The sequence below is a fragment of the Paenibacillus sp. JT31N17 genome, from assembly GCF_056269255.1.
The window spans coordinates 1268773-1499458 of sequence record NZ_JBWDNP010000001.1 but is presented as its reverse complement, the minus strand read 5'-3'; the positions used below and the strand labels follow the sequence as shown (position 1 = coordinate 1499458).

Here is a 230686-nt window from a genome sequence, read left to right as displayed (position 1 = left end):
GGAAGCGGGCCGGGGGTTCCGCAACAGTCGCTTCACCGGAAGAATCGATTTCTTGGAACTGAGAAGGGAATTGTCGTTTACTTCCGCCCAAATCAACAACGTAGCTGCCAGAGCCTTGACGGCCCTCCAAGTACCCTTCGGCGATTAGTTGTTCATACACGTCCACGATGAGTGCCCGCGATACTCCGAATTCGTTTGCCATATCCCGCGTCGATGGGAGCTTAACACTGGCTGCATAAACACCTTGAAATATCTGTTCGCGCAGTAACGAATAGATTTGTTTTGTTTTCGATTCAATCGTAGCAGACAGCATGCGTTGGGGCATAAAGCAAGCCTCCTTCATTTCAAATAAGTGGTATGCTGATTTTCAAATAAAAGTGGATCTGATGAAATCCAATTCTACATGCTATTATGGATGTTGCCAATACAAAGTTTCAGGAAGAAGATGAACCTTCGATCCTTGTTTATTCGGACCCGTGAACGGAATATTCGAAACAGTTAAGCAAACTCACAGCATTAGGGAATACCGTCGAAGGCGGCCGACTGGCTTCCGAACGCGCCCTCTTTATGGCATCACTGAATCTGAGGCCTTCGGTTAGTCAATCGCGCGATCATTCGAAGAGAACTGGGCATTAGTGCATTTGCAACCAGTTTATTAACGTTTTTTCGTTTTTTTCAAGGGCTTTCTTTCGCCGCTATCCATTCGACTCGGCAAACATATTGACATTGACCGCGGGATTGCCTGTTCACTGGTTACGATAACGGGAGGCACAGTTTTGCGTATGGTCGCGCATTCCGCTCCCATGCACGTTTTGACTGGTGTTGTTAGTTATATGTAATAGGGCCTCTATTATCCGGATTTATCAAAAAACACTTTTTCCGTAACATTTCAATGATGATCGCCTTATGCTCTATGGCCTTATCGCTGGGTCCGCTCTGGAGGTCAGTTTGTCCGCTCCTATCCAAATGAAATTACACTCATTGCAAACGGCGCTTGCTTTTTGGGCGCTACTCTCGGTCGCGGCTGTTCCGGTGTGGTATGCAGTAGTTAAACAGCATGTCTATTCTCCAATCGTGGAGGCTGCGGAACCGTCTCAATCATCGGCGTTGCCGTGGGGCAATAAAAAGGCATATCTGTTATCCCGTTGGCTAACACCATTTGGAGGCTCGATATTCAATGAACAAGCTCTGGTATTTATCACAAATCAGCATTTTTGAAGAAATGTCGAGCGAAGAGTTAAGAGAGATCGATCAGTTAGATACCATCCATCATTTCAATTGGATCACAAAAAACACATTGGTCCAAACCCCGGAGTCCATCCGCGAGGGACTCTATTTCGTCAAAGAGGGCAAGCTTAGACTCTATCAACTGAACGACAGCGGAAAACAGTTTACGCTTGGCATTCTCACAAAAGGAAATATATTCGGAGAGTTAAATTCATTCTCGTTCGGAACCAGACGGGTTTATATTGAAACGCTGGAACCGTCGCTTCTTTGCACCATGTTCGAGCCTCAGTTCGAACGGCTGATGATCAATCGGCCTCAGCTCGCGCTCAAATTTCTTAAAACACTCAGTGACCGGTTAAATGAGCGGGAGGGTCAATTAGAACAGCTTGCGCTTCATGGTCTGAGAAAACGCCTACTCCATCTCCTTTCCACACTGAGCGCAAAATTCGGCGTCATTCAAGACGGATATGCACTGATCGATCTGCCTCTTTCGCATCAAGAGATTGCCAATATGCTCGGTGCTAGCCGCGAAACGGTCAGTGGCGCAATGAGCCAGCTTGCTAAGGAGGGCGTCGTTAAGACATCACGCCTGTCTGTTCAACTTGCTGTTACAATTCTTGAAGAAAATATTCCTCGAAACCCTACACATTGACATGCAAGGACCAACGGGGATCATGCTCGACGACAATCAAGATATTGTCCTTGTCGTTCCCTTGGGAGGAACCGATCCATTCGCGATAAAAATTACAGGTAAAATATTTGCTCTTTTTTATGAGGAAAAAGGGTACTTGAACCTAAAATGTGACCCGGTGATTGCGGAAAGCTTGAGAGAGCAGCATGAGGACGTTAAACCGGGATATCATATGAACAAACAGCACTGGAATACGATTATTCTCCAGGGTTCTTTGAAAGAGTCGGATATCTTTGCAATGATTGACCAATCTTATGATTTGGTTGTTAAAAGCCTTCCTAAGAGCATCCGGGAGTCTATTTAGTTTATAATTTCTGGATATCTATCATACAAATGTGTTTCCTCATGTTTACATGACGAAGGCTGCTCTCCCGTGTCTCAGGCACGCGTGTTTCTCTTATCCTCCGAAACAAGACAACAGAAGGCGTGGGATGACAAGTACATTATCTCATTAAGAGCCGCATTAAATGCGGCTTTTTTACGTTATTTCTCGACGAGAAATCGTTCGCGAAGACGACGAATCGACGCGAAAGGGTGCACAAGGAGACTAAAATGATCATTATCTTCGATAAGTCCAAAGCGGAGTAAGCAAGCCGAGTCACTTAGCGCGAAGAGGCATACGGTCGGACCGGTTGCAATCTGAGCGATGCAGCACCCCGCTGGGCGGCGTTCAGGCTTCAAGCGTCAAGGGCTGATGCTTGCGATGGTTATGAAAGGAAAAGTTCCGTCGAAAGTACAGACGGGGATGCCGGGGGAAAACGATGGCTCGCTGAGCAGAGCCATACGCCGGATTGACTGGCACGGCCTTTATTGGAGGTGATGATATTCGCACGTTAAGGATGACCGATAATTAATCGTTTAACCTTCTCAATGAGCGCCAAGATGGAGAGTGGACCGCCAATTGCCAGCGATCCAGTGTCCCACATGAATGCAGATGGCAATGAAATGTCACTTACACTATAAGCGGGCTAATAACCGCTTCCAATGATGCAACAGACGTCTATCTCATCGTAAGTCGCGGCTTTTTAATGTAGTTCTTGTCAAATTAGAATGACAAGGACTTTATCCTATTTCCGTTTTTGAGACGAACATTATCTCATTCTCGACAGATCAAACAAAATGACTAATTACATCTGTAGAAAGCAGAGTAAGAAGAGAGCGACATTGGGACAAAATCGCATAAATGGCAGCTCATACAGCCGGCAAAATTGATTTATTAAGAAACGGGCAGCATTCCTATTATGAAGAAACACAGAGTATAAAATGATCATGTTATTAAACAAAGAGACTGTCATTAGACAGCCTCAGGGTTAAGTTTATTTAAAAACTTTTATACGTTCTTGTACTGGATTAAACTTTTTTTCACCTGCTGTGGCAGACGGTTCACCGAACGGCATTTGGGCAATCAGTTTTCAGCTTTCCGGCAACTTCCATTCAGCTTTTACTCGTTCATCAATCAATGGATTGTAATGCTGTAGGTTCACACCCAGTCCTTCAGCCTCCAGTGCCCTCCAGATAACCAATTGGTGCATTCCACTAGTATGCATTGACCAAATTGGGAACTGTTCTTGATAAGATGGATATTTATCCATAAAATTATCAATAATTAACTGATCTTCAAAGAAAAGAATTGTGCCGTATCCGTCCCGAAATCCATTCATTTTTTCCTGAGTAGAAGAAAATTTTTCGGCAGGAACGTCTGCTTTGAGAACTTCAGTCGTAATTTCCCATAACTTGTTATGTTGTTCACCCAAGAGCAGAACAATGCGGGTAGTCTGATTATTAAACGCTGATGGTGTATGTTTAACGGTTTCCTCTATTATTTCTTGGATACTTTGATCTGAAATTGGTGATTTTTTTCTAATTCCATAAATGGATCGTCGTTCGCGTAATGCAGTGAATAAATCTTTCTCCAAGGTTTTCATAACATCTCTCCTTACCATATTTTTCGATTTTTATCGACTGAATCCGACATTGTATGCCGTTTTGCATCATTTTTAAAAAATGGAGAACTGTAAACTACATTACAGAACTTCTATTTTAATAGAATTATAATCAAGCTATCACTTGATATTGGAGGTTCCAGAACGATGAGCAACCAAAATTTAACCGAACAGTTGGAAGCGGCCACTCAGCAGTTTAGGGCTAATTCCCCGATTGAAGCGCAGATCAAGATCGGTCAAATGATTGAAGAACTTCAGAAATCAGGGATCGCTTCCGGGAAGCACCCAGGCGAAAAGGCATTGGACTTTAAATTAACAAACGCATTAGGCCGGGATGTAATCTAATTCGAGGAGCTCGCGAAAGGGCCGGTTGTGCTGGTTTTCTATCGCGGCGGATGGTGTCCTTTTTGCAATATGCAATTAAAGGCTTATCAGCAGATATTGCCGGATATCCAAGCGATAGGAGCGCAGCTTATAACGATTAGCCCGCAAAAGCCGGATCTTTCATTATCCCTGCAGAAAAAGGAAGAATTGGAATTTCAAGTCCTTAGCGATCCGAATGGCTTGGTAACGGCCAAATACAATCTACTCTTCGATGTTCCGCCGGGCGTAAGGGAACTCATGGAAGGTAGCGGACTCGATCTTGCGGAGTACAATAATACCTCGAAATGGATTTTACCGGTTCCGGCAACATTCATGATCGATGAGAACGCCATTATCCGCTCCTCCTATGTCAATCCGAATTTCATGCAGCGTCAAAGCCCGGAGGACATTTTGCGAGAGCTAAGAAAGCTGTAACGATTTTTGCATTTATTATTTGTAAGAACAAGGCTGAAGAAGCGGTGCGACATTATGGAGTAGTTGAACAATTCGACCAAGCTGTCTTGAAATTTTTACCAGATCTAAGCGTTATCGAAAAGCTTGTTTAGGGACCAATAACGGACGACATATTGGCCAATTAACTAACGCCCCTTCGTAAATTAGCAGGAAGTCCGGTTGTCTGCCGGACAAAAGAGAAGAATACGATTGGTGACCTACAACAAAACGTTTGAAGAGTTCAATGTGCGGACGGAGCGAGCGGGTCAAAACGGATTAATGAGGCAGATTCAGGTGGCTGTTGTACAGGCACTCATGCATTTATATTAAATGTTAAGAAGGAGACTATATCATGACAACGACTAAGGAAGAAATCTTGAAAGCTTTTCATTTTCGGCATGCAACCAAAGCTTTCGATCCAAGCAAAACCATCTCCGACGACGACTTTGAATTTATTTTGGAAACGGGCCGGCTTTCGCCCAGCACGTTTAGCTCTGAGCCGTGGAGATTTGTTGTTGTTCAAAACGAACAACTATTGAACAAAATAAAAAACATTTCCTATGGAGCGGCAAGCAAACTGCCGGAGGCCAGTCATTTCGTCATTATTCTGGCCCGGACCCCGATGGATATGAGATATGACTCCGCTTACCTGAAGGAGCAGCAGGTCAGAGACGTTCCGAAGGAACACCTGACAAGGCATCTTGAAATACTTGAAGAGTTCCAGCGAAATGATTTCAAGCTCCTGGATCATGAACGCTTTCTTACCGATTGGTCCATCAAGCAGACGTATATACCGCTTGCGAACATGATGACGGCTTCGGCGCAAATCGGCATTGACTCATGTCCGATCGAAGGCTTTGATATTGAGAAAATGAATCAGCTGTTAGACGAGGAAGGGCTGCTGGAGGACGGGCACTTTACCATCTCGGTCATGATTGCCTTCGGTTATCGCAAAAAAGAGCCGAGAACAAAAACACGCAGACCGTTTGATGATGTTGTGAAGTGGTTCAAATAAATATAATATGTCGGCATGTGTATGGTTCGAAAACAAGTCCGACATTTCCGATTCCGGGCTAATTAATTATGAATATGGTCGAAACAGATCCCCTTTCATGTCGTTTGTGAGCGGTTCAAATTAATCTAAGAGGGACTATACATGGAGGTGTCCAAATGAAAGCGATTGTTGTGACAGACGAGGCCGCAGGAACGGCGGGGATGACGCTGACGGAGAGGCCGGAACCGAAGGCGGCGCCGAACGATGTCGTCGTTCAGGTTCATGCTTCGGGATTCACCCCAGGGGAACTGACGTGGCCCGGAACCTGGACCGATCGCCTCGGCCGTGACCGCACACCGTCGATCCCCGGCCACGAAGTGGCCGGAGTGGTCAGCGCCCTCGGCTATGGCACGAGGGGGCTATCGGTAGGACAACGGGTGTTCGGGCTCGCTGACTGGACGCGCGACGGCACCCTGGCGGAGTACGTGGTTGTCGAGGCACGCAACCTCGCACCGTTGCCGAGTGATATCGACTTCACGGTGGGCGCGAGTCTACCAATCTCGGGTCTAACCGCATGGCAGGGGTTGTTCGTACACGGCCGCTTCCAGGCGGGGCAGAGCGTCCTCGTGCACGGCTCGGCCGGTGGAGTCGGTTCAATGGTGACGCAGCTCGCCCGCGAGGCGGGAGCCTACGTTATTGGCACCGGACGTGCCGCTGACCGTCTGTCGGCGCTCGACTTCGGTGCGCAGGAGTTCGTCGACCTCGACAACGACTCACTGGAAGACGTCGGCGGCGTCGATCTGGTTTTCGACGTGATCGGTGGTGACATCGGGAAGAGGTCCGTGGGTCTGGTTCGCGCCGGTGGAATGCTTGTGACCATCGCCGGCCCGCCCGAGGTACAACCCGCCGAGGGCCTGGCGGTTGATTTCGTCGTCGAGGCCGATCGCGCGCAACTGGGTGAGGTCGTCCAGCGGGTCCGGGATGGTCGCCTGCGGACAAACATCGGCCAAATCGCGACCCTCGAAAATGCCGTCGCTGCTTTCAACCCGACCGAGCGGATCAAGGGAAAAACGATCATCCGCATTCGTCCGTAAGGAATCAAGTATCAGGCCTCGTGGATCATTGTCAGCCGCGAGGCCTTTGTTATTAGTAGGATCCTTATTTACCTTACTTAATACACGGACTCATGTTCGTAATTTAATGCTTCATTCCTTTACTCTATTCGCGCTTCGGCCTGCAACCATGATGCCTCCCGCAGGAAACCTTCATTTCCTTCCTCTCACGTACTATGACGCACTCATCTATTTACCGCTCACCCCATTACAAACCTAGGAGGCAGTAACATGACGCAATTATTGTTTATTACCGCAAGCCCCAAATTGCCGGACGATTCGGTCGGTCTGCAGGTTGGCCGGGCGTTTCTTCAAGCTTATCAGGAAGCTCATCCGAATGACAACGTACGCGTATTTGATGTCAACCAAGCCAGACAGTCGACGGCGATGTCGTGCGAGCATGGGAGAAATTAAGAAAATTTCGCATGGACTTTTCTGAGCTGAGTCTCGTGGAACGAACGAAAGTTAATGCCCTTAACGAAATAACCGAAGTGGCGATGCGCGCTGATGAATACGTGTTTGTCTCGCCAATGTGGAATTGGGGCATTCCCCCTCGGCTAAAGGCGTTCATCGACGCTTTCGTCATCGTAGGTAAGACATTCTATTACACAGAACACGGGCCGGTCGGCCTATCGCATGACAAAAAAGCGCTGCATATCCAGTCGAGCGGCGGGATTTACTCCTCAGGGGCGGCTGCTGCTATGGATCACAGTCATCCCTATCTAAACATGGTTCTCGGCATCGTCGGGATCCACGACGTAAAAGCACTGTACGTGGAAGGTCATGATTTTCAACCGGAGCGCGCGAAAGAGATCATCCGGACAGCAATGGAACAGGCCGTCAAGCTTGCCGCAGCCTGGTAATTCGCCCGACGTGAAAATCCTCCTCAAGGGGAAGGAAGGATAAGGGGAATACGTTTAAGATTAAGAAAGACTACACAATGAAGGAGCGATTAGTTGTGAAACCAACATTGAAGTCGGAATTGGAAGTTCAGGCTAACATTAACGCAAGCAATTCGCACGCAGCGACTGTGTTTGAAAAATATTTACAAGACCTTCGTAACAAAGGTGCAGGTAAGGGACTAAACATCGGGGATATGTCACCAGATTTCACATTGGAAGACGCGACTGGAAAATGGATCACGTTATGGGAGGAATTGAAGAAAGGTCCTATCATTCTCATTTTCTACAGAGGAGAATGGTGTCCATTTTGTAATTTGCAATTAAAAGCTTATGAACGCATCATGAGTGATATTAAGTCAGCAGGTGCTCAACTTATAGCTATCAGTCCTCAGACGCCAGATAATTCATTATCGCAAAAAGAAAAGCAAGGACTGAGTTTTATTGTAGTAAGTGATCGCCAAAATAAAGTGGCTGAAATGTATAACTTGAAATATACACTCCCCGATTTCATGCATGGCACTTTAAGTATGTTACCGAAAATAAATGGAGACGATTCGTTTGAACTGCCCGTCCCTGCAACTTATGTCATCAATCAGAACGGCCGAATCATTGCCGGCGTTTCAAATATTAATCACAGAACGAGAATGGAACCGTCAGAAGCTTTGGAAATTGTCAAGTCTCTATAATTGAGAAGCAAAAGCATGATGAATGGACAAAGACTTCTATAACATTGAACGGCCTTTTTCCTAAAATGGAGGATTGTTACATGAAGGAATACCAATGAAAACAGACAAATGAATGAGTATATAAATCGTTATGTATCTAGGCTAAAATAATAAATCAATGAATAAAAAACCACCATTCTTTTTGCTGGTGATAGGTTTTGTCAGATCTCGTAGGTAGAAGGAGCCGTAAATCGTGGCCTGCCCTCAACTATACATCGAATAAATCGCTCGTGTGGCGCGCCTGGACCGAGAAAAAGGAACTCGCTGCCTGGTTGCCTAATACAACCTTGAAAAAGGAGGCGATCCATCAGGTAATCGGTTACCTGCTACAGGACAGCCTCCTTTGCGCTTCAATGAAAGAAAGAACAGTTGTCGGCCGCGTATAATTTAAGTATCATTGCGAGAGGGTGAACCCATTGTTCCAGCGGAGAAGTCTACCAGCTCATTAATTTGGCATAGCATGTTATCTTTCGGTACAATGAGGTCATACAGCGCTGTATAAGGGCTAAATGCAAATGAGATTTGAGACGGTAAATTTACCAGTTATTAAACTGACAATCACTCGTAACGATGATTTGTGTATTGTTACGACAAAGGCATATGGTGCTCTACAGCCAGTCGGTCAAATGTTGCGCGAAGACCACATATTTTCCTCTTTCACGGCTGGAAGGATGGCTCAGTGTTAGTTCCTTCCTTGTGGCAAAAAGACCGTAAAGGTTGTCCCCTCATCCGGTTGGCTCCGGACGCGAATGAACCCACCATGCGACTTGACGAAATGATGGGCGATGGACAGCCCGAGCCCCGTCCCACCGTTATGCCGCGAGCGTGCCTTCTCGACGCGGTAGAACCGATCGAATAGATGAGGAAGATCCTCTGCCGGTATTCCAATACCGGTATCAATGACGGAAACGCCAACATACGAACGGCCCTCCACGATAAACCCCTCTTCGATTTCAACCGAAATCGACCCACCCGCAGACGTGTAGCGAATGGCATTGGTCAGCAAATTGATGAAAACCTGCGTAATCCTCCTTCCGTCGGCCATGACCGAAAATGGCCCTGTGGAAGCGGAGAAACGGACCGTCAGCCCGTTCTCTTCCGCATCATGCCGCACATCGTCCGTAATTTGAGCAAGACGCGCCGTCAGATCCAAAGGCTGGAGGTCAAGCGTCAACCGGCCCGACTCGGCCAGCGACAAGACATGTAGATCGTCCACCAGCAGACTGAGCCGGATGATCTCGTCCTGAAGGCGAAGCAGCATTTCCGGGGGAACATGACCGCCGGTCTGCTGCAGGTTTTCAAGCTTCAGCTGCATGATGGACAGCGGCGTGCGGAGCTCATGGGCAACATCGGCGACAAGCCGCCGGCGGACCTCTTCGGATTGGCGGAGTCGGACCGTCATCTCGTTGAACGTCCGGATCACTTTGCCATATTCGTCGTTCGTCTGAACAGGAACCTGCACGTCCAGGTCGCCGCTGGCGACGCGTTCGATGGCAGCGACAAGTTTGCGAAGCGGTAAGGTCAGCACGCCGGATATCCAGAAGCTGAAGAACAGTCCGATTGCGGCAAAAAAACAAAGCTTGACGAGGCCGATTGGCCGTAATTTGTCCAGCACATAGGTCCTGAGCATGTCGATCTGCTGCTCCGGCGGCGCGTTTAGATAAACCGTGTCGACCTGTTCCCTTTGAAACTGGTCGAACAGGTAGCTGGTGTACACCTGAGTCGGAAGGGCATGGGAGACGCTGACGATGACGACGAGCAGCCCCATATAGGCGAAAATTTTTTGCCGGACCGTCATGTCCATTCACCGAAGCGATATCCGAAGCCGTATACAGTCTGAATGAACCGGGGATTGACTGCGTCGTCCTCCAATTTGCGCCGGAGATTGCGAATATGGGAATCCATTGACCGTTCGTAGCCTGCGTAATCGTCTTCCATCGCCGCACTTAGTAATTGCAGACGGCTAAAGACGATTCCGGGCCGCGCCGCGAGCGTGAACAAAATTTTGAACTCGGTCGGCGTCAGCTGAATTTCCTTGCCGTCCTTGAATACCTGACGCTTCGCTTCAGAGATGAGCAGACTGTTCCGCTCCAGCACCGTAGGCCGTTCCTCCTCCTGGCCGCGCAGGCGGCGCAGCACGGAGCGAATGCGTGAGGCGAGCTCGCGCAGACTGAAAGGCTTTGTCAAATAATCGTCCGCGCCGATTTCAAGACCGACGATTTTATCTGATTCTTCCGCTCTTGCCGTCACCATAATAATGCCGCAATTCAAGGTTTGCCGGATTTCTCGGCAAACATCGATGCCGCTTTTCCCGGGCAACATCCAATCGAGCAAGACAAGATCGGGGCGTTCCGTTCGGGCGACCACGAGCGCTTCATTGCCGGTTCGCGCCGACACGATGCGAAACCCTTCCCGCTGCAAAAAGGTTTGCATTTCCTCCAGCATCCCCGGTTCGTCTTCGACTAGCAGCAATTTCGGCTCCATGCCCATCCCATCCTCCACTTTAGTTTGTTCCCATTATAGCGCGATTCGCCCGGCCCTATAAGGCCATACACGGAAAGAGTGGAAGATCTGCATACGTTCTCGACATTTGTCAGGTAAACTTAAGCGGGAAAAGGGAAGACGGCGAATCGCGAAGATTGGCCAGCCGGGCCACTATGATCGAAGAGAGTAGGGGAGATTCGGAATGAAGAGACGCATCAAAATGAAAAAAAAGCGGACAGCCGGAGCGAGAAACGGGTGGATTGTTTTGATGCTGTGGATCGCCGCAGCCGGACTGCTGAGCCTGCTTCTTCCTTCGTTGAACGCGGAAGTGAAGAACAACGAGCCGCAGCTCGGCGCATCCAAGCCATCCATGCAAGCGGCGGCGCTGGTGGCACGCGAATTTGGCAACGAAGACGAAATGCCGGCACTTGTCGTATGGCGCCGTTCCGGGGGTCTGACGGATGCGGATCTTGAGGGCATACGCGAGCTCGCGCGACGGCTGGAGTTCGAACCCGCGCCGCATCAGACATTTGTCCAGCCACTGCATGAATCGCCACTTGAGGTCCTAAGGGGGAGACTGTCGGAGGACGGCGGAACGCTCGTCTCGGAGCTGTCGTTCAGTAAGCAGGCGGATGCCGACCAATTGAGCGAGGGCATCGCCGACATGAAAGCGAAGGCAGCCGCCTCCCTCGGATTCGATCCGTTCGCGAACGCCATAGACGCCTCCGGCGAGTTGTTCGCCAGAGTGACCGGGCCCGCCGGCATCCAGAGCGACGCGGCGGGATTGTTCGGGCAGGCGGACAAACCGCTGCTCATCGGCACCGTATCGCTCGTTCTTATCCTGCTTCTGCTCATCTACCGTTCACCAATCCTGGCGTTTATTCCGCTGGCGGCCGTCAGCTGCGCCTACGCGGTCATCACCCCGATTCTCGGTTGGATGGCGCATGAGGGCTGGATCACGGTCGAATCGCAAGGAAAAAACATTATGTCCGTCCTGCTTTTCGGCGCCGGTACCGACTACTGCTTGTTCCTGATTTCCAGGTTTCGTCAGCTGCTGACCGTAGAGACCGACAAAGGGAGGGCGCTTCGCGGGGCCTTGTCAGATTCGTCCGGCGCGATCGTGATGAGCGGGCTGACTGTCGTACTCGCCTTGATTACGCTGCTCGCAGCGGAGTACGGCTCCTTCCAGCGCTTCGCCGTACCATTCAGCGTCGCTATCTTCGTCATGGTGCTGTCGAGCCTGACGCTCGTGCCCGCTTTGCTGGCCATTCTAGGCAGAGCCTCGTTCTGGCCGCTCGTTCCCCGAACGCCGGACATAGAAGCCGAGCGCGCCATACTCTGCGGAAGACCGGCGCCGGCATCGCCAAAGCCGGTGCGTTATCGGACGGGAGAGTTCGTGTTACGCCGACCGTGGCTGATTACGGCCATTGCCGTCGTTATGCTCGGCGGTCTGGCCGCGGTAGCGGCCAGAATCGATTTCACATACGACAGGCTGGAGGCTTTTCCGGATGGCGCACCTTCCCGCGAAGGCTTCGCCATCATCGGCGAACAGTTCTCAGTGGGGCAATTGGCCCCGGTTAAATTGATGGTCGACACGAAAGGGCGTGAGCTGCCAGTCAGCGAGACACTGGCGTCGCTTCCATACGTGAGCCGCGTATCCGAGCCGCAGGCCGGTCGGATGAATCCGGACATCGCCATGTTTGATGTTCAGCTCGCGATGAATCCGTATTCGACGGAAACGATTAAGCTCATTCCGGAGCTTCGCCGAACCGCGGAATCCATCCTCGAGCAAGCTGGCGTACCGGGTGGGCCGGACAACGTATGGATCGCCGGCCAGACCGCGGAGCAATACGACACGAAATCGACAGGCGAGCGCGATATGCGCCTTGTTTTCTCCGCCGTCATCGGGCAGATCGCCCTGCTGCTGCTGGTCTATCTCCGCTCAGTTGTTGCCGCCGTGTATCTGATCGCCACCGTAATTCTCTCTTATTTGGCGGCACTTGGACTCGGCTGGATCGTCATTCACGATTTGGTCGGCTCCGCTGCGATTCAGGGCGCCGTTCCGCTGTACGCGTTCATTTTCATCGTCGCGCTCGGCGAAGACTACAACATCTTTATGGTATCGGGCATCTGGCGAAAGAGCAGGTGCATGCCATTAAAGCAAGCAGTGCTGGAAGGCGTGGGTGAGACGGGGGCTGTCATAGCCTCCGCAGGCCTCATCCTGGCGGGGACATTCGCCGTACTTGTCAATATGCCGGTACAGCTGCTCATGCAGGTCGGTATCATTACGGCGATTGGGGTACTGCTCGACACGTTCGTCGTCCGCCCATTCCTCGTGCCGGCGATTACACTGCTGCTGGACCGTTGGGCGTTTTGGCCGGGACTGAATAAGCCGGATACGGCATCGTTGACAACGCCGAAACCGCCGCTCCAACAAGAGCTAAACGAAGGAGGATGAACGATGGACATCAAGACGGGTGCCCCGATTGAGAAGAAAAAGAGGGGCCGTGCAAAACGAAGACTACTAGTAGGAACCGCTGGGGTGGTTGTAGTGATAGCCGCTTTCGTCATCTGGCTGTCTGTATGGGACGGCGGATATCCCTCCGGCAACCAGCGGACCATGCTGCCCGGCGTGCAGCTGAATTTGAAGACCGCCGAGACACCGCGCGGACCGGTGGAATATGACATCTATGGAACGAAAGGTCCCGTCATTCTGTCCGTTCATGCCGGACTCGGCGGAGCCGACCAAGGGCGGCTGTTTGCCAGCTGGCTGCAGGACGACGGCTTCCGGATCCTAAGCCCGTCACGGCCGGGCTATCTCGGTACACCGCTCAACGACGGTGCGACGCTGGAGGAGCAGGCGGAGCTTATGTCCGCATTGTTAGATGAGCTGGGTATAGAGCAGGTTGGCCTCCTGACGGAATCGGCCGGAGCTCCCGCCGCTTATATGTTCGCGGCGAAATACCCGGATCGGGTTTGGGGGCTTGTCGCCATCGGCGGCCAGAGCGAGCCGAAGCCCGGCGGCGACACGTCTTTGTCAAGCTTCTCCTTCCGGAAGCTGTTCATGAATACGATCGGCCAGAAGCTTGTGATGCTGACCGCCCATCTGTCGCCGCGGTCGGTCGTGGAAAGCACGCTCGACGAGACCGGCCTGTACTCCGCCAAGCAGAAGGCTCAGCGCGCCGACTATATTATGAAAACGTCAGAGAAGCGGGTGTTCTTCGAGGCGATGCTGGGCACAACCTTCCCATACGGCGAGCGCACGGCAGGGACGGACAACGATGCGAAGCAAATCCATGAGACAGGCCCGCTGCCGCTTGCGCGTATTCAGGCGCCCAGTCTCATCATCCACGGAACGTTGGACGGTGACGTTTCGTTTGAGAACGGCGAATACGCCGCTATGCAGATACCGGGGGCTGAGAGCTATTGGATGGAGGGCGAGGACCATTTCGGCTTCTGGCTGAGCCCTAAATCGGAACAGTTCCAGGAGACGGCAAGTGCATTCCTGCTGCGGAATTCGCCCGAAGGGTGAAACGTCGGAGCAAGTTATGGGCTGAATTCACTTATGCGAATTCAGCTTTATGTCGTTCAAGGGAGAACATCGGGGTAACGCTTCAGTCCTTGAGACGGTTGTACCGTAGCCCGTAGCCCAAGTTTGCTGACTGGTGGCGATTTATCAGCTGGTTTTCCCGTACTTTTCACCCGTGTACTTATCCGCTACCCACAATTTTGAACAAATGTCCGCTTATCCTTTTTCCATTGAAATAACGGGCAGCATTCAGGGGGGCGTCATCTTTCAGCAGTAAGATGCGCATGGCGGGGCCTGTTCAGCACTCGCTGAAGAAAATTTCCTTCCGATCCACTGTCTTCTTGCCATCGCAGTCTGTATCCAAGATTTATAAATCGGGATGAGCACCCTAAACCGCCGCGAAATCCTTACCTGATTCTATTTTGGAAATATGGGCATCGGTTACTCCGATCAGTGTAGGAGCGGCCAATCGATCAAGTGCGGTAATGACCTTCGAGTGTCGGCTCCAGTCAGCTTTCCGCCGTCTGGTTCGAATCCCCGGGCTTTCCTGGTAGGAAAGTATGCGTCGGCAAATCTGACTCAACACGTTGCCTTCTTGACTCGGTGCTCGACCGATTTGTCAGGATGGCGCTCGCGATAACGTGAAAGAGATGATCGGCCCGGGGCGCGAATGAGGGTTGGTCGACGAGCCAGCCGAGCGCCGACATCAGGGCGAACAGGTCGTCTCCATCCATATCGGCGCGCGCCGTTCCCTCGGCCTGAGCACGGAGCAGTAGTCGCGCGCCCGCTGAGTGCACTGCTGTGCATGTAGCGTGAAGCCCGGAGTTCGGGTCCGCGTGGGCGTTAGCCATCAAGGCGACTACGCCGCTATAGCTTTGGACGAATGCCACCCCTTCGCGAAACCAGGAAACGAGCGCTTCGTCAGGTGGATTCGACGTTTCGAGTTCGCCTGCCTTCTCCGTCAGTGCGTCCAGATTCGTACGCAGCAACGCTTCGAACAAGGCTTCTCGCGTCGGGAAATGGCGAAGCAGTGTGGCCAACCCGACGTCGGCCCGGCGGGCGATATCTCGCATAGACGCATCGGTACCATGCTCGGTGACGACGTCACGCGCGACTACAAGTAGATGGCTGTAATTTCTTCTGGCGTCGGCTCGCATAAATCCCACTCTCCTTCATTTGTGGCACAAACTTAACCACTAGGGTGCTGTGCTTCAAGAAATTCTTCGTACATTGAATACACTTCGGAAGCTCATCGAAATGATGCGGTGTGGTAAGCATCTTGTTCTAACAGTACAGCCAGTCAGCACGCATTACGCACGCAATATGGCCGCAAGTTACACGCATTGTAGAACATCGACTCTATCGTATCGTGATGGTGGATTGATGTTGCAACCCCAGTTAAGTGCATGGCATCCGGAAGCCGGTATTGCTTACCGTTACAATCGCGTCGCCCAGTCAGACGAATCTCTGATCGTTCCAGCGGTCGGGGATTCTTATATTGTTGCCATCATCATATCACTTAGCCGCGGCGGCCTGCAATCCGCTATTCCGTGGGATTTCCTTCATCGTCAGCTTCAATGTGCGAATGAATCTTCTGAATGATGGCTATGACACTTTTTTGAAGTTTATCCCCCTTAGAGCAATCCCTTATCCAAGAAGTACATGCACGAGCGCCGACATCAGGGCGAACAGGGGGTTTACGCCTTGATGGCGAGCGCCCACGCGGACCCGGACTCCGCGCTTCACTGCCCGCCGCGCGGTGATGGTTAAGACGATGCTCGAGCCTAGGCCAACTGTTGCATGTCCTGGTTTCGCGAAGGGGTGGCATTCGTTCATAGCTATAGCTCCCCGTGGCGCGAATCCGGGCTGGCGCTTCGCACGACGGCAAGTAGATGGCTGTAATTTTTTCTGGCGTCGGCTCGCATCACCTTGACAATGGATCACTGATCCATTTATAATGAACCTGTATCTGGATCAGTGATCCACAAGATACAATACATTTGTGCAAATGGGCAACACGAAAGGAGAAGCCATGGGAAAGCTAGACGGTAAGGTTGCAGTCATCACGGGCGGATCGAGCGGTATGGCACTTGAGACGGCGAAACTGTTCGTCGAAGAGGGGGCCTATGTGTTCATCACCGGCCGGCGGCAGGAGGTACTCGACGAGGCGGTGAGGGCGATTGGCTGCAACGTGACCGGCGTTCGCGCCGACTCCGCCAACCTGGCGGACCTCGACCGGCTCTACGAGAAGGTGAAATCCGTAAAGGGCCACATCGACATCGTCTTCGCCAGCGCCGGCAACGGAGAAGTCGGCCATCCGATCGGGTCCATGTCGGAGAAGTTGGTCGACGATACGCTCAATCTCATCGTCCGCGGTACGCTGTTCACCGTCCAAAAGGCGCTGCCCCTAATGCGCGACGGCGGCTCGATCATCCTCAACGCCTCGGCTTCGCACCTCAAGGGATATCCTGGAATAAGCGTGTATGCGGCTGCCAAGGCGGCGGTCAGGTCGTTCGCGCGAAGCTGGGCGAGCGAGTTGAAGGACCGCAAAATCCGGGTGAACAGCATGAGTCCGGGAGTGATCGACTCGGGTGCCTCCGCCGCAATTCCTAAAGAGGCGAGGGACTTCTTCGTCTCGCAGGTTCCGTTGGGACGCCTCGGGGTTACTAAGGATATTGCGGCTGCGGTACTCTATCTCGCCTCGGACGACAGTCGTTTCACGACGGCCATCGATCTCGTTGTCGACGGGGGCTTGGCGCACGTCTGACCCCGGCGCGGGACCGCGGCAAGCCGTCAAAGTAAACAAAGCGCTCGGGGAACCGACACGGCTCAAAATCGCCATGCTGCTTATTGAGGAGAGAACTTTGTGTTGTTCCGACATCGGGAGCAAGCTGAAAACCATCGCCGGCTCGACACTGTCTCATTACTTGAAGCAATTGACCGATTGCGGCCTGGTGGATCTCCGCAAGGACGGGACTTTCATCTACTCAGTATGAATCGTATTATGGCTCAGAAGAACGCACCTTATTTGTTGGAGTAATTTTTTATTGATCTTATTTCTATGTTTCTAGAAATTTAAAAGTATTGAAGTGGTAAACAACCCACTATCAAAGGAGGAGTAAACTACAATGAAAAATGTGCAAATGGGAACAGAGGCGCAGTACGACGCCACGAAAGGAGAAGCCATGGGAAAGCTAAACGGTAAGGTTGCAGTCATCACGGGCGGAACGAGCGGTATGGCGCTTGAGACGGCGAAATTGTTCGTAGAAGAGGGGGCCTATGTGTTCATTACCGGCCGGCGACAGGAGGTACTCGACGAGGCGGTGAAGGCGATTGGCCGCAACGTGACCGGCGTTCGCGCCGACTCCGCCAACCTGGCGGACCTCGACCGGCTCTACGAGAAGGTGAAATCCGAAAAGGGCTACATCGACATCATCTTCGCGAGCGCCGGCGGCGGAGAAGTCGACAAGCCGATCGGGTTGATCTCGGAGCAGTTGGTCCACGATACGCTCAATCTCAACGTCAGCGGTACGCTGTTCACCGTCCAAAAGGCGCTGCCCCTAATGCGCGACGGCGGCTCGATCATCCTCAACGCCTCGAATTCGCACCTCAAGGGATATGCTGGAGCAAGCGTGTACGCGGCTGCCAAGGCGGCGGTAAGATCGTTCGCGCGAAGCTGGACGAACGACTTGAAGGACCGCAAAATCCGAGTGAACAGCATTAGTCCGGGAGCGATCGGCGACACGGCTGCCTTCGCCGGAATTTCCAAAGAGTTGACGGACTACTTCGTCACGCAGGTTCCGTTGGGACGCTTCGGGCTTTCTACGGAGATCGCGGCTGCGGTACTCTATCTCGCCTCGGACGACAGTCGTTTCACGACGGCCATCGATCTCGTTGTCGACGGGGGCATGTCGCAGGTTTGACCCCGGCGCGGGACCGCGGCAAGCCGTCAAAGTATACAAAGCGCTCGGGGAACCGACACGGCTCAAAATCGCCATGATGCTTACTGAGGAGAGAACTTTGTGTTGTTCCGACATCGGGAGGAAGCTGAAAACCATCGCCGGCTCGACACTGTCTCATCACTTGAAGCAATTGACCGATTGCGGCCGGCTGGATCTCCGAAAGGACGGGACGTTCATCTACTTCAGTATGAATCGTAGTATGGCTCAGAAGTACGCACCTTATTTGTTGGAGTAATTTTTTATTGTTCTTATTTCTATGTTTCTATAAATATAAAAAATATAAAAATATTGAAGTGGTAAACAACCCACTAACAAAGGAGGAGTAACAATGAAATTTGTGCAAATGGGAACAGAGGCGCAGTACGACGCCACGAAAGGAGAAGCCATGGGAAAGCTAGATGGTAAGGTTGCAGTCATCACGGGTGGATCGAGCGGCATGGCGCTGGCGAGCGCCAAGAGAAGCTTCTGGAAGATCTCGCGAAGGTCGCCACGCAGCGAAACGGATAACCCAGCGCTGTTGAAGGCCGGGGAATCAATATCAACACGGATCGGAGAAGCATTATGAGCTATGCGATTGTAGGATTCGGCTCGGTAGGCCAGGCTCTCGCCCACGCCTTCGCCCGTAAAAGCATCGACGTGACCGTCGCGAGCCGCCGGCCGCCCGAGGCGTTGGCGCCGCAGGCTCGGGCGATTGGACCCACGGTCGTCGCCAAGTCGCTGCAGAATGCAGTCGAAGCCGACACGATCATCTTGGCAATCCCATTCTGGGAGCACCGCGAGGTTGCGAAGGCCCTGCCGAGCTGGGAAGGCAAGACGGTCATCGACGCGACGAACGCGTTTGGAGTTCCCCTTGAAGAGCTGGACGGTCTCCCGTCCTCCGCCGTCATCGCAAAGGCGTTCACAGGCGCCAAGTTCGTGAAAGGTTTCAATCACCTGATTGCGGCCACCCTGGCTGCCGATCCGATCGTCGAGGGCGGCCACCGGGTCGTCTTTCTATCGAGCGACGACGAGGACGCGACCGCTCCCGTGGCGGCCTTGGCCAAACAACTCGGGTTCGCACCCGTCAAGCTGGGAAAGCTCAACGAGGGTGGCGCGCTGGTGCACGCGCGCGGCCGCACTTGGGGCCAGCTCATCTTCCAGGATTTGTTCAAGAAGGAGCAGTAATCGATCTATGACCGTGTGATTTGGCCCGAGAAGTACGATCCCAAAACGTCGGCCATCCATGTGCTCAATGACATCGACGGGAAGGCACCCCTTCAAGTGGGTGGCGCGGCGCCGGTCGCGGTTCTGGCCGAACAACTCGGTTTCGCGCCGATTGCGTTAGGACCACTCAAGGATGGCGGCTCGCTCGTCCAGGCCAGGGGCAATACCTTGGCTGAACTGATCCTCCAGAATCTCGTCAAGTTCAAATAGCGGCGAGTCACAACAAAGTCACTGCCGCCACGCGCATAGCCAAACGTGTGCTGGTGATCTGACCGATATTCAGTTAGTGGTTCTGCGCAGGTGCATCATGGCCGCTAGACTCGCCGGATACCACTCGAAATATGTATCATGTAATAATGCTTAACGATTGTTTGTTCAACATGAAAGATTATCAATGACAATAGGTGCATAAAAAGGCGTGCCATTAAGCACGCCTTTTTATGTGACAATTAGATGTCAATTCAATACGAATTTGACAGGAAATATTAGTGTTGGGAGTGCGCATTTTTATGGATTGTGACACAATATATTAAAAGCACAGCTGGGGGCAGAAGAATACTGTCCTGTTTCGTCGTTTTGAGCTATAACCCGAGCTTGAAATCTCATGCTACCAAGCTGTTGAATTTTAGCGGTTAGTATAATAATCCATGCTAAATTTAGAAATGGAAGATCAGTTTGGCTACGATTGGTTATTGGGGGCTGGGGGAAAATGGACAACCAGGGTTTACATACAAGAAGAATACGAAAAACTCATTAACTTAGATTCCAATTCGGATGGGAACGAGAAAAGGCGTCGCGGCGGGGATTTGAATTCGAGCGATTGCATCTTTGTAGACATATGTATAAAATACGAATTTTGTGTAAAAGTATGCTTGAATCAACGGCGTTTCGTCTATTTTTGATCTCTGCAACTTTGATAAATTTAATTTTAATCTCTGCATCATTAAAAACAAATTCAAAAAAGAAGAATCTTCAATCTATAAAAGATCAAAGATTCTAAAGTGTTTCATTGTTTATTTTTTCATTAGTAATTTTCATTAGTAATTTTCATTAGTAATTTTCATTAGTAAACTTTTTCAACTTAGTTAACTATAAACTAGCTCTTTTTTGCTTAAACCAAGCGATTCTGCCGTTGAAATATGAATTTCGTGAAGAAGCTCCGGGTTTTCCATGAGTGACACGCCATAAGAAGGAATCATTTCTTTAATTTTCGATTCCCACTCTTTCATATGCTGCGGGAAGCATTTTTTGACTACCTCAAGCATAACGTGAACTGCAGTTGAAGCGCCTGGAGAAGCACCCAGCAATGCTGCAATCGAGCCATCAGCTGCGCTAATAACTTCCGTACCGAATTGGAGTGTTCCTTTGCCGCCAGCTTCTGTATCTTTGATAACTTGTACTCGTTGGCCCGCTACTACCAAATCCCAATCCTGGCTTTTGGCGTTCGGGATAAACTCTCGCAGCTCTTCCATGCGCTTTTCCTTCGATAACATGACTTGCCCGATCAGATATCTTGTCAAGGACATGTTTTTTGCGCCTGCCGACAACATCGTTACGAGATTATCCGGTTTTACGGAAGTTACCAAATCAAACATTGAACCGGTTTTCAAAAACTTTGGTGAGAAGCCGGCAAATGGTCCGAATAGCAGCGATTTTTTATTATCGATAAATCGTGTGTCAAGATGCGGAACGGACATTGGAGGAGCGCCAACCTTAGCTTTGCCGTATACCTTTGCATGATGCTGCGCAACAACATCCGAATTATTACATACCATAAATATTCCGCTTACCGGGAATCCGCCAATATGTTTTCCTTCAGGAATACCGGATTTTTGCAATAAATGCAGGCTTCCTCCCCCGCCTCCGATAAAGACGAATTTCGCAGTATGTCGTTCGACGATACCGCCGTCATTTCGTACTTTCAATTTCCACGAGCCATCGCCGGCACGTTTAAGATTATCAACGCTATGTTTGTATTTGACATCGACGTTCTTACTCTTTAAGTGGTCAAACAAAATACGGGTTAAGGCACCGAAGTTGACATCAGTGCCAGAGTCGATTTTTGTTGCCGCTATAGAATCATTCGCTGGACGATCTTGTATAATAAGCGGAATCCATTCCATCAGTTTTCCAGGATCATCGGAAAATTCCATCCCTTGAAACAGAGGATTATGCGACATCGCTTCAAATCGTTTCTTTAAAAACGCTACATCTTGCTCCCCTTGTACCATACTCATATGAGGTAAAGGCATGATAAAGTCCTGCGGATTACGTATCAGCCTGCTGTTTACAAGATAAGACCAAAACTGCATGGACAGCTGAAACTGTTCATTGATTTGGATAGCTTTGCTGATATCTATTGATCCGTCCGGTTTTTCGACCGTGTAGTTAAGCTCGCACAGTGCCGCATGCCCTGTTCCTGCATTATTCCATTCGTTAGAGCTTTCTTCTCCTGCATTTTCGAGCTTTTCAAAAACTGTAATTTCCCATTCCGGCACTAATTCTTTCAGAAGTGTCCCTAAAGTTGCGCTCATGATTCCGGCACCAATCAAGATGACGTCTGTTTTCGTTTCTCCGTTGCTCATTTTTACACACCTTTTCTGTTTCAATAATAACCATGTCATCATGTATTACAATTATTTATAGATTAAAATATATACTATTATCTAATAATTATAAGCTATTTAAAAGCTGATGAAAAGTGAGAAGTCCGTGAACCGCCACCCTCTAATTTTCGAAATCATTTGTTTGCAGCCTCTCCCCTTCTAATAAAAAATAATAGACAAGCAAATAACAATCCCATTCCTGCGCGGTATATACTTATACATTTCAATAAAGGCCAAAAAAAAAGGACCAAGTGCCGGGAAACACTTACTCCGTTCCAAAACAACAATATATTCATCTGCAATCCAGCTTGACACGGATTCATGAGCTCCTCATATTCCGGAATTGACTGGATTCCCGTTTCCCCAATCGTAATGCCGTCCACGCCTATTATTATGGATGCTGGACTTTTATTCAGTGAAGGCAGCGAGATTTTCCAGTGAGGATTTCATGCCTGCATCGTGATCTTCCTGTCGTATTCCTTCGGGGACGTTCTCGCAAACGATGGTGACTTCGGTGCCTTTGGGGACTGCTCGCAAGGACCATGTCATCGTCATGGCACCCGCGAACATCGGATCTTCGGACACAAATTCGACCAGCTGCACGATCTGCTCGTCCGGGACCAGCTTCAGAAATCTCCCCCGGACGACGTCAGAGTCATCCGAGGTCTTGCCTGTTGTTGTATGGTCTGTTCCAATATAGGTGAGGGACATCCGGTAGGATCCGCCCTCCCTGGCATCGAACTCGTAAATGCGGCCCTTCATGCCTTTTGGCGGGAGCCACGTAACCAGATTCTCCGGCTCCACGAATGCCTTGTAGATCATTCGCGGCGAGGCCCTGATTATTTTGGAAGCGGAGTCAGTTCTCTTCTTGTTGGACGCATTCATCATGACGCAATCCTCCTTGCAGCTATCTCATCATTTCTTAACTTTATCATGGGGCGATTGAAACGGGTAGTTGATTATTCCAGCTATTGACCGCAATGAATGCAGTTATTCGTATTCATTTATATAGCGCTCATACTTTACATCCGTTTGCATAATGGTCTATTGTAAAAGTGTGAATGCCCATTTATATCCATATACTTCACCTGAAGGAGAGTGCAGCTGTGCGCGAAACCTGTGTTCCGACTGGCGTCGAACCAAAAGCCACTGGCTTTGGATATACGTTGTCCTTAATAGGCGGTAAATATAAAATGATCATTTTGCATTGGCTGTCTGAAAATAAGGTTATGCGGCATAATGAGCTGAAGCGAAGCATCGGTACTATTTCCTTTAAAACGCTAAGCATAATGTTGAAAGAGCTGGAGGCGGATGGCCTGATCATACGCGAGGAATTTCCCCAAGTACCTCCAAAAGTTGAATATTCATTATCTGAGCGTGGTCTCTCTCTAATTCCCTTATTGCATATGATCTGCGATTGGGGCGAGAAAAACAGTATGTCGGCTCTGGATGCTGTACGGCAGTAGGCATAGCTATTTGTTTAAATCAAAAGAAGTATCTCCTAAACAAGGAAATACTTCTTTTTTAAGCTTTAATAAAGCTGTCTATCACAGATTGTCGACAAAATCCAGATAATCTTGTGCGCTTTTTTCCAAATCGCTTACAGACGGCTCATTTTCTGTGCCGGGCGCATTTTCGCCAGGCTCATGTTCTGTACCATAATACGCAAAGAACGAACGATAATCAGCATTGCAGTAGAGGAAGGTTATCTCAAAAGGAGATAATAATTGTTCAAGCGTATAGCGATATCTCCCCTCTTCACTATAATCTCCTTTCTTTATTCCGGCCGATACGGCTAAGGCAGCTTTGCGATACTTCAATTTATCGCCTCCATTTGAACCATAAGCCCAACCATATGCAAAAACATCGTCAAGCCATTTTTTAAGGAGAGGCGGACAATTAAACCAATATACAGGGAACTGTAAAACCAGATTGCGATGCGATTCAATTAATTGCTGTTCCTTCTCCGCATCAATGTTTCCGTCCGGGTAAACCTTATGCAATTCATGTACGGTATACTTTTCCGGATATTTCTGGAGTTCTTCTGCCCATCGTTTATTTATGACGGATGTTTCAATGCTTGGATGTGCAAGGATAACAAGAGTTTTCAAAAATTTGTCCTCCTTTCGTAATGATTTATTTCTTAGAGTATAAAGTGCGTACTGCAAATATGTAAGTATGCACCTTTAGTTCAGGTACTTTCCTGAAGGTGAGTGTCAAACCATTCCATGTTGTTTTCAGTTATTCTGACAGCAGCCTATTCCCTTAAGTGAAAGGGTACGGTAGTAATAATGACATTTCTCCGGTACAGCAAGTGGGCGCGAATCAGCAAGCTGGATTGGTTATGCAAGATGTTATGCCATCCTTTTTTGGGAATGAATTGCGGAATAATGACGGTGACCTGGTAATTCGATTCACTCGCTTTGCGTTGAACGGTATCAATAAATTTGCTCAGTGGGTTTATGATGCTACGATAAGGAGAATGCAAGGTGACCAGTCTCACATCAGGCTGCCATTTTCTCCATTTTTCTTCAAAAACGGCTTCATCCTCCCGCTCAAAATGGACGTAAACGGCGATAATCTGAAAAGGTGACAGCGATTTGGCATAGTTTAATGAATTCTCAACCACATGAGTAATGCCGGCCACAGGAAGAATCATTACATTCCCCTCAATAGGCAAAGCGGCCTCGCAGGTTGTGATGCCTAATTGATTGCCCACCGCCGTGTAATGGTTCTTGATCCGATGAAAGAGAAAAATGATCAACGGCAAGAAAATCAACACGGACCAAACCTGCGAGAACTTGGTTAAGAAGAACATCAAGCAAACGATTAAGCTTATTAACGCCCCCAGCGTATTTATAATAAGCTTGGAAACCCACCCATTGGGCTTTTCGCGGATCCATTTTACCACCATACCTGTCTGGGAAAGGGAAAACGGGATAAACACACCGACAGCGTAAAGCGGGATGAGATGCTCCGTCTTTCCTTTAAACGCAATGATCAGGATGATCGAAAAAACGCCAAGATTGATAATCCCGTTGGAATACCCCAACCGGTCTCCGCGGATCGTGAACATTCTTGGAATAAATCTGTCTTTGGCAAGATTAACCGCAAGCAGAGGAAAAGCGGAATACCCGGTGTTGGCGGCAAGGATCAGTATCAGGGCCGTAGTTCCCTGAATGAAGAAATACATAAAGTTCCGTCCAAAGGTCTGCTCCGCAATTTGGGAAACCACCGTTACATCCGCTCTGGGAACAATTCCATAATAATAAGCCAGGCTTACGATCCCCGAAAACAACAAAGCCAATAAAGAACCCATGGCCAGCAGAGTCTTGGCCGCGTTATTCGGAGCAGGCGCTTTGAAATTCGGGATGGCATTTGAGATTGCTTCAACGCCGGTTAAAGCCGAGCTGCCCGAAGCAAATGCTCTTAGTAGCAGAAATAAACTGATTCCAGCTACCGGCGTGCCGATTGGTGTATGCAATTTAGGGGGAATATCCCCCGTTACGATGTTGTAAATGCCCACGCCGATTAAAATGAATAATGCGAAAACAAATAAATAAACCGGATAGGCTAAAATAGATGCCGACTCGGTTACGCCTCTTAAATTCAAGGTTGTAATGAACAGGACAAACACGATGGCGATGGCGACATTATAAGGATGTAAAGAAGGAAAAGCAGATGTAATGGCATCCGTGCCTGCCGACACACTTACAGCAACCGTCAGAATGTAGTCCACCAATAAGGAGCCTCCAGCGATCAGCCCCGGGTATATGCCCAGATTCTCCTTTGAAACCACATAAGCTCCGCCGCCATGAGGATACGCGAAGATGATTTGCCGATAGGACAGGATAAGAGCCGTCAACAGAATCAGAACTCCAATCGCAATCGGAATGGAGTACCAAATAGCTGCAGCACTTACTGTAATCAACACAACCAGTATCTGCTCTGGCCCATATGCGACTGAAGATAAGGCATCCGAAGAAAGGATGGCTAACGCTTTCGTCTTATTCAGTTTTTGTTCCCCTAATGCAGTTGATTTCAGCGGTCGTCCTATTAAGAATCTTTTTAGGGTAGAAAGCATTCGGATTCACCACCAAAAATTATTTCAGTCCTTAAATTGCTATCCGGATCGTTTTATAATAAAGGCGCAAACAGTCGCGCTGCTTGTTCAATAAAGCGTTGTCGATAGCTGCGCTTGTTCAATTCTTCCATACGCAAAGGAACGGAATCATTAAGATCGCGTTCAAATTGCATTGTGAGTTCCAGCGCTGTGCGGGTGCTGTAGAGGAGTTCAATGACCTCGAAATTCAGACGAAAACTTGAGATATCGTAATTCGCCGAGCCGATACCCGCCATTTCCTCATCGATGATCATCACCTTCGCATGGACCGTACCCTTCTCATACATATAAATATGAACCCCGGCTTCCAGCAGCTCTCCATAGTAGGTACGGCCCGCATACCCTATGATTTTGGGGGTCACGCGGCGAGGAACCAGCAATCTTACGCGCACACCCCGCGCCACGGCTGTCTTTAAAGCCATAATGATGTCTGCTTCAGGCACAAAGTAAGGCGTGGTTATGTCAATGGTCCGGGCCGCTTGGGTCAGGCAAACGAAGTAAGCCTGACGGATGACCTGTGTTGGCAGTCCAGGATTGCTTTCCAACGTCTGTATGTAAGCATGGCGCAACACATCTGTGCCCGGTATGGGATCAAGATCCGCCCCCAGCTCACTCCCCCATTCTTCCGATAAATAAGAAAATCTGGCTGAAGCAGCAACGGGCTGCGATCGATGCCTTTTATCCCGAGCGGACTTCTGCGGTGATTTTCTTTTCATTTTTTCCGGCGAAGCGATATTCCAATGGACATCGAACAGAGTCTGCAGATCGTTAACAGCCTTTCCTTTTATTCGCAAATGGGTATCACGCCAAAACCCCACGTCAGGCTTTAAACCGGTATACTCGTACCCCACATTGATACCGCCTGTAAAGCCCTCTTTGCCATCGATCACGACGATCTTGCAATGATCCCGGTGAGTCAAAGCGGGCAACCAGGGAAAACGTGCGGGAAATATCGTCCGGCATTCAATTCCGGCTTCCATCATCCGATTGACCTCGCTTTGCGGAAATTGCCTGCTCCCCCAGCCGTCCCTTACAAAACGGATCTGAACGCGGGATCTGGCCCTTTCGATCAGTGCGTCCGTAATTGGTTTGCCTGCCTGGTCATTCCGATATATAAAATATTCCAGATCAATGGCGCTTTGCGCTTTCTGTATGGATTCGACAAGCTTCTCATACGTTTCAATACCGTTCGTAAGAATTTGGACACGGCCTTCCCTGAGTCCATGCACGGTTAACTGCCTGACAGATTGCGCAATGATCGAGGATGTGCGGCCGAACAATTCAGGCAGCGAATCCGGTTCATTACGGGATGAAGCGAGTCTCTCGCGTTCGCGGCGGATACGCACCGGATTTGCAATGATAAGATACACAATGAAACCGATAAAAGGCAGAATGAGACCTATTGCCAGCCAGTTCAATGCCTTTGCCGGCTTGCGGACCTCGCGGACGGCTATGACTAGCATACACAGAACGTTCAATATGTAGAGCCCTACAAGCCACATTAAGATTACCACCCCATCGTTATATCGTTATCAAAAATTATGGTGTTCAAATGGTGACGAATATATCCGCTTACCTGGACGTGAACGCAAAAAGGCCGCCGAACACAAATTTACAAGTGTTTGACGGTCCTTGCATTTCAGATATCATTAATGTCGTTAATCAAAAATAATTAATGTTATTAAATATATTATTAATGTCATTAATCATCCTTTGAAGACAATGTCTGTCTATTCAGATATTGTTCTCCCCATTCGCACATTTGATCAATGATCGATTTTAGCGTTTCTCCTACTTCACTTAATTCATAAACAACTTTAGGAGGAACCTGGTTATATACCGTCCTGATGATGATTTCATCCTCCTCCAGCTCCCGGAGCTGTTGGGTCAGCATCTTTTGAGTAATATCCGGCATCAGTTTTTTTAGCTCGCTGGTTCTTTTGGATCCATAAGTCAAATGACAGAGAATCAACGTTTTCCACTTGCCCCCGATGACTTCCAGAGTGGCTTCCACAGGTAAGTTATAATAATCCTTTTTAAGTGATTTCATGGTTTCAGCTTCCCCCTGACTTGAGTATGACTCCATCCTTAGTATAGGTACTTTTTGGTACCTATAGTACTTATAAGTGCTAATGGTACAAAAAAGTGCGTACTTTATGATTGTTATTGTATGATTTATAATTTCCTCATGTCAAGCCAATCATTGGCAGGAATGGGGGAACAAACGTGTAGACGGCTGTGTTTGGAAGCAGACACTTAGCCGTGAATAGGGTTAATCTCAGGCTGAAGGGAGAGGTTTCAAGTGAAGACAGATAGAACACTAAACAGCAAATTATCCTGGGGGCTTCTGTTCGTGCTGTGCGGAGCCATCTTCCTCGAAGGAATCGACGTGTCGATGATGGGTGTAGCGCTGCCGTCGATCCGGGCTGAACTCGGCATGTCAACCAGTGCACTGAGTTGGGTAATAAGCGCCTATGTGCTTGGTTATGGAGGTTTCATGCTGCTAGGGGGCAGAGCTGCGGACTTGCTTGGCCGCAGACGGATGTTCCTCATCTGGCTCTTCGTTTTCCTTGTTTTTTCGGGTCTTGGCGGATTCGCTTCTGAAGGCTGGATTCTCATTCTCGCCCGCTTCGTAACAGGGGTGGCTGCCGCTTTCATGACGCCTGCAGGGTTATCCATTATCACAACGAGCATCCCTGAGGGACCGAAGCGCAACAAGGCTCTCCTGGTCTATGCAGGAACTGCAGCAGCCGGCTTCTCGCTTGGCCTTGTCACAGGCGGCTTGTTAACCACGATTAATTGGAGGTGGGTATTTTTTGCCCCGGTTATACTGGCATTCATCATTCTCCTGGCCGCGATCCGCCTCATCCCAAAATCTGACCGGCCAGCCCGTTCGTCTCACGGCTTTGATCTTGGAGGAGCGATATGCATAACGGGTACGATGCTCCTGCTTGTTCTGGCGGTCGTTCAGGCACCCGACGTGGGCTGGGGCTGGACGGCCGGCATGCTGGCAGGCGGCCTCATCTTCCTGTTTGTCTTTATAATGATCGAACGGCATTCGGCTTCACCGCTGATGCGCCTTGGCATCCTCCGCTCGGCATCACTTGTGCGGGCTAATCTCGGCGCGATGCTGTTCGCCGGCTCGTTCTTCGCTTTCCAGTTCATTGCGGTTTTATATCTCCAGGAACTTCGCGGTTGGTCTTCATTCGAGACTGGCCTGGCTCTCTTGGCCGTAGGTGTCGACGCTGTACTGGCGCCAACGCTCACGCCATGGCTTGTTAGACGTTTCGGCAATGTCCGGGTTATTTTCGGAGGCTTCTGTCTTGCTGCCATATCGTACTTCTTGTTCCTTGGAATTGACCTCGATTGGAGCTATGCGGCCATGTTCCCAACGATGATTCTTACAGGGACCGCTTTTGCTCTTACGTATGGCCCGCTCACGATTGCGGCTACAGACGGCATCGCAGAAGAAGAACAAGGGCTGGCCAGCGGTCTCCTAAGCACTTCATTCCAATTTGGCGCGGCCCTTGGTTTATCGTTAGTTACCGCTGTCAACATCGCCGCTACCAGAGACGGATCACCTCAAGCCATGCTGGATGGCTTTCGAACAGCACTGATCGTCCCGGTTGCCGCAGCCGTCATCGGCGTTATCATTATTTCTTTTGGTCTTCTCAAGCAAAGCATTCATCATGAGAATCAAGCAGCAAACGATCAAATATAAATTCTATCCTTCGTATGACAAGAGGCAGCCGACCCGCAGGTCAGCTACCTCTTGTCACGCTCATCCTTCGCCGCTGCTTAAGAGATCGTACAACAGACTTGATACGGGCGTCGGTGATTCCACCTGCTCTGCTGTCTTTTTGAAGATCCCTACATCCTTAAGCGGAATCCTGCTTTGACTGAAAGCAGCATCCTTTTTTTCGGCAATCATCCTGCCATAGTTCTTATAGATTGGAGCGGCGAATAATGTTTGTGTCAGCATGTCGGCCACTGCTTTGGGATCGCCGCCGTTTTTTTCAACCATCGAAAGTGCTTCTCTCAGAGTCTGAACCGCCGATACGATCATAAAGTTCCCGACAAGCTTGACCTGTGTGGCCGCTCCGACCTCTTCGCCAAAATCAAAGATATTCTGTCCCCCCATCGCCTCCAGGAGCGGCCGGACTCGTTCTTTGGCATTCTGCGGACCTGCAAGAGGAATCAAGAGCTGCCGGGCGACAGCGGCCTCGGCTACTCCAAATATGGGGGCTTCGATCAAGACACTGCCATGTTGGGCATGGATGGCCGCAAGCTTTCTCGACGTTTCAGGCGATACCGTGCTCATCGAAATATGGATGCCGCCTTGTCCCAGTTTCTCTAAAAAGCCGTCACTCATGACGATGCTTTCCACAGCCGCATCATCCCATACAAGGGTCGCGACAATTCCCCCGGTCGTTACCGCGTCAACAGGTCGTGTGGCTAGCCGCGCACCCTGAGCAACGAGCGATTCCGCTTTACTCGCAGTGCGGTTGTACACGGCGATCGAATACCCTGCATGGAGCAGATTGGTTGCCATGGGGAGCCCCAAATTGCCAAGACCGATAAAACCTATTGTTTCATTCATATTGTTAATCCTCCTCAATGAGATTAGATATCTAAACATAACGTTAACGTCATGTTTAGGCCAAAAAAAATTTAATGGTCTTCTCTTTCCTCAAACCAATTCTCGAAGCGTTCGATATTGGCCTGCAATTCAGCGCGAAATTGCTGCAGCGCCCCGATCTTCTGGTCCGATTCAGCGAGATGCTGACGGAGGATGCCGAGGACCTTCTGCTTAGGCTGTACACCGCTGGGGTCAAGGAAATAGAGGTCTATAACATCCCGTATTTCTTCCAGACTGAGTCCAAGCCTCTTTAACTGGTCAATTTTCCGCAGACGGGCAAGCGTCTCCTCTGTATAATAGTGCTGCCCATTGCCTTCACGCTCGCCTGACGGGATTAATCCGATGCTTTCGTAATATCGGACGGTGCGCTGCGTTACCCCTGCCCGTTCCGTCAAATCGCCTATGCGCATGCGGTGACTCATCGTTCACTTCCTCTCTGATAAAACATGACGTTAACGTCATGTTTTAAGAATATCATCTTAGAGGTGCGTTGTAAAGGGCGTCTGAATCATCATAGGTGCATAATCGTTTTAACAAATAGCACCCTATCCTGATTGGCCCCATCATAATCTGCGTGTACTGAAACTCCGGCATCTTCCTTATTACCCGCCTCGATTTCAAATCCCATCCTGGTATGAAATGCGATCGAGCCCTTGTTTACAGGAGACGTTATGCACCGGACAATGCTTCGGCCATTTTGTTTCGCTGCATGAAAAAATTCGTCGTATAATTTCTTTCCAACATGATGTTTTCTGTATTCAGGATGAACGCCCGCAAAGTGAATATAGGCTTCATTTGAATGGGTTTGCGAGAGGAATCCTATCAGAAAACCTATCATTTCATCTTCCTTTTCCGCAATGAAGCTGGTGCTTGAAAAATGGTCAAAGAATAATTTCGGCAGCTTGCCAGAAATTTGCCTGCCTCCCCACCAATCATTGATCAGAGGCGAAATCAAGTAATAGTCTGAACCTTTCACTAAACGAATTTTCATGCCAATCTCCCCTTTTAATCCTGAAGCTTCATGAAACATAAAGAGGAGCTTCCCGAAGCAAGCTCCTCCAAATGATAATACCATCTGCGACTAGAAATGAAAGGTTATATTTTCAATGTCTGCGTTATCCACGACTATACCTTCAATCTCAATCGCGTTTATACTGATTTCGGGATCGCGGCTTATGATATTTAATAGGGTTAAATAGTCCTTTGCCATTTTCTCCACCGTTTCTCTTACAAACAGCTTGCTGGCATACTCGAATTCAAAAAAGATTCGGTCTTCACCGGTTTCCGCAAATAACGATAGATCAAACTTGGAGCTGCTCTTCCTGTAATTTACGGGAGTCAAAATGATCTTCCCGATCCTATGCTCCTTGCCCGGACTATCCTGAAGCGCCAGCATGGTGCTGAATATCGGATTTCGACCCGGATCCCTCTTGATCTTTAATTTGTCCAGAAGCATATCAAACTGATAATCCTGATGTTCATAGGCTTCAAGCAGGTTTTCCTTCACCTCCGCAAGCAGCGCGGCAAAGGAGCGGTCTCCTCTTGGACGACTTCTTATGGCAAGCGTATTGACGAACATGCCGATAATATTTTGCAGATCCGAATGCGTCCGGCCCAGCACCGGCGATCCCACGATAATATCCTGCTGTGAGGCATACCTGGATAATAGCGTGCTGTAAGCTGCCAGCAAGACCATATAAAGCGTTGCGCCTGTTTCCAGACATAGCGTGCTCAACTGTTCCTTCAATGCATTCCCTGTTTCAAAAATGATGCTTTCCCCTTCGAAACTTTGCATAGCCGGTCTGGGGAAATCCGTGGGCAAATTCAGAACGGGAAGGTCTCCGGAAAGCATATCCGACCAATATTCCTCCTGCCGTCTTGCCGCCTCCGTCCCCAAAAACCGATTCTGCCACGCCGCATAATCCTTATACTGAACACGGATCTCCGGCAGCGGCTCGCCTTGATATAACCTCGCGAACTCCTGCACCAGAATGCCGACGGAATACCCGTCCGAAATGATATGATGCATGTCGGTTAACAGCAAATGCCGATCCTGGCTCAAACGGATAACCCCGACTCTGAGCAGAGGTGGCTTGGTTAAATCAAAAGGCCGGATAAATGCGTCGATGTTATGGATCAGCTCGTCGCTCCAGCCATCCGCGGGATTGGAACTCCAATCATCCCCAGATTCCGTATAGCGGATGTCCACCTCCGCGTGCATGTGTATCCGCTGCACGGGTTCGCCGTCCACGATATCAAACGAAGTCCTGAACGCTTCATGCCTCTTCACGATTTCACTAAACGCTTTCTCCAATCTCACCGGATCGATTTCGCCTTCCAACAGCGTTGCCCTCGGCATATTGTAGCTTGTCCCGATTCCTTCGATCTGATGGAGCGCGTAAAATCTCCTCTGAGCGGATGAAAGCTCGTAATAATCACCGGTCTTTATCGGCTCCAGCGACGAATGGATGTTTACCGGCGCCATTCTCATATATTCTCTCATCCCTCTGATTGTCGGGGATCTGAAGATCTCCCGGAGCGGAATGTCCACATGGAACGCTTTATGCATTTCAGCCGCGAGCAGCATCGCACTAAGCGAGTGACCGCCCAGTTCGAAGAACGAATCCTGCACGCCGACCTTGTCCTGTGCGAGGACCTTTTCCCAGATTTCAGCCATTTTGCGTTCAACCGGATCCGCCGGCATTTCGTACTCGACCGTCATGACGGCCGCATCGGATGGTTCGGGAAGAGCCTTGAAATCGATTTTGCCGTTCGGCGTCAACGGAATCTGCTTCAACTTCATCATTCGTTGCGGGATCATATAGTAGGGAAGCCTGTTTGATGCATATTGTCTTAATTCCAATGAGTCTGCGCCTTCTTTCAACACAAGATAGGCGTACAGACTATGGTTGAAATTCCCGTCCCTTCGGGCGGTCACGACTGCATCAATCACTGAATCATGCCGGCGCAATATCGAGGCCACTTCCTCCGGTTCCACCCGGAACCCGCGTATTTTCAACTGGCTGTCCGTTCTTCCCAGAAATTCGATCTCTCCGTCAGCCGTGAGTCTGCCCAAGTCTCCGGTTTTATACAATCTGATGGTCCCGCTGCCGAATGAAGCCTCTACGAATTTTTCGGCATTCTGTTCATTTAGATTCAAATAGCCTTCGGTCAATCCCTCCCCGGAAATACAGATTTCGCCGGCAACCCCGATGGGGACAAGCTTCAGCCGCGAATCCAGCAGGTGCACGCTAATATTGTCGACCGGCCTTCCGATGACGGTTTTCTTCGCGTAGGAATCGGGATTGTCGAAACGGACCGTATGGGTTATGGCTCCGATGGTCGCCTCCGTAGGCCCGTAATGATTGATGACCCTCGCGCCAGGATGCAAGTGGTGGAACCTGCCGATATCGGCAGGCTTGATCTCTTCTCCCCCAAGCACTACCAATCTCAATTCCTCAAGTTTCCGGTTCTCCCCGATTGACGGACTGTTGATCATAAGGCCAAACAAGGAAGGTGTGAGCTTGATATAACTGATTCTATGAGCTGTCAAATACGCCAGCAGCTTCTCGGGAACGACATACATATCCTTTGAAGCCAGATGCAGCTCACATCCGTTAAGAAGCGAAGAATACAAGCTTGTATAGCCCAAATCAAAGGCGAAGGACGATAGCAGCATCGTTCTGTCGCCAGGCTCCAGCGCCGCTGTTCGGGCGAACCACGAGCTGTAGTTGACCAGGCTTCGATGTTTGACGGGAACACCCTTAGGAATACCTGTCGTGCCGGATGTATAAATGATATATACCGGATCTTTGGATGTGCCATAATCCGCAGGATTCGCAGCATCGCCGGGGACTAATCGTTCATAATCAAGCGGCATGACTTCGCCCGGATAATCGGCAGCCGCCGATAAATGCGGTTGAACGAGAAGCGCGATAGCCCCGCTGTCCTCAAGCATATAACGGATACGTTCCCCCGGAAATTCGGAATCTATGGGAAGATAAGCCGCGCCGCTCTTGACGACGCCCCATATTCCGATAATCATTTCGAGCGAAGGCTCCGCCAATATTCCGATTACCGTCTCCGGCCCTGCTCCCATCCCGATCAAGCGCTTGGCCAATTGATTCGCTTTCTCGTTCAATTCCTTAAAGGTCATTGATCTTGGGCCGGATACAACCGCAGTACGGTGAGGATGCTTCTGGGCTTGTTCCTCGAAAAGCTGCTTGATCGTTTTTTGATCCGGGAACGGCATCCTCGTCCTGTTGAAATCGGTCAGCAGCATCTTCTTCTCTTCTGCGGATAGGAGATCGATTTCTCCCAGAGGAACTGTCCTGTCTTCCGCAATGATTTCAAGAATCCTGACCAGGTGTCCGGCCATCCTGACGATCGTTTCCTGATTGAACAGACTTGTGCTGTATTCCAAAACAAAGCGGAGACCGCCTTCGCGCTCGGTCACTTTCAGCTCCAGATCGAATTTGGCCGTGTGACTATTATATTCGAATGGAATAATTTCAAAATCGTCCACCTGCGCCTTGGCCATATCCACATTCTCAAAAGCAAACATCACATCAAACAAAGGATGACGGTTCAGATCCCTTGCGGGCTGAAGCTTCTCAACCAGCATTTCGAACGGGTACTCCTGATTTTCGAGCGCCTCGAGCGATCGCTCCGCCACTTCCTTCACGAAGGCCTCCAACGTTTTGCCGGGATCAGGGAAATTACGCACCGCAAGCGTATTGACGAACATCCCGACGATATGTTCCAACTCGGCATGCCGCCTCCCCGCCACGGGACTTCCCACTACGATATCTTCCTGCCCGGTGTACTTAAGCAATAGAACATTAAAGGCTGCCAGCAGCACGGCATACAGCGTAACGCCTTGCCCGCGGGCGATTCGATTCAATTCCGAGGTCAAGGAATGGTTCAATTCAAATTCAAGCTGATCACCCTCGAATATCCGCGTGTCCGGTCTGGGCCGATCGGTCGGCAAATCCAGCAGCGGAATTTCCGATGGGAATGTGCGGAGCCAGTAGTCCTCCTGCTTTTTCATCCTATCGGAAACCAGCCGCTGATTTTGCCATTCGGAAAAGTCTTTATACTGGATTCTTGGCTCCGGCAGGGTTTCCCCTTCGTACAAGCGGACAAACTCCCGGATCAGAATGGCGATTGACTGTCCATCCGATATCATATGATGCATATCATACATAAGCAGAGATTTGGAGGCAGACACTTCGACAATCGCGGCTCGAAATAATGGCGCCTGTTCCAGCTCGAATGGTAGTATAAATTGTTCAAGCAGCCGTTCAAGACTGCTTTCTTCGGCGTGCAGATGCCGGATCTCCAATGGCGCATTCCGATGCACGATTTGGTAGATTCGTCCCTCTTCCTCCATAAAGGAGGTTCGCAGCATTTCATGCCGCCTGACCAGGGCTTTGAACGCCCGTTCCAGCCGCGGCACATCGATCCGGCCACTCAGCAGCACTGCTCCCGGAATATTATAATTGGTGCTTGCACCAGCCAGACGGCTTACGATAAACAGCCTTCTCTGGGCAGCCGACACCTCATAGCGCGCCTTCTCAGCTGCCGGCCCGATCGACAGATACGCGTTCTTGTCCATCGTTTCTTCGATCAGCACTGAAAGCTGTTTGATTGTAGGAGCTTCGAATACGTGGACCAGTGGAAGCTCCACTTCAAACTCGCGGTGGATTTCGGAAATCAGCGTAATCGCCTTTAGGGATTGGCCGCCGATCTCGAAAAAATGATGATTGATTCCCACAGTGCCGGTTCCCAATATTTTTTCCCAAATGGATACAAGCCTGGTCTGGATATTATTGGCCGGAGCCTCATATTCCGCCATAGGGTTCATCACGATTTCCATACCCGCGAGCGCCTTGCGGTCGATTTTCCCGTTTGGATTCAGCGGAAGCCGATCCATCGGAATGAAATACGCGGGGATCATATAAGCCGGGAGCAAATGGTTCAGAAATTCTCTTATGCCCGACGGCTCGTTCGTCATCGGATCGGAAGCCACATAGAACGCAGCAAGATCATGCTCTGTCGTAGCCCGCGATTTCACAACGACTACGGCATCTTTTACGAGGCTGCAGCGGTTCAATATACTTTCGATCTCGCCGATGTCGATGCGATGTCCGCGGATTTTGGTTTGCTCATCCTTCCGCCCCAGCACCTCGATATTACCGTCGCCAAGCCGCCTGCCCAGATCTCCCGTAAGGTAAAGACGGTCGCCGTAACCGTCGAAGAACGGGTCTTTTATAAACTTTTCATTCGTGAGCTCCGGTTTATTCAAGTAACCCCGGGCCAGCGGAATGCCGCCGATACCTATTTCGCCTTTAACTCCCACCGGAAGCAGCCGCATGTCTTCGTCAACAATGTAAATGCGCCGATTTGCAAGAGGCTTGCCGACGGGAATGCATGTCAAATCCGCACTCTTGCTGCCCTCTCCGGAAACGGGGTACAGCGTGCTGGTCATCGCTGTCTCCGCAGGTCCGTAGGCATTGAGAAGAAGAATATTAGTGAGCGGGAGTTTCTCCCAAAGTGCGACCTTCTCCGGAAGCATCCGTTCCCCGCCGACGATGACAAGCCTGAGCCCGCCGCCCGGAACCGTGTCAGGCTCAATATGCCACTGCTGTACAACTTCGTTCCAGTAGGAGGTCGGGAGATTCGTAACCGTAAGCCCATACTCCTTGCATTTTTGCGAAAACTGCCGCGGTGTCCACATCCTGTTGTCCCGCAGCACCAGAGCGGCGCCCGCTGCCAATGTCGTTAGAACCTGTTCAAGCGAAATATCAAAACCGATTGAAGAAAACTGGAGGACACGGTCCTCCGGAGTGAGCCGGTAACGACCGATCAAATCTATAGAGTGGCTTACAACCGCTTCATGCGGCATCATGACGCCCTTAGGCCTTCCGGTTGAGCCGGAAGTATAGATGACATAGGCCAGATTCCCGGGACCCACCCCGGAAGCCGGCTTATCTGCCGGTTCCTGCAGCAAAGCGTCCCATTCCCTATCCAGGCATACGGTACGACCCTCAGGGTTGCGGACCTTCGCTTCAAGGCTTGATTCGGTAAGCAGGACAGGCACCCGGGCATCTTCCAGCATCAAGTCGACTCTCTCGCCCGGATAATCGGCATCAATGGGAAGAAAGGCGCCGCCCGCCTTCAAAATACCCATGATTCCTACGACCAGATTGATCGATCTTTCCACGAACAACCCTACCGGCACTTCCGGCCCGATACCCCATTTGATAAGCTTATGAGCCAGCCGGTTCGAGAGGATGTCCAGCTCGACGTATGTCAGCCGCTCATCCTCGCATATAACCGCCGTATGGCCGGGACGCAGCTTCACCTGGGCTTCGAACAGGTCATTGAAGCTTTGATCTTTGGGAACATTCATGGAGACATCGCTGCCGCCGGTAATCTGCCACAGCTCGTCACCGGATAACATTGAAATCTCGCCAGTCGTGCGGCCTTCGCCTTCCAGTAATCCCTGGATTATGTTGATTAAATGCCCGAGCATCCGATGTGCCGTGTCGTCTGCCAGATAACGATAATCAAATAAGAGATTGAAATGCAGCTCAGGCTGCAAATTGCAATAAACAGTCAGAGGATAATCCATCTGCTCCTCTACCCTCATGGATTGCACCTTCAAGGAGCCCAGACCGTCCTTCAGCGTTATGTCGAAGGGATAATTTTCGATGATGACGATGCTTTCATACAGATCATATAAGGCTGAATTCCTCGGCACATCGCTCCAGCTGCGAATATCGGACAGAGGCGTGTATTCGAATTGACGCATTTCAACGCTGCTCCGCTGTATGTCCTGCAGCCAGGGGATCGTTTCATAACCCGCATCCGCGAATACACGAAAAGGCAGTGTATTCATGAAGCAGCCGATGATGGAAGCCGAACCGGCCAGCTCAGTCGGACGTCCCGACGACGTGGCGCCAAATACAATATCTTTCTCCCCGGAGTAGCGGTTTAATAGAATCGCCCAAGCTCCCTGTATGATCGTATTTAATGTGAGCCGGTGCTTCCTGGAAAAATCCCGCAGAGCTTCCTGCATAGCCGGCTGTACCTCATACACGGCTTTGCCGAATGCCGGCGTCTGTTCTGCTGCGATCTTGGCAGCTGCGGGAAAAAGGCCGGCAAAATGTATAGGCGTTTTAAATCCCTTTAACGTCCGCTTCCAATAGTGCTCGGCCTGCTCCAAATTTTGTGCGCGGTACCATTTGATATATTCCTTGAATGGCAGCGCCTCGTTCATTGCGGGTTCAAGACCGGAGGAATAAGCCTCATACAACGTTCCGATCTCGCTCAGAAGAATGCCGATGCACCATCCGTCAAGCTGAAGATGATGATGCGTCCATATCACCTCATAGGCGGACTTCTCCCATTGCACCACCAGAATTCTCATAAGCGGCGGCTTGGAAAGATCAAATCCTCTTCTGCGGTCTTCTTCGATAAGCCGTTCCATTCTGGTACGTCTCCCGGATTCCGGAACGCCCGTCCAATCCAGGACTTCAAATGGAATATTGATGTCATGATGGATAATCTGTACGGGCTCCTCTAATCCCTCCCAATGGTAGGAAGCCCTCAGGCTTTCATGCCGGTTCAGGACCGTTTGCCATACCTTCTCAAAGGCCCCGATATTCAATCCGGTATGAATCGAGTATATGGTTTGCTCCACCGTCACGGATGAACCCGGAGAATACACATGGTGAAAAATCATGCTTTGCTGCACGGGCGAGAGCGTATAAATGTCTTCCACATTCCGGTACTGCCCAGCCCATTCATCCAGCTTGTTTTGTCCAACCGGCGCAAGAGGGAAATCCGACGGCGTAAATTGACGCGTTTGCTCCGCCTTGCAGATCAAGATGATGCTCCTCAAATGGCGAACAAGATCCTCCGCCAGCTGCCGGATGGTCTCCGGCAGATGAATACGTGTGCCATACTTCCAGTCGATGGTCAGCACACCGCCTGCAATCATCGCGTCGATATCAATCAAATGGCTCCGGATTCCCTTCAAATCCCGGGCATTTCCCGTATTTACGTCAGCCAACTTAAATAATCCGCTCTTCTTCAATACCTGGTCGAACTGTCCCAAATAGTTGAAGCTGATTTGCGCCCTCGGCTTGGATGCGATCGTCTCGCGGATGCCGTCCTCCGCCAGATAATATAAAATTTCATACCCGATTCCCCCCCCAGGGATGCTCCGATACCGTTCCTTCACCTGCTTGATCAGACTGCCAAGCATTTCGCCGGATTCCGCATCTCCGACTGTATCTCCCAGGACGATCGGATATACCGAGGTGAACCAGCCGACGGTCCGGGAAACATCATGCTCCTCCAGCAGCTTCTCTCTGCCATGGCCCTCCAGATCGATAAGCGCCGCCCCGGACCAGTCCCTTAACGTGCAGGAAAGCGCGGCAAGCAGAATATCGTCTATTCGAGTCCGGAACGGTACGTGAATATCATGCAGCAGGCTGTCCGTTTCTTCCTTCGACAGAGTAACGGATATCGTATCGGCGGCCTCCTCCGTATTGAGTCCATGGTCCAGATCGCTAGGTATCGGATTTATGGAAGATGGGATAACGCTTTGCCAATAAGACTGTTCACCCTTTAATTTGTCCGATTTCGCGTATTCGCGTATATGCGCCGACCACTTCTTAAAGGAGAGACTGCCCGGGAGCAGCTTCACAGACTCACCCTTTTCAAGCTGTTTACAGCCATCCTGAAGGTCCTGGGTTATCACACGCCACGAGTAACCATCCACAACAAGATGATGTGCGGTGATAAACAATCTCCCGCTGTTTTCTTTCCCAAACTGGAAATATGCCGCTCTGATCAACGGTCCTTCCGTAATGTTCAAGCTGCGCTGAAGCAGGGAACAGGTCTCCTTCATTTTTTCTTCGCGCTGCCATGGTGAAATACCGGACATCTCAAATATTTCAAACGATCCTTCGCCCTCCGCATCCGAATAAGTCTGGATCCACTCCCCGCCGCGTTTCAGAAACCGAAGCCGGAAGCTGTCATGAGCACGGACCAGGTTCTGAAAGCTCTGCTTCAACCATTCAGGATTCATACCGGGGCGGGTTTCAAGCAGCAGCGCTTGATTCCAATGATGTACATTTTCCAAATTCTGCTCAAAAAACCACATCTGAATAGGCGTAAGCGGAACTTCTCCCGTCTCCGGCGTTTCTGCCGCCTTTTCTGCCCTGACCTCCAGTTGTTCAGCCTCGTTTGCGAGCTCGGCGATCGTCTGGTGCTGAAAGATTTGGCTTACCGTGATCGGAATCCCCGCTTGCATCGCTTTCCCGGCAATCTGAATGCTCAGAATGGAATCCCCGCCCAATTCGAAAAAATTATCGTTAATGCCGACTGCGCCCTTATCGATTCCCAGCACGGAAGTCCATATGTCTGCCAGCACTTCCTCTGTTTTGCTGCGGGGAGCCGCAAACTCATTTCCGGTAATCGCTGCGGGAGCAGGCAAAGCCTTCCGGTCAATTTTCCCTATGGATGTCAGCGGCAATTTTTCCAGTCTGACAAAGCTGGAAGGCACCATATAATCCGGCAATTCCGCCGACAGGAATTCCCTCAGATGCCTGGTCTCCAATGGGATATTTGCGACTATATAAGCGCAAATCGTTTTTTTACCCTCATGATTGTCCAGATCGATCACGACGGCATCCCGAATTTGATCATGCTGCAGCAACCGGTTCTGAATTTCACCAAGCTCAATCCGGTGGCCTCTGATCTTCACCTGGTGGTCCGCTCTTCCGATCAATTCCACTTCCCCGTCAGGAAGCCATCGTCCTATATCGCCTGTTCGGTACATTCTTTCATCCGGCATGAACGGATCATTCATGAATTTCTCGGCCGTAAGCTCAGGCATGTTCAAATACCCTCTGGCCACCCCGGCTCCGGCGATATACAGCTCGCCGGCAATGCCGATCGGGGCAAGATTACGGTCACGGTCAAGAATATAGCATCGCGCATTGGCAATCGGTTTGCCAAGCGTTACTTTGCCTGCCGAGCATAACGAAGATAAGGCGTCTACTGTCGTTTCCGTTGGCCCGTAGTTGTTATACAGCACATAGCCATTTCCGACCAGCTCATCCTTTAACGAATCGTCAAGCCTTTCGCCGCCTGATATGATGATGCGCAAACTGTTTAATTTCCGCTTGCTGCTCATTAATTGTTTCAATAACGTCGGGATCAGGTTAATAATGTGGATTTGATGCCGGTCCACATAATCGCAAAACTGCTCGCGGTCCAGAATTACGTTTTGCCCTGCGATATGCATTGCAGCTCCATGAAGCAGGGTTCCGAAAAATTCTTGTATGCTGGGATCGAATATATAATTCGTCATTTGCAGGACATTCGTAGTGCTATCTATCCCATACGTTCCGGCAAACCACTGGATATGGCTGACGACGCTTTTGTTCTCCACCATGACGCCCTTTGGCTTCCCTGTCGTTCCGGACGTATAAAATACGGCGAACAGTCCATCCGGGTCCGGATCTCTAACCGGGCTGAATGTCTGGCCTGAATATAACCGTTGATCGTCCAGCAGCACGATGCATTCGGCCGGAAGATCCGCTGCCAAGCGGCCGCTTTTATCGAGCGGCTCTTGATGGGCAAGCAGCAGCCTGGCGCCGCTATCCTGCAGCATATACCTCTTCCGCGATTCGGGAAATGCCGGATCCACCGGCAGGTACGCGGCTCCCGCTTTCAGCACGGCGATAATGCCGGCAATCATTTCGACCGACCGTTCTGCCATGATAGCGACGATTTCCCCGAACCTAACGCCTCTGCCGGTCAACTCATGCGCCATGCTGTTCGACATCGCATCCAGCTCTTGATACGTGACCGTTCTCCCGTCGCACACGACAGCGATATGGTCAGGCGTTCTTACCGCCTGCCGTTCGAACAAGCGGCTGACCGCCGCATGATCCGGGAAAGCTGTCCGGGTATTGTTGAATTCGTACAGGATTCGCTTTCTCTCTTCGGCGGATATGATTTCAATTTGGTCCACCCTTTTGCCGGGTGTCCGGATCACATCCTTCATAATTGCGGCAAAATGCTCCGCCAGCCTGATGACCGAAGACGAGCCGAGTACCTGTTCATTGCAGCTGAAGCAAACCTCAATATCGTCATCAATGGTCACGCTTATCGTTAAATCATAATTCGTCATTTCAAACGCGGAGTACGAGCTGAAGGCAATTTCGCCTTGTTTGCTCGTGACGGTCCGGTCCAAAGGATAATTTTCAAAAACGACGATCGTATCGAACAGCTCTGCCTGGCCATCTAATCCGCTGTATCGTTTGATATCCGCGAGAGGGGTGTGCTCATGCTCATCCCTGCTCTGTAATGACAGGTGCACCTTTCTTATCAGATCTATGGCCGACTCATCCGGAGTGCGGGTTACCCGGAGCGGGATCGTATTGATGAACAGCCCGACAATCTCCTCAATGCCCTGAAACCATGCGGATCTTCCGGATACGGTCGTGCCGAACACGATATCGTCTTCATTCACATTTTTTTGCAGTACGATTCCCCAGACGCCGTAGATCAGAGAGGCCAGCGTCACTTCATTTTGTCTTGCAAACCGCTCCAGCTCGTCTTTCGAAAATCGGATACGATGATGAACGTCTCTCCGTTCTTCGGGGCGCTTGATGATTTCGGATGTCAGCCTTGTTTGCGAGTCAAACCCATCAAATACACCCTGCCAAAACCGCTTTTGCTGCTCTTTATCCTGATTTTGAATGATTTTGACAAAATCCTTATACCTTTTCTTATTCGGGCGTACGACGTTCTCCGAGCGGCTTAACCCCCGGTATGCTTCCATAAATTGTTTTAACAGGAGTCCGCTGCTCCAGCCGTCAAATAAAATATGATGGCTGCTTAGGATCATTTCATGCTTCTCTTCCTCCAGCCGGCATAACGCGATCCTGAACGGGACCTTCCGGAGATCAAACTTCTTCTCCCTGTCCTTTGTTTTGATGTCATCGAGCTGCAAGCGCTTGTCGTCCTCATTCCGATCCTGGAGGTTGTGGAGCTCCAGCTGCAAGGGATGCTGTTTCAAAATGATTTGTACAGGGGCTTTGACGTTTTCCCAACGAAACAGCGTACGCAGCATTTCATTGGTTTGGATGACGCTCTCCCATGCTTCCGCAAAATGCGCCTCATTCACCTTGCCCGAAATTTCCAGACACAGCTGCTCGAAATACTCGTCGCTCAGGGGATCTTTTAAGTAATGAAACAAGATTCCTTCCTGCATCGGGGTTAATCCAACGATGTCTTCGACATGCTGTCGATCCAGTTTCGCCATAACGTAAGCTCCTCCTATCTCGCTTGTGCAGCAGAACCTGCAAGAGTATGGTTCATTTGTAGTTCTTCTACGATTTCTCCTCTTTCCATCTTGATCAGCTTGTCTGCCATATGAAAATAACGGTCGTCGTGGGTAATGGCAATGACGCACTTCCCTTTGGATTTGAACTGCGGCAATAATTCCGTATAGAAGAATTGTCTGAACTCCGGATCCTGGTCGGCCGCCCACTCGTCAAACAGGCAGATCGGCTTGTCCTCCAGATAGTTGATTAATAATGCCAGTCGCTTTCTTTGACCTGTCGAAAGCTTCGTCGTACTGAACTCCCCGTCTTGAATTTGCAGCTTCTCGTCGATGCGCAGCAGTTTCAAATAGGTATCGATCTCATCCTCTTTGGACGCGCAATCGATGCCGTATATTTTGGTGAACAGGTAGTAGTCGCTGAAAATGGCAGAGTAGAGTTCCCCCAGCTCCTCCTGGCCGATGACTTGGTTGTTGACGAATATTTCACCCTTCTCGCACGCGTACAATCCTGTAATCAGTTTCGCAAGCGTTGATTTGCCGCTTCCGTTCCCTCCTGTAATAAAAACGATCTCGCCGGAATGAAATTTGCAGTCGATCGGTCCGACCCGAAAGGACTCGCCATTCTCGCCGCGGTATTCGTATTCCACGTCCTTCAGTTCAATTTGCAAGCCGCCGGATTGCCCAACCTCTTTTTCTGTCTTCTCCTTGCCGGCTTCAATCTCCGTCAAATGCGCGATAAACGCTTTGATCCGCTTCCAGCTGATCCGCAGCTGTACGGCATGCGGAATCGCATTAAGAATGCTGTTGACCGGCCCTGTCATGTAGAGGAATACGAACACATAGTTTCGCAGAGAATGGCTCTGCACCTGCTCGAACAGAATGGGAAACAAGAACGTGACCGCCCCGATCACAAGCGTGAACAACAATTCGCCGATAATAAATACATTGGCGAACTTCAGCCCGCCCCGGATCCGCTTGTCCTTGTAATCGCCGATGCTTTCCTGCATATCCGCTCTGAAATGCTCCCGTTTAGACGCCCCCAGCCTGAGTTCCTTATAGCCTCCGGTAAGATCGTTGATATATCGGAAGAAGGTATTTTGAATGTTTCTCGTTTGCTCCCACAGCTTATTGGCCGACCTTCCTGCCACATAATATAAGCCTGCCGCGGCGAGCATGACGGCAATGGAAATCAGCAATCCGTAGACATTCAGAATTCCCAGATAGACCAGACAGCACAGCAGCGTTATCGAATCCGTCAGCCCGGTAATAAGAGTAGCCGCGTGGTTGCTGATGGCTTCTGTATCATTATTTAACGTGGTTTGAATCTTTTCGCTCTCGAGACGCTCGATTTTCTCATAGGGGGTATTCAAAATTTTGTCCAGCAGCTCGATCCTTTTATCAGCGATCAAATTATTCGTAAGCGTGATGAGCCTGGTCCGCACGAACTTCTGTCCCATCACGTAAATGACAATGCCCAGTGCAAAATATAAAAACAGTCCGCTTCCGGAATTCTCCGTCCGGTTTAACGCTTCATTGACGATGAAGATGATCATCGCATTGCCGAAGCCGCTGGCGATGCTCAATAGGATGAGGGGAAAAAAATTCCTGTCCCTGCGTTCCGGAAAAACGGATACCAGCGTCAGGTATATGCAGAAAAGGATGATGGCGGCCATGACCGCGCCAATCGCAATAATCAAGCTCGCAGGCGCCCACACCTTGACGAAATCCCAGGAAAGCCCGGAAAATAATACATCGGGAATTTGATATAGGCAATATCCCGATACCAGGATAAATGCGAGCGAAGCCAGCGGAATCCCTATACGCCTGGCTGCATGCTTCTCCAGCCTTCTTTTTTTCTTGGAAATCCGGGCTGCGGACAGAACAATAAAATACAGTGTAACAACTATCAGCGGGAGCATCAGCAGGGTGACGAAAAAAGCAAAAACATCGAGGCTTTTATACATATCCTGCGCGTTGTCCGCCGGTTTCTTTCCTTGAAGGATATCCATGATGCCTTGACCCATGACGCTTGTATAAGACGAGTTCAAATTGGCCAGTACGGCAACGCCCAGACCCTCATGGGGACGAAATACGAGGAAGGAGGAAAAGTTCGGATTGCTTCCGTCATGGGAGATTTCACCTTCCCCGCTCTGGTATACCTCCCATCCCCCCGCATAGGACGATCCGTCCGAAGAGGGAGCAACGGAGCGGTTCGGCTCATGCGTTCTTTGAACCGTGTCCTGGTCGGCCTGTTCCAGCGCGGATGCGCCCATCTGGATCCTCAGCCACTTTTCCATATCCTCCGCATTGGAGATGAAATATCCGGCCGGCGTATTGCCGCGGTACATCGGAGCATCATACTGGACAGGTCTCAAGAATCCGAGCTTGTAGCCCTCGGCCATGTCTTGCGATGCGGCCTCCTGCCTGAACAGATACGTATGATCGAGCCCAAAAGGCTTCAGGATATGGCTGTCCGCATATTGTTCAAACGATTGGTCCGTCACTTCCTGAATAATCAGGCCCAAAATATCGTAATTGATCGTCGCGTATTCAAATTGTTCTCCCGGGTAGGACGCAAGAGGGTGATTCAGCAACGTTCTCACCGTTTGTTCAAGCGCATCTTCATCGTCCGTCACGGGAATGTCCTTGATCGTCTCGAACGGGATTCCGCTGCTGTGGTGCAGCAGCTGTTCCAACGTGATATCGACCACACCGTCGATGAGCTGCCCATCGTGCTCGCCCTTATACTTCATTTGGAACCAGGGCAAATATGTGCTGACCGGCTCATTCAAATCGATGACGCCTTCTCCGGCAAGCTGATAGACAGCCAGAGCCGTAAACGCCTTGCTGTTTGACCCGATTTCGAACAAGGTTTGTTCGGTTACGGACTGCTTCGTCTCCCGATTGGAATAGCCGAAGCTTTTTTTATAAACAGGTTGATCGTCCTTGACAACGACGACCGACAAGCCGGGAATTTTCCCCTCTTTTTTTTGCTTCTGAATCCATGAGTCCAGCTGGCGTTCATAGCCGTCCGGCAATTCCGCTGCCGCGCTTTCATTCGCCGCGGCAGCGGCGGGTCCGGCTATGGTTGGAACCAGCAGGAATACGACAAGGATCATCCATATGGATCTTGTTTGCATTTTAGGCATGGTCCTCTCCACTTCGAGAATCGGTTCGGCATGATTTCAATCGTTAAAAAGATGTTCGAGCTCGTCGCTCGAGAGGTCTGCCGTTTCAAAATCGGCAGGCGTAAATTCGCTGTGGTCCCTGCCGCTGCAATGATCGATGACCTCTCTCAACCGATCCATATAGGAGCGGGCAAATCGCTCTGCCGTCTCCGGTCTAAACTTGTTGCGGCTGTAGGTTATCGAAAGTTTCAGCCTGTTATTCACCGAATAAGCGACGATATCCAGCAGGCAAGACATTTCATTGCGGCCGCTGCAGTCTCTGCCGGCAGGCTCCTCCGCATATTCGAATATTCCGCTCGTAAATGAAGCGTTAAAATCGCCCAAATAATTAAACCGCACATTTTTCCCCGGATCGCCGTCCAATTCGCCGGTTATATATTTCAAGACACCATGACAAAGTCCATTGTTCGGGATCCCCCGCAATTGATCCTTCAACAGCTTGATTTGCGATGACAGATCCGTATGCGGGACTGCCAGTCTGACCGGATATAAACTCGTAAACCAGCCTACCGTTCTTGATATGTCGATATGGTCCGCGATCTCCTCGCGCCCATGTCTCTCGATTTCAACCAACACGTCGCCGGTTTTCGTATAATCCCTCATCACCAGCGCTAACGCGATGAGCATCAATTCATCGCCTTTTGTCCTGTAGGCGTCGTTTGCCTTGAACAGCAGCCGTTGTGTTTCATCCTCCGCCAACCGGTATTCTACCGTTTCGCAGTTTTCCATAGCATCCGCACCCAGGTCAAAATCGCTCCACGTTTCCGTGCCGGTTCCAACAACCTGCTCATTCCAGAAAGGCAGGCTTCTTCTCGCAGGACCCCGGCCAAACTGCTCCAATTGGGTGGCCCAGTCCTGCACCGAACATGTTTTTGGCGGGAGTACGGCAACCTTGTTATGCAGCAATTGTTCGTACACTTGGCTCATATCCTCGAAGATAATTCTCCAGGATATCCCGTCGACAGCCAGATGATGAGCGGTCATGAGCAGCCTGGTGTCCTGACCGCCAAGATGAAAAATGCAAGCCTTGATCAAAACTCCATTTTCAATGTCAAAGCTTGCTTTCAGCTTCTCCCCGATCCCCGAGATTTGAGCAGGCTGTTCGGAAACCGGATATCCCGACAAATCGACAATCCGGATTTCGCATTGTTCCGAGAGAAGGGAATCGTTATAGATCAGCTCCCCCGTCCGGGCAACATAGTTGATTCTGAAGGCATCGTGATGGCGGATGATCATATTCAGCGCCGTTTCCAGTTTATCGGGATACAGCCGGCCTTTTAATTTGAGCAGCACCGATTGCGTGTAATGGTTCATGTCCGGCAAACGCTGCGAGAAAAGCCATGATGTCGAAGGAAGCGGCTTGATCACGCCTTCGCAAGGGCTGTCTTCTCCGGCCGCCCCTCCCCCAATGGTTTCCATATATAATGCCATGTCTTCGATTACAGGGTGAGCCAATATATCCTTTACTTTGATTCTGTACCCCCCGCTCCCAAGCTTCGAGGCGATCTGGATCGCTTTGATGGAATCCCCGCCCAAATAATAGAAATTATCCTTCAGGCTCGCATCTTCTGCATTCAGAACATGTCCGACGGTATCGATTAGCAACCGTTCCATCACGTTTGCTGCTTCGCGGGCGGCCGGCTCGTTCCTTGCTGGTGCAGGCTCGGGTAAAGCAGCTTTATCGACTTTTCCGTTAATTGTCAAAGGGATGGCGTCTAACGCCATAAAATAAGCGGGAATCATATATTCCGGCATATGCTCTTTCAAGAAATTCGCCAGCCCCGGTGCGGGAATCTCTTTTTGCGCGGTGTAATAGACACAGAGATACCGGCCGCCGCTGCGATCCTCGCGGTCCATGGCAACGGCTTCTTTTACGCCTGGATGTTGGGTCATACAATGCTCGATCTCGCCCAGCTCGATGCGGTGTCCGCGTATTTTCACTTGACTGTCCGTTCTTCCCGCGTATTCGATCCTGCTTCCATCTATAAATCTGGCCAAGTCGCCCGTTTTATACATCCGCTTTCCCTGAACGAAAGGATTATCGATAAATCTCTCTTTCGTCAGCTCCGGCCTGTTCAGGTAACCCCGCGCGACTCCGTCTCCGGAGATGTACAGCTCTCCGGTTTCACCATCCGGCACCGGATTGAGCTCCGGATCCAATATATATATTTTCATATTTTGGGCAGGGATGCCGATTGGAACCGAGATTCCTTGATCCTTCCCGGCATCGAACCGGTGGATCATACATCCCACGACCGTCTCCGTCGGACCGTATTCGTTGTAGATCGTGATATGACTGCCGAAACGGTCGAGAATGCTGCTTGCGAGGCTTGTCTTTAAATCTTCGCCTCCGACGATAAAGGTTCGGATCGAACCCGTCCCGGAAACGGTATCCTTTAATAGGGAGAGATGGGAGGGTGTCAGTTTTACAATGGTTGCTATAGATTCCCGGACTATTTTATAAAGCGCATACTCATTGTCATCGGCGGGATAAATGGCAATCTGGCCGCCGCCGATGAGCGGCGTGAATATCGAGGTGACCGTCAGATCGAAAGTCAAGGAAGAATAGAATGCGAACACGTCAGTCTCACCGGAATCCGCATATACCCGCTTTGCCCAACAGATATAATTCACCAGTCCGCGATGCTCGATCATGGCGCCCTTCGGCAATCCGGTAGAACCTGACGTATATATGATATAGACCAGATCGGACGGCCCGCTAAGGTCCCCAAGGTCGGAGGCCTCCCCTGTATACAGGCTTGCCGAATTCAGCTGAATGACTTCCCCTTCGAAACGGGAAAGGTTCGATGTACGAAGCATCTCATCATCGGTCAACAGGATGGAAGTCCCCGAATCCTGCAGCATATAATGAATCCGGTCCGGCGGCAAATCGGGATCGACGGGCAAATAAGCGCCTCCCGCTTTGAGAATTGCGAGAATTCCGATGATCGTTTCCATCGAGTGTTTCGTTGACAGCCCGACGATGACTCCTCTTTTTACGCCTCTCCCGAGAAGAAATCTTGCCAATTGATTCGATTTTTCATTTAATCCCCGATAGGTTAAGGTTTGATTATTCAGACGGAGCGCGATCCGATCCGGCGTTCTTGCCGCCTGTTCCGCGAACAGCCGGTGAATCGTCTGCTCTTTCGGATAATCGAATTCGGTAGCGTTGAATTCGTACATCCGTCTATGCCAATCATCTTCAGCTACAAGGTTGAGCCCGCGTAGCTTTCGGTCGGGAAACTGTACGATTTGATCGGCCAGATGAAGCAGACTATGGTATGTCTGCTGGATCCTTTCTTCCGTATAATCCTGCAGCTTATAGTCCATATCCAGCTGGAGCTCTCCCGAGCCGGACCATTCCCGGATGATCAGCTGGAACGAATACAGCTGCTCCCCGCTGTAAAATTCTTCATTTTGGATTGGAATGCCGTCAAGATCGTTCATCAAACGGGTGTTATAATAATTGACAGAGGAATGGAATAAAGGGCCGTAGCCCTTCTTGTTCAATTCCAAATCCTGCACCAGGAGATCGAACGGATACCTCTGGTGATAATAGCATTGCGTCAACTCGCGGTTCATGTCCCCGATTAATTGACTTGCCGGCACTTCGGCATCCATACGAAAGCGAAACGGCATCGTGCTCGTAAACATCCCCACGATGCTCTTCTCTTGTTTACCCGCCCGATTCAGCAGCGGCAGTCCGACAACGAGATCATCCCGCCTGGACAGCTTATGAAGATAGATGAGATACAAGGCGACGAAGAAGCTATACAGCGAAATATTATGATCGGCGGCGAATTGTTTGATACGTTCGGTTTGCCCGCTTCGCAGCGAAAATGTTTTGCGGTTTCCTGCGCCGCATTCCAAACCGGCATTTTCTGCCGGCTCCGGCAGCGCCGAGAATTTGTCGTTCCAGAATTTCCTGTTTTTCAGCAGCCGCGCGCCCGCCAAATACGTTTGCTCCTGTTCGATGTAAGAGAGATAGGAATTTCCGTGTCGGCTGGTTGCCTCCTCGCCTTTTAAGAGCCTTGAATAAGCGCCGCAAATCTGTTCGGTCAGAAGATTCATCGACCATCCGTCCGCAACCAGATGATGCGCCTTGACGAAATAACCGTTGTCGCGGTCTCCCAATTTCAATAAAGCGAAATAAAACAAGGCGTTATCGTAGATCGGCATGTGCGCCGACGCTTCCTGACGAACCCAGACGGTAAATGGTTCTTCCGGATTCGGGTGTGCACTGAAGTCGAAAAAGTCGATAAGAAAACTTGAATCATCGCTTATATATTGCCGGACATCACCCTCCGACTCCGTAAGACGAAGCCGGATGCCCTCATTCGATTTTACAAACGAGCGGATCGCTTCCTCCAGTAAAGCGAAATCCGCCTTTCCTTTTATTCTTACTGTGCCGCCGATATTATGCATCGATTGGCCAGGGTTGATATTTTCCATATACCATATTCTTTTTTGAGGATGTGTAAGATTATAATATTCCGTACGATGCAAGATGTCTTTGCTTGTCAACTGCCGCACCTCCGAATCCTACAGGAATTTCACTTGCCGGCAGTAATCTATCATTCGTCCGGCAAGCTGCTCGTTCATCTCATTCCATACAAAGCCCGTTCTTTCTAACAGCGCGGCCGTCTTGTCGCTCCTGATATGGAATAAAGTGTGTTCGGCCGGACTGTCAAGCTCTCCCCAATCATCTCCGATGCTGTGCAGCTGGATGTTATAGATAGGGGATGAATGTCCGCGGACCTTATTTTCATCATAGACATAGTCCAGAAACCGTTCGATCGACGCCTGTTCCACGCCGAGCGACAAACCTGGAATCGTCAGCAGCTCCGACATGCTGACAGGGCTCGGATTGTAAATATGATGGGTCTCATTCTTCAGCTCCATTCGGTCGAACAAGCTCACGATTGCCCGGCTTACGTCATCCACGCATGAAAAATCCGTATCCCTCTCCATTTCCGGAATCAACCCGATCGTGACATAGGATTGGATTAAGGAATATAAAGCGTTCTGTGCGATATTTTCCTGGAACTTGCCGGATCTGGAGTCGAATACGATGTTGCCGACACGGAAAATAGTAACGTCGACTCCTTTTTGTCTTGCTTCCCTCAATCGTTTCTCTGCTATGAGCTTCGTTTTCGAGTATGGACTCGTCAGGGCTTGTCCGACATCGCAATCGAATTCGGTAAACAGGATGTCCTTCTGATGTTCAACCCTGCCGGAAGCGACGGCCATCGTCGAGATATGGTTAAAATCCTTGATCCGTCCCGTGAGCGCAAACTCGACTAAGTTATCCGTAGCCACAATGTTGGCCTCATAAGATTCGTCGTATTTGCCGTAATGGCTGACATTGGCCGCCGAATGAATAATGCATGGAATGAGTCCGCAAAGATCCCGGTACCCGCTGTCATCCATTCCCAGATTCTTCTTCGTTAAATCACCGTTATATACGAAAATTCTCCGGTTCCATTCCTCATAAAAGTCCGGTCCGAAATAAAAACCGAGCTTTTCTTTGATCCGTTTCCCGGCTTCCTCCCGGCTCCCGCTTCTTATGATAAGATGCACATTGCTGCTCGAGTGCCTTAATAATTCATAGAGCAAATAGATTCCCAGGTATCCCGTGCTTCCCGTCAACAAAATATCCTTGTATTCCACCCTGCGGGTAAGGCTTGTTTCGTTATATCCCCTGCTTCTCTCCTCGTATAGACGGCGTTTTGCTTCCCATTCATTGCCCGCATCCGCGGGCGAAAGATATCTTTCTCTCCGCGCCAGCAAGTACCGCTTCAATTCGTCCTTCGGTAAGAAAGGGCCTTCTGTCTTGAAGCCGATATGCTGTGCCAGATCGGACACCCGCGGATATTCAAACAGTTGACGGATGGATATCCGAAGGTCCTTCTGCAGTCTGGATACAACGTTGACGGCAGACAGCGAGCTGCCTCCGAGTTCGAAGAAATCATCATAAAGGGTTATATTCTTTACGCCTGTAACTTCCTTATAGGCTTCAATAATGAGCTGTTCCTTATCTGTCATTGGCGTCCCGTCTTTTGCTGCCAGCTGCCCGTTACTGCCCCTGGCCGCATCCCCGCCGACCCGGCCCGTCGTATCCCGATTGTCGGCTCCGCTTCCGGCTTGACCGGCGCGAATGCTGTAATACTGGCGATCAAACGCATACGTGGGCAGCGGAACGCGGAATCTTCTCTCTCTTGCGTAATAGCTCTGCCAATCGATGTGCGCGCCATGAATATGCAGCCTGCCGATTCCGCGAAGCAAGAATTCGTCGTCCGGCACATTATCAATGGAGGACTTTACCATATTCACGATCACATTCCGTGCTGCCGATTCTTCGTCAAGTTGCTGTCTGACGAATGCGCTTAATGTCTTGCCAGGCCCTACCTCGACAAAGATACTGTCCGCATCCGCCAATAATTGCCCCACACCCTCGGAAAACCGGACGGTGCCGCGCAAATGCTTCACCCAATACCGGGGGTCCGCCGCTTCCTGGGCGGTTATCCATTTTCCCGTGACATTTGAAATATAAGGAATCTGCGGCTCGCCAAAGACGGCTTCCCTGGCTTTCTCTTCAAAGACGCTTAGAACCGGGTCCATCATTGATGAATGAAAGGCATGGGAAGTCTGCAGCCTCTTATGACGGAGACCCTGCCGGTCCAGTTCTGCCTCCAGATCATTCAATTCTTCATATGAACCCGAAACGACACACTGTGACGGACCGTTTAAAACGGCAATGGTCAGACCGGGGCCAAGCAGCGGCAGCAGCCTCTCTGACGTCGCCATCACGCTCAACATGCCGCCCGCCGGCAGCCGCTGCATAAGGTCGGCGCGTGCCGAAACCAGTGCCAGGGCATGTTCGAGCGACAGCACTCCGGATAAACAAGCGGCCACATATTCGCCCAGACTATGTCCGATCATGCCGTCCGGGCGGATCCCCCAATTCATCAGCATCCTGGCCAGCGCATATTCAAAAATAAAAATTGCAGGTTGAGTATAGGATGTTTGATGAATCCTCTCGTTAGTTCCCTCCCCGATATGTGCCGGATACAAGATTTCCTTCATATCATATCCCCTTAACCTGGCCAGGATATGACAGCATTGGTCTACCTCTTCGCGAAATCCTTGTTCTTCTCTATACAGCTCCAATCCCATATTGATATATTGGGAGCCTTGTCCCGGGAACATGAAGATGACCGGCTTGACGGAGCCGGACACCTTCGCCGTCTGTACTTTGGCAGAATGCGCTGAAGACAGCTCCCGCTTGGCCTCGGCTGCATCCGCCGCCGCCAGCACCCTGCGGTACTTCATCTGTTTTCTGCCGACCAGAAGCGTATAGGCCGCATCGGCCAAATCAATGTCTTCGTTCTGGTCCAAATAATCGGCCAGCCTGCGGGTCTGTTCATCAAGGGACTTCATGGTTTGCGCGGAGAGCGACAGAAGCTGGACCCTTCTGCCGCGGTCCGGGCTGCCTCTGTCCGGAGCTTCCTCGAGCACCAGATGAGCATTGGTTCCGCCGATTCCGAATGAACTTACCCCGGCTCTTAATGGAAAATCCGAATGCTTCCACTCAGCCGGACGGGTGTTGACATAGAACGGGCTTCGTTCAAAATCGATTTTGTCGTTCGGCTTCGCGAAATTAATGCTCGGCGGAATCAGCCGGTGCTTCAGGGAAAGCGCTGTCTTGATGAAACCGGCCACGCCCGCAGCATTATCGAGATGCCCGATATTCGCTTTAACTGATCCGATGCCGCAGTAGCCCCGCTTGCCGGTATTAAATGCCAGCTTCAGCCCTTCGATTTCAATCGGATCGCCGAGTACGGTCCCGGTCCCGTGCGCCTCCACATAGGTGATGCTTTCCGGTTCGACTTCCGCCATGAGCAGAGCGGACCTGATCGCATCGGCCTGTCCCTCTATGCTCGGAGCGGTAAAGCTGACTTTATCGCGGCCGTCATTGTTGACCGCCGACCCCTTTACGACTGCGTAAATATAATCTCCGCCCTCCAGGGCATCCTGCAGCCTTTTCAGGACCACCATGCCCGCCCCGCTGCCATTGACCGTTCCTTTGGCATTGGCGTCGAACGGTCTGCAGTGTCCGTCGGGTGACAGAATCATGCCCTCCTGATACCAATAGCCTCGTTTCTCCGGCAGTGTGATGGATACGCCTCCAGCCAGAGCGATATCGCATTCGCCGCCCAGAAGACCCTGACAGGCCAGATGAATGGCAACCAATGAAGATGAACACGCCGTTTGAACCGTATAGCTTGGGCCCTTCAAATTCAGCTGATGCGATAATCTCGTGCTGAAAAATTGCGATCCGTTCAACAAGTTAGCTTCTCTCATAAAGTCGGGCGCTTGTTGAAACACATCGTTCATCCAATATAAGTTTGTTGACCCTCCGATATAGACGCCCGTTAATCCGTTCCCATGCTCCCCGCAGCAGCCTGCTTGCTCAAGCGCTTCCCAGGCACATTCATGCAGCACTTTAAGCTGGGGGTCCATCACTTCCGATTCCCGGGGGGAGTAGCGGAACAAATGGGTGTCAAACCATTCCGAATCACGGATTACGCCCCCGGCTTTGACATAGCCGGGACTACGGAGCGTCTCCGGGTCGACGCCCGCTTCCTGCAGTTCCTCATTCGTGAAGAAAGAGATCGCTTCCGTTCCGTTCTTGATCGTATCCCAGAAGCTGCGGATATCGTTTCCGCCTGGAACCCGGCATGCCATTCCGACAACCGCGATCTCCAACCCGTTTGTCGTATGGTTGTTCATAATTTCCCACCCTCTTTTTTTCTCTGCATTCTTTGCTTTAACCGATTCTTCGATTCCTCCCTGACTTGATCCCGATCCGGGCCGCTTCCTTCCCGCACGCCTTCGTCTGCTGTCGCCCCCAAGTGCCTTGCCAATGCATGGATAGAGGAATAACGGAACAGTTCAACCACCGGCAGGTCGACGTTCAGCCGTTCCTTCAGGAGGACATGCACCTCGATAATATTCAGGGAATTTCCGCCAAGCTCGAAGAAATGGTCGTGGACTCCTACCCGGTCCGTTCCGAGCACCTGCTTCCATATCTCCGCTATCGCCTGCTCAAGCCCGCTTGAAGGCTCCGCATAAGCGGTTCCCGAAAGCATATAGATTTCATCTTCTCTTTCCTGTAGTGCCTTGATATCGATTTTACCGCTGGTCGTTACAGGCAGCTGCGCAAGCTGCACGAATCGCTCGGGAATCATGTACCCGGACAAATGCAACCCCAGGTATTCCCTTAATTCCGTTGTGGTTACAGCGTCTTCCGCGACCACATACGCGCACAGGTAGGCTTCGCCTGACGGATTCAATTTTGCCGCGACAACCGCATCCTTAATGCTGCCATGATTAAGGAGATGATGATTGATTTCGCCCGGCTCAATCCGGATTCCCTTGATTTTGACCTGATGGTCGAGTCTTCCCATATATTCGATGCCGCCGTCCGGAAGCCATCTGACCAAATCTCCCGTCTTGTACATGCTCGCCCCATCCAGGAACGGGTCAGGGACAAACCGTTCGCGGGTCAGGTCCGGTCTGTTCAGATACCCTCTTCCCACTCCAGCACCGGAGATGTTCAGCTCTCCCGCCACCCCCAGCGGCACCGGGCGAAGATCGCGGTCCAGAATATACGTTCTGTAATTATCTAAAGGCTTGCCGATCGGCAGGCTCGCACCTGCCTCGCTGCCGTCGCAGATATGGTAAGTCGTATAGATTGTTGTTTCGGTCGGCCCGTACAGATTCACGATCTGATCGGCATGGACGGCGCTTCGCAGCTCGTCATACAGATTTCTGCTGAACACTTCTCCCGCCAGCATGACATAACGGAACCGGTGATTAACGAGATCGCGCCTGTTGTTCAGAAGAACTTTCATATGGGCGGGTACGGCGCACAGAACGTTAACTTGGTGCTTCGCCATGTAGCTCCAGAGACGTCCGGGCTCGGCAGCCGTTTCTTCGCCGGGGATATACAGCTGTCCGCCGGAAAGAAGCGGCAGCAGCATCTGCTGCACCGACACATCGAAGGTGAACTTGGCCAGAAACAGATGACGGCATTCCCGGTCGAACTTCAGCCGGGCGGTGAATCCCGCAAGCTGATTCGTCACGTTCCGGTGCTCGATCATGACGCCCTTCGGCTTCCCTGTCGTGCCGGATGTATAGATCACATAAGCCAGATCGCCGGGAAGATTGACGTTCTCCGGGCAGGATGCTTCTACCTGGCTTACAGATTCGTCATCCAGGGCGACCTGATCAAGCTTCAAAAGCTCCTGAAGAGGGCGCTGCGTCACGATTAATGAACAACGGCTGTCCTCCAGCATATAGCGGATCCTGTTCACCGGGAAACCGGGATCAATCGGCAGATAAGCGCCCCCGGACTTCAGTACTCCCAGTACGCTTATGACCATTTCGGCAGATGGCTCCGCAATGATTCCGACAATATCGTTTCGTTTCACTCCCTTGTTTCTCAGAACGCGGGCAAGCCGGTTAGCCTGCTCATCCAATTCGGCATATGTCAGCTGCTTGTCCTTATACACGATAGCGGTCTCCGTTGGAGTGTCCCGCACCTGCCGCCCGATTAATTCATGTACCGTCTTTTCGTACGGGAATTCAATCTGCGTATAATTGAAGCCTTCAAGCAGCAGCCGCTCATCCTGGTCGGACAGGATGCGGATATCCTGCAATCGGACATCGCGGTTTTGAGCGATTTCCTCAAGCAAACGGATGAAATGGCCGGCCATCCTTTCGATTGTTTCTTCCGCAAACAGATCCGTGCGGTATTTAAATCTGAAATCAAGGGTGCTCCTCTTCTCAAGGGCCCGAATGGAAAGATCGATCTGGGCCGAACGCTCCTCAACCGGATATTCCCGGAAGGACAATCCGGCAGTATCCATGGCCGCGCGATCATCGCTTTCCTGCGCAAAAATCACATCGTATAAAGGATTTCTTCCCGTGTTCCTTGGAACTCCCAGTTTATCCACCAGTACTTCAAAGGGATATTGTTCATTCTCGAAGGCCTTCAGCGTATTCTCCTTGACTTCGCCCAGAAGAGCCATGAACGTCTTTTCCCCGCATGGAAAGTTTCTCATGACAACCGTGTTCACGAACATGCCAACGATCCGTTCCAGACCCGGATGGGACCTCCCTGCCGTCGGCGAGCCGATTACAATGTCCTCTTGCCCGGTGTATTTGAACAACAACGCGTTAACCGCGGACAACAGCAGCATATATAGGGTTGCCCCGCTTTCTGCGGCAACCGCTCTTAAGCCCGCAGTCAATTCTGCATTAGCGAGGACGCTTACGCTGCCGCCCTCGAACCGCATGACAGGCTGCCGCGGATAATCCGTATTCAGTTGAAGCTCGGGAACCCCATCCTTGAACAGATTCAGCCAATACGCCTCTTGCCTTCTCCTGTCATCGGCCGCATTCTGCTCAGCCTGCCATACCGAATAGTCTTTATATTGCAGCTCGAGCTGTCTCTGGCTCATCCCTGAGTACAGTTCGGAGAATTCCTGCATCAAGATATCCATCGACGCGCCGTCGAAGACAATGTGATGGATATCGGTCAGCAGCAGGTGCCTGTTGTCTCCAACCTTCATGAGCTTGACTCTGAACAACGGCTCCTTTTCCAGATCGAAGGGCTTCACAAAGTCATTGACTGCACGCTGAAGCCCAATTTCTTCCCCCTCTTCGATATCCAGCGTGAAGGTAATGTCGGGTCGGATCGTCTGCACAAGCTCGCCGTCCTTGAATATGAAGGAGGTTCGCAGCGATTCATGCCGGCGGATAAGACGTCCGAGCGTATCCTCCAGCTTCCGCCGGTCAAGACCGCCCTCGATCATATTCACAGAGGTCATGTTATAGGCGAGCGAACTCCGATCCAGCTGCCACAAGATGAACAGCCGCTTCTGCTGCGAAGGAACGGGATAAGTCCCGGCTGTTTCCACAGGCCGAATGGCCGGATATTGCCGCCCTTGCAAGCTCTCCGCGTATTTGGCGAACGCTCTTATGCTGGGATGACGGAACAAGCCGCTTATTTGCAAGCTGGTTTCCAGCTCCCTGTTGATCTTCAGCACGATGGCAGCGGCTTTAAGCGAATGGCCTCCCAGTTCAAAGAAATCATCATGGATGCCAACTCTCGCCACACCCAGAACCTCTTCCCATATGCCTGCGAACAATCGTTCCATATTGCTTTCCGGTGCGGCATAAGGCGAGCTTGCGGCTGTATCCGGATCCGGTGCGGGCAGGGCTTTCCGATCGATTTTCCCATTGTTGTTGAGAGGCATTTTGCCGAGCTGCGTGAAATATGCGGGTATCATGAAATCGGGGAGCTTCTGGGCAACATAGCTTCTTAATTCTGCAACCGGCAGCTTCAGGCGGGAAACGAAATAGGCGCATAGCACATCCATGCCTGCAGAATCTTTCATGGACACTGCAATGGCCTCTTCCACGCCGGGATGCTGCAGCAGGCAATGCTCTACCTCGCCAAGCTCGACACGGAAGCCTCTGATCTTGGTCTGAAAGTCTTTGCGGCCGAGAAATTCAAGCGTGCCGTCCTGCATCCATCTTGCGAGGTCTCCGGTTTTATAAATCTTTTTACCCGGATAGAACGGACATTCCACGAACTTCTCGTTCGTCAGATTCGGCGCGTTATAATAGCCGAGCGACAGACCGTCTCCGCTGATGCATAACTCGCCGGCAACACCAATCGGCTGCAGGTTCGTATCCTCATCCACGATGTATATTTCGGTATTGGGCAGCGGTTTGCCGAGCGGAACAATTTCCAATTGCTCCATATTCAGGCGGTTAAACTTGAAGGAGGCCGCGATATCCGTACACTCCGTAGGACCATAGGTATTGATGACATCGGAGCGGCATTCGGGTGATTGGAGCCATGGCTTCAGCTTTTTCAGATTAATAGGCTCGCCGCCCACGATCACATGCTTCAAAGGGCTTAATTTGCGGTATTCGTTGTACTCGTTGTAATCGATCAAAGGGTAAAGGGCACTCGGTGAACAATTGATAACCGTAATCCGTTCACGGGCGATCACATCCGACATCTCGTTATAGTCATACATCCCTGCGGTGAACAGGTGCAGCCGCCCGCCCACCAATAAAGGAGCGAACAAATTTTTATGTGCCGTATCGAAGCTGAGCGGTGCGATCAGCATCAGGTCGTCAGCATCGCTCAGCTTCAGTTCGCGTATATACCAATTCAGCAAATTGACGAATGAACGCCGTTTCACCATTACCCCTTTGGGCACGCCTGTGGTTCCCGAAGTGAACAGAACATACATCATACCCTCCGGGTCATACGTCAATCCCGGATTATCCACAGCCTCCGGCACGCTGCTCGCCAAGGCGCTCCCGATATCGACGATTTTCATCTCCGCATCAGAAATATTTACTTCAAGATTGCCGTTTACCAGAATAATGCCGGCCTGCGAGTTGTTCAGCAGAGACCTGATTCGTTCCTCCGGCAGGCTCGGGTCAATCGGCAAATACGCTCCCCCGGTCTTTAAAATCCCCATCATCCCTACGGGCATCTCAAGCGATCTTTCCACCATGATCCCGACAACGCTGCCTTCCCCGATCCCAAGCCTGATCAATAGATGGGCGATTTGATTCGCTTTGGCGTTGAGTTCCCTGTAGGTCAGCTTTCGGTTCTGATAAACGACTGCTGTTTGATGCGGGGTTCTCTCCACCTGCTCTTCAAACCAGTCAACTACGGTTTTGTCCTTTGGATAAGGGGCAGCCGTTTCGTTAAACTCGTATAATAGACGGCTTCTCTCTTCATCCGGAATTCCAATCCCGGACAATAGGATGTCAGGGTTATCCAGAACGGTTCTGAAGAAGTGAGTGAAATGATTCGCAATACCGCGAATGGTCTCCTGCGTAATGCCGCCTGTCTTAAACGATACACGGCAATGAATGTGCTCTCCCGCCAAGTTGAACTGAAACGTCGTATCGGCGGCGGATTGACCGGCGGAAGCATTATTTTGGATATTTTCCAGTAAGACGACCGTTCGCGGTTTAGGCAGATCTCCGGCAGGCGTTTCCAGATGCAGAAGCCTTGCCAGCTTGCGGTAGGAAACTTTCTGGTGCTTGCCCGCATCCGAGACGGTTTGTTTTACCTCGAACAGAAGATCCTTGAACGTCATGCGGCTATCCATCACATTTCGTATAATCAAATGGTTATCCTGAAAAGCCGGCCCGGACTTCGTCCTGAACACCGGAATCCCGACAACAACATCTTTATTTCCCGAATGTATGGATAGCAAATATTGAATTCCGCACAGCAAAATGATGAAAACACCGTATTCCGACCCGTTGCTCACGGCCGTAATCCTGCGTGCAATTTCATCTGGAAGGTTAAACGTATGGATTTCTGTATCCTGAATTTCCGTACGCACCATCTTGTGATCAACCGCAAAACTGCTCATGCCCAAATCGGCTGACAATTTGCCGAGCCAATAGATTTCTTCTTCCGTTAATCGATCGGTATCGTTATCATGTCTGCTGTTTGCGGGAATGTTTGGGGTATGCATTATAACCCTCCTGATCAGTACAAAAGTTGTATTGATTGTTGGCTTGCACTCAATGCTCCGCTAAGGTGTCGTTAATCAGATGCAGGATATCGAAATCGTTATCGTTAATGAAAAAATGTCCTCCGGGATAGCCGTGAAGGCCAAACCGCTCCTTCGTAAAATCCTTCCAATGCATCATATCCTCATAAACGATATCGTCCCCTTTCCCGTATAATGCGGTGATATTGGCGTTTAGCCTGGCATTGTCCGGCATAAACGCATATTCTTCGATCAGCCTGAAGTCGGATCTCAATATCGGCAGAAAAATCTCCATTAGCTGTCGATTGTGAAGAACCTCTTTGGGCGTGCCGTTTAATTCATCCAATTTTTTCTTGAATTCTTCCTCGGGCAGCTGGTGAAGATTATGGCTTCGTATCCTGTTCGGCGCTCTGACGCCGGAAACAAATACATGCCTGGGAGGATGAATCCCTTCACCCTCCAGCTTTCTGCAGAGCTCATAAGCGATTAGTCCGCCCATGCTATGTCCAAAAAAGGAATACTTCGTTCCGCTGATATATTGTTTTACATATGCAAACAGATCGCATAAGGCATCATTCATGTCTTTATAGCAAGTGTCCTGAAATCTTTTTCCTCTGCCGGCGTAGGGGACTGGCAGCAGCTCAATGCCGGGAAGCAAATGCTTGCGCCACGGATAGTAGATAGATTCAGATCCGCCCGCATAGGGGAAACAAAATAGAAGCATGTTATTCATGAGTGAATCCTTCCGGCAATATTTCTTGAGCTGCGGCTTTTATGTACTTTCCTTCAACGAATAAGCGCATCTCTCCGAATGATTAAATTTCTAATATTCTGAATCTTTTATATGCGGTTTTCCATATGAATTCGTTTCGAATCTGATAGAATCGTTTTTCATCCCGCACTCAATTTTCAAATATGCACATTATTCCCTTTATTTCCTCCAAAACGTTGAATATCAGGGTCAATGTTCCCTATAATTTCTCAAATATGTTGAAAAATAGGGATTAATCATGATAATTGACCTATTTCAATTCCAATAACTGATGTAATACAATTTATAATATACTAGTAATAATTGAAAGTGCAACATATTTTACTTATTCCTGCCAATTATTCCTGCCTGTTTTTTCTCCTATAACCTCTCTGTTTTACAAACACTTACAAGGTTTTTCGTAATGTTTTTGCAAGACTCAAGTTATTAAGGAGGGCAACAATAATGAGCGACGCAGCAAGCCGTTTGGAAGGAACGCAGCATCATGAATTGGAAAAATATCGTTTTTCGCCCGAAATACGCAGCCAAATACGCGAGCTGCAGCAGCAGAATAATTGGTACAATTATTTCGCCATAGGACTGGACTGGCTGATCATCTCGGCGGTTATCGCCCTTTTTTACTTAAAGCCTACGATATGGATGTATCTCATCAGCATCACAATCATAGGAAGCCGAATGCGCGGTCTGGATATCATGATGCATGAATCCAGCCACAATATGCTGTTCAAAAACCACAAATTAAACAAATGGATTGCCTGCTTATTTGCAGCTTACCCCATTATGATTTCCTATCGAGCCTACATCAAGGGCCATATGACCCATCACAAATATTTGTGGAGCGATATTGACCCCGACAAACTGCGGTATCAATTGGTAGGGCTAGATAACCCTCCGAAGAGCAGGTTGGAATTTATTCTCCGTCATTGTCTGAGACCTTTGACCCTGGTTCATGTGCCCCGTTATTTGAGCGGAATGATCAAAGTAACGATGTATTCCAAAGACGAAACGCGTTTCGACAACATCGTGCGGGGTGTATATTGGGCATTGATCATATTCTGCTCCATCTTTTTCGGATTTTGGCTGGAGCTTATACTTTTTTGGGTCATTCCTTTTATGACGACGCTGCAAATACTGAAATATTGGGCTGAGATGGCCGAACATGCCGGCCTGGAAAACGATAAGGAAATGTTTGCGACAAGGAACTCCTTTGGAAATTGGTTTGAACGGGTGCTTCTTCATCCTCACCGCAATTCATATCATTTGGTTCATCATCTTTTCCCTGCCATCCCCCATTATAATATCAAGAAGGCGCATCTTGTTCTGATGGAAGATTCCGAATACCAGAAGGCACATCATTGCACCGGTTTTTTCCTGTCGCTGGCCCCGGGCTTTTCTTCTGTTATTGACGATATTCAAGGCCGCATTCCGTTTTGGAATAAATTAAAAGGCAGATAATGGGGAAGCGTACCCCAATGAGATTCCTGCTTTTTCTATCTCACTTACCCGATTCCGCAACATGCCCTAACATAAATCACCACCCCCACCATACTCTATTTGGATAGTTATAACCTGCCAATTCGCACAAGAAGGCTGCCGCGTCAAGCGGGCAGCCTTCTTATGCGCCGGGGGTTCAATTTCATCATGCACCTGACCGCAGCTATGTTATCATAATTGTCATGCAGCACCCAAACTGCTCGATACGGGAGGGATCTCTGATGGAATTGAAACCCGGAAAACCTGTTGGACTATTACACGTTAATAAGGAAAATCCCAAATTTTCAGCTTCCCGGTACTCCCCCTCCACCGATCTCATACCTTTCATTGAGCATTACTGGATTGTCCGCTGGGATCTTCGGGGGAAGGAACCGCATCTTCAAGAAACCCTGCCTCATCCTTCCGTTCATCTGGTGTTTGAAAGAGACAATTCGCGAATTGTGGGCGTTTTTAAAGGCAGGTTTTCAGTGCTTCTCCAGGAACAAGGAGCGGTCTTCGGCGTCAAATTCCTGCCTGGAGCTTATTATCCCTTTCTGAACAATTCCGTTTCAACCCTGACGGACCGCATGGTGCCTTTCCGGGAAATCTATGGAATGGGCAGCCAGGCGCTGGAGCAGCGGCTTTTTTCCCAGGAGACCGCAGAACAGATGATTCCTCTTGCAGAATCTTTTATTCGGGAACGTCTCCCAGAACCCGACACCAATGTCGAGCTCATTAATAACGTCGTTCAAACTATCGTCTCCGATAGAAGCATCGTTAAAGTTGATGACATTGTGCGGCGCTTCCCTCTAGGCAAAAGGCAGTTTCAGCTCTTATTCCGTCAGTATGTGGGGGTCAGCCCCAAATGGATCATTCAACGCTACCGGCTTCACGAAGCGGTCGAGAAAATGGACGATGGCGATATTCCCGACTGGTCAAGGCTTGCTTTGGAGCTCGGCTATTACGATCAAGCCCATTTCATTCATGATTTCAAATCTATCGTAGGAACATCCCCGGAAATCTACACGAGATTGTTAAATGAACCAAAGCCGGACTAAGGCTGTTAAAGCGGGTGTTTATAGAGTTCGATCACATTGCCTTCCGGATCGCGTAAATGGGCAACCCTTGCATTCCAGGCCTGCCGGTCATGAGGTTCATTAAGGAGCTCCACTCCTCTTTCCTTCAAACGGGCGCACACCTCGTCCACATCATCGACGGCAAATGCGAGTAAAAATTTCGACTGTGATTCTGTACCGGTTGGAAGATGGTTTTCATCGAGCACTTCAACGATATTTTCACGGGAAAAAATTTCGAGTTTGGTTTCGCCGGTATTAAATGATGCGAACTGCATCTCCTCTGAGGAAAACCCCATTGGAAACTCCATCACGTCTTTGTAAAAGGCTACACTTTCGTGAAAATTGTTCACCAGCAGTCTGACTTGGGATAATTTCATTGTTCCACTACCTTTCTGTATATATTGCGGCTAACCCGGGAGTAAAAAGGTTTCCTATGCCCAATTTAACAAAATCAAGGGAACGCGGTATTGTAAAAACGCGATAAAAATATTGTAAGGGAGCAGAGTAAGGGTACATGATGGGGATGAAGGCTTGCATATAGACTATGATCAGCCGTATATACAAAGAAGAAATGAGTGTGGGTAGGCGAAGCAGAAACTAATATGTTCCGTGCACTGAATTATTTTGGAAATAATGAATGAATCGTATCTTCAACTTCCTGTAACAACCCTTTATATGCCTCCCCATCAAGGTTTCCTATGCTGCCAAAAAATAAATGTCCCACAGGTTCAATACCAACGAAGTCCAAGATGCCAATATCCGACGTAATTTTCAATCCGGCGGTCATCCCAATCGTATCGTAAATTTCCAGGGGAGTAGCATGTGTGTTGATAATAAATCCCTTCTTGCCTGTCAGCATCTTAACGATACCTTGTTCACCAACACTATAGGCAAAGCCGTAAGAGAACACGCGGTCAACATAACCTTTAAGGATCGCGGGAAGTCCCGTCCACCAAATAGGATAAATAAATGTAATAACTTCCGCTTGCGTAATAAATTCTTGTTCCGTTTTAATATCCTGCGGTGTTTGCCCGGCTCTCATCGCAATTGAATCTTCTGATTTTAGAACAGGCTGGAAATGGAGTGCATACAGATCACGCACAATAACCTCATGGCCGTTTTTTGTTAATGCAGCGGCTGCGGTTTCCAATATCGTGTGGTTAAAACTTTCAGTTTTTGGATGGGCAAAGACTATAAGATGCTTCATTTTAATGTCTCCTTGTCATTTTTAAATGTTTTAGACGAGTCAGTCTACGATTTTGCCGCAGGTCAAGTTGGCGATGGCGCCAGTAATGGCGCTGCCCGATCCGACACTATAAGGACTGCCGCATTCGCTGCTTCTTTGAGTCATGGCATGTTCATTCCTCCTTTGATTCGAAAAGCTTGCTGCTGGGAACGTATAGGAGGCCATTCTGATTCAATTATATCGTATGGCGTATGAAGCCGTTTCTTATCGATTGCTATTATGACTAAAAAATCAAACAACTGCATGATCTCAAACCACCCTTTTGATGCCGGGGATCCTGCGGATGAGCGATGCTGCCGCGTAGGAGAGAATGACGGCGGCACAGCCGACCAATACAAATTTTACAATCGGATGCCAGTCCAGAGAACGAAGCGCAAAGGACACATAGGTCACAAACAGCGCATGAATGATATAAACGAGAAAAGCGTTGGAGGACAGCCATCCGGTAGACAAAGCTGCCGCGCTGTTCCATCGTTTGCGGAACCATACCAGCAGTACATAGGAGATCCCCAAACCAAGCAGCGGATCGATTATTGCATAAAAGGCAGCTTGCCAGCTCATTCCCCCCATGAATTGGGATATGTCGCCCTCCAATGCTCCTCCGAACGCCATCCCTGCAGGAAACAAGACGATCAGCAAAATGACGATCCCCCTCCACTTCCGGGCGGCGTCTTCGGTCAGCTGCTGCAGCCAATTTCCGCGATTGGCCGCAATGCCCGCCATGAACAAGCCGATATAGGCCGGAAAATATGCCAATTGCAAATGCATTACCTCGGTTCCAACGGGGTATGCCAAGCGTACGATAAAATTTGCAGCCATGACGATTACAAGATAACCTGCTATAAGCCTCGGTGTCAGTGCGGGAGGTTTACGGAGAGGCTTGCCTGCCGTCATCACTCGATAACCCGAATAGATGACGAAGAACAGCAGCAGCGCCACCAAATACCACAGCGGCCCTACTTCAAATTCAATCAAACCCCGGAGCGGATGAGGGATTACCTCCTCTTGGATATATAGACCCAGTGAACCTTCATGCCCGGTCGCAACATATCTGAGGAACGGAGCAATAACCAGCATATAGAACATCAGCGGAATACCGAACCGGACCAGGCGTGCCTTAAGGAATCCGCCTCCCCCTTGGCGGTCATAGGAAGCGGGGGTCACAAACCCGGAAATAAAAAAGAACAGCCCCATAAAAAACGATTGGTTGACAGCCGTAAATATCGTAAGCAGTGTATTTACCACAACATTGTCCTGATGCTCGTAATAAAACCAGCCTCCCGAACCGCCATAAGTAATTGCCGTATGGTGGAGTACGACCAGCACCGTCAAAAAAACTTTCAAGCGGTCCAGATAGATTAATCTCTTCTCCATTTCTGCATCCCCTTTCGTTCTCATGCACCAACAATAACACGGGGGTCATGGTAAGCTCACCGAAAGAAAGAGGATAAACCGCGCAAATCGATCTTCGGTACCGGGAGGCATTGCTTTCGGTCTTGCTGCGGACGATTGCGGTGCCGCGAAACCGCCGGTATAGTATAATGAAATCATTCATTCTCAAAGGGAGTAGTTGGGGGGATCGATTGTGACCCATATTTTGTTGGTTGATGACCACCGGACCTTCTTGGCCGGAACGGCCATCATTCTCGAAAAAAACGGCTTTCGCGTGACGACTGCGTCAAGCGGTGCATTTGCAGTGGACCTGATGGAACAATCTGTTTTTGATCTGTTCGTATTTGATCTGAAGCTGCCGGAGATGAACGGTTTCGAATTAACGGAAGCTGCTCTGCAGCGCCATCCGGAAGCGATAATCGTCATATTGACCGGCGAGGACATCTCGGAGCATTACGACCGGCTGATCGAGATTGGGGTAACCGGCATTCTGGAGAAGTCTCTTGGCGAACGGGAATTTATCGCCAGTCTTCAATTAGCTATCCAGCAATTAACGGTTCTTCCTGTCCATCTCGCCAGGCAGCTGAGAACCAAAGAAAGCCGCCTTTCCGAGCCGGGCGTGGACTCCGGGGGAGCGAGCCGGACGTTATCGGACAAGGAACTGGCCGTCTTGAAGCTGATTGCTCAGGGACACAAAAATAAAGACATTGCGGACCGGCTTTTCATGAGCCAGCGCAATGTCGAATATCTGATCTCGCATCTGTTCGGGAAACTGGGTGCGGCCTCCCGGCAGGAGGCCGTGATGAAGGGCATCAAGCTGAAATGGCTGAACATGGACTTGTAGCCTGTTTGCCGTGCTAATAACAATTCACCGCATCAGACCGGCAAAGAACAATGGACTTTGACGCCCTGACCGGGCTCAGACTGCACCGACACTTCCCCTCCTACCATGTGGATCCGCTCCGCAATGCCCCTTAATCCAAACCGGTTCATGGAAGAAAAATCGATACCGGTCTCCATGCCTTTGCCGTCATCCTCATACCGGATATACACATCGCTTTCCTCCTGCCCGATCTCCATTATGACTCTGGACGCTTCCGAATGCTTGACCGCATTGTTAATGAGTTCCTGCACGACTCTGTAGACCGCCGTGGTTTGCTCGTCGCTGAGAGAAGCGGTTAACGGCAATGCATGGAATTCCAGCTGAAAATCAACCCGCAGCCGGGTTTTCTCCACCAGCCTGGAAACCGCGTGCAGCACACCATGATCGGACAAAAACGATGGCATCAGCTCCCTGCATGTTTCCCGGATCATGAACTCGGCATTATCGAGCCCAAGTCGTATCTGCTCATTGTCCTCATGCAGCCATTGTCCGGCGGGCATTCGTTCAAAGGTCCGGCGGATATGCAGCAATTCCTGCAGCACTTCGTCATGAAGGTCGGAGGCCAGGCGCTTTCGCTCCTTCTCCGCAATTTGCATAAACAGCTTGGATAACCATGGCGACCGATCCGCTTGCCGCTGCTCCATTTCCCTTAGCCGGCTCTCAAGCAATTGAAAGTATTCATAAAAGATCGATACATATTTGGACATAAGCATTAAAGCGAACTTATCCCGTTCATCTATGAGGATCGGAACGCCATCTGACGAGCAGACGGCCAAGTAAAGCCTTATCCCGCCAGTTCCGCCCGCCGATCCCAAAACCATCGCAGGAGCGACAATCGCCTCGCCATCGGACATCCGGTTCCCTGTTGACCTCAGTATCCTGCCAATATCCCCCTCCCGGGAGGGAGGAGCAGCCTTTCCCTCGAATTGGATAAAATCTTTCGCTTCATCGTGCTTCACCAGCAGAAACGCATGCGGCTGGAAATATCGCTGCCCTTCCCGGATGACGCTTTGCTCCAAATCGGCGATCCGGTAAGTCCGAAGCAGTACGGACAACAGTTGATCCAGCCGCTGCCGGGTATCAACTTCCTGCTCCAGGGAGGTGTTTTTCGCTCGGAGCTCGTCGGCGATGGCTCTGTTATCACTTAGCGTCTGGATGAACCGGCGGAAAAACAGTATCCCAAACACGGTCAACAGCGCCAGCAGAGCCCAAGGGAATGTATCTTCCAGGCATTGCTCCCAATATACCAGGCGGTATCCGAGATTGCGCCCGGCAATATCCTCCAGCAAATCTTTTCCCGGATCAGGCAGCAGGACCAGCGCAAACAAGACGAATCCGGACGCAATTAACCTTAGCTCCGCCTGATTCGCCTTGCTTCGCAGCAGGGTCAAAAATTGCGATATGCAAATTGTCATGTTCAGGAAAACAAAACCCAGGAACAGCCGGCTGAGGACAATGATCATAGATTCGCCGACAGGCAGCAGCGAGGCTGCCGCAATGACGGCCCAAAGAAGTCCTCCCGCCCAGAGCAGCATGCGGACGACGGGTCTATTTGAGGTTCCCAGCAGATAAGAGACAAAAGCGAAGGACAAGAACGCAACTCCGCTTTTGATGGCCAGCGAGTTGTATGGAATTTCCGGGAAAGGCCCGAACAACAACACTTTATCATCCCATTCCGCAAACAGCTGAAGCGACGTCAAGAACGAGATGACCCCAAGATAAAGATAGCCGCGCTCCTGATTGAGAACGGCGAACATCGCCCAGAAGATGAACGCTACGAAAACAAACAGCATCACGAATATGGCATCGTCCAGATGGTGGCGAAACTGGTTGAACACCTTCGCCCCGCCGTCGAGCGGCTTCAACAGTGTGTAGTTGATCAGACCGTTCATCCCGAAGAGGAGGAGCGCCGCTCCTGATATCTTCGCCATCGTTTTCAACATCGTCACGTCTGTTCTCCTTATGCCGCTCCATGTTCTCTATCCGCTTGCCGCCCATAATCGTCTGCTGTGAATCCGGAGCCTGCCGGTTTGTTCCAGGATATTCCTGCATATAAAACCTTCAGACGATGGATATGGAGAAAAGTTGCGGGATATTCCAAAATGCCGGACGCAGCGGCAGCACAACGCCACTTCCTGTTGGCCCGTACAATCCCCCTGCTCTCCCCTACATGGCGTTTTTAACGATTTTCCTGTAATAACCATGCTCGTCATCTCATAACTTCCGAATGAGATCAAGATGAGGCCTTTTTAACACTATTTTAGCTCATATCCTTCATATGAAGTTGAAAAGTTTGTTTTGTCATGCCTATTTGCTTCCTGGTTTTCCCTGCCGTTCCGGATCTCAATGATGGATGCATGTTGTTATCTCAATTCATCAAATCAAAAAAGCCGCGGTATCCGCGGCTCGTTTTTGCAAACCTGTTATTGTCTACCTCATCTGCCAGGCGTCGCTGTCTTTCGTTCCATGCATCTTTTGGTTTCATGCTTGATCGATCAGTGCGAACAAGTCGTTGAAGATCTCGGCCATGCCCGGATGCGTGTAGATCCGGTCCCTCAAATACGTATAAGGTTGATTGCCGTCCATCGCCAAGGCGACCAGGTTGATCAATTCTCCCGCTTCCACACAGAACAGCGTGCATCCCAAAATTTGGCCGTTGGCCGCATTGACAACGGCTTTGACCATGCCGTCCGTGTTTTTCAATATTCTGGCCCGAGTCGATGCCCCTGCCGCAAGTTTGGCCACCTTGATCTGGTATCCTACTTTCCGCGCTTCTTCTTCCGATAATCCTACCTGCGCGAATACCGGTGTAATAAAGACGGATTGCGGGATGTTCTTGCGATCCTGCCGCGAGCGGGAACCGTCGCCGAATAATTGATTCCTGATGATGCGGTAATCATCGAGTGAAATGTAAGTGAACTGCGGTCCGCCATTGACGTCCCCAATCGCCCAAATATGAGGCACATTGGTACGAAGCGTATCGTCGACCGCGATAAACCCTTTGTCTGTAACAGCCACGCCGGCGCGATCAAGCGCAAGCGAATCCGTATTCGGTTTTCGGCCGGTTGCAATTAGCACGGCGTCGACCTCTGCCTGTTCGATCTGTCCCTCGCCGTTGATCAGCGTAATGACCGTCGCACCGTCGTTGTCCTTTATGTTCTTTACGCGGGTCGAGAGGCGGAAACGAATGCCTTTTGCTTCCAGGACATGTTTGATCTCTTCGCGAACATCCGGGTCTGCCCGCTTCAAGAACTCCGCTCCTCTCTCGAAAACCGTGACCTCGGCACCGAAATTGGCGTACATAGAGGCGAACTCCAGGCCAATATATCCACTGCCGATAATGGCCAACCGCCGGGGGAGCTTATTCAGGCCAAGCAAGGTTGTGCTGTTATAAACGCGCTTGCTGGCGTCCGCTCCTTCGATTGCCGGCATGAACGGTTGCGCGCCGGTGTTGATGAAAATATGCTTCGCCGTGATCGTGACGGGTTCCATTCCTTGGATTTCAACCAATACCTCGTGGGGCGAAAGGAATGATGCATGTCCGGTAATCAATTGGATACCAGGGTGATTCTCGATATTTTCCTGATTTTTGCTGCGCAGGAACGCGACCAGCTCTTCTTTGGTCCGCCATGCTTCCTCAAAAGCGCTCTGTTTCCCGGCGAAATCGGCGTAACCGCGAGCGGCGGCATTTTCCGCCGAATGAACCAGCGATTTGGTCGGAATACAGCCGATATTAATGCAGGTTCCCCCATACATAGCCGCGGATTGCTCGACCACCGTTACGCTCCAGCCTTGCTTTGCCAGAAAAGGCGCCAGCGTCTTGCCGCCCTTCCCAAACCCGATGATTAATGCGTCTGTTTGTCGATCTATTATAACGAACACCTCCAGATTTGCTACGTGTATACTATACAAAATAAAGTTCTAAAAAACAACTAAGTTCTTATTTGAAACTTAATCGGGCTATGTTATACTTTCTGGTATCAAGGAAGGCGGGATCAACCGGATGAAAAAAGTCTATGATTTAGAGTGCAATATCGCCGAAACGCTGAATATGATCGGCGACCGTTGGACGCTGCTGATTATCCATGAAATCATGATTGGAACGCGTACATTCAATGACATGAAGCATGCCCTTAATGGGCTTTCCACAAGTATTCTTTCGGAGCGGCTCCGCATGCTGGAAGAAGATGGACTTATTATTTCCCGCCTTTACTCTGCGCATCCCCCGCGCTACGAATATGGTTTGACACCAAGCGGACAAGCGCTGGACAACGTCATGAACGCCATCATCCTGTGGGGCAAAGATCATTTGGAAACCTGCTATAAGCGGATTATTCACCGCTCCTGCGGCGAGGAGATCAACATTTCCTATTACTGCCCGCATTGTGAACGCAATGTAACGGACATAGAAGTCACACCCGTCGAACACATGCCAGTCAGCAGCGTAAGCGACGATAATTTGCCAAGCGATCTTGGACATTAGACAAGAAGAAACAGCGGCATTAGCCCCTATTACAAACGAAAGAAATAGTTCCGGACTAAAACGAGGCGGATTCGGCGTGTTGGACATAGCCAGCCAAGGTACTTTCAACTGATAAAATTGCTGATAAGCATCGAGATTATCGTACAGACCAATTTTGGTCGCCTTCCCCGGGGCGGCCTTTTTTCATTGAAATAAATTTTAGAAAGAAGTGTAAAATTTGGCTCGCCTTTTCTGATATTTTTGAAGAAGAAACTAACTTTGCCGCCAGAGGACGGTGACAGCCGTGCCGTTCCTTCCTACGATTCGATATTCTCGCGCCTTGTGTCCGCTCGGACAACAGCTTGTGATATGCAAGCCTTGGATCCGGAAGAGGCGTTCTGTCCGTGCGCGGCTGCGGCTGCCGTCATCAATAAACGCATCATATTACCATAAAAGGTCATCCTCCTACCCTACTTTTTCCTCCTGCCAGCTTCTACAATGAGGATAGGTCCGTACATGATTCATTGAATTGAATAAGAAGTGGAGGAATGTCAGGATGGAATTGTCGTTGAGTATGTGGAGTGTCCACCGTACGGTGAGAGAACAAGGCTGGACCGTGATGGACTTCTTATCCTTCTGTTCCGTGGAAGGCATCAATCGCGTGGAGCTGTTAAATGTGTTTTGGCGGGACATAGAGCAGGAGCTCCCGCAGGTATTGGACTATATCCGGGACAATGGAATTACGGTGGTGAGCTACGCCGTAGCCAACGACTTTGTGAATGAATCACCTGTGGAACGTTCAGCCGCATTAAAACAAATAACGGAGGCTTTTCCAACGGCCCAAGCACTTGGCACCTCGATGATTCGAGTGTTCTCCGGCAATCTCAGCGGAAGCATCAATTATGAGACGGCGCTGGATTGGATTGTGGATGGGTTGTCTGAGGCCGCCCGGCAGGCAGAGCTTGCCGGAATGGTGCTTGGCCTCGAAAATCACGGCAAGCTGGCCGGCAGCGGTGAGCAGGTTCAGAAGATCATCGACCGTGTCGGTTCCCCCGCACTTCGTTCCACCTTCGATACCGGCAATTTCCTTCTGGTCGGCGAGCATCCTTCACAAGCGCTTGAAGTGCTGCTGCCTCTTATTGCCCATGTTCATGTCAAGGATTTCTACCCGGATATAAACGGGCGCTACATGTCTCTTGGCGGCCAAGCCTATGAAGGAATTGCGCTGGGTAAAGGCGAGGTTGAGGTCAAGAAAATTGTGAACCGCTTGCGCGAGCATGGGTATCAGGGGGCCTTTGTCCTTGAATATGAAGGCTTGGGCAGTGAAGTGCAAGGAATCCTCGATAGCTTCGCGTATTTCAACTCTATCAAATAATCATAAGGGAGAAATGGCAAAAATGAAACGCGAATTCCATGCCGACATCATCATTATCGGAGGGGGAACCGGAGGCACTGCGGCTGCGCTGGCTGCGGCAAAATCGGGAAAAACCGTCATCATGACGGAAGAAACCTTGTGGATCGGCGGTCAATTGACGAGTCAGGCCGTGCCTCCCGACGAGCACCGGTGGATTGAATCATTTGGCTGTACACGAAGTTATCGGCAGTTCCGTGACGGTATCCGTCAATATTACCGGCAGTTTTTTCCTCTTACTGCCGAGGCAAGAGCGCTACCTCATCTGAATCCTGGCAGCGGCATCGTCAGCCGCATTTCCCATGAACCGCGGGCGGCCGTCGCTGTCCTGCATGGCATGCTGGCCCCGTATATCCACAGCGGGCAGCTGCAGATTCTGTATCGTCATGTGCTTGTGGAAGCAGAGACAACGGGAGACCAGATCCGTTCGGTTACCGTAAAGTGCCTGGATACCGGCGATCAGCTGGTTTTGCTCGCTTCCATCTATGCGGATGCGACGGAATGCGGCGATTTGCTGCCCCTGGCCGGAATAGAGTATGTGACCGGAGCGGAATCCGTTGCCCAGACCGGTGAGCCCCATGCGGTTGAGGGCCCGCCGCAACCCATGAATATGCAGGGCTTCACCAGCTGCTTTGCCATGGATTACCGGGATGGCGAAGATTATACCATTGCCAAGCCTGAGCTTTATGAGTTTTGGCGGGATTACAAGCCCGATTTCTGGCCGGATCGGCTGCTGAGTCTGAGCGGAATAAAACCTTCCACTCTGGAGCCCATCCAATACGGGCTATTCGCGGATACCGATAAATTTCCCCTGTTTCTTTACCGTCAAATAGCGGATCAACAGCATTTTCACGCAGGAACGTATCCAGGCTCGATATCGCTGGTGAACTGGCCGCAAAACGATTATTGGTTGGGGCCGATAATTGACGTCAGCGAAGAAGAGCGGGCCCGTCATTTGCATCAAGCCAAGCAGCTCAGCCTCTCTCTGCTCTATTGGCTGCAGACGGCTGCACCGCGGCCGGACGGCAAAGCGGGATATCCCGGACTTCGGCTGCGGCCCGATGTGGTCGGTACGGCAGATGGCTTGGCGATGTATCCCTATATTCGTGAATCCCGGCGAATACAGGCTCAATTCACCGTTCTTGAGCAGCATGTGGCCGCTGCATGCCGCCCGGAAGGCCTGGCCGAAAAGTTCCATGATTCAATCGGCATCGGCAGCTACCGCATTGATCTGCATCCGAGTACAGGCGGTCAGTCCTATATTGATATATCCTCTCTCCCCTTCCAGATTCCGCTCGGCAGCCTGATACCCAAACGGGTGAGCAATGTCTTGGCGGCAGGTAAAAACATTGGCGTAACCCACATTACCAATGGCTGCTACCGGCTGCATCCGGTGGAGTGGAATATCGGGGAAGCGGCAGGATATTGCGCCAGTTACTGCCTGGATCATAATGTCAATCCAACTGACATACGCAGCAGCGGGAAAGAGCTTGCGAGCTTTCAAAACAGGCTGATTCAGGAAGGCATCGAGCTGGAATGGCCTTCCATTCACGCGGTCTGACCACTATAAGAATGAGGTGCTGACGATGAGCAATCCTATAAAAATAGGCGTGATAGGTGCCGGGACCATCTCGGAGATGCATTTGCGCTCCTATCACAATCACGCTGAAGCGACACTCCATGCCATCTGCGACCTGCAGATCGGGCGCGCACAGGCCAAAGCCGGGAAGTACAATATTCCCAACGTTTATTCCGACTATAAGGAACTGCTGGCGAATCCCGAGATTGATGCCGTCAATATCTGCACCTGGAATAACTCCCACGCGGAGATCAGCATCGCCGCCCTGCAGGCAGGCAAGCATGTATTGGTAGAGAAGCCGCTCTGCAGGAACGTGCGGGAAGCCCTTGCCGTTCAGCAGGCGGTTCAAGCTTCCGGCAAGATACTTCAGGTCGGATTCGTCCGCAGATACGCATCCAATACACGTATCGTCAAAGCCTTCATGGATGGGGGCGACATCGGACCCATCTATTATGCCAAAGCATCCTGTATCCGGAAATTGGGCAACCCCGGAGGATGGTTCTCCGACCTGGAACGTTCCGGAGGCGGTCCTTTGATCGATGTTGGCGTTCATGTGATCGATTTATGCTGGTACCTCATGGGCCGGCCCAAGGTGAGGTCAATCAGCGGCAATACGTACAAGAAGCTGGGCAACCGCTCCAATGTCCAGAATCTGAAATCTTACAAAGCCGCGGATTACGACGCGGAGCACAATTCGGTGGAGGATATGGCCAATGCGCTTATCCGCTTTGATAACGGGGCATCTCTCCTGGTTGATGTCAGCTTCACGCTTCATGCCAAGGAGGATGAGCTGACGGTCAAGCTTTACGGGGAACAGGGCGGCGTAGAGCTCGAGCCGGAGCTTGCGTTCATTACAGAGAAGCATGATACGATTTTGAACAGCACCCCTCAGATCGACAGCCTGACCTTTGACTTTGCAGCGGGCTTTCAGGATGAGATGAATTATTTCATTGAGGTCTGCCAAGGCAAAAAACCGACCTTAAGCCCCGTAGAGGACGGTGTGGAGATGATGAAGATCTTATGCGGCATTTATGAATCAAGCGAGCTGGGCCAAGAAATTTACTTCTCCTAGAACTTATGGATCGTATAAGGTCATAGAAAGAAGCATAAATAAGAAGAAGCGGCGTCCTTAAGCGGCATGGTAAGTTTCTTTCCTCAAAAATATCAGAAAAGTATCGGCCAAATTTTATACTTTCTGTTAATTAAAAAAAGATGACTTCTGATTAATTAATCAGAAGTCATCTTTTTTCTCATCTTATCGTTATCTAACGGTTGATATACCCTGCGTGCTGGAGCATTCTCATCAGTACAACAGCGGCTTCGGCCCGTGTTGCTGAACCCTTGGGCACGAAGCCCGCAGCAGAGCGTCCTTCCATGATTCCCATATCGGTAACAGCAGCAACCGCTGATTCAGACCACGCTGCGATGGCTTCTCGATCCTGGTAGCGCTGCAGGATCTCGAGCAGGTTTCCTGCCTCCTGCTCCATTCCTGTCATTTGCAAAGCACGCAGCAGCAGGACGCTTAATTGTTCGCGTGTTATCGGCTCATTGGGCCGGAACTCTTTGTCGTTGATGCCCTCTACAAGTCCCCTTGCGGCAGCGGTCCCTATTGCTCCTGCGTACCAGGCATCCCGGTTTACATCGCCGAATGTCGTTTGCTCCTCCCCATCCCTCCAGCCTAACGCACGGACCAATAGCGTGGTGAATTGGGCACGGGTGATCGGCTCATTCGGCGTAAAGTGAAGATCATCTGTTCCCTCGATGATTCGTTTGGAAGCCAGCAGACTTACCTCATTGCTTGCCCAGTGGCCGCCCATATCATCAAATGTCTTCTCTGAGCTAGCCACAGAGAACAGACCCAGCTCGGATAATATCAACCGCACATCGGAATTCCCACCCTCTGCCTGCTCGACCAAAGCAGGAATGAAGCGGCTTTTCCCTTCTGCCGGGTCATGCGATAACGCTGACGTAAGAGAAGGATCGGCTTGCGCGGATAAATGAAAGGTAAATCCGGCTTTGGCGCCATCCAGGCTGGTAACATGCTGCTCTACGCCGCCTTGCTCCCATACCAGACTGATATTAACGCTGTAGCCAAGCTTAGATGCCCCCTCCATCCTGAGCCGGCGGTTGATTTGCTCCTCCTCCTCATCGGGCAGCTTGCCGATTCTTATTTGGAGCATCTCTGCAGGTTTGGCTGCAGCAAGACCTGCCTGCAGTCCAGCCAGCGGCACTTCGAAGCGGCCCAGCGGAGAGCTGATAACCATTCTGCCTTTTGGCAGAGCCGCCAATGCTTTATCTAATCCGCTTACCGGGAGATTAATCAAGAGCACATCCTCCACCTCTTGAATGGAGTAATCCAATATCTGGTCAGAGATGTTCAACTGCTGCAGCTGTTCGATTTCCTTCAGCATAAGCTCCAGATTGACATCTGCATCTGTCAGGAATTGCCCGTTTGATGCCGCTTCATACGTTGCCGACAAGCGTTCAGCCGGGGCTGCAGCTTTATCGGGTACGACTGGCGTGTTTGGTGTAACTGGTGTATTTGGCGTTTCCGGTATCTCTGGAGTCTCCGGCGTTTCTGGAGTTTCTGGAGTTTCTGGAGTCTCCGGCGTTTCCGGTGTCTCCGGCGTTTCCGGCACTGAACCATCATCGCCCGGTGACGAGTCCGTTCGAACGATCTCCAAGGTTTTGGTATTGGTTTTCAGCTCATCCACGTAAACTTCGATCGTTATCCCGTTGATCCCTACTGACAGCGGAATAGTGGCTGTGAAGGAGCCGTTCTCCTCTACCGTTGCGGATTGCCCGTTTAGTTTAACTGACGCTACACCCGGACCCAGTACATCGACATGGCCTTCAATTTCCAATTGGCTGCTGCCGGTTTCCCGCCCTTCATCATCCTGCAATCCACTCAGAACGGCGGCCCGCACCTGATCCCCTTCATCATAGGCATTAGCCACGAGCTGCCTGTTTGTTCGAATACCTGACGGGTCGAGTGTCGTAATGACGAATCCGCCAGACGGGATCACACTATTATTCATCTCCGGAACTCCCCAGCTCCAATTGATCGCCTGGTTCCGGTTAACCACCCGGGTTACCTCCCCGGAGTCGTTAACCACGACCTCAACGCCGAATTGGTTCGTTCCCGTGGAGTATCCGAATGCTTCTGTCAGCACATTGATATTTCCTTCAATCCGGTTGACATCATAATAATTGCCTTCCAGGAACGATTCAGGGCTGTCAGGCAGACTCATCCCCAATTGATAATCCTTGACATATTCTTCATCCCTGAGCGCAGCCGAAACCATCGGCCAGTTAACCTGAGAGGCGTCGAATAGCATTAATCCATTCGTATTCTTAAGGCCCGCCTGGAATACCTCCCGCTGCATAGCCGGAATTTGCACATTAGTCAAAGCGATTCCTGCATACAGCGGAATTTCACCGTTAGTCGCTATATTGCCCAATGTAATGTATTTCTCGATTTCCTGACTTGTCGTTTGATAGGCGCCGATCATCAGGAAATCCAGGTATTCGATATAGGCCGTTTGATAATATTCCGGTGTATAAAGCGATTCATTGCCAATCCCCAGCCTGGGATCAAACCTAAAGTTGGTGCTGCCCCAGTTGACGCCGTTCAGATAATAGGTTTCGTACCAGGATCCCACATAGGAGGAGACCTGAATGGTTCTTCCTGTTGAGCTCTCATAGGATTCTGTCAGGTCCTTCACTTCCTTGAAGAAGCTCTTGATTGTGCCGGAGCGAAACTCCCACCAATCCTGAATCAACGGTCCGTCCACCCGAACGTTTCCTGCAAATCCATAGACATCTGTTGGCCAATTCGCAAGCTGTTTGCCTCTGCTCTGCAGGAAGCTCTCGAATTTCGCCCGGGTCTCTTCGCTGAAGTCAGCCCCTTCATTGTCATACCGGCTGCGGTCATGGACGACGCCGTCCACCTGATAATTTTTTATAATTTCTTCAAAGGTTTTGAGCTCGTATTCCCTTACCTCATCGTTGGCGGGATTGACAAAAGCCACTAATCCCTGCTTGGCACTCTCCCGGAGCCGCTTGATCTCTCCATTGTTCTCGGCGTAGTGAACCCGTTCCTCCCAATCCAGATGATCATCCAGGATGGCGAATTCGTTATGGGCAATAGATCCTTCGGCGAATACATTCACGGCAGCATGGATTTTTAATCCCAGCTCGTGTCCATAGGTGATGAATTCCTCCAGCAAATCCAGATCCGGATTGGAGCCGGCTTTCTCCGGAGCTGTGATTTCACTGACGTATGGGCGTCCTGTCAAGTCATTTTTCTTATATGAGGCATAACCCTCCACGCCCTTAACATCAAAGACAACGGAGGTGGTGCCATTATCCTTCGCTTTTTTCAGAAATTCATAAACCTGCTCACTGGATTGCAGCTTTCTCGCGTTCGAAGCCTGATCCACCCACAGGATAACCTCTTTCTCCGATGTGAAATCCGGTCTGCTGAAGACAACCAGGTGGCGTAAATCCTGCTCGATACCATTCTTTTCTACTTTCACATCGATATAGTTCGTGCCTGGTGTCAGAATATGAGTATATGAGAAGCTTCCGTCCATCTCGAAGGGGACTTGTGTTTCATTAACCGATAATACAGTAGCCTCTGGATCGTCGATGTTAAGTATTTCTCCCGATATTATCGTTTGATTGTCGACCACCGTATACATCGGGTTGTTAGCCAGTGACAGGCGGGCGATCAAGCCATTGCCGTTCATCACATCTCTGACAGGCACCACCTCGCCGTTCTTGCGCAGTTTGATGATATCTCCCGCCTTGAAGTTAGTGGCCAAATAACGCTTGATATCATTACTGGTATAACTGTCATCCTGCGCCATCAACACATAGCCGTCTTCCGGGATGAGCAATTCAGTCGGACCTGTCCACACAGGCGCGCCGCCGTTGACGGATGGGTTGACCACCTGCAGCACCCTGCTGCCCGCGTCCACCTGAACCGCAACATTGTATTGAGGCACAGTGATGGCTTCGCCATAATCCCGAGTGAATAATGATACGACATTGCTGATTCCTGTTACATCGGTATCGATATAATCGAGCTTCTTGCGCGGACCTTCGATGGAGATGCTAATATCGGCCGGAGCTGCCTCCACCTCGATATAATCGCCGCTCTGCTGCGAATTATCGTACGTAACAGCCAGAGAGATCAGGGCAAGCTCCGCTTCTGCTACCATTAGCTTGACTGCCAATGTGTTGGCACCTGGGGCAAGGAACACGTTTAAACGAAAGCTGCCGCCTGCTGTAACCACCGTTTCCCTATCATTAATGGTCAGCTTCATATCCAGCTCCTCCGTATAGTTGTACACATATCCGCTCACCTCGAAAACGGGTGCCGTCACAGTCGTACCTGATGGCGTCGTTAGATGCAGCTCAGGTTCCAATCCCGGATCCGTGCCCGGATCGGGCTCTTGCCCGGGATCCGCGTCCGGATCAGGTCCTTGCCCGGGATCCGTGCCCGGATCGGGCTCTTGCCCGGGATCCGCGTCCGGATCAGGTTCTTGCCCGGGATTCGCGTCCGGATCAGGCTCTTGCCCGGGATCCGCGTCCGGATCAGGTTCTTGCCCGGGATTCGCGTCCGGATCAGGCTCTTGCCCGGGATCCGTGCCCGGATCAGGCTCCTGCCCGGGGTCCGTGCCTGGATCAGGCTCTTGCCCGGGGTCCGCATCCGGATCAGGCTCCTGCCCGGGGTCCGTGCCCGGATCAGGCTCCTGCCCGGGATCCCCATCCGGATCAGGCTCTTGCCCCGGATCCGTGCCCGGATCAGGCTCCTGCCCGGGGGCCGCATCTGGATCAGGCTCTTGCCCCGGATCCGTGCCCGGATCAGGCTCCTGCCCGGGGTCCGTGCCCGGATCAGGCACTTGCCCGGGATCCGCATCCTGCACTGGAACTTCCGCGGCTTCCGAGTCCTGCACAGGCCCTTGCCCGTGGTCCGGCTCCAGGCCGGGCTCTTGCTCCTGGTCTGTCATAACCGACTCAAGAGTTGGTTCTTCCGCTGCTGATGCAGGGACAACAACAGGTGCCAAGAAGGTCGCAAATATAGAGAGAATAAGGACAATCGGCAATCTTCTCAAGATCCTCATGTTCAAATGGTTTTCCACCCTTCTCATCAATCTTGCCTGGCGATCCTTTCAGAAAAAAGCAGCTGCGCTTTTTGCAACTGCTTGCTTCCAAAATCGTATTATTTCGTCGATTGGTACCATTCATTGGCGCTACTAACCATATCAGCGCCTCCCTCAGCGCGCCACTGAGCCAGGAATTGATCATAGCTGTCCAGAGGCTCGGAGCCGGCAATAAATTTCAATACATTGTCATCCAGCAGCTTGTTCAGCTTCAGTGTGTTTTTGGATATCGCTTCGATAGGCGGAGCCAGGGACATAGGATCGACAACGACTATTCCTTCCGAGTTCTTCTGAAAATCTTCATAGTAGGCCTGGAGCACAGGGTCTTTGCGTACGCGCGCCTGCCAATAAACAGGATAATTCTCTTCATCCACCCCGGTCATGAATGCGCTGGCATTGTTCAGATCATCGTTGAATTTAGGCAATATCGGATAATATTTTCCATCCTTGACCTCATGATGGACACCTTCGATACCGATCGCCATTCCCTTGAAGGTCTCCGGCTCAAGCTTGGCGTTCAACAGCTCCATAGCATCCCCTTTATGCTTGGAGGCTTTGGGAATGGCAATGAACCAGGTGGTATTGGCGACTGCTCCAATAGACGCTTTTCCCTCCTTGTTCTTCAAGTACGGGATGACGGATACAGTCGCTTCAGGGAAATTCTTGCTGAGCGCATTAATCGTATTGCCTGCATTCCACCAGGCCAGTTTGTAGACGGCGGCCTGCCCGCCGGAAAATTTCTCAATGGCTTTGGCGGCTGTATTAAGAGGCATTTCCGTATCCACTAAACCCTCACTGTACAATTTGTTCATATAAGCGAGAAATTCCTTCATCTCCGGCTGCTCGGCTTTATGGACAATTTTGCCGTCCACTACCTTCCAGTCCGTGAGCACGCCGAAGGCTGCGGCGATATCCCCATAGATCGAATCTTTGCTGCCTGTAAGCGGAATAATCTTTTTCTTCTCCTTGATCGTCTTGAGCACCGTGTACAGTTCATCCGTATTGGAAGGGATTTCGAGGCCAAGCTCATCGAGCCAATCCTGCCTGATAACCAGCTCCTCCCCAATACTGACGCCTGCTCCCGCCTCCGGCAGCGCATAGATCTTGCCGTCAATCGTTGCGCTCCCCCATGATTCGGGCTTGATGGCCTGATTAATATAATTCCCATGTTCTTTAAGCAGCTCGTCAATCGGCTCAAGAGCTCCGGCTGTAGCCAGATTATAGAACTGGGCAGCGTTCAGCTTCATGAGGTCGAAGCTTTCATTGCCGGCCACTAGCAGATTCAGTTTTTCATCCGCATTCTCAGCAGGCAGCATTTCATATTCAATGTCATATCCCGTTTTTTCCTTGATGTATTGGCCGGTGTACTCTTTGTTTGGATCGAATAAGCTGTACTGCATAATCATGCGGAGACCTGGTTTCGTTCCTTCCTGCTGACTATTAGTGTCCCCTTCGTTATTCCCTGCGGCGGGAGTGGCAGCGGGGTCTGGATTCGGAGAACCGCTGCAGCCGGCGACAGCCAGACTTAATCCGAGAATAAGGGCAAGGCGTGCTGATTTCTTCATCATGCTTGAACCTCCTTGAATGATAGACTCTTAAGTAATTAAAGAATAACTTCTTCAATATCGTCTTACCTGACTCAACAGGCCAGCCAAGCTGCTATAAGAGCGGCATCACCATCCTTAAGCTAATCAGAATCAACCCTTGACCGAGCCTACCAGAACGCCTTTTACAAAATATTTTTGCAGGAAGGGGTAGACGAGCAGGATCGGAATCGTGGCCAACAGGATCGAAGACGCCTGGATGGATTGGGGAGTGGTATTCAATGCCGCATCCACATTATCCTTAAGAAACTCTCCTCCCGAGGACACGAACAGCTCCTTCAAATACAGCTGCAGCGGCTTCAACGCCGGATTTGAGATGTAGATCATAGAGGTGAAATAATCGTTCCAGAAGGCGACGGCAAAGAACAAGGCAATCGTGGCAAGCACCGGCATCGACAGGGGAAGGATAATGGATGTTAATATCCGGATGTTTCCCGCTCCGTCCAGCTTGGCTGATTCCTCCAGCGATTCGGGCAGTCCTTCGAAATAGTTTTTGATGATCAGCATATTGAAGACGTTCACCATTGCGGGCAGGAACAACACCGGGAACGTATTGACCAGATTCAGATTATTCATGAGCAGATAAGTGGGAATCAGCCCGCCGCTGAAGAGCATCGTGAAAATAAACATCAGCAGCAGCCATTTTCTGCCCCTCAGCCTGAGCTTGGATAACGGATACGCTGTGATTGTCGTCAGAAGTAAGCTGAGAATCGTACCCGTTACCGTCAAGAGAACCGATATTTTCAAGGAATTAAGAAACATCTCATCCTGCAGGACATAGCCGTATGTGCCATACTGAAAGCCTACCGGCAGCAAGCCTACCCTCCCCGAAATCACAGCCTCTTCGCTGCTGAAGGATTTGGCGATCAGATTGACGAAGGGAAGCAGCGTCGTGATTCCCATCAGGACAAAAAAGATATAATTAAAGATGGCAAAAGCCTTTTCCGCTAATGAGCTTTTAATCTCCCCGTTTTGGGCCGCTGCTCTTCCTTGTTTGACTGCCGAACGGCTGTTCATGCGTTTTCCTCCTCCTGTTTACCAGATTCCACGCTGCAGATATTTTCTGCTTAAGGCATTGCCGGTGATGACGAGCGTAAATGAAATCACAGCTTCGAACATGCCGACCGCCGTTGTGAAGCTGTAATCCTGATTGCCCAGACCCATCCGGTACACATAAGAGCCGATAACATCCGATACCTTGTATACGACTGGATTGTACATAACCAGAATCTGCTCGGTGCCTGCCTCCAGAATGTTGCCAAGGCGTAAAATAAACATCAGGATGATAATGGGCGCGATCCCCGGCAGGGTGATATGCCACAGCTGCTTCAGCCGCCCTGCTCCATCGATTTTGGAAGCCTCGTAGAGCATGGGATCAATGTTGGAAAAAGCCGCCAGGTAGACAATGGTGCTCCATCCCGTCTCCTTCCAACCCGCTGAAGCGACCAGTACGCTGCGGAAATAGCTGTTGTCGAGAAAGAAAGAGATGGGCTCCAGGTTCATGGCGGCCAGAAGCTTGTTTACAATTCCTCCGTTCGTCGACAAGAGGTCGATGAACAGTCCGCCGACAATAACCCATGACAAGAAGTGAGGCAGATAGATGACGGTCTGTACCGTTCGTTTGAAGAGGACATGACGCATCTCATTGAGCATCAGTGCGACAATGATGGGCAGAGGAAACAAAATGCCGATTTTCAGCAGGCTGATGATCACCGTATTTTTGAATACAAGGGCAAAATCAGGCGAAGTAAACAATTTCTCAAAATGCTTGCCTCCTACCCAGGGACTGTCAGCAAAACCGGTGAAAATATTGAAATCCTTGAAGGCAATAATAATCCCGTACATTGGCGTATACTTGAACAGCAGAATAAACAAAATGCCAGGGACCAGCAATAAGTACAGATCCCATTCCCGCCATATATCCGACCACAGCCGCATCCAATAACTCCGGCGGGGACGGGTTGGCGTCAGCTTATCTGTCGCAGGCTTCATATTAATCCCCCTTTTTTAGTGGTGTTGTACTTCAAATTGTAGACTCCGATCACAACAATGAGTAGGCGAGTGTCATTACTATTTCTGGTAATCTGATGTTTAGTTTCTCGGATTTCCGGACTGGCGCCGGCATCGAAAAAAAAACTGAACCCCTCTGTCGAAGCGGGATTCAGGTTTATATCCGGCGATTAAGGTTTACATTCGCCGGGGTTTACGCCCCAGTATTTCCGGAACACTTTGGTAAAATAACTGACGTCGCGGTAGCCAACCAGGCGGGCCGCGTCATATACCTTTAGTCCTTCCAGCAAAATGGCCTTGGCCCGCTCCATCTTGCGCTCCAGCACATAAGCGGAGAAGGCAACCCCCATCTCCTGCTTGAACAGCCGGCTTAGATAAGATGAATTGACATACAGCCGATCTGCAACGGTATGCAGCGTTATTTCCTGGTCGATTTCCTGGTCCAGTATCGTCAGAATCTCTCTTACCATTTGATTGCTGGTCGTCCTCCGTTGATTATGCCTGAATGTGGTGATATGCCTTACAATGCGCGCTAACCATGACCAGGTCTGCACTTGTGTTTGAAGCAGCTTCAGATTTTGAAAATAGATGAAGTCATCCCCGACCACATCTCTCACCATCCAGCCTTGCTTCTGAATGATCCGCACAAACAAGCTGCTCAGGTACAGCACCGCTTCATGCACTTCATCTGCCGATTCGAATTGTTTAGCCCCTACCTCCCACAAACCGGCCAATGCTTCCATCGCTTTATGCTCATCAGCGGTTTCCAGGGCGATTTCCAATGTCTTCTCCAGGCTTTGATGAGCCAACTGAGTATGCGGGCTGCGCTCAGGCACCTCCCGATACGGGATCGCAATATCAGGTCCGTACACCATCCGCTCCTGGAGTGCCCTGCATGCTTGCGCATAGAGCAGCTCCATCTCCTCCAGGCTTCCTGCGGAGGAGCAGATGCCGGCGCTTGCTGTAAGCTTGAGCACAGCCTTCGTCTGGGATAACAGCTTGACGACCGCCGAATTAAAGAAAAGCATCGCTTCATTGGGAGACTGAACGGCTTCCGCGATGAACACGAGCAGCAGATGATGGTCGGCGTCCGTACTGACCCAGCAGGATGGATGGGATAATAACTCGTTTGCCATGCATTGCATCGTAAATTGCAGCAGCGGCCTGTCTTGAGGAGTGAACCGCAGGTTGCCATCGTCGGGGATCGGATCGAGATCGACAACGGCTACGGCGATCCGGTCGTCTTCCTTCAATTCAATGTAGAAATCCTTGCTTTGCTTTAATGCCTCCAGGGACGTAAGCTTTCCATTGACCCAATTTTGAAAAAAGTTATTTTGCAGGATAGGCAGATGATCCTTCCACTTCTGCTCCAGCGCCGCCTTGCTCTGCCACTGCTCCCACTCTTCCTGGAGCTGCTTCCTGGCTTCGAGAACCGCCTCCAATATCTCGTCTTCGCCTGCCGGCTTCAGCAAATACCGGGAAACCCCATGCTCCATCGCATCCTGTGCGAAGGCGAAATTATCATGTCCGCTCAATATAATCATCTTCATAAAGGACTTCGTTTCCTGCTGCTCCTGCAGCCTGCGGACCAAGGTCAATCCATCCATCTCGGGCATCTGCACATCGATAATCATGATATCCGGTTTATTGCGCTTCACCAGCTGCAGCGCCTCCAGCCCGTTCGATGCCAGTCCTGTCAGGTCAATCCCATGTTCCTCCCATCGTATGTTATGGGCCAGCGCATTGCGCAAGCGCGGTTCATCCTCCACAATCATCAAATTCATCTGGATTCTTCCCCTTCCGTTTGTTTGTGGCAGCAGGGCTTAAGCCGGAAGATCTACCTGCAGCGGTCCAGGGGGATCGAGAGGGTGACAGTTGTCCCTTCTCCCTGAATACTGCGGATCGTCATTGCCGACTGCTTGCCATAATAGAGCTGCATTCTGGTATACACATTACGCAGGCCGAACAGATCCTTCACGTTTCCCTCATCCTGAGACAGGGAGGGAAAGCTGCGCAGCCCCATCTGCTTCAATTCGTTCTGAATGTAGTGAAGCCGCTTGCCCTCTATGCCGGAGCCATTATCTTGGATGCTGATGTTTAAGAACGGCTTGTCATCCACCCAGCTGCTGATGCTGAGCAGCCCTCCGCCGGATCTGCCCTCCATGCCGTGCAGTATGGCGTTCTCCACCAGCGGCTGAAGCATCAGCTTCAGAATCAGTGCGGCTTTGCACTCTTCCGCAATATGGTATTCCACCGTGAAATTGTCCAGAAAACGCAGCTGCTGGATCCGGATGTAATAATGGAGATGGACCAGGCTTTCCTCGATAGTGAACACTTCTTTGCCCTTATTCAAGCTCAGGCGGAAGAACCTGGACAGGTTCATGACCATCTCGCTTATTTCCTCCGCATCGTAGTTTTTGGCCATCCAATAGATGGAATCCAGCGTATTATATAAAAAATGCGGGTTGATCTGAGATTGCAGAAATTTGAGCTCTGTAGTGGTTAACCGCAGCTGCTGCTCGTAATGATCTTCGATGAGATGCTTCTGGTAAATCGTCATCTGATTAAACGAATCGATCAGAAATCCGAATTCATCCTTCCGTTTGTTCTCCAGCCTGATATCCAGCTTGCCGTTGCCGAGCTGCTTCATTCCGCGGGCCAGCCTGTGTACGGGGGAGGCGATGCCGCTGTACACCACCCACGATATGCCAACAGCCAGAAGGATACTGATTACAATAATCGTATAGGTAAACATACGCAGCTGGTCGGTCTCCTCATACAATTCTTTCTTGGGCTGAACCAGGGTAAGCTGCCAGAGTGAATACTCAGAATCAATCGTAACGGCCATTTCGTTGTCCAAAATATGCTGTTCCTTCATGTTCTCTGAACTGCTGGTGCCCGCTACCACCTCGCCCCTCTCATTCTGCAAATCAATCCGGGTGCTTGCCGTCGGAAGCAGCGTCTTGATGGCGCTCAGCAGCTTGTTCTTGTTAAAGGTCACAATCAAGAGATTGGATTTGCGGTCCGAATTGTACAAGTCCATGGAACGGACAAGAAATAGACTATCGGCATTCAACAAGCTGCCAAGCGTCATCCCCTCCGCAACATGCGCATCTGCCAGCATATAGCGAAGTCCCGTCCCGTTGCTACGGGAAGCCTCGACCAGCCATTCCTGCTGAGGCTCCGACAATATCCGGCGGCCTCCGAAATTAGTAGAGATGAGCATATGGGAAGCCTGGTGATAGATCGAAATTTCCGAGACAAATCGATTGACGGAAATCAAATTGGATAGCTGCTTGAGAATAAGCGAGAAGTCGAGGATCGATTCCGGCGACAGATTGGAGTCATTCTTGTTCAACAGTTCGATAATGCTGGGATCGGCAGCAATAACGCTGGATATCTCCTCTACATTTTGCAAGGCGAGATCAATATAATCCATCGTGGAGGACAATGCGACCTGCGTTCGCTCAACAGCTTGCTCGTAGAGAATGTCCCGGGACTTCTCGATGGCAAACAAACTGACAACAACCAACGGAAGCAGGATAAGAAGAAAATAGCCGGTAAGACGAGTCTGTATATTTCTGGAATAACGTTCTGCGATCCAGCGCAGCATTTTATTCATCCCATTCCCTGCCCCTTTCGCCATCCCTTTGTTTCCTGTACCATTCATTCACCTCTTTGGTTATCTCGTCCCCTCCCTGCTGCTTCCACTGCTCCACAAATGAGTCAAACGCTTCCAGGGGCTGAATCCCCATAATGATTTTGATTAATCCCTCCTGCAGATCGCCCAGCTGTTTGTCGTATTGGCTCATGGCCGGTGTGGGGATGCCGTAAAATTCATTTACGATGAGATTCTGTTCAATCGTCTGCAGATTGTCATACAGATAAAAATCGCCAAGCGAGTCGAGCCTTTCCTTGAATAATTCAGGATCCGGCACGTCCACTAATGATTGATAGATGCCTCTGTACAGATGCTTGTCATGCATGGCAAAATCCGTTACCATCCGCCCGTTCTCCATCGTCCAGATCTGATTCTCAAATCCCAGCTTCAGGTTCTTGTAGTCGCCTGCGATAAAGTCAAGCATCCTGATGACCAGCTCCGGATGTTTCGTCCCCACAGGGATGACGTTGTATCCGCGTATATTATCCTGATTTTTTATTCCCTTCTCTCCATGGACACCTGTAGGATAATCCAGGGCAATCCACTCCGCATCCGGATCTTTTTTCATATTGGCTGCAATCGGACCGCGGGTGTCGTACCAGGTCGCCGAGAACAGCCCAACCTTGCCGCTTTCTACCTTCTCATACAAGTTGTTATGCAAATTTAAGGGAAATTCGCGATCGAGCAGCCCCTCCTGGTACAAACGGGCGAGAAAGGCAAGCGCTTTCCGGGTTTCCGGCATAATGCTGCCATTCACGAGCTGGCCATCCCTCTCGAACCAGGAGTCCAGCTGCGTGCCGAATGCCCCGAAGAAAGGGGCAGACCGGCTCATGTCGGTCATCAGGGTCAGTCCCACTGTATCTGCTTTGCCGTTTCCATCGGGATCATCCCTGGTGAATGCTCTAATAACGTTGTAATATTCCTCCAGTGTGACAGGCGGCTTCATCCCCACCCGATCGAGCCAATCCTTGCGGGCGTACATAATCTCATTGCCAATGACCTCGTTCAAGCTGGGGATGGCATAGATTTTACCGTTGTATCGCACTCTGTCCCATACCTCATCCTTAATTTTCTTCTTGAGATTGGGCCCGTATTGATCAATCAGCCCGTCGAGGGGGATAAAGCTTCCCTGCTTGGCATAATGATTAAACCAGACAGGATCGTAGGTATGGAGCAAATCCGGCAAATTGCCTGACGACATAATGACATCCAGCTTCTCCTCATAGACTTCCGGAGGAGGTGTGGTTACCTTGATATCCAAATCATTCTTGGTCTCGATATAGCTCAAATATGGATTGTCGTTCTCATCCATTCCATCGGGAAAGGTCATGCCGAGGCTGCTGATGACAATGGATATAGCAGATTCGTCTTGAGCAGCAGGCTTATTCATTCCGGTCTGGCCAGATAATTCACAGCCGGTGCACATATAACACACAGCGGCTGCGAGCATTGAAGACAATAAGATTTTCCGCTGGACGGTCCTGATCACCCATCTCCTTAACTTTGTCGCAGAGGCGCTTGCTCGAGTCTTATCTTCCATCATGGTTCTTCACTCCTTCCAATTAATAGGATACAGACAGCGGTTCTGAACAAGGGTCAACGGCAGCATCTTTCCCAACGATAATTCGACAAAAGGAAAATATCCCCTTCTTTCGTTCATAAATGCCTGTCCTTCCCGGCTTTCCATGGCAGATATCCTGACGTCGAAAGCGGCGGATGTTACTGCTTTGAAGCAGCCGTTATCCAGCATGTTTTTGTTAACCAAAACAAAAAAACTCAAGCGGTATTCCGCTTGAGTACACATTCATTTATAGCGTTCTGTTATTGCTTATATACCAGGTATCTCATAAAAAAGAAGCTGCAGGTTGAAGACAGAACCATGGACAATCCCTTCGATGTATTGTCGATGATCCACAAGGGAATAGCATAATGCCCCAGCAATCGGGCAGATATCACAAATACGAGATTGCTGATGACCAGGCTCACAGCAGCCTGGGCGAAAAATTTTATTTTTTCCTTCGTTGAGTATGAGGCTTCATTCTTGAAGGTTATTCGTGAATTCCAGTAATAACTGTTCAGAACGGCCAGTCCATAAGCAAAGGTATTGATGAGCGTGAGCTCCAGCACCGTGTGTCCATGCCATATCCACAGCAGCAGATTTAATGCAAGCAAGTCGAGTGCCCCGTTGCAAACCCCGATAATACCAAACCTGGTAAATTGATGGACGGCCTCCTGCGCCTTGGAAAGTGTCATTTGAAACTTCCTTACATCTCGTATTTTCAGCACCTTTTAATAAAGAAGCCGAATAATGGATGAGAAGCGTCTTATCCCGTTTCAAGGCGGAGGCTCTCTATCCTTATCCTATACGAGATCCCGGCTATGTGTAAAGGCGAATCCCGCTCTTCACATTGCCCCGCCTTCCTCCCGCTTGATGGAATCGCCTTTATTGTAATTGGTTAATCAATTACAAATTTGCAAGGGATGATTGGTTCCCCTGCAAGGCCTTTATTGTCGTGGTCAAGCCTTCCTGGAACGGCGTCGCGGTGATGGGCCCGACTAACCGTTTGAATTTGTCTCCGCTCAGCGTCAGCGGCTCTTCGGTTAAATAAAGCATCTCCACGACTTCTTTCATGACGGGTACGCCCATGCCCAGCAGCGATAAACCTAATTTTCTCAGAGGAATGACCGGTTTAGCACGGCCGCTTGCCGCCTGCGCAATCCGTACGATCTCTCGTCCCGATATGAGCCCGGCTCCCGGTATATTCCAGTTCTGCCCGTAAGCAAAATCTTTGTCCGCCAGCTCGGCAATCATGGCGGCAGCATCCGGCAAGTAGATGAATTCGCGTGGAACACGCATGTTGCCGACGAAAAAAGACATTTTGCCGGCAGCGATGGCCTCTAGGGTTGAACCCAGATACGAGGCCTCGTTAGCTGTAGGTCCATAATAATCAGGCAGGCGGACAATCATGACCTTGGACCTGCTCCACCGCTTGCTAAACAGCATCCGTTCATAGTCCAGGCGGACTTTTCCTTTTTTCGTATGCGGCTGCTTGGGATGCTCTTCTGTCACAAGATCCATCTGTTTTCTTCCATAAGGATAGATTCCGTCAATCGCGACCACTTTAACCGCAAGCCTCTCTGCCGCCTCCATCACCGATTCGCCCAGCGGAATCAGCTTGCTTGCCATCTCGTGATAAGGAACGTTCGCGCAATGGAACAATACGTCCGCGCCGTCGGCTTGAGCTGCAATATCGTCAGGGCGCATTGCATCCCCTACGGCGAGCGTCAAGTGCGCGGGATTGCCAAGCTTATCGGCAAAACGTACCAATTTCTCGCGTGAACGCCCAAAGGCAATCGTTTGTATCCCCCGTTTGACCAGCTCCTCCGTAATCGCTGCTCCCGTCCCGCCCGTTGCGCCAATTACTATTGCTTTTTCCATTTTAATTTCCTCTTTTCTATGGTTTAGTTATTGGTCAATCACTAACTTGAATTCATCATATCATTCGGTTATTGATTGGTCAATCACTAAAATAGAGATTTTTTTGCCAAAGATTTCGCCCATTAGAATCGTTGATGTGAATACTTTCTTTACCCCTGTCTTATCCGTTTTATTGTATAATAGCAATGATATTGATTATCATTATTATTCATCCTCATCCCCTCTTCAGGAGTTGATAGCCTATTATGATTGTGGAAGACCATCTTTTACTTTGGAACCATGCAGCACTGAAAATAATGGAGGTGAAGCGTAGCGCGCTGCCGATTGGCGGGCAGCTGCATGCATCCCGGCTCCCGGCGAGCACTTTGCTTTACACGATACAAGGCCGTGCCCGGCTGCTGCTGAACGGAGAGGAGCAGCTTGTGGAGAACGGATATGTTTGCCACGCCGGCAAAGACACAGTTCTGGCTGTTACGGATATCGCCGAACATTTGGAATATTATATGATTCAGTATAAAGCCGCTCTGCCGCTGCCATGCAGTCAGGATCTGCTTCAGCTGCTGGACCGCACGGGACCGTTTGATATCCAATATGGTTTTGCGGTCAGTCACGCCGCCCCCCTGCTCGCTGTCTTGTCCCGCATGGAGCAGGAATGGGACCAGCCTGGAGCGATGGCGAAGCTGCAGGTGAAATCGTTATTTTATCAGTTCGTTTGCGAGCTGATGGAGCAATTGCAGCACGATGGACTGGAGCGGGCTGCACCGGATTTGGTGCTGCAGGCAGCAAGATACATGGATAATAACTATGCCCAGCCGATCACAGCAGACACACTTGCGGCGCTCTTGAATTGCAGCTCCCGGACGATTCAGCGGCTGTTCAAAAAACGGCTGGCGCTTGGGCCAATTGACTATCTGCTGCAGGTGCGCATGGACAAGGCCAAGGAACTGCTCCTGGATACGAATGCAGGGCTCAAGGATATCGCCGAAGCGGTCGGTTATGTGGACAGCTACTATTTCAGCCGGTTATTTAAACGTTCTACGGGCGTTTCACCAAGCACTTATCGGGATTGGATGCTGCAGTCCAGAGAAGATGAACCGGATAAAAATGCAGTGATCAAGCTTCATTCGGCGGCAGACCGCATTGGAAAGAAGGCATGGACAGATCCGCTGAATACTGCGATCCGCCGCTCATTGCGTACGGTCATTCATCTTAAAGGCGAGCTTGCGCTTCAGCGGCAGCCTGGGAAAATTGCCGTGCTGGATCCCCAGTTTATGGACCATATGCTGGCATTGGGAGAACAGCCGGCCGGTAGCGTCATGGTAAGCGGGGATCCAAGCAGCTTTCCCGAGTATCTGATCGGCAAGCAGCACGCGCTCAAGACCTTGGGGACGAAGGATGAACCCGATATGGAAGCACTCCGTGCTTTAGCCCCCGATCTGATCATTTGCACCGAGTTTCAGAGGAATATTTATGCAAGCCTCGCGCAAATAGCGCCGACCATCATGTTTGAGCGGAACCGCGACTGGAGAGAAACCTTGCGAATCATCGGGCGTATTACGGGCAAGGAACTGGAGGCGGAGCAGGTTCTGGAGCAGTACAAACATAAAGTCGGCAGGCTGAAATCGGTTCTGGCAGCGAAGCTGCATGGACAGTCGGTAACCGTAATCCGGCCGCGGGATAACAATATAAGACTGCATACGAGCGCTCACCGTACGGCGGCGATTTTATACAGCGATCTGGGGCTGCATCCGCCGAAGCAAGCCGTACAGCGCAAACGGACCAGCTCCATGATTTCGTTGGAGGGGCTGCCGGAGCTGGACGCCGACCATTATTTTGTTTTGACCGACAACAAATTTCAAACATGGTCGGATGAGATTCAGAATACGACTACCTGGAAAAGTCTGCGGGCCGTGCAGCAGCATCACGTTTATCACGCCAAAGTGAGCATGTGGATTGCCTATTACGGCCCTATTGCGATGAATCGGGTGGTGGACCAGGTGGCGGAAGTGTTCCTCAATGCAAAACATCCTGTTTTGTCGTAAAGCGCATGCTATAACGGGCGATGCGTCAATTCGCTTCTTATACAAACACTGTTGAATCAGGATCCGTCGATCCTCAACAGTGTTTTTTTGTAATAGAAGAAAGGTTAATTCTCCCTCATCCTTTGTTTATATTTCACGGGTCTAAGGAACTTGCCGCGCTGCCGGAGGACGGCGACAGCCCCTCTTCTCATGTCGCCATAATCCATTGCGGTTGTCGCAAGCATCCATTGCTGAGGACAGCCTGAGTCGTTATAGTGTTGTAAGTGATGTTGAAAATCATTATCAATTAGAAACCGGAGGGGCTTGTTGTATGTATCGAAAAATCAATTTTGTATGGACCATTAGCTTGTTGGCAGCTTTGGTTATGTTCCTGGGGGCGTGTTCGAGCAGTACCAATCAAGGCGGCAATAATACTGGAGAAGCTGCGGCGAATCAAACGCAAGCCAATACTGACGGGGCTGGCAATACCAACGCCCCAGCGGAGCCCGCACCCGCGGAACCGGTGACCATTCAGGGTCTTCGGGGCGGGATCACACTCGATAAGGTACCGGAGAAAATCGTCGTGCTGGACGTCCAGTATGCGGATCAAATGCTGGCACTGGGCAAGCAGCCGCTGGGCAGCGTAGTGGCCGAAACCGACAATGCGCTCCCTGAATATTTGGGCGAAAAGATGAACAATGTCACGTTGGTCGGAACATATGTGGAACCGAATCTGGAAGCAATCATCGGACTCCAGCCGGATCTTATTATCGCCACGGAGTTCCATGACAAGATTTACGACGATTTGCAGAAAATCGCACCGACGCTTGTGCTGGAGCGCAATGAGGATTGGCGGACCGTACTGTTGAAATTCGGGCAAATTTTGCATCAGCCGGAAGAGGCGCAGAAGCTGGTTGATGATTACAAACAGAAAGTGAGCGACCTGAAGACCGTATTGGCCGACAAATTGAAAGACCAAACGGTCGCTCTGATCCGGCCCAGGGATAAAATGATTCGTCTCCATACGACATCGCATCGAACCGCACAAATTTTATACGATGACCTGGGCCTGACTCCTCCCAAAATGGCAGTCAACAGCACAGATACAAGCACGATGATTTCGCTTGAAGTCCTGCCGGAGCTCGCTGCCGATCACATGTTTCTGCTTCAGGACGACACGAATACGGAACTGACGGCTGAATTTCAAAACACCTCAATCTGGAAAAGTCTGAGCGCAGTGACGGCAAGCCGTGTCTATGTGGAGAATACGGCGCAGTGGATCGGTTATTATGGCCCTATTGCCATCAACCTGGTTGTCGATCAGATTGCTGATGCGCTTAACTAAGTCCGTTTGAGCCCGGAATCCGAAGGGGGAATGAACATGCAGTCCCGGCTCACGCAGGAGGAATGGAATTACTTGAGCGGACATTTTGGCATGTGTGAGCATGCCTCGACCCGTCACAGGAATTCGGTGAGAGTGTCGGACCTGCTCGATGCAGCGAGATGCTCCGATTATCTGGATCTATTGACTGTGCAGCTGCAGTCCCCCTCGCGGATGATTACAGCTTCGCAGTTTATGAAAAGATATGCCTTCTTAACCGCCGCTCCGCTGCTGTACGCCATGTCCGCGTACAACAGGGGGCTGGATTTATCAGCCGGGAACTGTTTGCTCGAATCGACCCCTGGCCTCTCCTGGCTGGAGCTTGTCAGTCTTGACGATGTCAATGCGGCGATGCCCGAAGCAAGCGAACGGCATGCTTGGCGCGACACGGTAATTCAAAGTTATTTCGCCGGTAATCTGGGCAAGCTCATACAGGTCATGTCTGGCGTGGCCAAGGTGCCCAAACCGATTTTATGGGAGAATGCCGCGGTTCGTGTTTTTTCGCTCTATGAGAAACGAATCCGCGCAAGCGGGGATCAGCAGGAGCAAGCCCGCGGCCGGGCAGACTTTCAATACCTGATTCATCGGGCTCCTGGCGCCCTGTTCGGGGAGAAACAAAATCCGCTGAGCCCCTTTTATGGCAAACCGGTTTCCTCGACTGTCACTGAAACGCCTATGCGGGTCCGCAAAACCTGCTGCTTCTACTATGAGGTCTCCAGTGTCGAAGAATACTGCTCTAACTGTCCGAAGGTGAAAAACTGACGGATGCAGGCAGTTGTTCATCGCTTAACTGCATATGCATTAAAAAATCAGCGCCGCCCGGTGAATCGGGCGGCGCTTTGCTTGTCGGTCAGCCGTGCTTCCCGGCTATAGCTGCGGAGTTGGTCTGATTGCATCCGGCGTCCCCCTCCCCTTTCCTCTTGGGAATAGTCCCTTGGTTATTTTCCAACATTTACAAACCCTTCTTCTGGCGATTACCAACAGTTAATAAAAGTATTTTATAGTAGACAAGTGTAAGAAAAAAGTAAATATCTGGAGGGTTTGAATTGAGAAAAATGCATGTTCTTGCTTTTCCGCTGCTGCTGTCCGCGTTATTGCTTAGCGCCTGCGGCGCCAACAACGGCACCGCAGGCAATAATGGCGGCAACTCCGCAGTGCCTGCGGCGGCGAACGAAGAGACTTCTGCCCCTGCCGATACGACTGAAGCAAGCGAGTCAGCCGAAGGCTATGTTCCCGAAACGCTGACCGTTCAATTCGTTCCTTCGCAGAACGCCGATACGCTGGAGGCGAAGGCGAAACCGCTGGAGAAGCTGCTGGGCGACAAATTGGGCATCCCGGTAAAAGTGAGTGTGTCCACCAACTACAACACGATTATTGAGGCCATGGCTTCCAAGCAGGTAGACGTAGGCTTCCTCCCCCCTACCGCATACGTCATTGCCAAAGACAAAGGGGCGGCCAGTATTATTTTGCAGGCGCAGCGTTTCGGCGTTGACGACAACACCGGCGCTCCGACGGCCGAACTGGTTGATTTCTACAAATCGATGCTTATCGTCAAGGCGGATTCTGATATCAAAGAAGTAAAGGATCTGAAGGGCAAACGTATCGCCTATCAGGATGTCACTTCGTCGGCCGGTTATGTGTGGCCGGCAGGCAAGCTGATGGATAACGGCATCGATCCGCTGAGCGACGTAACGCCGGTTACGGTGAAAGGCCATGACCAGGGCGTAATTGCTTTGCTGAACGGGGATGTCGACGCTGCCGCTATTTTTCAGGATGCGCGCAATACCGTGTTGAAGGACTATCCGGATGTATTCAAGGATACCCGCGTCCTGGCTTTCACCGAGCCGATACCGAACGACACCGTAACGGTCCGCTCCGATATGAACCCGGACTGGACGGCGAAAATTCAGCAGGCGTTCATCGATATCGGCACCGATCCGGAAGGCCACAACATCATTAAGGAAATCTATACGCACGAAGGCTATGTCAAATCCGACGACAGCGTATTTGAGATTGTCCGCCAATATGGGGAAAAAGTGAAAACAGAGTAATCTCTCGCGCTTCTTTCGGCAAGCCGGTTTTGCTCCCGGCTGGACAAGCCAGTACGTTCGCTTACGGCGCGCGTGCTGGCTTGTCCCATTGTTACGACTCTCTAACGAAAAGGAAGGAACTTAAGCATGATAGAGCTCCGCAACGTATACAAGACATATCCGAACGCGACAAAGGGACTAAACGGCATCAATCTGACCTTCGGCAAAGGTGAGTTCGTCGCGGTTGTCGGGCTGTCCGGGGCAGGCAAATCCACCCTTCTCCGCTCGATCAACCGGCTGCACGATATTTCCGAAGGCGACATCCTTATCGACGGCAGTTCGATCACGCAGGCGAGCGGCAAGCAGCTGCGGATGATCCGCCGCGATATCGGTATGATATTCCAGAGCTTTAATCTGGTCAAGCGCTCGACCGTCCTCCGCAACGTGCTGGCCGGCCGGGTTGGCTACCATTCCACACTGCAGACCATTCTTGGCCGCTTCCCGGAGCATGACGTCAACCTGGCCTTCAAGGCGCTGGAGAGAGTCAATATTGTGGAGAAGGCTTATTCCCGGGCGGACGAGCTGTCAGGGGGACAGCAGCAGCGCGTTGCGATTGCCCGTGTCCTTGCGCAGGAAGCGAAAATTATTTTGGCCGATGAGCCTGTTGCCTCCCTCGACCCGCTGACAACGAAGCAGGTCATGGACGATTTGAAAAAAATCAATCAGGAGCTTGGCATTACGACGATCGTCAACCTACACTTTATCGATCTGGCCCGGGAATACGCGACGCGGATTGTCGGGCTCCGGGCAGGCGAAGTCGTCTTCGACGGGCCCGTATCGGAAGCGACGGATGAAAGGTTCGCCTCAATTTACGGCAGACCGATTATGACGGACGAGCTGCTCGGGGAGCTTGTCGTATGAGCCTGCAGGCGAATGTGAAAGCAAGCGCACAACCCCGTGCAGAGCGTCCGAAGCCGCCCCGAAGATACAAGCATTACTTGACGGCAGCAATCGTGCTCGCGGCGTTGTGGGGAAGCGCCGCGAGGACCGAAGCGACGATTGGCGAGCTTGTCAAAGGCCTGCCGAATATGCTGGATCTGCTTCGCGAAATGTTTCCGCCGAGATGGTCGTATTTCGATAATATTGTGGCTGCCATGCTGGAGACGATACGCATGGCGGTTATCGGCACGACGATAGGCGCCATTCTGGCCGTTCCTGTCGCCCTGCTGTGCGCAAGCAATATCGCCGGAACCGGGTGGCTCTTCTACCCGATCCGCTTCCTGCTTAATCTGGTCCGCACCATCCCGGATTTGCTGCTTGCGGCGATCTTCGTTGCCATTTTCGGCATCGGTCCCGTGCCGGGCATCCTGGCTCTCGCCGTTTTCTCGCTGGGCCTGATCGCCAAGCTGACCTATGAGGCGCTCGAAGGAATCGACCGCGGACCGCTGGAAGCGATGACCGCCGTTGGCGCTAACCGCTCGCAGCGTATCATGTACAGCGTCGTGCCGCAGATTCAGGCGCATTTTGTCTCGTTTACGCTGTATACCTTCGAGATTAACGTTCGGGCTGCTGCGGTGCTTGGGCTCGTCGGTGCCGGAGGGATCGGCCATTTCTACGATGTAACGCTCGGCTTCCTGGAATATGACAAGACTTGCGTTATTATTCTTTTCACATTGGCTGTCGTGCTGCTGATCGATTATGCGAGCACCAAGCTGAGGGAGAAGCTGCTATGACGACGAAAACAGAAGCACAACGACTTCGCAAACCGCGGCGCAGCCGATATCGCTGGCTTATCTATGCGGCGCTTGCGGCCGTCTATATATGGGCTTTCGCCGGTATTCCGTTCACGGGGATCAAGGAGACGGCCTGGCAGATTACGAAGTCGATCACGACCGGCATATTCTCACCGGACTGGGACTTCGTCTACTTGCCCGATGGCGAGGATCTGCTGCGCGGTCTGCTGGATACGCTCGCGATATCCGTCCTGGGCACTTTTATCTCCACCGTGATCTGCATCCCGTTTGCATTCTGGGCGGCTGCCAATATGAGCCAATATAAGACGGTATCCGGCACGGGGAAAATCCTTCTCAGCTTCATCCGGACCTTTCCCGAGATTGTCATGGCGATCCTGTTCATCAAGGCGGTCGGACCCGGCTCCTTCGCAGGCGCTCTGGCGCTTGGCTTGCATTCGGTCGGGATGCTGGGCAAGCTGTTCGCCGACGAGATCGAAAGTATCGACCGCGGTCCGGTGGAAGCACTGATTGCGACAGGCGCCAATCGGCTCCAGCTGCTATGGTTCGCGGTCATTCCGCAGGTACTTCCGGGCTTCCTGTCCTATACGCTGTACCGGTTCGAGATCAATTTGCGCTCTGCCACGATTTTGGGAGTTATAGGTGCCGGCGGCATCGGAACGCCGCTTATCTTTGCACTCAGTACGCGCAACTGGGACCGCGTCGGCATCATTCTGCTTGGCATCGTAATCATGATCACGATCATCGACTATCTCTCCGGGGCAATCCGGAAGAGACTGGTCTAGGAGAAGAAACCGTCCGTTCCGCCTGCTGCGGAACGGACGGTTTCTTTAGTTGCGCCGGGTCTGTGAAGCTCGCAATATGGTTTGTTGTGTACCTTCATGGCGTGCTCCCGTTGTATTCGGCTTTGAATGAGATGTGCTTTCCACACAACATGGCTGTACCCAAAGCACTCGGCCATTGAGGTGCGCTTTAATTTACCTCATGGCTTGCTCTCGCCGCATTCGGCATTGAATAATGCTGCGCATTCTCTATACCGCATCGAATGGCACGCATGCCTCATGGCACGTTCCCACCGAACTTGGCGTCTAAACGGGGATTCGCTTTTGATGTACCTCGTGGCGTGCTCCCATTGCGCCGCGCAGGAATCTCATCTTACCCGCTTTTAAGGAGGCAGTATTTTCGCGCGCTTTCGCGCTACCTCACGACGACAGTGATCGTCTCGCTTGTTGTCTTGCCTGCGGCGTTGACAAGCTCGCTGCGGTACGTGTAGGTTCCCGCCTTACGCCGGTCAATCGCTGTCACGGTATGCTGTGCGTTCGGCGTGTGCTCCTCCAGCTGCTGCGAATCGATGAGTCTGTCATTTTCATACAGCCGGTACCCGGTCGCATTCGTTCCCCACCACAGATTCATGGTTACGTTATATTTGCCGTCGCCGTCCCAATTGTCTTGCGACAGCACCGGCTTGCCGGGGGACGCATCCGTCACGGTCACGACCAGCGTATCGCTCATCGTCGTTCCGTAGGCATTGCCAAGCTCCGCTGTATAACGGTAAGTCCCGTTCGCCTTGCCGGCAATATCGGTATTCACGGTTTGCGCGGCTGGTGTCCTGTCCGTCAGATTCTGCGTGCTGATCAGCTCGCCGTTCTCGTACAGCTTGAATGAGGTGCCGTTATTCCCCCACCATACATTCATCGTTACCGTATAGCTGCCGTCCCGCAGGCCCGTATCATAACCGTTGTTGCTCGACAGCACCGGCTTGCCTGGAACGCCCGTCGCCAGTGGCTTGCCTGTAATCTGGAAGGGATAGCTGGCAGCCGAGACGTTCCCTGCGGCATCCGCAACGCTGTAGCTTACCGAGTGAGCGCCAACTCCCAGCTCCGATGCCTGTACCGTCTCCCCGCTCGCAATTTCTGCGCCGTCCAATAGCAGCTGCTCTGAGATTATTCCGGAGAGCCCGTCGGATGAAACCAATTCAAAGGTCAGAACAGCTGTTTCAAGCACATCCCCTACAGCCTGCCCCGACTGGGTCAGTTCAGCGGCAGGAAGCGTTTTATCCACGTTCACCTGAATGAATTTCGCCTCTTCCGCGTTGCCAGCCGCATCCTTAGAGAAATAGCCGATCGTATGCCGCGCTTCCTCTGTGATGGTGAACGGCCCCGCATAGGCATTGTATGCACCGCCGTCAACGGCATATTGCGTCGTTATGGTTCCAGCCGTTTCATCTGAAGCACTTAATGTAACTTCCACATCCTGATTCACCCATCCGTCGGCGTTAGGAGCCGTGGAAAGTGCAGCCGACGTTGTCGGCGCCTCCGTATCCGACTGCACCGCTGTGAAGTCGCCGAGTCCTCTCGGCTTCAACTGATAGAGCCCTCTGAAAATAGCCGAGACGCCCGTTACGTTCACAACGGCTCCTTCCTGATACGGAAAATCGGCAAGCGCAGCTCCCGTCCGCACATCGACGCGCACATGATTGCTGACTCCGCCGTTCACCGCGTCGAATTCAAAAGAACCCGCAGGCGTTGCGCTGATGATATTGCGGATCGTCACATCCTGCAGCTGAAGCAGCTGCCCTTGATTGGCATCGCTCACCGCTTCCGCCATGACCGGGCCAGGCAGCGGTGCCGTGCCCGTCTTCTCGACTGCAACCAAATCGGCAAGCTCAAGCTCGGTATTATAAATGGCAAGAGGCGCCGTAATCTTCACGACATCGCCCTGGTGATAGCCGCTGGCGCTTTGGAACACATAAATTCCGCCGGTCTCATCCTGAAGATAGAAGGCTTGTCCGCCAAAAGCACCCGGCTCGGTCGTGATCACTCCCTCCACCGTAACGGTCGTTCCTTCCGCCTTCGTACGGGCTTCCGCTATGGTGACAGCTGACGGAATCGGTCCCTCCTCCTCCGGCAGCGGCTCCGCAGGCACGTTTGCCAGTGTCACGGTCTGTGTGAGCAGGTTCGTGCCGTTCTGTCTGAGGCGGAGGTTCGCCGTTCCATTCGTACCCGGCTTGATCCGGACCGTCAGGTCCTTGAAAGCATGTCCCCTGCTGTCAGAGGTCAAGCTGAAAGCGGCGCTGTAGCCATAAGCTGCCGGCCACGTGCTGTCTTCATTCCGGATCAGAGCTACCTGCGCGCCGCCGGTCAAATAAATGCCCGCGCCGAAGCCCGATACCGTGGTATTGGCAGGCAGATTGTCTGCGGCTACGCGAATTTGAAAATCGGCCGCGTTCGGCAGCTGCGCCTGGTGGACGAAGCTGTACGCCGCATTCGCGCTGCTTGCAGGTCCGCCGTAAGAACCCGGCTTGAAGGTCGAACGGTCATGCCATTTATACCCGGCCGCCGGGGCGGACCAAGGCTCCGGCTGCGGCTCCGTAGATGCTTCGGGAGACTCGGTCGGCAGCAGCGCCGTTGGCTGGTCGAGCTGCAGGCCGCTTACTTGCTCCAGGCTCGTATAGCTCTCCTTCTCGGACAGCCAATTGATCAAATTCACAAGCAGCAGGCCGTCATCCTGCTCCTTGAAGCCGTCGTATGTCGTCTTCCTTGCGCCCGTCTCCTCGCGCAGATATTTCGGAGTGGCGTCCTCGACCGGCGACGAATCGCCGATAAATGCGGCTTTGCCGGCTCCGGCCTTGGAGACGGCAACAAAAGGCCCTTCTTCAATCCCTCCGCCGTTATAGACCCCTTGGTCGACGGCGCTTCCCCAGGACTCGTTCGTTTCGGGAACGTAGACGATCCCTTTGGCTTTGGACGGATCGATGATGGCGAGTGTCGAGCCGGCATGCATGGCCACGCCAGACACGCCTTCCGTAATGCCGAATGCCTGCCCGGACTGGACGATCTGATTCGCCGTTATATCGCCCAGCGCATTGTAGCGGAACCGGACGCCGAAATTGTCCGCCAGCCAATCGGAGCTGGCGATATTTTGCATGGCGGCCGAGCTTCTTTCTTCCGCGGCCATCCCCTTGGCCGGATCTTCCCAGGCACCGCGCCGGTACCCGTTTATTGCCTCGGAGCCGTCCCAGCGGTTCTTGTTGCGGTCCGCGTTATAATGGTCGCCGATAAAGAAGATGCTCCCGCCCTCCTGGACATACTGCTCCATGGCGTCCTGCTCGCTCGTCTTGAACGGAATGTTCGGCTCCGCGATGACGAACACGTCGTAATCCTTCAAATCATTATAAGTAAAAGCGGCAGACTTGCGCAGTTCCTTTACATAGTAGCCGTCGTTTGCCAGTGCTTGGCCAAAATCCGAGAAGCCCCCGTCAATTACCCAGTCCGCCGCTCCCGCCGTTTGGGCGTGCGTGTTGTCGAAAAGAACCTTTTTGCCTGCATTCTCGTTGACGATCTTCGCATCAATGAAAGGCGCCGGGTCGCCCGGACCCTCGGCATAGGCCGGCTGGAGCCCGCCTGTGAATCCCGCAAACAGCGGCAGTACCAGAGCCGTCAGCAAGGCGGCCTTTACCCATTTTCCATTTCTCCACGCAAGATTTCCCATTAAAGTCCCTCCTCATATGGAATCTAGTATTTCGCCCATATTCTACCATATGATTAAGAACGCCGGTGATAGGGTTTTGTAAATATCGTGAGTTTTTTAGAAAATGAAAGGGACAGCGGACACGTACTGGAAAGGGAATCCGGCGTACAAATGAAGCGAACCGGCATGAAATATGGAGCCAAAAAATAAAAAAACCGCGATTTACGCGGATCCATAACAAAAACAGATTATTATCCCCAGACATCAGAAGCTAATGTGGGGACGATTGATTTTCAAAGATGACGCCCTATGTAATATTACCGGCAGACACATGCCGCCAAGGAGGCAGAAATAAGCCTCCTCAAGCGAAAGGTCCCGGGACTGATAGGCTTTAATAACGGGGATCGGCCTGGAATTCTTGCCCATGACATCCTGAGAACGGCCAACCTGCTCAAGGGTAAATGCCAATGATACGGCGAACCGGATAATGAGAAGCTCCAAAGAAATCGGGAAAGGCATGATTCTCTCTTCAGAGCGGCCAGTCAGACTCAAATAGCATTCACACCAGTGGCAATATCGTTCTGTACGCTGTCCTGGAAATCAGGGTCGTTCGTGTTCGTGGCACTGAGCGCATTGTTCGAGTTGGCAAGGCTGCCTGTTAAAAATGAACCGGCTCCGGCATATGTTTTTGACGTGCTGGATGGAGACGATTGGATACAGTCGCCGAACTGGACGATGGAACTCGATCCGACGCTGACAATTTTGGCAAAGCCGACAATAGCGGGCATTATAAGATCACTCCTTCTTCAACTGTGTTTTTACATCGTATGCGGCATTTGCCCATAGGTTCCAGCCCGCTGTGCAAAGGTATTTATCCGGCAAGCCGCCATACCCGCCGGTTATAGCCAGCATAAAGAGCAAGCTCACATTCATAAACTTACTCCGTGGATCTTGAATGTAAGGAGGTCTCCCTTTTATATGCCCGAAAAGATAAATCTCCAAAAATTCGTAGATGAGCTGCCCGTTCCCTATACGTTATCCCCCAGGAAGCAATGCAGCAATCATTCCTATTACGAAGTGATAATGAAGGAGTTTTCCCAGAAGCTGCACAGGGACCTTCCGCCAACCCGTCTATGGGGGTACGAAGGAATATTTCCAGGTCCTACGTTCGATGTGATGAAGAATGAGACTGTGTTGGTCAAATGGATCAATGATCTGCCGGCCAAGCACTTTCTTCCCGTTGATACCACGATTCACGGTTCCGAAGCAACGCTTCCGGAAGGAAGAAGCGTTGTACATTTACATGGAGGAAGAACGCCAGCCCATAGCGATGGTTACCCTGAGGCATGGTTCACGAGAAATTTCGAACAAACGGGACCTCTATTTGAGCGGGAGGTGTATATCTATCCGAATATTGAGCGGGCCACAGCTTTATGGTATCACGACCACACTATAGGAATTACAAGATTGAATGTCTATGCGGGACTCGTGGGTTATTATCTCATTCGCGACAAGCACGAGCAATCGCTTAATCTTCCTCAAGGAAAATATGAAATTCCGCTTATCATTGTGGACCGATCGTTCAATCCCGATGGATCGCTTTACTATCCCGCCCGGCCGGATCAGGATGATGCAGGTCTCCCGTCTCCTTCTCTAGTCCCTCCTTTTGATGCGGATACGATACTGGTCAACGGAAAAGTCTACCCCTATTTGAACGTTGAGCCACGAAAATACCGGTTTCGGATATTGAACGCATCCAATAGTCGAATCCTTACATTAAAATTGGACAGCAACCAGCCTTTTTTTCAAATTGGCACGGATAGCGGCCTGCTTGAGACAATGATCGTCATCCATGAATTTATCCTTTTGAGCGCCGAGCGTATGGACGTAATCATCGATTTTTCCCAATGCCGCGGCCAATCCATCACTCTCAAAAATGTTACCGGGAATGCCTCAGCCGAAACTACGGAGGTTATGCAATTCAGAGTCATCCAACCGCTAACAAGCGCAGATACCAGCTCTCTTCCATTTTACATGGGAGAATTTATAAGACTATCAAGAAATATGGCCAAGAGAACAAGAGATTTGGTGCTTATCCGAATTCAGGACCGGTATGGACGATCCTTGAATTTATTGGACGGTAAAATGTGGATAGATCGCATATCCGAAAAAATTGAAGTGAATACGGTCGAAATATGGAGGTTCATTAATATCATTAATGATGATCCCCACCCGATCCATCTACATTTGGTTGACTTCCAAATCCTTGACCGTCAGCCTTTTGATGTCGCTCATTTTGAAGAAACAGGAAACCTTATATTCCCGGGACCTCCGGATCCTCCTGAACCTTATGAAACAGGATTGAAGGATACCGTTCGAGCCCCTTATGGTTATATTACATCCATAATAGCCCGTTTTGGACCTTTTACCGGGCGTTATGTGTGGCATTGCCACATGCTGGAGCATGAGGATTATGAAATGATGCGGCCCATGGAAATTTTTAAAACACTGGATTAAAGACAAACAGGAGACTCATTTCCATTACATCCATCCGGCATTCGGCATCGCCACCCGGATGACAGGGGCATCTATCCATTGCGATAGTCTTCTCCTCTGATCTTCTGTACGCATACTCCAATCAAAAACAGCCTTCGCCGTCCAGAGGGCAGCGAAGGTTGTTTTAATTGCTGACTTATTAAATAAAATGTAAATATTGCAGCATCCGCTTCAGTATGACGGCGCTTTGCGCCCGGGTTGCTTCCGTCTGCGGATCGAATGCCCCGCCGGTCGTCCCTTGGACAATTCCTGTCCCGGAGAGCTGTGCAATCGCATCCGCCGCCCAGTCCGAAATGTCTGCGGCGTCGGCGAACGGCTCCAATGCGCCGGCATTCGTCTGCGGCGTTTGTCCGGCGAACGCCAACGCTCTTGCGATCATCACGGACATCTGCTCGCGGGTGATACTGGCGTTGGGCCGGAAGGTCCCGTCCTCAAAGCCGTCGATCAAACCGGCATGCAGCGCAGTTTCTGCTGCTTCGACATACCAGTCCTCCGCCTTCACGTCCGTGAACGGCTCTTCTCCACTGGCCTCGGGCAGCCCGAGTGCGCGCACGAGCAGCGCTGCGAATTCGGCGCGGGACACCTTGGCGTTCGGAGCGAATCCGCCGTCCGGCTGTCCTTCGACGATCCGCTTGTTCGCCAGCAGCTCGATCTCCTCTTGTGCCCAATGCCCCTCCACATCAGGGAACGATTCGTCCGACTGAATGACCGTATACAGGCCGTCCACAGGGGAATGAATGACTACCATCGGCGGTTCGCCACTTGAAAATACGGAAGGCGCAAAATGCAGACCGCCCTTCGCATCGATCCATACCGCCGTCGTCTTATCCGGATTGACTGCCGCGGGCAGCCTGATCGTCCGCTCTGCATAGATGCCGCTCCAGCCAGTAATGGCCTGGCCGTCCGCATCCAGCCCATAAGCGATCGGATGCGCAAGCAGCTGGGTCGCGCCTGCCTTGTCGATCACTTGCTTTATGGCAGCGCTCGACGCATCGGACGCTTCTGCGATCGCAGCTGTCAGGATTGACCCTTCGGGCAGTTCGCCAATAGCGCTTAGCGGAATACGCAGACTGTTCCCGTTCACGGTTATCAACAGCTGGGCTTCCGGTTGGCTGTTTAGGACGCTTAGAAGCAGCGCTGCCGGCAAGCTTATCTTGACTGCCGGACCGAGCCCGTCGGCCTTAAGCTCTGTTTCCGCTTGATCGGCGAAGGCTCCGGCCAATTGCTCCGCTGTCGGGAAGAGCCGGATCAAGGTCTGTCCGTCGGCGGATGTCTCCTTCGTGAATCGCACCGCCGTACTTACGCCGTCCAGCATAATGGTTGCCGTCGGTTCGGTTGCGGGACCCGATGGGCCGGTATAAACCGGTCCGCCGGGTGTATCGTCCCCATCGTCTTCATCCGGATCGGGTGACGATGTATCGATGCCGGTGACGGCAATTTCGCTCACCGCTTCATTGCCTGCCTTGTCCCTGGCATAGACGGTATAAGTGCCGTTCGCTGAGACGGTGAACTGCTGCGCGGCCAGAATATCGGTACCGGCTTCGCCTGCAAAATCGGCGCTGCTATGGCTTCCCGGCAGCCAGTTCAGCTCGGTCAACGTGTTGCCCGCCGACACTCCATATACGCTCGCCGTCACCGTTACACCTGCCGATGAACTGCCGCCTTCTCCAGCGGCCAGGGCAATAACAGGCGGAACGGACACGATATGCAGCCCCTTCATATCCGGTGCCTGATACGCCAGCGAAGCTGCCCCGCCGCCATTGGCACGCGTTATGCTTGCGCCGTTCGGAAGCTCCATCTGCGGGGAAATGGCAATGCCATCCTCATCAGCAAATCCTCCGGGAACGTCATATTCGAAGGTCAGCTCGGTCAATGGCGTGCCGCGTTCCCCTGTATAAGAGGCATAAACCGTCTCGGTACCGCTGCCGCTGCCGATTGCGAGCGGAATGGCCGGCGAACCCGTCACGCTCACTTCATACCCATAGACCACCGTAAAGCGTAAGATATCATGGGTGCCGTACAGACCATCCGCTGGCGCTGTCAGCACAAGTCCCACCCAAGCGGCTTCAAAATGCGCCAAGGCGTTATCCAACGCGGCGGCTGCCGCGTCCAGCTGATCCTGGGTTTGATTCCCGGCATCGTCAGCGATACCCTGCGCCACATCGATTGCGTCTTTCAGCGCGGTGCGGGCTGCGCTGGACGCTTCACCGACGTCCGTGCCTTCGGGATGCTCGGTCAATGCCTGATCCGCTAATGCGATTGCCGCTTCCAATGCTGCGGCATCGCCAGCCGGGATAATGGCATCCCCGAATGTATCGATCGCCTCATTCAACGCGGCGGCTGCCGCATCCAGCTGATTCTGGGTTTGATCCCCGGCAGCGTCAGCGATATCTTCCGCCACATCGATTGCGTCTTTCAGCGCGGCGCGGGCTGCGCTGGACGCTTCACCGACGTCCGTGCCTTCGGGATGCTCGGTCAACGTCTGATCCGCAGCCGCTATGACCGCTTCCAATGCTGCGGCATCGCCAGCCGGGATAATGGCATCCCCGAATATATCGATCGCCGCATTCAACGCGGCGGCTGCCGCATCCAGCTGATTCTGGGTTTGATTCCCGGCATCGTCAGCGATATCCTGCGCCACATTGATCGCATCTTGCAGCGCGGTGCGGGCTGCGCTGGACGCTTCACCGACGTCCGTGCCTTCCGGATGCTCGGTCAACGCCTGATCCGCAGCCGCTATGACCGCTCCCAATGCTGCAGCATCGGCAGGAGGTGGAATGATCGCGTCAGTGAACGCATCGATCGCCGCATTCAACAAGGCTGCGGGAGGGTCCAAATCGGTGGATACGGTTGTGCCCGTGATCCCGTCGACGAAGAGTCTGGCATCAGCGAGCGCATCCTTCAAGCCGTCATGAATGAGCGCTGGCACCTGCCCTTCATTTGTGCCTGGCAGATGGGATACTAACAGCTGTTTCGCCGCGTCCATCGCTTCAAACAGCACGGTCCCGTCCACAAATGTATAGCCCTTGCTCCTTGCATAATTTTGCACAGCGGATCTCGCGGAACCAAAAATCTTCAGATCTGCCGCAATGGTCTGATTATTGTTGAACGCGAGGTTATCAATAACTGTCGATTCATTCAGCAGCGTTACGCTGGTTAGAAGATTATAACGGAAAGCATAACCTCCTATACTCGTCACGCCGTCTGGAATAACCACGCTTGTAAGCTGGTTGCCTCTAAATGCAAAATCGCTGATGCTCGTTAAGCTGTCCGGGATATTCACGCGGGTAATAAGATTGTTCGAGAAAACCTCCTGCCCCATACTCGTCACGCTGTCCGGAATGTCTACGCTTGTCAGCAGATTATTCTTGAAGGCTCTTTCGCCGATACTGGTCACGCCGTCCGGGATGTCAATGCTGGTAAGGAAATTATAACCAAATGCATCATTGCCAATGCTCTTCAGACTGTCCGGAAAGACGACGCTCGTAAGATCGTTGATATAAAATGCAGTTTCCCCAATCGCGGTAACCGCCACTCCTCCCAAGGTATCGGGAATTATGACATCCAGAGCAGCTCCTCTCGGGAAATCGGTAATCGTTGCGCCATCGCCGTCAATGGTGTACGAATAATCGCTCTCCTCGGCCGCATTTGCATATTGCACCTGCGATAATGAGGCCCAGAACATAACCAGAGCGAGCAGCATGCTTAAAGCTGATTTCCTCATTTTTTGCCTCCTTTCCTTCATGGATAATTGATGTACGAATTGTCTGGCACGATCAGGAGATGGAGCTCCCGAAGCTGCGCGCAGCAGCTTGTGTTCCATGTTCCAAACACAGGTGAATGGTTGCCGACGCGGAAGCCAGACGACCGCCATTTGTAATTGTAGCAAAGGCCAATAAAAGAATAATGAAAGATCATCTCCCAAACTGCCGCGCAACATCAAGAATCCGCAGGTTTGCAAGGAGCTTAAAATATTTTTTTCGGATAAAACGAAGGCTTGGACAACGTATCTTCGAGCTCTTGAATAAGCTGCCTGCTCATTATCTCTTTAACAATAACGTTTAGCTTGGCTAACATATCCCATATCCTCCCTGTTAACATAATAGACATAAATCGTCGAGGATGAGATCTTCGCCCGTCTGGCTATTTTGGACATCGAAATGTCAGAGAAACCTATTTCATTCAGAAGGTCAATCGCGGCCTGAAAGATTGCTTCGTTTTTAATATCGTCCTTGTGTCTCATAGCTGTATAATAAACGAACGTCCGAGTATATTTCAATTCTAAAAACAATATGTCGAACGTTCCCCTGGCAGCTGTCTATTACTAGAAATAATTATTGCCATCAACGGGAATAGCTAAAGAATAGTAAAGGAGGCTAAACAGCAATGGAATACACTGGGGGAGGGCTTTCACCGCAGCAGAATGATGTTAAGGAACAGTTCATCAGCATCTCCGAAAATCTATCCCAATTAATTGCCTCATTGAATCAAGAGGACATTGACATTCTGAATGATCTTAGACATCTTTCTAAAAGATTCTCGGATTCGGGAAAGATGGCATCTGCGTATTACCTAAGCTGCCTGCTGGCTCCTTATACAAATAAGTTTAACGAAATTTTCGAAGCCGTCCGCAAGCTCAGCTCCAAACGGCAAGGAGCGCTTATTGTCATCCAAAGGGAAGATCCGCTTGACGAATGGATTACCCCGGGAGTACCTATCCATGCCGAATTTTCCGGTTCGCTTCTGGATTCCATTTTCCCGGTTGGCAGCCCCCTGCATGATGGAGCTGTATTGATCCGTTACGATATTATTGTATCGGCTGCCAACATCCTCCCGCTCACCAAAAAAACATATAAAAAAAAGTTAGGGACACGCCATCGCGCTGCAATCGGATTGTCGGAGCGGACGGACGCATTAATCGTCGTGGTATCCGAGGAAACGGGAAGAGAATCATTTTCCTATAAAGGTGCTCTTTACCCCTTTCAGCTCCCGGAATCAAAATAAGATTAAATCCCTGTCAGGCGGAGGGTTTACATATGGATATTGCCAATAGCGACTTTTCTCTTCTGCGGACTGAATTAATTAAAAAGCTGACCCGGATTGAGGAAATACTGAAAAATGTTATTTTCACCTTTGAGCAGGATCGTGTTCAACTTCTAAGCGATATTGATGAGATTTCCAAAAGGTTTTCCGAATCGGTATCGGTTGCGTCCACCTATTTTTTGAACAGCATTCTGTCTGAATACACAAATCATTATAAGGAAATATCCTTTGCCATGCATCATTTGAGTTCCAAGCGGCAAGGAGCGCTTATCGTCATTCAAAGAGAAGACCTTATAGCTCCTCTAATAAGTCAAGGCACACCCATATTCGCAAAGATCTCCACCCCGCTGCTGGAGTCCATTTTCCTTCCGGAGAGCCCTTTGCATGATGGCGCGGTGTTGATTCAGGGCGATATGATTATATCCGCTGCCAATGTGCTTCCCCTTACGGATCAAATTTTCTGGGATCGGTCATTCAATGCCCGCGAGCTTGCCGCGATCGGACTATCGGAACGCTCCGATGCGTTAATTTTGCTCGTTTTCGACAACGGGTTAACGTCCTTTTGTTTAGATGGACATCTATACCCATTCTCGACGACATAGTAACTTGTTTACCATACAGAAGCAGGCTATTCTTCATTTGGGAATATTTGTGCGGTCCGGTGCGAATAATAGGGGATGGCATCTAAACGTTAAAAAGATGAAGATACAGAGAATATTGTCGGAAGGGGCAAATAAAAGGTATGGCACATGTACATCTGGCGGTTGTCTACTACAGCTCTACGGGTACAAACTATCAACTCGCCCAGTGGGCTGCAGAGGGAGGGAAGCTTGCGGGGGCAGACGTCAAGCTTTTCAAGGTACCGGAATTTGCGCCCCAATCAGAGATTGACGCTAACCCGGATTGGAAAGCGCATGTCGAAGCGACCAAGGATGTCCCCACTGTAGCTTCTGATGATATCGTGGCAGCAGATGCCATAATTTTCAGCACCCCCACACGGTTCGGAAATATTGCGGCACAGATGAAACAATTTTTGGACTCCACTGGCGGCATTTGGTTTCAAGGAAAAATAGTCAACAAGGTAGTAAGCGCGATGACCTCCGCACAAAACCCGCATGGCGGTCAGGAAGCTACCATACTCGCTCTGTACACGACAATGTATCATTGGGGCGCCATCGTCGTAGCGCCAGGTTATACGAATCAATCCCTGTTTGATGCAGGAGGCAATCCTTACGGTACAAGTGTGACGGTCGACCAGCAAGGAAAAATTGTCGAAGATGCCAAAGCCGCCGTCATTCATCAAGCCAAACGGGTCGTGACGATCGCTTCGGCGCTAAAGAAAGGATTCCAGGCCTAACGACCCATAACGGCTTGTAATCCGATGTGTATAAATAGACTTCCATTAATTTCTACCAATTATGCATGAAGGTCAGAAGAGTCGTATTCTTTCGTTTGAACAAAAAAATGACCAGCTCCAATAATCGGAACTGGTCATCATTGTGAAGCGCTTGATCCTCAAGGACTTTCTTGCAGCCTGATTTGGTTCTGCATAGGCGAGCAAATGACCAGGAACATTACCCTTGCTTCTGTTTATGCTTCGGATTTTCACAAATGACCATAACCTCGCCATCGCGGCGAATAACCCTGCATTTTTCACAAATAGGCTTAACCGAGGGTCTGACTTTCATTGCAATTACCTCCCAACTCCAACCATTCGCAAGTGTCCGGGAGAACCCGGCATCCTCATGCTTTCCAATCGGCATTGCGTTTTATGCACCTGCGAGATAATGGTTCAGTTTTCCCCGTAATTCCTCGAGAGCAATAAGAGCTGCCGCATCGTGCAGAATGTCATCCGGTCTGTTTCCCTTACCAAGCAGATGACCCGCAAACGTTATGCCGGTAAAATCAAAAATATATTGGAATTGCTGAATTAACGGCAGTCCTTTCAAATGAGGTTCATCGTCCCCAATTGCGATAACAAAGGCCTTTTTGGTGGATAAATCAGCTCTGAAACCCGCTCTGTTCTCCAGCAGCGATTGGGACCAGCGGTCAACAAAGGTTTTCATGACTCCTGACATTCCATACCAGTAGACAGGAGTCGCAAACACAATAATGTCCTGTTTCAAAACCTGTTCTATTAACATAAGGTAATCATCGTCCGGAAACGATTCCCTTTCGGAATGACGATAATCGTTAATCGGTTGGATGTTATAGTCGGATAAATATAATTTAACCGCATCCAAACCTTCTACCAGCTGACTTGCCAATCTGTCGGTATTTCCGTTTTTGCGAGAGCTTCCGAGAAGAACAGCAATTCCCATTGATCGTTATCCCCCTGCATCTAAAATAGCCTTATTATGCCTTATGGCATTGGCGATCATCCTCTTGTTCTATCATTTTATCACCCTTTCTTCTCGATTTACAAATGATTCGATCTGTTCTTTATGCTGATCGTCGTGTAAAACAAATTCCTGAATGAGGAATGCAAGAGAATAGTTCAAGTGCGCATGATATAAGTCATCGGGCATCTCCAATAGCTGGGCGATAAGATGTTCTCTGGTTCGAATGGCTTCATCGATCAAGGCCGATTGTGTAATTCCCGATTTGGCATACTGGGATGCTTTTTGATTATAGGTCTCAATATCTGGAAATGTGATGTTTTTCCCTTTTCTCACGGCGGGAAGAATCTGCGAGATTATATGATTATCCCAATTCAAAATGTGCGAAACAATTTCGCTAACCGACCATTTCCCTTCCGAAATCGGTTTTGTCCATAAATCGGCATCCCATTTGTTTAATGCAGCAGCCCAGGAAGTAAAAGCTTTAAAGCTTAATATATCATGATGTTCAGGCATATAAACCGCTCCCATTCTTGTTCCAAATAGCTTTGCATCTCAAAGGCGGCCGATTAAGATGGCTGTGCGGTCGGTCTGATGACAATTTCATTCACTCCGGTATCGGCCGGTTCATTAATCGCGAAGGCAATCGCTCTTGCTATGCTGTCGGGAGAAATCGCAATGTCGCTGATTTGGCTCACCATGGCTTTAATTTCAGGACTGCTGATCGCATTGGTCAGCTCCGTATCCGTAAAACCGGGGGAGACAATCGTGGTGCGGATATTGGATGCCGGCGATTCTTCCTGGCGCAGCCCTTCCGTAATGGCTCTGACCGCAAATTTTGTGCTGCTGTACACAGCAGAGGTTGGGGATACATGATAACCGGCAACCGATGAAATGTTGATGATATGGCCTGATTTTTGTTCCCTCATAGCTGGCAGAACGGCGGCAATCCCATATAAAACGCCTTTGATATTGACATCGATCATTTGGTCCCATTCGTGGACCTTTAATTCATTCAACTGAGAAAGAGGCATAATTCCGGCATTATTGACAAGCACATCGATGCGTCCATATTGCTTTAATGCAAATCGGGCCAATTCCTGCATGTCTTCCGAAGAAGCCACATTGGTTGCTAAATATACAGCCTCCCCACCCTTTTTTTTAATATCGCTTACGATCTTCTGCAAACGGTCTTCTCTTCTCGCTGCCAATACGATCTTTGCACCGTATTTAGCCAATAACTCCGCCGCAGCTTGTCCGATCCCGCTGGATGCTCCCGTTATAATGATGACCTTTGACTTTACGTTTTCCATAGCTGTCTCTCCCCGTACCTGATTTGTGATTACATACATACTATACAATTCATAATATGACGACTGTATGTCATATTATCCGAATAACGAAAAAGGCTGTGAGTAGTTAGCATGGATGGGAGTGAAAAATTTTATGCATAAGCATGAGAGGCCCACCCTATAAGCGGCAAAAGAGCCTCGGAAGGAACGGCAAAGAAGGATGCACAAGCCATGTTGACTTGTACATCCTTCCTCTGTAAGCGTAACGCCTTGGATAAGCTGTCTGCTGTCCAGCGAAGGGCATCAGACCGGATTTTGGGATAAGTCCACCGCTTCCCGTCAGCGGCTTACGGGGAAGTCTGTCGAGAATGCGAGATCTTTCTGCGCTTCCAGAGCCGCGAGCCGTTCGGTAAGCGCCTTGTGAATCGCATTGTAAGAGTCGCTGCCGAGCACGATCCGCTCAGGTGCCGGATTCTGATCGACGCTGTCGATCATGATCTTGGCCATCTTGGCAGGATCGCCAATCGGAAGATGCGCGGAGCCCTCAATGAATCGCCGGGTCACGCTGGCAGGGCTTGCGTCATAGGCATCGATTTTCGTACCGATCCTGGCGCTGCCGTATCTGAACTCCGTGCGCGCGCCGCCAGGCTCGACGATGGTGACACCGATATTGAAAGGTGCAATATCCTTCATCGTTGATTCGATGAAGCCTTCGATTCCCCACTTGCTTGCGTGATACAGCGACGCGCCTGGATTGGTCGCCTGGCCGCCATAGGTAGAGAGCTGGATAATGCGGCCCCCGCCTTGCGCGCGCAAATATGGAAGCGCGGCGCGGACCACTTGGATCGAGCCGATCAGGTTGGTGTTCAGATGGTGGAGGATTTGCTCATCCGTCAGCTCCTCAGCTGCGCCGAAGAGTCCATAACCGGCATTGTTGACCACAACGTCGATCTTGCCGAGTTCGGAGAATGCCTGGTTCACAGCCTGATGGATAGCTGGCGTATCGGTTACATCGAGATGGGCGAGCCACAGGAGGTCGCCATATTTGGCTTTGAGATCGTTCATGGCATCCATCCTGCGGACGGTGCCGGCGACACGGTCGCCGCGGGCAAGAAGCTGCTCGGTCATGTGGCGGCCGAAGCCGCTGGTTACGCCGGTAATCAGCCAGGTCCGTTGTGTCATCGGTTCATTCCTTCTCTCTTTGGGTTCAGCCATTATAATAACTAACTGGTTAGTAATAATATAAACTTATCTAACCATTTAGTCAATGGTATAATGTGCCCCGGAATGATTATGTCATCCATTAATATGTCCAGGGAGGCTGCTTTGATGCGGAACGCTTGAACGACACGATTTATCAGAAATAATCAACTATATGGTGCTCCACGTCCACAATGCCGTCAAAGTTCAGCGCGTGCTCAAACAGGCTGCCCGGTAAAATAAGGCAGCCTGTTTGCACGATTGTATTAAGGTCCATCCTTCGCATGATTGATTCCTTATATGATGTTTAATCCTTCACCGAGCCCTGCATCAAACCTGCGATGAATTGGCGGCTGAAGAGGGAAAAAACGATGATCAACGGCACCGTCGCCATCAGTGTGGCGGCCATTACCATGGAATAATCGGTACTGTACACGCCGTTCATGGAGGCGATGAGCATTTGGATCGTAAATTTGTCCTGAACCGATATGACGACAAGCGGCCACAAATAGTCGTTCCACGAGCCCAGAAATGTAATGATCCCCAAGGTGGCTAGCGCCGGCCGGAGGATTGGCAGCGCCACGCGCCAATACAAGTCAAATGTCCGGCATCCGTCGATCCGTCCTGCGTTGATCAGCTCATCGTGGATGACGGAATGCGTATACTGCCTCATCCAGAAGATGCCGAACGCATTGGCCACACCGGGAATAATGAGCGCCTTCAATTCGTTGATCCAGCCCAGCTTCTGCATGATGATGAACTGCGGGATAAGGCCGAGCTGCTGCGGGATCATCATTGTCATAAGCAGAAACAGGAACAGGATGCCCTTCCCGGGGAATTCGAATTTCGCGAATACGAAGCCCGCCATGGAACAGAAGAACAAGACAAGCAGCGTATGGGAAACCGCTACAATCAGGCTGTTGGCGAAGGATTGGAAGAAACCGACATTATCCAGCACTTTCTGAATATTCACCAGGAGCTGATCGCTTGGCAGCAGTCTCGGCGGGAACCGGAACATATCGGACGTCGTTGCCGTGGACATGACAATCAGCCAATAGAACGGAAACAGCGACAGAATAGCGCCCAGGAACATGCCTGTGTAGATGCCGATCAGACCAAAGCTGAATCTCCTTCCCGTCCTGGCGGACATCATGGTTTTCGGCAGCGTGGTAGCAGCCGGAGCTTTTGCATCCATCACATGCTCTCTCCCCTCGAAATGAATTTCCAGTTCAGGAAGGAGAAGATGCCGATCAGGAGGAACAGCACCCATGCGATTGCCGACGAGTAGCCGAACAACTGGTTGCCGAACGCCTGGTTATACAGATACAGCACCAGCGTAAGCCCTCCCTTCGTCGCTCCGCCGGTATTGCCGACCAGAATCGCCGGCTCGGTGAACAGCTGCATGCCGCCGATGGTCGAAAGGATGACGGTGAACAGGATGATCGGCTTCAGGAGCGGCAGCGTTATCCTGAAAAACTGCTGTGTGCGGCTTGCGCCGTCGATTGTTGCCGCTTCGTACAGATCGTTTGGCACTGCCTGCAGACCTGCCAGATAGATGATTGCGTTATAGCCCGTCCAGCGCCAGATGACCATCAGGGCAATCGCGGCTTTCACCCAGAATGTATCGTTGATCCAATCGATTCTCGGAATACCCATGATGCCGAGCAGTCCATTGATCAGGCCGAATTGCGTGCCGAAAAAAGAACCGAAGATAATCGCAACGGCAACGATAGACGTAATATTCGGCAGGAAAAATACGGCGCGGAAGAAGTCTTTAAACCGCATGAAAGCCGCATTGAGCAGGAACGCGGACACCAGCGCAAGGAACAGCTGCGGCAGCGTAGAAAGAAACCAGATGACAAACGTATTCCCGACCGACTTCCAGAAGTCAGGATCGTCGGACAGCAGATTTTTGAAATTCCGAAAGCCCACATACTCCATCGTGCCAAGCCCGTCCCATGCATGGAACGAGAGATAAAGCGAGAACAGGATCGGGAACAGTCCGAATATGAGAAATAGAATAAAGAACGGTGAAATCATCAGATAGGAAGCCAAATATGATCTGAATCCTTTCACGTCCCCACCTCCTTAACCCTACTATCTTTTTCAGGGGTTCCCCCGAAAGCGGCTGCTATGGAAGAACAAGCAGGATCTTGCCGCGTTCGGGGAATGGATAACCTTATTTGTTCTTGAGCTTTGTCTTGGCTTTCTCGACGAGCGCCCAGAATTCTTTCTCGGGATCCTCGGACTTGCCGACCGTGACCGCCTGCATCCCGTCGTTGATGATATCTTCCACCGTTTGATAATTCGGTCCTTTACGCTGCACCTTCACATCTTTCGAGACTTCTGCAAACAATACGCCAAGCTTTTGCCCGCCCCAGAAATCGAAGCCCTGCTCGGTAAACGTCTTATCGCCGTAGACCGAAGGCGTCGAAGGGAAGTTTCCGGAGATTTTGGCCACTTCCAGCTGCTGCTCAGGGGAGAGCATCCATTTTATGGCCTCGTAAGCTTGCTCGGCATATTTGCTCTGCTTGGGAATGAGCAGGAACGAGCCTCCCATGTTGCCGGTGCCTTCCGGAATTTTCGCGGCACGCCAGTTGCCTTTCGTATCGGGCGCTCGCGTCTCGACATGTCCGCGTCCCCAAGCCGCCGAAATATAGGTGGCGATTTTCCCCGAATTAAGCGCTGCGGAATATTCCTGCAGGGCGTTCTTCTGGTCATAAGTGCCGGCAATGCCCATATCGCGGGCTTTGATGTAATACTCCAGCGCCTTCTTGATCTGCGGATTTTGATCGATAATCATATTGTCGTCTTTATCAAAATACAGCTCATCGCCCTGGTCGCGGATCGCGCCGTACAGCTCATACGGGTTGGACAGCATGTCTACGCCCGTCTTTTCCTTCAGCGTTCTTCCCGCCTCAAGGAATTCATCCCAGTTCGTGATCTTCGCGGAGACATCTTCCGGAGCGGAAGGCAGTCCCGCTTTCTCGAACAGATCCGCCCGATAGTACAGCACCATAGGACCGATGTCCGTCGGCAAGCCAAGCTGCTTGTCTCCGACGATCGACTGGTTCCATTTCCACTCGAGGTATTCATCCTTCAGATCGGATGCGCCGAACTCGTTCAAGTCATAGAACTTGTCGGGATATTTCAGAAACTGGTCCAGCTGCGAGATATCGATCATTGCGATATCCGGGCCTCCCGAGTCGGCGGACATTGCGGTCAGAAGCTTCTTGTGCGCGTCTTCCCATTTGTAAATCTGCGGGACAATTTCAATATCCGGATGCAGCTTGTTGAATTCCGGAATAATTTTCTCGAAGGATGCTCCCTGCCAAAACCACATTTGCAGCTTGACCTTCTTGCTGCTGTCGCCTCCTGTGCTGCCGGTGGAAGCATCTGTTCCACTGTTGACGCTGTCACCGCTTCCTCCGCAAGCGCTGAGTACCAGCATCAGCGGTAGTACAATCAACAAGAGTGTTTTGAAATACCTTGTTCCCTTCATCACTGATTCTCCCTTCTTCTGGTAGGACCGCCTAAAGTAAGCCCTTACATATAGTGTACGGCCAGCCCCATTCCGGGGATAGATGAGTAATCTTCGTTTTCTGGTACTAATGTTGGGAAAGTGATGCACACAGACGGTAATCGTTCGGCGACATGCCCTCCGCCATTTTAAAAATGCGGCTGAAATACGCAGGGTCCCGGTATCCCGCCTGTTCGCATACCTCGTATATTTTAAGATTGCTTTCGCGGAGAAGCCGTTTCGCCTGCATCAGGCGGTGATGAGTCAAATACTGGGAATAGGTCATGCCTGTCTCCTGATGAAAAAGATTGCTTAAGTAATTGGCATTGACTTGATGCGTCTGGGCAAAATCGGCAAGCTGCGCGCTGCCTGCGTATTCCTTGTGAATATAGGCAATCAGGCTTCGGACAATGGGAGCCAGCCGTTCGCTTGCTCCGCGCCTCGACAGCTCGGTAAATCCCAGGTTAACCACGCAGCGCACATACATCATACCGATATCTCCGATGTCGCTGCTGTGACCGCCATATCCTGTCTTGATCGGAATGCGCAGCTTTTCCTGAATCCACAGCACCGTCTCGTTCACCAGCTCCTCCCATAACTCCCGGTCGAATCGGGCTGTGAACAGCACAATGGTAATCAGACGTTCCTCAAGGCAGACCACCGGTACGCCCAGCTTGCCGAACGCTTCGTATGCGCTGTTCCTGATGAAATAGCGGACGGACGGTTCTCCCAGCGATTGAAGATCCCTGGTGGAGAAGGAAACGAGCGATATCTGCTCAAAGGGTGGAATCAGGTTCTCGTCGAATTTGGGCAGCGGAAGGTCATGAAGCAGGTCGTGGATGCGCTTCTCGAGCAGCGCGCTGCTGCGGATCGTATCCACCTGATGGACATGATAGCGCTCGCGGTATTTCGCATACGCAGCGTCGAACACGTCCAGCAGCTTCTGCTTGGACAGCGGCTTGAGCAAGTACCCCGCAACCTGATGCTCCATCGCCTTCAGGGCGTAGTCGAATTCCGCATGACCGGTTAGTATATACAATTGCGAATTCGGGAACCGGTCCTTCACCCTCCCTGCCAGCTCCAGTCCGTCCATTCTTGGCATGCGGATGTCGGTAATGATCAGCTGCACTTCATGCTGATCCAGCAGCTTCAGCGCTTCCTCCCCATCGCCTGCTTCCAGGACGTTGTCCACGCCTGTGAGCTGCGACAGCATCCGGCACACGGGCATCCGTACATTCGGTTCATCGTCAACAACCATTATCGTAAACACGGCCATCTCTCCCGCTGTAAAGGTATATTTTATCCATTTAATTCCTGCTGCTGCCTGTGTCGCTGCCAACTTCCCGCATGACCGATTCCCACATAAGATCAGGGTCTGCTCCTTCAGTCTCCACCCGCTGCAGCGCATCGCGGATGAGCCGGTCCGTCATGGTCATATCCGCATCCTCAAACCCGCCCTTATAACGCAGTGCGGTATAGGAATAGATCTGGCCGGTCGGCGCGTTGTTAAAAAAAGGATCGTGAATCCCGATGAAATCGGAGGATGCGTAGGATTCCGGGGTTGACGGAAAGTTTCCGTTCTGGATAAAATTATCGAGCTGCCGTGGCGGGGCAGTCAGCCACCGGGCCAATTCATACGCCTCTTGCGGATAACGACTTGCGGCGGGCACGGCTATGAATGTCCCGTCCCAGTTGGATGGTTCGCCGGGAGGCCGTGCCAAATCCCACTTGCCGGCAGTCGCAGGCGCATTCTTCTTCATCAGCCCATGGACCCAGGATGGTCCCAGAACGGCGGCGAACCGTCCGTTCACCGCTCCGCTTGCCCAGGCTTGCGTCTGGGATTGCAGCCCCGCGCTCAAACCGAGCTTATGAAACCGGATCGTCCGGTCCCACGCTTCCTTGAACCGGGCAACGGATTCATTTCCGGATTTATCTGAATGCGGCTGTACGTATTGATTCAAATAGGAAAGATAAATATTGGTCAAATTGTCGAACAGCGGGATGCCCGACTTCTCTTTGAGCGCGATCCCAAGCCGCTCCAGATCGTCCCAGCTGCCAAGCATGGCTGTAATTTCCGTGCGGCCTGCGGGCAAGCCTGCGGCTGCAAACAAATCAAAGCGGTAGGCAAGAGCGACAGGACCGATGTCGGCCGGAAGCGCAAACAAAAAGCTGCCGTCATCACTCTCCGCCTGCCTCCATTTCCAATCCAGATAGTGGACATGCTCATCGCCGTACTCATATAAATTATGGAAATATGCGGGAAAATTCTTCATCTGGTTAATTTGCGACGAATCCAGAAGGACGAGATCGGGCGAATCGGACCAGGTTGCGAAGGCGATCATCAGGTTCGGTTGAATGTCGTCGTATTGGGAAGTGACAATCTCCACATCGATCCCCTGATGACTGTCCTTATAGGCTTGAATCAGAGACTCCAGGCCGCTGCCCTGCCAAAGCCATATGCGGATTGTGGTCTTGTCCGGATGCGCTTTGATGGTCGGCAGGGATGTCTGCGGCATACAGGAACAAACGACGATCATGAACGCCGTCATCAGAAAAGGCAGAATGAGCCAATGTCTGCTCAACGGACGTCACCTCCAAGCAAATCGCTCCACACCGATGCGGGTTTGGCCTTGTCAAGGGGGAGCGACAGAATGACTCCAAGCCCGCCAAGCGGACTGGCAAAAAGCCTTAAACCGTAAGGCTCCCCGAAGAAGGATTGAAGCTGGCTGTGCAGATTGGAAAGGCCGATGCCGCCCTCTTTTCCCTCGGGCATCTGATTCTGACGAACCCGTATTTCCAGCCTCTTCATGGCATCCGCATCCAATCCCGTACCGTTGTCTTCCACCGCACAAAGCAATCGGTCGCCTTTTCGGCAAATGCAGACGCGAATGCGCCAGTCGCCATGCTCCTTCTGTTCGAGCCCGTGCCGGATCGCATTCTCGACAAGCGGCTGGAGCATGAGGCGGAGCACCCGCTGCTCCTCGAGTCCTTCTTCGACCTCCACGTTCACCTGCAGGACCCTCCCGTAACGGGAACGCTGCAGGAACAGGTACCGCTCCAGCTGATCCAGATCATCCCTGAGCATGACCATATCCGACGTGGGATGAATGCTGTAACGAAGCAAATCGCTTAAGGCAAGCGTCATCTCCTGAGCCTCCTCGGCGCGTCCGTCCTCGATAGTCCAATAGATCAAATTCAGCGAATTATACAGAAAATGCGGACGGAACTGCGCTTTTAGCGCGACGAGCTGAGCCCGCTGCACGCTGATTTGCTGCTCCGACAACCGTTCGATCAGCGTCTTCAGCTGGTTGACCATCTGGTTGTAATTGGCATACAAAAGCGATATCTCCCTGCTGGTAAACCGCATCTTCACCGGATGGACCGCATGTCTGCCGATTCTGTTCATCCCGAGCGCGAGGTAGCGGATTGGCTTGGTGAGCGTCCATGTGAAATAAGCGACCAGAATAAGGGCGACAGCCGTGCCTGCGGCGATGGTCAGCAGGGCGTGGATCCAGATTTGCGAGGTGTCGCTGTACACCGCTTCTTTCCGGAAATAAGCAATCGTTGTCCAGCCCGTATAGGTGGACTTAGCGTAGGTTACATACATCTGCTCGCCTTCTTCCCGGGTAGTCCAATCGAAGAACAGAGGTCCTCCGTCGGCGAATTTGGCGAACAGACCGGTATCGGCAGCCGTACCTATTTCGCTCGATTGCGTAGAATAGACGATGTTGCCGAGCGGATCCATCACCTGTACCTTGCGCTCGATCGGTTGAACGGTCTGCCCGATCATCCGGTTCAATTTATCGACAGGAAAAACGAGGAATTGGTCGCCGATGATATGAAGATCTTTCGTATACTTGATTTTGCGCGCCCCGATGATGGCAGGGATTTCACCGTCCCTCCATGCGGGACCGTACACCCACAGCATTTTACCGTCCATGCGGGCCATCTTGCTGTACCATGTTACAGAGGATGCTTCGTCATATTCGCGCCAGAACAGCTGCAGCGAATCCGTTGAGGAGTATCCATGACCGCTTCTGTCAAACAGATGAATCAGCATGCCGTTTGCGATATGCCGCGTTTTCTGGCCAATGTACCTGCTGAATTCGATCGGATCTTCCGCAACGCGCTTCCCGCTTCCTGCTTCGTTCAATGTTTGCTGGACACGGTCGTCAAACACGACAAGCTGCGATAACTGATCATACTGAGCCAGCAGCACATCGATTTTATCCGAGAGCTGCTCGACTGATTGCTGGGTGTAATCCGCCATCCGGTTAAGCATCACCTGGGAGGTCAGGCGGTAATTCAGAATATTCGTGAGAGCGATTACAAGAACGGAAATGAGGAAAATCCCGGCCAGCAGCTGCACGAATATTGGCAAAGGACGACGAAGCATCGCGAATCACATTCCCTTCCGTTACAAATTCCGACACAAACGAAATTTCTATGAGTCTCTTTACTCAGGCACGATAACCCTCCTTTCAAAAATAAAGTTAACATAAAAAGATTCCACCTTTCCATAATAAATCCTTTTCTGATGTTATTTCACTGTCCATTCGCTTATTGCAGCTGTCCACTCTCCACCCGGGGCAGCGATTTGAATCTTCGAGCCGCTCCGAAGCTGCACGGACAATGCAGGCAGCTTGACAGGGAACAGGTAAAGTATTATTGTTAAATAGCTAATAGTTAAACAGTTAACTATTGAGCGGCATGCGGTACAATGCGAGTCCGCTTCACGCAATTTGGAAAATCCGCTTGGTGCGACAGGCTGCGGGGAGGTTATATGAACGGGAAATGGGATCCATTTGAACAGCCGGTTATGTCGGTTGATGTTTTTTTGACTCTCTATAAGACCAATCACCATCTGGTCAAACAGCTGGAGGAGCAGCTGGGGAGCTTCGAGCTGACGCTCGGCCGATGGTGCTTGCTGGTGGCGCTGAAGTCTGGAGGAAAAGCGATGCTCCCTTCCGAATTAAGCGACGATCTTGCTGTTACACGGGCCAATATAAGTAATTTATTAAATGCGCTGGAGCAAGCGGGCCGGATCAAAAGAGAATTCGACCCCTCCAACAGGAGACGAATTTTTGTCAGTTTAACATCCGAGGGTCATGATGTGATATCGCAGGTATGGCCTGTTTATGAGCAGACGATCACCCGGAATGTTGGCAGCAAGCTCACCATAGAAGAACAGGAGCAGTTAAAAGGACTGCTGAAAAAGTTGTTTTAGACGCAGCTCGGACTGCCCGCCGGAATTGAGCGGAATCCCCTTTTGATTGGACTATGGGTCAAACGGTGCGTTAAAAATTTAAAACTGAAGGAGAATCTTATGAATATACTCGAAGACAAGGTTGTTATTATCACAGGTGGCGGCGCGGGTATCGGACTTGCAGCGGCAAAGCTGTTTGCTGCAAAGGGAGCCAAGGTGCTCATCACCGGGCGGCGAAAAGCTGCTTTGGAAGAAATATCGGCCGGCAACCCCGGCATTAAGGGTTTTGCGGCGGATGCAGGCGATCCGGATTCGGCTGCCCGGACGGTCGCAGCGGCCATCGAACATTGGGGTCGCCTTGATGTCATCGTCAACAACGCAGGTGGCGGCGCCCTCCAGCCGCTTATCCAAGCAAATGCAAAATCGATATCCGATATTTTCAACGTCAATGTCGCCGGCCCAACACTGCTTGCCGCTGCCGCCATCCCGTACCTTGAAGAAACGAAAGGCACAATCATCAATTTGTCGAGTACCTATGGAAGCAAGGCGGCTGCCGGGCTGTCGCTTTATGCCGCGAGCAAGGCAGCTTTGGAGCATTTGACGCGCTGCTGGGCGCTTGAGCTCGCCCCGAAGGGCATTCGCGTGAATGCTGTTGCGTCCGGGCCGGTCGAGACGGATTTCCTCCGCGAGCGGATGGGACTTTCCGATGAGCAAATCAATGCCGTCAAGGAGCAGGAGCGCCAGGCTATCCCGCTCGGCCGCCGTGGCGAGCCGGATGATGTAGCACGCTGGATTGTGAATTTGGCCGCTCCGGAGGCAAGCTGGATCACGGGACAAATCATCGCGGTTGACGGCGGTCTTGTGATTGCCTGACCTCTCCCCTATGCTGTTTCCCCCTATTTTCTCCTACCTTCCTGCACGGTATAAGCAATTGGCGTATGTCTATTCATAAACCGAAGAGGAGCTGCCTTAGGGCTAGCTCCTCTTCTATTGCGATTTATTTGAAAGAATGGTTTACCTTCATCCTTCGGGATATTAATGAATTCCCGTCAAATCTTCGCCAGATATTCATCGAGCTGATCGAAAGTATTGCCGAAGCCTTCCTTCATGGACTCAAACATACCTGCAAAGAAGCTTCGTTCTTCCTCGGTTGCATGGATCGGGCCGCCCCGCAGGGTAATGGTGGTTTTGCCGCCATTTTCCGCAAGGGTCAGAACATTGCGTATTTTCAGCGGGAACTGATCGCTGAAATCCGGCCGGACAATATTGCCCTCCTCATCCGAAAAACAGTTGTCCCAAACGATCTTCTCCAGTGCCTCAATTTCATGATAAATAAATTTGGCCCACATTAGGTAACCATCCGGGGATTGCATACTGTAATGGAAAAAACCGCCCGGACGGAAATCCAGTTCAGCGAAACCCCATTTGAATCCCTTCGGTCCCCACCAGTGCTTCAGATGCCCAACCTCGGACCATACTTTGAACATAAGCTCGCGAGGCGCATTAAAGACACGTGTGATTACCAGTTCGTTATCTTCCATTTTCGCTGTCATGTTCTTTGCTGCACGGCTTTCAGTCATTTCAAATTCCTCCATTCAAGATTAATCAAAGCAGCGGTAATTCCTGTTTACAATATACCCTAAATGGAATATTCCTGTAAAGGAATATATTTGGTTAATCGATGCCAAGTTGATAGGGAAGAATGCTTCAGCGCGAAGCTCCTCATGCTCTAAAGTTTGTATCTCCGGATACTTTCCTGTATATTCCTAGTTGTCAGAAACTTTCTCAAAGGATGGTGTCCGATTATGATTAATCTACTATCTCCTGAGTTTTTATCAAATCCGTATCCTGTTTATGAGATGTTCAGAAAAAATCAACCCGTCGCGTATATGGAGTCGCTTCAGTTATGGTCCGTGTTTACCTATGATCACGTCAAAACGGTACTGACCGACCATGCCCATTTCTCCTCGGGACCAAGTGTCCAAGGCAAGGCTGCAGAACCATCTGAACAAAAGCAAGAAGGTTTCAGCTTGATTACTACGGACCCTCCAAGGCATACCGACCTGCGTTCTTTAGTAAATCGCGCGTTTACTCCAAAAGCCGTCGCCGCTCTTGAGCCAAGAATCGAAGAGATTGCTAATGAGCTGCTGGATAAAAAAGCCAATACTGGCGAACTCGATCTGATCAGGGACTTTGCTTATCCGCTTCCCGTTATTGTGATAGCTGAGTTGCTGGGAGTGCCTGCCGCAGACCGTGACCGTTTCAAGGAATGGTCGGATGAAATCGTGGCAGGTGCCGATGCCATAATCGGCGGCGGCCAAGCAGGCTCCCGTCAGGCACATATGGAGATGAACGACTATTTCAAAGACATCATCGCACAGCGCCGCGTCCAGCCTCAAAATGATCTGATCAGCACTTTGCTGGCAGCAGAAGAAGGAAACTCTCATCTGTCGGAATCGGACATCCTGTCTTTTTGCCGTTTGCTGCTGGTAGCCGGTAATGAGACAACCACCAATCTCATTGGCAATGCCGTTCTTGCTTTCCTGGACCATCCGGCTGAGTGGGACAAGCTTGTATCCCGGCCGGAAATGCTGCCCAATGCCATTGAAGAAGTGCTCCGCTTTCGTTCTCCTGTGCAGGCCATGTTTCGGACCGCCAAACAGGATGTGCAGATCGGGGACCAAACGATTCCGCAAGGAACCCGCGTTGTGGCATGGATCGGCTCTGCCAACCGGGATGAAGCAAAGTTTGACGAACCTGCCCGTTTTGATATATCCAGGGAATCCAACGCGCATTTGGCCTTCGGTCAAGGCATCCACTTTTGTCTCGGAGCGCCGCTCGCCCGTTTGGAAGCCAAAGTCGCACTGACAGCGGTGAGGAACCGACTGCCGGAGCTTGCCCGGAAAAACACGGAGCCGCTGGAGCCGGCACGCGGATTTATCGTACATGGCGTAAAGAGCCTGCCGCTTCGTTTCGCCCCCCAAAGCTAGTATGCGTGCAACTATGTAAAGTATGCTCAGGTCATATTTCAAATGATTGTAATTGATTAACTATATTAAATAGCTGCACTCAAACCAGGAACGGCTCGCTTCGCATCATTTTGCGATTGAGCCGTTCTGACATTTGGGACCTATATATTAATCCAAAAATACTATATTCAAGTTTTCTGAACATATAGTATCGATCCTACTTCAGTCATTCATCCGAGTCCTTAACGGCTCCAAACTCCGTTCTACGTGGTAGTTTTCGTGAACGCAAAGAGTTATAAACTTCCTGCATATTCGGCTTATTCGGCTTATTCGTCTTAGTCAGCACGACTCCGCGGATTAAATCTCTTAACGGGAGCAGGAGTTCCATGTTCAAAGAGGCCAGTTCCTCTGGTTTAAGTCCAATATTGACGTCATATTGCATGCTGAATGCACCTTTGATTTCAGCTTGCTCTTCTGCTGTTATATTCTCTAACCATTGGTTAATTTGATATTCCTCAAATCGCATGCTACCCTCCTCATAATCTCATATCATCATGAGGTGACCTCTTTATGCAATTCCGTTATCCGGTAAGCGCAGCGGCTGCCGCCTGATAAAAGATACTCAACCCGTTCAATCTGCACATGGTCTCCCAGCACGGATTGAAAGAGTTCCATCTCGTTACGGCAAAAACCATTGCATACGGCGGCGGCCTCCAGAATTGGGCAGTGCTTCTGCACAAATAAAAAGCTGCCATCCTCAAGCTCTTGAACCTCGGCAAAATATCCCTCGTTCATGCGGATCGTGAACAGCTTTTGAAGCTTGTCCCGCAGGCCGGCTGCACCGGACATAAGCTCTTGGTATTGAATCTTTTTTGCATGATTTTGAGACTCCAGTACCTTCTCGATTCCCTCGTCCCCGAATGACATTCTTATGGCGCCAAGCAAGCCGACCGATAACTGCTGGTACCCATTTGGAAACCAGAGATTGGCTTGGGATGTCAGCTTCCATATCTTGGCCGGCCTGCCCATGGGCCGGGCCTCTTCTTCATATTCAACAACCTGCTGGGACTGCAGCTCATATAAATGCTGACGCACTGCCATCCCCGTCAATGTCAGCCTGGACGCTAATGTAATGGCATCCATAGGCCCGTACTGTTTCAGCAATGTTACAATCGCTCTCCGGGTGGATGTTACGGATGACTGATCTTTCTTACTCATGATGGAACTGCCTCCAATGACTTGTTTTCCGAACGGTACCTGCATGCTCCACATTGTAAAGAAAAATCTTGACAAAGTAAATGACTCAGGATAAATTTGGTTTGTAAACTAAATACTTTATAAAGTATTTGGTATCAAAACTAATCATGGACGGAGGAATAAAATTGGCTGCCACATTGTTTATTAAAGCGAACAACCGACCAGCGGAGCATTCGGTAAGTGTGAGAATGTACGATACGTTTCTGAAGAGCTACAAGGAAGCGCATCCGGACGATCCGGTCATGCAAGTAAATTTGTTTCAAGAACAACTGCCTTATTTGGGAGACACGATGATTACGGGGAATTACAAATTCGCCAACGGCCTGGCACTCACCCCGAAAGAACAAGCCGAGCAAACATCCGTCCGCAAACATCTGGAGCAGTTTCTGACTGCCGATAAAGTAGTCATCGCCTTCCCGCTATGGAATTTGACGGTTCCCGCTGTATTGCATACGTATCTGGATTATCTGCATCAACCGCGTAAAACCTTTCAGTACACAGCCGAGGGTCTGGTTGGACTATTAACCGCCAAGAAGGTGGCCCTATTAAATGCCAGAGGCGGAGTATATGGAGATCTGGAGGAACTTGCGGTTAATTTCGTCAAGAAGCATTTGCAGGTGTTCGGCATCCGTGACATTACAACGATTGTGATTGAGGGGCATAATCAATATCCAGACCGCAGCCGGGCGATTATTGCGGAAGGGCTCCGGAATACGGATCTGGCGGCAAAAATGTTCTAATGGTGCTGCGCAGTTGAATTTCGGAGTGGAGGAAACTTGTTTGACAGAACAAAAGAAGGGCATTATTCTATTGTCCATCGCTCTGGGATTTGTGCTGACCGCATTGGATAACTCGATCGTATCGGCAAGCATCAACAAAATCCTAGACGATATTGGCGGATTGAATAAAATCATTTGGGTTTATACAGCTTATGCACTTGCCGGAACCAGCACGATGCTGATTTTCGGCAAGCTCTCCGACCTGTTCGGGCGAAAAACCTTTTATCTGATCGGCATCGGCATCTTCCTGCTGGGTTCTGCGCTCTGCGGAACGGCCGGAAGCATTGAACAGCTCATTTTCTACCGGGTCATTCAAGGCATCGGATCCGGCGCCATTTTGCCGATTTCATTCTCATTGATTTATACCTTGTTTACCGATCCGAAAGATGCGGCGAAGCTATCCGGTATTTTTGGTTCCGTGTTCGGACTGTCTTCCATTGCGGGACCCCAGATCGGCACATGGATCGCGGATACGCTCACCTGGCGGTGGTGCTTTTATGTCAACCTGCCGATCGGTATCGTTTCGTCTGTTGCACTGCTCTTCACGCTCAGGGAATCCCGGTCGGAGACAAAACCCAAAATCGATGTGACCGGCGCGCTGCTGATTGTCATCACGACGGTCTCTTCCATGCTTGCGCTTGAATTGGGCGGAAAAGACTATGCTTGGGGTTCCTGGAGGATTGTCGGCTTATTCATTATTTCAGCATTGGCGGCCATCGGGTTCTACGTTGTGGAACGGCGGGTTAAGGAGCCGATATTGCCGCTCCGGCTTTTCAGAAACCGCATGGTGGCCGGTACAAGCATCGTCGTGTTTTGCCAAGGCGCACTCATCTTCTCGGCGATGTCTTACCTGCCCCTGTATGCCAATTATGTACTCGGTGAAAGCAAATTGAATCTGCTGCTGACCCCGCTGATGCTTTCCATGATTGGCGGCGCTGTTCTGATCGGATTCTTCCAGACTCATTTCCGGTTTCGAACCGTCATGTTCGTCAATATGGCGCTTGGAGCCGGAGTTTCCTTGCTTTTCATGAATATGAACCAGGATGTGCCCTTTTGGCAAATCATCGGCCTTGTCGTCATTCTCGGATTATTCGTTATCGGTCCGCTCAACAGTGTCAGCCAGAACGCCGCCTCATACAGTGTCGAAAAACAATTCATAGGAGTCTCCGCTTCGCTTATCGGGTTCAGCAGAAGTATAGGCGGCGTTATGGGCGCCTCGGTCACGGCCGTAATCGTCAATTCCCATATGGAATTGTCGGTCAATACGGCAGCCTCCCTATTCCATCTGGTTCCGGGTTCAGACAAGGCCCTTAATCCAATGGATCCCGAAACCGTATTTCGGTATAAGGAATACTTTGACCCCGAGCTTGTTTCCTACTATAGGCTCGCGATGGATCATGCGATCACGCAAGGATTTATCCTTTCGCTTTGCGTATCCATCATCGGCACAGCCGCTGCCCTAACGGTCGGTCCCATGAAGCTGGAGCAGCGATCCAAAGAAACACCCGCATCCTCCGGCTTCAAGCCTGAACTTTGATATAAAATAAACTGCATACACGCAAGGAGGGCTTAACCATGAGCAGAAATTCAAAATCGGACGCCCCGCCCGTTCATCCGTCCGTTCAGCCTTTATTTCTTCCGTTCACGCTTGGCAATTTGAAGCTGCGGAATCGAATCGTCATGTCGCCAATGACGAGAGCGTTCTCGCCAAACGGGATACCCGGACCTGATGTGGCCCGTTATTACCGGCGCCGTGCGCAGAATGGCGTAGGACTGATCATTACGGAAGGGACGGTTATTAACCATCCTTCGGCAGCGGATAACCCGAATGTTCCCCATTTCTACGGTCCTGCGCTTGCCGGCTGGTCCGCCGTCGTTGAGCAAGTACACGAAGCAGGCGGCCTGATCTTCCCCCAACTATGGCATGTTGGCATGACCAGGTCGGTCTTGGAATCGGCGGATCCGGAATCACCCCCAATCGGGCCGTCCGGTCTCGATCTGCACGGCAACCCGGTAACCACGCCTATGACCGAAACGGATATCCGCTTCGTTATTGATGCATATGCCAATGCCGCTTCAGACGCTAAGAGACTGGGGTTCGACGGTATAGAGATCCATGGCGGGCACGGCTATCTGATCGATCAATTTTTCTGGAAACACACCAATCGGAGATCGGACCGGTATGGCGGTGATGACTACGGGGGGCGTACCCGCTTCGCTGCCGAGGTGATTGCTTCCGTCAGGAAAGCCGTTGGACCCGATTTCCCCATCATGCTTCGCATATCGCAATGGAAAATTTCATCGTATACGGCCAGGCTGGCGGACACGCCGGAGCAATTGGCTGCGTTCCTGGAGCCGCTAACAGCCGCGGGCGTTGACGTCTACCACTTCTCGACACGCCGGTTCTGGGAGCCGGAATTTGCGGGCTCCAGCTTGAACCTGGCCGGTTGGGTCCGGGCTATCACGGGAAAACCCGTAATCACCGTTGGATCAGTAGGCCTTGACGAAGAATTCATGAGTTCATTAATGCCGGGAAAGGTGACCGGGACAACCGGTATTGAAGAGTTGATCGAAAGGTTGAGCCATAATGAATTCGATCTGGTGGCGGTTGGGCGATCGTTGTTGGCGGATCCGGAATGGGTCATGAAAGTTCGGGGTGGACGGTGGGAAGAATTGAACCCTTTCACCTCGGATGCGCTGAAAACTCTGATATAATGACGGAGTGTCTGACACGAGGATAAGGAGGCCAATCTTGCGGTACAGACTCACACAAATAAAGAGACTGCCGCTCAGCCGATTTACGTCAGCATTTCCAGAGCAAAAAACAGGGCTGTCTCAAAAGGTCAATTGATGACCTTTGAGACAACCCTGTTCGCCGCGGCTCATTCATTTGGTATACTCTTCAGCTCCACTCGATTCGCAGCACAGCAGAACTGCTCCAGTCTTCAATCACTCGGCTCTTCACCTGGAAGAACGGTCAAAGTTTCAGCTAATTCCCCTTGCCGCCTGGGCCAAAGAAGGCTGTAAGCTCTGCCGCAATTAGATGTGCGGCGAGCTTCTTGGTATGTCCGAGTCCCTTCTTGCTCAGCAGCTGGGCATTGGGTAGCACGTTCGCCAGCGCCTGGGCGCCATGACGCAATGATGCCGGGCTTTCCGTGCCTTCGAACACCAGCGCTGGCATCGTGACGGCACTCCACAAGCTGGCAGGCAGCGGCTTGCCGTCCATATATCCATCCAGCAAGGCCGCATCGTAAGGGAGCGTATGGGCAACGGCCATGAGCCTGGTCCAAACGCCTGGCATAATGCGCATCAAGCTGATAACGAATGAAGGAGCGCCCATGCCCCGAGTCATGAAGTACTTGATGGTCTCAGCCCGGCGATTGGCGGCAATGAGCCCGGAAACATGTTTGACGAAATCTTCAGGCGGCTTGCGGTCCGCTGCATCGACCACAAATGGGGGTTCATGCAGGGCCAGCTTTGTGATATTCAACCCCTTTGCCGCTGCCTGCAGGGCAAGAACCGCCCCGGACGACAAACCCCAAACATTTGCCGATCCGCCGGCTGCTTCTATTATGGCCTGTAGATCCTCAATCTCGCGCTCTATGGCATATGGCTGGGTATCTCCGCTGTCGCCGCGGCCGCGCCGGTCGTAATTGTAGACCGTGAAGTGCTCTGACAACAGACCGGCCAGCTGCACCTGTCCCGGAAATTTGCGGTAACTGAACGCCCCTGCTACCAATACGAGTGACGGCCCTTGTCCAACCTTGTCATAAGCGATTCTGGTGCCGTCTCTTGAAATTACTGTGTTCATCATGTATCTCCTTTGCTGCTGCTGCAGATTATTTATTTAATATGAGTTTCTTCAAACCACGGACAGATCCTTGAGCTGCCGCCATTTACGTGATCCGGGAATGCTTTATTGACCGCCCCGGATTGCATGTGCTTTCAGTGCTTCAGTTTATCCTATCCCGTTTCAGGTGCAGACGGCAGCACGCCGAATGGATTGCAGGCGTTCAATTGTTCTGCCAAGCTCAAATTAGTTACCCGAAACCCCGGCCTCTATTAAGGCGACGACTAAATATCGGCAAAATCGACACATCCGAAAAATATTTTTTTATTATGAATCAACCAGTGATTCCTTTCTTGGAAGGTGACAACATGAAAAGCACCCCTGTGCCGGATACCATGAAATTGGGAATTTCATGATAACCGGGAGGAGTGCTCTTATTGCAGTTAATTAATGATATTAATATTCCAATGATCGGTTACCCGTTAATTTTTCATCCATTGAAAGTGAAAGCTGCCTTCTTGATCAAGCCGCTCGAATGTATGCGCCCCAAAATAATCCCTTTGCGCCTGCAGCAGATTAGCCGGCAGTCTCTCTGTGCGGTAGCTGTCGTAATATGCCAGAGCGGAAGCAAAAGCAGGAACCGGTATTCCCCTGGTTACGGCAACTGAAATGACTTTTCTCCAGGCTTCCTGGTAGTTATCCACGATTCCGCCAAAGTATTCGTCCAGAAGGAGGTTTTTCAGAGCCGGGTCGCGGTCATAAGCATCCTTGATATTTTGTAGAAATCTTGCACGGATTATACATCCGCCGCGGAATATCATCGCAATGCTGCCATAGTTCAAATCCCAGTTGTATGCGTCGGAAGCAGCTCTCATTTGCGCAAAGCCCTGCGCGTACGATGCGATTTTGCTGGTATACAAAGCTTTGCGGACAGCTTCGATGAATTCCCCGGGATCGCCGTCATAGCTTGCTGCCGCAGGGCCATTCAGCCGTTTGCTTGCGGCCGTGCGTTCTTCTTTCATAGCGGAAATAAACCGGGCAAATACGGATTCGGTAATAATGGACAATGGGACGCCCAAATCCAATGCGCTTTGACTTGTCCATTTTCCGGTTCCTTTTTGCCCTGCCGAATCGAGGATCACGTCCACCATCGGTTTGCCTGTATCCGGATCTGTTTTCGCGAAAATATCGGCCGTGATTTCGATCAAATAGCTGTCCAGCTCGCCATTGTTCCATTCGGTGAAAATGTCATGCAGCTGACTTGTATTCAAGTTCAATACATCCTTAAGCAGATGATACGCTTCGCCAATCAATTGCATGTCGCCGTATTCGATGCCGTTGTGCACCATTTTGACATAGTGGCCAGCGCCGTCCGCTCCGATATAGGTGGAGCAAGGATCGCCGTTCACTTTGGCCGAGATGGCGGTCAGGATAGGCTCTACCAGCTCATAGGCGTCTCTTTGCCCGCCCGGCATTATCGCAGGGCCGTTCAGCGCACCCTCTTCCCCGCCCGAGACTCCGGCGCCGATAAAGCGGAAGCCTTGTGCCTGCAGCTCTTTGTTTCTTCTTTGCGTGTCAGGGAAAAAGGCGTTTCCGCCGTCGATCAGGATATCGCCTTGATCCAGATATGGCACCAGCTGATTAATGGTATCGTCTGTCGGTTGTCCCGCTTTGACCATGATTAAGATTTTACGCGGCGTCTCAAGCGACTGCACGAATTCCTCGATGCTGTACGTGCCTACAAGATTCTTTCCCTGCGCTTCCGCCACAAGTTCATTTGTTTTCTCTGCTGAACGATTATATAGAGAAACCGAGAATCCTTTGCTTTCGATATTCAAGGCCAGGTTTTTACCCATGACGGCCAATCCAACCACGCCAATTTGCTGCTTGCTCATTGTTATTCCCTCCTTGTTATTCCTGTCCTGCTGCAGATAAACGCTTCACGAGCTCGGCTTTTTGCGCTTCAAATCCAGGCTTGCCCAGCAGTGCAAACATATTGATCTTGTATGCTTCCACTCCAGGCTGGTCAAACGGGTTCACCCCGAGCAGCAGGCCGCTGATGCCGCATGCCTTCTCAAAGAAGTACACCATTTCGCCGTACGTGTATTCATTCAGTTCATCCAGCTCAACAATCAGATTGGGCACGCCTCCGTCAACATGGGCAAGGCGGGTACCTTGGGCGGCTTTCTTGTTCACTTCGTCCATCGTCATGCCCGCGACAAAATTCAGTCCGTCCAGATTGCCCGAATCCTCCTGAATGGTCAGCTCAATCCGGGGCTTCTTCACCGAGAGGACCGTCTCGATGAGATCGCGCCGGCCTTCCTGGACATATTGGCCCATCGAATGCAGATCGGTTGTGAAATCGACAGACGCGGGATAAAGCCCCTTCTGGTCTTTGCCTTCGCTTTCGCCGAACAGCTGCTTCCACCACTCCGAAACAAAATGCAGGGACGGTTCAAAATTAGCCAGCAGCTCGATGGATTTTCCTTTGCGGTAAAGAGCATTGCGGACGGCCGCATATTGATAGCTCTCATTGGCGGCAAGATCGGCATTATTGTATTTCTTTGCGGCAGCTGCGGCTCCCGCCATCATTTGATCGATATCGAGCCCGGCAGCAGCTATGGGCAGAAGTCCAACGGCTGTAAGCACGGAATAGCGTCCGCCTACATCGTCGGGAATGACAAAAGTTTCATAGCCTTCTTCATCGGCCAGTTTTTTTAATGCGCCCTTGGAGGAATCGGTTGTGGCAAAGATACGCTTCTGCGCTTCGCCTTTGCCGTATTTCTTCTCCATATAATCCCGCAGAATACGGAATGCGATTGCCGGCTCCGTCGTCGTTCCCGACTTGGAAATGACATTCAGGGAAATATCCTTGCCCTCCAGCAGCTCCAATAAATGGGTGATGTATGTCGAACTGATATTTTGTCCGGCAAAATAGACCTGGGTATTCCCGTCCATTTGATTATGAAACGTATGGGACAACGCCTCGATCGCGGATCTTGCGCCCAGATAGGAACCGCCAATGCCAATGACGATCAAGGCATCGGAATGGCTGCGAATGCGCTCGGCAGCCTGTTTGATTCTTGCAAACTCTTCCCGATCATATTGAAGCGGCAGATTCACCCAGCCCAGATAATCGGATCCGGGTCCTTTCTTCTCATGAAGCATATGATGAGCCGCGTTCACAAACTCGCTGAAGTAATCCACTTCATGCTGCCCGATAAACGATAATGCATTGGAATAATCAAATGAAACAGCCATATGGAACATCTCCTTTGATTTCGAATTTATCTTGAGCGCATCTTAAAGCGTTGTTTTCTTCCAATCAGCAGCGAATTTCTCCATCCCTTGATCCGTCAGAGGATGCTTGGAGATTTGCTCGATAACCGCGAAGGGAATCGTTGCAATATGCGCGCCTGCCATGGCTACGCGGGTAACGTGATCCGGATGGCGGACAGATGCCGCTATGATTTGCGCATCCAGCTTGTGCGTGCGGAACAATTCAGCGATTTTTACAATCAATTGGACGCCGTCTTCCGAAATATCGTCCAGGCGGCCAAGAAAGGGTGATACATAGGTAGCGCCTGCGCGGGCAGCCAAGAGTGCCTGATTCACCGTGAAAATCAACGTCACATTTGTTTTGACGCCTTTTTTGGTCAGGTAGCGGCAGGCTTCCAGACCGGCCAGCGTCATCGGCAGCTTGATGGTGATGTTTTTGTCGTTATTGTTGATTTTGATCAGTTCATTCGCTTGCGCGATCATTTCCTCGGCTGTCAGGGCGTCAGGCGTTACTTCGGCAGAAACGGATTCAACCTCGGGCACCAACTGCAGAATTTCCGCAATCCTGTCCTCGAATTTAACGCCTTCCTTGGCTACCAGAGAAGGGTTCGTTGTAACACCGGATAATACGCCGATTTTATACGCTTTTTTGATGTCTTCCACATTTGCGGTATCGATAAAAAATTTCATAGCTCATTACCTCCGTTTTTTAGTTGCTGATTTTTTGAATTTCATAACATGCGGCTGCGCAGCCGCTTCTTCTTGTTCATCATTAGTTTGTTTTATTCAGTAATTCTTTCGTCAAGCTAACCACATTAGCCGGGGAGAAACCAAAGTATTCCATAACTGCCGAGCCTGCACCTGAAGCGCCGAACGTATCGATAGACAAAACGCTGCCAGCGGGTCCCGTATAACGCTCCCAGCCGAGTGAAATGCCTGCTTCGATGGACAGCCGCTTCGTGACGGAAGCAGGAAGCACGCTCTCTTTGTAGGCGTCAGATTGACGATCGAACAGCTCTCTGCTCGGCATAGCGACGACGCGTACAGAGATATTGTCCCGCTCCAGCTCCGCCTTGGCGCTTACGGCAAGAGAAACCTCGGATCCGGTTCCGATCAGGATGACGTCCGGCTTACCGCCCGTTTCCGTCAGGACATAGGCTCCCTTCGCTACCTTGTCAACATTGGCTTTGGTTTCTTCATATACAGGCAGATTCTGTCTGCTCAGCACCAGAGCTACCGGTCCATCATTTTGCTGCAGGGCATAGGCCCATGCGCTTGCCGTTTCGTTGGCGTCGCTTGGCCGGATGACCGTAAGTCCCGGAATGGTGCGAAGTGCAGCCAGGTGTTCGACGGGCTCATGCGTGGGACCATCTTCCCCGACGGCAATGGAATCATGGGTAAAGACATAAGTCACGGGCAGCTTTTGCAGCGCAGCCAAGCGAATGGACGGGCGCAAATAGTCGCTGAATACGAAGAAGGTGCTGACGAACGGTTTAATGCCTCCATGCAGGGCCATGCCATTGCCGGCTGCGCCCATTGCATGCTCGCGGACGCCAAAGTAAATATTGCGTCCCGAATAGGATTGAACGGCGAATGTTTGCTCTCCGCCGATATCCGTCATCGTCGAATGCGACAAATCCGCGCTGCCTCCAAAAATAGAAGGAACAGTTTTCACGTAATGATTGATCGCTTCTCCGCTCGCTATACGGGTTGAAACGGTTTTAGAGGTGTCGAACGTAAGAATGTCTGCCGCATCAAGCAGTACGGAGCCGTCGATGGCTTGCTCCAGCTCCTTGCCCTGCTGAGGATACTGCGCTTTATAGGAAGCGAATAATTGGTCCCATTCTGCTTCTTTGGCCGCGCCTTTATGCTTAAGCTGTTCGAAATGAGCTTTGACTTCCGCCGGAACGGTGAACTCTTCTTCATACTGCCAGCCATAAGCTGCCTTGGTTGCCTTGGCTTCATCTTTGCCCAACGGATTGCCGTGCGCTTTGTTCGTTCCGGCTACCTTGCTGCCGTAACCGATAATTGTCCGGATTTCGATAATGGTTGGCTGCGAATCGTTTTGCTTGGCCGCCGCGATCGCTTCGGCAATTCGCGAAACGTCGTTGCCATCCTCGACCCGCAGATATTCCCAATGAGCCGATTCGGCTCTTTTTTGGATGCTTTCCCCGAAGGAAAGGTTCAGCGCTCCATCCAATGAGATGTCGTTGGAATCATACAAAACGATTAATTTGCCCAGCTTCATATGTCCCGCCATGGACATCGCCTCGTACGAGATCCCTTCCATCAAACAGCCGTCGCCGACGAGCGCATACGTATAATGATCCACAACCGGGAAGCCGTTCTGATTGAATTTCGCGGCCAGATGAGCTTCGGCCATCGCCATCCCGACTGCCATGGCAATGCCTTGTCCCAGGGGGCCAGTCGTGGCATCTACGCCATCCGTGTGTCCAAATTCGGGATGTCCGGGCGTTTTGCTGTTCAGCTTGCGGAATTGTTTCAAATCATCCAGCGACACCTGATAGCCGGACAAATGCAGAAGGCTGTAAAGCAAGGCAGAACCGTGGCCCGCAGAAAGAACGAAACGGTCTCGGTTAAACCACTTCGCATGACCGGGATTGTGATTGAGCAGTCTGGACCAAAGCGCATATGCCATCGGCGCAGCTCCCATTGGCAGACCTGGATGACCGGAGTTGGCGCTGTTTATGGCGTCGATTGACAAGGTACGGATCGTATCGATTGCTAACTGATCAATTGTTTTTGTGATAGACATATTGTTCTCCCTCTTTTAATTCGATTTCTTGTTCAGGTTTGGCATCAAACCACCAGTGATAGCCATCCTCCGCCAGCAGCGCGTCGGACTCGGCTGGCCCGTAAGTGCCCGCTGCGTACAGATGAAGCGGAACCAGATTCTCTTCGAATGCTTCGAGAACCGGTTGAACCCATTTCCAGGACAATTCGACTTCGTCCCAATGCGCAAAGAACGTAGGGTCTCCGTGCAGAGCGTCAAAAATCAAATTTTCGTAAGCCTCGGGAACATCGTCCCTGCTCGTGTGAAAATCTATATTAATGGGTGTAAACTCCCCTTTATGGTGGGGATCCCTTGTATTTAATTGAAGCGTAATGCCTTCGTTCGGACTAATTTCAAATACGAGAAGATTAGGCACTTTGCTATCCTCGTCGGCCTGGGAGGACTTCAGCGGTTCTTTGAACTCAATGACGATCCGCGTTGATTTTTCCTTCATTCTTTTGCCTGTCCGGATGTAGAAAGGCACCCCGCGCCAAAAGAAATCATCAATCTGCAATCTGGCGGCAATAAACGTATCGTTCATGGATGAATCCGCAATTCCCGGCTCGGAAGTATAGCCGATGACCGGTTTTCCTTGAATCGTTCCCGCTTTGTATTGACCGCGGATAATGTTGGCGGCCACATTCTGTTTTTCAATGGGCTCGAGGTCTTCCATCACTTTTTTCTTCTTGAAGCGCACTCTTTCGGAGCTGCTGTTGTTCGGAAGGTGAATCGTCAGCATCATTAGCAATTGCAGCATATGGTTTTGGAACATGTCTCTTACGGCGCCAACATGATCGTAATAACCCGCTCTTTCTTCAACGCCGACCGTTTCGTTCGCGGTAATCTGCACATTGGCAATGTAACGGTTGGTCCAAAGCGCATGGATGACCGGATTGGACTGCTGCAGAATCTCAAGCTTCTGCACCATCGGCTTGCCGAGATAATGATCGATCCTAAAAATCTCTTCCTCCGTAAAATCTTTGCTCAGCTTCTGATTTAAATCCCGGGCGGATTGCAAATCATGACCGAAAGGCTTCTCGATCACCAGACGCTTCCAGCCATCCGCGGAACCAAGCCCGCTCTCCCCGATGTTCGCTGCAATCGTTTCAAAAAATTCAGGACCAACCGATAAGTAAAACAGGCGATTCGGCGAAATGCGCAGCTCTTCTTCCCGCTGTTCGACCAGCTGCAGGAGCTTCTGGTAATCCTCTTTACGGCCAATATCCAAAACGCTGTAACGAAACGCGCTGAGAAATTTTTGCATCGATGCGGAATCGTCCGGTTCGCGTCTGGAAAACATACGAAGAGACTGCTCTACATTTGCCTGAAAGGATTCATCAGTCCATTCTCTTCTTCCAAGGCCAATCAAGGAGAAGGATTCAGGCAGCTTCTGATCGACGAATAAATTATACAAGGCAGGGTAAATTTTTCTTTTGGCTAAATCCCCTGTCGCTCCAAACAAAACAAAGGTTGTTGGATCCATTATTCTTTCTCCTTCCATCAGAGCTTTCCGCCGAAGGACGATCGTCAGTTGTTTTACGCTTGATCGTCCGGCATTGGGGACAGCGGCTGCAGGGCAGCAAGACTGCTTTCCAATCCGCAAGCTCTGGTTTCTTTTTCGTATTTCCACTATAATACGATTATCATCTATACGTGTAATTAATATATTTGACAGGAGCTATAGACCACGTCTATGACCAATAATTACGAATTGTACAAAGTTTTTTATTGGGCTGCGAAGACAGGCAGTTTGACCCAGGCTGCCAAGGCTTTATATCTTACCCAACCGAGCGTCAGCCACGCCATCAAACAACTGGAGGACAGCTTCGGCATTACGCTGTTTTACCGGAATTCCAAAGGCGTTGCGCTGACGCAAGAAGGCGCCATTCTGTATTCCTATATCGAGCAGTCCCAGATTTTGATTTCGCTGGCTGAAGAAAAAATGGCCGCGCTTAAAAATCTGGACAGCGGCGAGCTGCGGATCGGCGGAAGCGATTCGCTGTTCAAGCATTATTTGCTTCCCTACCTGGAGGACTTTCATCAGAAGCATCCCGGCATCCGGCTCCACCTGAACCATGGAACGACGCCGGAAATCATCGCTTTCTTAAAAGAAGGCAGAATCGATTTGGGCGTCGTTCGGATGCCTATCGGCGATTCCCAGCTTGAGGTGCGGGAAAGTATCCAGCTGCAGGATTGCTTTGTTGCGGGGGCCCGTTATGCCGAGCTTAAGGATGTGGTTCTATCGCTGGACATGCTGCTCCAGCACCCCGTCATCCTATTCTCGCGCAACAGCCGGGCGCGAATGGCCATTACGGAATTATTTCAAAGCTATGGCTATACGCTCAAGCCTGAGATCGAGGTTGGAAGCGTGGATCTTCTCATCGAGTTTGCGCGGAAGGGTCTTGGAATCTCTTATGTGACCAGGGAATTTGTATCGAAGGAGCTGGAGGAGGGTTCCCTCTTCGAGATTCAGCTGGACGTGCGGCTGCCGCCTTCTCACGTGGGGCTAATGATTATGCGCAATATGCCGCTTTCCAGCACAGCAAGCAGGTTTATTGAGCTGGTTCGATAGCGTCTCATATAATCGAAGAGGTTTATGCTTCAATTGCAGAATAAGCTGTGCCTGTATGAATCTATGACATGCTCAGAACCGCCAAACCCTTGATAACCAAGGGGTTTGGCGGTTTTTTCAGTTGGAGCGCGAGAAATAATAACTGCCCCTGTGGCCTCTGCTTAACGCCTGTCTGGTTAATGTGATTCTTTATTACATAATAGTGACAACTTAACCGCGCAATATCATATAATAGAAGCAAATGCATCACGAGAGCGGGGGATCGGGCAATGGGAAGCAAAACACGGAAAGTGGCGGTTGTCGGCGTTGGATTTGTTGGGGCGAGCTGTGCATATTCGATGGTTAATCAATCGATCTGCGACGAAATTCTGCTGATCGACAGGACGGCAGAACGTGCTTACGCGCAGGCGCTCGACCTGTCGCATTGTATGGATTTCACACATACACGGACGAAAGTTTATGCCGGCGGTTATGAGGATTGCGGCGATGCCGACATCGTTGTTCTATGTGCGGGGGCAAATCCGATTCCGGGCGGCACCCGGCTTGCTCTCTTGGACAGCTCTTATGAGATTTATAAAACGATAATTCCCCTTATCATGAAGAGCGGCTTCAACGGTATTTTTGTCGTGGCCGCGAACCCGGTCGATATCGTCACCTACATGGTATGGAAGCTATCAGGTTTGTCTCGCGGCCAAGTGATCGGAACCGGCACTTCAATCGACTCTTCCCGTCTGAAGACACTGCTGTGCGAGTTTTTGCCCGTCGACCCGCGGAGCGTGCAGGGGTATGTGCTCGGCGAGCATGGAGACTCCCAATTCCCGGCCTGGTCGCATGTAACGATTGGCGGCAAGCCGATATTGGACATTCTGGCCCAGCATCCCCACCGGTTCGGGCATATCAAGCTCGACGAAATTGCTGCGAAAACACGCAACGCCGGATGGGAAATCATGCAGCGGAAGGGATCGACGCATTACGGAATTGCAAATGCTATCGCACATATCGTCCGCTCTGTTTTGAATGACGATTACAAGATAACGGCGGTATCCGCCATTTTGGAGGGGGAATATGGGGTTAACGGACTATGCGCGGGCGTTCCGGCCATATTGACACGGCGCGGCATAGCCGAGCTGGTCGAATTGAACCTGACGGAGAAAGAACAGGAACAGTTCGCCTATTCCTGCTCCGTCCTCCGTGCTGCAGCCGCTCCGCTGGATCTGAAGTAAAGCAATTTCCGACATATAGAATTATCCCACTTAAGAGGAGCAAGCCCCTCCTCAGCAGCCGCGTGTTGCTTCGGTTGTCCCGGAACATCATTACGTTTATTCCATCCCGCTAACTTTCCGTTAACGACCGCAGGCGCCTGAGGGACGGAAATAAATACATCCATAAGCCAGCGACGGCTATAGTTCCTATACCGCCGATGAAAGCAGCCGGAACGGCTCCAACAAATCCGGCCAGTGTACCCGACTCGAACTCGCCCAATTGATTCGAAGTCCCGATAAACAGCGAATTCACTGCGTTCACCCGGCCCCGCATCTCATCCGGTGTTTGCAGCTGCACGAGTGAAGACCTGATCACGACGCTGACCACATCCGAAGCTCCGACGAAGAACAAGGCAACCAGTGAGATAAGCAGGCTCGTCGAAACGGCGAAGAGCATGGTGGCCAGTCCGAATACGGCGAGAGCACCGAACAACATGGGTCCAAAGTTCTTTTTAAGCGGATAATAGGAGAAGATGACGGACATTAATAATGCGCCAATTGCCGGTGCAGTTCGCATTAATCCTAATCCCCACGCACCTGTATGTAGAATATCCTGCGCAAATATCGGTAAAAGTGCCGTAGCTCCGCCAAGCAGAACGGCAAAAAGATCAAGCGAGATCGTTCCCAGAATTACGGGATGCCTAAAGATGAACTCCAGGCCCAGGAAGACAGAGCGCATGGAGACGGGTTCCGACTTTCGGATGCTTGGCTCCATACGGATCAGGAAGGTGAGGATTCCGGCGACCAGCAGCGCTATGGTAGATGTACTGTATACAAAAGCAGGACCTAATGAATAAAGCACTCCCCCAAGAGACGGGCCCAAAATTTGAGACGTTTGCCCGACCGAGGTAGTCCAGGCGACGGCTTGCTGGAGCATGGCTTTTGGAACCAGCTGCGGCAGCAGCGCTGATGACGAAGGGCCTTCGAAGGCACGGCATGCACCGATAACCGCCGCTGCCACCAGGATTTGCTCACGGCCAAGCCACCCGGCAATATTTCCGATTAGCAGAAGAGCGGCGATCCCGCCTTCGATGATCTGACATAAAAAAACAATTCTGCGACGGTCAAAACGGTCTGCGACGTGACCCACAACGAAAGTAAGCAGCACCATGGGCAAGAACTGGGCTAGCCCTACAAGTCCAAGGCTGAAGGCGTCATGAGTCAACTCATACATCTGCCATCCGATCGCCACGGAGAGCATCTGGAAGGCGGTTGAAGATAAAATTCGCGAGACCCAGAAGTTTGTGAATGAAGGCTGCTTGTGAATAGAATCGCTGGATTGAAATAAAATACGGCTCACACCCTTTTCGAGGACCAGCCATATATAACTGAAGTTAAAGGTAGGTCCGGCCCGCTTATTGTGAAAACAGAATACATTATACTATTAACACGGCATCAGTTGAATAGTTCATACAAAAATAAGCTGACGTTTGTTGATCAGTTCATCGTCTGCTGCGTGAACCGGAACGATAAATGTGCAAAACATAAACAGCGGCAGCCATGGACTTGGAATAAAGTCCCGGGCTGCCGCTGTTTAGTTCGCCAAAATATATTTATTCAAGAAGTCGTTGCGGAATTTCCCCTGCGGGTCGTACCGAAGGAGCAGCTGTTGAAAGTCGGGCAGCTTCTCGTACAGGGGCTGCAGCCGTTCGGGCGGCATGGTAAAAAGCTTGGCCCAGTGCGGGCGGGCTTGGAAGGGAGCAAGCTGCTTTTCGATGATCGGCAGTACCTGCTGAACGGCCTCCCAATCGGATTTCCACGTAAAGTGGATAGATACCGACTCCTGCTTATAGCAAGGGCTCATCCACAAATGGTCTTCCGCAATCGTGCGAACCTCGGAAATATAAAGAAGCGGCGCTATGTACTCCCGTATCTGGTTTATTGCGCATAATGCCTGATACGCCTCATGGTGCGGCACGAAGTACTCGCTTTGCAGCTCCTCTCCGGCGCTTGGGGTGAAATCCATGCGAAAATGCGGCAGCCTTTCGTACCACGGTCCCGGAATGCCCATCTGTTCGCTGCAATTTTCCGATGCGTAGCCTGGCACCGGGTGCCGCCGCGCGGTTGCAGGTGCCGCGCCGAAAAAATCAGGCTCTCCCTGAGCGGAGACTTGATCTGTCAGGATGCGCTTCAGCCAGACCTGATTGAATGATGCAGTCTTCCAATCCGTAAACAGACTGACACTGTAGCCGCTGGAGAAAATATCGTCAAAGTGCTCTTGAAGCTGCTCCAGAGGCAGGTTGTCATAAACATGCTGACTCATCTGAAATGTCGGCAGCACATCCAATGTAAGGCTTGTAACGACGCCCAAACCTCCAAGTCCAACGACCGCTCCGTCAATGATCCCGTCTTGTTGATCACGGGAGATTACGGCCACCTCTCCGTCCGCTTTGACGATCTCCAGGGCATGAACCGCTGTAGCAAGATTGCCGTTCCGGTCACCGGAACCATGCGTAGCCGTTGCACACGCGCCTGCAACCGTAATATGGGGCAGCGATGCCAAATTGTGCAGCGCATAGCCGTTGCCGTGAAGATATTGGCACAGTTCTCCATAGCGGATTCCGGCTTGGACCGTTACCGTATTGCGCGTTTGATCTAATGCTGTCACCCGGTCAAGCTTCTGAAGCGAGACAAAGCTTTTAGTAGAATCGGCAATACCATTAAAAGAATGGCGCGTGCCAAGCACCTTGATTTGACTGCTGCGAGCAACCAATTCCTGTACTTGCTCCACGTTTTCGGGAACATGGAGTTCAGACGCGCTGTACCTGTAGTTGCCTGCCCAGTTACGATCATTTTCCATATGTACTTGCTCCTTCCCGTACTAAATCGAATATACCCGAAGTAAAAAGAAGATTTCATCATCAAATCTAATCATACCTCAATTTGGGGTCAAACGAATACGACAAATCTTTTCAGGGGTGCTTATATTTTTTCTTCCTGCTTTGGCACGATCCGCCCGACCATCCGAATAACTCAGCCAATAAATCCTTTATCCTTATCAGTCCCGTGGATTTCTTCACCGTCCCTCTTGTTCTGAAGCAGACAACCAGCGGCTGCTGCACCAGCTTCGGCGTCATGAACGATTTTACGGATTTTCAATATCCAAAATTGCCTCGTAACTGCAATAAGGTAACATAATTTTAATTATGTTACCTTATTAATTATCAGTTTACATAACTAAAATTATGTTATCTATTAATTTCGTTCAGGCATGTTTTCTACTGAATACACTTTTTCTCCATTATACCGGCGAAGCAGTCCATGCTGCGTGTCCCGGTTTCTGGTTATCCCGATTGCTTCAAAATCCTTCACCTGACCTAAAGTTTACCGCCATAACGCAAAAAAAACCGCGTGAACTGGTGAAAGTTCCCTGCGGTTTGGGGACAAATTTAAATACTGTGTATCTTCAATGTTCCATGACCAGCTGCATGCCCCTCCCTGCTTTATTGCTTTTTATTCAGATAGAAATAAAAGGCGACGCCATTCTGCGTATTGGCGGCTCCGTATTCCACTCCGTGAAGCTCCAGAATGTTCTTCGAGATGGCCAGTCCCAGCCCCGTGCCTCCCATGGAACGCTGGCGGGAAGTGTCTCCACGGTAGAAACGGTCCCATACTTTATCCAGCTGCTCCGGCGGAATACGCGCGCCCATGTTTTCCACGCTGACGGCGACCCGATCCGCCTCTTCAATGGCGGTCACATTAATGGCTTGACCTGCAGGCGTATACAGGATCGCGTTTGTTATAAAATTGGTCATGACCTGCTCGATGCGCAGCTGGCTGGCCACAACTTTGACAGGAGACAACTGAAGGTGCAGCTGCAGCATTTTCTCGTCCATTTCCGCCCTAAACTGACCGCAAACCGCTTCGATCAAGGTGTCGATATCAAACTCGTCCATCTTCAATTGATACGTGCCCGACTCATATTTGGCCAGCTCAAGCATCCCGACGATGAGCGCATCCATTTTGTCCACTTCTTTCTCCATCGCTGCGAAATAGTGATCCTTTTTGTGGGCGGCCACGCCGTCCTTCAGAATCGAGATGCAGCTCTTCATCACGCTGAGAGGTGTCTTGAGCTCATGCGATACACCGGATATAAATTCCTTGCGCGTGTTCTCCAGCCGCTTCTCCTTCTCGATGTCATCCTGTAGCTGCTTGATATAAGAATGCAGCGTCTGCGAGAGAGAGTTTATATTTCTGGACAAATCGCCGATCTCATCCTTCGATTTAATCGGAATTTCAGCCGAAAAGTCGAGGTTGGCAAGCTTCTTCGTCATCTGGTTGACCCTCAGCAGAGGTCTTGCAATCGTCATGGAGTAGTAAAAGGAAGCAAACAGGACCAGCAGCGATACAAACGCGATAATGTACATATAGTAGCTCTGGACCATCTGCACCGCTTCATCAACCGGCTGGAGGGATGCCATCGCGAAGAGATAAGCGGTATTCCCGTCAGAGCTGCGCATCGGCTGAACGATCAGCTTGTATTTCGCGTTGCTCTGCTCGAAGTCCTGCGTTTGCGGACCCGCATCCCCTGGAGCGTATTTCAAGAGCAGCTCTGTCTGGAAAACGTTGATCTGATCGAGAAACAAGGCATTCGTATAGAGCAGACTATTCGTATCGTCCAGCATCTGGAATCGTGTCTTCACGACTTTGCCCTGCATGTAAGTGAACGGATCGTACAGCTCCGCCTTGCTGCCATTAAAGTCCGATTCGTGGTTCAATTTCTCCGCCAGGCTCTCGTCCATTTTTTTCAATTTCTCCGCTACGAGGTCGGTCATTATCCTTTTCAAGCGCGCGTTTTCGAACGTTTCGATTTTGATCCCGCTTCCGTTATTCTCTGTCCGGATGGCAGCCGGAATTAACGTGCTCCCTTTCACGATGCCGTAGATCCAGAAAGGCGTTTGATCCGCAAGGAAGCCTTTGAAACCCTCCCCTTCGTCCGCGCTCACCAAGTGATACAGCGGCACCTTATAGGTCACGGTTTGGCCGCTCAGGCTCTCGCCGGTCAATTCCATGTCGAACGCGTCGGTTTGGATCAGCTCGCCATTGTGGTCCAGAACCGCCAGCCATGCGCCGTGATCCCGGTAAAAGTCCTGCGCGAGCGATTGCGCGAGCCTGGCGTCTCCCTCGCCGGATTCATACTGCGACTTATAGCTTTGCAGGCTTGCCTGGATGTCTTTCACTTTCTGATTGACATAATAATCCTTGAAAAATACCGTTTGCCCAATGTATATAGACGCCAAAATAAGCGTACACAACAGGATGGTCAGCAGAAACAGCTTCAGTACGATACGGCTTGTCATACACTTGCCCCGAACCGGTAGCCGGTTCTGACAATGGTTGTAATCAGCTTCGCTTTATCGCCCAGCTTGATTCTTAAATTGCGGATATGGGTATTTATCGTACGATCGTCTCCGGCGTATTCGTACCCCCAGATCCTGGTGATCATCTGCTCCCTGGTCATCACAATGCCCTGGTTCTGCATCAGGCTGCTCAATATCTCGAATTCCGTATGCGTCAGGTTGATCGATACCCCCTCGCTTTCCACCGTCCGCGATGGAAAATGAATGCGGATGCCGTGACGGATCAACGTATCGCTTGTGCCAGGCGATTGGCTTTGCCGCGAGCGGCTGTCGAGCAGCCGTTTTGCTCTGGCCAGCAGAACGGGCGGACTATACGGCTTCGTGACGTAATCGTCGGCGCCAAGCTCGAAGCCAAGCAGCGTGTCGTCTTCGTCCACGCGTGCGGTTAGCATGATAATCGGAACATCGGAGGTCTTCCGTATGCGGCGGCAAACTGACCATCCATCCAGTCTTGGAAGCATGATGTCCAGTATGATGAGGTCTACTTTCCTGGCTTGAATCAGCTGCAAGGCTTGCTCGCCGTCCACTGCTTCCAGCACCTCATACCCTTCATTCAGAAAATAATCTTTCACGATTTCCCTCAGTATGGGTTCATCCTCCACAACTAAAATCGTCCTGACGTCCATGCGAAGCCCCCAAGTCGTGTCCTTTGTTTACCGTTCCATCATATCAAATTTCGTTTTGAAAAGGGAGCCGGCGTGTCTTGCTAGTAGCGGACCTGAGTGCCGTCGACCAGAGGATCGCCGCTTTCCACAATGACCATTTCATCTCCAAATAAGCTGTCGACTACCGCGGTTCTCATCTCGTTGACGGCAGTTATGGTGACCGACAGCTTTCTTGCAAAGTTGACATTGCCAAGCGGTCCTTTCTTATTGTCGATAACAAACACATAGGCGCCGTCCCTGTCTTTATGGACCGCCTGGCTTGAAATGACAAGCGCGTTCCCGTCTCCCTTGGCCGTGAGATCGAGCTCAACCCGCTCACCCTCGCGGAGAGCCTTATCATGCAGGCTGACGAGCAGACGAATCGTTTCCGGAGCTGATTCGCTTGGCTGAGAGGCATCGCTGTCTCCGATTTCCACAATGTTCCCCTGAACGGAACGGCCGCTCTTGCCTGAAATCATGACCTCCAAAGGCTCGGCTGTATCCAGCGTGGCGGCAATATTGACAGGCACCTGCATCTCGAACTGCAGTCCCTTGTCCGAATTAACAAGGCGGATATCACCTTCTCCCGTGCCTGAAGGCAAGCCTTCTACCGCATGAACAGCCTTTACAATGCCGTCGAACGGGGCTTTCAGCTTTTGTTGATCGGCAAGCTGGCCCTCCAGTGCCTGAATACGCCTTTCCTGAGCGGCAATATCCAGCCGCGCGCTTTCCAATGCGATTCGGGCGTCGCTTTGTGCCCCCGTATCCGCATTGGCAGCAGCTTCGATATAGTCGCGCTGCAGGCTTGGCACAGGGAGCTTCAGCTTTTTCAGCGCGTCCCGCTCCGCCTCGATCTGCTGCTCCGTCTCGCTGTTTTCATACATGACGAGTGCCTGTCCTTTCCGGACGGCATCACCCTCCTTGACCAGCACCTGTTTGACTTTCCCGCCCGCCGGGTTCGATAGATCCAGCTCTGACACAAACTTCACGGCGGCGCTTCCCTTAAACTCCTGATTCAGAAGACCGGTGCCAGGCTGCTCCACCGTAACTTTAGGCAGCGTCAGGGCAAACAGCGTATTGCTGAATAATGTGAGGACGATCAGCAAGCCAAAAAACAACCCGGCAAGCAGGCGGATTTTTCGCTTTCGGCTTTTAGAATCGTCGGATCTGAAGTCTGCTTCCATTTCATCACTCCTGATACTTGATTACCCCTTGATTCCCGAATGCTGAATGCCCTCGACAAAATAAGTTTCGGCGTACAGGAACAGCAGGATCATCGGGCACATGTACAGGACCGAAGCGGCAAAAACCACATCTGTTTCCTGTTCACTGATCTGAAGCAGATAGAGCGACAGCGGCTGCTTGAACTCATCCTCCAGAAAGATGAGCGGCTGTTCGACCATATTCCAATAGTCGACGAACAGCAGGACGCTCAGCGCAGCCAAGCCCGGTTTGACCAAGGGAAGGATGATCCGGACGAAAATGGCGGCATGTCCAGCACCGTCCGTCTTGGCAGCTTCCATATAGGCATTCGGAATTTGAGCCATAAATTGACGGATCATAAATACGCCAAAGGCGCCGAAAATGCCAGGCAGAATAATCGCCGCCGTTGTGTTGAATAATCCCAATCGGTCGATGATGATGTAATTGGGAACCAGTGTCACCTGAAACGGCATGAGCATCGTCATCAGATAGACCATGAACAGCGCATCCCGTCCTCTGAAACGGAGCTTGGCAAAGGCATAAGCGGCCAGAGAAGCGATCAGTGTCTGTCCGGCAACGATCGGCGTGACAAGTCCTGCCGAGTTCCAGAACATCTGCAGAAACCGCGGCGTCGTAATGAGCAGTTTTTTATACTGGGCGAAGGTCACCCAGTCCGGTATCAGCTTCAGATTGACAAAGGCATCCTTGTCCCCTGCTGTGGTATCGGTCATCGTGCCGATCAAACCGTAATTAGCAGCGAACTCGTTTTGGGTCATGAGCGAGTTTGCGGCTGTGAGGACAATTGGAATGAGCAGGAGTGCCGCCACTGCCGCGATTAAAGTAAACAGCACCGCCCTGGGAAGCGCACGAATATTCCGCATAAGCTCCCCCCATTACTCCAGATTTTGCTGAAACCGGCGTTCGGCCGATAACAAGCCCGATACCAGCGCAATAATGCAACCGACCATCAGCGTAGCGGCCGCCGCCAGCTTCTGAATATCCAGCGAGACAAACATATTGTTCATATAATGCTGCATCATATAAATGCGATCGTACGGATAATTTCCGGCAAGCATGTAGGTTTCCCGGAATACCTTGAACGAATTGATAATCGAAATAAGAATGACGAAAAACATGGTCGGTATCAAGTAAACGAGCGTAATGCCGAATAGCTGGCGAATGCCGCCTGCTCCCTCGATCCGGGCCGTTTCGTAATAGCTTTGGGGGATCGACTGCAGACCGGCAAGGAAGAGAATCATATTGTAGCCGATATTTTTCCAGATATACATCAGCACCAGTACGGCCATGGACCAGTTCGAATTCATCCAATCGATCCGCGGCAGTCCCATGAAGTGCAGCCAGCTGTTCAAGGTGCCGTTCCAATCGACGAATATTTGCCAAACCATGACGATGGAAGCAACCGGAACGACAAGGGGCAGAACAACCGCCGTCTGCAGCCCGTTTCTAAGCCACATCCGTTGATTCAGCATGAGTGCCAGAGCGAGCGACAGCGCGATCAGAATGGGAACGCTGATCCCCGTGAAAAGCAGCGTATTGGCTGCCGCCTGGCGGAAGGAGCTGCTGTACAGCAGCTCCCTGTAATTGGCCAACCCGGCGAAGGAACCGCCTTGCAGCTTGTCGGTGAAGGAGTAATAGACGCCCATCGCAAAGGGTATCGCATAGAACAGCGAGAAGCCGAGCAGACTGGGCGCAAGAAACAGGAAGGCTGCAGGCCCGTCCTTCTTCAGCCGTCCGGGAAACCGGAACCGCGGCTTATTCATTGAGGTAAGTCGTCGCTTTGTTTTGCATAATGTCCGCAACAGCCTCGGCCGACTTCTGCCCGCTGAAGAAGGCCGGCGTTTCGTCCCATATGAGGATCTCGATCTCGTAGGGGAGCGTCGATTTCCGGTTGCTTGCTTTGGAAATAAAGTCAGTCACAGTCTGAAGCTCCTCCTGCTTGGCCTTGCCGTCCTGCACAAACTTAGCCTCCTGCGCTGCAAATACGATCTTGGATAACGGAAACGTAGTATACACGGAGTAACTCCCGTCCGGTTCCTTGTCCACATTGCCTGCTCCCCTTGACATCAAAAATTTGAGGAAATCCCACGCTTCCGGCTTAACGGCGGAATTTGCATTAATGGCGATGTTGAAAAGCGGGGAAAAGGATCCGCCGTCCTGCTGCCCTTCGCCCTTGGGAGCCTGATACAGCGCCGGTTTTTCAAACTTGCTTTCTGCAACCCTGAACATATAATCGCCGAAGGAAGAAATATCCGTCTGCCGGAAATATACATGTTCGTAATTTCGAAAATCAAAGCTTACCACATCGTCCTTTTCCAGCTGCTTTATTTGATTCAGCAGACTAATAAACGCATCTGAATCAAAATGGGCTTTCCGGTTGACCCGATCCACAAATTGGGAATACGACGCCGTCACCAGCGCATACAGAAAATTGCTATCTCGCTTCTCGGTATAAGCGTATTTGTACCTGCCTGTCATGGGCAGCTTTTTCGCGGTGGCGGCGAACTGCTCCCAGTTCCAGCCGCTGTCGTCAATAGTCACACCCGTGCTTTTTAGCGCATTCTCATCTGCCAGCAGGGCGGACACGTAGAAGGACAGGGGCATGGCATACACGCTGCCGTCGCTTTCCTTCACACCATCAAGGATGTTCTGAAAGTAATCCTCTTTTTTAAAGGATGTATCGCCATTCATCATGTCGCTCAGATTGGCCAAGAGTTGTTTTCCGATGAAACCTTCAATCGGCAAATCATCCGTGACGATCATATCGGCCCCTTTGCCGCTGAGGAAATCGGCGCTCGTCTTGGTCCTGAACTTCTCCACCAGCGTGCCGGAGGGGTCAAAGTCCTTGGTTACATACTTCAGATCGACGGTAATGTTCGGATGCTCTTTCTCATAAGCCTTCTTCGCGTCATCATAATACTGATCGTAACCGTACATAGATAAAACAATGGTGCTTTTTTTGTTGGGATCGGGGGCGGGGGTTGGGGAAGGATTGGATGTTGAAGCCGCGCTCTCCGGTTTGCTGCTGTCCGGTTGTGTTGATTGATCCGTGTTTGCGCCGCCTGATGGCGGGCCAGATGTCGTATTGCCCCCGCTGCAGGCGGTAATGGATAGCATCAGCGCGATGCAAAGGAACAGTATGCTTTTTTTCATTCTCTTCATCCTTCCATTGTCTTGACTGCAAGGCTAGTTTAGTAAAGTCAGGTCAAGAAAGGATGAAGCGCAGATCAAGATGAAATAAAGATTGCAAAAAAAGGCTACCCAGCAGCGATTGCTGAATAGCCTTGATCTATTTTAAGCTGAAGACAGTAACTATGAGGACTGCCTCTAAGTATTCACAGCTCCTGATTTTAAAACAGCTTTACCGCAAAGGCTTTAATGCGCCGCTCCATGCAACCACTTGATCAAGCATGGAATTAACATTGTTTACATGTAAATCAGCCGGTTTAAACACGCTGTAATTTTCAAAATCTGTAAATAAGGATAATGTTGGATGAACACGGACATGCGCAACGCTCAGCTCTGACAAGATTCCGCGTAAATGCTCGGCAGCACGGGCTCCGCCTGTTGAACCATAGCTTACGATGCCGGCTGCCTTATTGTACCAGGCCTCCCGGGCTGAATCGAGTGCGTTTTTCAAGACTGCCGACACGCTGTGATTATATTCTGCCGTGACGAAGACGAATCCATCCAGGCTATTCAACTTCTCTGACCATGCCCTTACCTGTTCTTCGCCATCTTCAACTCCAAAAAACGGTAATTTAAAGTCTGCAATATCTACGATTTCATAGTTTGCATCACCCCGTTTGTCAGCAATTGCTTTCACCCATTCTCCTACCTGTGGACTCACGCGTCCTTGACGGAAGCTTCCCAAAATAATTCCAATATTTAATTTAGACATTGTTATTACCTCCTGTTTAATAATTGCTGGGTATTGCGTTGAGCTTCATTTCTCGGCGATATGGGGCGAGTCCTGCCGCTATTTGGAGAACACCGCACCCACAGAATATTCATGTTAATTGGTATTATGATGAAACTTGCGCCAATTGCTTTCTTATCCTTTTGCCCGATAGATGGGGGCCCCAGCCGGCGAAGAAGTTGCGCCTCCATCGACAACGACTTCAGTACCCTGGATGTAGGAGGAATCATCCGAGGCCAGGAATAAGACGGCCTTGGCGACTTCATCCGGATCGGCCAGGCGATTAAGCGGAATGGACGGCGATAGCGCATTCTCCAGGCTGGACATGCCTTCAGGCGTCGATTGTCCCCAGATTGGCGTACGGGTTGCTCCCGGAACAATCGTATTCACCCGGATACCATGAGGCGACAGCTCGGTAGCCAGCACTCTAACCATGCTTCTGACCGCGCCTTTACTCGCTGCATAGGCCGAATACCCGGATGCGCCCAATGACGCCAGCACCGAGCCGTTCAAAATGACCGACGCCCCAGACTTCAAATGCGGCAGGGCCGCTTGTACGGTAAAAAATACTCCGGTAACATTGACCTTGATAATTTCCTCAAATACAGACAGCTCGGTCCCGCCCAGAGGTGTATTTCCGGCAATGCCCGCATTCGCAAAAACTACATCCAGCTTACCGAATTTGGCCACCGCTGCAGCCACCGTTTTTTCCATGCTTGCCGGATCACCCGCATCCATCTGGACGGCAAAGGCATTGACACCAAGTTCTTCGACCGCGGCGGATAACTTAGCCTGATTCCTGCCTGTAATAACTACTTTCGCCCCTTCCGCCACAAATAATTTTGCAGTTGCCAGACCGATACCGCTGTTTCCTCCTGTGATCAATGCAACTTTCCCATTCATTCTTTCCATTTCGATTCCTCCAGTATTTAGTTTCTATTGTGTTGATTTTGTTTTTATGAAGTAATTACTCCATCGAGAACGATCGTTCTCCATAGGGCAAAAAAAATTGATTTTGTTCTGAAACGAATTTCACACGGACACAACAATAACGATATTTCAAATTTCCCTGGTCCTAAGTCACCTGCTATATTCTGCTCATTGAAGATCTCTCCTTTAAATCAATATAATTTACCAACTATTGTTTTATATTGATGAGAGACTTTATTTCCCGTCAATATAAGACAGACCGTTCATTTTTTTATTATAAGCACAGCATTGGGATTAGTCAACTCCAGAATGGAGAAATGATTTTGACTGAATTGGAATAATGTTATCCTTGCACCTATTTTGAGCAAAAATAAGCAGCTGAGCCTGCATCTGCAGGCTCAGCTGCTGTTCACATTACCCTTCATGATCCAAGCAATCATGTTATTTTATGCTCCGGTTCAAGCCGTGAACCTTACGCCCGTCATCTCCTCGCTGACCTGCCAAAGCCTCTCCGCCAGGCCGGGATCGATCGCCCAGGGAAGTACGCCTGTCATCACCTGGCCCAGCCCTTGCAGAGCTTCTTCCGATACAACCCCGGCAATATCGGCATCCATACAGAATACGCCGCCTTTTCCCTCCAGCTGATCACTTGTTGCGCACCAGACGCTCGTCGCTGCTCCCTGTTCGGTGGTCTTTAAATTTCCTCCTGCTGCTCCCTTCTCCTCGTCCGACATATGCCGCACCAAATCGGTCAGAATTCTGCCGGGATGGACGGAAAAGGCGCGGATGCCATAAGCCGCGCCGCGTCTGTCCAGCGCGACGGCAAACAATGCGTTGGCGGATTTGGACTGGCCGTAAGCCTTCCACTTGTCGTACTCCCGCCGCTCGAAGTTTATATCGTCAAAATCAACGCCTCCGAAGCGGATTCCAGTTGATGAGAGCGAGATAACCCGCGCGCTTCCAGCCCGCTTCAATGCAGGCCACAGCCTCGCCGTAAGCTGGAAGTGCCCCAGATGATTGGTGGCGAATTGGGACTCGTAGCCGCGTGCGTCGCGTACAAGCGGGGCAGCCATAATTCCGGCATTATTGATGAGGATATGCAGCGGCCGTCCCGAGTCCAGAAAGCGCTGCGCAAAGGCATCGATGGAAGCGGGATCGAAAAGATCCAGCTCTTCCAGTTCCACGCGGGAGATACCTGCAACCGCAGCGCGGGCTTTCTCCGGCGTACGTGCAGGCACAATCACAGTTGCACCTGCTTCGGCCAGAACACGGGTGGTTTCAAGGCCGACACCGGAATATCCGCCGGTGACGATGGCGATCTTACCCGTCAATTCGCGTCCGCCCAGCGCTTCCCGTGCTGTTGTTTGCGGACCGAAGCCGGATGGGATTGGAGCCTGGGGCGTAATTGTATAGCGGTTAGCTGTTTGCATATTAACCTCCTCCTGGTTTTGAACGCTTCAACAGGTCCTATATTGGGCGGTCCGGATTGTCATTTATTATTCCCGAAGCAGCATGCATTTCAGCCATCAGCGAGCTCAATTTGGGGCTGCAGCCCAAGCCTTCTCATTGCTTATTGACAATCGGCCGCCAAGCCTGTTCCTGTTCCATCGCATCATATCGGATGGAGTTCACTCCATGTCAAGCGATTTTCATCCAGCCCCATATGGAAATGTCATGGCGAAATGCTCTTTTTTCCATACAGGCGGATGACAAAATCATGAAACCGGCGTGCCGCCTGTGACAGATAGCGCTGTTCAAGCCAGCTCAAATGAAGGGTCCATTGGCAGACAGGCTCTGCAATATCCAGCAAATGAAGCGAAGAATACTCTTTTCTTGCCGCCGCCGGCAGAAAAGCGATTCCCAAACCCGCCCGAACCAAGCCATCTATCGCCGCTGGCTCGTCTCCCTCGCACACAATATTTGGGACAAAACCTGCTTTCCGGCAGCATTCATCGGTTATATCGCGGAAGCTGTATCCGGTTTTCAGACTGACGAAAGATTCGTGGGCCACCTCGTGAAGGCTTATGCTTCGCCGGCCTGCAAGATGATGTGAAGCCGGTACAGCCAGCAGAATGTCTTCCGTAAATAAAGGCAAACAACAGACCTCCGGCTGCTCAAAGGGCTGATAAGAGAAACAAAAGTCGATTTCACCGCTGAGCAGCCGGGTTTTCGATTCCTCTGTAGGAACCTGGATTACGCGAAAGCTGACATCGGGATGCTTGGCAAGAAAAGCGCCCAACAGCTTGGAGAAACGGTTTAAAGTTGTCACCGCCAGAGATACGCGCCCATGCTCCAGCCCCGACATATCCGCGAGCTCGCGCCGTCCTTCCTCCAGAGCTTTCAGTGCCGTTTCCGCTTTGATGAGAAAAGCTCTTCCATACGCATTGAGCCGGATCTGCCGTCCCAGACGGTCAAATAAGGGTACTCCCAAATCGTTCTCCAAGCGTGCAATTGTCATGCTTAGGGCCGGTTGGGCAATTTGAAGCTCGCGTGCGGCCTTCGTCATATGCTCCAGCTGCGCTACTTTTTGAAAATATTGGAGCTGCAATAAATCCATTGAATTCCCACCTCAATCCATAACTATAAAGTGATTAATTTATAATTAAATATATATTTTTATTTATGAGTAATCAATCTTACAATAATAGAGTGGCCGGTTGGGATGAAAGAAGCTCCATAAAAGGATCACATAAAAGGAGGCAATATATAATGACATCGGCTGCGGGTACAATGGCTGCCCCAATAGGGTCAGACCATCAGCGAGTAATGAAACAGGTCACATGGGTCGTTGCACTGGGCGTTTTACTTAACCCGCTGAACTCATCCATGATCTCCGTCGCGCTTCTGAATATCGGCTCCAGCTTCGGGGTAGGCATAACGACCGTAACCTGGCTGATTTCGAGTTTCTACCTTGCGGCGACGGTAGGCCAGCCCTTGATGGGCAAGCTTGCGGATCTGTTCGGCCCACGCCGCGTTTTCAGCACCGGAATGGCGCTGGTTATCATCAGCAGTCTTCTCTCTGCCTGGGCGCCGTCTTTCGGTTGGCTGCTGGCACTCAGGATCCTGCAGGCTTTCGGAAGCACATGCGCCTTTCCTGCCGGTCTGTCGATCATTCGCTCCGTTTCCCGAACGGCTGACCGTGATGACGGTAAAAGCTCAACTGCGGCACTCGGGCTAATCTCCATTACCGCCAACGTCATGGCCGCTTTCGGGCCTACTTTGGGCGGTCTTCTGGTAGCTCATGCGGGATGGCAATCCATCTTCTGGATCAATGTACCGGTTGCGGCGCTGGTGCTTATCCTGGCATTCAGGTGGATCCCTGCGGACAAGCAGAATCAGCCTCCGGAAGCGCGGAAAGGCGTTCTGCATATGATCGATCTTCCGGGAATCGTATTGTTCAGCGGCATGTTCGCAAGCCTGATGTTCTTCCTGGTCACGATTGGCAATAGTGCCCAGTGGTGGCTGCTGATCGTCGTTCCGGTTGCCGGGGCTCTGCTGATCCTGCGGGAGCTGCGTACGGATAAACCGTTTCTGGATGTCAGGATGCTGGCGTCGAATATCCGGCTTACTTCCGTATTTGCCCAGTATGCCGGTCTGAACATCGTGTTCTATTCGCTCTTCTTTGGCTTGCCGTTATGGCTGGGCCAAGTTAGAGGCTACGATCCGCAGACCGCCGGATTACTGATGCTTCCTTTTGCTGGCATCGGCGTATTGACGACTCCGCTCGCAGTCCGGATGATTCGCCGTTCAAGCTACCGGCAGCCTGTCATCATCGGCAGTATCGTGCTTGTAGCGGGTACCCTCCTGCTCCTTGTGCTTGGGTCTCATACTTCTGTTCCGATCATTCTGCTGGTCGCTGCAGTCATCGGCATCTCAAATGGAATGAACAATATGGGGCTTTCAACAGCCTTGTATAGCCATACGAAACCGGAAGAGACCGGCGTTGCATCCGGTTTGTTCCAGACGTTCCGTTCCGTAGGCAGCATCTTCTCCACCAGTTTGCTGGGGCTTATATTCGGCGGCTCGGTGACGACTTCAGGTTTACACATCATTGCCGTGGTGACGGCAGTGATCAGCGCCTGTCTCCTTGCGGTCGGTTGTTCCCGAAGACTAACTTGACGCCCGATACAGAAGGAACGATTTCAAATTTTAATAAGCTGCACTTTCGAAAAAACAGCAAAAACGGCTCTATCCGCATGGTTGGCGAAAAAGCCGTTAATGCACTGTAAAAGCTCAAGCGCAGGAGCTTTGCGGCAGAAGCGAATAACTGAAGGAAAAGCTGGAGATTTTATAGGTGAATATCAAATTCACGTCACGCAGGCGGCACTGCAAGCCCGCCTTTACACGGCAAAAGCCTGTTGAGTGTTCTCAACAGGCTTTGCGCAATGATGCGGTTATCATGGCTATGTTCATGCAATCGTAAGGCCGCGTACAGTCAGATCGTGAATTTCACGCCGGTCATCTCTTCGCTGAGCCGCCACAGCCGCTCTGCCAAGCCGGGATCGATCGCCCATTGTACGACACCCGGCCCCATCGGAGCGTCAGCGGGGACAACTACGGAGATATCGGCATCCTCGCAGTAAACGCCGCCCTTGCCGTCCAGCTGCGTATTCGCTGCACACCATACACTCGTCGCCGCTCCCTGCTCCGTGGTCTTGAATACGTACAGCGGCTCAGCGGGAGGATTACCTTCCTCGTCAAGCGCACCGGAGGCGCTCAGCTCCTCTTCCGACATATAACGCACTAATCCGCTCATGACTGCGCCAGGGTGAACGGCGAAGGCGCGGACGCCATGCTCCCGGCCCCGCCTGTCCAATGCGATTGCAAACAACGAGTTGGCAGATTTGGACTGGCCGTAGGCCTGGTATTTGTCATATGCCCTGCGTTCGAAGTTGGGATCGTCAAAATCTACGCTTCCGTAACGGATTCCAACGGAAGAAAGCGAGACGACCCTTGCGCTTCCCGACTTCACCAAAGCCGGCCAGAGCCGCGCGGTCAACTGGAAGTGTCCCAGATGATTGGTGGCGAATTGGGTATCGAAACCACGCGCATCGTGCACCTGCGGCGGTCCCATAATGCCTGCATTATTGATCAGGATGTCCAGCGGCCGTCCAGAATTCAGAAACCGCTGCGCGAAGGCGTCGATGGAAGCAGGATCGATTAGATCCAGCTCCTCCAGCTCCACTCTCGAGATACCCGATAATGAAGCACGGGCTTTCTCTGGCGTGCGGGCGGGGACAATGACCGTCGCGCCTGCTTCTGCCAACGCGCGGGTTGTCTCAAGGCCGATGCCGGTATACCCGCCGGTTACGATGGCGATTTTGCCCGTCAAATCACGTCCGCCAAGCGCCTCGCGTGCTGTTGTTTGCGGCCCGAAGCCCGAAGGAATCGGTGCCTGAGGTGTAATTGTCTCTATATTGTCCGTATGCATATTCAATCTCCTCCTAATTTCAATGATGCTTAATCTGGTCCAAGAAAAGGGGTTGGCTGCGTTCATTATTCCCGAAGCAGTGTATATTTCAGTCATTGGCGACTCCATTTTGATTTTTTTCTGCTACAATACGCTGCAGCAGGGAAACGTTCATGTCATATTCCGGCAGCCGATTTTCTCAACATCCTGTATGGCATTGCAGCAGCGGCTTGTCCTGGTTCATAATCTTGCTGTCTAAAAAATGCAGGCTTCCACCCCTTGCCCTCCTCTCTGCCTATTGCCTATTCGGTTAAGCAACTGAAGCTTATTGCATGGAGTATACTCCATGTCAAGCGATTTTCTTTTTCTAAATAATGCTGCCGCCTTAAAATGCTCCCTTACGGGAGCAGGAATAGGCTCCGGACGAAAAAAATACCCGGATCCTGTCAATCCGGGCCATTCTCCTGAATAACTATTTTTAGCAAGCAGCTGCCGGCAAGCTGTGAAGTATTCAGAACTTCAATCATGCCGCTGCCCGCCGCTAATGTAAAATCACTTTGTCGCAAGTCCGCTTCGCGGTCAATAGATTGCGATAACTTCCCGTTAAGGGCAAAGGGATGCTCCGCCTGTCATTGCTGCAGATGAAGTGCTTGTGCCACCTGCACCCTTCCGGAGAAAAAGGTCGCGCCATTGCCCATATCGGCAACGCGGTCCGGCGTCAGCGCGTTGACGAGCGCCTTGCCCCCTGCGGCATCGGACCACAGTCCCTGACTGACGACGACTCCAGGCAGAACGTCGCTGCCAACCGCTGCCGCAAGCTCACAGCTTCCCCGTCCATTCCATACCCGTACCGTGTCTCCGTCCCGGATACCGCGTGCTTCGGCATCCAGGATATTCATATAAAGCCGCGGCGCTTTTTCCATCTGTATATGCTTGTCGTTCCCGGCGAATGTCGAGTTGAGAAAATTGTGATTGGCCGTCGGTATGAACAGCAGTGGATGCGGACCGTCGTCAACCAGCGGTACGTAGGTCGGCAGAGCCGGATAACCGCTGCGCTGCATCGCTTTGGAATACAGCTCGATGCGGCCGCTCGGAGTATGCAGTTTGTCCTGGAGGACTGGCTTCACGTCGGCCTTGGCGAACTGGCTGGCCGTCAAGCCTTCCAGCGTAATTCCTTGCAGGCGGGGATTGCCCGGAGCGTCCAGCGCCTGTTGGATCATCTCCTCCTCCGTATCGCACAGCGGCTGCTCGTCGAAGCCCATCGCCTGCGCCAGCAGCCTGAATACCTCGACATTGGACTTGCTTTCCCCGCATGGCTCGATGACCGGCTGCTGCAGCTGCACATAGTGATGCCAATACGACGTATAAAGATCGGTATTTTCGAATGACGAGGTCGCAGGCAGCACGATATCGGCGAATTTCGCCGTCTCGGTCAGGAACAGATCGTGAACCACAGTAAACAAATCCTCGCTCGCCAGCCCTTCCCTTACTTTATTCGCTTCGGGGGCGACAATTGCCGGATTGGAATTGTACACGTAAAGCGAGCGGATCGGCCGGTCCAGCTCCAGCAGGGCACTGCCCAGCAGATTCATATTGATTCGCCGGGTGTTCTTGCGGCTCAGACCGGGACGCTCCAGGGCGGATTTGTTCAGGCTCAGATAACCGCCGTTGCCTTTTATCGCGCCGCCGCCCTTGACCAGCCACTGCCCCGTGAGCGCAGGCAGACAGGCGATCGCGCGGGTGGTCATACCCCCGTTATCGTGATGCTGCGGTCCGTTTCCGATCCGGATAAACGACGGTGTCGTGCTGCCGTACAGCCGCGCAAGCTTATAGATATCATCCACAGGCACGCCCGTAATGGCGGATACGACGTCCGGCGGATACTGACGGACATGCTCGCGCAGCTCCTCATGTCCGACCGTATACTGTTGAAGAAAATCCTCGTCCGTCAATCCTTCCGCGAACAAAATAAACATAATTCCAAGCGCCAGCGCCGCATCCGTGCCGGGCATAACGGGAATGAACCAGTCCGCCCACTTCGCCGTCCGGTTCCGGTGAACATCGATAACGACGATTTGCGCCCCCTGCTTGCGCGCCTTCTCGGCGATCGTAACCTGGTGCATATTTGTGCTGACCGCGTTGATGCCCCACATGATATGAAGCTTGGCATGAACCGTTTCCTCCGGATCCGTTCCGTAGCTGCCGCCCATCGTGTAGCGGTAGCCCTCCGAGCCAGCCGCTTCGCAAATGGAATAAATGAGCCGGCTGGCTCCCAGGCGGTTGAAGAACCTCCGCCCCATCCCTTCGGTGCCAATTCTGCCCATATTGCCGTAGAAGCTGTAAGGCAGAATCGACTCTGCTCCCTCCCCGGAAGCCGCAAGTGTCTTCCACCGAGAGGCGATGGTCTCCAGAGCCTCCTCCCAGCTGATGCGCCGGAACTGCCCGGAGCCCTTGGGCCCCGTCCGCAGCAGCGGATACTGCAGGCGGTTCGGATCGTAGATCCGCTCCGTCATATTGCGCACTTTGTTGCAAATGGCCCCTTGTGTGACGGGATGGGACGGGTCACCGTCTATTTTTACGATTTTCCCCGACTCCTTGCGGACCAGCAGGCCGCATTGATCCGGGCAATCAAGCGGACATACGGAAGGGAAAATCCCGTTCGGTTGATCAATAAACGAAGAATTCATAGCGATGACTGCTCCTTTCGGCGAGGCGGGAGATTGATGTTTTATCGTTTAATGATAGCACAAACGGGAAGAAATGCCTGCTGCATAATGATTGGCGGGATCAATTCACGCTTTATCGTTGGCAGTCGCCGTTTCAAAGCTGGCCGCTCTTCGTAGGTTTAAAAGGGCTTGAACACCATCAGCAGAATCGAGATGAAAACGGCCAGATTCGCAATTCCTTCCAACCAGGCGGAGCGCCTGCGGCTCCGCCGGTACTCGTCCGGCAGCGCATCTCCTTGCGTCTGCTGCAGCAGCGCAAGCTGCTCTTTGATGCCGGATGGAAGCAGGACGGCCAGAATGACCAGAATGACGAAGAAGATGGCTATCGAGACCACATACCACATCTGGTGGAACAGATAGGTTTGCAGGAAGCCGAGTGCCAGACCGGTCAGAAGCAGCAGTGTCCCGCCGGCTTTCGGGAGGATCGCCATCTTCTCCAGCAGCGCCAATCCGAACCTTGCCTGCCCTGCCGTGCTGACGCTGCCCATGATTAATGGATAGCCGATAACGGCGCAGATAGCTGTCACGGCCGAGATAATATGGATGAACAACAGATAAGTATACATGGGAATGCCTCCTAATATTATCATCGTTCGATTATCTAACTGTGTTATTTTTTTGCAAAAAGAAAAGGGGAGCTACCCCCATGCCTTGATATATAACTCCACCATTCGATCGACCAGAACCTCGGCGCGTTCCTTGCCGCCTTTCATGCGGCCCTGAATCGTCAGAGAAATCATGCCATGCAAATTGCTCCAGAATAAATCGACTTCACCGTCAAGATCATTCGTCTCGATGTTCAGACAGTCAGTAATGGCATCGCGCAGCAGGAAGAATACCCGAACGGGTTCCTCGGGAGTTTCACGGGTCCCAAACGAAACGCCTCCAAGGCCATGCATAATTTCGTATAATTCGCGTTCCCGGAAAGCAAAAGCCCAGTACGCTTTGGCAATAGCATACAGTGTTTGCTGCGGTGTTTCCTTGTTCTCCTCTTTAGCCTTCGCCAGATCGAGATAGAGCAAGTGAAATCCGTCCTTCAGCAGCTGATAAAGCAGCGCATCCTTGTTCTCGAAATACTCGTAAATAGTCGGCGGACTGTATTCGATCCGCTCCGCTACCTTGCGGATCGTTATGCCCTGCCATCCTTCTTCGGAAGCGATCTCCCTCGTCGCAAAAATAATTCGCTGCCGAAGCTCCTGCTTATGCCGCTCACGGCGACTCAAATGGATTCACCCTCCTTTTAAATTTTAATCTCATTCAGAAATATAACATTGTTAGATTTTTTATGTCAATGGGTTGTATTTGTTTTCTGTTTTCCCAGGCCTGGAATTGAAATTCTAATCAGGGATATCCGTCCTGCAGCCGCGGCCATGGCGATTGACAACAAACATACCGCAAGAAAACGAAACAGGCTGTTCGCAATGAACAAATCCTCAAGGCTTTCGGCTTGTATCGCTGCATGTACAAACACGATCGCGTAAGGATGCAATATATAAACCCACACCCGCCACTCCCGGAAGGCTTTGCCTGATCTCCCCTTCCATTCCCGCGCCCATTGAAATAAAAAATAAGCGGCTGGCAGAGCAAAAAAATACATACCGTCCTGCCTGGGAATTCCCGCTGAATTCAGGAGGATTCCCTCGGCAAGCATGAATCCGAGCGATGCCAGAAACAAGCCGGCATTCTTCATTGCGCTCCCCGCCGGCTGTGGCCTCCTGGCTGCCCAAGCACCCAATACAAGATAAACAGGTGCGTAAAACAGCCCGTTGCGCGTGTTGTCAAACAAAGTAAAGATTCCATCGTAGACCTGCGAAATTCCTTTATTGTCCGCAATAAGTCCATAATAGCTCCCGCCAAGCAGCCCGAAGATATACAATAATCCGGCCGCTGCAAGCAGCGCATTCATCGACAATCTTTCGTACAAGAAGAAGGTCATAAATAACCCGGCAAGCAAAGCCGGCAAATACCACAAATGATAAAAGGTGCCGTCAAATATAATGTCTCTGATGAAGGAATACGCAGTAAAATGAACGGTGAAATAACCAGTATATATGTTTAACGGAATATACAACAATATGGCAATCGCATATAGTATTCCAATTTTTTTCGAATAGCGAAACAGCTTTTTTTTATCCGCTGAGGGGTCCCCGGTCAGCTTGCGGAAGAAAAAGAATCCTGAGGTCATGAAAAACACGGGAACGGCTATACGTGTAAGGACACCGCTTAACAGAAAATCGGCATAGGGACTGTAGGTTTGCAGCGGACCGGTATGATTGGCAACAACCAATATAGCGGCCAGAAATTTCAACCAGTCCAGTCCGCTGAAATCCGGCTTGGAATTCATGGGTTCGTCCTCCTTATCCTTTATTCACCTATTGTTAGGATGTGGAATTGCATAGAGCGCTATTCCGTTTCCCTTGCCATGGATTGCAGTTTTTTCTTTGCACGATGCAGCTGCGACTTCACTGCGCTGACGGAAGTGTTCTGATAGGAAGCAAGCTGTTCATAGGTCATTCCATATTCATAGATAAGCAGTAGCGCATTCTGATGCTTTGGCTGCAAGGAGCAAAGCAATTGGCGGTCAATCTTCATCTCGATGGAGCGCTCCATGTCGTCCTCGGCAGCCCCGGCTAATAATTCAATATGTTCGTTGAAAATTTCCTGCCTTCTAAGTTTCTTTCGGTATAAGTCGATCGCTGTATTTCTGGAAATAACCTTGAGCCAGGCATCCTTCTTTGCTTTATCTTTAAAGGTATTGAAACGGCGGAAAACCTTGACGAAGGTTTCCTGAACCACATCCTGTGCCAGAAAATGGTCTCTTATTACCGAAAAAGCTGAATAGTAGACTTGTTTATAGTACGTTTCATATAAGGTATTGAAAGTCTCGTCCACTGTCCTGTCCTTCATTACGGCATCCTCCTATCCCTTCTTCCCCTCTAGGATAAGGAAAACTGTTTAAATCGAAATGGGGTTTAAAATTAAATTTTTATAAAACTTTGCATCATGAAACGGCTTCTATACATTGTCCAGTCATCATGCTGACAGGAAAAAAGCAGCGCACGGGGCGGCTGCTTCTTGCTTCAATAATTGCTATTCGTTCAGATAGGTTGTTATCCGGTTCTGGATCAGCTTCGCTACTTCCTCCGCAGATTTCTGCCCTCCGAAGAAGGTCAGGCCCTCCTCGGAGACAATGGAAACCACTTTACCGTCAAGTACCGCGAAGTTATCTGCTGTATCTATGAGCTGCTTGAACCGGGTAAATTCTTCATCCGATACCTGGACTGCTTTCCCGTCTGCCAGCTTGTATGTTCCGCTTTTGACTTGCTGCTGAATATCGTTTAATGTCTTCTCGTTAACCGATTTAAGAAGTGAGAATCCTTCCCGGTCCTGCAGGGATTGCCCGTCTGCGGAAAGCAGGAAGGCGATGAGCTTCCAGGCCTCCTCCTGGACCTGAGATTTGGCTTGTATCGCGAACTGGGACATGGGGATAATTCTCATTCCGCCTGATTGACCTTGGGCATGCGGCTTTTGCAGCAGCTTGGGACTTGAGAATAAGGCATGCGGACCATTGATCAAATCTGCGGGCGACTGCACGACAGTCGAGAAGAACATTTGCTTGCCGATTTCCGCAGGACCCGCAGTCATGATTTTGTCATCGTACATTTTTTTTATTTGCTGCATCGTGTCCAGGAACACAGGAGAATCGAACATGGCCTTTTTCGCTGCGCTGTCAACGAATTCCGGGTAATGATCCACAACCATTTCCTGAAGGAGGACATCCGGCGGATAATCCGCGATGGCATAGCGGTTCGCGTTGCCGTTCTCCTGCTCCTTTTGAATAATCTGCTTCGCAATCTCTGTAAATTCATCCCAGGTCCAGTTCTTATCGTCGATATTCGCATTCTCCAGAACGCTCCCGTCGCCTACGAACGCCCGGAGGGAAAAACCCGAAGGGATGGCATATGTACCGCCATTCATCTTGATTGCATTCAAGATATTCATCTCCAAATCGCTCTTGTCAAGCGTCTTGTCTTGTTCCATGAGATCATCCATGTTCAGAAAGAGCTGTTTGCTCACGTACTCCTCGAAAGGCAGCCTGCTTATTTCGTAAATATCCGCGCCTTTTCCCGAAAGCAGCTCTGTATTCATCGTTTTTTGGTATTTTTCATAATTGGCCGAGTCCACTTGCTCGCCTGCCTGCAGATAAGCCTTAATTTGCAAATCGATGTCCGGGCACTTCTCCTCAAACTTTTTCTCTAACGTCTCATAAAAGGGACTCGCTTGCTGGATAGACAACGTGACGACGGTTTTACCTTCTTTAGCCGCCGACTTCTCATTGCCTGCTGTTTCCCCGTTGTCTCCGGAACTGCACGCGGTCGTTGTTATCGTCAATAGAATAAGTATGATGCACATCCACTTTCTCATCGTATGAATACCTCCTGTAATATGCTGCTTCATGCTTGACTACTGCAGACGAACACGGTTTCCGTCCTGCAGGGGCTCGCTGCTTTCCAGAATAATCCGGTCATCCTCATAAATATTATCCGACTGAATCATCGTTTCCTTGCCATTCGTTTCACTGGACTGAATCTGGACCTTGCGGGCAACGAATACATTGCCAAGTGCGCCCCGCTGCTCTTCAATCTTATAAACAAAACTGCCGTCGCCTTCCCTGTGAACAGCTTCATTGGAAACGATAAGTCCTTGTTGACGGGAGGGCTTCCCGATTTTGATCTGCGCCTCTTCACCCCCTTTCAGCTTGGCGTCGACGATCTTCACATGAAGAAGCTTCTGGGGGATCGTTAAGCTCTTGTCCGCTTCGGCACCGGACGAGTCCGCGGCCAGCGGCTCTGCATTCTTTATTTCCTCAATAACGCCGTCGATCATGCGGCTCTGCTGCTCCTGTACGGAATGCACCTCGACCTTTAACTTCTCTCCGGCCGTAATTCCCAGTCTGGTCAATAACGATGAATCCGCAGAAATATCCAATTGGTAGCCCTTGCTGTTGTTCGAGACAAGAATATCCGGTCCTGCCGTTGATGTTAATCCTTCTATGGCATTCACTTGCGTTATAATTCCGTCGAATGGAGCGGTGAGTTCCTGTTGACTTTCCAGATTCTCTCTAAGTGCGTTAATTTTGCGCTCCTGTGCCGCCAAATCCAGCTTAAGTGTTTCGATCTCGCGTCCGGCACTCCGTATCTTCAGCGGGTCCCCTTCCTTGGCTGTTAAGATGAACTGATCCTGAACATTTTGCAGCCCGATTTTCTGCTTGTTTAAATTGGTTATTTCATCTTCCAATTCCCGTTCGGCAGATTTGCTGTCATAGGTAATCAGCTGCTGGCCTTTCTTCACATGATCGCCAGGTTTGACGAGAATCTCCTGGACCTTCCAGCCTGCGGGATTCAAGAGCCCGGCTTCAGCGAGCGGCCGCAGAATGCCGCTGCCGTCAAGCGTAAATGCAATACTTCCGCTGACCGGCTTCTCCGTTCTCACTTTCGGCAGAGTCAGCGATTGCAGCGTATTGCTGAAAAATGTAAAAAACATCAGCAGACCCAAAAGAGCAATGGACATGACTTGAATCATCCGTTTGCGTCTGCGATCAGCCGCTTCTTTCTCCAGCTCCATTTCCCGTCTCCTTCCTGAAAGTTTTGCGTGAGGCAAAACGAGCATCGTAAACATACACATCCGTTTTGCGTGAGGCAAAACTATCCTTTGATGCCGGACAATTGAATGCCCTCAATGAAATAGGTTTCCGCATACAGAAACAGCAGCACCATCGGAGCCATATAGAGCACAGATGCGGCAAAAGCAATTCCCGGCTCGCCACTGAGCCTGGATAAATAGACGGAAAGCGGCTGCTTGAACGGATCGTCCAGAAATATAAGCGGCTGCTCCACCATATTCCAATAATCGACGAACAAGAGGACCACGAGCGCGGCAAGACCCGGTTTGACCATGGGGACGATGACCGTCCGGAATATCCGCAAATGGCCGGCACCGTCCATCTTGGCCGCTTCGATGTAGGCATACGGAATATGCAGCATGAACTGGCGAAGCATAAACACTCCGAAAGCTGCGAAAATGCCGGGCAGGATTATGGCATTTGAACTGCCCAGCAATCCCAGTTTGTCAGCCATAATGTAATTCGGCACAAGTGTCACCTGGAACGGCATGAGCATCGTCAACAGATAGATCAGAAACAGCGTATCGCGGCCGCGAAATTTCAGCTTGGAGAGCGCATAGGCGGCAAGGGCCGCTATAAGGGTCTGCCCTGCAATGATCGGCACCACCAGCCACACCGAATTCCAGAACATCGCCAGATATCTGGGGCTGCTTATGAGCACCTTGCCGTACTGCTCCAGAGACACTTGATCCGGCAGCAATTTCAAATTTACAAAAGGAATAGCTTTTCCTGCAGCCGTCTCTTTCATCTGCCCGATTGATCCGTAATCGATGTCAATTTCCTGTCCGGTCATGAGCGAATTGGTGAACGTAATCACAATGGGAAACAATAACAGGAGCGCTATCATACCCATGACGAGCGTTAACGCACTTTTCTGCAATACTTTTGCAGCTGGCAATCAGACTTTCCTCCCTTCTATTCCATGAACTGCCGGTAACGGCGCTCGATTGCAAACAGGACCATGACGATCAGCAGGATGCAGCCGACCATCAGAGTCGCCGCCGCAGTCAGCTTCTGAATGTCCAGTGACATGAACATGTTGTTCATATAGTGCTGGAGCATGTATATGCTGTCCTGCGGGTAATCCCCGGCGATCAAATACGTTTCCCGGAATACTTTGAACGAGTTCATGATTGACATGATAATCACAAAGAACATCGTGGATGTCAGATAGACAAGCGTGATACTGCCAAACTGCCTTATACGGCCTGCCCCTTCAATTTGGGCGGTTTCGTAATAATCCTTCGGAATCTGCTGCAGTCCCGCCAGGAATAAAATCACGTTATAGCCGATGTTTTTCCATAAATAAACGGCTATGACGACATTTCGGGCCGCATCGGTCTTCATCCAATCCACACGCTGAAAACCAAAATAGCTCAGCCAGGCGTTCAGGGAGCCGTTCCAGTCCAGCAGCATCTGCCAGACCAGAATGATCGAGGCGACCGGAACGACAAGCGGCAGCACATAGGCTGTCCGCAGCCATTTTCGCAGATATATATTTTGGTTGAGCAGCATCGCGAGCCCCAGCGACAGCGCAAGAATAAGCGGAACGCTGACCGCGCTAAAATAAAACGAATTGGATGCCGCCTTCCGGAAGGAATCGCTCGCCAGCAGCTCACGGTAATTGTCCAAACCCGCATAATGACCGTCTACCGTACTGTCCATGAAAGAATAGAACACGCCCATGGCAAACGGAATCAGATAGAACAGCGCAAAGCCGACACCGCTCGGTGCGAGAAACAGCCATGCCGACATCGCATCCCTGCGAAGCCATCTCGCCATTTTGTTCATATTGAAATCATGCCAAAAACCCCACTTCATCATTTTCTTGTCCTCCTGCCCTTCATACGTTTAAGAATAGGGCAGACTGTTAAAGAAAGAAGTGGGGTAAAGTTTAAATTTTCATAAAATGGTTGGCATGGTAACTAATCGGTGATTTTAGTTGTTTTGTGCTGCGGCAGACGGACTTCAAAACAGGTGCGGATCAAGCTGCTTTGAGCCGAAATGATGCCTTGATGCTGCGTCACGATATTCTTTGCAATGAACAAGCCAAGGCCTGTGCTTCCTTCATGGTGAGTCCGCGCTTCATCGCCGGTAAAAAACATATCGAAGATATGAGGCAGTTCTTCCGGAGGAATGGAATCGCCATAATTAGCCACTTGTACCACTACATCCTCTGCCTCAAGATTGCAATGAATATCGATAAATTGGCCATCCTTTCCATAACGGATGGCATTGGTCAGAAGATTCTCGAATACGCGGGCAAGCAGCTCCCCATCCCCCAAAACAGTCAAATGCGGAGTCACATTCAATCGGGTGGTGAGATTATTTTTCTCAAAAACAGGGTATAACTCCTCATTTAATTGAATGATAAGCTCGCTCAGATCGATTGGCTTTTTATCAATTACCAGCTTGCCGTAATTCATTCGGGTGATTTCAAATAATTCGTCGATCAGTTTCTCCAAACGTTGGGACTTGTTAAAAGCTATGCTTGTGTAGTGTTTCATTTGCTCGGAAGTCAATTGATCATCCTGAAGAATGAAATCCAGATAACCTAAAACAGAAGTCAGCGGCGTACGCAAATCATGAGCCAAATTCAAGACGAGCTGCTCCTTGCTGTTTTCCGCAAAATCGCCTCTCTCCAAGGCCTGCTGCAATTTTTCGCTTGCCAGATTGATGTCCCGGGCTATATCCCCGAATTCATCTTTCGACTGAATATGGATACGATTGTTGAAGTCTCCGCTTGCAAGCAGATTAATTCCGCTTGATATTTCGTGAAAATAGGCCGCATAGCGTTTGGTGAGTAGAAAGAAAAAATATATGGAGAGAGGAATAAATACGATCAGAAAAAAGTTTATATCTCCCATCTCTCTCATGAAGTACCGGACTTTAGTCAAGGGATTCTCGATCTTCGTCGTATAATAATAGAGCTGGAGCGCTCTGTAGAGAGCATAAGTAATCGCAGCGGAAAGGATCATGCTTAACCCGAACAACTGGATCATTTTAAACCGGAAGCTTCGGATCATGTTAGCCATTGAATGTATATCCCACCCCCCAAACGGTTTTGATCAGTTTGTTTTTGTGCGTGTCTTCTCCAAGCTTTTTGCGCAGGGTACGAATATGTACCATGACTGTATTGCTGCCTTCATAGTAAGTTTCGCCCCACACCTGTTCAAAGATATTTTCCGAGCTGTACACCTTCTTGGGGTAGCTGGCCAGCAGATGCAAAATATCAAACTCTTTGGGAGTCAGTTCGACAGGCTTGCCATAGAGGAATACGGTGCGTTCCTCCGGGTGGATGGTCAGCCCGCCCAGCTCCAAAACAACTTTATTCGATTGTGCTGCGTGATTGAACTGCATGAACCGCCGGAGCTGGGCATTCACACGGGCAACCAGTTCCATCGGATTGAACGGCTTGGTCACATAATCATCTGCTCCTCTTACCAGCCCCGCAATCTTATCTAGATCGCTCGCTTTGGCGCTTAAAAAAATAATAGGCAGATTGTGCTGCTCCCTGATTTGTCTCGTTACTTCATAACCATCCAGCTTAGGCATCATGATATCTAAAATAGCCAAATCAATGGAATGCGATTGAATCGCGGTAATCGCTTCCTGTCCGTCAAATACTTTAATGCAGCGGTAACCCTCTTTTCCCAAATGCAGCTCAATCAGATCGGCGATCTCCGGCTCATCATCAGCTATCAGTATTGTGATCGACTTCATTCTTTCCACCTCTGTAAACATAGTATGGCTATTATTGTAGCAGATTTATTCCTGACGCGGCTTGCTTCCTCTATGAATAGAGCCCTTTTGTGAAAACGCCTCAAGGGACTTCTGCTTGAAAAAAGCAAAAGTCCCCTTAAAGGATACAATGTTAGAGCCTTGACTCCTGCGTGGGCTAAATGGGTCTATCTCCAGGCCGGATGACACTTGACGCAGCTGTCACAAGCTTGGCGCATAATTTGAAGGCCATGCAGCCAAGCAAGCCTCCGCTGGAATTGAGGATGAGATCATCGACATCAAAGCTTCCAATAGCGAATAGGACCTGCGCGCTTTCCAGGCAAAGGCTTAAGCCTAGAGCAAGCAGGAATGCGCCTGTAAGCGAAAGTTTTTTGTTTGACAGTATGCCAAGAAAGACACCGAACGGCATGAATATGACGATATTCCCGACCAGGTTGATCAGATCGTGATCGGATAATACATAGATCGTCCGGGATATTTCATGAAATGGAATCAGATTGCCTTCGTGCAATCTCCTGTTGATCAGATCAGGATTTTTCAGACTCGTCTTGAGCTGCTGCCAGAGAAATGTCATGTCAATCGCGCGAAACTTGAACAAAATAATTTTGAGTAATGCATACATATACACGGCAAGCAGTCCCAGTGTGAAAACATCGTTCAACGTTCTCTTTTGTTGCATTTCCCATCCTCCCCTTCTCACGGAATTTTGACCCCGTCAGGAATACAAGGTCACAATGACACCATCCATATTGTCGCCTGAAATCTCATAGCGCTCATTCGCCGGAATAGGAATGGTTGTGCTGCCGGAGACAGGATAGTAAGAAATTTGATAGCTTTGATGATCGATCGTCGTCGTGATAGTCTTCTGTTCTTTCAAGTAGTCCAAATATTCTTCCAGGACAAAATTCTTTTCCTTCATGATGGAGCTGTGCGGCAGTCCAACATAGCGAAAATGCCAGGGCTCGTACAGAATGCCCGTGATTGCCGTTTTATCCTGCGGATAACGCAGGACAAAACCGTATTTCCATGCGTTTTCTTTCAACCACAACCCTTCAGGGGCCGAATTCATCTCCGCCTGCGTAGATCCGATATCAAGCGATAAACCCAGGTTATGTTCGCTGTAGCCTGCCGGAAGGGCATAGTCGGCACCCATTTGTTGATAGAGCTCTTCTTGTCTTTTTTCGTCCCGGTAACCGCTGCTGATTAAAAAATGGTTGACCCCATCATTTTCGGCGAACTCCACCATGGTTGTAAATTTTTGCGCCAGGCTTGGCGACAGCTTAATGGTGTTATCCAGCAAACCGAATCCGTTCAACAGCTCCTCATGCTGTGACAGATTGACCGCTTCGGCTGCTTCATCTCCGGACGGTACAGGATGGTCCTTATTGACAAGCAGCAAATTGCCTTTGTGAATCTGATCCTTTGTAACTTGAATGGCAAGCATATTGCTGACAGGAGTCACCACCGGAGCTTGATGGTCCTCTTCCATTGACTTCTTGTCAATAACCTTCAGTTTGTGCTGGGCAAATCCAAAGTCCAGCAGCAAGAGTATAATAAGCCCAAAAATCCATTTCTTCATCATTTGTTTCCTCCTAACCCATCATCCACTTCAGGATAAAGAAAATTATTAAAAAAGATATGGGGTTAAACTTAAAATTTTCATTAAACTTCTCGGCCGGCGGGGGTTCGGTCCCTGCATCGCTATCGAATTTTGCTATCTTATTTCGGCTGTATTATCATAAGCTTGATGATTGCTTATAACTCACAGGAGGATACTATAATCATGGGCAGAACAGCAACCGAAGTATACTGGGGAACTCTTGTACATCCTATTTTCCAAGACCGTCCGCTCTATCTGGCGGCGACGAGCCAAGGCTTATGCCTGATTACCCTGCCGAACGAGTCATTCGATACACTAAGAGCATGGGTGGATAAAAAAATACCGGAAGCTGTGCTGGTCGAAGATTCCGAACGGGTATCCGGGTACGTCCGCCAGCTGCAGGAATATCTCGAAGGGAGCCGGCAACTATTTACGCTCCCCTTCGACCTGCGCGGTACTGCATTCCAGGTCTCCGTCTGGCGGGCGTTAACCCAAATCCCTTACGGCCAAATCCGGAGCTATTCCGATATCGCCGAGACTGTCAGCAGTCCTAAAGCAGTACGTGCGGTGGGAGCCGCGAACGGTGCCAATCCCATACCCATCGTCATTCCATGCCATCGTGTCATCGGCAAAAATGCCGCGCTCACGGGATTCAGGGGCGGTCTGCAGGTGAAAAAGGAATTGCTTCGGCTGGAGGGCTTTTATGACTATATCCACAAAGGACATGCACGCTTTCTCTTTTGACGGACAGGTTCGGGTGGGATGGCCGATGCAGGCCATGGTATGGAGAAGTCTTTTGGCTGCTGAATAGCCTGACAGATTGCAGCCGTGTTACAATAAGTGGACGGATGTTCAGATTTATTTCGAAGGTGGCTGCCGCTTTGCTTTATATCATTAAATTTCTGTACAGTTTTGTCCTTCCGCCCGGTTTATTTATTGTCGTTCTGCTGCTTCTCTGCTTCCGGATTTGGAGGCGGGACCGAAAGTCCGCAATCATGCTGCTTTCCACTACACTTTTATTGTATCTGCTCTCGACGGGCCTTATTGGTGAAGCCTTAATCCGTTCGCTGGAGAATCGTTATTCGCCTCCCGACCGGCTGCAAGGCGACGTTATTGTCGTACTCGGCGGAGGGGCGACAAGGGACACGCCGGATATCGACGGCCAGGGGAACTTGTCCGGTTCGGCTGCCAACCGATTGCTGACCGCAGCAAGACTGCATAACGAAACCGGACTTCCCATCGTTTTCTCCGGTGGCCAGGTATTCGAGGATAGCGGCAATGAAGCGGATATCGCCAAACGCCAGCTCATCGGGCTAAACATACCCGCCAACCAAATCTTCATCGACAATCTTTCGTTAAATACCGAACAAAATGCCGCAAATGTCAAACTGATTCTCGATGAGCAGCATTTTGAGAATCCGATTCTCGTTACCTCCGCTTTTCATATGGAACGATCTGTCTTGAATTTCAAAAAATCCTCCATTGACGTCATCGCTTATCCTGTTGATTACTGGACCGCGCAGGAGGCGGCCATCTATGCGAATAAGCTGACGCCATCATCGGGAGGTCTCTCCAATACCGGCGTCGCATTAAAGGAGTACCTGGGAATCGCTGCTTTAAGGTTCTGATCGTTGAGGCAAAATGAAAGAGAAATCCCCTTAAGTGATGCATGCCGCTGCTGTCAGCATGTCCTGCTCAAGGGGATTTTTTAGTTTCATCGGGGCATTTAGAAAGCCATAGCCACAGCTCTGACGGGAGCTCCGCCGAAGCCCTGCAGCTTCAGAGGAAACGCGCATAAATACCAGCGTTCCTCGGTTAGAAGCTCCTCAGTCAGGTACAGCTCCTCAAGCGGCCAAATTTCATTTGACAGCAATACCTCATGCGCAGGCCGCCCCTTACCTTCTCCCCAGCCACCGATGCTGAGACCGTCAATACCGACTCCCTTGACGCCGCGAGATACGAGCCATTCGGCTCCCTCACCGCTAAGATAAGGCCACCGATGGTAATAATCTTCGTTATATCCGCGCTTTAACCCCCAACCCGTGCAGAGAAGAACAATATCGCCTTCGCGGATGCGGTCGCTATAGAGCTCAAGATGACTGCTGCCGATTGGCGAATCGGCTTCAATGCCGAACAGGTTAATCGGTACCGCTTCACCCTGGAACTGTTCGACCGGAAACTGTTCAATCGTCTTTCCTTGCGGGTAGAAATGAAACGGTACATCAAGATGCGTAGCGGTATGCACATTCATATCCAGCCTTTCGGCTGTAAAGCCATCATTGGGACAAAGCGCTTCGTAACGGACCTCCACCATTCGGTAAGTCGGCCAGCCTGGACAGTTGTGATAGACTGGTTGGGATAAATCAACAACTTTCCTCGGGGTCGGCATTGGCATCTTTCAACCTCCTATTTGTACTTGAATATGATCAATATAAGCGCTTACAATACACAATAACAAGCTCAAAAAAATTATATCATACTATGAGAAATCCAACCGGCAAAAGAGAGCAATTGATAAGAAATGATCAATAGGTATATTTGCTAAGATATAAGAAAGAGCCGCTATCAACAATTAATCCGAATTTCTGTGAGAAGGGGCCTGGCAAATGAGGAAAATCATTTTGTACATGCAAATATCACTTGATGGCGTTGTTTCGGATGTCAATGAATGGATGACATTCAGTGATGAAATTGCCGCAGATGCGCTTGAGTCCTATAATAATGTGGATACCATCGTGATGGGAGGCAATACTTACCTCTCGATGGCCGAATATTGGCAGGATGCGGAAAAATCATCTGATTCCGCGCTTGAGCGGTCAGTTGCCAAAAGAATAAACGAAATGAAGAAGATTGTTATTTCACGTTCAAAAATGGATATTCTGGCTTGGAATAATTCACAGCAATTAATCCTTGATGAAAGCTTTGTTCATGAAATTGAAAAGCTCAAAAACAGTGACGGCAAGAACATCTCCGTTGAAAGCGGAGTGAAAACCTGGCAGTTATTTTTACATCACGATCTTTTTGATGAACTGTTGTTATTCGTACATCCCGTAGTCGCTGCTCAAGGCGAAAGGCTGTTCACGGATGCTGGAACAAAGTTCTCCCTGCACCTGAGCAGCACTAAAGTATATAAGAATGGCGTTGTTGGGTTGCAGTACCAGAAGATATAAGGTCTTAAGAGCGGAGTCTGGCTGCCGCTCTTGACCGGCGGGACACTTAAACCGGCTATCCCATCGCATGCAGCGGAATGTTCACCATCGACATCGCCTGTTTCTTTTGTTCATCATTCACATGCGTGTAGATCATTGTCGTTTCAATGGATGAGTGTCCCAATAACTCTTTGACAACCCTGATATCGATCCCATTTCTCAGGAGCATCGTGGCAAAACTGTGCCTTAATTTGTGGCATGAGAGTTTCATATCCGTGACTTTGGGGTTCTTCTCTTTAAAGGCCGAGAAGGTTTGCCCAACAATTTTCTGGATCTGCCGTATGGAAAGCCTCTTCCCCTTTTGTGAAACAAAAAAAGCATCCTCCTTCGCACTGAAAGGCGTGATTCTTTGTGCTTCTACCTCGATCAGATACGACAGCAAAACAGCAGGTACTGGGATTTCGTTCCATTTACGCCCTTTTCCGAATACTTCGATGGACTCCTTCCCTTTCTTGAAATCCTTGAGATTCAGCCGATGTACCTCGCCAACCCGAAGTCCGCAATAGCCCATAAGCAAAAAAACCGCGATATTCCTGCTTCGGTACCGCCCATCAATATACCGGAGTGTCTCGACAAGCTCTTCTTCTTCGAGATATACGGGTTTCTTGTTTTTCTCCGTTTTTGATTTTTTCACCTCAAGAGCCGGATTGCGGTTAGCCATTTCGAAATCGATCAATGCCACATAAAAGGAGCGGATAGCCGATAATGTCCTGTTCCGTGTCCGGTCCCCGGTCGAACGCTGTTTGGCCACCAAAAATCCCACAACGTTCATTTTCCCTGCATCCTCTGCCGGAAGTCCTTCTAATGATTGAAGATAAGAACAGGCTTCTCTCAAATACTCTTTTTGCGTGGTATCCGTATAACCCGCTTGCTTCATCCATATAGAAAAACAATGAAGCTGTTTCCCGTACAATTCTTCAAGCTCATAATCCCGCGGCAAATTTAATCCCCCTCTTAATCCCTCATGTAACCGGTCCACAACATAAAGAATGTCCGCGGCGGCTTGTATATGTCTGTTTATTGGCTTCGATACATTCAAACACAGCATACTGTGCCCCTCTTACGATTATAAAATCGTTTTAAACCGAAAGTGCGCCAAACATGTATTTTGCGCACTTATTATAGCACATATTTGTTCCCAAATGCGGTACAAAAATCATGGATATCGCCTGAAGCGTACTACCTCCGGATTATCACCGGCGTATATCTTGACTAATAATTGTTTATAGTTATAATATAATGAACGGTCTGTCTTTTATGTGGCAACCAGCTTCAAACAGGAGGTGTTTACGATTAAAAAAGGTGAAAAATCAAAAAAACATATTATAGAACAATCCGCCATGCTGATGAACCAGCATGGTTTCCTGGCTACTCCGCTTTCTGAAATTGTGGAAGCAACCGGAATGCAGAAAGGCGGAATTTATAACCACTTTAAAGACAAAGAGGAATTGGCTTTGCTTGCCTTTGATCAATGCTGCAGCGTGATTCAACAATATATTGAAGATGCGCTCCATTTGAAGACATCAGGGACGGACCGTATCATCGCCTTTATTGAAGTTTATTCTACATTTGGAGAGAACCCTACGATACCAGGGGGTTGTCCCATTATGAATGCAAGCATTGAAGCCGATGACGGACAATCCGCAAAACTTCTGGAAAGAGCGCAAGGCGCCATGCAGCATTTAATCCATTTCCTCAGGGACGAAATCACGGACGGAATTGCGAACAAGGAATTACGCCCTGATATAGACCCTCAAAAAACGGCAACTCTTATCATGAGTACTATTGAAGGCGGCATTCTTCTGAACAAATTATTTAACGACCGTTTTCATATTACAACGGTCCAAAATCATTTGAAGGATTATATAAAAAACGAGCTCAGCATAAATTGAAAATGGAGTTGCTGCAGATGATCTATTACGATTCTGCCCATGGACAGGTTTCCTGGAGGAGCAAAAGAAAAGCGGCAAATTATTGATGGATTCCCGTAAAGGCTCTGCCATTAAAGCGGAGGATCAGGAGTGTGTCGCGCAGCAATTCGTGGCCCGCGCTTATGGGGTTGGACTTCGATATCTCGCAATGCTTTTGCCTAAAAGCATGATTGCCAGGCTGAGTCTGGATCGAACAATAGATGGTCTGGGAGAGCTTCCGTATGAGCTTGTAAATTTCAGCGAGATGGAAGAAGCGGTTCAATGGCTGACCCATCCGCAAATTTGTTTAGCACATCTACTCTCCATTTTCCATTGCCCCATCGATATCCAGCCGCCAGTTGTTGCACTGCATGATTTTCCCTGGCGGGTATTCAAATTCGCACTGATGCATCAACGAAAAGCCGAGCTTCCGGCATACTGCGTTCGACGCCGGATTATTGACAGACGGGAACGCATGAATATACCTATGCTTATGTTCCCTGTGGGCACTTGTAATAGCTTCTCTGACACCTGCGGTCGCTATGCCTCTGCCTTGATAAGGCGGCAGTATGCTCCAGCCGATTTCGTAGACGCGCTCTTCCTCCCACTTGCTGTCCCAGTACCCGACACTGCCGACAGCTTCAAGTTCTGGAAGCAATACAATGCTGAACATCCGGCCTGTCCCTCGTCCGCCAATTTCAAGATACCGCTTGTGCCGGGAAAGGATCTGTTCGCCGGTTTCCGGACCTCCAAGATGCTCCATCATCTCCGGAGCATTAATAAGACGCAGCAAATCCAGATTGGAATCGGCCCAAGGCTCTATCCGGACGAGTGATGGATTCAATTTCTCCGACATTTCTCTCACTCCTATTATTTTTATTTCTGATCCGGTCACCTTCATGGGCGCACACTTATGTATTCGAGTTTAGAACATATTACGTTTGCCTAATGATATCAAGAACATATGTTCTATGTCAATCAAGCCCCCTGATTTGGAGATTAATTATTTTGATTTGCTTCTATTAAAAGTAAAAAGGCACCGCATCGCTGCAAGCGCCCTTTCCTGTTGCGAATTGTTTGAGTTTGTCATTCTTAATTAAACGCCAACGGCGTAGCGCAGTTGAACAACGCCATTGCCAAGCGGCTTGAAGTCCAGCAGCTCCACATCCTTGTACTGATAGTGGTGTTGGTCTATCAAGAGGTTGAGCCCCTTTCCCTCAAGCACAGGCGCAAAATTGAATATGATCTCCCCAATAAGCCCTTGACCTAAAAATGCATTGTGCAGATCCGCGCCGCCCGCAAGGAGCGCTGTTTGGTAGCCCTTCTCCTGCAGGTAATCGAGTGCTTCCTGCGGGGACCCTACAACCTTGACACCGGGCAATTCATTCATGCTTGTTGAAACCACCACGATATCGATATCGGCAAAAGGACCACCCCCTCCACCGCCGTTTCCACGCATGGCCTCGAACGTTCGGCGTCCGACGATGAAATTACCGGCAGCTATCGCTTGGGCCGCAAAATCGTCGAATGCTTCTTTTTTTGGCGGATGTTCGGCACTGGACTGGGCGTAGTTTCCATTGGCAGACAATGCTGCCCAAAGAATTGTTTTCATAGTTAATTCCTCCATTTTCATTCATAACAATGATAGTTTACAAAATTACACATTTATCAATTCCGGAGACGTTCTCTCAAGGACACTTCGAATCGAAGCCGCAACCCGATCCGGCCGGTCCTCCTGCACATAGTGAGAGGCATCATGCAGGGATTCGGTTATGCTCAAATTAAGATATCCTTGCCATTTTTCCATTTCTTCGGGCGGAAAGCCGGCGCTGTCCTTCGTGCCCCAGAGAATTTGTGCCGGTAAATCAGATAGCACTGACAGTCCCGATTCGATTTCCGCAAGCCACGATCGCGCTTTTCGTATCTGCCTTGGGAAAACCCATGTCGGCTTCCTTGATTCCGGAGTCGGAAACGGGTCGGTATAGGCTTTTCTCAAGCTTTCCGTGATTTTTTCCGAATGAAAAATCCCGTGCGGAACAATCCTTTTGGCGAAGAAGTTCCGCCTTGTCTGCAGCCAGTATCCAATGGGCCATCCTCCCATCGCCAATGAGAAAATCTTCATCGCAGGCAGCGCCGCAGGCCAGGCCCAGGTATTCATGACGACGATGCCCCGCAGATTGTCCCGGTTCCGAACGGCATAATTCAATCCGATCGGTCCTCCCCAGTCCTGGACCACCAGAATCATATTTTTGAGATCCATGAACCGGATTAGCTCCATGACCGCATCGGATTGCTCCTGCGGCGTGAAGCCGTACCGCGAGGGTGCTTTGGACATACCCATTCCGGGGTAATCCGGAGCGATCAGGCGACATTCACTGCTGAGCTCCTTAATGACATTCCGATAGAGATAAGACCATGTGGGGTTTCCGTGAAGGAGAAGTACTACCGGCCCCTGTCCTTCGTCAATGTAATGAATGTGTCCGTCACGGTAAGGCAGCCAATGGTCCTTGAACGGATATTCCGACGAATCCACTTCAAAAGGTCTTTTCATATGTATCGCCTCCAATCCGCTGCTTGCTCCATTTTATTGAGGCTTCAATTTAATGTATCCCCCTGCAACAAGAGTAGTGGATTATGGAACATTTGAAAAGTAGTTACATTAAGGTGCAATAGTTTCATAAAATGAACGATAGAGAAACACTGACCAAGATGAAACGGTAGTCGCCGTCCTTAGGCGGCGCAGCAAGTTTCTTCCCTCAGACCTTATAGAAATGGATAAATGTGAAACTTATATATTCTATAAGGTTAAAAAAACCGCCAAATTGAATTGGCGGTTCCTCTATGTCTTACTATAATAAGACTTGCACAGACATTCATGTTTTCACTTCTTTCTTTTCTCTCCCCCGTGGTATCTGAAAAATATGTTGGAAGGTGTTTGAACGATAACTTTTTGCTCATCGGTCAGCAAATCGAGCAGCTCCTGCGGTCTTTCGAAAGCTCTCCACGAAATCATGGCAGGGGCATATTTATATAATACGGATCGGCGTTCATGCGAGCCCTGCCAGGGGAAGGTTCCATGAGTCAGCGCCTCCGTGAATATCAGTACATCCCCCGCCTTCTGCTCAATATGTACGGTGGCTCCGATATCCGAATAGTCCCTGTACGAATCCGGCACGCGATAATTGGCTTTATGACTTCCGGGGATACAGCAGAATCCGCCGTCATCCGGCCCGATATCTGTCAAGGCGTAAGATACGACAGTCAGGCCGTTGAACATTTCCCCGTCTTTAAAAACATAAAACTGCCCCGGATCGTACGGGGCTCCTCCTCCGTGAAGTCCTAGAGGGGGATGGCCTTTCCGTTGAATAAGGGTATACTCGTGATCCAACCGGTATTCCTGCTTCAGCAGCTCCGTTAGATATGGCACGATTTTGGGATCATCTATCAGATCGCGAAAATCGCTCTCTTCCCAGAGCATAAAGTTTTTCAGCCGCTCCTTACCCTGTTCCATATTCGCATCGATGGCGCTGTTTAACGAAGCAAGCTGCTCCTTGGTCAAAACATTCTTGACCACGATGTATCCCTGTACGTCAAATAAATATTTTTCTTTTTCATTCATCCCGATTCCCTCCGAATTCTTCTGATTTTTGGACATGCGCCTGGCTGCGTCCAATCAAAGAAAGGTATGAGCAGACGCAGGAAGCGTCTGACCCATACCAGATTTTATGCGTTTTCAATCAAAATAGACGGGCTTCCCGGTTTCGGCGGAAATATATACGGCTTCCAGTATGGCTGACACAACCATCGCCTCTTCCGGCTTTACGAGCGGCTCTGTATCATTTACGATACTGCTGATCCACTGCCTGGCTTCATACTCGAAATCAGTCAGTTTCTCTCCTCTGAAATGTTCTCTTACGTTCGGATCAACGTCTATGACATTCAAATATAAGCTGCCGTCCCTCTCGCCGTTAATGCGAAGGCCGTCATTAAAATCAGCGCCGCCCTTGGTGCCGCATAAATACGAGCCGTCTGACTTGGCAATGTTCAGTGCCCAGCTGCTCTCAATCGCAACCACCGCGCCATTTTTGAATTTGACATAACCAAAGGCCGAATCCTCCACTTCAAACTGCTGCGGATCCCAGGAGCCCCATTCGTTGGCTGCGTTTTCTGTATCCTTTAATTTATGGAACACGCTTCCGACCACGCTCTGCGGTTCATAGTTGTTCATCAGCCAGAGGATAAGATCGAGCGAATGGGTTCCGATGTCGATCATTGGACCCCCGCCCTGTTTCTCCTTATCCAGAAAGACACCCCAGGTGGGAACGCCTCTGCGTCTGGTGGCAACCGCTTTGGCGTAATAGATTTCGCCGAGCTCATCGTTTTCAATCATTTTCTTGAGCAGCTGCGACCGCGCCTTGCTACGGTTCTGATATCCGACCGTCAGCTTTTTCCCGGTACGCAAATGAGCCTCGTACATCGCTTTCGCTTCGGCGCCGGTCTTCGCCATCGGTTTCTCGCACATGACATGCTTCCCCGCCTCCAGCGCATCGATTGAGATGACGGCATGCGAAATATTAGGCGTCAGCACATGGACCACTTCAATATCTTCCATCGCGAGCAGCTCTTTGTAATCGGTAAACACCTTCGCTCCGGGAATGCCGTACTTCTCCGCGCCTGCGCGGGCTCTTTCCTCGATCAGATCACAGAACGCGACCATTTCCACATTGTCTACCTTGGCCAGGCTTGGCATATGCTTGCCATTGGCGATCATTCCGACTCCAATTATTCCTACTTTAACAGTCCGCATCCGGTCAGATCCCTCCCGGCTGCTTGAATTCCACCGTTCTTTTCTCGCGGTGAGCGATATAAGCCGTTTCCAGTAGCTCCGTAAGCTTCGTTCCATCCTCCAGCCCGAACGGCATCGGTTTATCCTGGAGAATCCCGTCCACCCACTGAATCAGCGGAAGCGGCTGCTCCGCTGGAAGCTTGCGAGGGGAAACCCATCCCTGCAGCGGAGAATCCGTATGCTTGGAGGCGAATCTGACATGATCGCCGGAGATGATCAAGGTCCCTTCGGTACCGTACAGCTCGAATGCAGCCGGCGTCTGGTAGGTGACAAGACTTGTCTCCAGCAGCGCAACCGCATTGTTCATAAATTCAACCGAGCATTGGGCATTATCTTCAACGGCGCGTCCTGTGAAATAATTAAACATGGAGGTAATGCGTTTCGGTCTGCCCAGAAGCCAGCTTGCCAGATACATCGGATGGCAGCCGAGATCCATCATGGCTCCCCCGCCTGCCTGCTTCTCGTCGTACCAGTATTCGGGCAGCCAATTATTTAACGCTCCGTCGTGACCGTTGCGGATGCGCAGGAGTGTGACAGCGCCAAGCAAGCCATCGTCCACGAGCTGCTTGGCGAACAAATGATGCGGCCTTGTACGGGCGGGAAACGAGATACAGAATTTGACGCCCGCCCGCTGTACCGCGGCAGAAATTTTATCGCACTCCGCAACGGTCAATGCCATCGATTTCTCCGTGAAGATATGCTTTCCCGCATGGGCGGCGGCAATCATCACTTCGGCATGCATGCTGGTAGGGGAATCGATGACGACGGCATCCACATCATCTCTGCGCAGCAGCCTATCCAGATCCGGCTCGAAATCAGCTCCCAGCTCCCCTGCCCACGCGCGTCCCCTGTCCTTGTTCTCATCCCATACCGACGTAATGGTGACGCTTCCATGAGATTGCAGATGTTTGGCATAACCTTCGGCATGAACATGCCACTTGCTGATCATTGCGACATTAAGCATTTGTCATCCCTCCTTATCCGGACTATGAAACGGCAGTGCGGCGTATCCTCCGCCGAATGGCGCGTCAGGCCTTGTGTAATCCCCCATTAAGGCGCGGCGCATTGGCGTTGTTCTTGCCATGAATTCGCTGTTGTTCTCCATGCGGTCGGACGGCTTCACCCATGGCGGCGAATAGATGTAATGCATGGTATAACGGTCGTAATCCTCATTGTGCTCGTAGGTCCGGTGCCAGACGGCGTTATGAAATACAAGCACGGAACCGGCCGTCGCACAAATGACATGGCCGATCGGCGTATCCCCCTTCTGCTCGCGGATCGATGCGGGAAGCGGCACGGCGCTCCGGTGGCTGCCCGGAACCAGCTCCATATTTCCCATTCCCGGTTTCGTCTGATCGGTCAACAGGAATGAGGCTCGCAGCTGCAGCAGCGGAATGGGATGGCTTAACTGATTAAAGTTGTAGGCGCCCGATCCGTCCTGATGCCAGCCTCCCATGACGCCTCTTGCCGGCTGCCTCGTGTTCCAGCCGGATTGGACGATAAACTTGTCGCCGTATAGGCCTCTGATCTTAGGCAGCACCGCCGCATGATCCATCAGTCCTTCGAGCGCCGGTTCCGTTTCATACCCGCGGCCGACCTGACCGAAGGCAGGCGTCCCGGCTGCTTTATGAACTCTCTCCGACGCCTCCAGGCATTGCCGGACCTCCTCCCTCGACAGCACATCGGGAATAATAAAATAGCCCCATGATTCAAATATAAATTTGTCATGATCCGTATAAGCCCCTGCGGACACAACCGGATTCAACATACCCCAGCCTCCTTTTCTCATTAGACGAAACGCGCTCGTTCTCAAGCAGCAAGCCGTTGTTCTACCTTTATTTTCTTCCTTTCTCCGCCTCCTGGAAAGTGTAAATCCTTTAAACGGAGTACCACTCTTTTGCTAAGTCTATGCATTGAATGGAATGTCATTACAGCTTCCATACCTTGGAGCGGTACTGGCTTGGCGTCATCCCATATTGATCTTTGAACACTCTCGTAAAATAACGGTAGTTATTGTATCCGATTTGTTCCCCGATCTGGATAATCGTAAGCTTGGTCCGCTCGAGAAGTCCCTGCGCTTTCTCCATGCGGAGGCGGACCATATAGTCGATAAAATTTTCCCCCACTTCCTGTTTGAACCTCGTACTGAAATAGGATGAGCTGATTCCGGCATAATTCGCTACCTGCTGCAGGGATATATCCCGGTTCATATTGACTTGAATGTATTCAATTCCCTTGAAAACGGGACCGCGCTCCGTCTTGTCCATCTGGATCTCGTCCATTACATAGTGAATCATGTCAGACATCTTTGTTTTCAAATCCTCCAGCGTCTCCGTTTCTTCGAACTGCTGCGGCAGACCGCTGAGCCATTCACTGCTTGCGTTCATGGATTTCAGTTCCGTCAGCTGCTTCGTCACATTCACCAGCAGCTCGCCCGTCGCCCATATGACGCCTTCCGCCGCCCCTCTTTGCTTATGCAAAGCAAACCAATCCTCAAGCACCGCAGCAGCGGATCCGATTTCATTCTGCTTCAAGGCAAGAGCAAGTCGCTTCTCGCATTCGAAGGGATAATTGCACTCTTCATTCCACCCGGCTAATTCTCCTAAGCCGGTAATCGATGATTTCCCTTTGAAAAACTTATGATTCAGCGCTTTTTCCGCCTCGCGGAAAGAACGGGGCAGCGCATCCGGGTCATCCGCTTGCGCACTGCCGCCTATTGAAATCGACAGCTCGAATACGTTCATATACTGCCGCAGCGCCTCCTGAAAGCGCCGCCCGATAAGCAGAGTCCATTCATCCGCGGTTATGCCCATAGAGCTTAACGGGATGATAAAGATAAATCGGTTATCAAATAAGGCAGATGAGAACAGGCAGTGATATTCCCGGGCAATTTCGTTCAGAATGTTCATCACCATAAATTTGCACAGCTTCTGGTCCCGTACGGGATGGTCGAGCAGAAACCGGGCATATTCATCGATTTCGGCAAGGATCGTAATACTTGGGAAGGAAGAAGAAGCGAGATCCAACAGACGAACGCATTCTCTGTCCGAATCCGCATCAGATTGCAGCAAGGTTTGCTGCAGGCAGTGCTGAATGACCGCGCGTTCATTCTCTTTCTTCATGCTGTCTGCCTGCATCAGCCGGCTTCGGCGCATATGCTTTTCATCCAGACTCACCTTCAAGCTTTCAAATTCCAGGCACAGCTGCTCTTTAGTAATCGGTTTCAATAAATAGACCGCAACGCCCAGCTTGATGGCTTGCTGCGCGTATTCGAATTCGCCATACCCGCTGGAGATGACCACCTCAGTATCGAATCCGGCGTCGCGGATCCGGCTGACAAGCTCCATGCCGTCCATCCGCGGCATCCGAATATCGGTCATGATGGCGTCAATACGGCCGTCGGACTGCAATTTTTCCCATGCAGCCAATCCGTCCTCCACAACATCGACACAATGGAATCCGAAGCTTTCCCAATCCACGACTTTCGATAACCACTTACGAGTCGACCATTCGTCTTCAACCAGAAGCAGCCTGTACATCTGAATCCTCCTTTAACAAGGGAAGATAGAGCCTTACTTCCGTACCTTTCCCCACTGTGGATGTAAGGCTAAGTCCATAGGCCTGACCGAAATACATTTGAATCCGATTGTTGATATTTTTCAAGCCGATGCCCGAATCGGCACCATGATAGGAAATCCCTGCGCGTATACGCAATAATTGCGCCTCCGGTATCCCCGACCCATTATCCGTTATGGTAATTTCAACATTCCTGTCAATGACTTTCCCTTCTACACGTATAACACCTCCTTTGCCTCTGCTGCCAAGTCCATGCCGGATAGCATTTTCCAGAATCGGCTGCAAAATGATTTTCAAGGTGTACATCCCATACAGGCGGGGATCAATCTCCCAGACAACCTCGAAGCATTCTCCAAAACGGATGCGATGAATTTCCAAATAACATTCGGCATGATGGATTTCATCCCGCCAGGCGATCACCCGGTTTCCTTTGGAAACCGAAATGCGGAATAAATCCGATAAAATGATGACCATACGCACGGCTGTATCGCCTTCATCCAGCTCAATCTCATTTTTAATGGAGTCTAAGGTGTTATACAGAAAATGGGGATTAATTTGCGTCTGCAAAAAATTCAATTCCAGTTCTTTAATTTTCAGCTTCTTCACGAAGTTTTCCTGGATTTGCTGGTCCAACTGGCTGAGCATCACGTCAAAGCTCGTACTGATTACCCCGATTTCATCATTGCGCCGTTCCACGCTTTGCCTGTAGGTCACTCCTTTTCCTACGAGCAGCACCCGTTGATGCAGCAGCCGCAGCCTCAGGGTGAGTCTTTGCGTAAAGAGGAAAGAAAGCACAGTGAAAACGACCATGCTTATCCCGCCAACCAGGAGCAGCATATTCCGGAGCTGAATGGCACTCCCGTTCAGCGAGCTTTGCGGCACAAGCAGAAAGCTGGTCAGCTGGTTCTCACCGACGCTCTTGTACCATAAGGAATAGTTCTTCTTATCGAGCGTCACCGCCAGCTCATTCCCTGCGTCCCCTCCGCTTCGGGACAGACGGACGATCTCCTGCGGAGCCGGTTGGCCCATATAGGCCTCCGACGAGGAATGGTACATATAGGTTCCTTGATTGCCTAGAATAAATACCTGATCCGGCGCGTTTCCCGCCCTTGCGTCCGCAGGTGTGGGGATGATGGAGGATAATTCAATAACCATGCGCAAATAACCAAGCTTTTGAAAGGATTTCAATGAGTAAATAGGCTTGATTAAAGCATAATTGTATTTCCCGTTCTTCTCGTCGTATTGCAGCATCCACACGTCGGAATCCTGTAAATAGCCGGCATCGACGGAGTCGAACAAGGATTGAATGGGCAGCCAGTATAAGCCGTCCGAGAGCTTTCCCGATTTAAGCGAGAAGAATTGGATCGACGAAATATCGGAGGCGCGATAGGCGAAAATATATCGGATCGTTGTCTTGATTTCCTTGTTCATCATAAAAATGCCCTTTTGGACATAGGCATCGGGGTCCTCGAAAGCGTTCTGCACGACCTCGGACAAGGTTAATTGATCCGCAATGCTCTCATAAAACTTCAGATTAAAGCTTACGGTCGTATTCAGCTGCTCCAATACCTTGCGGTAGGAATCGCCCACCTGTTTGTCCACCAGCTGGTTGGCCTGGTTAAAGAAGACATAGCTGACTACCGTAATCGGGATCACGATGGTAACCAGACAAACGACCATCAGCTTATGATGAAATTTCATGTACATTCACCTGCACAATTCTTAGTAGGAGCATAACCTATCAATTCGATTCTCTGCCCGGTTCCCCTTCCAATAACGGATAAAAAAGAAGGAACAGCGGGAGCCGGATCATCCCGCCCCGCCATTCCATCAACTGTCAGCCTGCTGTATTATAGGCCCTGAATTTAATGGTCCCTGCTGCCACAGCATCATTCATCGCTTTCTCTATCTCATGAATGCCGGCCGCCTCCAATTGTTTTCTTGCCGCGTCGACAATACTGCGCGCTTCTTCTTCTGTCTTCGCATAGAAGGCTTGCTTGTTGACATCCGCCAATTTATCGGCGATCGGCTTGATCTGTTCCCACTGCTGCTGCGATTGGGCAAATACCCCCGGGTCGTAGCCTTCCGCCAGCTCAACCCCGTTGGGCCGCAAGGTCTTGGTGATTTCCTCCACCAATTTCGTTCTTGGATCCACCTGATAGCCAAACTCTCCGCCAAGCTGGGAAAACATTCTTTTCGCTCCGGAGACATTGGCATACCCTGCATTGATCCCTTCATTGACAAGCGCATTGACCGGGTCCTCCTGCATCTTCGTGACCCATTCCGGCTTCGCGACAGGCTTGCCGTCCACCAAATCATAGTGCACGCCTTCAACACCGTAGTGTGTCAGCAGATAACCTTCGTCGGACATCAGGAAATCGAGAACCCGGGCAGCGGCATCGGGGTTTTTCGACTTCTTCGTAATCGCCACTACATCCGAGCCCTGCGATATCAATTGGGCTTTATACGGATCGCCGTTAATATCGTTCAACGGTCCAAGCGTTTCCAGCTCCGCCTCCGGATGTGCATTGACAAAGCTGCGCGTTGCATCGTAAATAGCATAATAATGGGCGGACAGCACCCCATAGCGGCCTTGCGCCACCTTCTCCTGGGCAAGCGCATCGGACTGCACGAATGCTTCCGGGTCGATCAGACCGTCTTGAAGCAGCTTCTGCATATATAGAATATAATCCATTTGGCCCTGCGTCATGAAGGTGTACTGCGCCTTGCCCTCACTGTCGAAGGAGAAGCCGCCGGAGCTGCTGTAGAACATTTTATTAATGATATCAAGCGCCCATCCGCCGTGGAATGCGCCCATCGGGATGACAGATTGACCGTTCGACGTCAAGTTGGCATCCTTGATCGCTTTAAGATAGTTGTAGAGGTCGTCAGGCGTGTGAACAGACTGGGGATCAATATCGATTTGAGCGGCAATATCCTTGCGGACGTACTGGCCATACAGCCAGTCTCTCAGGTCCTCGGGCTTCGCAGCCATTTGGGAGTACAGCATATATGATTTTCCGTCGAAATTGGCAGGATCGAAATATCGGGCCCACATATGCGGAGGAACATTCTTTTCTTCGACTGTCGCGGCCAGGTTCGGGTATTTCTGCAAATACGGCGTCAGGTCGACCAGTTGATTTTCCTTCGCAGCCTTGAGGATGGCTTCCATTTCCCCTCCGCCCGCCCAGGCAGGTCCTGTATAAATATCAGGCAAGTCCTGCGTAGCGAAGATCGTATTTACCTTCTCTATTTCATTTTGCGTGACCTCGATGATTTTCAGCGTTACGCCGGTCTTTTCTTTAATGACCTTCGCAACCGGATTGTTCTCCTCATCCTCGGGGGCTGTGTTCCCGCCGTTCCAATTGGTCAGCAGTGTCAGCGTGACATCTTCGAATTGATTTCCGTCATCCGGTGCATTTTGATTCTCGCTTGCGGTGGAATTCGGCGGTGAATTTGTTGTGTTGTTCGTTGATGAATTGTTTGAACAGGCCGTCGAAGCAGCCAACAGCAGAGCAATCGCGAGCAGAGAGAAGCTTTTTCCTCGCTTCTTTTGTCCCTTCATCTTCTTTCCTCCTTCATCAACTGGAAATCTATGATAAAGCTCCCGGGTTAGGAGCGGTTACCCCTTGATCGATCCGAGCATCGCTCCCTTGACGAAATGCTTCTGGAAAAATGGATAAATACACAAGATCGGCAGCGTTGCGGTTACGAGAATCGCCATCCGCAGCGATTCGGGAGTCGTTCTCAGCAGCTGCATGCTCATTTCCGTCGTACCGCCGCCAGAGTTGGTATTATTGCGGGTCGCATTGAGGAACGCCTCCGATTGCGTCAACAGATTCTGAAGCAGCGTCTGTACGGGAATCAGGTCTTTATTCGAGACAAAATAGGAGCCGGTGAACCAGTCATTCCAATGGAAAACACCGATAAATATCGAAACAACGGCAAGCACCGGTCCAGATAAGGGGACGATAATGCGCAGAAAAATCCGCACATCCCCATAGCCGTCAATTTTGGCCGATTCGATCATTTCCTCGGGCAGCTGCTCCAAAAAAGTCCGCATTATGATAATGTGAAAAAAGTTGAACAGAAAAGGCAGGATGTACACCCAGAACGTATTGAACAGCCCCAATTTCTGCAGAACGATGAACAATGGGATAAAACCCGCGTTGAAGATGGTTGGAATAAAGATGAAAAAGGTGAAAAAGTTTCTTCCCGGGAGCTTCCTCCTGGACAGGGCGTATGCGGCCAGCATACATAAGCTGACATGCAGCAGGGTGCCAATGACTGTTCGAAGCAGCGTAATTTTATAGGCGTTCAGAAGCGCCGTATCCTTGAAAATTTCCCGGTAGTTCTCCAGGGTGAACTTCCTCGGCCAGAAATGAATGCCCCCCTGCATGGCGTCAATCCCTTCATTCAGCGAATAGGCCGCTATATATATGAACGGGTAGAGCGTACAGAAAGCAAACAAGCCAAGGAAGAAATAATTGAGCAGCGTAAACCATGACCATCTGATGACCATAAACAGCCCCCTCTAGAACAACGATGTTTCACTTACTTTTTTGCCGATCCGGTTTACCGTCAGAATGAGAATGAAGGCGATGATGCTTTGGAACAACCCGACTGCCGTCGCATAGCTGAGCCGTCCCTCGCGGAGCCCGGCCTGGATCACATACGTATCGAGCACGGTACCGACCGCGGCAGTCGCGGGATTGCTCATCAGAAGCAGCTGCTCGTAGCCGGCCGTCATGAGCGTTCCGCATTCGAGGATGAACAAAATAATCGTAATGCTGCGAATCCCCGGCAGCGTCACATGCCACATCTGCCTGAACCGGCTTGCGCCGTCAATTTTGGCTGCTTCATACTGCTGCTGATCGATTCCCGCAATCGCCGCCAGATAAATAATCGAATTCCATCCGATCGATTTCCAGATATAAGAGGAAATGATCAGCGGGTAGAACCAATCCACGTTTCCCATAAAGAAGACAGGCTGGCTCCCGATCGAAGTGATCCATTCATTAACAGGACCCCCGCTTGGCGTAAGCAGACGCTGCATCAGTGTAACGACAACAACCCATGAAATAAAATGAGGCAAATAGAAGATCGTCTGCACATAACGCTTGAACCACTGCTTGCGGACCTCATTGATCAGAACCGCAAGAATAATGGGAGCCGGAAATCCGATGATCACCTTCAACAAACTGATCACAACCGTGTTGCGGATAATATCCGCTGCCTGGTAGTAATCGAAGAACTGTTCGAAGTATTTCAAACCTGCCCATGGGCTCCCAAGAATGCCGTCCGCGTAGTTGAATTCCTTGAACGCAAGCACCAGTCCAAATAACGGCGTATAGGAAAAAATAATGAACCAAACCAAAACGGGCAATAAAAACAAGTAAAATATGCGATGCTCCCAGATCCTCTTCCGTAAATAAGGCCAGTTTATCGAGTTAGCCGTGTGCGGCTGAGCTTCTCCCGGGACAGGCTTCATCTTATCGGCTCCCCTCCATTTGAGTATTCATTTTAAAATGTAAAGGCTTACATAAGATGATACGCCTCCTAAGCCCCTTAGGAGAAGTCTAATTATTTTCAGTCAGGTACCATTATTTTCCGTATATCAGATTATAATTGCTGGATTCATTTGCCAAACCTCAAACCGGGACACTATTAGTCCGCTGCTTGCAGAGACCGTCAACCCGTCGCTATCAGCCAAGGACGGATAAACGCGCGAGGATAGACAAGCTTCATCCCCCGCAAATACTTCAATGATGGAATGGTCGACAAATAATCTCACGTCCAGGCGCCCGTTTTCCAGCTCGGGAAGCTGGCCTGTGATGCAGGATTTATGCGTTCCGGGAAACAGGCTTGATCGCGTCCGGTCAATCATGATAGACATTGCCGAAGGATCAATCACGATCTGGGTCTCTTCTTCTCCGCCGCTTGAACGCAAAACTGAAATCACGACTGGCTCCGTCACGCCCGCCAAATCAAGCTCGCCATATGCCTCATAGGCACGGGAATGAATCCCGGTGTCATAGGGCTCTGCATGTACAGCCAACTCATGAAAGACCGAATGATCTCCACGCAGCGCGCTTAGCTCCGGAACGGGGGCCATCGCAATTTTCCCATTGTCCTTCAGACTCACCACCCGCGGCAAGGCAAGCGCTCCTGCCCAATCCAGCTGCAAGGGGAAGTCTTCTCCTCTTGAGCCTTCGGGCATCCACCCGAGCAGGATTCTTCTTCCGGAAAGATCGGTGAAGCCGGTTGAGGCATAGAATCCTTCCCATCCGCCATGGTCTGCGTAACCGGTCGCATTTGGCTGCAGCTGCAGCTGCTCATTTACCGTGCCGGTAACATAGCGCACTTCGCCGGACGGGGAGTAGAAAAGAACATACCGGTTATCGAATTTGAATACATGCGGGCATTCCCAAATGGACTCGTCCCCTTTATGAAAGAAACCCGTAAATTCCCAGTCGTGCAGGTCGCTTGAGCGGTACAAGGCAGCACAGCCCTTCCCTTTATGAACGCCGCCAAGCACCATCCGCCATCCGTCTGAGTCCCGCCACACATAGGGGTCACGCCACTCTTCGATCTTTACGTCCCCATGAATTTTTCCCGCAAGCACGGGATTATTCCGGGATTTCTCCCAGGTTATCAAATCGCCGCTGCCGTGTGCCGTCCATTGTTCGGCTCCGGTTGTGGCATTACGCTCTCCGGTGCCGATACTGGTGTAGAACAGCGTGGCTTTCCCTTCTTCAACAACCGAGCACCCCGAATAACAATGATATTCGCCGCGATCCCTGGAGGGGGAAAGCGCCACGGGAAGGTATTCCCAGTTCACCAGATCCCTGCTCTTGGCATGGCCCCAATGGATGTTTCCCCACTCGGGCTTATCCGGATTATGCTGGTAGAACAGATGATATTCCCCATTGAGATGAAAAGGCCCGTTAGGATCGTTCATCCAGTTCAATTTCGATGTAAAATGATAGACCGGCCGATAATTATCCATTATATTGCCTCCCTTAAATGTGGCGGATACCGGGATCGCGGAATAATGAAAGGATCACAGTATCCATTGCCAAGTATTCCTTTTCATTATGACAATGTTCCGAGCAAAATCACACCATCAAATCCCAGACCGGTCTGCATCAAGAAAAAACTGTTGCTGAAAGAATCTCTTTCATAAAAACCATGTCACAAAAACAAGTACAAATCAAAAACTGCTGACAATAAACGATGTAAGCCGGGAGACAAGCGTTCCAGCCACAACAATTCGGTATTGGGTTGCCACACTAATTAAGGACATTAAATAATTAATTAATGTCATTAAACAATAACTGAATATTTGCAATAGATCCCAGATAAGCAGTATTCTGCGCTATATCAACGCTGCATCCAGGTGGAAAACGGGCTGCTTTGATAATCAGATCCAGAAGTCCAACGTGATAAATATCCAGTGACACTTGAACGGATGACGAATTAAAAACACCACGAATATAAGAGTCCGTGGTGTGAGGATTAGTTCCGGGCCGCCATTATTGTTGCTGCATTTCTTCCAGCATGCGTTCTCCGGGCAATTCCGGGATCGGGCTCAGGGGTCAGGCGGTACGTTTCGTACAACTCTTGAACCGTTATTTGATCGGGATACTGACGTAATTCCGCTGCCCCACGTCTGTTAACGCGTGACTGCTGCAGATTCGGATGTGCTACAATAACCGTTGTTTTCAAATATTTACTGCTCTTGTCCCAAGGAGAAGTTAGTATCTGATCGAAAATCATATGCGTTTAGCTGGCCGGCGAGCCATTCTTAATTTCTGCCTCTATGGTCTGCTTCATTACCTCAGCTCCGCGGTCTATGCGCGTCCGGACTTCCGCAGCCCGCTCATCGGGCAAAAAGTCGGTAATCCAGACAAGCCGGGAGTGGCTGCTGCTTTCTGCAAAGACCTGAAGCGAAGCGTGATGATGCTTTAGCGGCATAGGTCCCTCGACTACCGCATACGCCAGCCGATATGCTTCATCATCCACGGAAACGATAAGCTCGCGTACGACAGCCCCGTTTGCAAAAGTAAGAATTCTGTTGTCGCCATCCAGTTGTGTATCGACGGTGTAGCCAGGCACGAAACGCCGATGCACCGAGCCGACATCGCTTACCGCATCCCACACTTGCTCGAGGTTGGCCTCAATCATGATTTCCTTCCGAATGGTCCCCATTTACTTCACTCTCCTTATAATCATCTTATTTTTGATTGATACGCAAGTCAATATAAAACCAAAAAAAATTATTGGGGTTTAAATAACGAAACGGCCGATGCCACCACTTGATCCAAAACCTTCTCTAACTGCTCTCTCCGGGCCGATGGCGCAGTCCCTTGCGCGGTAAGCTCCTGCTGCACCTGATCCAAATAACTCATCCCTTGAGATACAGACCCCCAGAACTGCACAGCCATCAGACTGGCGTCACCCTGCTGAATCGTGCCCTGCTCGATACCCTTATCAATGGCAAGAGTCATTGGATGCATGAAGTTTTTTATCCACTCGAATGGAGAAACTTCTCCTGGCGTGTACAAATGATGCACATCCAGACTGATGCGCATGTAAAACCGTTGAGATACAGGATTCTCCAAAACCCGTTCGCAGACAATCTGCGAATAGTTTCTGAACAGCTCAAATGTAGAGCCATCTTGCTCAAAGTAGGTCTTCGTAAACTGCCTGGACTCCTCCATCATGTATTCATACAGCTCGCGGAACAAAGCCTTCTTATTCTTGAAATAATAGTAAACCAGACCATGCGCAAGTCCCGCCTGATCCGCTATATCCCCCATCTCAGACGCCAAGTAGCCTTTATCGACATAAACGCGGACAGCCGCCTGCAAAATTTCTTGTTTACGCTGCTTGCGAATGGCTTCATTCTGCTCTCTGGTACGTGGAGACATGTCATTATCCACCTTTTTCTTTGACTTTGACAGTAGTCAAAATTATAGAGAAGCAGAATCTGTATTGTCAACAGTCTATAATATGTGACTAATCATTATGTCTAGCTGTTGAATGTATGCCCTGCATTCTGCAGCACCAGTTTCGCCTTTGCCAGGAAATGAGCTTTCATCAATATGTAATCCGTGTTATAGGTTGAAATCGCAAAAATGCTTATCTCATTTTCCGCCAATGGACGGGCCAGCGAAGATAAGATACCCGTTAATCCGAAATCCAGCACTCCTTCTACCATGATGCATTTCCAATTATGCTCGATATCTGTTGGAGCGTCATGGGGGATATTGGAGGCAGGACATACAATAGAAAGCTCGTCATTTGTGCGTGTTATAGACAACAGTTCGCCGCTGCTTGCCCATGACGGAACCTCTTCTGTCGGAGGCAGTTTCACAATTGAAAAAAGAGTGTCCAGTATGGTCAGATTCATATTCCTTCTCCTCCTCATGGCGTAAATTCAAGCTTTTTCTATTTCGGATTATACTAGGCCCAACTCCCGGTCCGCAACTCACAATTAAAAAAAAGACTGACCTTACGGCACATGGCCCGGGTCAGTCTCCAGTCACACTGGTCTTATTGGGTTAAGGTGGCGCGAAGCTCAGCAGTTTTCTTATTCCATGCTTCCGTTTCCGGAATAATATCGTTGATGTCGCGTTCGCCAAAAATAATTTCGTTCAAAATGTTGTTCCAGTTGTATTCGCTCCATCCCGGAACGGTAGCGCCTGGCTGGATGACGGCATTTTTCTGGGCGATTTTCACGGCTTCGATATTCTTGTCCTGCCAGATAGGCGCTTGATCGTAATAAGCGGTCAGCTCGGGGTCGGCCACGGATGCGTTTGCTCCCTGATCGATCTTCCACTTCTGCGCTTCCATCGTGAATTGAAAGCTCAGCCATAGGAACGCTTCTTCTTTATGCTTCGAACCGGCCAGCAGCGAGAGCGGCCCGTATATCGAATAACCTGGTTGACTGACTTCGCCGCGCGGGAACGGCAGTACATCCCAGTTGAACTTGGCGTTCTTTTTCAAATCCGGCAGCACCCAGTCTCCGCCGATCGCGAAGCCGGTTTTGCCGTTAATAAATTCCCTCGTTACGTTGCCCGATGCGGTTGCGGCCGCGTCGCTTTGCATTGATCCATCCTTCGTAACGAACTCCTGGAGCCACTTCACGTCATTCATCACGTCAGGCGTAGCCATCACGCTTTGCGTGAAATCCTCGTTCATATATTGCAGATTGGCCGCGTGGCCGTCCGCAATCGCTTTCGTGCTGAGCAGGCGCATCTGGATCTCGGGCTGGGTCGTGACACCGTATTCGCCCGCGTCGGGATCCGTCAGCTTCTTGGCAATCTCGCGGAAGTCGTCATATGTCCAGTCGTTCGGCGGCATATCCACACCATGCTTGGAGAGCAGATCCTTATTTACCAGGACCCACATCGGCACATCGACCATCGGCACGGCCAGCTTCTTGTTGTTGAACGTCATGGTATCGAAAAAGCCCTGGGGCAGCGAAGCTTCCTGAAAAATCGGACTGCTGTCAATATACGGGGTCAAATCCTCAACCAGGCCATTCTGCTCGAATGTAATCAAATCCGCATCGATCTCCGTCACATCCGCAGGCGTGCCCGCAGCTTCTAGCGCAGCGATGATTTCCATAATCGACTGTCCGTTGACCGGAACCTGCTCGATCGTGATCCACGGATATTTTTTATGGAACAGCTCATACAATTCATTGTAAGTGCCGTCCTTCCATGAAATGAACTTAATGGTGACGGGATCATGTTCCTCCGCTACGGCCGGCTCGTTATCCGCCCCGGTGGCGCTGTTTGTTTCGCTTGTGCCGCTTGCGTTGCCAGGAGCCGCAGTATTGCCGTTCCCGCCGCTATTTCCCCCGGAGCAAGCCGTTATAATGATGGATAATATCAAGACGATACTGAGTATCCCTGCCGATTTGCGTTTGTTCTTCATTTCTTACTTCCTCCCCAAAATGGTTTCGCTTGCATTCATCTTCAAACGAAAAGTCCAAGCCGGTTGACGGCCCTCATCATTTCATGTTGTTCGGGCATCACTCCCCTCGTTTCGATTCTCCTTGCACACCTTCTATTCCACGATCCCGGTTCGTTCAATACCGGTAACGAACCAGCGCTGCAGAAACATGAAGATAATTATAGGCGGCAAAATGATCAGGAACGCCGCGGCCATTTTGGTACCTTCCGTGACCGGATTATTGGTGCCGTTGGTGTTGCCCAGCAGCGAAGGATTCAGTACGTCCTCCAGATTGTCCAGGCGGATCGACAATGGCGTGAATCCCTTGGCAAGAAACATCGACGGCTCGTAGTACATGTTCCAGTACCAAATGAATGAGAACAGAAACACGACGAGACAAGCGGACCCGGCAAGCGGCAGCATGATGCGGAAGAACAGGCGGAACGTCGACGCCCCGTCCAGCTTCGCGGCTTCCTCAAGACTCAGCGGCTGTGCCCGGAAGAACTGCCGGAAGATCAGGATGAATAGCGCGCCCTTGAGGCCCTGCCCGAAGATCGCCGGAACAAGAAATACGAAGATTGAATTAAGCAGGCCGAGCTTGCTGAAAATGACGTACAGCGGAATGATGATAACCTGCGGCGGAATAAGGAAGGTCAGGATGACAAGCGCCGTAAAAAGTCCCTTGAACGGCACAGCCAGCCGGGCGAGCGCATAGCCGGTCATAGCGCAGATCAATACTTGCGCCAGCGAGCAGGACAGAGCGATCAAGGCTGTGTTTCTCAGCGCTTCCGGATACTGCAGGCCCTCCAGAGCCTTGGTGAGATTCTCCCAGGTCACCTGGCGCGGAATCCATTTGACGGTTGGATCGAGCAAGTCGCTGGTGTTTTTGAACATGGTGCTCACCATATAGAGAAGCGGCTGCAGATACAGATAAGCGACGATGGAAAGCAGGAAGAAGATGATCAGCTTGGCAAGCAGGCCGTCCGACAGATTTCGTCCCATGACCAGCATTTTGACCTTCTGGGTTTTGCGGTTCCAGACCAGCATGCGCGTTTGTTTTCTCGCTTTCTCGATCCACAGTCCGGTATTATTCATAAGTTAGCCCTCCTCGTTTTCATGCTCCGGGCGAACAGCCACAGGACGATCGCGATCAGGACGAAGATGAACCCGAAATAGATCCAGGCCAGCGCGCTGGCATAACCGTAGCCGGTATCGATCTTGAACATGTTGTCCTTGATATGCTTGAGGACCGGATTCAGCGGAAATGTGAACAGGTCGATGATCGTGTACAGGACGTTCAGGCTGATGAACGGCACGCAGGCCGGCAGCGTAATCTTCCAGAAGCTGTCCCAGGGGGATGCTCCGTCGATCCGGACCGCCTCATAAATAGATGGCGAAATGGTCTGAAAGCCTGCGATAAAGATGAGAATTTGCACGCCTGAATACCAGAGGATCAGAAAAACCCGGCTCAGAACGTCCATGACGGTCTTGGCAAACTCGGCGCCGATGTACTGCTGAACGAGCGGCTCCAGGTTGTATTGGTCGAGGAACGGGATTTCTCCCGCCCCTTGCGCGAACAGCTCGGACAGCACCTGGCCGGTTGCGAAAATAACAGGCAGGAAGAACAGCGCCCGGTAGAGGAACCGCCCGGGAAATTTCTGGTTCAGCAGCACGGAGATCAGCAGCGCGAATATGACGATGATCGGAACCATCAGCAGCGTCTGCTGGAAGTAGGTAATCAGTTCAATCGGAAAGACATTGTCCTTCAGGAAGGCGTCCCGGTAATTTTGCATGCCAAGCCAGTCATATTTGAATCCGCCGGGAACGACGGCGACTTTGTGAAAAGACATGAACAGCGACCAGCCGATCGGAATGGCGACAAACAGGCAGAAACCGATGATCCACGGAAGCATGAACAGCAATCCCGTACCGTAAAGCTTCGAGTGATAGAGACGCGCATCCCTCTTGTTCGCTTTTACCTCGCTCATGCGCCTCCTCCCTTCTCGACCTCGAACGTTTTGGTTCCGTAATCGACGATAACTTTGGTTCCGTCTTCGTACGTTGTTGCGAACCGGCTCGCGGACAGCTTCTCATGACGGATGATCTTCTGCGCGAACACGCTGGCGAGCGAATCGAATTTGCCGTACTCTTCGACGATCCGGCTCTCCCATTTGGCGAAGCTGCTGCTGTAGAGAAAATCAGCATCCGTGTTCTTCAGCTTGCGGGAATCGTCATGCGTGATGAAGAACGAGGGAACGGCCCCGTATTCGATCGCCTTCAGAAACTCCGTCTCCGCATCGTCCCGCAGATTGCCCTCCTCGAACGAGTACGGCACATAGCCGTGCAGCACGATCGGGTAGAACGGGACGGTCTCGTCGATCATGAAATCATAGCTGGAATCATAGGGGAAATAATCGATATAATCCGTTTGTCCGATCGTATACGCATTGCCCCGTGTGACGCCGGCCGAGCCGAGCGTCTTCCTGGTATAAGCCAGAAGACCGTCGTATACGTTCTTCGTGAACTCTCGCGTCAAGATCCCCGAAGGCTCATAATCGTTGAACACGATCTCGCCAAGCCCGTTGTAGTGAATGCCGGATACGCCGATTTTCTTCAGCTTGTCGATCGTGCTCACGGCATTTGCGACGGTCAGAACCGGCTTGCCCAGGTACCAGCCTTCATCGATGAATGCGGTACCGTCGATGGCCCGAACGGCATAGTTCTTGCCAGATGTCGATGAGTGCTCGTCATACCAGACGAAGTCGTCCTGGAAGAAGACGTCAGTTCCCTCCCCCTTCATCTTCGACACGAACGCCTGAGCGGCGGACTCTCCGCCAAGCGCCGGTTCGACCGGAAAGCGCTTCTCCATGTTATAGTCGCCCTGGTTCTGCCAGCCGTAGAAAATGACTTTGGAATTCGCTACTCCCTTGCTGCGCAGGCTGTCGACGATATCCGCCGCCTGGGGGAAAGTAGTCGCAGCCACATACTGCACCTGGCTGTAGGCGATCTGATAATTACCGCCCATGATTTTCAAATACAGCGGAATGTGATCGACCGGCTCCAGCGTTTCCTTCAATCGGCCGGTTTCTGTCAAATAATCGCGGTATGCGTTGGCCATGCCGGTGTAATCGGCGTCTTCCCCGCCCAGAAACCGGTATTCCAATTCGCGGTCCCGGTTGAGCAGCTGCTTCTGGACCGCTTTGGCCGGAGCGGCGAGCCGGCTCATCTGATACAGATATTCCTCGCGGTAGATCTGGCTGGAATAGATGTTGAAGAAGGACGATTTCAATCCTGGCGCCATGGCGGCTATATTGGCCGAATCGTCTCCTCCGGTCAGGACGGCGAGGAACGCGTGGTCGCCCTTTTTCAGGCCGAATACCGGATAGGCAATATCTTCCCGCCGCTCCCCGGCCCGGGTCCAATTGGCCGTATTCGTAATTTCCGATCCGTAAACCTCATGAATATAGCCTCTGGAGATATCCGCATGGGCGGTATCGAAACGGATGAGCCCTCCGGGGCCGTCGGGTACGAACAGATAGCCATCCTCATTCACCGCCGCCGCGCCAAAATATGGGAGCAGGTCGAGGGAGAAGACGGCGTACTCCCCGTCCTCCCGAATGCCGTCCGCCGGTACGCGCACTTTTAACCCTTTGTCCGACAATTCGTATTGAATGGCGAATCCAAGCTGCTTCTCCGGAAATGAGTAGGCGATTTGAAGTCCGGCACCGGTTCGGGTCATCACGGCTTGCGTGCCGGGGCTTTCTCCATTGAGCACTTCCCTGATCGTCTGATCCACCCCGCTTGTCTTGACATAGGTCAGGATGAACGTCGATTTCAGATTGGAGAGCAGCTGGCCTTTGACGGTTTCCTTGGTCAACTGCTGCCCGGTGGGATTGCTGGTCCACCGATAGCCGGTCCTGTTGTCGACCACGGCGATTTGCGTATTGTCCGGACGGACGTACAGCTCGTACTTGTCATTCTCCATTGCCAGTGCGAATCCGTCTGCCCCCGCTGCCGGCTTCCACGCTTCTCCGTCGTACAGCGGCGCGTGAACCGGCTCCGGCACGTCGATACCCGCGTCTGCAAATGTCTCCTCCGGGGACGGCCCTCCGCCGCGGGCCGGAATGACGACGATCAGCAGCAGCACAGCGGCAGCAAGCACGATCACGGATATCAGCTTTACCCGAAGGGATTGCCGCTTGATAACGTTATTGATAGAAACTCACCTCTTTGTAGAGCTGATAGAAGAAATCGTACAGGTTGAAGGACAGACCGAACACGATGAAGCCGAACAGCCAGATCGTGCCGATCGTGAACACGGTGACAGCCGTATTTTTGAGCGTTTCCAGGAAATCGAAATTATGAATGACCTGGGTCATGACGATGAACATCACCACAAGCCACAGCACCATCGCCGAGTTCAGGGAGCCGATAATTACTTTCTCGTCCAGCGTAACGATATTGGACAGGATCACGATTGGAACGGAGAAGAACAAGTAAGGCGCGAGCGCATAAGTGCTGCCTTGAACGACCTCCCTGAACCTCCCTTCTCCGTCCTTGACGCTGCAAACGAGATAATTGGCGATGATCCAGGTCAGCCATGGAAGCACGAACAGGCCCAGCTCATTGCGCAGGTTGATCTCCATCAGATCGACGGGATGGAACAGGAAGCCGGTCCCATAGATCGTCGCCAGCTTGACCCCGAATACCGCGACCAGAAGGAGGATGATAATCCACGGCGCGACACGCGCCTCCTTCAGCCGGTAGAAGCCCTGATAGGGATGAATCATGACATAACCGAAGTTCCGCAGATCGGCAAGCGGCCTGCTCCAGGCAGGGGGAAGCGGATGTCTGCGCAGGAGCCTGCGGATTCCTTTCATGCCAAAATGGATCAACAATCCCAGCCCGACCAGGCATAGGAACAGGACGACGAAGTGTTCCTGAAGCCATTCCAGCCGAATTTGCCAGAACGCTTTGGAATAACCGTCCGTATCGAATGCCGTCTTCATGAACTTCAGCGCTTCGCCGTCATTATTCTCATGCAGATAAACCTTGCCGAGCCCCTGGAACGTGCCGTTGTACATGTCATTGCGGGCGTAGACCCTGTCCCAGTAAGGCTTGCTCTCTTCATATTTGCCATCCGTGTAGAGCACGAGCGCCTGGAGGACGTCGCTGCCGAATTCGGTGCGGACGTATTTGTGCACGGTCTTGGTCAGACTGTCGGATATCCAAATTCCATTATGCGAATCGACGCCGATGCCTGTCGGATAACCGAGGACGCCGTACTGCTGCGTCTCCTTGTCGACAAGTCCGAACGCAAACAGCGCATTGCCGCTGCGGTCGTACAGATTGATGCGCTCCGAATCCAGATCGACATTGTACAGAAACCCGTCCTTGTCGACCGCCATATCCACAATGCCGTGGCCGTTCTCCAGTGTTTTGTTCTTGAAGGCGTCCACGCCCCCGGCATTCAGCTTGCGGATCGCTCCCTGGCCGAAGCCGGCCGCTGTTGACGTATAGATGAAGCCATCGTCATCCAGCGAAATATTCGTAATTGGTCGGGGCAGGCTGGCCGTCTCCTTCGCCAGCTGCTCCTTGTTGAGAATCAGCTTCTTCAGCCAGTTAAGCAGCGTCTGCTGCGCCTTGTTGGCTCCGAAATAGCCCATGAACTCCCCATCGCCGTTCAGGCGGACGAGACCTTGATAGGAGGAATTCAGCGCAATGTACATCACGCCGCGGCGGTCGACGACGAGCTTGTTCGGCACGAAGTGCTCGGAGCCCAGAAGAGCCGAATCCGGCTTCTTGTATTCGCGTTCGAACGCGCCGTCCGAATCGAACACCGCAATTCGCTGATTGCCGGCATCCGCCACATAAACAAGGCCTTCCGGGGTGACGAATACACCCTCGGGCGAGCTGAGCTGCCCGATCCCTTCCTTATCTCCAATCGTCCTCTCCAGCGAACCGTCATTGTTCAGCACGATGACCTGGCCCAGCTCCTTGTCGGCCACATACACCTTATCGTCCGCTGCCACATGCAGATCGACTGGCTCACCGAAGCGGGCGGAATAGGCATCGGCCGGCGTATAAATCGGCTGGATCCGGAACCACGAGGACTGGTTGCTGTCGAAGTAGCTGGTTATATAGGGAAGCCGGGCATACATGGTATCAGGCACGGCGAGCAAGGCCGTCGCTGCCACAAGCAGGCAAGCAATCCATTTCTTCATCGCTTCAGACTTCCTTTGCTGATGAAATTACTTGATTCCGGAATGAACCATCGTCTCCAGCACTCTCCGCTGGAAGAGCAGGAATATGAGCAGGTTTGGAATAAACATAAGCAGACCGGCAGCGGCGGCCATATTTTGACCGGCCACATTGTTCTGGAGTCCGCTGAGCAGGCTGTTGACATAGAAAGCCAGCGTTCTCATCGCCTCCTTTTGCATGAACAGGGTCGATGTCTCCACATCTCCCCATACGCCCTGGAACGTGAAGATCGAGATGGTTGCGATGGCGGGCACGCAGAGCGGCAGCACGATACGGATGAAAATGCCGAAGTGGCTGGCCCCGTCAATCTTGGCTGCCTCCACCAGATCGTTCGGAATCTGCGAGACGAAGCCGACCAGCATGAACACCGCGACCGGCGAAGCCAGAGCAGGCAGAACATGCCCGAAATACGTGTTGTTCAGCCCGATTCCATTGATGATGAGATATCGCGGAATCGCTACCGTCTCCGGCGCAAACATCAGTGACAGCGTAATGAGAGCCATGATCAGATGTTTGAAGTGAAACTGGTATTTGGCGAGCACATACGCCGCCATTGTGCTGACGACGATGACGCTGATCAGCGTCAATGCCGCCACGACCATACTGTTGAACAGATAACGGGTAAACGGAACCGTCGCATTCGATGCGTGAAGAAACAGCGATTCGAAATTGCGAAACGTCGGATTCTGCACGAAAAACCGCGGCGGAAACAGAAAAAGCTCATTCTGCGGCTTGAAGGCATGGTTCAGGATGAAAATGATCGGCAGCGACATAAAGGCCGCAAGCGCGGTAAAGACGGTGACAAGAATGATCTGAAACGGCGACGTTCTGCGGAGTCTTCGAATCATCGTTTTATAGTTCCTCCTTCGATCCGAACAGCCGGTAAGCGAATCTCATGGCAAAATAGCTGACGATCAGCAGCATGACCGAAATAGACGAAGCATAGCCGAGCTGGAATCGAATGAATGCGTAATCGTCGATATGGTTGATGATGAGATGTCCCGCGTACTGGGGGGTGATCGCCATTCCCGTCAGCTGCGTGGAGATGCTGCCCGCTTTGAGCGTCGAGACGATCGTCATGACGGCGCTGAACAGCAGCTGCGGCTTCATGGAAGGAATGGTGATATAGAACACTTCCTGAAGCCGGTTCGAGATGCCATCGATGCGGCCGGCTTCGTACAGCTCCCGGTTTACCGTCTGCAGCCCGGCCAGCATCGCGAGAAAGCCGACGCTAAAGCTTACCCATAAGGAGACGACGATCATGATAATCATCAGGTACTTGGGATCCTGCAGCCAGACGATCGGAGCTTCGATCCACCCCATTCCAAGCAGAAACTGGTTAACGTAGCCGACGCGGTCGCCGCTGAAAGCGGCGATCCACACGACCGACAATGCCACGGCTCCGGCCATCGAAGGCGCGTAGAAGGCCAGCGTGTAGTAGTCCCTGATTTTGATCGGCAGCTGATGGATCAGCCAGGCGAACAGAAAGGCCAGCACATAACCGCCAGGACCGACAATCAGTGCGAACAAGAAGGTGTTCGGCAGCGCTTTGGTCAGGAAGATAATATCCTGCGTAACAAGCCCGATATAATTGTCAAAGCCGATGAAATGCAGCGATCCGAAGCCGTCATAGGAAGTGAATCCAAGTGTGGCAGCCATCGCCACCGGAATAACGATGAACACGAGGAAGCAGATCAGGAACGGCGCAAGGAACAGGTAGCAAAAGGCGTCGCGCCGGATGTCCATCCAGAAACGGTTCAAATTCAGCTTAATCGCCGGGGACCGCTGTGCCTTCATGCCGGGAGAAAGCTCTGTCTTCATGAGTCCGGTTCCTCCCATTCGTAAGGTTCGTGGATTTGCGGGACCTGCAGGTCCCTTCCGTTTATGCCGAAATCCTTCTGCCTGCTGTCCATTTCGCGCTGCAGCGACAGCTGCGCCTGCTCCAGGGACTCCACGGCGGGCATGCCGTCAAATACCGTGCGGTTCCAGGCGAATTCCATCTCCCTGCCAAGGAAGTAGTACCCCGGGACGTTGGGCATATTCTTGGCCCAGCGGGCTTGCTCCCGCAGCGCTTTCAAATCTTCGCCGGGCCAGTTCAGCGATTGCATCGCTTCTACATTCGCCGTGTTCCAGTGGAATTCGAGGCCGTAGAACGACTCAATGTCATTCGCGTACCGGGCCTGCACCTCGCCCGAAGTCCACCATTTCAGAAATTCCCAGGCCTCGTCCTTCTGCCCGCTCTTCTTCATGATCATAGCGGCAGACAGCCCTTGCGGCGACCATCTGGCAACCTCGCCATCCGCTTGTCTGATGCCCGGGAGTGGAGCGATTTTCCAATGGCCAGTAATCTCCGGAGCGGCTACGAGCAGCTGCACATACGTATTAAAATCCGAGACTCCGATCGGAATGTCTCCATCGCGGAAATGCTGGAAGAAGGCCGGAATGTCGATCGGTAAATTGTATTTCGTGAACAGTTCAGTCCACATTTTGAAAGCCTTCTGGCCGTCATCGCTCATCAAATCGGTTCTAAGCCCATTCGCAGCGTAGGGCTCGGCGCCGTTCTCGAAGAAGAGCGTCGAGAAATCGCCTTTTGGAAAATTCATCGTCATCCCGTTCTCCTGCAGCGTCGGCAGAATATCGAAGACATCATCCCACGTATCCGGAACCTTCAGGTGCAGATTCTCCAGGATGTCCGAGCGGTAGAACAGGATCTGGAAGTTCTGAACCTCGGGAACCCCGTACGTCCCGCCGTTATACGTGAGCGCGCGGCTGACTCCGGGGATGAACCGCTTGTTCACCTCTTGAAACCCCTGATACTTTGACAAGTCCTCCACCGCATCCCGCATCGCATAGTCGGCCGGTGTCGCTTCGCCGATTCCCAAGGCGACGTCAGGCACGTCCCCGGCAGCATTTCCCAGAATAAGCATGTTTGGATTCGGCATCAGGTTAATATTGACCTGGATGCCCGTCTTCGGGGTGAAATCCTGGTTGACCATCTCCTGCAGCAGATCGACATAATCGCGTCCCCGCTGCACCCATACTGTCAATGCCCCGTCTTCATTGCTGCTGCTCAGATCGTAATCCATATAGAAGGAACGGGCGAAGTCCGTTAGCGTGTAAGGAATTCTCGACAGTGTAGTCGGCACCTTCAGTCCGGTTCTGGTATCCGGCGTGCGCAGGACAAGATAATCAAGCAGCAGCGGCTGCTGGGTCAGCGTGGACATCCAATTGCCGATATTGCTCTGGATGGTCGCGAAATCGTTGATCTTGTTCGGGATTTCGTTCACGTCCGCCAGCATCTTGTCCAGAAGGTCAACCGAGCCTTTGATTGCTTCCGACAAGTCGGAATTTTTGCCGTTCAAGCCGTTGATATATTCGCGGATATCGGATAACCGCTGGATGAACGCTTGTATTTTCGCGGCTGCATCAGGGTCGAATTTGACCATATCCCAGGTCCGTGTGGAATCCATATTGGCATCGAATGCCGATTTGCTGTAGTTGCCGGTAATGAGCCGGATATGCTGGTCGAAAGCCGCAATCTGCGACAGCGTGTCCTTCAGAGCCAATGTAATCGGCTGCAGCTCCGACGAATCCGCGATCATCCGGATCGTATGGGTTCCTTGTTCAAGATAAAACCGGAAAGGCTTGCCCTGCGAGTCTGCCAGCGTTGTAATTGCGAATTCCTTCGTGAAGTCGAGGCCGAAGTGAAGCATTTCCTTGAATGGCGTCCTGCCGTCGATCTCGATCGTACGATAAGCCTTGAAGCCGGGACGATAATTCTGAACATTTTTCAAATCAATCTCATAATAGCCGTCAGCCGGCACCGTCATCTCCCATTCGACCCACTCGCCGGGCACACGCCATCTCTGCCCGCCGAGCACATTGTAGGTGATCCGGCCCTTTGGATCCGGCGAAATATATGGCTCTGACCAATGGTCCGTCTGGATCGTCAAGCCGGATTTCCGTTCGAACTGCTCCGCTTCGGTCAAGCCGTACCAGTTCTCCTGTGCGGCGGGGACCGGATGCGCCATTTCGTATTCCGCATAGGACGGGAGAGGCGTCTGAGCCTGGAACGTGATTGCGCGCAGTGCAATCGGTTCCCTCTCGCCAACCAGTCTCAGGGTGTGTTCCCCCTGCTCGAGCCGGTACAGGAGGGGTCTTGAGGATGCTGTATAATCCGACACGACTTTGTTTGTCCATCCGATCAATTCAGTCTGCTGCGGGCGGATCTGCATGCCGGCCTCATTGCGGTCGTAAGGATATTTGGCGTCCTTCCAGTTTCGCTCCAGCTCGATATGCTCCGATTCGAGAAAAGGAAAGCGTCCATCGATCTGTACCCCGCGGACTGCGGATGTATTGCCCCCGGCAAGCGGTTTGTAATCCAGATGAAGCTCGTACCATCCCGTCGTTGGGGCGTTGAACCTCCACTCCACCCAGCCTTCCGCGCCGTTCCAATTCAGAATGGCTCCATCCGGCCCGTTCTCTGCAGCGAGCTTCGTTTCCGCAGCTGCAAGGGTATAAGCTGCCGGGTCAATCGCAATCGTCTGCAAGTCCAATGCTTCGGCGGGATGATTCATCATCTCCTTGACATACGGCAGCTGTGCGCCGGCATCCTTGAACGCCATCAATTGGGAAGCGCTTACATTCGAAGCGTAGCTAACCGATTTCTTGCCCGAGAACCAGTGATACCCGCCGAATGCGATTGCCGCAACCAACAGCAGCCGGATGGCGATCCGGGTAAATCCCGGGATGCGGAAGATGCGTAAACCTCCGGACTGCCTCATCCCTCATCTCCTCCGGCCGCGAGGGAAATACCCGTATTTTCGTCGAAGAAGTGAACCTTGTTCATGTTAAAGCCGACAAGGAGCTTATCGCCCGGCCTGTATATGATCTCGGGATCCGTGCGTGCAATGATCCTCGTTTCACCGATCAAAGCATACACATAGGAATCCGCGCCAGTTGCTTCCATCATCTGCACGGTGGCAGGCACGAAGTCCCTGTCCTCTTCCCCATTCCCGTCACCGGAAACCTCCGCCTTCAGGAAGGCGTTCTCCGGACGCACCCCGAGCACGACATTCTGCCCGGACCTCAGTCTGTCCCCGAAATGGGCATTGAACGTATCGGGGAGCAGCAGCTTCATCCGCTTGTTGGAGAAATAGAGCTGTCCCTCTTCGCGCAGCATCGTGCCGTCAATGAAGTTCATTTGCGGCGATCCGATGAAGCCGGCGACGAACAGGTTGGCCGGTTCGCTGTAAAGCTGCCTGGGCGGCGCTACCTGCTGGATAATTCCATCCTTCATAACGACGATCCGCGTACCCATCGTCATCGCCTCCACCTGGTCGTGGGTGACATAGACCATCGTCCGCTTGAGGTCGCTTTGCAGCTTGATGATTTCAGCGCGCGTCTGGGCTCTGAGCTTGGCGTCCAGATTGGAGAGCGGCTCGTCCATCAGAAATACCTGCGGCTCCCGGGCGATCGCGCGGCCCAGCGCAACCCGCTGCTTTTGGCCGCCGGACAGCTGGCTTGGCTTGCGCTCCAGAAGATGCGATATCTCCAAAATTTTAGCCACCCGGTTTACCCGCAGCTCAATTTCGTATTTCGCCGTTTTGCGCAGCTTAAGTCCAAGCGCGATATTCTCGAATACCGTCAGATTGGGATACAAAGCGTAATTCTGAAACACCATTGCGATATCCCTGTCCTTGGGGGAAACATAATTAACGTATTTCCCATCGATGTACAGCTCCCCGCTGCTGATTTCCTCAAGGCCTGCCAGCATGCGGAGCGTCGTCGATTTGCCGCAGCCTGAAGGCCCGACCAGTACAAGGAACTCCCCTTCCTCGATGGACAGGTGAAAATCGTTGACGGCCGGACGGGATTCGCCTTTGTATCGCTTGAATACATGATGAAATGCAATGCTACCCACCTAAATTCACCTCTCTCCTATACTTTTCTGCGGCTTGCCTGCATTCATGTTACCGTAACGGCGTACAGACAAGAATGAGTGAAACTTGGCTTTTGCAGTCTGAAATTGTCCTCTTCATTAGAAGCGGCTGCGCCGTCCTCGCACACTGAGGGTCAAGTGAGGATATTCAGCGTTAGCCAATTCTAATGAAGGTACCAAAATATGCAACTTCCGGATTTTTCTAACGTCTAAAAATTAGTTCGTAAATGATTTGGAAATCTATGAAATCTTAATAATTACTACGCTAGAATGAATAGGAGCATGATTCAGTGAAAAAAATGGTTAAGATTGCCGGCTTGTTCCTTGCTGTTTCAAGTCTCGCAGCTTCATCTCAGGTTTTTGCAACAAATAGTATTAAGATTAGTATTGATAACAAAATGATTAAAACTGATGGCACCCCCGATATTACAAAAGGAACAACACTTGTTCCTTTAACCATTATCAAGGAACTGGAAGGCGTTCATTTTGCTTGGGACAATTCTAATAAGACGGTGACCATAGTAATGGATAAGCAACAATATGAATTAAAAGTCGGAGACGCATTTGCCACAAGCGAAAGCAGAAAATATCCATTACCGACAGCAGCCACTTTAAAACAAAATCGGGTCATGGTCCCTCTCAGATTTGTAGCTGAAATATCAGGCTCCTCTGTGTCCTGGGATCAGGCAAAGCAAACGGTTTTTATAGATCAATCAAATAAACAGGAGGCAGCGGCCAGCAATCCACCTGTCAGTCAACAAAAAACGGCCACAATTAAACTCGAAGGCTCCATCTATACCATCCCGACTGCAGGTAAAGCATTAAAAAAATATAGTTTTGCAGCAAAAACATCAAAGGGTATCGTATGGTCCCCAGCTCCCGGCACATCAGGATCTAAAGAAACCATATATTATCCGGCAGATCCATTTACCTTCTATCTAAGTGATCCTAGTATTCATAATCTGAATATTAAACAATCAAAAAAACTGTTCGAGTTGCCCCCAACGGATGAAAATAATTATATGATTTTAAACGGTTTATACGGTGCAGGCGATTATGTGATCTATCACACTTATTTGACAGGGAAAGGAATGGCACAGGCATTTAAATCGCAAGCATGGGTCATGAGAATCACAGATCCTCAAAGCAGCCAAGAAATTGAATCCTTTCATTCTGCAGGTGGATATACTCATTATTTTGGAATCATTCAACAAGATGGCATCTATGTTTCGTTAAGTGACATTCCAGGAAATGCAGATGGAAGCTATGACCACGAAGTCATTGTCTATATACTTGCAACAGGCAAAAAAGAAACTATACAGAAGTATAAGTTGGTAGACGGTTCGATCGAGTTTCAATATAACGGTAAAAACTATACAGCATTCTTAAAGCAAGTCTGACTATTTGAGATCATTAAATGTCCGGATCGGATGTGAATGAGGTTTCCGCATGAAAAAAGAAGGTCCCGCATTTAAGCTGGGACCTTCTCTTTGAGTTTGGGGCGGGCATAATATCCGGCCTTTCAGAAAGCCCGGTTGGGCGGATGATTGCTTCGTCGGTCCAATCGATATGAACCTGCCGCGATGCCTGACGATTTGCTTTTGTTCATTCCTTGTTATCCAGATAAAATCCCTTCACGAGCTCGTCCATCACCCGATTCGTACGGGCCGCCGACTCCCCTGTGCTGGCGCAAACGCCCAATCCGAGCAAATCGTTAACCACCGTTTGAATAAGCGGCTGCTGGATGTGCTGCGGGGAATCGAACGGGAACTCTTCCGTTCCGCTTGCCGTGTCGAGCCGAATCGGTTCATGGCCGAATGTGGAGAAGCTCAGTCTGCCCTTCGAGCCGACAATCTCATTGCGGTCCTCCCGTGAAAAAGCGGAAAAACACCAGGTGCCCGTCCCGTGCGCGCCGTTCTCAAACCGGTATGTACCGGTGACGATATCCTCGATACCGGCAAACTTCCCCTGCTGATTGGATGCAATCCCCCTCGCTTCAGTGATGGGACCCAACAGAAAATCAAGGATATCAAGCGTATGACTGGCCAAATCGAAAAAAAGCCCGCCGCCCGAAAGCTCCGGCTGCAGCCGCCATGGAAGCTCGCCGCCTTCCGTTTGCGGAGCGGGCTGGTATTGCACCGTTGCCGCATAACGAACGTCGCCGATCGCGCCTGCTTCCAGCAGCTCCTTGACTTTAAGAAAGCGCGGCAGCGCCCGCCGGTAAAAAGCCACATACAGCGGCACCTGCGCTTCTCGGCAAGCCGCAATCATCGCGCTGCACTCGCCGCCGTTCAGCGCCATCGGCTTCTCCACATAAACCGGCTTGCCCGCCTTCGCCGCCGCGAGCGCATACTCCAGATGCGAGCCGGGAGGTGTCGCGATATACACCGCATCGACCTCCGGATCGTCGATTAATTCCTGCGCATCCGTATACCAGCGAGGCACGCCATGCCTTCGGGCGTAGTCTTCCGCGAGTCCTGCATTTCGCCGCATGACAGCGACGAGCTCCGAGCTTCCGGCTTTCTGGAAGCCAGGGCCGCTCTTGATTTCAGTGACATTGCCGCATCCAATGATGCCAAACCGTATCGTTTTCATGATGGATGACACTCCTCGTTTCAAATTAAAACCATTGCTCTATATTGTACCACGGTTAAAAGATTAAGCGCATACATAGGCGGATTCCTCCCATTCTGTTTATGGGGCCAATAACAGACCTCTTTTTCCATAATGTTATAAAGGTAATGGTTATCTATTTTTGCTATGCTTGTAACTTGGAGGAGATGAATGTGAAGAGATTGGCCGTTACTATTCTGGCACTTATTATTGCCTTTTCTTGGAATGTGCGGGCTGAAGCCGCCCAAGCAGTCTTTACTGATATAAATAAGAGTTTCGCAAAAAACGACATCCTGTCCCTTTATAATAAACAAGTCATTAACGGAACAGGCGACGGATTATTTGAGCCCTCCAAAACGGTCACCCGGGCGGAGTTCGTGAAGATGCTCGCAGGCGTGCTAGGCTTGGAGCAAGTACATAATTCGATCCCCGGCTTCGATGATGTCAAGAAATCGGCCTGGTTTTACGGATGGGTGTATGCTGCGAATAATCTAGGCCTCATTATTGGAAAGAGTGAAAAAAAGTTTGCTCCAAATGAAACGATAACAAGAGAAGAAGCGGCAGTTATTCTTGCAAGGGCAACCAGGCAGGCTCCCGTTTCACAAACAAATCCGTTCCTGGATGAAGCGTCCGTATCGCCTTGGGCAGCCGAATCAGTGAACGAAATCATCCATGCAGGCATTATGGGCGGCGACGGCCAATACTTCCACCCCGGGCAAAGCTTGACCCGTGAAGAAGCCGCGGCCATTTTGAACCGGATTTCGGACAAGCTCCGGACGGTCCCGCAAACACCTGCGCCTATTCAGATTGGATGGCAGTACATGGACAGTACGGCGGAATTTAAACAGCATGTTATGGAAAGTACAATCAACGTTATTTCTCCAAGATGGTTTTTTATGGGAAAGGATGGCGCTTTGACCGTTTCCGTTGAACCGGAGCTTGTGGAATGGGCGCATGCGAAGCAGAAAAAGGTATGGGCTCTTGTAGGGAATCGTTCGAATGCCGAGGTCCTCCATTTATTTTTAACCGTCTATAAAAATTCAGTTATTACGCAGCTTGTCAATTACGCATCACAGTATAAATTGGACGGATTCAACCTTGATTTCGAAAACGTGGACCCGGACGACCGGGATTTATTGACCGCATTCGTCAAAGACCTGGGAACCCGCCTCCATTCGGCCGGAAAAGTGATATCCATCGACGTGCCGCCGGATTCAAATACGGACTGGAGCCAGCCCTTTGATTATGCGGCATTAAGCGCAAGCGCTGATTACCTGGTTCTTATGGGTTATGAAGAGCATTGGGCAGGTTCGAGTGTAATGGGCTCGGTTGCCTCTCTCCCCTGGTTTATTCAAGGTGTGAAGCAGATCAACAAAAAAATTTCAACTCCTTCCAAATTGATTGTCGGCATGCCATTATTCACGAGAGATTGGCGTATCGAGGCAGGAAAGGTTCTATCGGAGGATATCGAGCTTCCTGATCAGGAGCAGCTGCTCCCCATCTTCTCATCGCTGAAATGGGATCCATCAGTAGGACAATATACAGCGGTATACACGAATAATCATATCATCCATAACATATGGCTCGAAGACAGCCGTTCTTTAACCTTGAAATATGTCCAGTCCTTGAATGAAAAAGCCGCCGGTTTCGCCTATTGGTATACCGGAGGTGCGACTGCGGACATTTGGGCAGCACTTCGAAACGCAAATCGCTTGAGCAAACTTCGCTTCGTATCATAACGAGACGCAGAAAAAAGCCTCCCGATCAGATGGGAGGCCCGCGCTTGAATTGTCATCTCTTGATAAAGAGGACGGTGGGATAGGAATTCGAATCGGACTCTTCTTCGGCGCTATCCGCCAGGCAGCCGCCAGGGCTGCATATTCCATGATAGGTTCTCACTCTGCTCGCATCCACCGTATCAATCAGCCTTCCGCAATATTGACAAACAATACTTCCCAAGTTGATTTGACCAGGCTTTGACAGCATAACCGAAACCCTCCCTAAGTTTTGTCCAGACAACTTCCCTGCGCTTTGCACGCGGATTATGCCCGATTCCATTTTTCCGTTTCCTTTTTTAACCTTCCAATAAGTTATATATAATACATATCATATAATTAAATAATACACAATATAAGAATTTTAAACTTAATATTGATCTTATTTATAAATGTAGAACATCATATATTTTATTATGCTCTTGAGCATAATAGAACTGCAGGATGGGTGCGCCGATTTAACTTTTACTTTCTCCTCAGCGTCCACAGGGGATTGTCTCCATGCCAAGAGACCGGTTTCGCATAACCGTTACAGAGGTAATACATCAGCAGATGCCGCTTTTAAAGAAAGTGTCTGTTTTATGATCAAAATTTGAACATTTTTTGAACGCAAACGCTTTATTGGTGTTATAATAAGAAGAAAGCACATTTGCAAACCTTACTAACTAAATGAGGAAGTGAATTTATATGTCGACAAAAACGGCAGTCGCTGAACGGCAGACAGCTCGGGAAGGAAAATCTTTGTTCTTCGCGATGCATGTCGCTTCATGGGTGGCCCTTTGTGTAGGTGTTGTCTTATGTCTCATTGATATCGGGCACTTCAGCGACAATAACGTGCTGCTGATGATGGGTATCGGTTTTCTGGTTGGCAGTGTATTCACGTACACGATCGGCACGGCCATGAACCTCGTTCACAAACGGAAATCCGAGGCGGAGAATGATTTGTAGACAGAACGCCCCCTTGCAGGCTGCTTCCATTAATGGAAGCAGCCTTTTTCCATTTCTTTAGGCCCTTCACTTCAGAAGAGAATGACTTTTATGCAGCCGGGTGCAGCGGTCCTTTTCGTACAGTTGGATTGAGGGTAAATTTTACATAAGTCTGAATTGCGTCGAAATGTTGAACGAATTATTACGGAAATTCGACGGTCTGATGACGCCTTTGTTAACAAGCGATACGCAGGAAAGAGAACATGTTATTATTTTCACAAGGGTTCAATTTTGTGATAATTATCCTACTGGGGGGGAATCCTCGCTGATAGGATGGGTAAGATGGGAATGTAGGGAGATGAGAAAAAGATGAACGTAGCGAAAGGTATTCGGCATCTTGCCGTGATCGGCCTGTTGACCGTAAGCACGGTCATGGCTTCCGGCTGTACCAACATGGTCGTATTCGACCCGAAAGGCCCGATTGGCGAACAGCAGCGGGATTTGATCTACTTCGCAATGCTGCTCTGCCTCGTCATCGCGGTTCCGGTGATCGCAATTACAGCATGGATCGTATGGCGTTACAGGGATAAGCCCGAGAGCAAGGCGTCCTATCAGCCAAGATGGGAGCACAGTACGAAGCTGGAGATTATCTGGTGGGGAATTCCCATTCTCGCAATCGCCCTGCTGGCGGTAGTGACCAGCATCTATACGCACAGGCTGGATCCCGCCAAGCCGCTGAAGTCGGATGCTGCGCCCATTACGGTTCAGGTTACCTCGCTGGACTGGAAATGGCTGTTCCAGTATCCGGAGCAGGGCATCGCGACCGTTAATACATTGGTTATTCCCGAAGATACGCCCGTCAAGTTCGAGCTGACGTCCGATGGACCGATGAACTCATTCTGGGTGCCGCAGCTTGGCGGGATGATCTATACCATGTCCGGCATGCAGACGACGCTGCATTTGCAGGCGGATGAGCCAGGCGAATATCTTGGTACGGGCGCGAATTTCACCGGACGCGAGTTTGCCAAGATGGCCTTCACGACCAAGGCCGTCAAGCGCAGCGATTTTGATGTCTGGGTGACGGACGTCAAGGCAAAAGGCGGCGCGCTGACGGACGATTCGTACCAGCAGCTGGTTAAGCCGGGTACCTCCCCTATTCTTACCTATGCCTCCGTTTCCGACGGTCTGTTCCAGCGCATCGTACATAACTACTCGATGTCGCGCGGCGCAGAGGGCGGCCTTGGCCGCAAGGCAACGACGCTCAGCGAGCTGCATGCGGAAGAGGATGAAGGCGGCCAGCTGGCGCCCGATCTGAACCCGCAGCCGGGAACGAACGAAGGCATGGAGGACATGGATATGGATATGGATATGGATATGAATATGGAGCACGAAGACGCCGATGCCGCAGGTACGGGTCATAACCACTAGAAAAGGGAGGCATCCACGCATATGTTCGAACAAATCAAAGACTTTCTGTCCTGGTTTTTCGTGACGGGCGATCCGCTTATATACGGAGCGGACGTCGCGATCGCCATGACGACCATCGCCATCGTGTTCGCATTAACGGTCTTTAAGAAATGGGGCTGGCTGTGGAGTGAATGGCTCACTACCGTCGACCACAAGAAGGTCGGCATCATGTATATCATTGCCTCCCTGCTGATGCTGTTCCGCGGCGGCGTCGACGCGCTGATGATGCGGACGCAGCTCGCCTTTCCGGACATGAAATTCCTGACGCCGGAGCATTATAATCAAGTGTTTACAACGCATGGCGTCATCATGATTCTTTTCATGGCAATGCCCCTTATGTTCGGTTTGTTCAACATTGCAGTGCCGCTGCAGATCGGAGCGCGCGACGTCGCCTTCCCGTTCCTGAACTCGCTCAGCTTCTGGCTGTTCTTCATCGGCGCAATGCTGTTCAATATGTCATTTATCATCGGAGGCTCGCCGGACGCAGGCTGGCTGTCGTATCCACCGCTGTCGGAGATAACGGGAAGCCCCGGCGTCGGCCAGGACTTCTATATCTGGGGTATCCAGATTTCCGGTATCGGGTCGCTAATGACAGGCATCAACTTTGTCGTCACGATTATCAAAATGCGCGCTCCCGGCATGACCTGGTCGAAGGTGCCGATGTTTACGTGGTCCGTGCTAACGAGCAGCATCACGATCATCTTCGCCTTCCCGATTCTGACCATTACGCTGGCGCTGCTGTTTCTTGACCGCTTCCTCGGCGCTCACTTCTTCACCATGGACGGCGGCGGCAACGCCATGATGTATGTCAATCTGATCTGGATGTGGGGACATCCGGAGGTTTATATCGTTGTCCTGCCGGCCTTCGGCATATTCTCGGAGATTGTCTCGACATTCTCCAAAAAGCGGCTGTTCGGCTATAAATCCATGGTATTCGCCATGATGAGCATCAGCCTGCTGTCATTCTTCACATGGCTTCATCATTTCTTCACGATGGGCTCCGGCGCGAACGTCAATACGTTCTTCGCCATCTCGACTATGATTATCGCGATTCCTACAGGTGTAAAAATCTTCAACTGGCTGTTTACGATGTACCGCGGCCGTCTCAGCTTCTCGACGCCGATGCTTTGGACAATCGCCTTCATACCGTGCTTCGTCATCGGCGGAATGACCGGGGTGCTCCTGTCGGTCGCGCCTGCGGATTTCCAATTTCATAACAGCTACTTCCTGATCGCCCATTTCCATCAGGTGCTGATCGGCGGCGTCGCCTTCGGCTACTTCGCGGGCCTGTATTACTGGTGGCCAAAAATGTTCGGCTTCAAGCTGAACGAGAAACTTGGCAAATGGGCCTTCTGGATCTGGAATATCGGCTTCTACGTCTGCTTCATCCCGCAGTACTTCGTCGGTCTGGACGGCATGACGCGGCGCGTCAGCTCCTATGGCTGGGATACCGGCTGGTGGGGACTCAACTTCACATCGACAATCGGCGGCTTCCTGATGGGACTTGGCTTCCTGTTCCAGGTGTGGCAGATTGCCCACAGCATCAAGTTCATGGAGAAGGATACGACGGGCGATCCGTGGAACGGCCGCACGCTGGAATGGTCGATTCCTTCACCGGCGCCGCTGTACAACTTCGCGGTGATCCCGGTCGTCACGGACCGCGAGCCTTGGTGGGAAGAGAAGGAGCGTCTGGCTGCCGGTCACGCGCCTCTTCCCAAGCCGCCGCTCGAGCCGATCCATTATCCCAAGAACTCGGCGATTCCGTTCATCCAGGCCGCCTGTTGGTTTCTTGTCGGCTTCGGCCTCGTGTTTCATTGGCTGTGGATTGCTATCCCGGGCTTCATCGGCGTCGTAGCTACGATGCTGGCACACTCGTTCAACTACAACACCGAGTATACTATTCCGGTGGACGAAATCAAACGCACAGAAGCTGCGGCTAGGAGGTCTTCCTGATGGCACACGCCGGCAATCATACTCAAGCACAGGTCCACTCGCATGCGGACGGCCATGACGGACATGTCAATCAGGAGGAGCTTCGCCAGTTCGGCTTCTGGATCTTCCTGATCACCGACTGTGTTCTGTTCGCTACGCTGTTTGCAACATATGTGGTGCTGCACGGCAATCACGCGGGTGGTCCCGGTCCGAAGGAAATATTCGAAATGCCTGGCATTATCGCCGAAACGTTTATCCTGCTGACCAGCAGCTTCACCAGCGGTCTGGCGGTGCTGGCAATGAACGCCGGCAACCGCAAAGGTCTCATCGGCTGGCTGATCGTTACCGTGCTGCTGGGCGCAACTTTTATCGGACTTGAAGTGACCGAGTTTCTGAAGCTCATTCATGAAGGCCACACAATCAGCTCCAGCGCATTCTTCTCCAGCTTCTTCGTACTGGTCGGCACGCACGGCATTCACGTTACAGTCGGCATCGTCTGGATTACAGGCATCATGATTCAGCTCGCCCGCTACGGCATCACGCCCGTTACGCGGCGCAAGGTGAACATTACGAGCCTGTACTGGCATTTTCTCGATGTCGTCTGGATATTCGTCTTCACGATCGTTTATCTGATGGGGGTGATGTGACATGGCACAGCACAGCGGAGGCGCACACGACGCGCATGGCAGTCACGGACACGAAGGCGGTCACGGCTCGCTGAAGTCCTATACGATCGGCTTCCTCCTCTCCATCGTTCTGACGATTATCCCGCTTATGGTCGTACTGAACGGATGGCTTGAAGGCACATCGGCACGGGTTCTGCTGATCGGAACAGCCATCCTGCAGTTTGCGGTCCAACTCCTCTTCTTCATGCATCTGCGCGATGAGAAAGGGCCGCGCTACAACCTGATGACCCTGATCTTCGGCCTCGTCATTGTCATTACGATCGTTGCCGGTTCGGTCTGGATCATGACTAACAATAAAATGTATTGATCTATGGCATGCAAATCCTCCCTGGACACGTTCCGCTCTGCGGCGTGTGTCCGGGGCTTTTTTTTGGCGGAAAACGTTTTGATTCTAAATAGGTTGTCCCAATTTGCCCCTCCCGAATCCTCCAAAGCACTCCGGCCAAAGGGCAAGGACTCTCCCCTTTCGTTTATTAAATGTGAGTTCAAATCTGCAGTGAACTATGGTACATTTGAAAAACAGCTTCAAAAAATGAACCGTGGAGGTAGTACTCATGATTAATCAGGCATGCTCCGGCTCCATAGAACCGATTCTGAAGATCCTGGAAGGCAAATGGACGCTTCTCATTCTGCGCGATTTATTTAACGGCATTAAACGATTCGGGGAATTGCGGCGTTCGCTGCAGCCGATTAGCCCGAAAACGCTGACCGATCGATTGCGTCTGCTGGAGGAACAAGGAATCGTTACGCGTACCCTCTACCCTGGTGTGCCTTTGCATGTCGAATATGAGCTTACCGAACGCGGGCGGCGTCTCCAGCCTATTTTCGCTGCCATGTGGGAGTGGTCTCAGTTGGAAAATTCGTGCCCTGCCGAAGAGTTAAGCGGCAGCAGCATAACATAATCCCCGTCTGCGGCCAGACGGGAAGGACTCTTCTACTTGCCTGATATGGTGCTTATCGCCCGTGCATATCAGCAAGAAACTGATTAAAAATAAAAGGAGCTCCACAGGCATCCGTAACTTGCAAATTCAATATGCGCATACTTCCATCTCAATAAAAAAAAGCCGCGATGTAGTACGCGACTTTTAATCAGCTTCAGGTTTTTCGGCAGCTTATTACTTATAACTTTGCGCGATGGTCTCCAGGTATTCCTCAATCGGCACCGAGTTTCGAAGCGCCATCAGCCCGCTGCCCGCGTCACCGATCAGGGTGCGGAATTTCTTGCTCTCCCCCGTTGCCTGAGCAGCAATGGCGTCAACGATAACCTGAGGATCGTCCAACTGGCTGCTGTCCGTATTTTCCATCAGATTCTCGACCTTATTCATCAAATCATCGTAAGCCGTAATGCTGGCATCTTTATTCCAGGTTATATTTTCTAGGAAATTATTGCCTTCCGAGCCGCCCTGCTCAATCAGTCTAAGCTCGATATTCAGCGGCTTCAGCTCGTAATACAGACCTTCCGTTAAGCCTTCCAGGGCAAATTTGGACATATTGTAAAGCGATCCGAGCGGTACGGCTGTCGTCACTCCCATGAAGGAACTGATGTTGATAAACATGCCGCCGCCATTAGCTCTGAAATGAGGTAAAAATTTACGGATTACATTAATCGTACCGCGCGTATTAACGGCAAACTGCCAGTCGATGGCATCCTCTTTGGCTAATTCCAGCGGGCCGTAAGTACCCATGCCGGCGTTATTTACAACGACATCGATTTTACCGAAGGCGGCAACCGCCTGTTCGACGGAAGCTGCAACCTGTTCAAGGTTTGTAACATCAAGCTTGAAGATTTTTATGTTGTCATATTGAGTAAGTTCCGTTTCTTTCTCCGGTGTTCTCATTGTAGCTGCGACGTTCCAGCCCAGCTTGGCAAAATGAATGGCTGTTAATTTACCCAGGCCTGAACTGGTTCCCGTAATAAAGATTGTTTTATTCATTGTTATTCCTCCAAATTGTTTTTTTGATCCGACCTTAAATCGAACATTCATTCTAACCATGCTTCAAAATACCCCTTGATGCGTAACCAGCTGCCGCCTACAACTGAACGTTCGTTCTAATCATATAGCATCACAAATAAAACGTCAATCCATTACGCTCAACTCACAATGGTTACCAATGAAGTATTGGAATTATCTTGTTAAAAAAAGCCAAACCCCGGTTGATTCCAAGGTTTGGCTGTAAGCATGAGATTTAAACAAGAAGCGCGTCATGGCCGATGATGGCTTTCGGCTCCAAATATTCTTCGATGCCGAAAGTGCCATGCTCCCTGCCGATTCCGGATTGCTTGAACCCGCCGAAGGGCGCTTTGGGCTCGTCATGCAGGCCATTGACGGATATTCGTCCCGCGACGATCTGCTCGGCCACACGGTTTGCCCGCTCCAGACTGCCCGAGCTGACAAAGGCTTGCAGGCCGTAAGAGGTGTCATTCGCGATCTCAACCGCCTCCTCTTCGGTCTTGTAGGTCAGGATGACCAGAACCGGACCGAACACTTCTTCCCGGGCAATGGCCATGTCGTTCGTTACATTGGCGAATACCGTCGGCTTGACGAAATATCCCCCTTCAAGCCCTTCCGGGCTACCTTCCCCACCGGCTACCAATTCGGCTCCGGCTTCGATGGCCTGCCGGATATAACGCTGCACCGTGTCATACTGCTTCTGGTTTACCATTGGACCAATAAGGGACGTCTTGTCCGACAGATTGCCTACTTTTACGGCGTCGATCGCTGCTTTGATCAGCCGCTTGACTTCTTGCAGACGGGATTCCGGAACGATCAGACGAGTACCTGCCAGGCATGCCTGGCCGCTGTTGATGAATCCGGCGCTTACCGCGAGCGGAATCGCTTTGGTAAAATCGGCATCGTCCAAAATGACGTTAGGCGATTTGCCGCCCAGCTCCAGCGTCACTCTTTTCAATTGTTCCGCCGCTCCCTTGGCGATCATTTTCCCGACCCGTGTAGAGCCTGTAAAGGCCATTACCGCTATATCCGGATTATGCGTCATCTCTTCGCCCACGACTTCTCCCCTGCCATTCACAATGTTGATGACACCGGCCGGAATGCCGGCTTCATGAATGCATTCTGCGAATAACTGCGTCTGAATGGCGCTGAGCTCGCTTGGCTTCAAAACCACTGTACAGCCTGCCGCAAGGGCAGGGGCGAGCTTATTGGCAATATGAGTCGAATTCGCATTCCAGGGCGTAATCGCACCTACGACTCCAAGCGGCTCCATGTGTACCTTGGCTTTGCCCGCGAATCTTGTAAATTCATATTCCTCGGCAACCTCTTTTGTATGCAGAAAGGCATCAGCCGCGAGCTTGGTCAACATCGTGGCAACGGAAACCGGAGCGCCGTATTCCTCGATTGTTGCCTGCGTCAGCTGGTCGAATTTGTTCATCAATGCATCATGCAGCCGCTGCAGCATGTCGGTACGCTCTTTTACAGTTGTTTTGGAATAGGTTTTAAACGCCGCTTTGGCTGCCGCAATCGCGAGCCGGGTATCCTGGGCATTTCCCAAAACGACCCTGCCTATCACCTGCTTGTTAGCGGGATTAATGAGCTCCAGCTCTTCCGTACCCAGCGGTTTCACGAATTGGCCGTTGATATAGATCTGATCGATGATTATCACGTCAAGTTTCCTCCCGGGAATATTATTTTGAAAAAATGCCGCCGATAACTTATCTATTATCTTCGGCACAAGCACAGCATAAACCTTAAAGTTAACTTTAAGTCAAGCAGTTAATAATTACCCTGTGCTTTCAGTCGGGCAGGAGGATCTTGACAAACCGCCGGATAATACAGCAAATCAATCTATATAGCTTGCTCGTTCATGATGCATCTCATGCGGAAGCTGCTCCGCCTGCCGCCTGCAGCAGCCGCGCTTTTTTCCAGCCCCCGTACCTGTAATAAAGGGCGGTCAACACCGTGGCGATGGCGAAGCTGATCGGGAAGCTCCACCACATCGCATCGAATCCATAGTGGCTGCCGAGGAAGGAAGCAAGCGGGATACGGACGATCAAGAGGGCGATGAAGGACACGATCAACGGCACGACTACCGAACCAGATGACCGGATAACCCCGGCCATGACGTTGAATACGCCGAATATGATAAAGGACCATAGTGTAATATTGTTGATATGCACACCGATATCGATGGCCTTGCCCTCCTGCGGCAAGAACAGGCCGAGCGCTTCACGGTTGAACAGATGCAGGCCAAGGACGAGCACTCCTGTCAGCAGCACGTTAAAGCCGACACCTGACCACGTAATGCGTGAAACGCGGTCCCACCGTCCGGCCCCGATATTTTGCGAAGCCATCGAGGTGACTGCGCCTCCCACAGCCAGTGCAGGCATCTGGACATAGCTTGAGATCTGGTTGGCAATGCCGAAGGCCGCCGTCGCCTCGGAGCCGTAAGCGTTGACATAATGAATGAGAATCAGGTTGCTGAGCGACACCACCACCATGTTCAGTCCCATCGGCAGCCCCTTCTGGATAAGGGTCTTGATGACCAGCCAGTCCATACGGAGCAGATGCAGATCATTCCGGGTCAGCCGCAGAAAGTATTTCTTCCCGTACAGGTAGAGGACAAGCAGGACGAAGCTGATCGATTGGGCGATCAGCGTAGCCAGAGCCGAGCCCGCAATACCGAGCTTGGGAAACGGGCCAAAGCCCTGGATCAGCAGCGGGTTAAGCGCAACGTCAAGCACGGCGGACAGCAGCAGGAAATAAAAAGGCGTCTTGGAGTCGCCCGAGCCCCGCAGCACGGCCATGATGAGATTGAATCCGAACATGAACGGGACGCCGGCAAAAATAATGCGCGTATAGGATATTGCAAGCGTTTTGGCGTCCGCCGGAGTATTGAGCAGATCAAGAATGGCTGGCGAGAAAATCACGCCGATGGCTCCGATAATTATGGATAAGATCACGAAAAATACCGTACTGGTGCCGACTACCTTCTTGGCGTCCTGAACCCGCTGGGCCCCCAGATTTTGTCCAACCAGGATGACTGCCGCCATGGAAATTCCAAATATGGCGCTGATCAAAAAAAACATGATGAGATTGGCGTTGGACGTCGCGGCCAGTGCCGTTTCACCGAGAAACTTGCCGACCCAAACCGAATTGATGGAGCCGTTCAGCGCCTGAAGCACGTTGCCAAGTAAAATCGGCAGTGAAAAGACAAATAATGTTTTGGCGATTGGCCCTTCCGTCAGGCTGGGCCGGGCTGCTTTTTGCTGAGAGGATGTCATTGTGCGTTCGTCTCCTTATCCGTTCTTCTTGCGGCGCCAGGCGCCCTATTGGTTTATTGTACAACATTGGGCTGGACAAGTGGGCATTAAGGTAAACAAAAAAAGCCGCAAATCTGCGACTTCTTAAGGATTCATGCCCCAGGAATTAGGAGAAGTGGAGCGCAAGATATCTACACGCCCGCAAGTTTTTTCCGGTTTGGCGCATGCGGCGGCTCCTCCATCCATCCCCGCTCGATCAGCAAATCCATGCCATCCTTGCCATATTTCATCACTTCCACCAGAAGCTTGGAATACTCTACGGTCAAATCCGTTCTCGTTGCGGTCGACAGCGAACGCCCCAGGAAGGAAACGGCCGCTGAATTGGTCAATGTGATGATCCCCAATATCAACCGCTCGGAAAATGGCGAAACGGTCGATGTTGTGACATCCGTATTAACCATATTGTTTCCCAGCAGGTCATCCTGGATCAAGATTTCATTTAAAAATTCAATATGCTTGTTAGCCAGCTTTTTCCCCCGCAATAAATATTCCTTGATCTTGTCGTCCCGAATGATCTGCGAAAATCCCGTCAGCAGTATTACGGCATAATTATTTCGCTCGAGATTGAAGAAGATGTCGGAAATCTCCAACACATTTAACGGCCGCTTCGGCTTGAACCATTCGGTGAGCATTCCTGGTTTTTCATTCATGAAGCTCACCTGCTCGGGATACGGGATGAAGGCTGGCCGATCGTAAATGCCCTTGGAGAGCATCAGGTCCGTCGTTTTATTGAACATCTCCAATGAAAATTGCATCCAGTCCGAGAATAACATGCGGATATCTTCCCGTGCAGCGCTGGTCGTATAGGCAGAATACGAAATTAAATCCATCCGGCTGACCGAATAAACATAACTAAGCGGGAAAAGGCCGAAGAACAAGGAAGGTGCGGACAAGTCCACATCATCATCGTTGTACCCTCTGGGGACCGGGAATTTTTCTTCTGTGAATATATGCGTGATGTTCTTCAAATGGGCCTGGTATCTTTTTAATGATTCTTCAAGTAATGAGCGAGCTTCTTTATCCTCCAGATATTTCAAAAAATATTGGGACAGGCAGATCGCCATGCTGCAGCTGATATAGGCAGACCACAGAGCGGCAATCTCCGAAGCAGTCAATCCGACCTTCTGTTTCGTGCGCATAGAACACGCTCCTCGGCAAGTTTTTCTTAATATGTGCCTCCTGCCGCTGCAATATGTGATCATCCTGTCTATAAGCTAATCCATATTTGATAACTTCTGTCAAAATACGAAGCTGATTGTGCAATGAATGAAAACTTAAAAAATATTCATAATTTTATATCAGTTTACTTGCAGGATGCTCCTTCATTACTCTTAACCTTCTCGCCTTCATAACGTCAACTCTTCCCCGTTCTCCCCATATACATTTTTGGAGCGCACGAACTTGCGTTTCTCCACGAAATTTCCGAGCCTTGCCATCAGCATCGTTACGACGACGGTGAAGATGACCATCCCGTAGAAGCCGGCGCCGATTCCGATTCCGACTCCGCCGACGAACAATATCATGGCCGCTGAGGTCAGCCCCTTCACCTGCAGGCCATTTTTGAGAATGACGCCCGCGCCCAGGAATCCGAGACCCGACACAATCTGCGCGGCCAGACGCATGGGATCCATCATGGTCCGCAGATTGCCGGTGCTGTATTTCTCCACGCTGTATATGGAGGTGAGCGTAATGAGCGTACTGGCGACGCAGACGTACATATAGGTTTTCAAGCCTGCCGGCTTGCTCTTCGACTCGCGGTCCCAGCCGATCAGAAATCCGAGCAGCGCGCTGAGCGACACCCGAATATACATCTCAATATGCTGAAACAGATGCATTTTGACGCTCACGAGCATACTGTCCAACTAAAGCCCACTCCCTTCGTTTGACGCATTATGTCGAAGCAGCCTTGCGCCGGCGTGTTCACCCCGAATTGCGGACGATATTCAGCGCTGGCACCGGATTGTTGCATGTCATCAGCGTCGCGCCGCATTCCAGCGCATAACGGACCTGATCCTCATCATCCGGGCAATAGCACCAGGCCAGCAGCCCCATCCCGCGGAATTGGCGCACAATATCCGGCGTAAGCTGTTTCATGCTGATCCCTACCGCCCACATCTTGGAATAGGTTCCGGCGGGTCCGGCAACGAAATTTCTCATATTCTCACCCGGGAATCCCTGCGTTCTCAGTCCGTAACGATCATGGATATGAGCAATGACGTCCGCATCGAAGCTGGTGAATACGCAGCGTTCCAGGTATCCGTACTTCCCGAGCTCAACAATCGCAGCATCGGCAACCTCCCGGCTGTCCGCGGCAGGCTTGATCTCCACATTCAGCAAAACATCCGGGAACCGCTTCAATAGCCCGCACAACGCGGTTAAAGTCGGAATCCGCAGCCCCGCGAATTCACCGCCGAACCACCCTCCCGCATCCAGCCGGTCCAGCTCCACCATCGTAAAGTCACTCACACTTCCGGAGCTGTCGGTCGTGCGGTCTACGGTCTCATCGTGGACGATGACGACTTCCCTGTCCCGGGAGAACCGCAAATCGAACTCCAGCATATCGGCGCCAAGCTCCAGCGCCTTCGTGAATGCCAGAAGCGTATTCTCCGGATAAGCAGATTTATAGCCGCGGTGTCCGGCAACGATAACCCTGGAATCATCCTGCAGACGTTCTATCATCCCGCATTCCTCCCTTATCTGCCAATTTTAAAAGTGATGCGGCGCGGCAAGCGTTATGCCGCCGCCGCATCGGTTCCATTCCATCCGTTACTGGGCGAGAATCCGCTCTGTTTCTTTCTTGAAGGTGTCAAGCGTTGAAGGAATATCTTTGCTGTCGTACATAATGGCTTCGATTGCGGAGAAAAATTCATGCATGATTTCCGGCCAGGCGACATCCTTGTTCGTATCGACGGCATATTGAAGCTGATCGTATGCCACCTTGCGGTTCGGCTCCTTGGACCATAGATCCTGGATCTCCTGGGATTCCGCCATCTTCTTCGTGAAAGGCAGATAACCGGAATCGAGAATAAACTGCAGACCGCCGTCCGGGTCATCCATCAGGTAACGGATAAATTCCCATGCCGCATCCTTATGCTTGGAGCCGGACAGCATGGAGACGTTGGCGCCTCCCGTCGGGCTGGCATAATTTTGATCCTGCGGCAGGAAAGCAGTCACATAATCAAAGTCGACTGTTTCCTTGAGGCTTCCGATCGTCCCTGTGGACTGGAACATCATGCCGACCTTGCCCTCCAGAAA

Annotated in this window: 177 protein-coding genes and 3 pseudogenes (2 of these 180 running past the window's edge); 59 read left to right on the top strand and 121 right to left on the bottom strand. The window is 50.9% G+C overall.

Going from position 1 to position 230686, the window contains the following annotated elements; all coding sequences use genetic code 11:
• Positions 1–325 carry the 5' end (the start) of a MocR-like pyridoxine biosynthesis transcription factor PdxR gene (gene pdxR / locus AC0YOB_RS06280; protein ID WP_475792031.1) on the bottom strand. The gene continues 1094 nt to the left of window position 1, outside the view, so 325 of the gene's 1419 nt are visible here — the first part of the coding sequence; it begins with the start codon at positions 323–325; its stop codon lies off the left edge, out of view.
• 852 nt (positions 326–1177) lie between these two features.
• Here pdxR and AC0YOB_RS06275 point away from each other — a divergent pair.
• Both AC0YOB_RS06275 and AC0YOB_RS06270 read left to right on the top strand, forming a co-directional pair.
• Positions 1178–1879 (top strand): Crp/Fnr family transcriptional regulator, encoded by a 702-nt coding sequence (locus AC0YOB_RS06275; protein ID WP_475792030.1) that lies wholly within the window; start codon positions 1178–1180, stop codon positions 1877–1879.
• 22 nt (positions 1880–1901) lie between these two features.
• On the top strand, positions 1902–2222 hold the full coding sequence (locus AC0YOB_RS06270) for an MmcQ/YjbR family DNA-binding protein (RefSeq protein ID WP_475792029.1): 321 nt from the start codon (positions 1902–1904) through the stop codon (positions 2220–2222).
• Positions 2223–3234: 1012 nt separating this feature from the next.
• Here the strand turns inward: AC0YOB_RS06270 and AC0YOB_RS06265 are convergent.
• A pseudogene (locus AC0YOB_RS06265) lies at positions 3235–3834 on the bottom strand (nitroreductase family protein).
• A gap of 174 nt (positions 3835–4008) precedes the next feature.
• On the opposite strand from AC0YOB_RS06265, the gene AC0YOB_RS06260 reads away from it, so the two are divergent.
• The 7 genes and pseudogenes from AC0YOB_RS06260 to AC0YOB_RS06230 all read left to right on the top strand — a co-directional run bounded on the left by AC0YOB_RS06260 (position 4009) and on the right by AC0YOB_RS06230 (position 8371).
• Complete coding sequence (locus AC0YOB_RS06260; protein WP_475792028.1) at positions 4009–4206, top strand: hypothetical protein; 198 nt, start codon at positions 4009–4011, stop codon at positions 4204–4206.
• An 18-nt stretch (positions 4207–4224) separates the two neighbouring features.
• Positions 4225–4659, top strand: a pseudogene (locus tag AC0YOB_RS06255) (peroxiredoxin-like family protein); the annotation flags it as partial.
• 370 nt (positions 4660–5029) lie between these two features.
• A complete protein-coding gene (locus AC0YOB_RS06250) occupies positions 5030–5692 on the top strand; it encodes an NAD(P)H-dependent oxidoreductase (RefSeq protein ID WP_475792027.1) in 663 nt (220 codons plus the stop codon).
• A gap of 155 nt (positions 5693–5847) precedes the next feature.
• Positions 5848–6765 (top strand): NADP-dependent oxidoreductase, encoded by a 918-nt coding sequence (locus AC0YOB_RS06245; RefSeq protein WP_475792026.1) that lies wholly within the window; start codon positions 5848–5850, stop codon positions 6763–6765.
• A gap of 249 nt (positions 6766–7014) precedes the next feature.
• Complete coding sequence (locus AC0YOB_RS06240) at positions 7015–7197, top strand: hypothetical protein (RefSeq protein WP_475792025.1); 183 nt, start codon at positions 7015–7017, stop codon at positions 7195–7197.
• A gap of 35 nt (positions 7198–7232) precedes the next feature.
• Positions 7233–7646: an FMN-dependent NADH-azoreductase gene (locus AC0YOB_RS06235; RefSeq protein ID WP_475792024.1), complete on the top strand. Its 414-nt coding sequence runs from the start codon at positions 7233–7235 to the stop codon at positions 7644–7646.
• A gap of 95 nt (positions 7647–7741) precedes the next feature.
• Positions 7742–8371, top strand: coding sequence for a peroxiredoxin-like family protein (locus AC0YOB_RS06230; RefSeq protein ID WP_475792023.1), 630 nt, complete (start codon positions 7742–7744; stop codon positions 8369–8371).
• A 721-nt stretch (positions 8372–9092) separates the two neighbouring features.
• On the opposite strand, the gene AC0YOB_RS06225 is transcribed toward AC0YOB_RS06230, so the two are convergent.
• A complete protein-coding gene (locus AC0YOB_RS06225) occupies positions 9093–10208 on the bottom strand; it encodes a sensor histidine kinase (protein ID WP_475792022.1) in 1116 nt (371 codons plus the stop codon).
• A complete protein-coding gene (locus tag AC0YOB_RS06220) occupies positions 10205–10894 on the bottom strand; it encodes a response regulator transcription factor (protein WP_475792021.1) in 690 nt (229 codons plus the stop codon). Before AC0YOB_RS06220 ends, AC0YOB_RS06225 begins: the two co-directional genes overlap by 4 nt.
• A 202-nt stretch (positions 10895–11096) precedes the next feature.
• On the opposite strand from AC0YOB_RS06220, the gene AC0YOB_RS06215 reads away from it, so the two are divergent.
• Positions 11097–13352 (top strand): MMPL family transporter, encoded by a 2256-nt coding sequence (locus AC0YOB_RS06215; RefSeq protein ID WP_475792020.1) that lies wholly within the window; start codon positions 11097–11099, stop codon positions 13350–13352.
• A 3-nt stretch (positions 13353–13355) separates the two neighbouring features.
• Complete coding sequence (locus AC0YOB_RS06210) at positions 13356–14426, top strand: alpha/beta fold hydrolase (RefSeq protein ID WP_475792019.1); 1071 nt, start codon at positions 13356–13358, stop codon at positions 14424–14426.
• A 506-nt stretch (positions 14427–14932) separates the two neighbouring features.
• On the opposite strand, the gene AC0YOB_RS06205 is transcribed toward AC0YOB_RS06210, so the two are convergent.
• Positions 14933–15580, bottom strand: coding sequence for a TetR/AcrR family transcriptional regulator (locus AC0YOB_RS06205; protein ID WP_475792018.1), 648 nt, complete (start codon positions 15578–15580; stop codon positions 14933–14935).
• Between the two features lie 875 nt (positions 15581–16455).
• On the opposite strand from AC0YOB_RS06205, the gene AC0YOB_RS06200 reads away from it, so the two are divergent.
• From AC0YOB_RS06200 to AC0YOB_RS06170, 7 genes and pseudogenes are all read left to right on the top strand, one after another.
• Positions 16456–17190, top strand: coding sequence for an SDR family NAD(P)-dependent oxidoreductase (locus tag AC0YOB_RS06200; protein ID WP_475792017.1), 735 nt, complete (start codon positions 16456–16458; stop codon positions 17188–17190).
• A pseudogene (locus tag AC0YOB_RS06195) lies at positions 17162–17463 on the top strand (ArsR/SmtB family transcription factor). Before AC0YOB_RS06200 ends, AC0YOB_RS06195 begins: the two are co-directional and overlap by 29 nt.
• A 145-nt stretch (positions 17464–17608) precedes the next feature.
• The gene (locus AC0YOB_RS06190) at positions 17609–18346 is read left to right on the top strand and encodes an SDR family oxidoreductase (RefSeq protein WP_475792324.1); all 738 of its coding nucleotides are present in this window, start codon (positions 17609–17611) and stop codon (positions 18344–18346) included.
• Positions 18318–18620 carry an ArsR/SmtB family transcription factor gene (locus tag AC0YOB_RS06185; protein WP_475792016.1) on the top strand — a complete coding sequence of 101 codons (303 nt, stop codon included), beginning with the start codon at positions 18318–18320 and terminating at the stop codon, positions 18618–18620. The genes AC0YOB_RS06190 and AC0YOB_RS06185 overlap by 29 nt, the downstream gene beginning before the upstream one ends.
• Before the next feature lie 93 nt (positions 18621–18713).
• A complete protein-coding gene (locus AC0YOB_RS06180; RefSeq protein ID WP_475792015.1) occupies positions 18714–18950 on the top strand; it encodes a hypothetical protein in 237 nt (78 codons plus the stop codon).
• Complete coding sequence (locus AC0YOB_RS06175; protein WP_475792014.1) at positions 18947–19549, top strand: NADPH-dependent F420 reductase; 603 nt, start codon at positions 18947–18949, stop codon at positions 19547–19549. Before AC0YOB_RS06180 ends, AC0YOB_RS06175 begins: the two co-directional genes overlap by 4 nt.
• A 96-nt stretch (positions 19550–19645) precedes the next feature.
• Positions 19646–19798 carry a hypothetical protein gene (locus AC0YOB_RS06170; protein ID WP_475792013.1) on the top strand — a complete coding sequence of 51 codons (153 nt, stop codon included), beginning with the start codon at positions 19646–19648 and terminating at the stop codon, positions 19796–19798.
• 875 nt (positions 19799–20673) lie between these two features.
• Here AC0YOB_RS06170 and AC0YOB_RS06165 read toward each other — a convergent pair.
• Positions 20674–22212, bottom strand: a complete 1539-nt coding sequence (locus AC0YOB_RS06165; protein ID WP_475792323.1) for a malate:quinone oxidoreductase — start codon at positions 22210–22212, stop codon at positions 20674–20676.
• 390 nt (positions 22213–22602) lie between these two features.
• Positions 22603–23082, bottom strand: coding sequence for an SRPBCC family protein (locus tag AC0YOB_RS06160; protein WP_475792012.1), 480 nt, complete (start codon positions 23080–23082; stop codon positions 22603–22605).
• A gap of 218 nt (positions 23083–23300) precedes the next feature.
• On the opposite strand from AC0YOB_RS06160, the gene AC0YOB_RS06155 reads away from it, so the two are divergent.
• Positions 23301–23660, top strand: a complete 360-nt coding sequence (locus AC0YOB_RS06155) for a winged helix-turn-helix transcriptional regulator (RefSeq protein ID WP_475792011.1) — start codon at positions 23301–23303, stop codon at positions 23658–23660.
• 81 nt (positions 23661–23741) lie between these two features.
• Here the strand turns inward: AC0YOB_RS06155 and AC0YOB_RS06150 are convergent, their stop codons facing one another.
• The 4 genes from AC0YOB_RS06150 to AC0YOB_RS06135 form a co-directional block, all read right to left on the bottom strand.
• The gene (locus tag AC0YOB_RS06150) at positions 23742–24305 is read right to left on the bottom strand and encodes an NAD(P)H-dependent oxidoreductase (protein WP_475792010.1); all 564 of its coding nucleotides are present in this window, start codon (positions 24303–24305) and stop codon (positions 23742–23744) included.
• A gap of 146 nt (positions 24306–24451) precedes the next feature.
• Complete coding sequence (locus AC0YOB_RS06145; RefSeq protein ID WP_475792009.1) at positions 24452–26278, bottom strand: APC family permease; 1827 nt, start codon at positions 26276–26278, stop codon at positions 24452–24454.
• A gap of 53 nt (positions 26279–26331) precedes the next feature.
• Positions 26332–27819: a phospholipase D-like domain-containing protein gene (locus AC0YOB_RS06140; RefSeq protein ID WP_475792008.1), complete on the bottom strand. Its 1488-nt coding sequence runs from the start codon at positions 27817–27819 to the stop codon at positions 26332–26334.
• A 200-nt stretch (positions 27820–28019) separates the two neighbouring features.
• Entirely contained in the window at positions 28020–28367 is a 348-nt protein-coding gene (locus AC0YOB_RS06135) for a winged helix-turn-helix transcriptional regulator (protein WP_475792007.1), read from the bottom strand.
• A gap of 252 nt (positions 28368–28619) precedes the next feature.
• On the opposite strand from AC0YOB_RS06135, the gene AC0YOB_RS06130 reads away from it, so the two are divergent.
• Positions 28620–30038, top strand: coding sequence for an MFS transporter (locus AC0YOB_RS06130; protein ID WP_475792006.1), 1419 nt, complete (start codon positions 28620–28622; stop codon positions 30036–30038).
• 60 nt (positions 30039–30098) lie between these two features.
• Here AC0YOB_RS06130 and AC0YOB_RS06125 read toward each other — a convergent pair whose 3' ends face one another.
• The 9 genes from AC0YOB_RS06125 to AC0YOB_RS06085 form a co-directional block, all read right to left on the bottom strand.
• Positions 30099–30917, bottom strand: a complete 819-nt coding sequence (locus AC0YOB_RS06125; protein WP_475792005.1) for an NAD(P)-dependent oxidoreductase — start codon at positions 30915–30917, stop codon at positions 30099–30101.
• Between the two features lie 71 nt (positions 30918–30988).
• Complete coding sequence (locus AC0YOB_RS06120; protein WP_210040041.1) at positions 30989–31378, bottom strand: MerR family transcriptional regulator; 390 nt, start codon at positions 31376–31378, stop codon at positions 30989–30991.
• An 89-nt stretch (positions 31379–31467) separates the two neighbouring features.
• Complete coding sequence (locus AC0YOB_RS06115; protein ID WP_475792322.1) at positions 31468–31947, bottom strand: N-acetyltransferase family protein; 480 nt, start codon at positions 31945–31947, stop codon at positions 31468–31470.
• Between the two features lie 90 nt (positions 31948–32037).
• A complete protein-coding gene (locus tag AC0YOB_RS06110; RefSeq protein WP_475792004.1) occupies positions 32038–44307 on the bottom strand; it encodes an amino acid adenylation domain-containing protein in 12270 nt (4089 codons plus the stop codon).
• A gap of 14 nt (positions 44308–44321) precedes the next feature.
• Positions 44322–47477, bottom strand: coding sequence for a cyclic peptide export ABC transporter (locus AC0YOB_RS06105; protein WP_475792003.1), 3156 nt, complete (start codon positions 47475–47477; stop codon positions 44322–44324).
• Between the two features lie 36 nt (positions 47478–47513).
• Positions 47514–52049: an amino acid adenylation domain-containing protein gene (locus tag AC0YOB_RS06100; RefSeq protein WP_475792002.1), complete on the bottom strand. Its 4536-nt coding sequence runs from the start codon at positions 52047–52049 to the stop codon at positions 47514–47516.
• A 9-nt stretch (positions 52050–52058) separates the two neighbouring features.
• Positions 52059–56309 carry a beta-ketoacyl synthase N-terminal-like domain-containing protein gene (locus tag AC0YOB_RS06095; RefSeq protein WP_475792001.1) on the bottom strand — a complete coding sequence of 1417 codons (4251 nt, stop codon included), beginning with the start codon at positions 56307–56309 and terminating at the stop codon, positions 52059–52061.
• Positions 56306–62104, bottom strand: a complete 5799-nt coding sequence (locus AC0YOB_RS06090; RefSeq protein ID WP_475792000.1) for an amino acid adenylation domain-containing protein — start codon at positions 62102–62104, stop codon at positions 56306–56308. Before AC0YOB_RS06090 ends, AC0YOB_RS06095 begins: the two co-directional genes overlap by 4 nt.
• A gap of 49 nt (positions 62105–62153) precedes the next feature.
• Entirely contained in the window at positions 62154–62855 is a 702-nt protein-coding gene (locus AC0YOB_RS06085; RefSeq protein WP_475791999.1) for a thioesterase II family protein, read from the bottom strand.
• 483 nt (positions 62856–63338) lie between these two features.
• Here AC0YOB_RS06085 and AC0YOB_RS06080 point away from each other — a divergent pair, with 483 nt between their 5' ends.
• Positions 63339–64349, top strand: a complete 1011-nt coding sequence (locus tag AC0YOB_RS06080) for a fatty acid desaturase family protein (RefSeq protein ID WP_475791998.1) — start codon at positions 63339–63341, stop codon at positions 64347–64349.
• A gap of 260 nt (positions 64350–64609) precedes the next feature.
• Positions 64610–65425 carry a DUF6597 domain-containing transcriptional factor gene (locus tag AC0YOB_RS06075; RefSeq protein WP_475791997.1) on the top strand — a complete coding sequence of 272 codons (816 nt, stop codon included), beginning with the start codon at positions 64610–64612 and terminating at the stop codon, positions 65423–65425.
• A gap of 5 nt (positions 65426–65430) precedes the next feature.
• Here AC0YOB_RS06075 and AC0YOB_RS06070 read toward each other — a convergent pair whose 3' ends face one another.
• The 3 genes from AC0YOB_RS06070 to AC0YOB_RS06060 all read right to left on the bottom strand — a co-directional run bounded on the left by AC0YOB_RS06070 (position 65431) and on the right by AC0YOB_RS06060 (position 68063).
• The gene (locus AC0YOB_RS06070; RefSeq protein WP_475791996.1) at positions 65431–65820 is read right to left on the bottom strand and encodes a VOC family protein; all 390 of its coding nucleotides are present in this window, start codon (positions 65818–65820) and stop codon (positions 65431–65433) included.
• Between the two features lie 242 nt (positions 65821–66062).
• A complete protein-coding gene (locus AC0YOB_RS06065) occupies positions 66063–66650 on the bottom strand; it encodes an NAD(P)H-dependent oxidoreductase (protein ID WP_475791995.1) in 588 nt (195 codons plus the stop codon).
• Positions 66651–66938: 288 nt separating this feature from the next.
• On the bottom strand, positions 66939–68063 hold the full coding sequence (locus AC0YOB_RS06060; protein ID WP_475791994.1) for an acyltransferase family protein: 1125 nt from the start codon (positions 68061–68063) through the stop codon (positions 66939–66941).
• Positions 68064–68274: 211 nt separating this feature from the next.
• Here AC0YOB_RS06060 and AC0YOB_RS06055 point away from each other — a divergent pair, with 211 nt between their 5' ends.
• A complete protein-coding gene (locus AC0YOB_RS06055; protein WP_475791993.1) occupies positions 68275–68925 on the top strand; it encodes a response regulator transcription factor in 651 nt (216 codons plus the stop codon).
• A gap of 32 nt (positions 68926–68957) precedes the next feature.
• Here AC0YOB_RS06055 and AC0YOB_RS06050 read toward each other — a convergent pair whose 3' ends face one another.
• Positions 68958–70907 carry a sensor histidine kinase gene (locus tag AC0YOB_RS06050; protein WP_475792321.1) on the bottom strand — a complete coding sequence of 650 codons (1950 nt, stop codon included), beginning with the start codon at positions 70905–70907 and terminating at the stop codon, positions 68958–68960.
• A 538-nt stretch (positions 70908–71445) separates the two neighbouring features.
• Positions 71446–72846 (bottom strand): FAD-dependent oxidoreductase, encoded by a 1401-nt coding sequence (locus tag AC0YOB_RS06045; protein ID WP_475791992.1) that lies wholly within the window; start codon positions 72844–72846, stop codon positions 71446–71448.
• A gap of 121 nt (positions 72847–72967) precedes the next feature.
• On the opposite strand from AC0YOB_RS06045, the gene AC0YOB_RS06040 reads away from it, so the two are divergent.
• The 4 genes from AC0YOB_RS06040 (at position 72968) to AC0YOB_RS06025 (ending at position 77488) form a co-directional block, all read left to right on the top strand.
• The gene (locus tag AC0YOB_RS06040; protein WP_475767184.1) at positions 72968–73447 is read left to right on the top strand and encodes a winged helix-turn-helix transcriptional regulator; all 480 of its coding nucleotides are present in this window, start codon (positions 72968–72970) and stop codon (positions 73445–73447) included.
• Positions 73448–73982: 535 nt separating this feature from the next.
• Complete coding sequence (locus AC0YOB_RS06035; protein ID WP_475791991.1) at positions 73983–74801, top strand: sugar phosphate isomerase/epimerase family protein; 819 nt, start codon at positions 73983–73985, stop codon at positions 74799–74801.
• A gap of 22 nt (positions 74802–74823) precedes the next feature.
• Positions 74824–76398: an FAD-dependent oxidoreductase gene (locus AC0YOB_RS06030; RefSeq protein ID WP_475791990.1), complete on the top strand. Its 1575-nt coding sequence runs from the start codon at positions 74824–74826 to the stop codon at positions 76396–76398.
• 25 nt (positions 76399–76423) lie between these two features.
• Positions 76424–77488, top strand: a complete 1065-nt coding sequence (locus AC0YOB_RS06025) for a Gfo/Idh/MocA family protein (RefSeq protein ID WP_475788442.1) — start codon at positions 76424–76426, stop codon at positions 77486–77488.
• 193 nt (positions 77489–77681) lie between these two features.
• Here AC0YOB_RS06025 and AC0YOB_RS06020 read toward each other — a convergent pair whose 3' ends face one another.
• The 9 genes from AC0YOB_RS06020 to AC0YOB_RS05980 form a co-directional block, all read right to left on the bottom strand.
• Positions 77682–82547 carry an S-layer homology domain-containing protein gene (locus AC0YOB_RS06020; RefSeq protein WP_475792320.1) on the bottom strand — a complete coding sequence of 1622 codons (4866 nt, stop codon included), beginning with the start codon at positions 82545–82547 and terminating at the stop codon, positions 77682–77684.
• 98 nt (positions 82548–82645) lie between these two features.
• The gene (locus AC0YOB_RS06015; protein ID WP_475791989.1) at positions 82646–84154 is read right to left on the bottom strand and encodes an extracellular solute-binding protein; all 1509 of its coding nucleotides are present in this window, start codon (positions 84152–84154) and stop codon (positions 82646–82648) included.
• A gap of 129 nt (positions 84155–84283) precedes the next feature.
• Positions 84284–85207, bottom strand: coding sequence for a carbohydrate ABC transporter permease (locus AC0YOB_RS06010; RefSeq protein WP_475788440.1), 924 nt, complete (start codon positions 85205–85207; stop codon positions 84284–84286).
• Between the two features lie 18 nt (positions 85208–85225).
• On the bottom strand, positions 85226–86182 hold the full coding sequence (locus AC0YOB_RS06005) for an ABC transporter permease (protein ID WP_475788439.1): 957 nt from the start codon (positions 86180–86182) through the stop codon (positions 85226–85228).
• A 188-nt stretch (positions 86183–86370) separates the two neighbouring features.
• A complete protein-coding gene (locus AC0YOB_RS06000; protein WP_475791988.1) occupies positions 86371–87984 on the bottom strand; it encodes a response regulator in 1614 nt (537 codons plus the stop codon).
• Between the two features lie 53 nt (positions 87985–88037).
• Entirely contained in the window at positions 88038–89822 is a 1785-nt protein-coding gene (locus AC0YOB_RS05995) for a cache domain-containing sensor histidine kinase (protein WP_475788437.1), read from the bottom strand.
• Positions 89815–91404 (bottom strand): extracellular solute-binding protein, encoded by a 1590-nt coding sequence (locus tag AC0YOB_RS05990; RefSeq protein WP_475791987.1) that lies wholly within the window; start codon positions 91402–91404, stop codon positions 89815–89817. The genes AC0YOB_RS05995 and AC0YOB_RS05990 overlap by 8 nt, the downstream gene beginning before the upstream one ends.
• A 278-nt stretch (positions 91405–91682) precedes the next feature.
• On the bottom strand, positions 91683–92114 hold the full coding sequence (locus AC0YOB_RS05985) for a GtrA family protein (protein WP_475788435.1): 432 nt from the start codon (positions 92112–92114) through the stop codon (positions 91683–91685).
• A 211-nt stretch (positions 92115–92325) separates the two neighbouring features.
• Positions 92326–93300 carry an SDR family NAD(P)-dependent oxidoreductase gene (locus AC0YOB_RS05980; RefSeq protein WP_475788434.1) on the bottom strand — a complete coding sequence of 325 codons (975 nt, stop codon included), beginning with the start codon at positions 93298–93300 and terminating at the stop codon, positions 92326–92328.
• 245 nt (positions 93301–93545) lie between these two features.
• On the opposite strand from AC0YOB_RS05980, the gene AC0YOB_RS05975 reads away from it, so the two are divergent.
• From AC0YOB_RS05975 to phnE (AC0YOB_RS05945), 7 genes are all read left to right on the top strand, one after another.
• The gene (locus tag AC0YOB_RS05975) at positions 93546–95342 is read left to right on the top strand and encodes an ABC transporter substrate-binding protein (RefSeq protein ID WP_475791986.1); all 1797 of its coding nucleotides are present in this window, start codon (positions 93546–93548) and stop codon (positions 95340–95342) included.
• Positions 95343–95652: 310 nt separating this feature from the next.
• A complete protein-coding gene (locus AC0YOB_RS05970; protein WP_475791985.1) occupies positions 95653–96666 on the top strand; it encodes an ABC transporter substrate-binding protein in 1014 nt (337 codons plus the stop codon).
• 36 nt (positions 96667–96702) lie between these two features.
• Positions 96703–97464, top strand: coding sequence for an IucA/IucC family C-terminal-domain containing protein (locus AC0YOB_RS05965; protein WP_475791984.1), 762 nt, complete (start codon positions 96703–96705; stop codon positions 97462–97464).
• A gap of 293 nt (positions 97465–97757) precedes the next feature.
• A complete protein-coding gene (locus AC0YOB_RS05960) occupies positions 97758–98753 on the top strand; it encodes a phosphate/phosphite/phosphonate ABC transporter substrate-binding protein (protein ID WP_475792319.1) in 996 nt (331 codons plus the stop codon).
• Between the two features lie 126 nt (positions 98754–98879).
• Positions 98880–99653, top strand: a complete 774-nt coding sequence (gene phnC / locus AC0YOB_RS05955) for a phosphonate ABC transporter ATP-binding protein (RefSeq protein ID WP_475791983.1) — start codon at positions 98880–98882, stop codon at positions 99651–99653.
• Positions 99650–100465, top strand: coding sequence for a phosphonate ABC transporter, permease protein PhnE (gene phnE / locus AC0YOB_RS05950; protein WP_475791982.1), 816 nt, complete (start codon positions 99650–99652; stop codon positions 100463–100465). Before phnC ends, phnE (AC0YOB_RS05950) begins: the two co-directional genes overlap by 4 nt.
• Entirely contained in the window at positions 100462–101268 is an 807-nt protein-coding gene (gene phnE, locus AC0YOB_RS05945; protein WP_475791981.1) for a phosphonate ABC transporter, permease protein PhnE, read from the top strand. Before phnE (AC0YOB_RS05950) ends, phnE (AC0YOB_RS05945) begins: the two co-directional genes overlap by 4 nt.
• 412 nt (positions 101269–101680) lie before the next feature.
• On the opposite strand, the gene AC0YOB_RS05940 is transcribed toward phnE (AC0YOB_RS05945), so the two are convergent.
• The 3 genes from AC0YOB_RS05940 to AC0YOB_RS05930 form a co-directional block, all read right to left on the bottom strand.
• A complete protein-coding gene (locus tag AC0YOB_RS05940) occupies positions 101681–104974 on the bottom strand; it encodes an OmpL47-type beta-barrel domain-containing protein (protein ID WP_475791980.1) in 3294 nt (1097 codons plus the stop codon).
• A gap of 527 nt (positions 104975–105501) precedes the next feature.
• Positions 105502–105741 carry a spore germination protein gene (locus AC0YOB_RS05935; RefSeq protein WP_475791979.1) on the bottom strand — a complete coding sequence of 80 codons (240 nt, stop codon included), beginning with the start codon at positions 105739–105741 and terminating at the stop codon, positions 105502–105504.
• Positions 105742–105748: 7 nt separating this feature from the next.
• Entirely contained in the window at positions 105749–105886 is a 138-nt protein-coding gene (locus tag AC0YOB_RS05930; RefSeq protein ID WP_475791978.1) for a hypothetical protein, read from the bottom strand.
• A 45-nt stretch (positions 105887–105931) separates the two neighbouring features.
• On the opposite strand from AC0YOB_RS05930, the gene AC0YOB_RS05925 reads away from it, so the two are divergent.
• On the top strand, positions 105932–107470 hold the full coding sequence (locus AC0YOB_RS05925) for a multicopper oxidase family protein (RefSeq protein ID WP_475791977.1): 1539 nt from the start codon (positions 105932–105934) through the stop codon (positions 107468–107470).
• Between the two features lie 178 nt (positions 107471–107648).
• Here AC0YOB_RS05925 and AC0YOB_RS05920 read toward each other — a convergent pair whose 3' ends face one another.
• On the bottom strand, positions 107649–111233 hold the full coding sequence (locus AC0YOB_RS05920) for an S-layer homology domain-containing protein (protein WP_475791976.1): 3585 nt from the start codon (positions 111231–111233) through the stop codon (positions 107649–107651).
• A 324-nt stretch (positions 111234–111557) separates the two neighbouring features.
• A complete protein-coding gene (locus AC0YOB_RS05915) occupies positions 111558–111752 on the bottom strand; it encodes a TetR/AcrR family transcriptional regulator (protein WP_475792318.1) in 195 nt (64 codons plus the stop codon).
• A gap of 143 nt (positions 111753–111895) precedes the next feature.
• Between AC0YOB_RS05915 and cdaS the strand changes: the two genes are divergently transcribed.
• The 3 genes from cdaS (at position 111896) to wrbA (ending at position 113909) form a co-directional block, all read left to right on the top strand.
• Positions 111896–112513 (top strand): sporulation-specific diadenylate cyclase CdaS, encoded by a 618-nt coding sequence (gene cdaS, locus AC0YOB_RS05910; protein ID WP_210040076.1) that lies wholly within the window; start codon positions 111896–111898, stop codon positions 112511–112513.
• 32 nt (positions 112514–112545) lie between these two features.
• Complete coding sequence (locus AC0YOB_RS05905; RefSeq protein WP_475791975.1) at positions 112546–113154, top strand: diadenylate cyclase; 609 nt, start codon at positions 112546–112548, stop codon at positions 113152–113154.
• Between the two features lie 140 nt (positions 113155–113294).
• Positions 113295–113909: an NAD(P)H:quinone oxidoreductase gene (gene wrbA / locus AC0YOB_RS05900; RefSeq protein WP_475791974.1), complete on the top strand. Its 615-nt coding sequence runs from the start codon at positions 113295–113297 to the stop codon at positions 113907–113909.
• Between the two features lie 217 nt (positions 113910–114126).
• Here wrbA and rpmJ read toward each other — a convergent pair whose 3' ends face one another.
• The 11 genes from rpmJ to AC0YOB_RS05845 form a co-directional block, all read right to left on the bottom strand.
• Positions 114127–114240 (bottom strand): 50S ribosomal protein L36, encoded by a 114-nt coding sequence (rpmJ, locus tag AC0YOB_RS05895; RefSeq protein WP_210040079.1) that lies wholly within the window; start codon positions 114238–114240, stop codon positions 114127–114129.
• 81 nt (positions 114241–114321) lie between these two features.
• A complete protein-coding gene (locus tag AC0YOB_RS05890; protein WP_475791973.1) occupies positions 114322–114873 on the bottom strand; it encodes a flavodoxin family protein in 552 nt (183 codons plus the stop codon).
• 72 nt (positions 114874–114945) lie between these two features.
• On the bottom strand, positions 114946–115407 hold the full coding sequence (locus tag AC0YOB_RS05885; RefSeq protein ID WP_475791972.1) for a DinB family protein: 462 nt from the start codon (positions 115405–115407) through the stop codon (positions 114946–114948).
• Positions 115408–115460: 53 nt separating this feature from the next.
• Positions 115461–116204: an SDR family oxidoreductase gene (locus AC0YOB_RS05880; RefSeq protein ID WP_475791971.1), complete on the bottom strand. Its 744-nt coding sequence runs from the start codon at positions 116202–116204 to the stop codon at positions 115461–115463.
• Positions 116205–116522: 318 nt separating this feature from the next.
• Positions 116523–117365, bottom strand: coding sequence for an SDR family oxidoreductase (locus AC0YOB_RS05875; RefSeq protein WP_475791970.1), 843 nt, complete (start codon positions 117363–117365; stop codon positions 116523–116525).
• Between the two features lie 325 nt (positions 117366–117690).
• Positions 117691–118536 carry a carbohydrate ABC transporter permease gene (locus AC0YOB_RS05870; protein WP_475792317.1) on the bottom strand — a complete coding sequence of 282 codons (846 nt, stop codon included), beginning with the start codon at positions 118534–118536 and terminating at the stop codon, positions 117691–117693.
• 41 nt (positions 118537–118577) lie between these two features.
• Complete coding sequence (locus AC0YOB_RS05865; RefSeq protein WP_475792316.1) at positions 118578–119423, bottom strand: carbohydrate ABC transporter permease; 846 nt, start codon at positions 119421–119423, stop codon at positions 118578–118580.
• A gap of 139 nt (positions 119424–119562) precedes the next feature.
• The gene (locus AC0YOB_RS05860; protein ID WP_475791969.1) at positions 119563–120885 is read right to left on the bottom strand and encodes an ABC transporter substrate-binding protein; all 1323 of its coding nucleotides are present in this window, start codon (positions 120883–120885) and stop codon (positions 119563–119565) included.
• Positions 120886–120991: 106 nt separating this feature from the next.
• Complete coding sequence (locus tag AC0YOB_RS05855; protein WP_475791968.1) at positions 120992–122173, bottom strand: response regulator; 1182 nt, start codon at positions 122171–122173, stop codon at positions 120992–120994.
• A gap of 37 nt (positions 122174–122210) precedes the next feature.
• Positions 122211–123485 carry an ABC transporter substrate-binding protein gene (locus tag AC0YOB_RS05850; RefSeq protein ID WP_475791967.1) on the bottom strand — a complete coding sequence of 425 codons (1275 nt, stop codon included), beginning with the start codon at positions 123483–123485 and terminating at the stop codon, positions 122211–122213.
• Positions 123482–125299 carry a sensor histidine kinase gene (locus AC0YOB_RS05845; protein ID WP_475791966.1) on the bottom strand — a complete coding sequence of 606 codons (1818 nt, stop codon included), beginning with the start codon at positions 125297–125299 and terminating at the stop codon, positions 123482–123484. The genes AC0YOB_RS05850 and AC0YOB_RS05845 overlap by 4 nt, the downstream gene beginning before the upstream one ends.
• A gap of 387 nt (positions 125300–125686) precedes the next feature.
• Here AC0YOB_RS05845 and AC0YOB_RS05840 point away from each other — a divergent pair, with 387 nt between their 5' ends.
• Both AC0YOB_RS05840 and AC0YOB_RS05835 read left to right on the top strand, forming a co-directional pair.
• Complete coding sequence (locus AC0YOB_RS05840) at positions 125687–126130, top strand: MarR family winged helix-turn-helix transcriptional regulator (protein WP_475791965.1); 444 nt, start codon at positions 125687–125689, stop codon at positions 126128–126130.
• 99 nt (positions 126131–126229) lie between these two features.
• Positions 126230–126982: an SDR family NAD(P)-dependent oxidoreductase gene (locus AC0YOB_RS05835; RefSeq protein ID WP_475791964.1), complete on the top strand. Its 753-nt coding sequence runs from the start codon at positions 126230–126232 to the stop codon at positions 126980–126982.
• A 176-nt stretch (positions 126983–127158) separates the two neighbouring features.
• Here AC0YOB_RS05835 and AC0YOB_RS05830 read toward each other — a convergent pair whose 3' ends face one another.
• Positions 127159–127689, bottom strand: coding sequence for an SRPBCC domain-containing protein (locus AC0YOB_RS05830; protein WP_475791963.1), 531 nt, complete (start codon positions 127687–127689; stop codon positions 127159–127161).
• Positions 127690–127914: 225 nt separating this feature from the next.
• Between AC0YOB_RS05830 and AC0YOB_RS05825 the strand changes: the two genes are divergently transcribed.
• Entirely contained in the window at positions 127915–129099 is a 1185-nt protein-coding gene (locus tag AC0YOB_RS05825; RefSeq protein WP_475791962.1) for a cytochrome P450, read from the top strand.
• 205 nt (positions 129100–129304) lie between these two features.
• On the opposite strand, the gene AC0YOB_RS05820 is transcribed toward AC0YOB_RS05825, so the two are convergent.
• Both AC0YOB_RS05820 and AC0YOB_RS05815 read right to left on the bottom strand, forming a co-directional pair.
• The gene (locus tag AC0YOB_RS05820) at positions 129305–129604 is read right to left on the bottom strand and encodes a hypothetical protein (RefSeq protein ID WP_475791961.1); all 300 of its coding nucleotides are present in this window, start codon (positions 129602–129604) and stop codon (positions 129305–129307) included.
• Between the two features lie 26 nt (positions 129605–129630).
• Positions 129631–130296 carry a helix-turn-helix transcriptional regulator gene (locus tag AC0YOB_RS05815; protein WP_475791960.1) on the bottom strand — a complete coding sequence of 222 codons (666 nt, stop codon included), beginning with the start codon at positions 130294–130296 and terminating at the stop codon, positions 129631–129633.
• A gap of 164 nt (positions 130297–130460) precedes the next feature.
• Between AC0YOB_RS05815 and AC0YOB_RS05810 the strand changes: the two genes are divergently transcribed.
• The 3 genes from AC0YOB_RS05810 to AC0YOB_RS05800 are packed head-to-tail and all read left to right on the top strand — an operon-like array spanning position 130461 to position 133829.
• Positions 130461–131075, top strand: coding sequence for an FMN-dependent NADH-azoreductase (locus AC0YOB_RS05810; protein ID WP_475791959.1), 615 nt, complete (start codon positions 130461–130463; stop codon positions 131073–131075).
• A gap of 40 nt (positions 131076–131115) precedes the next feature.
• On the top strand, positions 131116–132651 hold the full coding sequence (locus AC0YOB_RS05805; protein WP_475791958.1) for an MFS transporter: 1536 nt from the start codon (positions 131116–131118) through the stop codon (positions 132649–132651).
• 38 nt (positions 132652–132689) lie between these two features.
• Positions 132690–133829 carry an NADH:flavin oxidoreductase gene (locus tag AC0YOB_RS05800; RefSeq protein WP_475791957.1) on the top strand — a complete coding sequence of 380 codons (1140 nt, stop codon included), beginning with the start codon at positions 132690–132692 and terminating at the stop codon, positions 133827–133829.
• Between the two features lie 274 nt (positions 133830–134103).
• Here the strand turns inward: AC0YOB_RS05800 and AC0YOB_RS05795 are convergent, their stop codons facing one another.
• The 6 genes from AC0YOB_RS05795 to zwf all read right to left on the bottom strand — a co-directional run bounded on the left by AC0YOB_RS05795 (position 134104) and on the right by zwf (position 142460).
• Positions 134104–134925, bottom strand: coding sequence for an alpha/beta fold hydrolase (locus tag AC0YOB_RS05795; RefSeq protein ID WP_475791956.1), 822 nt, complete (start codon positions 134923–134925; stop codon positions 134104–134106).
• 461 nt (positions 134926–135386) lie between these two features.
• Positions 135387–136799 (bottom strand): NADP-dependent phosphogluconate dehydrogenase, encoded by a 1413-nt coding sequence (gene gndA, locus AC0YOB_RS05790; RefSeq protein WP_475791955.1) that lies wholly within the window; start codon positions 136797–136799, stop codon positions 135387–135389.
• A gap of 16 nt (positions 136800–136815) precedes the next feature.
• Positions 136816–138165, bottom strand: coding sequence for a glucose-6-phosphate isomerase (locus tag AC0YOB_RS05785; RefSeq protein WP_475791954.1), 1350 nt, complete (start codon positions 138163–138165; stop codon positions 136816–136818).
• Between the two features lie 42 nt (positions 138166–138207).
• Entirely contained in the window at positions 138208–138873 is a 666-nt protein-coding gene (fsa, locus tag AC0YOB_RS05780) for a fructose-6-phosphate aldolase (protein WP_210040097.1), read from the bottom strand.
• Between the two features lie 82 nt (positions 138874–138955).
• The gene (gene tkt / locus AC0YOB_RS05775; RefSeq protein ID WP_475792315.1) at positions 138956–140953 is read right to left on the bottom strand and encodes a transketolase; all 1998 of its coding nucleotides are present in this window, start codon (positions 140951–140953) and stop codon (positions 138956–138958) included.
• The gene (gene zwf / locus AC0YOB_RS05770) at positions 140937–142460 is read right to left on the bottom strand and encodes a glucose-6-phosphate dehydrogenase (protein ID WP_475791953.1); all 1524 of its coding nucleotides are present in this window, start codon (positions 142458–142460) and stop codon (positions 140937–140939) included. The genes tkt and zwf overlap by 17 nt, the downstream gene beginning before the upstream one ends.
• Positions 142461–142670: 210 nt before the next feature.
• On the opposite strand from zwf, the gene AC0YOB_RS05765 reads away from it, so the two are divergent.
• The gene (locus tag AC0YOB_RS05765; RefSeq protein ID WP_210040099.1) at positions 142671–143549 is read left to right on the top strand and encodes a LysR family transcriptional regulator; all 879 of its coding nucleotides are present in this window, start codon (positions 142671–142673) and stop codon (positions 143547–143549) included.
• A 269-nt stretch (positions 143550–143818) separates the two neighbouring features.
• On the top strand, positions 143819–144772 hold the full coding sequence (locus AC0YOB_RS05760; protein WP_210040100.1) for an L-lactate dehydrogenase: 954 nt from the start codon (positions 143819–143821) through the stop codon (positions 144770–144772).
• Between the two features lie 109 nt (positions 144773–144881).
• Here AC0YOB_RS05760 and AC0YOB_RS05755 read toward each other — a convergent pair whose 3' ends face one another.
• The 12 genes from AC0YOB_RS05755 to AC0YOB_RS05700 form a co-directional block, all read right to left on the bottom strand.
• Positions 144882–146111: an MFS transporter gene (locus AC0YOB_RS05755; protein WP_475791952.1), complete on the bottom strand. Its 1230-nt coding sequence runs from the start codon at positions 146109–146111 to the stop codon at positions 144882–144884.
• 234 nt (positions 146112–146345) lie between these two features.
• Positions 146346–147611: an FAD-binding protein gene (locus AC0YOB_RS05750; protein WP_475791951.1), complete on the bottom strand. Its 1266-nt coding sequence runs from the start codon at positions 147609–147611 to the stop codon at positions 146346–146348.
• 643 nt (positions 147612–148254) lie between these two features.
• The gene (locus tag AC0YOB_RS05745; RefSeq protein ID WP_475791950.1) at positions 148255–150111 is read right to left on the bottom strand and encodes a sensor histidine kinase; all 1857 of its coding nucleotides are present in this window, start codon (positions 150109–150111) and stop codon (positions 148255–148257) included.
• Positions 150108–150797 carry a response regulator transcription factor gene (locus AC0YOB_RS05740; RefSeq protein ID WP_475791949.1) on the bottom strand — a complete coding sequence of 230 codons (690 nt, stop codon included), beginning with the start codon at positions 150795–150797 and terminating at the stop codon, positions 150108–150110. The genes AC0YOB_RS05745 and AC0YOB_RS05740 overlap by 4 nt, the downstream gene beginning before the upstream one ends.
• Before the next feature lie 80 nt (positions 150798–150877).
• Positions 150878–151999 (bottom strand): efflux RND transporter periplasmic adaptor subunit, encoded by a 1122-nt coding sequence (locus tag AC0YOB_RS05735; RefSeq protein WP_475791948.1) that lies wholly within the window; start codon positions 151997–151999, stop codon positions 150878–150880.
• 21 nt (positions 152000–152020) lie between these two features.
• Positions 152021–152899 (bottom strand): carbohydrate ABC transporter permease, encoded by an 879-nt coding sequence (locus AC0YOB_RS05730; protein ID WP_475791947.1) that lies wholly within the window; start codon positions 152897–152899, stop codon positions 152021–152023.
• A 12-nt stretch (positions 152900–152911) separates the two neighbouring features.
• Positions 152912–153799, bottom strand: coding sequence for a carbohydrate ABC transporter permease (locus AC0YOB_RS05725; RefSeq protein ID WP_475791946.1), 888 nt, complete (start codon positions 153797–153799; stop codon positions 152912–152914).
• Positions 153792–155189, bottom strand: coding sequence for an ABC transporter substrate-binding protein (locus AC0YOB_RS05720; protein ID WP_475791945.1), 1398 nt, complete (start codon positions 155187–155189; stop codon positions 153792–153794). The genes AC0YOB_RS05725 and AC0YOB_RS05720 overlap by 8 nt, the downstream gene beginning before the upstream one ends.
• A gap of 208 nt (positions 155190–155397) precedes the next feature.
• Positions 155398–155937: an NADPH-dependent FMN reductase gene (locus AC0YOB_RS05715; RefSeq protein WP_475791944.1), complete on the bottom strand. Its 540-nt coding sequence runs from the start codon at positions 155935–155937 to the stop codon at positions 155398–155400.
• A 153-nt stretch (positions 155938–156090) separates the two neighbouring features.
• Positions 156091–156867 (bottom strand): SDR family NAD(P)-dependent oxidoreductase, encoded by a 777-nt coding sequence (locus AC0YOB_RS05710; RefSeq protein ID WP_475791943.1) that lies wholly within the window; start codon positions 156865–156867, stop codon positions 156091–156093.
• A gap of 476 nt (positions 156868–157343) precedes the next feature.
• Positions 157344–158315, bottom strand: coding sequence for an oxidoreductase (locus tag AC0YOB_RS05705; protein WP_475791942.1), 972 nt, complete (start codon positions 158313–158315; stop codon positions 157344–157346).
• Between the two features lie 242 nt (positions 158316–158557).
• Positions 158558–159442 carry a LysR family transcriptional regulator gene (locus AC0YOB_RS05700; protein ID WP_475791941.1) on the bottom strand — a complete coding sequence of 295 codons (885 nt, stop codon included), beginning with the start codon at positions 159440–159442 and terminating at the stop codon, positions 158558–158560.
• Between the two features lie 152 nt (positions 159443–159594).
• Here AC0YOB_RS05700 and AC0YOB_RS05695 point away from each other — a divergent pair, with 152 nt between their 5' ends.
• Positions 159595–161004, top strand: a complete 1410-nt coding sequence (locus tag AC0YOB_RS05695) for an MFS transporter (RefSeq protein ID WP_475791940.1) — start codon at positions 159595–159597, stop codon at positions 161002–161004.
• 316 nt (positions 161005–161320) lie between these two features.
• Here the strand turns inward: AC0YOB_RS05695 and AC0YOB_RS05690 are convergent, their stop codons facing one another.
• From AC0YOB_RS05690 to AC0YOB_RS05625, 14 genes are all read right to left on the bottom strand, one after another.
• Positions 161321–162316 carry an oxidoreductase gene (locus AC0YOB_RS05690; protein ID WP_475791939.1) on the bottom strand — a complete coding sequence of 332 codons (996 nt, stop codon included), beginning with the start codon at positions 162314–162316 and terminating at the stop codon, positions 161321–161323.
• 608 nt (positions 162317–162924) lie between these two features.
• Complete coding sequence (locus AC0YOB_RS05685; RefSeq protein WP_475791938.1) at positions 162925–164982, bottom strand: molybdopterin-containing oxidoreductase family protein; 2058 nt, start codon at positions 164980–164982, stop codon at positions 162925–162927.
• A 158-nt stretch (positions 164983–165140) separates the two neighbouring features.
• Positions 165141–165587 (bottom strand): DUF2269 family protein, encoded by a 447-nt coding sequence (locus AC0YOB_RS05680; RefSeq protein WP_475791937.1) that lies wholly within the window; start codon positions 165585–165587, stop codon positions 165141–165143.
• A 72-nt stretch (positions 165588–165659) separates the two neighbouring features.
• Positions 165660–166244 carry a TetR/AcrR family transcriptional regulator gene (locus AC0YOB_RS05675; protein ID WP_475791936.1) on the bottom strand — a complete coding sequence of 195 codons (585 nt, stop codon included), beginning with the start codon at positions 166242–166244 and terminating at the stop codon, positions 165660–165662.
• Between the two features lie 65 nt (positions 166245–166309).
• Positions 166310–167365, bottom strand: coding sequence for an acyltransferase family protein (locus tag AC0YOB_RS05670; protein WP_475791935.1), 1056 nt, complete (start codon positions 167363–167365; stop codon positions 166310–166312).
• A gap of 59 nt (positions 167366–167424) precedes the next feature.
• The gene (locus AC0YOB_RS05665) at positions 167425–167928 is read right to left on the bottom strand and encodes an RNA polymerase sigma factor (RefSeq protein ID WP_475791934.1); all 504 of its coding nucleotides are present in this window, start codon (positions 167926–167928) and stop codon (positions 167425–167427) included.
• A 183-nt stretch (positions 167929–168111) separates the two neighbouring features.
• A complete protein-coding gene (locus AC0YOB_RS05660; protein ID WP_475791933.1) occupies positions 168112–169446 on the bottom strand; it encodes an ABC transporter substrate-binding protein in 1335 nt (444 codons plus the stop codon).
• A gap of 39 nt (positions 169447–169485) precedes the next feature.
• A complete protein-coding gene (locus AC0YOB_RS05655; protein WP_475791932.1) occupies positions 169486–170646 on the bottom strand; it encodes an efflux RND transporter periplasmic adaptor subunit in 1161 nt (386 codons plus the stop codon).
• 80 nt (positions 170647–170726) lie between these two features.
• Positions 170727–171557: a carbohydrate ABC transporter permease gene (locus AC0YOB_RS05650; protein ID WP_475792314.1), complete on the bottom strand. Its 831-nt coding sequence runs from the start codon at positions 171555–171557 to the stop codon at positions 170727–170729.
• Between the two features lie 62 nt (positions 171558–171619).
• A complete protein-coding gene (locus tag AC0YOB_RS05645) occupies positions 171620–172486 on the bottom strand; it encodes a carbohydrate ABC transporter permease (protein ID WP_475792313.1) in 867 nt (288 codons plus the stop codon).
• 143 nt (positions 172487–172629) lie between these two features.
• On the bottom strand, positions 172630–173739 hold the full coding sequence (locus tag AC0YOB_RS05640; RefSeq protein ID WP_475791931.1) for a sensor histidine kinase: 1110 nt from the start codon (positions 173737–173739) through the stop codon (positions 172630–172632).
• Entirely contained in the window at positions 173732–174427 is a 696-nt protein-coding gene (locus AC0YOB_RS05635; RefSeq protein WP_475791930.1) for a response regulator transcription factor, read from the bottom strand. Before AC0YOB_RS05635 ends, AC0YOB_RS05640 begins: the two co-directional genes overlap by 8 nt.
• A 175-nt stretch (positions 174428–174602) precedes the next feature.
• Positions 174603–175124, bottom strand: a complete 522-nt coding sequence (locus AC0YOB_RS05630) for a VanZ family protein (RefSeq protein ID WP_475791929.1) — start codon at positions 175122–175124, stop codon at positions 174603–174605.
• Positions 175125–175160: 36 nt separating this feature from the next.
• Positions 175161–176024 (bottom strand): M15 family metallopeptidase, encoded by an 864-nt coding sequence (locus tag AC0YOB_RS05625; RefSeq protein WP_475792312.1) that lies wholly within the window; start codon positions 176022–176024, stop codon positions 175161–175163.
• Between the two features lie 204 nt (positions 176025–176228).
• On the opposite strand from AC0YOB_RS05625, the gene AC0YOB_RS05620 reads away from it, so the two are divergent.
• Both AC0YOB_RS05620 and AC0YOB_RS05615 read left to right on the top strand, forming a co-directional pair.
• Complete coding sequence (locus AC0YOB_RS05620) at positions 176229–176789, top strand: methylated-DNA--[protein]-cysteine S-methyltransferase (RefSeq protein ID WP_475791928.1); 561 nt, start codon at positions 176229–176231, stop codon at positions 176787–176789.
• 137 nt (positions 176790–176926) lie between these two features.
• Positions 176927–177673 (top strand): YdcF family protein, encoded by a 747-nt coding sequence (locus AC0YOB_RS05615; RefSeq protein ID WP_475792311.1) that lies wholly within the window; start codon positions 176927–176929, stop codon positions 177671–177673.
• A 98-nt stretch (positions 177674–177771) separates the two neighbouring features.
• Here AC0YOB_RS05615 and AC0YOB_RS05610 read toward each other — a convergent pair whose 3' ends face one another.
• A complete protein-coding gene (locus AC0YOB_RS05610; protein WP_475791927.1) occupies positions 177772–178440 on the bottom strand; it encodes a cyclase family protein in 669 nt (222 codons plus the stop codon).
• Between the two features lie 211 nt (positions 178441–178651).
• Here AC0YOB_RS05610 and AC0YOB_RS05605 point away from each other — a divergent pair, with 211 nt between their 5' ends.
• Positions 178652–179215, top strand: coding sequence for a dihydrofolate reductase family protein (locus AC0YOB_RS05605; protein ID WP_475791926.1), 564 nt, complete (start codon positions 178652–178654; stop codon positions 179213–179215).
• Between the two features lie 55 nt (positions 179216–179270).
• Here the strand turns inward: AC0YOB_RS05605 and AC0YOB_RS05600 are convergent, their stop codons facing one another.
• Complete coding sequence (locus AC0YOB_RS05600) at positions 179271–180131, bottom strand: tyrosine-type recombinase/integrase (RefSeq protein ID WP_475792310.1); 861 nt, start codon at positions 180129–180131, stop codon at positions 179271–179273.
• A 382-nt stretch (positions 180132–180513) separates the two neighbouring features.
• Here AC0YOB_RS05600 and AC0YOB_RS05595 point away from each other — a divergent pair, with 382 nt between their 5' ends.
• Positions 180514–181146, top strand: coding sequence for a TetR/AcrR family transcriptional regulator (locus tag AC0YOB_RS05595; RefSeq protein ID WP_475791925.1), 633 nt, complete (start codon positions 180514–180516; stop codon positions 181144–181146).
• Positions 181147–181480: 334 nt separating this feature from the next.
• On the opposite strand, the gene AC0YOB_RS05590 is transcribed toward AC0YOB_RS05595, so the two are convergent.
• From AC0YOB_RS05590 to AC0YOB_RS05470, 25 genes are all read right to left on the bottom strand, one after another.
• A complete protein-coding gene (locus AC0YOB_RS05590; protein ID WP_475791924.1) occupies positions 181481–182020 on the bottom strand; it encodes a GNAT family N-acetyltransferase in 540 nt (179 codons plus the stop codon).
• 240 nt (positions 182021–182260) lie between these two features.
• Positions 182261–182776 carry a dihydrofolate reductase family protein gene (locus AC0YOB_RS05585; RefSeq protein ID WP_475788371.1) on the bottom strand — a complete coding sequence of 172 codons (516 nt, stop codon included), beginning with the start codon at positions 182774–182776 and terminating at the stop codon, positions 182261–182263.
• A 45-nt stretch (positions 182777–182821) separates the two neighbouring features.
• Positions 182822–183715: an alpha/beta fold hydrolase gene (locus AC0YOB_RS05580; RefSeq protein ID WP_475791923.1), complete on the bottom strand. Its 894-nt coding sequence runs from the start codon at positions 183713–183715 to the stop codon at positions 182822–182824.
• Positions 183716–184045: 330 nt separating this feature from the next.
• Complete coding sequence (locus tag AC0YOB_RS05575) at positions 184046–184783, bottom strand: phytanoyl-CoA dioxygenase family protein (protein ID WP_475791922.1); 738 nt, start codon at positions 184781–184783, stop codon at positions 184046–184048.
• Between the two features lie 114 nt (positions 184784–184897).
• Positions 184898–185971 (bottom strand): Gfo/Idh/MocA family protein, encoded by a 1074-nt coding sequence (locus AC0YOB_RS05570; RefSeq protein ID WP_475791921.1) that lies wholly within the window; start codon positions 185969–185971, stop codon positions 184898–184900.
• A 4-nt stretch (positions 185972–185975) separates the two neighbouring features.
• Entirely contained in the window at positions 185976–186974 is a 999-nt protein-coding gene (locus AC0YOB_RS05565; RefSeq protein WP_475791920.1) for a Gfo/Idh/MocA family protein, read from the bottom strand.
• Positions 186975–186977: 3 nt separating this feature from the next.
• On the bottom strand, positions 186978–187778 hold the full coding sequence (locus AC0YOB_RS05560; protein WP_475791919.1) for a phytanoyl-CoA dioxygenase family protein: 801 nt from the start codon (positions 187776–187778) through the stop codon (positions 186978–186980).
• A gap of 160 nt (positions 187779–187938) precedes the next feature.
• Entirely contained in the window at positions 187939–189549 is a 1611-nt protein-coding gene (locus AC0YOB_RS05555) for a helix-turn-helix domain-containing protein (protein ID WP_475791918.1), read from the bottom strand.
• A complete protein-coding gene (locus tag AC0YOB_RS05550; RefSeq protein ID WP_475791917.1) occupies positions 189527–191287 on the bottom strand; it encodes a sensor histidine kinase in 1761 nt (586 codons plus the stop codon). The genes AC0YOB_RS05555 and AC0YOB_RS05550 overlap by 23 nt, the downstream gene beginning before the upstream one ends.
• A 136-nt stretch (positions 191288–191423) precedes the next feature.
• Positions 191424–193151, bottom strand: a complete 1728-nt coding sequence (locus AC0YOB_RS05545; RefSeq protein ID WP_475791916.1) for an extracellular solute-binding protein — start codon at positions 193149–193151, stop codon at positions 191424–191426.
• 57 nt (positions 193152–193208) lie between these two features.
• Positions 193209–194108 carry a carbohydrate ABC transporter permease gene (locus AC0YOB_RS05540; RefSeq protein ID WP_475788362.1) on the bottom strand — a complete coding sequence of 300 codons (900 nt, stop codon included), beginning with the start codon at positions 194106–194108 and terminating at the stop codon, positions 193209–193211.
• Between the two features lie 12 nt (positions 194109–194120).
• Positions 194121–195077 (bottom strand): ABC transporter permease, encoded by a 957-nt coding sequence (locus AC0YOB_RS05535; RefSeq protein ID WP_210040149.1) that lies wholly within the window; start codon positions 195075–195077, stop codon positions 194121–194123.
• A 126-nt stretch (positions 195078–195203) separates the two neighbouring features.
• On the bottom strand, positions 195204–196595 hold the full coding sequence (locus tag AC0YOB_RS05530) for a glycoside hydrolase family 32 protein (RefSeq protein WP_475791915.1): 1392 nt from the start codon (positions 196593–196595) through the stop codon (positions 195204–195206).
• A 776-nt stretch (positions 196596–197371) separates the two neighbouring features.
• Positions 197372–197797, bottom strand: coding sequence for an SRPBCC family protein (locus AC0YOB_RS05525; RefSeq protein WP_475791914.1), 426 nt, complete (start codon positions 197795–197797; stop codon positions 197372–197374).
• Between the two features lie 68 nt (positions 197798–197865).
• Positions 197866–198519, bottom strand: coding sequence for a TetR/AcrR family transcriptional regulator (locus tag AC0YOB_RS05520; RefSeq protein ID WP_475791913.1), 654 nt, complete (start codon positions 198517–198519; stop codon positions 197866–197868).
• Positions 198520–198620: 101 nt separating this feature from the next.
• On the bottom strand, positions 198621–199001 hold the full coding sequence (locus AC0YOB_RS05515) for an ACT domain-containing protein (protein WP_475791912.1): 381 nt from the start codon (positions 198999–199001) through the stop codon (positions 198621–198623).
• Positions 199002–199144: 143 nt separating this feature from the next.
• Positions 199145–200533, bottom strand: coding sequence for an ABC transporter substrate-binding protein (locus AC0YOB_RS05510; protein ID WP_475791911.1), 1389 nt, complete (start codon positions 200531–200533; stop codon positions 199145–199147).
• A gap of 132 nt (positions 200534–200665) precedes the next feature.
• Positions 200666–201646, bottom strand: coding sequence for a carbohydrate ABC transporter permease (locus AC0YOB_RS05505; protein WP_210040156.1), 981 nt, complete (start codon positions 201644–201646; stop codon positions 200666–200668).
• Positions 201643–202539: a carbohydrate ABC transporter permease gene (locus AC0YOB_RS05500; protein ID WP_475791910.1), complete on the bottom strand. Its 897-nt coding sequence runs from the start codon at positions 202537–202539 to the stop codon at positions 201643–201645. The genes AC0YOB_RS05505 and AC0YOB_RS05500 overlap by 4 nt, the downstream gene beginning before the upstream one ends.
• Positions 202536–204719 (bottom strand): DUF5696 domain-containing protein, encoded by a 2184-nt coding sequence (locus AC0YOB_RS05495; protein WP_475791909.1) that lies wholly within the window; start codon positions 204717–204719, stop codon positions 202536–202538. The genes AC0YOB_RS05500 and AC0YOB_RS05495 overlap by 4 nt, the downstream gene beginning before the upstream one ends.
• A gap of 40 nt (positions 204720–204759) precedes the next feature.
• Entirely contained in the window at positions 204760–206775 is a 2016-nt protein-coding gene (locus AC0YOB_RS05490) for a YIP1 family protein (protein WP_475791908.1), read from the bottom strand.
• Positions 206776–206802: 27 nt separating this feature from the next.
• Positions 206803–207660 carry a carbohydrate ABC transporter permease gene (locus tag AC0YOB_RS05485; RefSeq protein ID WP_475791907.1) on the bottom strand — a complete coding sequence of 286 codons (858 nt, stop codon included), beginning with the start codon at positions 207658–207660 and terminating at the stop codon, positions 206803–206805.
• 4 nt (positions 207661–207664) lie between these two features.
• Positions 207665–208633, bottom strand: a complete 969-nt coding sequence (locus AC0YOB_RS05480; RefSeq protein ID WP_475791906.1) for a carbohydrate ABC transporter permease — start codon at positions 208631–208633, stop codon at positions 207665–207667.
• Positions 208630–211596 carry an extracellular solute-binding protein gene (locus tag AC0YOB_RS05475; RefSeq protein WP_475791905.1) on the bottom strand — a complete coding sequence of 989 codons (2967 nt, stop codon included), beginning with the start codon at positions 211594–211596 and terminating at the stop codon, positions 208630–208632. The genes AC0YOB_RS05480 and AC0YOB_RS05475 overlap by 4 nt, the downstream gene beginning before the upstream one ends.
• The gene (locus AC0YOB_RS05470) at positions 211593–212735 is read right to left on the bottom strand and encodes an ABC transporter ATP-binding protein (protein ID WP_475791904.1); all 1143 of its coding nucleotides are present in this window, start codon (positions 212733–212735) and stop codon (positions 211593–211595) included. The genes AC0YOB_RS05475 and AC0YOB_RS05470 overlap by 4 nt, the downstream gene beginning before the upstream one ends.
• 317 nt (positions 212736–213052) lie before the next feature.
• Here AC0YOB_RS05470 and AC0YOB_RS05465 point away from each other — a divergent pair, with 317 nt between their 5' ends.
• A complete protein-coding gene (locus AC0YOB_RS05465) occupies positions 213053–214153 on the top strand; it encodes a copper amine oxidase N-terminal domain-containing protein (protein ID WP_475792309.1) in 1101 nt (366 codons plus the stop codon).
• A 205-nt stretch (positions 214154–214358) separates the two neighbouring features.
• On the opposite strand, the gene AC0YOB_RS05460 is transcribed toward AC0YOB_RS05465, so the two are convergent.
• The gene (locus AC0YOB_RS05460; protein WP_475791903.1) at positions 214359–215348 is read right to left on the bottom strand and encodes a Gfo/Idh/MocA family protein; all 990 of its coding nucleotides are present in this window, start codon (positions 215346–215348) and stop codon (positions 214359–214361) included.
• A 191-nt stretch (positions 215349–215539) separates the two neighbouring features.
• Here AC0YOB_RS05460 and AC0YOB_RS05455 point away from each other — a divergent pair, with 191 nt between their 5' ends.
• Positions 215540–217105 carry an S-layer homology domain-containing protein gene (locus AC0YOB_RS05455; protein ID WP_475791902.1) on the top strand — a complete coding sequence of 522 codons (1566 nt, stop codon included), beginning with the start codon at positions 215540–215542 and terminating at the stop codon, positions 217103–217105.
• 52 nt (positions 217106–217157) lie between these two features.
• Here the strand turns inward: AC0YOB_RS05455 and AC0YOB_RS05450 are convergent, their stop codons facing one another.
• Positions 217158–217352, bottom strand: a complete 195-nt coding sequence (locus tag AC0YOB_RS05450; RefSeq protein ID WP_475791901.1) for a hypothetical protein — start codon at positions 217350–217352, stop codon at positions 217158–217160.
• A gap of 476 nt (positions 217353–217828) precedes the next feature.
• Between AC0YOB_RS05450 and AC0YOB_RS05445 the strand changes: the two genes are divergently transcribed.
• The 6 genes from AC0YOB_RS05445 (at position 217829) to AC0YOB_RS05420 (ending at position 223055) form a co-directional block, all read left to right on the top strand.
• Entirely contained in the window at positions 217829–218089 is a 261-nt protein-coding gene (locus tag AC0YOB_RS05445; protein WP_475791900.1) for a hypothetical protein, read from the top strand.
• 348 nt (positions 218090–218437) lie between these two features.
• The gene (cyoA, locus tag AC0YOB_RS05440) at positions 218438–219496 is read left to right on the top strand and encodes a ubiquinol oxidase subunit II (RefSeq protein WP_475791899.1); all 1059 of its coding nucleotides are present in this window, start codon (positions 218438–218440) and stop codon (positions 219494–219496) included.
• Positions 219497–219517: 21 nt separating this feature from the next.
• Positions 219518–221488 (top strand): cbb3-type cytochrome c oxidase subunit I, encoded by a 1971-nt coding sequence (locus tag AC0YOB_RS05435; protein ID WP_475791898.1) that lies wholly within the window; start codon positions 219518–219520, stop codon positions 221486–221488.
• The gene (cyoC, locus tag AC0YOB_RS05430; RefSeq protein WP_475791897.1) at positions 221488–222114 is read left to right on the top strand and encodes a cytochrome o ubiquinol oxidase subunit III; all 627 of its coding nucleotides are present in this window, start codon (positions 221488–221490) and stop codon (positions 222112–222114) included. Before AC0YOB_RS05435 ends, cyoC begins: the two co-directional genes overlap by 1 nt.
• A 1-nt stretch (position 222115) precedes the next feature.
• On the top strand, positions 222116–222460 hold the full coding sequence (cyoD, locus tag AC0YOB_RS05425; RefSeq protein WP_210040178.1) for a cytochrome o ubiquinol oxidase subunit IV: 345 nt from the start codon (positions 222116–222118) through the stop codon (positions 222458–222460).
• A 247-nt stretch (positions 222461–222707) separates the two neighbouring features.
• A complete protein-coding gene (locus AC0YOB_RS05420) occupies positions 222708–223055 on the top strand; it encodes a winged helix-turn-helix transcriptional regulator (protein ID WP_475791896.1) in 348 nt (115 codons plus the stop codon).
• 213 nt (positions 223056–223268) lie between these two features.
• On the opposite strand, the gene AC0YOB_RS05415 is transcribed toward AC0YOB_RS05420, so the two are convergent.
• The 7 genes from AC0YOB_RS05415 to AC0YOB_RS05385 all read right to left on the bottom strand — a co-directional run.
• Positions 223269–224087, bottom strand: a complete 819-nt coding sequence (locus AC0YOB_RS05415; protein ID WP_475791895.1) for an SDR family oxidoreductase — start codon at positions 224085–224087, stop codon at positions 223269–223271.
• A 253-nt stretch (positions 224088–224340) separates the two neighbouring features.
• On the bottom strand, positions 224341–225774 hold the full coding sequence (locus tag AC0YOB_RS05410; protein WP_475791894.1) for an aldehyde dehydrogenase family protein: 1434 nt from the start codon (positions 225772–225774) through the stop codon (positions 224341–224343).
• A gap of 211 nt (positions 225775–225985) precedes the next feature.
• The gene (locus tag AC0YOB_RS05405; RefSeq protein ID WP_475791893.1) at positions 225986–227392 is read right to left on the bottom strand and encodes an MATE family efflux transporter; all 1407 of its coding nucleotides are present in this window, start codon (positions 227390–227392) and stop codon (positions 225986–225988) included.
• 170 nt (positions 227393–227562) lie between these two features.
• Positions 227563–228570 carry a DUF3231 family protein gene (locus tag AC0YOB_RS05400; protein ID WP_475791892.1) on the bottom strand — a complete coding sequence of 336 codons (1008 nt, stop codon included), beginning with the start codon at positions 228568–228570 and terminating at the stop codon, positions 227563–227565.
• Positions 228571–228777: 207 nt separating this feature from the next.
• Positions 228778–229284, bottom strand: coding sequence for an MgtC/SapB family protein (locus AC0YOB_RS05395; protein ID WP_475792308.1), 507 nt, complete (start codon positions 229282–229284; stop codon positions 228778–228780).
• 67 nt (positions 229285–229351) lie between these two features.
• On the bottom strand, positions 229352–230110 hold the full coding sequence (locus AC0YOB_RS05390) for a glycerophosphodiester phosphodiesterase family protein (protein ID WP_475791891.1): 759 nt from the start codon (positions 230108–230110) through the stop codon (positions 229352–229354).
• Between the two features lie 87 nt (positions 230111–230197).
• A protein-coding gene (locus tag AC0YOB_RS05385; RefSeq protein ID WP_475791890.1) for an ABC transporter substrate-binding protein crosses the window boundary here: on the bottom strand, positions 230198–230686 show its final stretch. The gene runs 855 nt beyond the window's last position; only the last 489 of its 1344 coding nucleotides appear in the window; its start codon lies off the right edge, out of view — the gene reads right to left on this strand; the stop codon is at positions 230198–230200.

What these genes read in the sequence shown, in the direction of transcription:
- AC0YOB_RS06275 (WP_475792030.1), top strand. Translation starts at nt 1,178, where the DNA reads ATGAACAAGCTCTGGTATTTATCACAAATCAGCATTTTTGAAGAAATG.
- AC0YOB_RS06270 (WP_475792029.1), top strand. Translation starts at nt 1,902, where the DNA reads ATGCTCGACGACAATCAAGATATTGTCCTTGTCGTTCCCTTGGGAGGA.
- AC0YOB_RS06260 (WP_475792028.1), top strand. Translation starts at nt 4,009, where the DNA reads ATGAGCAACCAAAATTTAACCGAACAGTTGGAAGCGGCCACTCAGCAG.
- AC0YOB_RS06250 (WP_475792027.1), top strand. Translation starts at nt 5,030, where the DNA reads ATGACAACGACTAAGGAAGAAATCTTGAAAGCTTTTCATTTTCGGCAT.
- AC0YOB_RS06245 (WP_475792026.1), top strand. Translation starts at nt 5,848, where the DNA reads ATGAAAGCGATTGTTGTGACAGACGAGGCCGCAGGAACGGCGGGGATG.
- AC0YOB_RS06240 (WP_475792025.1), top strand. Translation starts at nt 7,015, where the DNA reads ATGACGCAATTATTGTTTATTACCGCAAGCCCCAAATTGCCGGACGAT.
- AC0YOB_RS06225 (WP_475792022.1), bottom strand. Translation starts at nt 10,208, where the DNA reads ATGACGGTCCGGCAAAAAATTTTCGCCTATATGGGGCTGCTCGTCGTC.
- AC0YOB_RS06220 (WP_475792021.1), bottom strand. Translation starts at nt 10,894, where the DNA reads ATGGAGCCGAAATTGCTGCTAGTCGAAGACGAACCGGGGATGCTGGAG.
- AC0YOB_RS06215 (WP_475792020.1), top strand. Translation starts at nt 11,097, where the DNA reads ATGAAGAGACGCATCAAAATGAAAAAAAAGCGGACAGCCGGAGCGAGA.
- AC0YOB_RS06210 (WP_475792019.1), top strand. Translation starts at nt 13,356, where the DNA reads ATGGACATCAAGACGGGTGCCCCGATTGAGAAGAAAAAGAGGGGCCGT.
- AC0YOB_RS06205 (WP_475792018.1), bottom strand. Translation starts at nt 15,580, where the DNA reads ATGCGAGCCGACGCCAGAAGAAATTACAGCCATCTACTTGTAGTCGCG.
- AC0YOB_RS06200 (WP_475792017.1), top strand. Translation starts at nt 16,456, where the DNA reads ATGGGAAAGCTAGACGGTAAGGTTGCAGTCATCACGGGCGGATCGAGC.
- AC0YOB_RS06190 (WP_475792324.1), top strand. Translation starts at nt 17,609, where the DNA reads ATGGGAAAGCTAAACGGTAAGGTTGCAGTCATCACGGGCGGAACGAGC.
- AC0YOB_RS06180 (WP_475792015.1), top strand. Translation starts at nt 18,714, where the DNA reads ATGAAATTTGTGCAAATGGGAACAGAGGCGCAGTACGACGCCACGAAA.
- AC0YOB_RS06175 (WP_475792014.1), top strand. Translation starts at nt 18,947, where the DNA reads ATGAGCTATGCGATTGTAGGATTCGGCTCGGTAGGCCAGGCTCTCGCC.
- AC0YOB_RS06165 (WP_475792323.1), bottom strand. Translation starts at nt 22,212, where the DNA reads ATGACATGGTTATTATTGAAACAGAAAAGGTGTGTAAAAATGAGCAAC.
- AC0YOB_RS06160 (WP_475792012.1), bottom strand. Translation starts at nt 23,082, where the DNA reads ATGATGAATGCGTCCAACAAGAAGAGAACTGACTCCGCTTCCAAAATA.
- AC0YOB_RS06145 (WP_475792009.1), bottom strand. Translation starts at nt 26,278, where the DNA reads ATGCTTTCTACCCTAAAAAGATTCTTAATAGGACGACCGCTGAAATCA.
- AC0YOB_RS06140 (WP_475792008.1), bottom strand. Translation starts at nt 27,819, where the DNA reads ATGTGGCTTGTAGGGCTCTACATATTGAACGTTCTGTGTATGCTAGTC.
- AC0YOB_RS06135 (WP_475792007.1), bottom strand. Translation starts at nt 28,367, where the DNA reads ATGAAATCACTTAAAAAGGATTATTATAACTTACCTGTGGAAGCCACT.
- AC0YOB_RS06125 (WP_475792005.1), bottom strand. Translation starts at nt 30,917, where the DNA reads ATGAATGAAACAATAGGTTTTATCGGTCTTGGCAATTTGGGGCTCCCC.
- AC0YOB_RS06120 (WP_210040041.1), bottom strand. Translation starts at nt 31,378, where the DNA reads ATGAGTCACCGCATGCGCATAGGCGATTTGACGGAACGGGCAGGGGTA.
- AC0YOB_RS06115 (WP_475792322.1), bottom strand. Translation starts at nt 31,947, where the DNA reads ATGAAAATTCGTTTAGTGAAAGGTTCAGACTATTACTTGATTTCGCCT.
- AC0YOB_RS06110 (WP_475792004.1), bottom strand. Translation starts at nt 44,307, where the DNA reads ATGGCGAAACTGGATCGACAGCATGTCGAAGACATCGTTGGATTAACC.
- AC0YOB_RS06105 (WP_475792003.1), bottom strand. Translation starts at nt 47,477, where the DNA reads ATGCCTAAAATGCAAACAAGATCCATATGGATGATCCTTGTCGTATTC.
- AC0YOB_RS06095 (WP_475792001.1), bottom strand. Translation starts at nt 56,309, where the DNA reads ATGAACAACCATACGACAAACGGGTTGGAGATCGCGGTTGTCGGAATG.
- AC0YOB_RS06090 (WP_475792000.1), bottom strand. Translation starts at nt 62,104, where the DNA reads ATGCATACCCCAAACATTCCCGCAAACAGCAGACATGATAACGATACC.
- AC0YOB_RS06085 (WP_475791999.1), bottom strand. Translation starts at nt 62,855, where the DNA reads ATGAATAACATGCTTCTATTTTGTTTCCCCTATGCGGGCGGATCTGAA.
- AC0YOB_RS06080 (WP_475791998.1), top strand. Translation starts at nt 63,339, where the DNA reads ATGAGCGACGCAGCAAGCCGTTTGGAAGGAACGCAGCATCATGAATTG.
- AC0YOB_RS06075 (WP_475791997.1), top strand. Translation starts at nt 64,610, where the DNA reads ATGGAATTGAAACCCGGAAAACCTGTTGGACTATTACACGTTAATAAG.
- AC0YOB_RS06070 (WP_475791996.1), bottom strand. Translation starts at nt 65,820, where the DNA reads ATGAAATTATCCCAAGTCAGACTGCTGGTGAACAATTTTCACGAAAGT.
- AC0YOB_RS06065 (WP_475791995.1), bottom strand. Translation starts at nt 66,650, where the DNA reads ATGAAGCATCTTATAGTCTTTGCCCATCCAAAAACTGAAAGTTTTAAC.
- AC0YOB_RS06060 (WP_475791994.1), bottom strand. Translation starts at nt 68,063, where the DNA reads ATGGAGAAGAGATTAATCTATCTGGACCGCTTGAAAGTTTTTTTGACG.
- AC0YOB_RS06050 (WP_475792321.1), bottom strand. Translation starts at nt 70,907, where the DNA reads ATGTTGAAAACGATGGCGAAGATATCAGGAGCGGCGCTCCTCCTCTTC.
- AC0YOB_RS06040 (WP_475767184.1), top strand. Translation starts at nt 72,968, where the DNA reads ATGAAAAAAGTCTATGATTTAGAGTGCAATATCGCCGAAACGCTGAAT.
- AC0YOB_RS06035 (WP_475791991.1), top strand. Translation starts at nt 73,983, where the DNA reads ATGGAATTGTCGTTGAGTATGTGGAGTGTCCACCGTACGGTGAGAGAA.
- AC0YOB_RS06030 (WP_475791990.1), top strand. Translation starts at nt 74,824, where the DNA reads ATGAAACGCGAATTCCATGCCGACATCATCATTATCGGAGGGGGAACC.
- AC0YOB_RS06025 (WP_475788442.1), top strand. Translation starts at nt 76,424, where the DNA reads ATGAGCAATCCTATAAAAATAGGCGTGATAGGTGCCGGGACCATCTCG.
- AC0YOB_RS06020 (WP_475792320.1), bottom strand. Translation starts at nt 82,547, where the DNA reads ATGAGGATCTTGAGAAGATTGCCGATTGTCCTTATTCTCTCTATATTT.
- AC0YOB_RS06015 (WP_475791989.1), bottom strand. Translation starts at nt 84,154, where the DNA reads ATGATGAAGAAATCAGCACGCCTTGCCCTTATTCTCGGATTAAGTCTG.
- AC0YOB_RS06010 (WP_475788440.1), bottom strand. Translation starts at nt 85,207, where the DNA reads ATGAACAGCCGTTCGGCAGTCAAACAAGGAAGAGCAGCGGCCCAAAAC.
- AC0YOB_RS06005 (WP_475788439.1), bottom strand. Translation starts at nt 86,182, where the DNA reads ATGAAGCCTGCGACAGATAAGCTGACGCCAACCCGTCCCCGCCGGAGT.
- AC0YOB_RS06000 (WP_475791988.1), bottom strand. Translation starts at nt 87,984, where the DNA reads ATGAATTTGATGATTGTGGAGGATGAACCGCGCTTGCGCAATGCGCTG.
- AC0YOB_RS05995 (WP_475788437.1), bottom strand. Translation starts at nt 89,822, where the DNA reads ATGAATAAAATGCTGCGCTGGATCGCAGAACGTTATTCCAGAAATATA.
- AC0YOB_RS05990 (WP_475791987.1), bottom strand. Translation starts at nt 91,404, where the DNA reads ATGATGGAAGATAAGACTCGAGCAAGCGCCTCTGCGACAAAGTTAAGG.
- AC0YOB_RS05985 (WP_475788435.1), bottom strand. Translation starts at nt 92,114, where the DNA reads ATGACACTTTCCAAGGCGCAGGAGGCCGTCCATCAATTTACCAGGTTT.
- AC0YOB_RS05980 (WP_475788434.1), bottom strand. Translation starts at nt 93,300, where the DNA reads ATGGAAAAAGCAATAGTAATTGGCGCAACGGGCGGGACGGGAGCAGCG.
- AC0YOB_RS05975 (WP_475791986.1), top strand. Translation starts at nt 93,546, where the DNA reads ATGATTGTGGAAGACCATCTTTTACTTTGGAACCATGCAGCACTGAAA.
- AC0YOB_RS05970 (WP_475791985.1), top strand. Translation starts at nt 95,653, where the DNA reads ATGTATCGAAAAATCAATTTTGTATGGACCATTAGCTTGTTGGCAGCT.
- AC0YOB_RS05965 (WP_475791984.1), top strand. Translation starts at nt 96,703, where the DNA reads ATGCAGTCCCGGCTCACGCAGGAGGAATGGAATTACTTGAGCGGACAT.
- AC0YOB_RS05960 (WP_475792319.1), top strand. Translation starts at nt 97,758, where the DNA reads ATGCATGTTCTTGCTTTTCCGCTGCTGCTGTCCGCGTTATTGCTTAGC.
- phnC (WP_475791983.1), top strand. Translation starts at nt 98,880, where the DNA reads ATGATAGAGCTCCGCAACGTATACAAGACATATCCGAACGCGACAAAG.
- phnE (WP_475791982.1), top strand. Translation starts at nt 99,650, where the DNA reads ATGAGCCTGCAGGCGAATGTGAAAGCAAGCGCACAACCCCGTGCAGAG.
- phnE (WP_475791981.1), top strand. Translation starts at nt 100,462, where the DNA reads ATGACGACGAAAACAGAAGCACAACGACTTCGCAAACCGCGGCGCAGC.
- AC0YOB_RS05940 (WP_475791980.1), bottom strand. Translation starts at nt 104,974, where the DNA reads ATGGGAAATCTTGCGTGGAGAAATGGAAAATGGGTAAAGGCCGCCTTG.
- AC0YOB_RS05935 (WP_475791979.1), bottom strand. Translation starts at nt 105,741, where the DNA reads ATGCCCGCTATTGTCGGCTTTGCCAAAATTGTCAGCGTCGGATCGAGT.
- AC0YOB_RS05930 (WP_475791978.1), bottom strand. Translation starts at nt 105,886, where the DNA reads ATGAATGTGAGCTTGCTCTTTATGCTGGCTATAACCGGCGGGTATGGC.
- AC0YOB_RS05925 (WP_475791977.1), top strand. Translation starts at nt 105,932, where the DNA reads ATGCCCGAAAAGATAAATCTCCAAAAATTCGTAGATGAGCTGCCCGTT.
- AC0YOB_RS05920 (WP_475791976.1), bottom strand. Translation starts at nt 111,233, where the DNA reads ATGAGGAAATCAGCTTTAAGCATGCTGCTCGCTCTGGTTATGTTCTGG.
- AC0YOB_RS05915 (WP_475792318.1), bottom strand. Translation starts at nt 111,752, where the DNA reads ATGAGACACAAGGACGATATTAAAAACGAAGCAATCTTTCAGGCCGCG.
- cdaS (WP_210040076.1), top strand. Translation starts at nt 111,896, where the DNA reads ATGGAATACACTGGGGGAGGGCTTTCACCGCAGCAGAATGATGTTAAG.
- AC0YOB_RS05905 (WP_475791975.1), top strand. Translation starts at nt 112,546, where the DNA reads ATGGATATTGCCAATAGCGACTTTTCTCTTCTGCGGACTGAATTAATT.
- wrbA (WP_475791974.1), top strand. Translation starts at nt 113,295, where the DNA reads ATGGCACATGTACATCTGGCGGTTGTCTACTACAGCTCTACGGGTACA.
- rpmJ (WP_210040079.1), bottom strand. Translation starts at nt 114,240, where the DNA reads ATGAAAGTCAGACCCTCGGTTAAGCCTATTTGTGAAAAATGCAGGGTT.
- AC0YOB_RS05890 (WP_475791973.1), bottom strand. Translation starts at nt 114,873, where the DNA reads ATGGGAATTGCTGTTCTTCTCGGAAGCTCTCGCAAAAACGGAAATACC.
- AC0YOB_RS05885 (WP_475791972.1), bottom strand. Translation starts at nt 115,407, where the DNA reads ATGCCTGAACATCATGATATATTAAGCTTTAAAGCTTTTACTTCCTGG.
- AC0YOB_RS05880 (WP_475791971.1), bottom strand. Translation starts at nt 116,204, where the DNA reads ATGGAAAACGTAAAGTCAAAGGTCATCATTATAACGGGAGCATCCAGC.
- AC0YOB_RS05875 (WP_475791970.1), bottom strand. Translation starts at nt 117,365, where the DNA reads ATGACACAACGGACCTGGCTGATTACCGGCGTAACCAGCGGCTTCGGC.
- AC0YOB_RS05870 (WP_475792317.1), bottom strand. Translation starts at nt 118,536, where the DNA reads ATGATGTCCGCCAGGACGGGAAGGAGATTCAGCTTTGGTCTGATCGGC.
- AC0YOB_RS05865 (WP_475792316.1), bottom strand. Translation starts at nt 119,423, where the DNA reads ATGATTTCACCGTTCTTTATTCTATTTCTCATATTCGGACTGTTCCCG.
- AC0YOB_RS05860 (WP_475791969.1), bottom strand. Translation starts at nt 120,885, where the DNA reads ATGAAGGGAACAAGGTATTTCAAAACACTCTTGTTGATTGTACTACCG.
- AC0YOB_RS05845 (WP_475791966.1), bottom strand. Translation starts at nt 125,299, where the DNA reads ATGCTTCGTCGTCCTTTGCCAATATTCGTGCAGCTGCTGGCCGGGATT.
- AC0YOB_RS05840 (WP_475791965.1), top strand. Translation starts at nt 125,687, where the DNA reads ATGAACGGGAAATGGGATCCATTTGAACAGCCGGTTATGTCGGTTGAT.
- AC0YOB_RS05835 (WP_475791964.1), top strand. Translation starts at nt 126,230, where the DNA reads ATGAATATACTCGAAGACAAGGTTGTTATTATCACAGGTGGCGGCGCG.
- AC0YOB_RS05830 (WP_475791963.1), bottom strand. Translation starts at nt 127,689, where the DNA reads ATGACTGAAAGCCGTGCAGCAAAGAACATGACAGCGAAAATGGAAGAT.
- AC0YOB_RS05825 (WP_475791962.1), top strand. Translation starts at nt 127,915, where the DNA reads ATGATTAATCTACTATCTCCTGAGTTTTTATCAAATCCGTATCCTGTT.
- AC0YOB_RS05820 (WP_475791961.1), bottom strand. Translation starts at nt 129,604, where the DNA reads ATGCGATTTGAGGAATATCAAATTAACCAATGGTTAGAGAATATAACA.
- AC0YOB_RS05815 (WP_475791960.1), bottom strand. Translation starts at nt 130,296, where the DNA reads ATGAGTAAGAAAGATCAGTCATCCGTAACATCCACCCGGAGAGCGATT.
- AC0YOB_RS05800 (WP_475791957.1), top strand. Translation starts at nt 132,690, where the DNA reads ATGAGCAGAAATTCAAAATCGGACGCCCCGCCCGTTCATCCGTCCGTT.
- AC0YOB_RS05795 (WP_475791956.1), bottom strand. Translation starts at nt 134,925, where the DNA reads ATGAACACAGTAATTTCAAGAGACGGCACCAGAATCGCTTATGACAAG.
- gndA (WP_475791955.1), bottom strand. Translation starts at nt 136,799, where the DNA reads ATGAGCAAGCAGCAAATTGGCGTGGTTGGATTGGCCGTCATGGGTAAA.
- AC0YOB_RS05785 (WP_475791954.1), bottom strand. Translation starts at nt 138,165, where the DNA reads ATGGCTGTTTCATTTGATTATTCCAATGCATTATCGTTTATCGGGCAG.
- fsa (WP_210040097.1), bottom strand. Translation starts at nt 138,873, where the DNA reads ATGAAATTTTTTATCGATACCGCAAATGTGGAAGACATCAAAAAAGCG.
- zwf (WP_475791953.1), bottom strand. Translation starts at nt 142,460, where the DNA reads ATGGATCCAACAACCTTTGTTTTGTTTGGAGCGACAGGGGATTTAGCC.
- AC0YOB_RS05765 (WP_210040099.1), top strand. Translation starts at nt 142,671, where the DNA reads ATGACCAATAATTACGAATTGTACAAAGTTTTTTATTGGGCTGCGAAG.
- AC0YOB_RS05760 (WP_210040100.1), top strand. Translation starts at nt 143,819, where the DNA reads ATGGGAAGCAAAACACGGAAAGTGGCGGTTGTCGGCGTTGGATTTGTT.
- AC0YOB_RS05750 (WP_475791951.1), bottom strand. Translation starts at nt 147,611, where the DNA reads ATGGAAAATGATCGTAACTGGGCAGGCAACTACAGGTACAGCGCGTCT.
- AC0YOB_RS05745 (WP_475791950.1), bottom strand. Translation starts at nt 150,111, where the DNA reads ATGACAAGCCGTATCGTACTGAAGCTGTTTCTGCTGACCATCCTGTTG.
- AC0YOB_RS05740 (WP_475791949.1), bottom strand. Translation starts at nt 150,797, where the DNA reads ATGGACGTCAGGACGATTTTAGTTGTGGAGGATGAACCCATACTGAGG.
- AC0YOB_RS05735 (WP_475791948.1), bottom strand. Translation starts at nt 151,999, where the DNA reads ATGGAAGCAGACTTCAGATCCGACGATTCTAAAAGCCGAAAGCGAAAA.
- AC0YOB_RS05730 (WP_475791947.1), bottom strand. Translation starts at nt 152,899, where the DNA reads ATGCGGAATATTCGTGCGCTTCCCAGGGCGGTGCTGTTTACTTTAATC.
- AC0YOB_RS05725 (WP_475791946.1), bottom strand. Translation starts at nt 153,799, where the DNA reads ATGAATAAGCCGCGGTTCCGGTTTCCCGGACGGCTGAAGAAGGACGGG.
- AC0YOB_RS05720 (WP_475791945.1), bottom strand. Translation starts at nt 155,189, where the DNA reads ATGAAAAAAAGCATACTGTTCCTTTGCATCGCGCTGATGCTATCCATT.
- AC0YOB_RS05715 (WP_475791944.1), bottom strand. Translation starts at nt 155,937, where the DNA reads ATGTCTAAATTAAATATTGGAATTATTTTGGGAAGCTTCCGTCAAGGA.
- AC0YOB_RS05710 (WP_475791943.1), bottom strand. Translation starts at nt 156,867, where the DNA reads ATGGAAAGAATGAATGGGAAAGTTGCATTGATCACAGGAGGAAACAGC.
- AC0YOB_RS05705 (WP_475791942.1), bottom strand. Translation starts at nt 158,315, where the DNA reads ATGCAAACAGCTAACCGCTATACAATTACGCCCCAGGCTCCAATCCCA.
- AC0YOB_RS05700 (WP_475791941.1), bottom strand. Translation starts at nt 159,442, where the DNA reads ATGGATTTATTGCAGCTCCAATATTTTCAAAAAGTAGCGCAGCTGGAG.
- AC0YOB_RS05695 (WP_475791940.1), top strand. Translation starts at nt 159,595, where the DNA reads ATGACATCGGCTGCGGGTACAATGGCTGCCCCAATAGGGTCAGACCAT.
- AC0YOB_RS05690 (WP_475791939.1), bottom strand. Translation starts at nt 162,316, where the DNA reads ATGCATACGGACAATATAGAGACAATTACACCTCAGGCACCGATTCCT.
- AC0YOB_RS05685 (WP_475791938.1), bottom strand. Translation starts at nt 164,982, where the DNA reads ATGAATTCTTCGTTTATTGATCAACCGAACGGGATTTTCCCTTCCGTA.
- AC0YOB_RS05680 (WP_475791937.1), bottom strand. Translation starts at nt 165,587, where the DNA reads ATGTATACTTATCTGTTGTTCATCCATATTATCTCGGCCGTGACAGCT.
- AC0YOB_RS05670 (WP_475791935.1), bottom strand. Translation starts at nt 167,365, where the DNA reads ATGAATTCCAAGCCGGATTTCAGCGGACTGGACTGGTTGAAATTTCTG.
- AC0YOB_RS05665 (WP_475791934.1), bottom strand. Translation starts at nt 167,928, where the DNA reads ATGAAGGACAGGACAGTGGACGAGACTTTCAATACCTTATATGAAACG.
- AC0YOB_RS05660 (WP_475791933.1), bottom strand. Translation starts at nt 169,446, where the DNA reads ATGAGAAAGTGGATGTGCATCATACTTATTCTATTGACGATAACAACG.
- AC0YOB_RS05655 (WP_475791932.1), bottom strand. Translation starts at nt 170,646, where the DNA reads ATGGAGCTGGAGAAAGAAGCGGCTGATCGCAGACGCAAACGGATGATT.
- AC0YOB_RS05650 (WP_475792314.1), bottom strand. Translation starts at nt 171,557, where the DNA reads ATGGGTATGATAGCGCTCCTGTTATTGTTTCCCATTGTGATTACGTTC.
- AC0YOB_RS05645 (WP_475792313.1), bottom strand. Translation starts at nt 172,486, where the DNA reads ATGGCGAGATGGCTTCGCAGGGATGCGATGTCGGCATGGCTGTTTCTC.
- AC0YOB_RS05640 (WP_475791931.1), bottom strand. Translation starts at nt 173,739, where the DNA reads ATGGCTAACATGATCCGAAGCTTCCGGTTTAAAATGATCCAGTTGTTC.
- AC0YOB_RS05635 (WP_475791930.1), bottom strand. Translation starts at nt 174,427, where the DNA reads ATGAAGTCGATCACAATACTGATAGCTGATGATGAGCCGGAGATCGCC.
- AC0YOB_RS05630 (WP_475791929.1), bottom strand. Translation starts at nt 175,124, where the DNA reads ATGCAACAAAAGAGAACGTTGAACGATGTTTTCACACTGGGACTGCTT.
- AC0YOB_RS05625 (WP_475792312.1), bottom strand. Translation starts at nt 176,024, where the DNA reads ATGAAGAAATGGATTTTTGGGCTTATTATACTCTTGCTGCTGGACTTT.
- AC0YOB_RS05620 (WP_475791928.1), top strand. Translation starts at nt 176,229, where the DNA reads ATGGGCAGAACAGCAACCGAAGTATACTGGGGAACTCTTGTACATCCT.
- AC0YOB_RS05610 (WP_475791927.1), bottom strand. Translation starts at nt 178,440, where the DNA reads ATGCCAATGCCGACCCCGAGGAAAGTTGTTGATTTATCCCAACCAGTC.
- AC0YOB_RS05605 (WP_475791926.1), top strand. Translation starts at nt 178,652, where the DNA reads ATGAGGAAAATCATTTTGTACATGCAAATATCACTTGATGGCGTTGTT.
- AC0YOB_RS05600 (WP_475792310.1), bottom strand. Translation starts at nt 180,131, where the DNA reads ATGAAGCAAGCGGGTTATACGGATACCACGCAAAAAGAGTATTTGAGA.
- AC0YOB_RS05590 (WP_475791924.1), bottom strand. Translation starts at nt 182,020, where the DNA reads ATGTCGGAGAAATTGAATCCATCACTCGTCCGGATAGAGCCTTGGGCC.
- AC0YOB_RS05585 (WP_475788371.1), bottom strand. Translation starts at nt 182,776, where the DNA reads ATGAAAACAATTCTTTGGGCAGCATTGTCTGCCAATGGAAACTACGCC.
- AC0YOB_RS05580 (WP_475791923.1), bottom strand. Translation starts at nt 183,715, where the DNA reads ATGAAAAGACCTTTTGAAGTGGATTCGTCGGAATATCCGTTCAAGGAC.
- AC0YOB_RS05575 (WP_475791922.1), bottom strand. Translation starts at nt 184,783, where the DNA reads ATGAATGAAAAAGAAAAATATTTATTTGACGTACAGGGATACATCGTG.
- AC0YOB_RS05570 (WP_475791921.1), bottom strand. Translation starts at nt 185,971, where the DNA reads ATGCGGACTGTTAAAGTAGGAATAATTGGAGTCGGAATGATCGCCAAT.
- AC0YOB_RS05565 (WP_475791920.1), bottom strand. Translation starts at nt 186,974, where the DNA reads ATGCTTAATGTCGCAATGATCAGCAAGTGGCATGTTCATGCCGAAGGT.
- AC0YOB_RS05560 (WP_475791919.1), bottom strand. Translation starts at nt 187,778, where the DNA reads ATGTTGAATCCGGTTGTGTCCGCAGGGGCTTATACGGATCATGACAAA.
- AC0YOB_RS05555 (WP_475791918.1), bottom strand. Translation starts at nt 189,549, where the DNA reads ATGTACAGGCTGCTTCTGGTTGAAGACGAATGGTCGACTCGTAAGTGG.
- AC0YOB_RS05550 (WP_475791917.1), bottom strand. Translation starts at nt 191,287, where the DNA reads ATGAAATTTCATCATAAGCTGATGGTCGTTTGTCTGGTTACCATCGTG.
- AC0YOB_RS05545 (WP_475791916.1), bottom strand. Translation starts at nt 193,151, where the DNA reads ATGAAGGGACAAAAGAAGCGAGGAAAAAGCTTCTCTCTGCTCGCGATT.
- AC0YOB_RS05540 (WP_475788362.1), bottom strand. Translation starts at nt 194,108, where the DNA reads ATGGTCATCAGATGGTCATGGTTTACGCTGCTCAATTATTTCTTCCTT.
- AC0YOB_RS05535 (WP_210040149.1), bottom strand. Translation starts at nt 195,077, where the DNA reads ATGAAGCCTGTCCCGGGAGAAGCTCAGCCGCACACGGCTAACTCGATA.
- AC0YOB_RS05530 (WP_475791915.1), bottom strand. Translation starts at nt 196,595, where the DNA reads ATGGATAATTATCGGCCGGTCTATCATTTTACATCGAAATTGAACTGG.
- AC0YOB_RS05525 (WP_475791914.1), bottom strand. Translation starts at nt 197,797, where the DNA reads ATGGGGACCATTCGGAAGGAAATCATGATTGAGGCCAACCTCGAGCAA.
- AC0YOB_RS05520 (WP_475791913.1), bottom strand. Translation starts at nt 198,519, where the DNA reads ATGTCTCCACGTACCAGAGAGCAGAATGAAGCCATTCGCAAGCAGCGT.
- AC0YOB_RS05515 (WP_475791912.1), bottom strand. Translation starts at nt 199,001, where the DNA reads ATGAATCTGACCATACTGGACACTCTTTTTTCAATTGTGAAACTGCCT.
- AC0YOB_RS05510 (WP_475791911.1), bottom strand. Translation starts at nt 200,533, where the DNA reads ATGAAGAACAAACGCAAATCGGCAGGGATACTCAGTATCGTCTTGATA.
- AC0YOB_RS05505 (WP_210040156.1), bottom strand. Translation starts at nt 201,646, where the DNA reads ATGAATAATACCGGACTGTGGATCGAGAAAGCGAGAAAACAAACGCGC.
- AC0YOB_RS05500 (WP_475791910.1), bottom strand. Translation starts at nt 202,539, where the DNA reads ATGAGCGAGGTAAAAGCGAACAAGAGGGATGCGCGTCTCTATCACTCG.
- AC0YOB_RS05490 (WP_475791908.1), bottom strand. Translation starts at nt 206,775, where the DNA reads ATGAAGAAATGGATTGCTTGCCTGCTTGTGGCAGCGACGGCCTTGCTC.
- AC0YOB_RS05485 (WP_475791907.1), bottom strand. Translation starts at nt 207,660, where the DNA reads ATGATTCGAAGACTCCGCAGAACGTCGCCGTTTCAGATCATTCTTGTC.
- AC0YOB_RS05480 (WP_475791906.1), bottom strand. Translation starts at nt 208,633, where the DNA reads ATGAAGACAGAGCTTTCTCCCGGCATGAAGGCACAGCGGTCCCCGGCG.
- AC0YOB_RS05475 (WP_475791905.1), bottom strand. Translation starts at nt 211,596, where the DNA reads ATGAGGCAGTCCGGAGGTTTACGCATCTTCCGCATCCCGGGATTTACC.
- AC0YOB_RS05465 (WP_475792309.1), top strand. Translation starts at nt 213,053, where the DNA reads ATGGTTAAGATTGCCGGCTTGTTCCTTGCTGTTTCAAGTCTCGCAGCT.
- AC0YOB_RS05460 (WP_475791903.1), bottom strand. Translation starts at nt 215,348, where the DNA reads ATGAAAACGATACGGTTTGGCATCATTGGATGCGGCAATGTCACTGAA.
- AC0YOB_RS05450 (WP_475791901.1), bottom strand. Translation starts at nt 217,352, where the DNA reads ATGCTGTCAAAGCCTGGTCAAATCAACTTGGGAAGTATTGTTTGTCAA.
- AC0YOB_RS05445 (WP_475791900.1), top strand. Translation starts at nt 217,829, where the DNA reads ATGTCGACAAAAACGGCAGTCGCTGAACGGCAGACAGCTCGGGAAGGA.
- cyoA (WP_475791899.1), top strand. Translation starts at nt 218,438, where the DNA reads ATGAACGTAGCGAAAGGTATTCGGCATCTTGCCGTGATCGGCCTGTTG.
- AC0YOB_RS05435 (WP_475791898.1), top strand. Translation starts at nt 219,518, where the DNA reads ATGTTCGAACAAATCAAAGACTTTCTGTCCTGGTTTTTCGTGACGGGC.
- cyoC (WP_475791897.1), top strand. Translation starts at nt 221,488, where the DNA reads ATGGCACACGCCGGCAATCATACTCAAGCACAGGTCCACTCGCATGCG.
- cyoD (WP_210040178.1), top strand. Translation starts at nt 222,116, where the DNA reads ATGGCACAGCACAGCGGAGGCGCACACGACGCGCATGGCAGTCACGGA.
- AC0YOB_RS05420 (WP_475791896.1), top strand. Translation starts at nt 222,708, where the DNA reads ATGATTAATCAGGCATGCTCCGGCTCCATAGAACCGATTCTGAAGATC.
- AC0YOB_RS05415 (WP_475791895.1), bottom strand. Translation starts at nt 224,087, where the DNA reads ATGAATAAAACAATCTTTATTACGGGAACCAGTTCAGGCCTGGGTAAA.
- AC0YOB_RS05405 (WP_475791893.1), bottom strand. Translation starts at nt 227,392, where the DNA reads ATGACATCCTCTCAGCAAAAAGCAGCCCGGCCCAGCCTGACGGAAGGG.
- AC0YOB_RS05400 (WP_475791892.1), bottom strand. Translation starts at nt 228,570, where the DNA reads ATGCGCACGAAACAGAAGGTCGGATTGACTGCTTCGGAGATTGCCGCT.
- AC0YOB_RS05395 (WP_475792308.1), bottom strand. Translation starts at nt 229,284, where the DNA reads ATGCTCGTGAGCGTCAAAATGCATCTGTTTCAGCATATTGAGATGTAT.
- AC0YOB_RS05390 (WP_475791891.1), bottom strand. Translation starts at nt 230,110, where the DNA reads ATGATAGAACGTCTGCAGGATGATTCCAGGGTTATCGTTGCCGGACAC.